This window comes from Pseudomonas sp. ARP3 (genome assembly GCF_001029595.1).
Taxonomy (GTDB): Bacteria; Pseudomonadota; Gammaproteobacteria; order Pseudomonadales; family Pseudomonadaceae; genus Aquipseudomonas; species Aquipseudomonas rhodesiae.
Genome location: NZ_LEKF01000003.1, coordinates 170,362 through 392,008, shown reverse-complemented (window position 1 = coordinate 392,008; position 221,647 = coordinate 170,362). Strand labels below are relative to the sequence as shown.

At 61.3% G+C, this 221,647-nt stretch carries 200 protein-coding genes and 1 pseudogene (1 of these 201 cut by a window edge); 117 read left to right on the top strand and 84 right to left on the bottom strand.

The genetic code is table 11. The features are described 5' to 3' along the window. Positions 1–858, top strand: an 858-nt coding sequence (locus ABX75_RS06085) for an IS3 family transposase (RefSeq protein ID WP_144419292.1), incomplete at its 5' end; no start/stop codon positions are given. An 82-nt stretch (positions 859–940) separates the two neighbouring features. Here the strand turns inward: ABX75_RS06085 and rhlB are convergent. Further along, entirely contained in the window at positions 941–2,410 is a 1,470-nt protein-coding gene (gene rhlB / locus ABX75_RS06080) for an ATP-dependent RNA helicase RhlB (protein ID WP_034111841.1), read from the bottom strand. A 96-nt stretch (positions 2,411–2,506) separates the two neighbouring features. Beyond that, positions 2,507–3,163 carry an alpha/beta hydrolase gene (locus ABX75_RS06075; protein WP_034096004.1) on the bottom strand — a complete coding sequence of 219 codons (657 nt, stop codon included), beginning with the start codon at positions 3,161–3,163 and terminating at the stop codon, positions 2,507–2,509. Between the two features lie 347 nt (positions 3,164–3,510). Here ABX75_RS06075 and ABX75_RS06070 point away from each other — a divergent pair, with 347 nt between their 5' ends. From ABX75_RS06070 to ABX75_RS06055, 4 genes are all read left to right on the top strand, one after another. After that, complete coding sequence (locus ABX75_RS06070) at positions 3,511–4,542, top strand: amino acid ABC transporter substrate-binding protein (RefSeq protein ID WP_034096005.1); 1,032 nt, start codon at positions 3,511–3,513, stop codon at positions 4,540–4,542. Positions 4,543–4,614: 72 nt separating this feature from the next. Continuing rightward, positions 4,615–5,796 carry an amino acid ABC transporter permease gene (locus ABX75_RS06065; protein WP_034096006.1) on the top strand — a complete coding sequence of 394 codons (1,182 nt, stop codon included), beginning with the start codon at positions 4,615–4,617 and terminating at the stop codon, positions 5,794–5,796. Between the two features lie 10 nt (positions 5,797–5,806). Then, entirely contained in the window at positions 5,807–6,904 is a 1,098-nt protein-coding gene (locus ABX75_RS06060; RefSeq protein WP_034096007.1) for an amino acid ABC transporter permease, read from the top strand. Between the two features lie 11 nt (positions 6,905–6,915). Then, a complete protein-coding gene (locus ABX75_RS06055; protein ID WP_034096008.1) occupies positions 6,916–7,680 on the top strand; it encodes an amino acid ABC transporter ATP-binding protein in 765 nt (254 codons plus the stop codon). 66 nt (positions 7,681–7,746) lie between these two features. Here the strand turns inward: ABX75_RS06055 and ABX75_RS06050 are convergent, their stop codons facing one another. Both ABX75_RS06050 and ABX75_RS06045 read right to left on the bottom strand, forming a co-directional pair. After that, positions 7,747–8,235 carry a type II toxin-antitoxin system MqsA family antitoxin gene (locus ABX75_RS06050; protein ID WP_034096009.1) on the bottom strand — a complete coding sequence of 163 codons (489 nt, stop codon included), beginning with the start codon at positions 8,233–8,235 and terminating at the stop codon, positions 7,747–7,749. Continuing rightward, positions 8,232–8,542, bottom strand: a pseudogene (locus ABX75_RS06045) (type II toxin-antitoxin system MqsR family toxin). Before ABX75_RS06045 ends, ABX75_RS06050 begins: the two are co-directional and overlap by 4 nt. Before the next feature lie 158 nt (positions 8,543–8,700). Between ABX75_RS06045 and ABX75_RS06040 the strand changes: the two are divergent. Next, complete coding sequence (locus ABX75_RS06040; RefSeq protein ID WP_047881619.1) at positions 8,701–9,360, top strand: FadR/GntR family transcriptional regulator; 660 nt, start codon at positions 8,701–8,703, stop codon at positions 9,358–9,360. After that, positions 9,350–10,615, top strand: a complete 1,266-nt coding sequence (locus ABX75_RS06035; RefSeq protein WP_047881618.1) for a CynX/NimT family MFS transporter — start codon at positions 9,350–9,352, stop codon at positions 10,613–10,615. The genes ABX75_RS06040 and ABX75_RS06035 overlap by 11 nt, the downstream gene beginning before the upstream one ends. On the opposite strand, the gene ABX75_RS06030 is transcribed toward ABX75_RS06035, so the two are convergent. The 8 genes from ABX75_RS06030 to ABX75_RS05995 all read right to left on the bottom strand — a co-directional run bounded on the left by ABX75_RS06030 (position 10,612) and on the right by ABX75_RS05995 (position 18,316). Next, positions 10,612–11,262 (bottom strand): DUF1120 domain-containing protein, encoded by a 651-nt coding sequence (locus ABX75_RS06030; protein WP_047881617.1) that lies wholly within the window; start codon positions 11,260–11,262, stop codon positions 10,612–10,614. The two genes, ABX75_RS06035 and ABX75_RS06030, sit on opposite strands and share 4 nt — an antisense overlap. Before the next feature lie 17 nt (positions 11,263–11,279). Continuing rightward, entirely contained in the window at positions 11,280–12,425 is a 1,146-nt protein-coding gene (locus ABX75_RS06025) for a DUF1120 domain-containing protein (RefSeq protein ID WP_047881616.1), read from the bottom strand. An 11-nt stretch (positions 12,426–12,436) separates the two neighbouring features. Further along, positions 12,437–14,851: a fimbria/pilus outer membrane usher protein gene (locus ABX75_RS06020; protein ID WP_103387459.1), complete on the bottom strand. Its 2,415-nt coding sequence runs from the start codon at positions 14,849–14,851 to the stop codon at positions 12,437–12,439. Between the two features lie 92 nt (positions 14,852–14,943). Further along, positions 14,944–15,645 (bottom strand): fimbria/pilus chaperone family protein, encoded by a 702-nt coding sequence (locus ABX75_RS06015; protein WP_034096013.1) that lies wholly within the window; start codon positions 15,643–15,645, stop codon positions 14,944–14,946. Positions 15,646–15,664: 19 nt separating this feature from the next. Further along, positions 15,665–16,291, bottom strand: a complete 627-nt coding sequence (locus ABX75_RS06010) for a DUF1120 domain-containing protein (RefSeq protein WP_052448334.1) — start codon at positions 16,289–16,291, stop codon at positions 15,665–15,667. An 85-nt stretch (positions 16,292–16,376) separates the two neighbouring features. After that, positions 16,377–16,997: a DUF1120 domain-containing protein gene (locus ABX75_RS06005; protein ID WP_034096014.1), complete on the bottom strand. Its 621-nt coding sequence runs from the start codon at positions 16,995–16,997 to the stop codon at positions 16,377–16,379. A 32-nt stretch (positions 16,998–17,029) separates the two neighbouring features. Then, entirely contained in the window at positions 17,030–17,644 is a 615-nt protein-coding gene (locus ABX75_RS06000) for a DUF1120 domain-containing protein (protein WP_047881613.1), read from the bottom strand. A gap of 45 nt (positions 17,645–17,689) precedes the next feature. Then, complete coding sequence (locus ABX75_RS05995) at positions 17,690–18,316, bottom strand: DUF1120 domain-containing protein (RefSeq protein ID WP_040267346.1); 627 nt, start codon at positions 18,314–18,316, stop codon at positions 17,690–17,692. A 379-nt stretch (positions 18,317–18,695) separates the two neighbouring features. Between ABX75_RS05995 and ABX75_RS05990 the strand changes: the two genes are divergently transcribed. The 7 genes from ABX75_RS05990 to dacB all read left to right on the top strand — a co-directional run bounded on the left by ABX75_RS05990 (position 18,696) and on the right by dacB (position 26,335). Then, positions 18,696–19,505 carry a response regulator gene (locus ABX75_RS05990; RefSeq protein ID WP_034111851.1) on the top strand — a complete coding sequence of 270 codons (810 nt, stop codon included), beginning with the start codon at positions 18,696–18,698 and terminating at the stop codon, positions 19,503–19,505. Between the two features lie 200 nt (positions 19,506–19,705). After that, positions 19,706–20,341 carry a response regulator transcription factor gene (locus ABX75_RS05985; RefSeq protein WP_034096018.1) on the top strand — a complete coding sequence of 212 codons (636 nt, stop codon included), beginning with the start codon at positions 19,706–19,708 and terminating at the stop codon, positions 20,339–20,341. Positions 20,342–20,433: 92 nt separating this feature from the next. Then, positions 20,434–20,904: a nuclear transport factor 2 family protein gene (locus ABX75_RS05980; protein WP_034096019.1), complete on the top strand. Its 471-nt coding sequence runs from the start codon at positions 20,434–20,436 to the stop codon at positions 20,902–20,904. Between the two features lie 36 nt (positions 20,905–20,940). Then, positions 20,941–21,210: a GIY-YIG nuclease family protein gene (locus tag ABX75_RS05975; RefSeq protein ID WP_034096020.1), complete on the top strand. Its 270-nt coding sequence runs from the start codon at positions 20,941–20,943 to the stop codon at positions 21,208–21,210. An 82-nt stretch (positions 21,211–21,292) separates the two neighbouring features. Further along, positions 21,293–22,228 carry a glutathione S-transferase family protein gene (locus ABX75_RS05970; protein WP_047881612.1) on the top strand — a complete coding sequence of 312 codons (936 nt, stop codon included), beginning with the start codon at positions 21,293–21,295 and terminating at the stop codon, positions 22,226–22,228. Positions 22,229–22,338: 110 nt separating this feature from the next. Further along, positions 22,339–24,759: a TonB-dependent receptor gene (locus ABX75_RS05965; RefSeq protein ID WP_047881611.1), complete on the top strand. Its 2,421-nt coding sequence runs from the start codon at positions 22,339–22,341 to the stop codon at positions 24,757–24,759. A 130-nt stretch (positions 24,760–24,889) separates the two neighbouring features. Further along, positions 24,890–26,335: a D-alanyl-D-alanine carboxypeptidase/D-alanyl-D-alanine-endopeptidase gene (gene dacB, locus ABX75_RS05960; protein WP_047881625.1), complete on the top strand. Its 1,446-nt coding sequence runs from the start codon at positions 24,890–24,892 to the stop codon at positions 26,333–26,335. A 1-nt stretch (position 26,336) separates the two neighbouring features. Here the strand turns inward: dacB and ABX75_RS05955 are convergent, their stop codons facing one another. Beyond that, positions 26,337–27,116 (bottom strand): IclR family transcriptional regulator, encoded by a 780-nt coding sequence (locus ABX75_RS05955; protein ID WP_047881610.1) that lies wholly within the window; start codon positions 27,114–27,116, stop codon positions 26,337–26,339. Positions 27,117–27,236: 120 nt separating this feature from the next. Here ABX75_RS05955 and hmgA point away from each other — a divergent pair, with 120 nt between their 5' ends. The 4 genes from hmgA to ABX75_RS05935 are packed head-to-tail and all read left to right on the top strand — an operon-like array spanning position 27,237 to position 31,842. After that, the gene (gene hmgA / locus ABX75_RS05950; RefSeq protein WP_034096024.1) at positions 27,237–28,520 is read left to right on the top strand and encodes a homogentisate 1,2-dioxygenase; all 1,284 of its coding nucleotides are present in this window, start codon (positions 27,237–27,239) and stop codon (positions 28,518–28,520) included. 3 nt (positions 28,521–28,523) lie between these two features. Next, a complete protein-coding gene (gene fahA / locus ABX75_RS05945) occupies positions 28,524–29,810 on the top strand; it encodes a fumarylacetoacetase (RefSeq protein ID WP_034096025.1) in 1,287 nt (428 codons plus the stop codon). A gap of 12 nt (positions 29,811–29,822) precedes the next feature. After that, complete coding sequence (maiA, locus tag ABX75_RS05940; protein WP_034096026.1) at positions 29,823–30,467, top strand: maleylacetoacetate isomerase; 645 nt, start codon at positions 29,823–29,825, stop codon at positions 30,465–30,467. A gap of 43 nt (positions 30,468–30,510) precedes the next feature. After that, on the top strand, positions 30,511–31,842 hold the full coding sequence (locus ABX75_RS05935) for an aromatic acid/H+ symport family MFS transporter (RefSeq protein ID WP_034111861.1): 1,332 nt from the start codon (positions 30,511–30,513) through the stop codon (positions 31,840–31,842). A gap of 15 nt (positions 31,843–31,857) precedes the next feature. Here ABX75_RS05935 and ABX75_RS05930 read toward each other — a convergent pair whose 3' ends face one another. After that, entirely contained in the window at positions 31,858–32,661 is an 804-nt protein-coding gene (locus tag ABX75_RS05930) for a SirB1 family protein (protein WP_047881609.1), read from the bottom strand. Positions 32,662–32,846: 185 nt separating this feature from the next. Here ABX75_RS05930 and ABX75_RS05925 point away from each other — a divergent pair, with 185 nt between their 5' ends. Then, complete coding sequence (locus ABX75_RS05925) at positions 32,847–33,866, top strand: Glu/Leu/Phe/Val dehydrogenase dimerization domain-containing protein (protein ID WP_047881608.1); 1,020 nt, start codon at positions 32,847–32,849, stop codon at positions 33,864–33,866. Between the two features lie 54 nt (positions 33,867–33,920). Here ABX75_RS05925 and ABX75_RS05920 read toward each other — a convergent pair whose 3' ends face one another. Then, positions 33,921–34,181, bottom strand: a complete 261-nt coding sequence (locus ABX75_RS05920; protein ID WP_010564043.1) for a YebG family protein — start codon at positions 34,179–34,181, stop codon at positions 33,921–33,923. A 279-nt stretch (positions 34,182–34,460) separates the two neighbouring features. On the opposite strand from ABX75_RS05920, the gene ABX75_RS05915 reads away from it, so the two are divergent. Next, positions 34,461–34,949 carry a phosphate-starvation-inducible protein PsiE gene (locus ABX75_RS05915; protein WP_034096030.1) on the top strand — a complete coding sequence of 163 codons (489 nt, stop codon included), beginning with the start codon at positions 34,461–34,463 and terminating at the stop codon, positions 34,947–34,949. Here ABX75_RS05915 and ABX75_RS05910 read toward each other — a convergent pair. Both ABX75_RS05910 and ABX75_RS05905 read right to left on the bottom strand, forming a co-directional pair. Next, on the bottom strand, positions 34,946–35,263 hold the full coding sequence (locus ABX75_RS05910; RefSeq protein ID WP_034096031.1) for a DUF3509 domain-containing protein: 318 nt from the start codon (positions 35,261–35,263) through the stop codon (positions 34,946–34,948). The genes ABX75_RS05915 and ABX75_RS05910 overlap by 4 nt on opposite strands. Positions 35,264–35,573: 310 nt before the next feature. Continuing rightward, a complete protein-coding gene (locus ABX75_RS05905; RefSeq protein ID WP_047881607.1) occupies positions 35,574–36,950 on the bottom strand; it encodes an L-serine ammonia-lyase in 1,377 nt (458 codons plus the stop codon). Positions 36,951–37,088: 138 nt separating this feature from the next. Between ABX75_RS05905 and ABX75_RS05900 the strand changes: the two genes are divergently transcribed. Both ABX75_RS05900 and ABX75_RS05895 read left to right on the top strand, forming a co-directional pair. Continuing rightward, positions 37,089–38,033 (top strand): LysR substrate-binding domain-containing protein, encoded by a 945-nt coding sequence (locus tag ABX75_RS05900; protein ID WP_034096033.1) that lies wholly within the window; start codon positions 37,089–37,091, stop codon positions 38,031–38,033. Positions 38,034–38,250: 217 nt separating this feature from the next. After that, a complete protein-coding gene (locus ABX75_RS05895) occupies positions 38,251–38,661 on the top strand; it encodes an HPF/RaiA family ribosome-associated protein (protein ID WP_034096034.1) in 411 nt (136 codons plus the stop codon). Positions 38,662–38,721: 60 nt separating this feature from the next. Here ABX75_RS05895 and ABX75_RS05890 read toward each other — a convergent pair whose 3' ends face one another. Beyond that, entirely contained in the window at positions 38,722–40,230 is a 1,509-nt protein-coding gene (locus tag ABX75_RS05890; RefSeq protein ID WP_047881606.1) for an MFS transporter, read from the bottom strand. A gap of 105 nt (positions 40,231–40,335) precedes the next feature. Between ABX75_RS05890 and ABX75_RS05885 the strand changes: the two genes are divergently transcribed. After that, on the top strand, positions 40,336–41,208 hold the full coding sequence (locus ABX75_RS05885; RefSeq protein WP_034111869.1) for a LysR family transcriptional regulator: 873 nt from the start codon (positions 40,336–40,338) through the stop codon (positions 41,206–41,208). Here the strand turns inward: ABX75_RS05885 and fecA are convergent, their stop codons facing one another. The 3 genes from fecA to ABX75_RS05870 all read right to left on the bottom strand — a co-directional run bounded on the left by fecA (position 41,209) and on the right by ABX75_RS05870 (position 45,065). Next, on the bottom strand, positions 41,209–43,548 hold the full coding sequence (gene fecA / locus ABX75_RS05880) for a TonB-dependent Fe(3+) dicitrate receptor FecA (protein ID WP_047881605.1): 2,340 nt from the start codon (positions 43,546–43,548) through the stop codon (positions 41,209–41,211). It abuts the gene before it with no gap. A 90-nt stretch (positions 43,549–43,638) separates the two neighbouring features. Then, complete coding sequence (locus tag ABX75_RS05875; protein WP_034096038.1) at positions 43,639–44,580, bottom strand: FecR domain-containing protein; 942 nt, start codon at positions 44,578–44,580, stop codon at positions 43,639–43,641. Beyond that, complete coding sequence (locus ABX75_RS05870) at positions 44,577–45,065, bottom strand: sigma-70 family RNA polymerase sigma factor (protein WP_034096039.1); 489 nt, start codon at positions 45,063–45,065, stop codon at positions 44,577–44,579. The genes ABX75_RS05875 and ABX75_RS05870 overlap by 4 nt, the downstream gene beginning before the upstream one ends. 169 nt (positions 45,066–45,234) lie before the next feature. Between ABX75_RS05870 and ABX75_RS05865 the strand changes: the two genes are divergently transcribed. From ABX75_RS05865 to ABX75_RS05845, 5 genes are read left to right on the top strand one after another with little or no spacing between them, the layout of a single operon-like run. Then, positions 45,235–45,537 carry a DUF3649 domain-containing protein gene (locus tag ABX75_RS05865; RefSeq protein WP_034096040.1) on the top strand — a complete coding sequence of 101 codons (303 nt, stop codon included), beginning with the start codon at positions 45,235–45,237 and terminating at the stop codon, positions 45,535–45,537. Continuing rightward, positions 45,534–47,108: a PepSY domain-containing protein gene (locus ABX75_RS05860; RefSeq protein WP_047881604.1), complete on the top strand. Its 1,575-nt coding sequence runs from the start codon at positions 45,534–45,536 to the stop codon at positions 47,106–47,108. Before ABX75_RS05865 ends, ABX75_RS05860 begins: the two co-directional genes overlap by 4 nt. Next, complete coding sequence (locus ABX75_RS05855; protein WP_034096042.1) at positions 47,109–47,432, top strand: DUF3325 domain-containing protein; 324 nt, start codon at positions 47,109–47,111, stop codon at positions 47,430–47,432. It begins immediately after the preceding gene. A 13-nt stretch (positions 47,433–47,445) separates the two neighbouring features. Next, complete coding sequence (locus tag ABX75_RS05850; protein WP_371263979.1) at positions 47,446–48,021, top strand: RNA polymerase sigma factor; 576 nt, start codon at positions 47,446–47,448, stop codon at positions 48,019–48,021. Then, positions 48,018–48,995, top strand: coding sequence for a FecR family protein (locus ABX75_RS05845; protein WP_047881603.1), 978 nt, complete (start codon positions 48,018–48,020; stop codon positions 48,993–48,995). Before ABX75_RS05850 ends, ABX75_RS05845 begins: the two co-directional genes overlap by 4 nt. Here ABX75_RS05845 and ABX75_RS05840 read toward each other — a convergent pair whose 3' ends face one another. Both ABX75_RS05840 and yejK read right to left on the bottom strand, forming a co-directional pair. Continuing rightward, entirely contained in the window at positions 48,996–49,346 is a 351-nt protein-coding gene (locus ABX75_RS05840; RefSeq protein WP_034096045.1) for a glutaredoxin family protein, read from the bottom strand. Then, a complete protein-coding gene (gene yejK / locus ABX75_RS05835; protein WP_010212893.1) occupies positions 49,346–50,350 on the bottom strand; it encodes a nucleoid-associated protein YejK in 1,005 nt (334 codons plus the stop codon). The genes ABX75_RS05840 and yejK overlap by 1 nt, the downstream gene beginning before the upstream one ends. A gap of 396 nt (positions 50,351–50,746) precedes the next feature. On the opposite strand from yejK, the gene ABX75_RS05830 reads away from it, so the two are divergent. Beyond that, a complete protein-coding gene (locus ABX75_RS05830; RefSeq protein ID WP_003188840.1) occupies positions 50,747–51,028 on the top strand; it encodes an HU family DNA-binding protein in 282 nt (93 codons plus the stop codon). A 67-nt stretch (positions 51,029–51,095) separates the two neighbouring features. Here ABX75_RS05830 and rlmF read toward each other — a convergent pair whose 3' ends face one another. The 5 genes from rlmF to ABX75_RS05805 form a co-directional block, all read right to left on the bottom strand. After that, positions 51,096–52,112 (bottom strand): 23S rRNA (adenine(1618)-N(6))-methyltransferase RlmF, encoded by a 1,017-nt coding sequence (gene rlmF / locus ABX75_RS05825; protein WP_047881602.1) that lies wholly within the window; start codon positions 52,110–52,112, stop codon positions 51,096–51,098. A gap of 162 nt (positions 52,113–52,274) precedes the next feature. Next, the gene (locus ABX75_RS05820; protein ID WP_034096047.1) at positions 52,275–55,121 is read right to left on the bottom strand and encodes a valine--tRNA ligase; all 2,847 of its coding nucleotides are present in this window, start codon (positions 55,119–55,121) and stop codon (positions 52,275–52,277) included. A 123-nt stretch (positions 55,122–55,244) separates the two neighbouring features. Beyond that, a complete protein-coding gene (locus tag ABX75_RS05815; protein WP_034111887.1) occupies positions 55,245–55,634 on the bottom strand; it encodes a hypothetical protein in 390 nt (129 codons plus the stop codon). 7 nt (positions 55,635–55,641) lie between these two features. Then, the gene (locus ABX75_RS05810; RefSeq protein WP_034111888.1) at positions 55,642–56,070 is read right to left on the bottom strand and encodes a DNA polymerase III subunit chi; all 429 of its coding nucleotides are present in this window, start codon (positions 56,068–56,070) and stop codon (positions 55,642–55,644) included. 60 nt (positions 56,071–56,130) lie between these two features. Continuing rightward, positions 56,131–57,621, bottom strand: a complete 1,491-nt coding sequence (locus ABX75_RS05805; RefSeq protein ID WP_034096050.1) for a leucyl aminopeptidase — start codon at positions 57,619–57,621, stop codon at positions 56,131–56,133. Positions 57,622–57,906: 285 nt separating this feature from the next. Here ABX75_RS05805 and lptF point away from each other — a divergent pair, with 285 nt between their 5' ends. From lptF to tadA, 10 genes are all read left to right on the top strand, one after another. Further along, positions 57,907–59,025 carry an LPS export ABC transporter permease LptF gene (gene lptF, locus ABX75_RS05800; RefSeq protein WP_034096051.1) on the top strand — a complete coding sequence of 373 codons (1,119 nt, stop codon included), beginning with the start codon at positions 57,907–57,909 and terminating at the stop codon, positions 59,023–59,025. Beyond that, entirely contained in the window at positions 59,018–60,097 is a 1,080-nt protein-coding gene (gene lptG / locus ABX75_RS05795) for an LPS export ABC transporter permease LptG (protein ID WP_034096052.1), read from the top strand. Before lptF ends, lptG begins: the two co-directional genes overlap by 8 nt. 151 nt (positions 60,098–60,248) lie before the next feature. Continuing rightward, the gene (gene lepA, locus ABX75_RS05790) at positions 60,249–62,048 is read left to right on the top strand and encodes a translation elongation factor 4 (protein ID WP_034096053.1); all 1,800 of its coding nucleotides are present in this window, start codon (positions 60,249–60,251) and stop codon (positions 62,046–62,048) included. A gap of 5 nt (positions 62,049–62,053) precedes the next feature. Continuing rightward, a complete protein-coding gene (gene lepB, locus ABX75_RS05785) occupies positions 62,054–62,908 on the top strand; it encodes a signal peptidase I (protein WP_034096054.1) in 855 nt (284 codons plus the stop codon). Between the two features lie 146 nt (positions 62,909–63,054). After that, on the top strand, positions 63,055–63,744 hold the full coding sequence (gene rnc / locus ABX75_RS05780) for a ribonuclease III (protein WP_033902449.1): 690 nt from the start codon (positions 63,055–63,057) through the stop codon (positions 63,742–63,744). Continuing rightward, complete coding sequence (gene era, locus ABX75_RS05775) at positions 63,737–64,639, top strand: GTPase Era (RefSeq protein WP_016978271.1); 903 nt, start codon at positions 63,737–63,739, stop codon at positions 64,637–64,639. Before rnc ends, era begins: the two co-directional genes overlap by 8 nt. 142 nt (positions 64,640–64,781) lie before the next feature. Further along, positions 64,782–65,471, top strand: coding sequence for a DNA repair protein RecO (recO, locus tag ABX75_RS05770; RefSeq protein ID WP_034111891.1), 690 nt, complete (start codon positions 64,782–64,784; stop codon positions 65,469–65,471). A gap of 52 nt (positions 65,472–65,523) precedes the next feature. Continuing rightward, a complete protein-coding gene (pdxJ, locus tag ABX75_RS05765; protein WP_034096056.1) occupies positions 65,524–66,267 on the top strand; it encodes a pyridoxine 5'-phosphate synthase in 744 nt (247 codons plus the stop codon). Between the two features lie 127 nt (positions 66,268–66,394). Beyond that, entirely contained in the window at positions 66,395–67,777 is a 1,383-nt protein-coding gene (locus ABX75_RS05760; RefSeq protein WP_034096768.1) for a multicopper oxidase family protein, read from the top strand. Further along, the gene (gene tadA / locus ABX75_RS05755; RefSeq protein ID WP_034096057.1) at positions 67,777–68,274 is read left to right on the top strand and encodes a tRNA adenosine(34) deaminase TadA; all 498 of its coding nucleotides are present in this window, start codon (positions 67,777–67,779) and stop codon (positions 68,272–68,274) included. Before ABX75_RS05760 ends, tadA begins: the two co-directional genes overlap by 1 nt. A 140-nt stretch (positions 68,275–68,414) precedes the next feature. Here tadA and cmoB read toward each other — a convergent pair whose 3' ends face one another. The 6 genes from cmoB to ABX75_RS05725 all read right to left on the bottom strand — a co-directional run bounded on the left by cmoB (position 68,415) and on the right by ABX75_RS05725 (position 74,914). After that, positions 68,415–69,371 (bottom strand): tRNA 5-methoxyuridine(34)/uridine 5-oxyacetic acid(34) synthase CmoB, encoded by a 957-nt coding sequence (gene cmoB / locus ABX75_RS05750; RefSeq protein ID WP_034111893.1) that lies wholly within the window; start codon positions 69,369–69,371, stop codon positions 68,415–68,417. Next, positions 69,368–70,111 (bottom strand): carboxy-S-adenosyl-L-methionine synthase CmoA, encoded by a 744-nt coding sequence (gene cmoA, locus ABX75_RS05745; protein WP_034096059.1) that lies wholly within the window; start codon positions 70,109–70,111, stop codon positions 69,368–69,370. The genes cmoB and cmoA overlap by 4 nt, the downstream gene beginning before the upstream one ends. A gap of 36 nt (positions 70,112–70,147) precedes the next feature. After that, positions 70,148–70,804, bottom strand: coding sequence for a lysoplasmalogenase (locus ABX75_RS05740; protein ID WP_034096060.1), 657 nt, complete (start codon positions 70,802–70,804; stop codon positions 70,148–70,150). A gap of 1 nt (position 70,805) precedes the next feature. Beyond that, positions 70,806–71,195, bottom strand: a complete 390-nt coding sequence (locus tag ABX75_RS05735) for a protease inhibitor I42 family protein (protein WP_047881601.1) — start codon at positions 71,193–71,195, stop codon at positions 70,806–70,808. 190 nt (positions 71,196–71,385) lie between these two features. Next, positions 71,386–73,806: an endopeptidase La gene (lon, locus tag ABX75_RS05730; protein ID WP_034096062.1), complete on the bottom strand. Its 2,421-nt coding sequence runs from the start codon at positions 73,804–73,806 to the stop codon at positions 71,386–71,388. Between the two features lie 118 nt (positions 73,807–73,924). Next, a complete protein-coding gene (locus tag ABX75_RS05725; protein WP_034096063.1) occupies positions 73,925–74,914 on the bottom strand; it encodes a GntR family transcriptional regulator in 990 nt (329 codons plus the stop codon). A gap of 336 nt (positions 74,915–75,250) precedes the next feature. Between ABX75_RS05725 and ABX75_RS05720 the strand changes: the two genes are divergently transcribed. The 13 genes from ABX75_RS05720 (at position 75,251) to ABX75_RS05660 (ending at position 90,227) form a co-directional block, all read left to right on the top strand. Beyond that, a complete protein-coding gene (locus ABX75_RS05720; RefSeq protein WP_047881600.1) occupies positions 75,251–76,582 on the top strand; it encodes an amidase in 1,332 nt (443 codons plus the stop codon). An 11-nt stretch (positions 76,583–76,593) separates the two neighbouring features. Then, a complete protein-coding gene (locus ABX75_RS05715) occupies positions 76,594–77,472 on the top strand; it encodes a polysaccharide deacetylase (RefSeq protein ID WP_034096065.1) in 879 nt (292 codons plus the stop codon). Between the two features lie 23 nt (positions 77,473–77,495). Further along, positions 77,496–78,836: an MFS transporter gene (locus tag ABX75_RS05710; protein WP_047881599.1), complete on the top strand. Its 1,341-nt coding sequence runs from the start codon at positions 77,496–77,498 to the stop codon at positions 78,834–78,836. Between the two features lie 10 nt (positions 78,837–78,846). Further along, positions 78,847–79,608, top strand: coding sequence for an SDR family NAD(P)-dependent oxidoreductase (locus tag ABX75_RS05705; protein WP_034096067.1), 762 nt, complete (start codon positions 78,847–78,849; stop codon positions 79,606–79,608). Positions 79,609–79,977: 369 nt separating this feature from the next. After that, positions 79,978–80,727: an SDR family NAD(P)-dependent oxidoreductase gene (locus ABX75_RS05700; protein WP_047881598.1), complete on the top strand. Its 750-nt coding sequence runs from the start codon at positions 79,978–79,980 to the stop codon at positions 80,725–80,727. A gap of 13 nt (positions 80,728–80,740) precedes the next feature. Beyond that, on the top strand, positions 80,741–81,040 hold the full coding sequence (locus ABX75_RS05695) for a hypothetical protein (RefSeq protein ID WP_034096069.1): 300 nt from the start codon (positions 80,741–80,743) through the stop codon (positions 81,038–81,040). Further along, positions 81,037–82,011, top strand: a complete 975-nt coding sequence (locus tag ABX75_RS05690) for a GTP-binding protein (protein WP_047881597.1) — start codon at positions 81,037–81,039, stop codon at positions 82,009–82,011. Before ABX75_RS05695 ends, ABX75_RS05690 begins: the two co-directional genes overlap by 4 nt. Beyond that, on the top strand, positions 82,008–83,186 hold the full coding sequence (locus tag ABX75_RS05685; protein ID WP_047881596.1) for a PotD/PotF family extracellular solute-binding protein: 1,179 nt from the start codon (positions 82,008–82,010) through the stop codon (positions 83,184–83,186). The genes ABX75_RS05690 and ABX75_RS05685 overlap by 4 nt, the downstream gene beginning before the upstream one ends. A 210-nt stretch (positions 83,187–83,396) precedes the next feature. After that, positions 83,397–85,733 (top strand): bifunctional diguanylate cyclase/phosphodiesterase, encoded by a 2,337-nt coding sequence (locus ABX75_RS05680; protein WP_034111908.1) that lies wholly within the window; start codon positions 83,397–83,399, stop codon positions 85,731–85,733. Positions 85,734–85,927: 194 nt separating this feature from the next. Beyond that, on the top strand, positions 85,928–86,605 hold the full coding sequence (locus ABX75_RS05675; RefSeq protein ID WP_034111911.1) for a methylamine utilization protein: 678 nt from the start codon (positions 85,928–85,930) through the stop codon (positions 86,603–86,605). Continuing rightward, the gene (locus tag ABX75_RS05670) at positions 86,589–88,940 is read left to right on the top strand and encodes a bifunctional diguanylate cyclase/phosphodiesterase (RefSeq protein ID WP_047881595.1); all 2,352 of its coding nucleotides are present in this window, start codon (positions 86,589–86,591) and stop codon (positions 88,938–88,940) included. The genes ABX75_RS05675 and ABX75_RS05670 overlap by 17 nt, the downstream gene beginning before the upstream one ends. A 37-nt stretch (positions 88,941–88,977) precedes the next feature. Beyond that, the gene (locus tag ABX75_RS05665) at positions 88,978–89,808 is read left to right on the top strand and encodes a DUF3034 family protein (RefSeq protein ID WP_047881594.1); all 831 of its coding nucleotides are present in this window, start codon (positions 88,978–88,980) and stop codon (positions 89,806–89,808) included. After that, positions 89,808–90,227, top strand: a complete 420-nt coding sequence (locus ABX75_RS05660) for a group 1 truncated hemoglobin (protein WP_047881593.1) — start codon at positions 89,808–89,810, stop codon at positions 90,225–90,227. Before ABX75_RS05665 ends, ABX75_RS05660 begins: the two co-directional genes overlap by 1 nt. Before the next feature lie 439 nt (positions 90,228–90,666). Here ABX75_RS05660 and ABX75_RS05655 read toward each other — a convergent pair whose 3' ends face one another. After that, a complete protein-coding gene (locus ABX75_RS05655) occupies positions 90,667–93,084 on the bottom strand; it encodes a glucose/quinate/shikimate family membrane-bound PQQ-dependent dehydrogenase (protein WP_034096080.1) in 2,418 nt (805 codons plus the stop codon). A 740-nt stretch (positions 93,085–93,824) separates the two neighbouring features. After that, on the bottom strand, positions 93,825–95,843 hold the full coding sequence (locus tag ABX75_RS05650) for a TonB-dependent receptor (RefSeq protein ID WP_047881592.1): 2,019 nt from the start codon (positions 95,841–95,843) through the stop codon (positions 93,825–93,827). Between the two features lie 150 nt (positions 95,844–95,993). On the opposite strand from ABX75_RS05650, the gene ABX75_RS05645 reads away from it, so the two are divergent. After that, entirely contained in the window at positions 95,994–96,227 is a 234-nt protein-coding gene (locus ABX75_RS05645; protein WP_034096082.1) for a VF530 family DNA-binding protein, read from the top strand. A 4-nt stretch (positions 96,228–96,231) separates the two neighbouring features. Beyond that, positions 96,232–96,858 carry a Pr6Pr family membrane protein gene (locus ABX75_RS05640; RefSeq protein ID WP_034096083.1) on the top strand — a complete coding sequence of 209 codons (627 nt, stop codon included), beginning with the start codon at positions 96,232–96,234 and terminating at the stop codon, positions 96,856–96,858. Between the two features lie 78 nt (positions 96,859–96,936). On the opposite strand, the gene ABX75_RS05635 is transcribed toward ABX75_RS05640, so the two are convergent. Together ABX75_RS05635 and ABX75_RS05630 are read right to left on the bottom strand one after the other, a co-directional pair. Then, positions 96,937–97,704, bottom strand: a complete 768-nt coding sequence (locus ABX75_RS05635) for a siderophore-interacting protein (protein ID WP_047881591.1) — start codon at positions 97,702–97,704, stop codon at positions 96,937–96,939. Then, on the bottom strand, positions 97,701–98,249 hold the full coding sequence (locus tag ABX75_RS05630; RefSeq protein ID WP_034096085.1) for a PadR family transcriptional regulator: 549 nt from the start codon (positions 98,247–98,249) through the stop codon (positions 97,701–97,703). The genes ABX75_RS05635 and ABX75_RS05630 overlap by 4 nt, the downstream gene beginning before the upstream one ends. A 523-nt stretch (positions 98,250–98,772) precedes the next feature. Here ABX75_RS05630 and ABX75_RS05625 point away from each other — a divergent pair. From ABX75_RS05625 to ABX75_RS05590, 8 genes are all read left to right on the top strand, one after another. Further along, positions 98,773–99,264, top strand: coding sequence for a CS1 type fimbrial major subunit (locus tag ABX75_RS05625; protein WP_034096086.1), 492 nt, complete (start codon positions 98,773–98,775; stop codon positions 99,262–99,264). Positions 99,265–99,379: 115 nt separating this feature from the next. Continuing rightward, on the top strand, positions 99,380–101,905 hold the full coding sequence (locus ABX75_RS05620) for a CS1-pili formation C-terminal domain-containing protein (protein WP_034096769.1): 2,526 nt from the start codon (positions 99,380–99,382) through the stop codon (positions 101,903–101,905). After that, entirely contained in the window at positions 101,883–103,163 is a 1,281-nt protein-coding gene (locus ABX75_RS05615; protein WP_236238606.1) for a hypothetical protein, read from the top strand. Before ABX75_RS05620 ends, ABX75_RS05615 begins: the two co-directional genes overlap by 23 nt. Beyond that, on the top strand, positions 103,160–104,395 hold the full coding sequence (locus tag ABX75_RS05610) for a hypothetical protein (protein ID WP_047881590.1): 1,236 nt from the start codon (positions 103,160–103,162) through the stop codon (positions 104,393–104,395). Before ABX75_RS05615 ends, ABX75_RS05610 begins: the two co-directional genes overlap by 4 nt. Next, positions 104,392–105,621: a hypothetical protein gene (locus tag ABX75_RS05605; RefSeq protein ID WP_047881589.1), complete on the top strand. Its 1,230-nt coding sequence runs from the start codon at positions 104,392–104,394 to the stop codon at positions 105,619–105,621. The genes ABX75_RS05610 and ABX75_RS05605 overlap by 4 nt, the downstream gene beginning before the upstream one ends. Positions 105,622–105,651: 30 nt before the next feature. After that, positions 105,652–106,398: a pilus assembly protein gene (locus tag ABX75_RS05600; protein WP_047881588.1), complete on the top strand. Its 747-nt coding sequence runs from the start codon at positions 105,652–105,654 to the stop codon at positions 106,396–106,398. Continuing rightward, positions 106,395–106,919 carry a CS1 type fimbrial major subunit gene (locus ABX75_RS05595; protein ID WP_052229511.1) on the top strand — a complete coding sequence of 175 codons (525 nt, stop codon included), beginning with the start codon at positions 106,395–106,397 and terminating at the stop codon, positions 106,917–106,919. Before ABX75_RS05600 ends, ABX75_RS05595 begins: the two co-directional genes overlap by 4 nt. A gap of 20 nt (positions 106,920–106,939) precedes the next feature. Beyond that, a complete protein-coding gene (locus ABX75_RS05590) occupies positions 106,940–107,677 on the top strand; it encodes a pilus assembly protein (RefSeq protein ID WP_034096089.1) in 738 nt (245 codons plus the stop codon). Positions 107,678–107,725: 48 nt separating this feature from the next. Here the strand turns inward: ABX75_RS05590 and ABX75_RS05585 are convergent, their stop codons facing one another. The 4 genes from ABX75_RS05585 to ABX75_RS05575 form a co-directional block, all read right to left on the bottom strand. After that, on the bottom strand, positions 107,726–112,801 hold the full coding sequence (locus ABX75_RS05585) for an NEL-type E3 ubiquitin ligase domain-containing protein (protein WP_047881587.1): 5,076 nt from the start codon (positions 112,799–112,801) through the stop codon (positions 107,726–107,728). A gap of 176 nt (positions 112,802–112,977) precedes the next feature. After that, a complete protein-coding gene (locus ABX75_RS28050) occupies positions 112,978–117,132 on the bottom strand; it encodes an NEL-type E3 ubiquitin ligase domain-containing protein (RefSeq protein WP_053060074.1) in 4,155 nt (1,384 codons plus the stop codon). Continuing rightward, on the bottom strand, positions 117,120–118,088 hold the full coding sequence (locus ABX75_RS28045; RefSeq protein ID WP_053060073.1) for a dermonecrotic toxin domain-containing protein: 969 nt from the start codon (positions 118,086–118,088) through the stop codon (positions 117,120–117,122). The genes ABX75_RS28050 and ABX75_RS28045 overlap by 13 nt, the downstream gene beginning before the upstream one ends. A 134-nt stretch (positions 118,089–118,222) precedes the next feature. Beyond that, complete coding sequence (locus ABX75_RS05575; RefSeq protein WP_047881586.1) at positions 118,223–121,324, bottom strand: transglycosylase domain-containing protein; 3,102 nt, start codon at positions 121,322–121,324, stop codon at positions 118,223–118,225. A 174-nt stretch (positions 121,325–121,498) separates the two neighbouring features. Here ABX75_RS05575 and ABX75_RS05570 point away from each other — a divergent pair, with 174 nt between their 5' ends. Together ABX75_RS05570 and ABX75_RS05565 are read left to right on the top strand one after the other, a co-directional pair. After that, entirely contained in the window at positions 121,499–126,136 is a 4,638-nt protein-coding gene (locus ABX75_RS05570) for a hypothetical protein (protein ID WP_047881585.1), read from the top strand. 337 nt (positions 126,137–126,473) lie between these two features. Further along, complete coding sequence (locus tag ABX75_RS05565) at positions 126,474–127,883, top strand: amino acid permease (protein WP_047881584.1); 1,410 nt, start codon at positions 126,474–126,476, stop codon at positions 127,881–127,883. A 42-nt stretch (positions 127,884–127,925) separates the two neighbouring features. Here the strand turns inward: ABX75_RS05565 and ABX75_RS05560 are convergent, their stop codons facing one another. The 8 genes from ABX75_RS05560 to ABX75_RS05525 form a co-directional block, all read right to left on the bottom strand. Continuing rightward, positions 127,926–129,059, bottom strand: a complete 1,134-nt coding sequence (locus ABX75_RS05560; RefSeq protein WP_034111931.1) for an OpgC family protein — start codon at positions 129,057–129,059, stop codon at positions 127,926–127,928. Between the two features lie 172 nt (positions 129,060–129,231). Next, complete coding sequence (locus tag ABX75_RS05555; protein ID WP_034096096.1) at positions 129,232–130,851, bottom strand: FMN-binding glutamate synthase family protein; 1,620 nt, start codon at positions 130,849–130,851, stop codon at positions 129,232–129,234. An 83-nt stretch (positions 130,852–130,934) separates the two neighbouring features. After that, a complete protein-coding gene (bglX, locus tag ABX75_RS05550; RefSeq protein WP_047881583.1) occupies positions 130,935–133,184 on the bottom strand; it encodes a beta-glucosidase BglX in 2,250 nt (749 codons plus the stop codon). Further along, a complete protein-coding gene (locus ABX75_RS05545; protein ID WP_047881582.1) occupies positions 133,181–134,803 on the bottom strand; it encodes a glucan biosynthesis protein in 1,623 nt (540 codons plus the stop codon). The genes bglX and ABX75_RS05545 overlap by 4 nt, the downstream gene beginning before the upstream one ends. Before the next feature lie 279 nt (positions 134,804–135,082). Further along, complete coding sequence (locus ABX75_RS05540; protein ID WP_034111933.1) at positions 135,083–136,483, bottom strand: ATP-binding protein; 1,401 nt, start codon at positions 136,481–136,483, stop codon at positions 135,083–135,085. Continuing rightward, on the bottom strand, positions 136,480–138,297 hold the full coding sequence (locus ABX75_RS05535; protein ID WP_034112123.1) for a DAHL domain-containing protein: 1,818 nt from the start codon (positions 138,295–138,297) through the stop codon (positions 136,480–136,482). The genes ABX75_RS05540 and ABX75_RS05535 overlap by 4 nt, the downstream gene beginning before the upstream one ends. Next, entirely contained in the window at positions 138,294–139,262 is a 969-nt protein-coding gene (locus tag ABX75_RS05530) for a cytochrome-c peroxidase (protein ID WP_047881581.1), read from the bottom strand. The genes ABX75_RS05535 and ABX75_RS05530 overlap by 4 nt, the downstream gene beginning before the upstream one ends. A gap of 25 nt (positions 139,263–139,287) precedes the next feature. Continuing rightward, positions 139,288–141,186, bottom strand: a complete 1,899-nt coding sequence (locus tag ABX75_RS05525; protein ID WP_047881580.1) for a bifunctional diguanylate cyclase/phosphodiesterase — start codon at positions 141,184–141,186, stop codon at positions 139,288–139,290. Between the two features lie 180 nt (positions 141,187–141,366). On the opposite strand from ABX75_RS05525, the gene ABX75_RS05520 reads away from it, so the two are divergent. From ABX75_RS05520 to ABX75_RS05510, 3 genes are read left to right on the top strand one after another with little or no spacing between them, the layout of a single operon-like run. Continuing rightward, positions 141,367–142,668 (top strand): HD domain-containing phosphohydrolase, encoded by a 1,302-nt coding sequence (locus ABX75_RS05520; protein WP_034096100.1) that lies wholly within the window; start codon positions 141,367–141,369, stop codon positions 142,666–142,668. 47 nt (positions 142,669–142,715) lie between these two features. Continuing rightward, positions 142,716–143,129, top strand: coding sequence for an NUDIX domain-containing protein (locus ABX75_RS05515; RefSeq protein WP_034096101.1), 414 nt, complete (start codon positions 142,716–142,718; stop codon positions 143,127–143,129). Positions 143,130–143,134: 5 nt separating this feature from the next. Continuing rightward, the gene (locus ABX75_RS05510) at positions 143,135–143,641 is read left to right on the top strand and encodes a GNAT family N-acetyltransferase (RefSeq protein ID WP_034096102.1); all 507 of its coding nucleotides are present in this window, start codon (positions 143,135–143,137) and stop codon (positions 143,639–143,641) included. A gap of 139 nt (positions 143,642–143,780) precedes the next feature. On the opposite strand, the gene metR is transcribed toward ABX75_RS05510, so the two are convergent. Then, complete coding sequence (metR, locus tag ABX75_RS05505) at positions 143,781–144,698, bottom strand: transcriptional regulator MetR (RefSeq protein ID WP_034096103.1); 918 nt, start codon at positions 144,696–144,698, stop codon at positions 143,781–143,783. 182 nt (positions 144,699–144,880) lie between these two features. On the opposite strand from metR, the gene ABX75_RS05500 reads away from it, so the two are divergent. From ABX75_RS05500 to ABX75_RS05480, 5 genes are all read left to right on the top strand, one after another. Then, positions 144,881–145,900, top strand: coding sequence for an alpha/beta fold hydrolase (locus ABX75_RS05500; protein WP_047881579.1), 1,020 nt, complete (start codon positions 144,881–144,883; stop codon positions 145,898–145,900). Between the two features lie 54 nt (positions 145,901–145,954). Then, a complete protein-coding gene (locus ABX75_RS05495; protein ID WP_034096105.1) occupies positions 145,955–146,608 on the top strand; it encodes a DsbA family oxidoreductase in 654 nt (217 codons plus the stop codon). 184 nt (positions 146,609–146,792) lie between these two features. Continuing rightward, positions 146,793–147,713 carry an arginase gene (locus ABX75_RS05490; RefSeq protein ID WP_034111941.1) on the top strand — a complete coding sequence of 307 codons (921 nt, stop codon included), beginning with the start codon at positions 146,793–146,795 and terminating at the stop codon, positions 147,711–147,713. Beyond that, positions 147,710–148,090 carry an EamA family transporter gene (locus tag ABX75_RS05485; RefSeq protein WP_047881578.1) on the top strand — a complete coding sequence of 127 codons (381 nt, stop codon included), beginning with the start codon at positions 147,710–147,712 and terminating at the stop codon, positions 148,088–148,090. The genes ABX75_RS05490 and ABX75_RS05485 overlap by 4 nt, the downstream gene beginning before the upstream one ends. Next, positions 148,087–148,491, top strand: a complete 405-nt coding sequence (locus tag ABX75_RS05480; protein ID WP_034111943.1) for an EamA family transporter — start codon at positions 148,087–148,089, stop codon at positions 148,489–148,491. The genes ABX75_RS05485 and ABX75_RS05480 overlap by 4 nt, the downstream gene beginning before the upstream one ends. A gap of 63 nt (positions 148,492–148,554) precedes the next feature. Here the strand turns inward: ABX75_RS05480 and ABX75_RS05475 are convergent, their stop codons facing one another. Beyond that, a complete protein-coding gene (locus tag ABX75_RS05475) occupies positions 148,555–149,325 on the bottom strand; it encodes a MipA/OmpV family protein (protein WP_034111945.1) in 771 nt (256 codons plus the stop codon). 229 nt (positions 149,326–149,554) lie between these two features. On the opposite strand from ABX75_RS05475, the gene ABX75_RS05465 reads away from it, so the two are divergent. The 6 genes from ABX75_RS05465 to ABX75_RS05440 all read left to right on the top strand — a co-directional run bounded on the left by ABX75_RS05465 (position 149,555) and on the right by ABX75_RS05440 (position 156,888). Further along, positions 149,555–150,253, top strand: coding sequence for an HAD-IB family phosphatase (locus ABX75_RS05465; RefSeq protein ID WP_034111949.1), 699 nt, complete (start codon positions 149,555–149,557; stop codon positions 150,251–150,253). Continuing rightward, positions 150,246–151,640 carry an aspartate aminotransferase family protein gene (locus ABX75_RS05460; protein WP_034096112.1) on the top strand — a complete coding sequence of 465 codons (1,395 nt, stop codon included), beginning with the start codon at positions 150,246–150,248 and terminating at the stop codon, positions 151,638–151,640. Before ABX75_RS05465 ends, ABX75_RS05460 begins: the two co-directional genes overlap by 8 nt. Next, complete coding sequence (locus ABX75_RS05455; protein ID WP_034111951.1) at positions 151,637–152,491, top strand: carboxylesterase; 855 nt, start codon at positions 151,637–151,639, stop codon at positions 152,489–152,491. The genes ABX75_RS05460 and ABX75_RS05455 overlap by 4 nt, the downstream gene beginning before the upstream one ends. A gap of 116 nt (positions 152,492–152,607) precedes the next feature. Continuing rightward, on the top strand, positions 152,608–153,735 hold the full coding sequence (locus ABX75_RS05450) for a GNAT family N-acetyltransferase (RefSeq protein WP_034096114.1): 1,128 nt from the start codon (positions 152,608–152,610) through the stop codon (positions 153,733–153,735). Further along, positions 153,732–155,501, top strand: coding sequence for a HAMP domain-containing sensor histidine kinase (locus tag ABX75_RS05445; protein WP_047881576.1), 1,770 nt, complete (start codon positions 153,732–153,734; stop codon positions 155,499–155,501). Before ABX75_RS05450 ends, ABX75_RS05445 begins: the two co-directional genes overlap by 4 nt. Beyond that, positions 155,491–156,888: a sigma-54 dependent transcriptional regulator gene (locus ABX75_RS05440; protein ID WP_034111955.1), complete on the top strand. Its 1,398-nt coding sequence runs from the start codon at positions 155,491–155,493 to the stop codon at positions 156,886–156,888. Before ABX75_RS05445 ends, ABX75_RS05440 begins: the two co-directional genes overlap by 11 nt. 197 nt (positions 156,889–157,085) lie before the next feature. Here the strand turns inward: ABX75_RS05440 and ABX75_RS05435 are convergent, their stop codons facing one another. The 11 genes from ABX75_RS05435 to ABX75_RS05385 form a co-directional block, all read right to left on the bottom strand. Further along, positions 157,086–157,424 (bottom strand): GlpM family protein, encoded by a 339-nt coding sequence (locus ABX75_RS05435; protein ID WP_034096117.1) that lies wholly within the window; start codon positions 157,422–157,424, stop codon positions 157,086–157,088. Continuing rightward, complete coding sequence (locus ABX75_RS05430; protein WP_034096118.1) at positions 157,424–158,761, bottom strand: sigma-54 dependent transcriptional regulator; 1,338 nt, start codon at positions 158,759–158,761, stop codon at positions 157,424–157,426. The genes ABX75_RS05435 and ABX75_RS05430 overlap by 1 nt, the downstream gene beginning before the upstream one ends. Continuing rightward, positions 158,758–160,659 (bottom strand): sensor histidine kinase, encoded by a 1,902-nt coding sequence (locus ABX75_RS05425; protein ID WP_047881575.1) that lies wholly within the window; start codon positions 160,657–160,659, stop codon positions 158,758–158,760. The genes ABX75_RS05430 and ABX75_RS05425 overlap by 4 nt, the downstream gene beginning before the upstream one ends. 139 nt (positions 160,660–160,798) lie before the next feature. Then, positions 160,799–161,533, bottom strand: a complete 735-nt coding sequence (locus ABX75_RS05420) for an amino acid ABC transporter ATP-binding protein (RefSeq protein WP_034096120.1) — start codon at positions 161,531–161,533, stop codon at positions 160,799–160,801. Continuing rightward, entirely contained in the window at positions 161,530–162,201 is a 672-nt protein-coding gene (locus tag ABX75_RS05415; RefSeq protein ID WP_034096121.1) for an ABC transporter permease subunit, read from the bottom strand. Before ABX75_RS05415 ends, ABX75_RS05420 begins: the two co-directional genes overlap by 4 nt. Next, a complete protein-coding gene (locus ABX75_RS05410; protein ID WP_034096122.1) occupies positions 162,201–162,947 on the bottom strand; it encodes an amino acid ABC transporter permease in 747 nt (248 codons plus the stop codon). The genes ABX75_RS05415 and ABX75_RS05410 overlap by 1 nt, the downstream gene beginning before the upstream one ends. A gap of 193 nt (positions 162,948–163,140) precedes the next feature. Next, a complete protein-coding gene (locus ABX75_RS05405; RefSeq protein WP_034096123.1) occupies positions 163,141–164,067 on the bottom strand; it encodes a glutamate/aspartate ABC transporter substrate-binding protein in 927 nt (308 codons plus the stop codon). Positions 164,068–164,439: 372 nt separating this feature from the next. Continuing rightward, on the bottom strand, positions 164,440–165,978 hold the full coding sequence (gene glpD, locus ABX75_RS05400) for a glycerol-3-phosphate dehydrogenase (RefSeq protein ID WP_034111956.1): 1,539 nt from the start codon (positions 165,976–165,978) through the stop codon (positions 164,440–164,442). Between the two features lie 276 nt (positions 165,979–166,254). Next, a complete protein-coding gene (locus ABX75_RS05395) occupies positions 166,255–167,010 on the bottom strand; it encodes a DeoR/GlpR family transcriptional regulator (protein ID WP_034096125.1) in 756 nt (251 codons plus the stop codon). 83 nt (positions 167,011–167,093) lie between these two features. Continuing rightward, positions 167,094–168,599 (bottom strand): glycerol kinase GlpK, encoded by a 1,506-nt coding sequence (glpK, locus tag ABX75_RS05390; RefSeq protein ID WP_034096126.1) that lies wholly within the window; start codon positions 168,597–168,599, stop codon positions 167,094–167,096. A gap of 76 nt (positions 168,600–168,675) precedes the next feature. Then, positions 168,676–169,530: an MIP/aquaporin family protein gene (locus ABX75_RS05385; protein ID WP_034111958.1), complete on the bottom strand. Its 855-nt coding sequence runs from the start codon at positions 169,528–169,530 to the stop codon at positions 168,676–168,678. A gap of 326 nt (positions 169,531–169,856) precedes the next feature. Between ABX75_RS05385 and ybaK the strand changes: the two genes are divergently transcribed. Continuing rightward, positions 169,857–170,327, top strand: a complete 471-nt coding sequence (ybaK, locus tag ABX75_RS05380; RefSeq protein ID WP_047881574.1) for a Cys-tRNA(Pro) deacylase — start codon at positions 169,857–169,859, stop codon at positions 170,325–170,327. Between the two features lie 56 nt (positions 170,328–170,383). Here the strand turns inward: ybaK and ABX75_RS05375 are convergent, their stop codons facing one another. Both ABX75_RS05375 and argF read right to left on the bottom strand, forming a co-directional pair. Beyond that, a complete protein-coding gene (locus ABX75_RS05375) occupies positions 170,384–171,493 on the bottom strand; it encodes an ABC transporter ATP-binding protein (protein ID WP_034096129.1) in 1,110 nt (369 codons plus the stop codon). Continuing rightward, complete coding sequence (gene argF / locus ABX75_RS05370; protein WP_034111959.1) at positions 171,490–172,410, bottom strand: ornithine carbamoyltransferase; 921 nt, start codon at positions 172,408–172,410, stop codon at positions 171,490–171,492. The genes ABX75_RS05375 and argF overlap by 4 nt, the downstream gene beginning before the upstream one ends. Before the next feature lie 433 nt (positions 172,411–172,843). On the opposite strand from argF, the gene ABX75_RS05365 reads away from it, so the two are divergent. Then, positions 172,844–174,952, top strand: a complete 2,109-nt coding sequence (locus tag ABX75_RS05365; protein ID WP_034111960.1) for a molybdopterin oxidoreductase family protein — start codon at positions 172,844–172,846, stop codon at positions 174,950–174,952. Positions 174,953–175,038: 86 nt separating this feature from the next. Next, a complete protein-coding gene (gene grxD / locus ABX75_RS05360; RefSeq protein WP_034096132.1) occupies positions 175,039–175,377 on the top strand; it encodes a Grx4 family monothiol glutaredoxin in 339 nt (112 codons plus the stop codon). Positions 175,378–175,446: 69 nt separating this feature from the next. On the opposite strand, the gene bfr is transcribed toward grxD, so the two are convergent. Both bfr and ABX75_RS05350 read right to left on the bottom strand, forming a co-directional pair. After that, positions 175,447–175,917, bottom strand: a complete 471-nt coding sequence (gene bfr / locus ABX75_RS05355) for a bacterioferritin (protein WP_034096133.1) — start codon at positions 175,915–175,917, stop codon at positions 175,447–175,449. Between the two features lie 201 nt (positions 175,918–176,118). Next, positions 176,119–176,337, bottom strand: coding sequence for a bacterioferritin-associated ferredoxin (locus ABX75_RS05350; protein ID WP_034096134.1), 219 nt, complete (start codon positions 176,335–176,337; stop codon positions 176,119–176,121). Positions 176,338–176,579: 242 nt separating this feature from the next. On the opposite strand from ABX75_RS05350, the gene ABX75_RS05345 reads away from it, so the two are divergent. Beyond that, a complete protein-coding gene (locus ABX75_RS05345) occupies positions 176,580–177,182 on the top strand; it encodes a peroxiredoxin (protein ID WP_034096135.1) in 603 nt (200 codons plus the stop codon). Between the two features lie 64 nt (positions 177,183–177,246). On the opposite strand, the gene rnt is transcribed toward ABX75_RS05345, so the two are convergent. Both rnt and pyrC read right to left on the bottom strand, forming a co-directional pair. Beyond that, positions 177,247–177,918, bottom strand: coding sequence for a ribonuclease T (gene rnt / locus ABX75_RS05340; RefSeq protein WP_010564138.1), 672 nt, complete (start codon positions 177,916–177,918; stop codon positions 177,247–177,249). After that, on the bottom strand, positions 177,915–178,961 hold the full coding sequence (gene pyrC, locus ABX75_RS05335; RefSeq protein WP_034111964.1) for a dihydroorotase: 1,047 nt from the start codon (positions 178,959–178,961) through the stop codon (positions 177,915–177,917). Before pyrC ends, rnt begins: the two co-directional genes overlap by 4 nt. A 156-nt stretch (positions 178,962–179,117) precedes the next feature. On the opposite strand from pyrC, the gene ABX75_RS05330 reads away from it, so the two are divergent. The 3 genes from ABX75_RS05330 (at position 179,118) to ABX75_RS05320 (ending at position 182,623) form a co-directional block, all read left to right on the top strand. After that, the gene (locus ABX75_RS05330) at positions 179,118–180,026 is read left to right on the top strand and encodes an OmpA family protein (RefSeq protein WP_047881573.1); all 909 of its coding nucleotides are present in this window, start codon (positions 179,118–179,120) and stop codon (positions 180,024–180,026) included. Positions 180,027–180,155: 129 nt separating this feature from the next. Further along, positions 180,156–181,373, top strand: a complete 1,218-nt coding sequence (locus tag ABX75_RS05325) for an argininosuccinate synthase (RefSeq protein ID WP_034096138.1) — start codon at positions 180,156–180,158, stop codon at positions 181,371–181,373. A gap of 617 nt (positions 181,374–181,990) precedes the next feature. Beyond that, the gene (locus tag ABX75_RS05320; protein ID WP_034096139.1) at positions 181,991–182,623 is read left to right on the top strand and encodes a response regulator transcription factor; all 633 of its coding nucleotides are present in this window, start codon (positions 181,991–181,993) and stop codon (positions 182,621–182,623) included. Between the two features lie 84 nt (positions 182,624–182,707). On the opposite strand, the gene ABX75_RS05315 is transcribed toward ABX75_RS05320, so the two are convergent. The 4 genes from ABX75_RS05315 to metG form a co-directional block, all read right to left on the bottom strand. Continuing rightward, a complete protein-coding gene (locus ABX75_RS05315; protein WP_034096140.1) occupies positions 182,708–182,890 on the bottom strand; it encodes a PA3496 family putative envelope integrity protein in 183 nt (60 codons plus the stop codon). 107 nt (positions 182,891–182,997) lie between these two features. Continuing rightward, positions 182,998–183,636 carry an endonuclease III gene (gene nth, locus ABX75_RS05310; RefSeq protein ID WP_034096141.1) on the bottom strand — a complete coding sequence of 213 codons (639 nt, stop codon included), beginning with the start codon at positions 183,634–183,636 and terminating at the stop codon, positions 182,998–183,000. A 164-nt stretch (positions 183,637–183,800) separates the two neighbouring features. Further along, the gene (gene rsxB / locus ABX75_RS05305; protein WP_047881572.1) at positions 183,801–184,763 is read right to left on the bottom strand and encodes an electron transport complex subunit RsxB; all 963 of its coding nucleotides are present in this window, start codon (positions 184,761–184,763) and stop codon (positions 183,801–183,803) included. Between the two features lie 117 nt (positions 184,764–184,880). Beyond that, positions 184,881–186,932, bottom strand: a complete 2,052-nt coding sequence (gene metG, locus ABX75_RS05300; RefSeq protein ID WP_034096143.1) for a methionine--tRNA ligase — start codon at positions 186,930–186,932, stop codon at positions 184,881–184,883. A gap of 171 nt (positions 186,933–187,103) precedes the next feature. On the opposite strand from metG, the gene apbC reads away from it, so the two are divergent. Next, positions 187,104–188,198, top strand: coding sequence for an iron-sulfur cluster carrier protein ApbC (apbC, locus tag ABX75_RS05295; protein ID WP_034096144.1), 1,095 nt, complete (start codon positions 187,104–187,106; stop codon positions 188,196–188,198). A gap of 437 nt (positions 188,199–188,635) precedes the next feature. Here apbC and fdxA read toward each other — a convergent pair whose 3' ends face one another. Then, positions 188,636–188,959, bottom strand: coding sequence for a ferredoxin FdxA (gene fdxA / locus ABX75_RS05290; protein ID WP_034096145.1), 324 nt, complete (start codon positions 188,957–188,959; stop codon positions 188,636–188,638). Positions 188,960–189,101: 142 nt separating this feature from the next. Then, positions 189,102–191,693 carry a DNA mismatch repair protein MutS gene (gene mutS / locus ABX75_RS05285; RefSeq protein ID WP_047881571.1) on the bottom strand — a complete coding sequence of 864 codons (2,592 nt, stop codon included), beginning with the start codon at positions 191,691–191,693 and terminating at the stop codon, positions 189,102–189,104. A gap of 220 nt (positions 191,694–191,913) precedes the next feature. On the opposite strand from mutS, the gene ABX75_RS05280 reads away from it, so the two are divergent. From ABX75_RS05280 to recX, 24 genes are all read left to right on the top strand, one after another. Next, entirely contained in the window at positions 191,914–192,648 is a 735-nt protein-coding gene (locus tag ABX75_RS05280) for an XRE family transcriptional regulator (RefSeq protein ID WP_082136130.1), read from the top strand. A 597-nt stretch (positions 192,649–193,245) separates the two neighbouring features. Beyond that, a complete protein-coding gene (locus ABX75_RS05275; RefSeq protein ID WP_034096148.1) occupies positions 193,246–193,590 on the top strand; it encodes a phage holin family protein in 345 nt (114 codons plus the stop codon). A 21-nt stretch (positions 193,591–193,611) separates the two neighbouring features. After that, on the top strand, positions 193,612–194,127 hold the full coding sequence (locus tag ABX75_RS05270) for a hypothetical protein (protein WP_047881569.1): 516 nt from the start codon (positions 193,612–193,614) through the stop codon (positions 194,125–194,127). Between the two features lie 3 nt (positions 194,128–194,130). Continuing rightward, positions 194,131–194,742 carry a phage baseplate assembly protein V gene (locus ABX75_RS05265; protein ID WP_047881568.1) on the top strand — a complete coding sequence of 204 codons (612 nt, stop codon included), beginning with the start codon at positions 194,131–194,133 and terminating at the stop codon, positions 194,740–194,742. A gap of 9 nt (positions 194,743–194,751) precedes the next feature. Then, entirely contained in the window at positions 194,752–195,084 is a 333-nt protein-coding gene (locus ABX75_RS05260; protein ID WP_047881567.1) for a phage baseplate protein, read from the top strand. Further along, the gene (locus ABX75_RS05255) at positions 195,081–196,076 is read left to right on the top strand and encodes a baseplate J/gp47 family protein (RefSeq protein WP_034096152.1); all 996 of its coding nucleotides are present in this window, start codon (positions 195,081–195,083) and stop codon (positions 196,074–196,076) included. The genes ABX75_RS05260 and ABX75_RS05255 overlap by 4 nt, the downstream gene beginning before the upstream one ends. Then, on the top strand, positions 196,073–196,711 hold the full coding sequence (locus ABX75_RS05250; RefSeq protein ID WP_047881566.1) for a phage tail protein I: 639 nt from the start codon (positions 196,073–196,075) through the stop codon (positions 196,709–196,711). The genes ABX75_RS05255 and ABX75_RS05250 overlap by 4 nt, the downstream gene beginning before the upstream one ends. Continuing rightward, positions 196,708–197,244, top strand: coding sequence for a tail fiber protein (locus ABX75_RS05245; RefSeq protein ID WP_047881565.1), 537 nt, complete (start codon positions 196,708–196,710; stop codon positions 197,242–197,244). Before ABX75_RS05250 ends, ABX75_RS05245 begins: the two co-directional genes overlap by 4 nt. An 85-nt stretch (positions 197,245–197,329) precedes the next feature. Next, the gene (locus tag ABX75_RS28275; protein ID WP_082136129.1) at positions 197,330–198,082 is read left to right on the top strand and encodes a hypothetical protein; all 753 of its coding nucleotides are present in this window, start codon (positions 197,330–197,332) and stop codon (positions 198,080–198,082) included. An 11-nt stretch (positions 198,083–198,093) separates the two neighbouring features. Then, positions 198,094–198,330 (top strand): tail fiber assembly protein, encoded by a 237-nt coding sequence (locus tag ABX75_RS05240; RefSeq protein ID WP_047881564.1) that lies wholly within the window; start codon positions 198,094–198,096, stop codon positions 198,328–198,330. An 85-nt stretch (positions 198,331–198,415) separates the two neighbouring features. Beyond that, entirely contained in the window at positions 198,416–198,589 is a 174-nt protein-coding gene (locus ABX75_RS29340) for a hypothetical protein (protein ID WP_169867413.1), read from the top strand. Positions 198,590–198,591: 2 nt separating this feature from the next. Continuing rightward, complete coding sequence (locus tag ABX75_RS05235; protein WP_034096156.1) at positions 198,592–199,758, top strand: tail protein; 1,167 nt, start codon at positions 198,592–198,594, stop codon at positions 199,756–199,758. Next, positions 199,758–200,264 carry a phage major tail tube protein gene (locus ABX75_RS05230; protein ID WP_034096157.1) on the top strand — a complete coding sequence of 169 codons (507 nt, stop codon included), beginning with the start codon at positions 199,758–199,760 and terminating at the stop codon, positions 200,262–200,264. The genes ABX75_RS05235 and ABX75_RS05230 overlap by 1 nt, the downstream gene beginning before the upstream one ends. Before the next feature lie 50 nt (positions 200,265–200,314). Beyond that, positions 200,315–200,887: a phage tail assembly protein gene (locus ABX75_RS05225; RefSeq protein ID WP_034096158.1), complete on the top strand. Its 573-nt coding sequence runs from the start codon at positions 200,315–200,317 to the stop codon at positions 200,885–200,887. After that, the gene (locus ABX75_RS29615) at positions 200,884–201,009 is read left to right on the top strand and encodes a hypothetical protein (protein WP_010212704.1); all 126 of its coding nucleotides are present in this window, start codon (positions 200,884–200,886) and stop codon (positions 201,007–201,009) included. The genes ABX75_RS05225 and ABX75_RS29615 overlap by 4 nt, the downstream gene beginning before the upstream one ends. A 6-nt stretch (positions 201,010–201,015) precedes the next feature. After that, entirely contained in the window at positions 201,016–202,260 is a 1,245-nt protein-coding gene (locus ABX75_RS05215; RefSeq protein WP_034096159.1) for a hypothetical protein, read from the top strand. Next, on the top strand, positions 202,260–202,643 hold the full coding sequence (locus tag ABX75_RS05210; RefSeq protein WP_034096160.1) for a phage tail protein: 384 nt from the start codon (positions 202,260–202,262) through the stop codon (positions 202,641–202,643). Before ABX75_RS05215 ends, ABX75_RS05210 begins: the two co-directional genes overlap by 1 nt. Next, entirely contained in the window at positions 202,636–202,848 is a 213-nt protein-coding gene (locus tag ABX75_RS05205; protein WP_034096161.1) for a tail protein X, read from the top strand. Before ABX75_RS05210 ends, ABX75_RS05205 begins: the two co-directional genes overlap by 8 nt. Before the next feature lie 9 nt (positions 202,849–202,857). Then, on the top strand, positions 202,858–203,868 hold the full coding sequence (locus tag ABX75_RS05200; RefSeq protein WP_034096162.1) for a contractile injection system protein, VgrG/Pvc8 family: 1,011 nt from the start codon (positions 202,858–202,860) through the stop codon (positions 203,866–203,868). A 22-nt stretch (positions 203,869–203,890) separates the two neighbouring features. Continuing rightward, positions 203,891–204,448, top strand: coding sequence for a glycoside hydrolase family 19 protein (locus ABX75_RS05195; RefSeq protein WP_034096163.1), 558 nt, complete (start codon positions 203,891–203,893; stop codon positions 204,446–204,448). Beyond that, positions 204,436–204,948, top strand: coding sequence for a lysis system i-spanin subunit Rz (locus ABX75_RS05190; RefSeq protein WP_034112077.1), 513 nt, complete (start codon positions 204,436–204,438; stop codon positions 204,946–204,948). The genes ABX75_RS05195 and ABX75_RS05190 overlap by 13 nt, the downstream gene beginning before the upstream one ends. Positions 204,949–205,029: 81 nt before the next feature. After that, positions 205,030–205,530, top strand: coding sequence for a CinA family protein (locus ABX75_RS05185; protein WP_034096165.1), 501 nt, complete (start codon positions 205,030–205,032; stop codon positions 205,528–205,530). A gap of 83 nt (positions 205,531–205,613) precedes the next feature. Next, positions 205,614–206,672: a recombinase RecA gene (gene recA, locus ABX75_RS05180; RefSeq protein ID WP_034096166.1), complete on the top strand. Its 1,059-nt coding sequence runs from the start codon at positions 205,614–205,616 to the stop codon at positions 206,670–206,672. Between the two features lie 8 nt (positions 206,673–206,680). Further along, positions 206,681–207,148, top strand: a complete 468-nt coding sequence (recX, locus tag ABX75_RS05175; RefSeq protein WP_034096167.1) for a recombination regulator RecX — start codon at positions 206,681–206,683, stop codon at positions 207,146–207,148. A gap of 116 nt (positions 207,149–207,264) precedes the next feature. On the opposite strand, the gene ABX75_RS05170 is transcribed toward recX, so the two are convergent. Then, complete coding sequence (locus ABX75_RS05170) at positions 207,265–208,377, bottom strand: TIGR00730 family Rossman fold protein (protein ID WP_034096168.1); 1,113 nt, start codon at positions 208,375–208,377, stop codon at positions 207,265–207,267. Positions 208,378–208,746: 369 nt separating this feature from the next. Further along, entirely contained in the window at positions 208,747–209,181 is a 435-nt protein-coding gene (locus ABX75_RS05165) for a PA3611 family quorum-sensing-regulated virulence factor (protein ID WP_034096169.1), read from the bottom strand. 178 nt (positions 209,182–209,359) lie between these two features. Here ABX75_RS05165 and ABX75_RS05160 point away from each other — a divergent pair, with 178 nt between their 5' ends. The 3 genes from ABX75_RS05160 (at position 209,360) to ABX75_RS05150 (ending at position 211,408) form a co-directional block, all read left to right on the top strand. Beyond that, positions 209,360–210,079 (top strand): tRNA-uridine aminocarboxypropyltransferase, encoded by a 720-nt coding sequence (locus ABX75_RS05160; RefSeq protein ID WP_034096170.1) that lies wholly within the window; start codon positions 209,360–209,362, stop codon positions 210,077–210,079. A gap of 240 nt (positions 210,080–210,319) precedes the next feature. Next, on the top strand, positions 210,320–210,970 hold the full coding sequence (erdR, locus tag ABX75_RS05155) for a response regulator transcription factor ErdR (RefSeq protein WP_034096171.1): 651 nt from the start codon (positions 210,320–210,322) through the stop codon (positions 210,968–210,970). 75 nt (positions 210,971–211,045) lie between these two features. Continuing rightward, positions 211,046–211,408 carry a diacylglycerol kinase gene (locus ABX75_RS05150; RefSeq protein ID WP_034096172.1) on the top strand — a complete coding sequence of 121 codons (363 nt, stop codon included), beginning with the start codon at positions 211,046–211,048 and terminating at the stop codon, positions 211,406–211,408. A gap of 3 nt (positions 211,409–211,411) precedes the next feature. Here the strand turns inward: ABX75_RS05150 and ABX75_RS05145 are convergent, their stop codons facing one another. Further along, positions 211,412–212,338 (bottom strand): LysR family transcriptional regulator, encoded by a 927-nt coding sequence (locus ABX75_RS05145; protein WP_034096173.1) that lies wholly within the window; start codon positions 212,336–212,338, stop codon positions 211,412–211,414. A gap of 124 nt (positions 212,339–212,462) precedes the next feature. On the opposite strand from ABX75_RS05145, the gene fpr reads away from it, so the two are divergent. Further along, positions 212,463–213,242, top strand: coding sequence for a ferredoxin-NADP reductase (fpr, locus tag ABX75_RS05140; protein ID WP_034096174.1), 780 nt, complete (start codon positions 212,463–212,465; stop codon positions 213,240–213,242). Positions 213,243–213,301: 59 nt separating this feature from the next. On the opposite strand, the gene tsaA is transcribed toward fpr, so the two are convergent. The 5 genes from tsaA to rimO all read right to left on the bottom strand — a co-directional run bounded on the left by tsaA (position 213,302) and on the right by rimO (position 217,227). Further along, positions 213,302–213,997, bottom strand: a complete 696-nt coding sequence (tsaA, locus tag ABX75_RS05135) for a tRNA (N6-threonylcarbamoyladenosine(37)-N6)-methyltransferase TrmO (protein ID WP_034096175.1) — start codon at positions 213,995–213,997, stop codon at positions 213,302–213,304. A 3-nt stretch (positions 213,998–214,000) separates the two neighbouring features. Continuing rightward, complete coding sequence (locus ABX75_RS05130) at positions 214,001–214,462, bottom strand: DUF1456 family protein (RefSeq protein WP_034096176.1); 462 nt, start codon at positions 214,460–214,462, stop codon at positions 214,001–214,003. 67 nt (positions 214,463–214,529) lie between these two features. Further along, a complete protein-coding gene (locus tag ABX75_RS05125; RefSeq protein WP_034096177.1) occupies positions 214,530–215,240 on the bottom strand; it encodes an rRNA pseudouridine synthase in 711 nt (236 codons plus the stop codon). Positions 215,241–215,311: 71 nt separating this feature from the next. Next, the gene (locus tag ABX75_RS05120; protein ID WP_034096178.1) at positions 215,312–215,785 is read right to left on the bottom strand and encodes a GNAT family N-acetyltransferase; all 474 of its coding nucleotides are present in this window, start codon (positions 215,783–215,785) and stop codon (positions 215,312–215,314) included. A 101-nt stretch (positions 215,786–215,886) separates the two neighbouring features. Then, complete coding sequence (gene rimO / locus ABX75_RS05115; RefSeq protein WP_034096179.1) at positions 215,887–217,227, bottom strand: 30S ribosomal protein S12 methylthiotransferase RimO; 1,341 nt, start codon at positions 217,225–217,227, stop codon at positions 215,887–215,889. Between the two features lie 288 nt (positions 217,228–217,515). Here rimO and ABX75_RS05110 point away from each other — a divergent pair, with 288 nt between their 5' ends. From ABX75_RS05110 to ABX75_RS05100, 3 genes are all read left to right on the top strand, one after another. Beyond that, positions 217,516–219,417 carry a potassium transporter Kup gene (locus ABX75_RS05110; RefSeq protein WP_034096180.1) on the top strand — a complete coding sequence of 634 codons (1,902 nt, stop codon included), beginning with the start codon at positions 217,516–217,518 and terminating at the stop codon, positions 219,415–219,417. 125 nt (positions 219,418–219,542) lie between these two features. Then, positions 219,543–220,649 carry an NADH:flavin oxidoreductase/NADH oxidase gene (locus tag ABX75_RS05105; RefSeq protein WP_034112079.1) on the top strand — a complete coding sequence of 369 codons (1,107 nt, stop codon included), beginning with the start codon at positions 219,543–219,545 and terminating at the stop codon, positions 220,647–220,649. Positions 220,650–220,917: 268 nt separating this feature from the next. Next, positions 220,918–221,103: a hypothetical protein gene (locus ABX75_RS05100; protein ID WP_034096182.1), complete on the top strand. Its 186-nt coding sequence runs from the start codon at positions 220,918–220,920 to the stop codon at positions 221,101–221,103. Between the two features lie 44 nt (positions 221,104–221,147). Here ABX75_RS05100 and ABX75_RS05095 read toward each other — a convergent pair whose 3' ends face one another. Continuing rightward, positions 221,148–221,647, bottom strand: partial view of a glucan biosynthesis protein D gene (locus ABX75_RS05095; RefSeq protein WP_047881563.1) — the 3' portion only. The gene runs 1,126 nt beyond the window's last position; the window shows 500 of its 1,626 coding nt (coding positions 1,127–1,626); the start codon falls outside the window, past its right edge; the stop codon is at positions 221,148–221,150.

The following is a 221,647-nucleotide window of genomic DNA, read 5'->3' as shown; positions in this document are numbered from 1 at the left end:
GGCGTTTACACAGCGCGAATAGTCACTGAGCTGAGACAAGACTTTCCGCTGGCGGACCTGCTCAAACTGCTAGGGCTGGCGCGAAGCACGTACTACTACCAACTCAAGGTCATGGGCGTTGCGGACCGTTTCGTCTCAGTCAAAGCCTCAATCCAGAGCCTTCAGCAAGAGCATAAAGGGCGCCTGGGCTACCGCCGTATGACGCTGGAACTGCGTAAAGAAAGACTACAGATCAACGGTAAAACGGTACGACGATTGATGGGAGCGTTGGGGCTCAAATGCACGGTGCGACCCAAGAAATACAGAGCATATAAAGGGCCGATGGGAGAAATCTCACCCAATACCTTGGCTCGTCGGTTCGAAGCCGAGAAGCCGAATCAGAAATGGGTGACGGATGTCACCGAGTTCAAAGTGGCAGGTAAAAAGCTGTATTTGTCGCCGATCTTGGACTTATACAACGGAGAAATCGTGGCTTATCAGACCGCCATACGCCCCCAATATGCCCTGGTTGGCGACATGCTGGAGCGAGCGCTCGAGCGCCTGCCTGAGGGCGCTAAACCCATGCTGCACTCGGATCAAGGCTGGCACTATCGACACTCGAAGTATCGCGAGCGACTAGAACAGGCGGGGCTGGAACAAAGCATGTCACGCAAAGGAAACTGCTATGACAACGCCACGATGGAGAGCTTCTTCGGCACGTTGAAGTCAGAGTTTTACTACCGCGAAAGCTTCGACAACGAGGCTCAGTTGCAGGCTGGACTGGATCAATACATCCATTACTACAACCATAAGCGAATCAAAACGAAGCTTGGCGGACTGAGCCCTGTAGAGTACAGAGCCCGTTCCGCTGTAGCCTAGACAATTACTGTCCAACTTTTGGGGCGCACTTCACCATAGCTATCGGGGGCAAGCCCCCTCCCACTTTTTATCGCATTCCAGCTTACGGGCGTTTGCGCTCTACGGCCCGCAATAGATGCGTCGGCGGTGTCTCGCAGCTGATCTTGCGCCCCAGCAGCGCTTCGATCGACGGCAACTGATACGAGTCATCTTCCCCGGCAAAGCTGATCGACACACCCGCCGCTCCGGCGCGGCCAGTACGGCCGATGCGGTGTACATAGTCGTCCGGCACTTCCGGCAGAGTGAAGTTGATCACATGGCTGATGCCGTCGATGTGAATCCCGCGGCCTGCCACGTCGGTGGCCACCAGCACGCGAATCTTGCCTTCGCGGAAACCTTCCAGGGTCTTGATGCGCTTGTGCTGAGGCACGTCGCCGGACAGTTGCGCGGCGTTCACGCCGTCACGCACCAGGCGTTCTTCGATGCGGCGCACTTCGTCCTTGCGGTTGGCGAACACCATCACCCGCTCCCAACCGTTGTCGTTGACCAGGTTGTAGAGCAGTTTGTATTTGTCGGCACCGGCCACGGCATAGATGTGCTGCTCGACGTTTTCGCTGGCGACGTTTTCCGCTTCGATCTCCACGATCGATGGGTCGGTGGTCCATTGCTTGGCAAGGTTCATCACGTCTTCGGTGAAGGTCGCGGAGAACAGCAGGGTCTGACGCTCGCTTTTCGGCGGGGTCTGGCGAATGATCTGGCGTACCTGTGGGATAAAGCCCATGTCGAGCATGCGGTCGGCCTCGTCCAGCACCATCACTTCGACCATGTCCAAATGCACGTCGCCGCGCTGGTTGAAGTCCAGCAGGCGACCCGGGGTGGCAACCAGGATGTCGCAGTGGCGGGCTTCGAGGTGCTTGAGCTGCTTGTCGAAGTCCATGCCGCCTACGAACGTCATGACGTTGAGGCCGGTGTACTTGGTCAGGTCGGCAGCGTCCTTGGCGATCTGTACCACCAACTCGCGGGTTGGCGCGATGATCAGCGCGCGCGGTTCGCCCATGTAACGTTCTTTGGGCGGCGGCGTTTGCAGCAGTTGGGTAATGATCGAGATCAGGAACGCGGCGGTCTTGCCGGTGCCGGTCTGCGCGCGGCCGATGGCGTCTTTGCCGGCCAGGGTAAAGCCCAGCACCTGCGCCTGGATCGGCGTGCAGTACGGGAAGCCCAGGTCCTGGATGGCGTGCATCAGTTCCGGAGCCAGCTTGAAGTCATGGAAGCGGGTCTTGCCTTCCTGGGGCTCGACGACGAAGTCTTCGAGTTTCCATGGGGTGACCGGCGGTTTGGGCGCACGTTGACGGCGCGGTGCTTTGGCTTGCGGGGCTGGCGTGGCCTCAGCCGGTGCAGTCTGTTCGGGCGCGGTCACCGATGGCTTCCTGGGCGGGGCCACAGGTGCGGTCCGGCCGGGCTGTTGACCGTCATTGCGGCTGCCGGGCGTCGGGACAGGGGCGCTGGGAACAGGCGCGAGCGGCTCAGCCTCGCTTTTGCCGAACATCTTCTTGAGTGCTTTGAGCACGGTGATCTCATTAATTGGTTAAGGAATATACGCCGGCCAGTGTAATGCAAGATTCGGGCGCGGCGTAGTGCGTCTGTCATACGGCTACATAAAGCGAGGGTTTCAGCGCAGGCGGTCGCTCAGCCATTGCCCAATGTCTTGTATCTCTTCAGGTAACACTTCGTGTCCCATTGGGTATTCCTGCCATGTCACGGTGACACCATGGTGCTTCAAGTACTCCATTGCTGTACGACCCATGGCGTTCTGCACCACGTCGTCGTACTGGCCGTGCAGGCAAAGGGTCGGAATGCGCTGTTGACTGGCGGATAACTCCAGCTCATCGCTGAACGTGGGGGCATAGGTGGAGAGGGCGATCACGCCACCCAGCGGTCCCTGCCACTTCAGAAAAGCGGTGTGGTAAACCACGGCGCCGCCTTGGGAGAACCCCGCGAGGAAAATTCGCGACGCGTCTATCCCGGTTCTTTTTTGCGCTTCGATCAAATCCATTACGGTTTGCGCCGAAATTTCCAGCTCTTCCAGGCTGATGGAGCGGGCGGGGCTCATGGCCGTTATGTCGTACCAGCTGGGCATCTCGTAACCGCCGTTGATCGTTACCGGACGGATCGGTGCCTGGGGCAAGACGAATCGGGTGGACAGCAGATCTTCCTGTAGGGCTTCGGCTACGGGCATGAAGTCATAGCGATCGGCACCCAGGCCATGCAGCCAGATAACACAGGCATCGGCAGGCTTGGCGGGCTGAAGAATAAGGGGGTCGGTCATGTTCGCTCCATAAACGTGCGCTCGCTCCGATTGGGTGCGTCGGAACGGTGCGCAGTGGGTTGATTTGTTAACAAGATGTCGCAACGTTGAATCTTTTACACTTGAACCTGGGCTGAAACGACTCAGCCGTCACTCTGGTACGGCGCTTGCTATGTGTAGGTCGATGTCAGAACTATCCTCGGTCGGTAACACTATCAGTGAGTGCCGCTTGGGAGATAGCCGCTGGAATTAATGCGACAGTCCCATGCCGCTTGACCCTAAAAAAAGCCAACACGGGTCAATATCGCCTCATAAGGGTGCGCTGGGATTCGAGCTCCGACACAACAAGAGCAAAACTGGAGGTTTGAATGAAGGTATTGAAATCCACCCTGGCCATCGTATGCGCGGCCGCTGTACTGGGTGTCAGCGGTTTCGCCCAAGCCGGCGCAACCCTGGACGCTGTGCAGAAGAAAGGCTTTGTACAGTGTGGCGTGAGTGACGGCTTGCCGGGTTTCTCGGTACCGGATGCCAGCGGCAAGATCCTGGGGATCGACGCTGACGTATGCCGCGCTGTGGCGGCTGCCGTCTTCGGTGACGCCACCAAGGTCAAATTCAGCCAGTTGAATGCCAAAGAGCGTTTCACCGCGCTGCAATCGGGCGAAGTCGACATTCTGTCCCGTAACACCACCATGACCAGCTCCCGCGATGCGGGCATGGGCCTGAAATTCCCGGGTTTCATTACCTATTACGATGGCATCGGCTTCCTGGTTAACAACAAGCTGGGCGTCAAAAGCGCCAAGGAACTGGACGGTGCAACCATCTGCATCCAGGCCGGTACCACCACCGAGCTGAACGTTTCCGACTACTTCCGTGGCAACGGTCTGAAATACACCCCGATCACCTTCGACACCTCCGACGAAAGCGCCAAGTCGCTCGAATCCGGGCGTTGCGACGTGCTGACCTCCGACAAGTCCCAACTGTTCGCCCAGCGCAGCAAGTTGGCCTCGCCGAAAGATTACGTGGTACTGCCGGAAACCATTTCCAAGGAACCACTGGGCCCGGTCGTGCGTAACGGCGACGACGAGTGGCTGGCCATCGTGCGCTGGGTAGGCTATGCCATGCTCAACGCGGAAGAGGCCGGTATCACTTCCAAGAACGTCGAGGCTGAAGCCAAGTCCACCAAAAACCCGGACGTAGCTCGTCTGTTGGGCGCTGACGGTGAATACGGCAAAGACCTGAAAGTGAAGAAGGACTGGGTCGTACAGATCGTCAAGCAAGTCGGTAACTACGGTGAAGTGTTCGAGCGCAACCTGGGCAAGAGCACCCCGCTGGAAATCGACCGTGGCCTGAACGCACTGTGGAACAACGGCGGCATTCAATACGCACCGCCTGTGCGCTGATCGCTGATGGTTCTGTCACCCGGTGGGCCAACCGCCGGGTGATGTTCTGTTCCATTCTTTCCGGGGCACTTCATGCAAAATCAAATCGGCGCACCCAAGCAGAAGCTCAGCTTCAGCGACCCCAAAGTGCGTGCGTGGCTCTTCCAGATCATCACGATTGTGGCGGTGGTCTCGCTGGGCTGGTACCTCTTCAACAATACCCAGACCAACCTTCAGCACCGGGGCATCACCTCGGGTTTCGACTTTCTTGAACGCAGTGCCGGCTTCGGCATCGCGCAGCATTTGATCGATTACACCGAATCGGACAGCTATGCCCGGGTCTTCGTGATCGGCCTGCTCAACACCTTGCTGGTGACGTTCATCGGCGTGATTCTGGCCACCTTGCTGGGCTTTATCATCGGCGTGGCGCGCCTGTCGTCGAACTGGATGATCAACAAACTGGCGACGGTATACGTGGAAGTTTTCCGCAACATCCCGCCGTTGTTGCAGATCCTGTTCTGGTACTTCGCGGTGTTCCTGACCATGCCAGGGCCGCGCAACAGCCATAATTTCGGCGATACCTTCTTTGTCAGTAGCCGTGGCCTGAACATGCCGGCGGCGCTGGCCGCTGACGGTTTCTGGCCGTTCGTGGCGAGCATTGTGCTGGCCATCGTGGCAATCGTGATGATGGCGCGCTGGGCCAATAAACGCTTTGAAGCCACGGGCGTGCCGTTCCATAAGTTCTGGGCGGGCCTGGCGCTGTTCATCGTGATCCCGACACTGTGCGCGTTGATCTTCGGCGTGCCGCTGCACTGGGAAATGCCCAAGCTGCAAGGCTTCAACTTTGTCGGCGGCTGGGTATTGATCCCCGAACTGCTGGCGCTGACCCTGGCACTGACGGTGTACACGGCAGCGTTTATCGCCGAGATCGTGCGCTCGGGCATCAAGTCCGTCAGCCATGGCCAGACCGAAGCCGCTCGCTCCCTGGGCCTGCGTAACGGTCCGACGCTGCGCAAGGTCATCATCCCGCAGGCCCTGCGGGTGATCATTCCGCCGCTGACCAGCCAATACCTGAACCTGGCGAAGAACTCGTCGTTGGCCGCCGGTATCGGTTACCCGGAAATGGTTTCGCTGTTTGCCGGCACGGTGCTCAACCAGACCGGCCAGGCGATCGAAGTCATTGCCATCACCATGAGCGTGTACCTGGCGATCAGCATCAGCATTTCCCTGCTGATGAACTGGTACAACAAGCGCATTGCGCTGATCGAGCGGTGAGGAAACGCACATGAGTTCGCATACTTTCAAACCTGATATGCCGCCGCCGAGCAAAGTCTTCGGGCCGATGGCATGGATGCGCGCCAACCTGTTTTCCAGTTGGCTCAATACACTGCTGACCCTGCTGTCGATCTACCTGGTGTACCTGGTGGTGCCGCCGATCCTGCATTGGGCCATCCTGGACGCTAACTGGGTTGGCACCACCCGCGCCGACTGCACGAAGGAGGGCGCCTGCTGGGTGTTCATCCAACAGCGTTTCGGGCAGTTCATGTACGGCTACTACCCCGGCGATCTGCGCTGGCGCGTGGACCTGACCGTGTGGCTGGCCATCGTCGGCGTGGCACCGTTGTTCATCTCGCGCTTCCCGCGCAAGGCAATCTACGGGCTGAGCTTCCTGGTGCTGTACCCGATCATCGCCTTCTTCCTGCTGCATGGCGGTGTATTTGGCCTGGCCACCGTGGCCACCAGCCAATGGGGCGGCCTGATGCTGACCCTGGTCATCGCCACCGTCGGCATCGCCGGCGCCTTGCCCTTGGGTATTGTGCTGGCCTTGGGGCGGCGTTCGAACATGCCGGCGATTCGTGTGGTCTGCGTGACCTTCATCGAATTCTGGCGCGGCGTGCCGCTGATTACCGTGCTGTTCATGTCCTCGGTAATGCTGCCGTTGTTCCTGCCCGAAGGCATGAACTTCGACAAGTTGCTGCGGGCGCTGATCGGCGTGATCCTGTTCCAGTCGGCCTATGTGGCCGAAGTGGTGCGTGGCGGTTTGCAGGCCATCCCTAAAGGCCAGTACGAAGCGGCCGCAGCGATGGGCCTGGGCTACTGGCGCAGCATGGGCCTGGTGATTCTGCCGCAAGCCCTGAAGATGGTGATTCCGGGGATCGTCAACACCTTCATCGCGCTGTTCAAGGACACCAGCCTAGTGATCATCATCGGCCTGTTCGACCTGCTCAACAGCGTCAAGCAAGCCGCCGCCGACCCTAAATGGCTGGGCATGGCCACTGAAGGCTACGTGTTCGCCGCCCTGGTGTTCTGGATTTTCTGTTTTGGTATGTCGCGCTATTCCATGCACCTGGAACGCAAGCTCGACACAGGCCACAAGCGTTAGGAGTTCTTTTGATGAGCGAAGCAATCAAACAGCCTGTGGGCCCTGAAGGCATTATCCAGATGCAGGGCGTCAACAAGTGGTACGGCCAGTTCCATGTGTTGAAAGACATCAACCTCAACGTCAAGCAGGGCGAGCGTATCGTGCTGTGCGGGCCGTCGGGTTCCGGCAAGTCCACCACCATCCGCTGCCTCAACCGCCTGGAAGAGCACCAGCAGGGCCGCATCGTGGTCGATGGCGTGGAGCTGACCAACGACCTCAAGCAGATCGAGGCGATCCGCCGCGAAGTCGGCATGGTGTTCCAGCACTTCAACCTGTTCCCGCACCTGACCATCCTGCAGAACTGCACGCTGGCGCCGATGTGGGTGCGCAAGATGCCCAAGCGCAAGGCCGAAGAAATCGCCATGCACTACCTGGAGCGCGTGCGCATCCCGGAGCAGGCCCACAAGTTTCCGGGGCAGTTGTCCGGCGGCCAGCAACAGCGTGTGGCGATTGCCCGTGCCCTGTGCATGAAACCGAAAATCATGCTGTTCGATGAGCCGACTTCGGCACTGGACCCAGAGATGGTGAAAGAAGTACTCGACACCATGATCGGCCTGGCCGAAGACGGCATGACCATGCTCTGCGTAACCCACGAAATGGGCTTTGCCCGCACCGTGGCCAACCGCGTGATCTTCATGGACAAAGGCGAAATTGTGGAACAAGCGGCACCGAATGACTTCTTCGACAACCCGCAGAATGATCGGACCAAGTTGTTCTTGAGCCAGATTCTGCATTGATCCAGCGGTAAAGCTTGAAGATAAACCCGGCCTTGGCGCCGGGTTTATTTTTGCCTGTCGACCGTGTCAGGACGCCTGAGCTGAAAGCTGTTGCGCGTCTTTGGCGATGAGCAGCCGGTTAAGATCTTCGCCAACGTTGAGCGTCTCTATCTCCGCCAACAGGTGGGGATGTTTATCCAACAAGCGCATCAGGATGAGTAATGGCTCAGGTGGAAACACCTCGGCCCTTTCGTACCGGGAAAATGCGTTGTGGCCGCGGCCAATCAACAGCCTTACAGCCTCCTTTTGGGTCAGATGTAATTTGCGCCGAATTCGCTTTATTTCGGCGGCAATGACTTTTCGCGCATCGACCAACAGTTGATCACTGGCAGTGGAATAACGCTCTGCACTGTCGGTGTCCATATCGAACTCCCTTTCATGGCAGACCTGGCATTCCCAGCCGGCGATATCAGGAATCTTGCGCAGCATGCCGCGGGTATTGATCGTGAAGGTGCGACCTTCGAAATGCTGCATGCCTTCAGCAGCGCCGCAGCTCACGCATTGTCGGGTTCTCATGAAGTTTTCTCCTTGAAGGAGATTACCGGCGGCCCACCGCTTGGACGGTAGGTCACTTTGATGTAAATCTCCGTGCCGTAAATCTTGATCAGATAGACGTCCTGCATATCTGATGGTCTGCGTATGTCGTCATTGACTTGTACAACATTCGAGCTTCCAGAGCGCAAACGGCAAGTCGCATCTGACCGAGGCTCAACTCCAGCTGCCGCCCTCCCTCTCGCGCGCTGGCGGTGAAAGCGCGCGCACCTAGCCGGATGACCTCTTCCTTGACTTGAGCCAAATCGTAATGAGGTGTGTGCTTTTCCATAAGACACCTAAGTTGATAATTACCCTTTAAGGGTAATTTTACCAATCGAAAATTTTGCTTCGTTTTCCGCCCAATAACCCTAGTGCGTTGCCTTTATCGCTGAGCCCTAATAGGCTGTAGGAAAATTCATCCTATGATTGGACGAAAGCGCAAAATCCATGACAGACATCGCTCCACTGATTAAACGCTCGCTGGTCGACCAGGCCCTTGAACAGTTGCGCCTGCGCATCGCCCAGGGCGTATGGGCTGTCGGCGAGCGCTTGCCCACCGAGCCGGAGTTGTCCGCCGAGTTGGGGATCAGCCGCAATACCGTGCGGGAAGCCATGCGGGTGCTGGCGTTTTCCGGGTTGATTGAGATCCGCCAGGGAGACGGGAGCTACCTGCGCTCGATGACTGACCCCTTGGGGGCGATGCGTGCGTTGTCCCACTGCACCTTGGCGCAGGCGCAGGAGACCCGGCAGATCCTCGAAGTGGAGGCCATTGGTCTTGCGGCGCAACGCCGTACCGAGCAAGACCTGCAGGGGTTGCATCAAGCCCTGCGCACCAGTGCCGCGCTGTATCACGGTGACCTGGAGGCGTATATCAGCGCCGATCTGGTGTTCCACGCCCGCCTGGTGGATGCCGCGCACAACCCGGCGTTGAGCGAGTTGTACCAGTATTTTTCCGCCATCATCGGCGCCCAGTTACGCCAGACCCTCAGTGTTTCACCACGCCGCCAGGCGGTGTTCGACCTGCACAGCGCCTTGCTTGAAGCGGTGGAGCAGCAAGACCCGGAACGCGCCAAATCCCTCTGCCGACAGTTGATCCATGAACCCTGAAGCCCAACGCACACCCGAACTCGAAGAACTGCTGATCGATGCCGAGGCCGATGACGACGAGGTCCAGCACACCCCGCCGCAGGTCAGCCGCCCGTGGCTGTTGCTGCTGGGCCTGGTGCTGGTGGCGTTGAACCTGCGCCCGGCGTTGTCGAGCATGGCGCCGTTGCTCAGCGATGTGTCGGCCAGCCTGGGCTTGTCGGCGGCCAAGGCCGGTTTGCTGACCACTTTGCCCGTGCTGTGCCTGGGGCTGTTTGCGCCATTGGCGCCGATTCTGGCGCGGCGATTCGGCGCCGAGCGCGTGGTGCTGGGGATCGTGCTGACACTGGCCGGTGGCATCATTCTGCGCAGTGCATTCGGTGAGGTCGGGCTGTTTGCCGGCAGCCTGATTGCCGGGGCGAGCATCGGCATTATCGGCGTGTTGCTGCCGGGCATCGTCAAGCGTGATTTCGCTCGCCAGGCCGGGGCCATGACCGGCGTGTACACCATGGCGTTGTGCCTGGGCGCCGCGCTGGCGGCGGGGGCGACAGTGCCGCTGAGCCATGTGTTCGGCGACCGCTGGAGCATGGGCCTGGGCTTCTGGATGGTGCCGGCGGTGGTGGCGGCGTTGGTATGGTGGCCCCAGGTCGGGCAACGACACGGCGCCCATCGCGTCGCGTATCAGGTCAAAGGCTTGTTACGCGATCCGCTGGCCTGGCAGGTGACCTTGTACATGGGCCTGCAATCGTCCCTGGCGTACATCGTGTTTGGCTGGCTGCCGTCGATTCTGATCAGCCGCGGCCTCAGCGCCACCGAGGCCGGGCTGGCGCTGTCCGGCTCGATTATCCTGCAATTGATCAGTTCGCTGACCGCGCCCTGGTTGGCCACTCGTGGTCGCGACCAGCGCCTGGCGATCGTGGTGGTGATGCTGTTGACCCTCGGCGGGTTGTTCGGTTGCCTCTATGCGCCGCTGGACGGTCTGTGGGGCTGGGCGATCCTGCTCGGCCTGGGCCAGGGCGGCACCTTCAGCCTGGCATTGACCTTGATCGTGCTGCGCTCGCGGGATGCCCACGTCGCCGCGAACCTGTCGAGCATGGCTCAGGGTTTCGGCTATACCCTGGCGTCCCTCGGCCCGTTTGCGGTCGGCCTGGTACACGACTGGACCGGCGGCTGGAGCGCCATCGGCTGGATTTTCGCGGTGATCGGCCTGGGCGCGATCATTGCCGGCCTGGGCGCAGGGCGTGCGCGTTATGTGCAGGTCACCAGCGAGAAACGCTAGAGATAGATCACTTCCAGGGTCGCCGAGCCGTCGAGCAGGGTGTCGGTGCTCAGGTCCAGGTTCTGCCGTGCGTTGATCACCGCTTGGACCTTGACCGTGCTGATCAGCTCCTGGATCGCCGAAGGCCCGGCGGTGCTGCCCTGCCTGGCGCTAAAGCCCAGGTAGCTATTGGCGCCGATATCAATGGGGTTGAGGTTGGCGGTGCGCCAGGCCAGGCCGCCGGTGGTGGACTCGGTGCCGTACACCGTCACGGTGCTGTCCACCAGCGTGTTGCGGGGGTCGAAGGTCATCGAGTAAAGCCCAAGCCGGTTGCCGCTGTTGTCCAGTCCGAGCCCATAGTAAATCTCGCTGTTGACCGTTGCGGTGCCCTCGCGATTGTCGCGCATGCGCAGCGCAAAACGACTTGGCGCCGTGCAGGCGATGCTCACTTGCAGGTGTTTGATCGGCAGCCGCGTGCTGGTCTCCAGGTTCAGATCCTGCTGGGACATCTTGCCGTAGTCGATCAGCCCGCCGCCGGACAACTGAGGGTCGCAGGCGGTGGGCGTGACCACGCCTTTGACCGTCAGATCGACGCTGGAGGCGGCCTGGGTGTGGGCCGTGGCGGTCAATAACAGCAGGCTGTAAAAAACGATGGGATAAGCGTTCATGGCGTCAATTCCAGAAGTTAGAGGTAGATGATTTCGAGGGTGCCGGAGCCGTTGATCTGCACCACCTGACGCAGATCCAGGGATTGGGTCGGCGCCAGGTAAGCCTTGATGCGTAACGTGCCGCTCAGGTGTTGGATCGCCACCGGGCCTTGGGTGCTGCCCGCCAGGTGGGTGAAGCCCATATAGCTGTTGGCGGCGATGGGGATCTGCCGCGCACTGGCGCTGCTCCAGGCGGCGCCGTTGCTGGTGGAGTCGGTGCGATACAGCGCGCCGTAGGCATCGGCGGAAAAGTCCTCCGGGTCGATGTTCACGTAGAAGCGGCCGATCTTGTTCTGGCTGCCGTCGCGGTCCAGGCCGTAGGCGGTCTCGTCGGTGCCGCCGGTGGCCGAGCCTTCACGGTTGTCGTGCATGCGCAAGGCGAAGGGCACGGGCGCGTCGCAACTGACGGTCATTTGCAGGGTGCGGGTGGGCAACGGGGTTTCGTTTGTGACGCTCAGGTCCTTGGCCAGCAAGGTGCCGTAATCCACCAGGCCGCCGTTGGACAACTGCGGCGTGCACGCCACCGGCGCGAAGTGCGCACGCAGGGTCAGTTCACGGTAACGACCGCTGCGCTGGGCCTCGAACGTCCCGCTTACCTCCCAGGTGGTGGCGTCCCGCACGTAGGTTGCGGCCCTGTCGGCCCAGGCGCTGAGGCTCAGTTGCAGGGAAAAGGTTTTACCCTGTACCACCGCGCCGCCTTGCACGGGGGCCACCAGGTGACCAGTGCGCCATGTCAAGCGCGGGCCAACCACGGCTGGCGGTTGCCCGGCCACGGGCATCAAGCCCAACTCCACCGACCGACCATCCACTACGCCGTCACTGAGTTCGAGCGCGTAGCTGCCGTGTTCGGTGAATTGCAGGCGTTCGGCACTGGCGGCGAGGGCGCGATAAAACACGCTCAGGTCCTGCGCTTGCGGGCACGCAAGGGTCAGGCGCAAGCGGCGCTCGCCGAGCAGGCGCTGGGGTGCGCTGTCGGTTTGCGCCAGGCGGTTCATCAGGCCCAGGTCCAGCAGCGATTCGCTGAGGGTCAACTGGCACTCGTCGTTGGCCAACGCGTTGGCTGTGGCGCCGACGATGAGCAGCGATGCGGCCGTCAACTGCCGCAGCAGGCGAATAGGGGGCATGGTTACGGTCCTCATGATGGGGTACAGCGCGCGGGGGCGGTTTCGAAATACACCTCGGGATCGCCCTCCTCCGGCAGCTCGAACTGCAAGCGACAACGGGGCAAACCGGGGGCACTGACCCACAGGCCGGACGAGGCCAGCACATTGGGCAGAAACACCTGGCCGCCGTCTTGAACCAAGGTCACGAACTCGCCGTTGGCGGTGCTGACACTGGCGCCGCGAGGCAGCAACACGCCCTGTTCGGTGCGGGCGGTGAGCAGCACGCGACGGGTCAGGCTCACGCCGAACTCCACGCGGTCCACGGCGCCGCGTCCGGCCGCGAGCATCGCCAGGCCGTTATTGATATCGGCATTGCGCGGCAGCGAACGGGTTTGCACTTCCACCGGGCTGCGGCCATAGGGGCTGATCTGGGGGACCACGGCCTGGCCTTGCCAGTCGGTCCAGACCGGGCCGCTGGGGGTGCTGAGCTTGATGCCGCTGATGTCGCCCACCGAAACCAAGGCAAAGGTGTCACGCACCGGATAGGGTGACAACGTGACCCCGCCGCCATGCACCACCACGCCACCGCGAGCGCTGCCCTGATAGCTCGAACGCTCGGCGTCGGAGCGGCTGTAACTGACATCCAGCTGGCTGTAGCGGGGCAGGGCCGAAAGGCCGAGGGTGGTTTCCACTTGTTGGTCGCGGGTGTCGTGTTCGGCGCTGACGCGGTAGCTCAGTTGGTCGTCGATCTGCTCGTTCACCCCCACGCCGGTACGGTGCTCGCCCCCTGAATTGCGCACCCAGGCCCGCACGCGCCGGTTATCCCCCAAGGGCAGGCTGACGTTGAAGTAGAACGCGTTGTCCTGCTGTTGGCGCCCGCCCATCTGCCACTCGGCACTGGCCGATAACGACACGCCGCTGACGCTGGTGCCCCAGGACACCAAGCCCCGGCTGCTGCTGTCGCCGTCGAAGTTGCTGGAGCGCGACACCCCGGCACTGAATGCACCCAGCCACGGATGCGCCCAACCCAGGCTGGCGCTTTGTTGGTCGCGATAGCGCGAGCGGCGCTGCTGGGTGGTCTCGGCCTCGTAGGTGGCCTCCTCCAGTTCGCGATAACCCGGCGTGCGCCAGGCGTTGGCCACGCTGAACGACCATTGATCGTTCAGGCGCTGGGACCACGACAGGTCGGTCTGCACACCGCGCACCTGGTCCCGTGCATGCGTGTCGGCCACTTGGCTGGCCAGTTGTACCTGGCTGTCCAACCCCGGCAACCAGCCCAGGCTCACACCGGCGGCGCGGTATTCGCTGGCGGCCAGCACGCCGCTGCCCAGCGACAGTTGCGGGTGTACGGCGCCGGTCCAACCGGCGCTGACCACCCAGGGATCGTCTCCCTGGGCATCGCCGATGTTGCGCACACGCCCCGCCGACACCGAGTAACCCCGCGCCGGCAACCCCAGGCCGAGCATGGCGGCCGGAACGGTAAAGCGCCGTTCGCCACCGTTGCTTTCCTTGACCGTCACCTCGACGTCGGAGCGCGAGTTCAGGCGCCGCACGCCCGTCAAGGAAAACGGCCCGGCGGGAACTACCGTGGAGTGAATCAACGTGCCGTTCTGGCGCACTTCGACTTGGGCCGGGCTGTTGGCGATACCGTCGATGGTCGCGCCCTGACTCTGCTCTTGCAGCGCCTGCTCGGTCAGGACCTGCACACCGGTGATCTGCGCGCCGGGCAATACCGGGTTGTACAGGTTGACCTGCCCCGCCTGCAGCACCGCCTGGTGGCTGGCAAAGGTGCGCTGGGCATAGGCCTCCAGGTGCGTACTGCGCGAGAGGCCGTCCTGCCAGGTCTGCACCTGACGGCTGCGTACGATCCAGTCGCCGGCATTGAAGCCGACCTCGGTGTTGGCCGAGCCGAAGCGGCTGTCGCTGTCGCCGAAGCGGTTATAGAACCCGGTCAGGTCGTAATTGAGCAGGCCGGCCACGCCACCGGTTTCATAGCCCGAGACATCCTGTTGTAGCGGGCGCAGCGCCTCGGTCGGCACCACCAACGCCACCGTGAGCGTGGCTGGGTCCGGTTCCACCAGGCTTTGGGGATACTGTGCGAGAAAGTCGTGGCAGGGGCCGCTGTCGTCAGGTAAGCGCAGGTTGGCGGCGTCCAACAAGGCACGGTCGAAGCACAAGGCACCTTGTTGATCGAAGTTGACGTCAAGCCGACCGCGGTGCTGGCCGTTGACCCGCAGGCTGACGGCATGCCGCCCTGCGGCAAAGCGCGGAGCTTCCAGCAGCAGGCTGGCCAGGTGCGGGTCAATCCCGCGTTGCCGCAGGGTGGTGGCATCGAAGCCTTGGCGTGCATCGGCGCTGGCGGCCAAGGGTGCCAGCGTACAGGCCAGCAGCAGCGTGATAGTGACGGGCACAGTGGCGCCGTCACGGTAACTCAATACTGTTTTCACAAAGGGCACTCGAATGATGGACGCTGGAGCGTCCTGGTGACGGTCATCGAGCCGTCACTTCGATGCAGGCGGTAACCGCCTGGGGTTGTTCGTCAGGTAATCGGTGCTTCGTAGGCCGCCACGGCAAAGCCGTACACCGTGGCCGGTTGCAGCCGGACCTTGGTGGCCGGACCACCGCTGGCCGGCACACTCAGGGTTTCCCCCGGCAACACATAGGTGCGCGGCAACATCGCCTTGCCGTCGCCGGGCAGCAGCCGCAGCTCCTGGGCCAGGCGCACCACATAAGGGCTGGTATTGCGCACCTGCAACGTATTGCCATGCTGTGACCACGTCAGCTCAGTCCAAGGTGTGCGATTGGGCGCCAAGCCCTTGGGATGAATGATCACCGGCAGGTTCTGGCGTACCGTCACACCCACCCGGGCATGCCCGGCTTGCGTGGCGGGGCGGCCCTGTGGCATGCCTTCGAAAATCGCGCGTTTGAGGCGCTGGGTGAGCAGCGGTTGCTGGCTTTGCAGGATGAAGCGCACCAGTTGCGATTTGGACGGCTCCACCCGCGACAGCGGCGGCGTGACCACCAGCAAGGGTTCGGTGTCTTCGGGGATGTCTTGCAACGTGACATGCAGCAGCGCCAGTTGGCTGTCGGTGTTGGTGACCGACACGGCGGCTTCGCCCTCGGCTTCGTGAACGATCACCACGGAGGTGTCCGGGACCATGCCGTCAGCCCGTGCGCCCGTGCCGCCGAGCAGCAGCGCCAGGGCCATAAGGCAGGTTGCGGGGTTGAGCACTGTGGTCATGAAAGGGGTTCCATAGAGGTCAGAGGTAGCGCAGGTCCAGCACCACGGAGCCATCGAGCGGCACCGCCTGATCCAGGGTCAGGTACTGGGTCGCGTTGATGGACGTGTCGATCTGGAGTTGGGCGCTTAACTGGCCGATGAAATCGGGCTGGCGATCCCCGACCGGAGCAAAGCCGATATAGGTTTTGGGCCAGGCTTCGGACGCCGGGCGCCAGGTTTCGCCGCTGTCATCGGAGGCCAGCACTTGCAAGACTTGGGCGTCTCCCACCGGGTTGCGATATGACAGGGCCACCGAGCCCAGGCGCTCGGCCGGGGCATGGATATTTCGGCCCAGGCCATAGAGCACATCAGGGTCCAGGGAGGATTGCGCTCGGTTGTCGAGCCCCACCAGGGCGAACAGCATCGGCCGGCCGCACTGCACATGCAGTTGCAGTACGCGACTGGGCAGCTCGGTGACCACGTCGTCGCTGAGGGTATGAGAAAGAATTTTGCCGTGGTCGATCACGCCTTCGTCGGACAGCGTCACCAGGCAGGCGTCCGGGGTCAGCCGACCGGTCACGGTGACGTCCACCTTCGATGCGGCGTGGGCCGCAGCGGCGCTGGTCAGCCAAAACACGATCACCGCAGTGCAGGGGTAGGTGTTCATCGATTGCGCCATTGGCCGAGGCAAGCTCGGCAGATCCGAAAAAAAGCCCATGCCGCACGCGTCAGCCAGGCATGGGCACCCAGGGTTACAGGTACTTCACTTCAAGCGTGGCGGAGCCGTCGATGGTGACCTCGTTGCTCAGGTCCAGGCCATCGGTACGGGCGATCACGGTTTGCACTTCCAGGTCCGTGACCAGTTCCTTGACCGAGGCCGGCTGGCTAGGGTCGGCCATGGTGGCGATCGATACGTACAGGCCGGCATCCCAGGCGTTATCGCCGTACCAGGTATTGCCGCCATCGCCGGAGACAATCGACTGCATCTGCGCGCCGTCGGCGACCGGGTTGCGCACGGTCAGCAGAAACCAACCCAGTTTCTGGGTGCCGTTTATCAGGCCCAGGCCGTAATTGGCGGGAGAGGCCGATGAGCCGGCACGGTTGTCGACGGAATGCAGGGCAAATTGAATCGGTGCATCGCAGATGACCGCCATGGTCATGGTGTGGGTGCCGATCAGCGTTGGGTTGTCCGGGCGCAGGTCTTTGGCGGAAATCTTGCCGTGATCGATGACGCCGCCCCGGGTCAGGCTCGGCGTGCAGGCGCTGGGTACGATCAGGCCCTTGACGGTCAAGTCGACCGTGGACGCCGCATAAGTGGCGGCAGAGCCGAGCAACAACAGGCCGGTGGCGAGGGGAGTGAGCAGGCTTTTCATCGGGAGCGAGTTCCTTTCGAGTCAATGGGCAGTTAGAGGTAGTTGAGTTGTACGGTGACGTGACCGTCGATGGGCACCTCATCGATCAGCGTCAACTCGTCTGCGGGGGCAACCCGCGTGAATAATCTGAGATCGGCGTTAAAGTCCTTCACCGCAATGGGCGCCAGTTGGCCGGAATCGCTGGCGACCGCACTTTTGAATGCGTAGCTCAGGATGTCGCTGGGGTTCCAGGTCACACCGTCGCTGGATATCACCATCCTCACCACGGCGCCATCGGCCACGGGGTTACGCACGCGGAAGGCCACGCCGCCGAGTTTTTCGTCATGGGGCGTCATGCCCAGGCCATGCCAATGTCTGGGGCTGGCGGAAGTGCCAGCGCGTTTGTCGATGGTATTTAAGGTAAAAAACGTCGGCCCCTCACACACCACGCTCAGGTGCAGGGACTGGCCCGGCAAAGAGGTGTAGTGATCCGAGTTAAGGTCCTTGGCGGTCATTTTTCCGAAGTCGATTTCGCTGCCGCCGGACATCAATGGCGCACACGCGCTGGGGGTGATGCTGCCCTTGACGGCGAGGTCGGTGGAGCTGGCGGCGAACGCCGGCGGTACACACAGCAGTGTCAGCAGGAGCCGGTAAGCAAAGGCTTTCATGGGCACAGAGTCCTTTCGGGAGAGGTCAACGCAGTGTTGAGTGGGTTACAGGTACTTCAGCTCCAGCGTGGCGGAGCCGTCCAATGCCACATCGTTGGTCAGAGTCAGGTCGTTTGCCGGGGCAATCGCGGTGTTGAAGACGAACTCTGCGGCGGCATTTTGCAGGGGATGGGGTAGCCAGCCGATTTGGGCGTCGAGGCTGCCGAAAGCCACCAGCATGCCGGGGATGATCGCCTCGTCCTCATCCACGGGCGACCATCGATCCGTCGTGTACTGCCCCAACAACGTCGACGGAATATCCGCCACGGGGTTGCGCAGCGACAGGAAATACCGGCCCAGTTTCTCCGTGGTGCCGTCCACCAGCCCCAAGCCATAAGCCCCGGAGCGGGTCGAGGTGCCTACCCGGTTGTCGACGGGGTGGATGGCAAAGAGCGTCGGCGCTTCGCAACTCACCGTCAGTTGCAGGGTTTTGACTTCCAGCACGGTGTGGTTGTCGGGGGTCAGGTCCTTGGCCGAGATTTTTCCAAAGTCCACGGCCCCAGGCAGGCTGGGCGTGCAGGCGCTGGGGGTGATGGTGCCCTTGACGGTCAGCTCCACGGAGCTGGTCGCAAACGCGGATGAGGCACTGGCGAGCAAGAGGGCGGCACCCACCAGGTTTAACGACGTGTTCATTTCAGGTTGTTCCAATACAAAGTCGGTGGTTGGCAAGCATGTCGGTTTCGAGGCGCCGCGGTGCGGTCGTCCGTTCCCTGTGATCGGGGTGGGGTGCAATCTAGCGACGGGGCACAGGAGGGGGAATACAACTATTACGAGAATGATCAAGCGGCAGACGTGTGTCGGATGCTTGTCGGAATAGGTTTGCCGAATATGTAGGAAAGTTGGTTTTTTCGTAGTTTTTGCATCGTCATGACGCCACCCATGGAGATAGCGTGACGTCGCGATAAGTAGTCATGTGAGTGTTTCGACTCTGTTTGCCTGGCTGCTACGTCAGCGCTGTCGGTTTGTTGCGAATGCCGCGTGCTGCAAAAACGACCGCAACCATGAGGTGACCATGGAGACTGACGTATCTTCGGACGCAGTGCTTTCCCGTGAATTGACACCTTCGACCGAGCCGCCCCTCCATTGGCGGCACCTGAAGGTCCTGGTGGTGGAAGACCATGCGACATACCGCGTCTTGATGGGGTGGCTATTGAAAAAACTCGGCTTGGGCCACCAACTGGCAACTGACGGGCAGCACGGTTTGGCGGCTCTGGCCGAGACCCCCTTCGACCTAGTGATCAGCGATTGCCAGATGCCGCAGATGGACGGCTACACCATGAGCCGCGCGATTCGCCTGCGCGAACATGCCAACGCACAGCGGCGGGTGCCGATCATTGCCCTGACCGGCAACCTGGTGCATGACGACCCACAGCGTTGTCGCGACGCCGGCATGGACGCCTGGCTGGTCAAGCCGTTGACCCTTGAACAACTGCATGGGGTGTTGGCGTGCTGGTTACCGGGGCCGTCAGATGTGGTGCCGGTGCTGCCCAAGACCACGGGCTGGCCGACCCGTGCGGGTCTGATCGAAGCCTTCGGGGATGCGCGGGTTGTCGACCAGATGCTCGTCAGCCTGCTGCGCGAAGCGCGGGAAGACACCCTGATGCTCGACCATGCACGCAAAATCCGCGACGCGTCGTTGACTGCCGAAAGCCTGCACCGCTTGGTGGGTAGCCTGGCTTTTCTGGGCATGGCCGAGCTGGAGCTACGCGGCATGAGCCTGATCGAGCGGGTGCATGCCGAGGGCGTGGTGTTGAATGAGGCGCACCTGGACGCCTTCCAGGCCGACCTACGTGCTTACCTCACTTACTTGGGCTCATTGTGATGCCCGCAGACATTTGTAGGGAAAGGGAAGGCTGTGTTGAGGGTAATAGCTGTAGGTATTTTCTTTTTATTTTGTAGGTCCAAAAGCGGCGGCTATCAAACATTGATCGTGAGGAAAAACGCCGAGACTTCTGCGGTTGTTGAGGGATGGCGGCGGGGGTATTTTGCGCGGAATCTAGTGGCCATCATCTGTGGGTATTTATGCTTCGCGTAATCATTGCTGACGATCATCCCATCGTACGCATCGGGCAGAGAGTGGTGATCGAGGCGAATGGACGGTGCAAAGTAGTGGGCGAGGCCGACGGTCCCGATCAACTGCTGCGTGTGCTGGCGACCACACCCTGCGATGTGCTGGTGACCGATTTCGCCATGCCTGGTGGCCAGCAGGCGGACGGCTACGGTTTGTTGAGCCTGCTGCACCGCCAGTACCCGACGTTGCCGGTGATCCTGGTGACCATGTTTGCCAATATCGCCACGTTGCGAGCCTCCTTTGCCCACGGCGCGCGAGCTATCGTGGCCAAAAGTGCGTCGGCCAAGGAGCTGCCGCTGGCGATCAAGACCGTAAGCGCGGGCCAGACCTTTGTCAGTGAATGCCTGCGGGCCCAACTGGTGGAAGCCGGGCCGGGTGACCAATCGCGACAGCCGCAATTGTCCGAAAAAGAGCGTGAGGTGGTACGCATGCTGGCCAGCGGCATGACCGTCAGCCAGATCGCGGCGCGGGTCAATCGCAGTGTGTCCACCATCAGCAAGCAGAAGAGCACTGCCATGAACCGGCTTTGCATTTCCACCGACGTAGACCTCTTCGCCTATGCCCGCAGTTGCGGCATGGTGCCCTGAGGCGGGCTATTGGCGCGGTGAATGTCAGTAGCCTTGGCGGCGCGGGCGGCTTATCGTGCGCCTATCTTTTTCGCCGTCGACGGAGCCTGCCCATGAGTGATGCCCACAACGCCCTGATCACCGAGTTCTATCGCGCGTTCCAACGTCTGGACGCCGACGCCATGAGCGCCTGTTACAGCGACGACGTGATCTTCAGCGACCCGGCGTTCGGTGAGCTGCGCGGTCGGGACGTCGGCGATATGTGGCGCATGCTCACCACCCGCGCCAAGGACTTCTCGCTGACCTTCGACCAAGTGCGCAGCGACGACACCCGCGGCAGCGCCCATTGGGTGGCGACCTACCTGTTCAGCGCCACCGGCAACACAGTGGTCAATGATATCCAGGCGCGTTTTGTGTTCCGTGACGGCAAGATCTGCGAGCACCACGACCACTTCGATCTGTGGCGTTGGTCGCGTCAGGCCCTGGGCACCAAAGGTCTGTTGCTGGGCTGGACGCCGCTGGTGAAAAACGCCGTACGCGCCCAGGCACGCAAAGGTCTCAAGGCATTCCAGGCCAGTCGTTGATAAGCTGGGCGCTCTTCTGGTTGACCGACTCGATCCGTGACGACTCCCACCGACCCCAAACCCTGGTTCGTTTACCTGGTGCGCGCCGCCAACGGCGCGCTGTATTGCGGCATCAGCAATGACCCGATGCGCCGCTTCGCTCAGCATCAAAGCGGCAAGGGCGCGCGGTTTTTCCAGTCCAGCCCGGCGGTGGCGCTGGTGTACACCGAGCAATGTGCAAGCAAAGGCGACGCCTTGCGTCAGGAACGGCTGATCAAAAAACTCAAGAAGAGCGCCAAGGAGTGCCTGGCCGCCAGTGGTGCATAGATTCGACTGATGGGTTCCCATCACGGCATCGCCACCCATTGCGCGCTAAGCTGGCAGCTCAACCTGACAACTGGACCCTGGCATGTCTGAGCTCATTCTTCACCACTACCCCACCTCTCCCTTTGCAGAAAAAGCTCGGCTGCTGCTGGGCTTCAAAGGCCTGTCCTGGCAGTCCGTGCTGATCTCGCCGGTGATGCCCAAACCGGACCTGACCGCGCTCACCGGCGGCTACCGCAAAACTCCGGTGTTGCAGGTCGGCGCCGATATCTACTGTGACACCGCGCTGATCGCCCGACGCCTGGAGCAGGAAAAAGCCGCGCCGGCGCTGTTCCCCCTCGGCCAGGAAATGATCACCCAGACTTTCGCCACCTGGGCCGACAGCGTGGTGTTCGCTCACGCGGTGAGCCTGGTGTTCCAGCCGGAATCGGTGGCGGTGCGCTTCGGCAAATTGCCGCCGGAAGCGATCAAAGCTTTTATGGCCGACCGCGCCGCGTTGTTCAGCGGCGGTTCGGCGAGCAAGCTGAGCGCCGACGTGGCCAAGCATCAATGGCCAGCGATCATGACGCGCCTGGAGCAACAGTTGCAGCGCGAGGCGGGGGATTTTCTGTTTGGCGAGCCGTCGATTGCCGACTTCTCCCTGGCCCATTCGCTGTGGTTCCTCAAAGCCACGCCAGTTACAGCACCCCTGGTGGACGCCTACCCGGCAGTGTCCGCATGGCTGGGGCGCGTGCTTGGTTTCGGCCACGGCACGCCCAACCAGATGACCGCCGAACAAGCGCTGGAGATTGCGCGCAACGCCACCCCGGCGGCGTTGCCGGACGAAGCGTTTGAAGACTTGAACGGCTTCCATCCCGGCCAGGCGGTGACCATCAGCGCGATCGACTACGGCGTCGACCCAGTGGCCGGCGAGCTGCTGTTTGCCGGGCGCGAGGAGCTGATCCTGCGCCGTAGCGAAGAGCGCGCAGGCACTGTGCATGTGCACTTCCCGCGCTTCGGTTTCCGTATCCAGGCGCAGTGAATGAAATTATTTATCCACAACAGGTGAGGTAAACCATCCGCCCATCCGTGTAGTGCTTGAAACTGCGATCAATTCGCATTAACAGCGTTTTCTACACGGGTTCTCACAGCATGAAGTCGATGGCGGGCGGTTGGGTAAAACAGTGGCTGGGAGCCTCGGTACTGGCGGTGTCAGCGGTGGCTTTGCTGCCGTTGAGCGTGGCGCGGGCGCAGGAGCAGCAAAGCGCGCAGTTCGACTTTGCCCTGGCGGCCAAACCGTTGCCCCAGGCTCTCAGCGATTTCAGCCGGGTCACCGGAATCAGTGTGATCTACACCGATGAAGCGCCCTATGGCTTCAGCGCCCCGGCAGTGCGCGGGCAGATGAGCGCGACCCAGGCCCTGCAACGCCTGTTGGGCAACACCGGCATGACCTTCCGCCAGATCGACGCCCGCACCCTGGCCCTGGAACCCGTGCCCACCGAAGGCGCACTCAACTTGGGCGCCACCACCATCAGCGGCATAGGCCAACTTGACGACAGCACCAGCTACCAGCCGCCGCCCACCAGCTCGGTGATGCGCTCGCGCGGCCTACTGCTGGAAACCCCGCAAACCGTCAACGTGGTGCCGGCCCAGGCGCTGCGCGATCAGACCCCGCGCAACCTGGATGACGCCCTGGCCAATATCAGCGGTATCACCCAGGCCAACACCCTGGCCAGCACCCAGGACGCGGTGATGTTGCGCGGCTTTGGCGACAACCGTAACGGCTCGATCATGCGCGACGGCATGCCGGTGGTGCAGGGCCGCGCGTTGAACGCCACTGCCGAGCGGGTTGAAGTGCTCAAGGGCCCGTCGTCGCTGCTGTATGGCATCCAGGACCCGGGCGGCGTGGTGAACATCGTCAGCAAAAAGCCTGAATTGACCCCATCCACCGCCCTGACTGTGCGCGGTTCCACCTTCGGCGACGGCAAGAACGGCAGCGGCGGCAACCTCGACACCACCGGGCCGTTGGGCGATTCAGGGCTGGCCTACCGGTTGATCGTTGATCACGAAGACGAAGATTACTGGCGCAACTTCGGCACTCACCGCGAATCGCTGGTGGCGCCGTCCCTGGCCTGGTACGGCGATTCCACTCAACTGCTGTTCGCTTATGAGCACCGTGAATTTCTCTCACCGTTCGACCGCGGCACAGCCATCGATCCCAAGACCAACCATCCGTTGGATATCCCGGCGACGCGGCGCCTGGACGAGCCGTTCAACAATATGGAAGGCCGCTCCGACCTGTACCGCTTCGAAGCCGATCACGATCTGAACGACGATTGGAAAGCTCACTTCGGCTACAGCTGGAACCGTGAAACCTACGACGCCAGCCAGGTACGCGTCAGCGCGGTGAACGCCAATGGCACCCTGACCCGCCGAATGGACGGCACCCAGGGCGCAATTACCACCGACCGGTTCGCCACCGCCAGCCTCGAAGGCAAGGTCAACGTGCTGGGCATGCAACATGACCTGGTGTTCGGCCTGGATGACGAGTACCGCAAAATCTACCGCGCCGACCTGATCCGCCAGGCCTCGCGGGGCACGTTCAATTACAACAATCCGGTATACGGCAACGAAGTGGCGGGCAGCACCTTCAGCGCCGCCGACAGCGCCCAGACCGACCTGCTGCGCAGCGACTCGCTGTTCTTCCAGGATTCGATTCACCTGACCGACCAATGGATTTTCGTAGCCGGTGCGCGCTACCAGATGTACGACCAATACGCCGGCAAAGGCGTGCCGTTCAAAGCCAACACCGATGGCAACGGCCAGGCCTGGGTGCCGCGTGCCGGGCTGGTGTATCGCTATACCGATCAACTGTCGTTCTATGGCAGTTACACCGAGTCGTTCAAACCCAACTCCACCATCGCCGCCTTGGCCGATGGCAGTACGCTCACCGGCGATCTTACGCCCGAGCAGGCCAAGTCCTGGGAACTGGGGGCCAAGCTCGACATTCCCGGGCGCATCACCGCCAGCGCGGCGTTGTTCACCATCGACAAGCGCAATGTGCTGGTCTCGGTGGGGTCCGGCGCGAACACGATCTACAGCATCGCCGGCCAGGTGCGTTCCCGTGGCCTGGAACTGGACGCCACCGGCCAGTTGAGCGACCAATGGAGCGTGATCGGCAGCTATGCCTACACCGACGCCGAGGACATCAAGGACAACGACCCGACCCTGGAAGGCAACCGCTTGCAGAACGTCGCCAAACACACCGGCTCGCTGGCGCTGGCCTACGACTTCGGCAGCCTGTTCGGTGGCGATCAACTGCGCATTGGCGCAGGCGCGCGCTACGTGGGCGAGCGGGCAGGGGACGCCGCCAACGACTTCACCTTGCCGGGCTACACCGTGGCCGATGCTTTCGCCACCTACGACACCAAACTCGACGGGCAGAAGGTCAAGTTCCAGCTCAACGTGAAAAACCTGTTCGACCGCACCTACTACACCTCGGCGGCCAGCCGCTTCTTTGTATCGCTGGGGGACGCACGGCAGGTGTCGGTGTCGAGCACGCTGGAATTCTAAGGCTGGTGGTGGGCGCGTTGGCTGCGACAATTCCATGCCCCCCAGCAGCTTGCTCCACCGGCCCGCTCGCCACGGGCAGGTGGAGCTGTTAGCGTTGCCGCCACTGAAGATTTTGCGGAATTTGACACTGATGCATGTTGGACGATGGCTACCCCTGCTGTGCTTGAGCGTTTTCATGGGCGGTTGCGCGAGCGTTTCGCCAACCTCCACCCCGGCCATCCTTGACCATCTCATGGCCGACCCGGCCTTCAATGGCGCCACGGTCTCCTTGATGGTGCGCGACGCCCGCAGCGGCAGCACCCTCTACCAGCACAACCCGCGCACGCGCCTGGTGCCGGCCTCCAACCTCAAGTTGTTGACCACTGCGGCGGCGATGGATGTGCTGGGGCCGCAATACCGGTTTTCCACTCAGGTACTGAGCACCGGCAGCCGCCAGGGCGAGCGGCTGGCGGGCAATCTGTACGTGCGCGGCTTGGGCGATCCCACCGTGCAGTTCGCCGATTACCAGGCGCTGGCGGCACAGTTGGCCAGCGATGGCGTGCGAGAAGTGCAGGGCGATCTGGTGTTCGACGACACCTGGTTCGATGCCGAGCGCCTGGGCGTCGATTGGGCCCAGGATGACGAAAGCACCTACTACGGCGCGCAGATCTCCGCGTTGACGGTGTCGCCCAACACGGATTTCGACGCGGGTACCTTGATCGTCACCGCGAAAGCGCCCGTGGCCGTCGGCCAACCGGTGAGCGTTACCGTGAGCCCGGCCACCGACTACGTGCAACTGAGCAATCGCGCCATCAGCGGCCCCGGCAACACGTACGGCATTACCCGCCAGCACGGCACCAACCTGCTGCAACTGAGCGGTGCGCTGGCCCCCGGCAAGCAGAGCCGGCAGTGGGTGAGTGTGTGGGAACCAACCCAGCTGGTGGCGAACCTGTTTGAACAGGCGCTGGCTCAGCAGGGCATCAAGGTGCAGGGCCGGCGTGTGATTGGTGGCGCTACGCCAGCGACGGCTACATTGTTGGCCGAACATCAGTCGGCGCCGTTGCAGGAATTGATCACGCCGCTGCTCAAACTCTCGAACAACAATATGTCCGAGGCCCTGCTCAAGGCCATGGGCCGCAAGACTGCGAACGCAGGCACCGCGGCGGCCGGCGTGGCGGCAGTGGCGGGTTTTATGACACGCCAGGGGCTGGACCCGGCCAGCCTGAGCCAGGTAGACGGTTCGGGCTTGTCGCGGCGCAATCTGGTGTCGTCCCTGACCTTCACCGATCTGCTGTTGGCCAGCGTCAGACAACCCTGGTTCGACGCTTGGTATAACGCACTGCCGATTGCCGGCAATGCGGACCGCATGGTGGGTGGCAGCCTGCGCTATCGCCTGCGCGGGACGGCGGCGCAAAACAACCTGCATGCCAAGACCGGCTCCATGGCCGGCGTGTCGTCATTGAGTGGCTATATCACCGACGCCGACGGCCGGCGCCTGGTGTTCTCGATGGTCAGCAACAACTACCTGGGCAACGCCGCGCCGGTGCGCGCCGTGGAAAATCGCGTGGCCCAGGCCCTGGCCCAGTGGCGGGACTAGTTCAGGGCTGGTAGCCCATGCGCCAGCTTACGGCCCGGGTCGCCGCCAGTAATTGCTGGGCCGCCGGGCCGTCTTCATCGGCGTGGAACAGTGAGGTAGGGCCGACCACGGTCATTACCGCCGCCACCTGGCCGATGGCGTTGAACACCGGTGCCGACAAGGCGTCCACCCCCGGCATCAACAAGCCGTGCACAAAGTGCAGGCCACGCTGGCGGATCTGTTCGCAGGCCGTGGCGTAGGCTTGGTCGTCCGCCAGGGCGTGGGCGATGCCCGCCTCGATCTCCTGCTGGCGCAGCTCCACGGTTTCCCGCGAGGGTAGGTACGCACTGAACACCAGCCCGGTGGACGAACTGAGCAGCGGCAACACCGAGCCCAGTTGTGTCACCACCGTCACCGCGCGCACCGCCGGCTCGATCTGCACCACGGTCGCGCCCTGATTACCCCACACCGCCAGAAAGCAGGTTTCATTTAGTTGGTCGCGCAGTTCCGCCAGGGGCAGCGCGCCGACTTTCAGCACGTCCATGCTGCCCAACGCAGCAAGACCCACGCGCAACGCTTCGCGGCCCAGGCCGTAATGGTTGGTGGCGGTGTTCTGTTCGGCGAACCCCGACGCGATCAATGCTTGCAGGTAGCGATGCACTTTGCTCGCCGGCATCTGCACATGCTCGGCCAGGCGCGACAGCGACGTGGCCGGGGATAGTTCGGCCAGGGCCTTGAGAATATCGGTGCCCACTTCGGCCGAACGGACTTTTTGTTTACCGGTGTCGCGGGGCTTTTCCATGGAGGGGCGGGGTTCCGAAAGATGAATGGGCGTCTTTATAGCTTGACGCTCGATAGTGATCAAATTACGTTATGCGTAACTGGATTACGATAAAAACAACTTCCGCTCAGAGGACGATCCATGACCCTCGAATACCTGTCGGGCTTCGGCAATGAATTCGCCAGCGAAGCCCTGCCCGGCGCCTTGCCGGTCGGCCAGAACTCCCCGCAAAAAGCACCCTACGGCCTGTACACCGAACTGTTCTCCGGCACCGCGTTCACCATGACCCGCAGCGAAGCCCGGCGTACCTGGTTGTACCGCATCCAGCCGTCGGCCAATCACCCGGCGTTCGCCAAATTGGAACGGCAATTGGCCGGCGGTCCGTTGGGTGCGGTGACGCCCAACCGGCTGCGCTGGAACCCACTGGATATGCCTAGCGAGCCGACCGATTTTATTGACGGTCTGGTCGCAATGGTCGCCAATTCGGCGTCGGAAAAACCCTCGGGTATCAGCATCCACCACTATCGCGCCAATCGCTCCATGGAGCGGGTGTTCTTCAACGCCGACGGCGAATGGTTGATCGTCCCCGAGCAGGGGCGCCTGCGTCTTGTCACTGAACTGGGCGTGCTGGAAGTGGAGCCGCTGGAAATCGTCGTGCTGCCCCGTGGCCTTAAATTCCGCGTCGAACTGCTGGACGCTCAGGCCCGCGGCTACATCGCCGAGAACCACGGCGCGCCGCTGCGCCTGCCGGACCTGGGGCCCATCGGCAGCAACGGCCTGGCCAATCCACGGGACTTCCTCAGCCCCGTCGCCCATTACGAAGACTTAAGGCAACCGACGACGTTGGTGCAGAAGTTTCTCGGCGAACTGTGGGCCTGCGAGCTCGACCATTCACCGCTGAACGTGGTGGCCTGGCACGGCAACAACGTGCCGTACAAATACGACCTGCGCCGCTTCAACACCATCGGCACCGTCAGTTTCGATCACCCGGACCCGTCGATTTTCACCGTGTTGACCTCGCCCACCAGCGTGCACGGCCTGGCCAACCTCGACTTCGTGATTTTCCCGCCGCGCTGGATGGTGGCCGAGAACACCTTCCGTCCGCCGTGGTTCCACCGCAACCTGATGAACGAATACATGGGCTTGATCCAAGGCGCCTACGACGCCAAGGCCGAGGGTTTCCTGCCCGGCGGCGCGTCGCTGCACAGCTGCATGAGCGCCCACGGCCCGGATGGCGAAACCTGCACCAAGGCCATCAATGTGGAACTGGCGCCGCACAAGATCGATAACACCATGGCGTTCATGTTCGAGACCAGCCAAGTGCTGCGTCCCACCCAGTTCGCCCTGGACTGTCCGCACCTGCAACCTGCTTACGACGCGTGCTGGGCCTCGCTGCCCGTCACCTTCAACCCGAATCGGAGATAACCCATGACTCAGCCCACCCCTGCCCGTAGTTGGGTAGCGTCCGCCAACGGTCACGCGGATTTCCCGCTGCAGAACCTGCCGCTGGGCATCTTCAGTCGCAATGGCGAGCCCCCGCGCAGCGGCGTGGCGATTGGGGATTTCATCCTGGATCTTCACGCGACATTAGACGCATTCGACGGCGAAGCCCGTCGTGCCGTGGAGGCGACTGCCGGCGGTCAATTGAACGGGTTGTTCGCCCTGGGCCGTGGCCCACGCGTGGCCCTGCGCGAGCGCCTGCTGGAGCTGCTTGCCGAGGGCAGCCCGCTGCAAGCCCGCGAGGCGCAGGTGCTGCACCGCGCGGCTGATTGCCAACTGCACCTGCCAGCCAAAATCGGCGACTACACCGACTTCTACGTTGGTATCGAACACGCGCAGAACGTCGGCAAGCTATTCCGCCCCGACAACCCGTTGCTGCCCAACTACAAGTATGTGCCGATCGGCTATCACGGCCGCGCCTCCACCGTGCGCCCCTCGGGCATGGATGTGCGTCGCCCCAAAGGCCAGACCCTGCCTGCCGGCCAATCCGAACCCACCTTCGGTCCCTGTGCGCGGTTGGACTACGAGTTGGAACTGGGCATCTGGATCGGCCAGGGCAACGCCATGGGCGAAGCGATCGCCATCGGTGACGCGGCCGAGCATATCGCCGGTTTTTGCCTGCTCAACGACTGGTCGGCGCGGGATATCCAGGCGTGGGAATACCAGCCGCTGGGGCCGTTCCTGTCCAAGAGCTTTATTACCACAGTCTCGCCCTGGGTGGTCACGGCTGAAGCGTTGGCGCCGTTCCGCAAGGCTCAACCGGCACGCCCCGAAGGCGATCCGCAGCCGCTGCCGTACTTGCTGGATCAACGCGATCAGGCCGGCGGTGCTCTGGATATCGAACTGGAAGTGCTGCTGACCACGGCCGCCATGCGCGAACAAAACCTGCCGGCCCATCGCCTGGCCCTGAGCAACAGCCTGCATATGTACTGGACCGCCGCGCAGTTGGTGGCCCATCACAGCGTTAACGGTTGCCAACTGCAGCCCGGCGATCTGTTCGGTTCAGGCACCTTGTCCGGGCCGCAAGCCAGCCAACTCGGCAGCCTGTTGGAGATCACCGAGGGCGGTAAAAAAGTGATCGAGCTGCCGTCCGGCGAAGTGCGTAAATTCCTCGAAGACGGCGACGAAATCATTCTGCGTGCGCGCTGCAACCGTGAAGGCTATGCCTCCATCGGTTTTGGCGAATGCCGTGGCACTGTGGTCGCAGCGCGCTGAGGAGGGCGGGGGATGGAACTCTATACCTATTACCGCTCTACTTCGTCGTATCGCGTGCGCATCGCTTTGGCGCTCAAGGGGCTGGCGTTCACGGCGGTGCCGGTCAACCTGCTGGTGCCGGCAGGGGGCGCCAACCGCCAGCCGGCGTACCTGGCCATCAACCCGCAGGGCCGCGTGCCGGCCCTGCGCACTGACGACGGCGACCTGTTGATCCAGTCGCCGGCGATCATCGAATACCTCGACGAACGTTATCCACAGGTGCCGCTGCTGAGCCAAGACCTGGCGACCCGCGCCCACGAGCGTGCGGTGGCATCGATCATCGGTTGTGACATCCACCCGTTGCACAACTCCAGCACTCAGAACCTGTTGCGCCAATGGGGGCATGACGACACGCAGGTGCTGGCGTGGGTCGGGCACTGGATCAGCCAGGGCCTCGGCGCGGTGGAGCAGTTGATCGGTGATCAAGGGTTCTGTTTTGGCGACCAGCCGGGCATGGCCGATGTGTTTTTGATCCCACAGTTGTACGCAGCCGAGCGGTTCAAAGTGTCGCTGGCCGATTACCCGCGTATCGGCCGTGTTGCGGCCTTGGCCAAGCAGCATCCGGCGTTTATTCAAGCCCATCCCGCTAATCAACCGGATACCCCTGAGGCCCCATAAATCCGCTGTGCGACACCCATAAAAATAAGACAGGTACCTTGCGATGCACACTCAGATTGCCAGCTTTCGCGCGGCACTCGACGCCCGTCCGGTGTCGCGCTTCCAGTGGTTGATCCTCTTGTTGCTGGCGTTGCTGCTGGTGACCGATGGCTACGATGCCCAAGTGCTGGGCTACGTAGTGCCGGCGCTGGCCGCGGACTGGGGGCTGGAAAAAGCCGCGTTCGGCCCGGTGTTCAGTGCCAACTTGCTGGGGTTGACCCTTGGCTCACTGCTGGTGACGCCACTGGCGGACCGCTTTGGCGTACGCCGGATTCTGTTGGCCTGCGTGCTGATCTACGCCAGCCTCACGGTGCTGATGGTGTTCGCCGACTCGCTAACCACGCTGATGGCCGCACGGTTTATCTGCGGGATCGGCATGGGTGGGGCGATGCCGAGCGCCATGGCCTTGATGTCGGACTATTCGCCACCGCGCCTTCGCACCTTGATGGTGACCTTGGCCGCGTGCGGCTTTTCGTTTGGTGGCGCGGCGGGTGGGTTCGTGGCCGCAGGATTTATTGAGCATTACGGGTGGGAGGCGGTGTTCCTGGCAGGCGGTGTTACGCCGCTGCTGTTGTTTCCGTTTCTGGTGTGGCTGCTGCCCGAATCCTTGCCGCGACTATTGCGGGACGCGCCGCCTTACTGGCGTCTGCAGCGGGTCACGGCGCGCCTGTTGCCCGACTGGCAACCGCCGTTGGCAAGCACCGCCGATGACCAGCAGGCGCGGGGCAGCCAATTGACTGTGGTTGAGTTGTTTCGCAACGGTTACGCCCGCCCGACCTTGCTGATCTGGGCAACCTTTTTCGTCAGCCTGATCCTGCTGTATTTCATGATCAGCTGGCTGCCGTCGTTGCTGTTGGAAAGTGGCCTGGCACTCAAGCAGGCCAACCTGGTGACGTCGATGTTCCTGTTTGCCGGCACCTTGGGCGCCATCGGCATGGCCTGGTTTGCCGACCGCCTGAAAAATAAAGTCCGCCTGCTGTGCGGCGTGTTGTTCGCGGCCGGGCTGTGCACCGTGCTGTTGGGCTTGAACCACGATAATCCGCGCTACTTGGTGGCGTGCGTGTTTGCCGCCGGCTTCTGCATCATCGGTGGGCAACTGACGTTGAATGCCTTCGCCAGCAACTTCTACCCGGCCCACGTGCGCGCCACCGGCACGGGCTGGGCACTGGGAGTAGGGCGCTTCGGCTCGATCCTCGGGCCGTTGCTGGGCAGTCTGCTGCTGGCAATGCAGGTACCGGTGCAGCAGATTTTTTTCTACTGCGCGATTCCGGCGGTGATGGCTGCGTTGTTGATCATCCAGGTGCGCTCGCCACAAAAAACCTCGCGCCTTAACTAGAAGCCAACGTGTTGGTCAATGCACCACCGTGTTGGGCGGCAGATGCCCCAACCTCTCGGTCAGGCGCAGGCGTTGGATCGGGTCTTCGCTGAGCAGCAGCGCATGTTCCAGATCGAAGCGTTCGGCGTTGGGGCAGTCCAGTCGTTGATACAGGCTGGCCCGTGCCAAGTAGTCAGCGGCGCTGGCATTGCCCAGTTCCAGCACGCGCTCGGCGTCGATCAGCGCCGCCAGTGGATCGTCATTGGCCAAGTGCAATTGGCGCAGGTTGCGCGACAAGCGTTGGAGCATCGAGCGCGGTTCGGCGGTATGCAGGTGTTCGGCCTGCAACTTGAGGTTGGGGCCATATTGGCGTTGCAGCAGTTCGCGGCAATCGTTGGTGTAGAGGCGCCGACCGCCGCAGGGGTCCAACAAGTGATCAGCGCCGGGGACGCGTAGCAGGAAGTGCCCTGGGAAGTTCACGCCGACCATGGGAATGTGCAGGCGCCGCGCCAGTTCCATGGCAATCAAGCCCATTGCCAGGGGCTGCCCGCGTTTGCGCAGCAGGACTTTATCCAACAGCGCGGCGGCGGGGCGCAGGGGCGTGAAGTCATCCTGGGCAAACCCCAGATCGTTCATGCGCCGCAGCAGCGGTTGGCCCAGTTCATCCGCCGGCAGCACGGGCATGCCTGCGCTCACCTGCTGTTGCAGCAACCCCAGTTCTTGCAGGATCTGCAACGGTTGCACCGTCGCGTCATGTTCGGCGGCAATCCACAACGCGGCCTCGAACAGTGCAGGGGGCGAGCGTTCCATGCAGGCGAAAAAGGCTTGGCGGGGCTTCATTGCATTCTCCGGCGGATGCCCCCGTTTTAGCCTTGCTGGGAATTTTCGTCCAGTGACTTAAGAAAGATCCTGCGCGCTTATGTCGCAGAGCCTACAAAATCGGACGACTTATTCCAGCGTACTTCGGCAGTTTTCTGCCGCAAGCCTATACTTGGCGACACAAGAAGTGATTCGGGAGCTCGACGATGTTTGCTCTCATGCACCGCACCCGCCTTGAATCGCTGCACCTGAGCATCGACCCGGTGACAGGCTTGAAGGCGGTCATAGCCATTCACAACAGCCGCCTGGGGCCTGCCCTGGGCGGCTGTCGTTACCTTGCCTACCCCGACGACGAAACGGCCGTGGCCGATGCCGCGCGCCTGGCCCAAGGCATGAGCTACAAAGCCGCCCTGGCCGGGTTGCCGGTTGGTGGTGGCACCGCGGTGATCCTGCGGCCCGCCCATGTTGAAAGCCGCGCGGCGCTGTTCGAAGCCTTTGGGCGCTGCGTGGAACAACTGGATGGCCGCTACATCACGGCCATCGACAGCGGCACCTCGGTGGCCGACATGGATTGCATCGCTCAACAAACCCGTTTCGTCACCAGCACCACCGCCGCCGGCGACCCTGCGCCCCACGCCGCCATGGGCGTGTTTACCGGCATCCGCGCCACGGCCATGGCGCGCTTGGGCAGCGACAACCTCGAAAGCCTGCGGGTGGCCATACAAGGCCTGGGCAACGTCGGCTACGCCCTCGCCGAACAGCTGCACGCCGCCGGCGCCGAATTGCTGGTGAGCGATATCGACCATGGCAAGGTGCAACTGGCCATGGAGCAGTTCGGCGCACACCCCATCGCCAACGACGCCTTGCTCAGCACCCCCTGCGACATTCTTGCGCCCTGCGGCCTGGGTGCGGTGTTCAACCGTACCAGCGTGGGCCAACTGCGTTGCGCCGCCGTGGCCGGTTCCGCCAGCGCCCAACTGACCAACCTGCAAGTGGCCGATCAGTTGGAGGGGCGCGGCATTCTTTATGCGCCCGACTATGTGATCAATTCCGGCGGCCTGATCTACGTCGCGCTCAAACACAGCGGCGCCGAGCTGCCCACCATCACCGCGCACCTGTCGAACATTGGCTCACGCCTGACCGAAATCTATGCCCATGCCCAAGCCGAAAAACGCTCGCCCGCACGGGTAGCGGACGAATTGGCCGAGCGCCTGCTGTACCAATGAGCGGCGATTAAAAAGGCCCTGAATCTATGATTCAGGGCCTGTTCAATTCGGGCTTTATTCCGCCGGCGGGTTGAGCAACTCGGACAACGCGTCCGGCTGACTCTTGAATGCCTTGGCAAATACATCGCGGTTCTTCGCCATGTAGATCCCGGCTTCCTCGACCTGCTGCTCGCTCAAGGACGGCACGGCTTTTTGCAACACTTCTGCCAGCAACTCAGCGAGTTCAAGCATTTTGTCATGACGGTCAGCTTCGGCTTTATCCATGAACAAACGCTCCAGATCTCGGCTGCTGCGGTATACCACTTCGACGGCCATTCACCACCTCACATGCCTTCACGATAGTTGTCTTTTGCGACTACTGTATTTATATACAGCGAAAAGGGTAAGCCAAACCGTGGGGTTTGGGTAGCAATTTTTTAATGTAGTTGGGAAATGGACCGTGTGGGGCGACGCATCAAGCTATCAGGCTGCCGGTGTGCCTCATGTCATGTTGACATCATCTCACTTTCCACGCTCTGGCCTTTTTTCTGCATGCAGAACAACCGTCACGTCCAACCCGCATTATCCGGTCGAACCGACCTAAGGAAGATCATCGTGAAAATCAACTGGGCCGAAAAGTTGCGCCACCAAGTCCATGGCCTGGCCGAGTCGCTGGGGAACCTGTTTGTGGAGTCGTTCCACTACCTGGCGCTGTTCGCCATTGGCGCGGTCACGGCCTGGGCGGCGGTGATGGAGTTTCTGGGGATGCTGGAGAACGGGCACATCAAGATCGATGACATCTTGCTGCTGTTCATTTATTTGGAATTGGGCGCGATGGTCGGGATTTACTTCAAGACCAACCACATGCCCGTGCGTTTCCTGATCTACGTTGCGATCACTGCGCTGACACGTCTGTTGATCTCCAACGTATCCCATCACAACCCGCCGGACCTGGGCATCATCTACCTGTGCGGCGGGATTCTGCTGTTGGCGTTCGCGATCCTGGTGGTGCGTTACGCATCGTCGTCGTTCCCTTCGGTGAAGGTCGAAAGCCCGCGGCGCAAGGGCGAGGCGAGCCTGGAGACCGAGAAGGGTGAGCTTTAAAGACCGACGCTGAACGGCAGGTCACGGGCCGGCGGTGGCTGCATAAGTTTGTGGTTGTCGCCGTCGGTCATGATCGCCAGGATTTCCATGGCGCTGTGGCCCTGCTCGATGGCGATGCCGAACTGGATGCTCTGCACCAGGCGTTTGAGCCGTTCGGGGTCGTTGCGTTGCTCGGCACTGATCATGCGCTTGGCTACCACGCCCGTCTCATTCGAGAGGGTGAGCATGATGCTGCCGTCGAGCCGTTGAATGCTCAGGTTGACGCGATATTTTGGGCTGAATGTGTCGGTGATGATCTGAAAAGGATTGTCCATGGTGCGTTACCGCCTGATAAGAACATGCAGTCATTGACGACCGGTGTCTGGATTAGTTCGCATTGCCTGACCACCGGCCACTTCGTCGCTGAGGGGCACAAATTCCGTTTGCCTCAAGAGCTTTACAGCAAGGGCCGTGCCGTATAACGACCATCCCAATGTGGGAGGGGGCTTGCCCCCGATAGCGCTGGGTCATTCAGCCCATCTATCACTGACCCACCGCCATCGGGGGCAAGCCCTCTCCCACAATTGTTTCAGACCCGTGATCTATTTCAGGGCACTACCGGGAAAACGATCTCACACAGCGCAATCAGCATTCCACCCAGCTCACCGCCAGGCCTCCCCGAGAGGTTTCTTTGTACTTGTCATGCATGTCGGCGCCAGTGTCGCGCACGGTGCGTATCACCCGGTCGAGGGAAATGAAGTGCTTGCCGTCGCCGCGCAAGGCCATTTGGGTTGCGTTGATCGCCTTGACCGCCGCGATGGCGTTGCGCTCGATGCACGGCACTTGCACCAGGCCGCCGACGGGGTCGCAGGTCAGGCCCAGGTTATGTTCCAGGCCGATTTCGGCGGCGTTTTCCAATTGCTCGGGCGTGGCGCCGAGGATCTCGGCCAAGCCGGCGGCGGCCATGGCGCAGGCTGAGCCGACTTCACCCTGGCAACCGACCTCCGCCCCGGAGATCGAGGCGTTTTTCTTGCACAGGATGCCGACGGCGGCTGCGGCCAAAAAGAAATTGACCACGTCGTCGTCAGACGCGTCGGCGTTGAACTTCATGTAGTAATGCAGCACCGCCGGGATGATGCCGGCCGCGCCGTTGGTCGGTGCGGTGACCATGCGCCCGCCCGCGGCGTTTTCTTCGTTGACGGCCAGGGCGAACAGGTTGACCCATTCCATTGCCGACAAGGTGGACGTGATGACATTCGGTTTGCCGATTTCCAACAGGCTGCGGTGCAACCTTGCCGCGCGGCGCGGAACGTCGAGGCCGCCAGGCAAGATGCCTTCATCGCGCAGGCCTTGTTCGACGCATTCGCGCATCACCGACCAGATATGCAGCAGACCGCTGCGAATGTCTGCGTCACTGCGCCACGCACGTTCGTTGGCCATCATCAGCTCCGACACCCTTAAACCGTGCTGCTTGCACAGCGCCAGCAGTTCGGCGGCGCTGGAAAAGTCATAAGGCAGTGCCACATCGCTGACAGGCGCGATACCCGACGCCGCCTCGGCCGCCTCGATGATGAAACCGCCGCCCACCGAGTAGTACGTCTCTTCACTCACCAGACCATGGTCGCCATAGGCGTGCAGAGACATGGCGTTGGGATGGTAGGGCAAGCTCTCTTCGAGCAGCAGGAGATCGGTGTGCCAGTTGAAGGCGATGTCCTCGATGCCTGCCAGCAGTAAGCGGCCGCTGTCGCGCAGTTGCTGAATACGCGGATTGATCGAGGTGGGGTCGACCTGATCCGGCCACTCGCCCATCAATCCAATTACGCAGGCGCGATCCGTGGCATGGCCGACACCGGTGGCGGACAGCGAGCCATACAGGCGCACTTCGACGCGGCGGGTGCGGCTGAGCAATTGTTGTTCGCTCAGCGCCTTGGCAAAGGTCGCGGCTGCGCGCATGGGGCCGACGGTGTGAGAGCTGGACGGGCCGATGCCGATTTTAAATAGATCGAAAACACTGATAGCCATGCTAAAGCCTTACAAGCAATGGAGTAGGAATCGCTGCCATTTTTTTGTAGGACGAGCGCAATTGGCGCGATACTGAGCGCCTGTACAACCACTGACCAACGAATTCTCCTAAGAAACCCTTTAGCAGGACTAAACCCTATGGCTCGGCCACTCCATGGTCAGACGTACGTCTGGCTGCATGTTTTCTCCTGTGCGGCGCGGCATTTGTCTTTCACCCGCTGCGCCGAAGAACTGCACATCACGCCGGGGGCGGTGAGTCAGCAGATTCGCCAATTGGAGGAGCGCCTAGGCTTTCGCCTGTTCCATCGGCGCGCCCGGGGCGTGGAACTCAGTGCCGAGGGGCAGCGCTTAGCGGCGACGGTGGGGGAGGCCTACGGCAGCATCGACGCCGAGTTGCGGCGGCTGGACGCCGGCATGATCAGCGGCACCTTGCGGCTGCGGTCGATCCCGTCGTTCCTCGGCAAGTGGTTGACCCCGCGCTTGCCGCGTCTGCAGCAACGCTTTCCGGATATCCAACTGCGCCTGGTCGCCGAAGACAGCAGCGTCGCCCTGCACGAAGGCGACTTTGACCTGGCCATCGACCTCAACGACGGCAGCTACCCCGGCCTGTTATCCACAGCCTTGCTCGACGAACAGATCTTCCCAGTGTGCGCGCCGAGTCTGCTGCGCGGACGTCCACCGCTGCATGGCCCTGCCGACCTGGCGCATTTCCCGCTGTTGCACGACATCACCGCCTGGCGTGGGAGTTATGAGTACGCCGAGTGGGAGTTCTACTTGAATGCCATCGGCTGTCACGACGCCGATGTGCGCCGCGGCCATACCTTCAACCGCAACCACCTGACCATCGAAGCGGCCATCGCCGGCATGGGGGTGGCCATTGCGCGGCGTACCTTGCTCAACGATGAGCTGGAGCGCGGCACCTTGATCGTGCCGTTCGGCCTTGCCGTGCCGAACCACAAACGTTACGTGTTGCTGTACGCGCCAGGCGCGTTGAGCCACCCGGGCGTGCGCGCGGTACATGACTGGCTGGTAGAGGAAGCGGGGTTTTTTCGCAGTTTGCACCCGTTGGGAGAGGGGCAATGATGAGGATCGAGAGGACGTAAGAAGATGTAACTAACTCCCCACCCTACCAGCGTTTTTGCTTGTCGTCAGGGTTAATTTGTAATGTAGGATTTATCTTTGCAAAGGGGTTGAATTGTTTCCGCAGGTGCTCAATTGTGTAATCAAGAGGTCATGGTTTCACCACAACGGTGTTGCAGTTTGTGATCTCTCGCGAGCTAGCTGAAATAAGGGAAGAACTATGCAAATCCAAGTCAATAGCGATAACCATATTGAAAGCAGCATCCGACTGGAGGAGTGGGTACGTACTACCATTGAGAGCACGCTCGAACGTTATGAAGAAGACCTGACCCGTGTCGAGGTCTACCTGCGGGATGAGAACGGCGACAAGCCTGGCCCCCATGATCTGAGTTGCCGCCTGGAAGCGCGGCCAAAAGGCCATCAACCGCTGTCGGTTCTGCACAAGGCCGATACCTTGGAACAAGCGATCGACGGTGCAGCGACCAAGCTGGACCACGCGCTGGAACACCTGTTCGGCAAACTGCAAGGCAAGCCTCGCGCTGCCGGCAAAGGCCAGCCGACCACCAAAGTCAACGAAGATGAGCTTGAACAGGAGTTCCTGGAAAAAGAACGCGCCGTTTTCAACGGCTGATCACTGACCGTTCTATCATCCCCTCTGGAAACGGGCCTGCACACGCAGGCCCGTTTTTCGTTACTGGACTCGTCGGAAAAAGTACCCGCTCAACAGCCCCAACCCAGCCGCTCCCAGCCCCGCGAATACCATCGCCCAGCCAGCCCCGTGGCGCAGCGCCGCCTGTGCATCCGCCGTTGTCAGCCCCGCCGCGTTGAGTTTGCCGGCCGCAAGTTGCTGGCTGATGTCCGGCCATGTCTGGGCCGAGCTGGCAGGCAGCACACTGCCCAGGTAGTGGCTGATGCCCAGCAATACCACCAGGCCCATCAGCGCAATGGCGAGCGCCAACGTAATCAGGCGCGCGCTCAGATCGATGCCCGACGCCATTCCCGCCCTATCAGCCGACACCGAACCGGTAGTGGTGTTGGTGGTCGGGGAATTGATCAGCGCCAGGCCCACGCCGGCGATCACACAACTGGCCAGCATCCATCCGACAGCGGCGTGCTCGGCTTGGTTGGCGGCGGCCATCGCCAGAAAACCCGTCCCCATCAAACCCAGGCCCAGCGGAATGATGCGCTCGGCACCATGGCGCAATGCCAGGCGCTCGGCTAGAGGCGGCACCAGCAAGGTGGGCAGGGTGTAGGCGAGCAGCGCAGCGCCGGTAGTGAGGGTGTCGTAGCCCAGGCCGGTCTGGAAATACAGCGGCAGGTAGATCATGAATGGCCAAAAACTGACGTTCATGCCGATCGACCCCATCAGCGCGCCATTGAAGCGGCGAATGCGGAACACCGAAAAATCGAACATCGGGTGCGCACTGTGCCGTTCGATCTGCACGAACCACAATAAGGCGGCCGCCGACAGACTGGCCCAGCCCAGCATCGCCGGCGTGGCGAAGCCGTTTTCGCTGCCCTGGGTGATGACATACACCAGGGCAAACACCGCCAATGTCAGGGTCAGCATGCCGCCGATATCCAGGCGGTGGGCGGCCGGATCGCGGGATTCCTGCACACTGATGCGCAACAGCAACAGGGTGAACAGTGTCAGCGGCACATGCACCAGAAACACCCAGCGCCAATCCGCGACCGCGAGGATAAACGCGCCGACCATCGGCCCGAAGCCCAAGCCAATACCGGCGATCACGCCCCAGATAGCGAATGCCCGCGCCCGTGCCGCCGGTTCACGGAACAGATGCGAGAGAATCGCGAACTGGCAAATCATCATCGCCCCGGCGCCGATGCCCTGAACAAAGCGTGCCGTGATCAGGGTGGCGGCGCTGTCGGCCAGCCCGCAGGCCAGTGAGGCCAGCCCAAATAGCCACAAGCACAGCACGAGCACGCGTCGCCGCCCAAAGCGATCAGCCAGGGTGCCGGCCGCCATCAGCACGCTGGTGCAGGCCAGGGTGTAGGCATTCATGATCCATTGGGCGTCTTGGAAACCCGTGCCGAGTGCATGTTCAAGTGTGGGCAGAAGCACGGGCACGCTGGAGATTTCCAGGCCGAACATCAGCGCCACCAGGCACACGGCGGTGAGGGCGACGGCCTGGCGGGGAGCGCGCGCGGGGCTGGCGGTCAAGGTAGCGGCGGCGGGCATGGGATTCTCCTGTAAACAAATGGATTAGCCATTTTCAGGGGAATTGAATTCTTTATCCGTGATAAGTTTTCCGCCAGTTAGGGAATTAAAGGCGACAATCAAATCATGGTCACCCCCCGTTTCGATGGCGTTGAATTGTTTTTGCAGATCGTTGAGAGCGGCAGCCTCACTGAGGCCGCCGAACGTTTGCACCTCACGCGATCCGCCGTGGGCAAGGGCCTGGCGCGGCTGGAAGCGCGGCTGGGCACCTGTTTGTTACAGCGCTCCACCCGCCGTCAACGTCTGACCGAGGATGGCCAGGCGTACTACGAACATTGCTTGCGCGCCCAGGCGGAGCTGGAGGCTGCCGAATCGGTGCTGCAAAGCGGTCGGCAACAACCGCGCGGGCGCCTGCGGGCGAGCGTACCGTTGGCGTTCGGTCATCACTACGCGGCGCCGGCGCTGTGGGGCTTGATGGACCGGTATCCAGAGCTGGAAGTGGAGATTTGCTTCGCCGATCGGCTGACGGACCTGGCGCAGGAAGGGTTCGATATTGCCGTACGCATCGGCGCATTGCCCGATACCGACCGGCTCAGCGCACGACGCCTGGGCGAACAAGTGATGGGCTTGGCCGCGTCACCGGAGTACCTGCAGCGCACGGGACCGATCCATCATGTCGACGACCTTGCCAGTCGCCGTAGCATCGCCTATCGCAGCCAACCTACGCAGCGTGCCGGCATCGCCTCGCCGTTGATCATGGACGACCTACAGGCCGTGGCCGATGCCGCGATGGCGGGTGTCGGCCTGGCGTGGTTGCCGAGTTGGTTGATTGCCCATTACGTGCTGCGTGGGCAATTGCTGGCGGTGCTGCCGGACTGCCGTGAGCAGCCCGCACCGATCCATGTGATCTGGCCAACGGCCACTCACCTGCCGGCCAAGACGCGCTGCGCCATCGACGCGCTGGTGGCCGGCACGCCCTCGTGCCTGGCGGGCAGTTGATCAGAACGCGACGGAGGTCTGCACATACACCGTGCGCGGTTCGCCGACGTATTTGCCCTTGTTGTTGTCATCGAACGAGCGGGTGAAGTACTGCTTGTTGAAGATGTTTTTCACCCCGACCGCTATGTTCAGGTCTGACAGCTGCGGGCCGAAGTCGTATGCCGCGCGGCTGCTGAACAGCATGTAGCCGGGGATGCGTCCATTGGCACCGTCGGCTGTTTCGGCACGGGTGTTGGCGTTGTCGGCAAACTGGCTGCTCTGGTAGCTGCTGTCCAGGTTGAGCTTCCAGCGGCCTTCGGTGTAACCCACGCCCAGCGTGCCCTTGTGTTTGGACGAGAAGGGCACGCGGTTGCCTTTGTTTGGGCCGTCTTCGCGGATGGTGGCGTCGACATAGGCGTAGGACGCGTACACGTCGAAACCGGCCAGTGCCGGGCTCAAACCGTCGAGGGCGTAGTTCACGCTGGTCTCGATGCCCTGGTGCCGGGTTTCGCCACGGGCGATCACCGAATCGTTGGTCTGGTTGCTTTCGTACTGATTGTCGAAGTTGATCAGGAACGCGCCGATTTCCGCGCGCAGGGTGCCGTTGTCATAGCGGGTGCCCAGTTCCCAGGTGCGGGCTTTTTCCGGTTTGACTTCGCCGCTGGTCACGCGATTGGGCATCTGGCTGTATTGCACACTGCCGAACGAACCTTCGGTATTGGCGTAGAGGTTCCAATCGTCGGTGACGTGATACAGCACATTGAGCGCCGGCAACGCGGTGTTGTAGTCGCCCTTGTACTTGACGTTGGTGAGGTTGTTGGTCTGCTGGGATTCGATCATCTCGTAGCGAATGCCCGGGGTGAGGGTCCATTTGCCGATATCGATCCGGTCGTCGATGAAAAACGCGTTGGCTTCGGTGCCGCCCCGGGTGTCGCGGTCGTTGCGGCTATCGGTGTTGGGGAGCTGCTGGTTATTGGCGTTGATCGGCGTGCGGTAGCGCAGTTCGTGGCCGGCTTCGTTGATATAGCGGTAGCCGACGCCGACTTCATGGCTGGTCGGGCCGAGGTCGAAGCCTTGGGCGAAGCGGGTTTCCAGACCGCGTACCCAGTATTCACGCGGCGACAGCGACAGGAACGTGCCCTGATCCAGGTAACCGCTGCGAAGGGTCTTGGTGAAGAAGCTGTTGACGGTGAATTCGCGACGGTCCTGCTCGTAGCGGTAGCCAACGTTGAACATCGTGCGGCGGCCCCAGAATTTGTCGTAGGGGCGGGTGGACTGATACGGGTCGGCCTTGTAGTCCGCGACGTTCAAGCCGCCGGGCATATCGGCCTGGCCTTCGTAGTACTGCGCCATGGCGTTGAAGCTGTTGGCGTCGTCGAGTTGGTACTTGCCTTTGAGAATCAGGTCGTCGATGCGTGTGTCGCTGTGTTCGCGCCAGTCGCCGCCCCGGGTGCCGGAGTACAGCAGCGCGCCGCCCAGGCCATTCTCGGCAGTGCCGCCGGCCAGCAGGTTGCCGGTGGTCTTGAAACCATCGTGGCTGGAGGATGGGCTGGTTTCAGTCTGCAGGCCGCCTTTGACGGTGGGGGCGTCCGGGATCGCACGGGTCACGAAGTTGACCACGCCGCCGACGTTCTGTGGGCCGTAGCGTACGGCGCCGCCACCGCGTACCACGTCCACCGCGTCCATATTGCCCATGCTGATCGGCGCGAAGGACAACTGCGGCTGGCCATAGGGCGCGAACGGCACCGGAATTCCGTCCATCAGCACAGTAGAGCGTGAGGCCAAGCGCGGGTTGAGGCCACGGATGCCGAAGTTCAGCGCCATGTCGTGGCTGCCGGTACCGTTGTTGTCCGGGGCGTTGACGCCGGGGATGCGGTTGAGCACGTCGCGGGCCTGGGTGGCACCTTGGCGTTCGAACTCTTCGCGGCGGATCACGTCGCGGGCGCCGGGGTGTTCGAATACGTTGGTCTGTGCCGCATCGCCGAGCCAGTCGCCGACCACGCTGGAAGTACCCAACTCAATAGTGGCCGGTGCGCTGGCCGGTTGCACGCTGTAGGCGTTGTCGCCCTCGGCGCGTGCTTGCAGGCCGGTGCCTTCCAGCAGTTTTTGCAGGCCGTCGGCGGCGCTGTAGTTGCCGGACAGGCCGCGACTCTGCAGGCCGGCGGTGACCTCGGAGCCGAACGAAATCAACACGCCAGCTTCGCGGCCAAATTGATTGAGCGCCGCTTCAAGGGAGGCGGGGACGATGTGATAAGGCTTGGTCTCGGCCGCCATCACCGACGGCAGCACCGTCAGGCTGAGGCTGGCGCCAAGCAGCAGTTGGCGCAGGGTGCGGGCGAGAAGGGTGGGTTGCTGGGGCATGAAGGGCGGTCCTGAGAAGGAAGGATCAAGGGGGCTTTCCTTCTCTGTCACGCGAGGTACGGAAAACGGCTCACGGTGTTTGGAAATAATTTAAGCGCGGGCCTGCACCGTGACCCAGTAGCGGGTGAAACGCCGGACTTTCACCGGCAGGCTTATTTCCAGCAGGTCGAGGATGCGCTCGCTGTCATCCAACGGATAGCTGCCGGAAATCAGCAGATTGGCCACCTGCGGATCGCAATTGAGCTGGCCGCGGCGATAGCGGCCCAGTTCGCCGAGGAAGTCCTCCAGGCGCATATGGGCGGCCATCAGCATGCCTTCGGCCCAGGCGCCGCTGTTGGCGTCGGTGGCGCGCGGCGTGTCCCAGCCCTTGCGGGTGAAATTGACCTGGCGCATCGCCTCCACCATCAGCGGCAGGCCGCTGTAGGTGTTGGGCATCACCTCGACGCGGCCATTGAGCACCGCCACTTGAGTGTGATCGTTGAACTGGCGCACGTTGACGCGCGCGGCTTGGCTGCTGAGTAGGCCCTGGCCGGTCAGCACTTGCAGCGGGCTACTGCCGGCGTTGGCGTTGAGCAGGATCTCGCCTTCGAGCAGGCGCACCAGGCGTTGTTCGCCATCGAAATGCACGTCCACCGCGCTGCCGGTGTTGAGCTGCAATTGGCTGCCGTCCGCCAACTGCACCTTGCGTCGCTGGCCGACGGGGCTGCGGTAGTCTGCGGTCAGCGGCGGCAGGATGTGCTGCTGGCGCAGGCTCCAGGCCGCGGCCGAGCCGGCACCCAGGATCAACAACAACTTCAACGCCTGGCGCCGACTGTTGGAGGTTGGCGCATTCAGCGCTGCGTGGGCCAAAGGCGAAGGCATGCCGCGCAGGCGTTGATTGACGCGTTGGATATGCTCCCAGGCGCGCTGGTGTTCGCTGTGGGCGTTCAGCCACTGCTGCCAGGCGGCCTGCTGACGCGGGGTGAGCGCGCCTTGCTGCATTTCCAGCAGCCAGTGCACAGCTTGTTCGGCCACCTGGTGGGAAACGTTCATAGGGCGAAGTAGCAGCGCAGCGCCGCTTTATGCAGGTGGCGTTTGACGGTGGCGATGGAGATGCCCAACTCGGCGCCGATCTGCGCGTAAGTGAGGCCGTCGAGCTGGGCCAGCAGAAAGGCGCGTTTGACCTGAACGGGCAGGCCGTCGAGCAATTGGTCCAGCTCCATCAGGGTTTGCAGGATGATTGCGCGTTCTTCTTCCGAGGGCGCTACCTGCTCGGGCATCTGCGCGAGGGCGTCGAGGTAGGCGCGTTCGAGGTCCTGGCGGCGATAGAAGTTGTACAGCACGCGCTTGGCCACGGTGGTGAGGAAGGCGCGCGGTTCGATCAGCGTCGGGGTTTCGCGGGCGGTGAGCACGCGGATAAAGGTGTCCTGGGCCAGGTCGGCGGCACTTTCAGGGCAGCCGAGCTTGCGTCGCAACCAGCCGGTGAGCCAGTGGTGATGGTCGTTGTACAAAACTTCGACGGTGTTGGACGGCGACAACGCGAACACTCCGCAAGCATCGGTAGGCGTTAGAGAACAAGAATTGTTCGCATTGTAGGGCCGGCAACGAGGTTCGGCAATCGGAACGGGGAGGTGATTCATCCGTTCTGTTTTGCTTATGAGAATATTTATCATTAATATTGCGCGCTGACGAACCTGGCGCCCTCCCATGAAAAGCAAACCCTCACTGCCTCTGGCTTACCGCTTTGCCGTCACGTCACGTGTGTTGGCGGCGGTAATTGGCGGCTACCTGATGGCCTCCCTGGCCAGCATCTGCCTGGCGCTGTGGTTGCCGACTTCTCGTGCCGACGCGGTGATCACCGGGATGATGAGTTCCTTTGTGTTCTATCTGCTGGCCGTGCTCTGGTGCTTCGCCTGCCGTAGCGCCATGCGCGCCTGGCTCGGCGTGATGCTGCCCAGTGCGCTGTTTGCCACCCTGGCGGGCCTGGGTTTTTGGATGGCGCGCACATGAAAGAGGGCTTCCGTCAGGCCATGGCCTGGTTGCACACCTGGGCCGGGTTGATCTTCGGCTGGCTGCTGTTCGCGATTTTTCTGACGGGCACCCTGGCCTATTTCAAGGAAGAGATCAGCCACTGGATGCAGCCCGAAGTGCAGGCGCATCCGCTGGACGACGTGCGCAGCCTGAACGTGGCACAACAGTACTTGCAGGAAAACGCCCCGACCGCCGCGCGCTGGTTTATCAACCTGCCGGATGCCCGCGACCCCGGCCTGTCGGTGATGTGGCAAGACAAAGTCGACCCCGGCAAGCGTGGCAATTTCATACAGAAAACCCTCGACCCGGCGACCGGCCTCGCCGTGCAGGCTCGGGAAAGCATGGGCGGCGAGTTCTTCTATCGTTTCCACTTCCAACTGCAAATGCCCCATCCGTGGGGGCGCTGGTTGTCCACCCTGGCCGCGATGGTGATGTTGGTGGCGCTGATCACCGGCATCATCACCCACAAAAAAATCTTCAAGGACTTCTTCACCTTCCGCCCGCGCAAAGGCCAGCGTTCCTGGCTCGACGGGCATAACGCCGTGGGTGTGCTGGTATTGCCGTTCCATTTGATGATCACCTACAGCAGCCTGGTGATTTTCATGAGCATGGTGATGCCGGCGCCGATCCTGGCCTCCTACGGCAACGACACGCGGGCATTCTTCAGCGAAGTATTCCCGGCCACCGACAATGCCCCGGCCCTCGGCCAGCCTGGCCGCTTGCTGCCGTTGGCGTCGATGTACGAACAGGCGCGAGCGCAGTGGGCGGGCGGCCATGTCGGGCGTGTGGCGGTGAATAATCCCAGCGATGTGAATGCGTCAGTGAATGTGTTCCGCGCCGGTTCCGACAGCGTGGTGCATGACTTTGGCAGCACCGTGTCGTTCAACGGCACCACCGGCGAGCTGCTGCGGGTCAGCGGCGAGCCATCGTTGCCGGCGGTGGTCGGCGGCAGTTTCTACGGTCTGCACATGGGCCATTTCGCCGGGCCGGTGTTGCGCTGGTTGTACTTTATTTGTGGCCTGGCGGGCACGGCCATGATCGGCACCGGGCTGGTGATCTGGCTGGGTAAGCGGCAACTCAAACATGCCAAAACCGATGGGATGCCGTTTGAACTGCGTCTGGTGGAAGTGCTGAACATCGCCAGCATGTCCGGGCTGTTGATCGCTATTGCGGCGTTTTTCTGGGCCAACCGGCTACTGCCGGTGAGCTTCGCCGAGCGTTCCGGCTGGGAGGTGCAGGCGTTCTTCATCGCTTGGGGCTTGAGCCTGCTGCACGCGATCCTGCGCCGGGGTCGCCAGGGCTGGGTCGAGCAACTGAGCGTCGCCGCGCTGCTGTTAATGGCAATCCCGGTGCTCAATGCACTGACCACTTCCCATCACCTGGGGGTGTCACTGGCCAGCGGCGATTGGGCCATGGCCGGTTTCGACCTGACGTGTCTGGCCAGCGGCCTGTTCCTCGCCTGGGCCGCCCGCAAGATGCAGCGTCGCAGCGCGCCGGCGGCCAAGCCAGAGCGCCCACGAGCCTTGCCCCTTAAGCGTGAGGCCCACTGAATGTTGATCGCGCTGTTGCTGTGCTACGCCGGGTTTACCGCGTTGTGCCTGGCCACCGACCGTCACCATGGCGAACTGCTGCGCAGTAAACCGTCGCCCACTCGGCGCCTAGGCTTACGTGTGGCGGGCTGGTTGTTGCTGACGCTGTCGATAGCGCCGGCGGTCGCAGTCGCCGGCTGGGCTCAGGGCTTGGTGGAGTGGTGCGCGGTGTTGATGCTCAGCGCTTTGCTGCTGGTGCTGTTGTTGCCGTATCGGCCAAGGCTGGCCTTGATCCTGGCAGGCGTCGGCCTGCTGGCCAGTCCCGTTGCGGCCTTCGCCCTCTGAGCGTCTTTGCATGATGATCGGCACCCCACCGGATTCCCAAGACCCGCCCCAGGCCGATGCGCCGGGTGGACGCGCGCATTTTTTGCAGGTGTTCCTATCTCAGCGTTCACAGATGGAAGCCCTGGTGAATCGTCGCGTAGGCTGCCGCGCCACCGCGGCGGACCTGGTGCAGGACCTGTTCCTGCGCTTCTGGCGTCGGCCCCTGGTGCAGGTCGAAGAACTCAGCACCTACCTGTTGCGTTGCGCGGGCAATATCGCCATCGATCACCTGCGTAGCGAAGGCGCGCGGGTGCGCAGCAATGAAGGCTGGCTGCCGGAACAGCATGACCACCAAGGCTGCGAACCCCAGGCGGCGCTGGAGGCGGGCAATGATCTGCGGCATGTCGAAGCGGCCTTGCGCAGCCTGCCCGAGCGCACCCGGCACATCTTTCTGCTCAACCGTATCCACGGGCGCAAATACGCTGATATCGCCAAGGCCATGGGGTTGTCCCAAAGTGCCGTGGAAAAACATATGATGCGTGCCCTCGAAGCCTGCAAGGCCAGCCTTCGCGAGCCATCGACCCCACGCACGCCAGGGAAAGCACCGTGAACCTCACCCCCACGTCCGACCAGGAAAAAGCCGCCCTGGCCTGGCTGAGCCTGCTGCACGACCAGCCCAGCAGCGGCGATCAGGCCACGTTCAGCCGCTGGTTGCGCGCCGACCCGGCCCACGTCGAAGCCTATGCCCAGGCCCAAGTGCTGTGGGAGTTGAGCGAAGTGCCCGCACGCCAGCTTGCGAATGAAGAGGCCCAAGCGCTGCAGGGCTACCTTGATGCGATGAACCGCTCGAAGCGTTCGCGGGTGGCGCGTTGGTCCGGCGCACTGGCCATGGCCGCGTGCCTGCTGCTGATGATTTGGATGGGCGCCGGGTGGCAGCCGTCGCGCTGGGTCGATGACTTCGGTGCCGATTATGTGAGCGCGCCGGGGGAGGTCAAGACCGTGACCCTGGCGGATAACACTCAAGTGACCCTGGATGCCGACAGCGCCATCGCGGTGGATTTCACCCACGGCGAGCGGCATATCCAGTTGCGGCGTGGCGCCGGCTTTTTCAGCGTGAGCCACACCGGTGAGCCATTTGTGGTGGAGGCGGGCAGCGGTGAAGCGCGGGTGCTCGGCACGCAATTTGAAGTGCGCCTGCAACCGGCGGGCGCGCAGGTGACGGTGTTGACTGGGCGTGTTGGGGTTACAGCGTCGAAACAAGGCCAGCAACAGGTACTGACCGCCGGCCAGCAGATCGCTTATGCCGATGGCATCGCCCAGCCCCTGCATGCCGTCGACAGCGCATCGCGCCTGGCTTGGCGCGACGGTTGGCTCAATTACTACAAAGCGCCGTTGGCCGACGTGGTCGAGGATCTTGGACGTTACTACCCAGGCCGCATCCTGTTGCTAAACGAAGCGATGGGCGCCAAACGCGTCAGCGGTAGTTTCCCGAGCAAAGACCCACAAGCAGTGCTGAATGCGTTGCAGGCGGTGCTTGGCTTCGAGCAACACAACCTGTTGGGACGGGTGATCGTGGTGCGCTGATTATTTCAACGCCGCCATGATCTGTTCGGGCAGGAAGTCGCGAATCAGCGTGCCATTGACGTCCACAAACGGAATCCCGCCGCCGCCCAGCGCCTCGTACGCCTTGCGCGCCTGGGCGTCTTTTTCGATATCGAACTGCTGATAGGGAATGCCTTTCTGGTCCAGGAAGCGGCGAATCTGCTTGCAGTAGCCGCACCATTCGGTGGTGTAGAGCACCACGCGCGCATTGGCGCGAACCTGCTCGGACACCACCTGGGACGGGTTGAACACTCGCTCGATCTTGCCCCAGTTCTGAAAGACCACCACCACCAGCAACACCAGCAGGACTTTCTTGAACACCCCGCCGAGCATCAGTTGCGGCGCTTGAGCTGGTCGGTCAGTTGGGTCGGCAGGCCCTTGATGATCAAGGTGCCGGCGGCTTCGTCATACTCGATCTTGTCGCCCAGCAGGTGCGCTTCAAAACTGATGGACAAGCCCTCGGCGCGCCCGGTGAAGCGGCGGAACTGGTTGAGGGTACGTTTATCGGCCGGAATCTCCGGCGACAGGCCGTAATCCTTGTTACGGATGTGGTCGTAGAAAGCCTTGGGCCGATCTTCATCGATCAGGCCCGACAGTTCTTCCAGGCCCATGGGCTCGCCGAGTTTGGCCTGGCTGCTGGCGTAATCCACCAGGGTCTTGGTTTTTTCGCGGGCGGATTCGTCCGGCAGATCTTCGCTCTCGACAAAGTCGCTGAAGGCCTTGAGCAGGGTACGTGTCTCGCCGGGGCCGTCGACGCCTTCCTGGCAGCCGATAAAGTCGCGGAAGTACTCCGAGACCTTCTTGCCGTTCTTGCCTTTGATAAACGAGATGTACTGCTTGGACTGCTTGTTGTTCTGCCACTCGGACACGTTGATGCGCGCCGCCAGGTGCAACTGGCCCAGGTCCAGATGGCGCGAGGGCGTCACGTCCAGCTCGTCGGTCACCGCCACGCCTTCGCTGTGGTGCAGCAGGGCGATGGCCAGGTAGTCGGTCATACCTTGCTGGTAGTGGGCAAACAGCACATGGCCGCCGGTGGAGAGGTTGGATTCTTCCATCAGCTTCTGCAGGTGCTCGACCGCCGTGCGGCTGAACGTGGTGAAGTCCTGGCCGCCATCGAAATACTCCTTCAACCAGCCGCTGAACGGGTGCGCGCCTGACTCGGCATGGAAGAAACCCCAGGCCTTGCCTTGTTTGGCGTTATAGCTCTCGTTGAGGTCGGCGAGCATGTTTTCGATGGCGGCGGACTCGGCAAGCTCGGAGTCGCGGGCATGGAGAACCGCAGGTGTGCCGTCGGGTTTTTTGTCGATCAGGTGGACGATGCAATGACGGATCGGCATAGGCTTCTCGGCTGGTTGAAGGGGAGCGGTTGGCCTCCCCGAAAAGTTGCCCAGTGTACCGCACCCATTGGCCAAGACACGCCTCGAAGGGGGTTTTGCACACCGTCCGACGGGGCATATGCCTTTTTTTCACGGTTTAGAGCGATAAAGCTGACCAAATGGGTAGGTAGAAGCGGATATTTCCCCGTCTCTGTGCTAGTTTTGCCCGGTCTTACGCCAAGTCTCGGCGATAAGCGTGCATTCAGCATTTGTCAGGTCGAACCAATCCCCGTTTCAAGCATCTATAACCCCGATCTCCGCGGTTATAGCCTGGGGTGCCAGACCTAGACGGTCGGGCTCGACGGCTGACACTGCACTCTGCAATCCATATGAATTTGATAGGGAAGGAACACCACAATGGCTATTACTAAAGACCAACTGATCGCTGACCTGGCTGAAGCAGTAGACGCACCGAAAACCACCGTGCGCGCTCTGCTGGACCAACTGAGCCAGGTTGTTGCCGATCAGCTGGAAAACGGCGGCGAAATCACTCTGCCAGGTGTTGGCAAACTGAAAGTGACCGAGCGTCCTGCCCGTACTGGCCGTAACCCTTCGACTGGCGCTGCCATCGAAATCGCTGCCAAGAAAGTTATCAAGCTGGTTGTGGCCAAAGGCCTGACCGACGCTGTTAACAAGTAAGACGCAGCAAAAAAACCGTGCTTCGGAGCGATCCGGGCACGGTTTTTTGTTGCCTGCGATTTGTGCTTTACCGCACCCAGCGCTGGCGCCAGATCTGCTGCTCGTTCTTGGTCTGGAAGGTCCAAGCGACGAAGCGGCTCTGTTTCTGGCCTTGGGACATCTCCACCACCTGGCTCTCCAGCGCGCCGGCTTTTTTCAGCGCGGTCTCGATGGCGGGCAGGTTCGACGCTTTCGACACCAGGGTGCTGAACCACAACACCTTGTGGGCAAAGTGCGCGCTCTCGGCGATCAGCTGCGTCACGAACCGTGCCTCGCCGCCTTCACACCACAGCTCGGCCGACTGGCCGCCGAAGTTCAGCACCGGCAATTTACGCTTGGGATCGGCCTTGCCCAGGGCGCGCCACTTGCGTTCGCTGCCCTTGGTGGCTTCGTCCATGGACGCATGGAACGGCGGATTGCACATGGTCAGGTCAAAGCGCTCGCCCGGCTCCAGTAGGCCCAGCAGGATCTGCTTGGGGTTGGTCTGCTGGCGCAGCTGGATAACCTTGCTCAGGTCGTTGGACTGCACGATGGCCTTGGCGGCGGCCACGGCAATCGGGTCGACCTCCGAGCCGAGGAAGTTCCAGCGGTACTCCATATAGCCAATCAGCGGGTAGACGCAGTTGGCGCCCATGCCAATATCCAGCACCTTGACGATCGAGCCGCGTGGGATCTTGCCGTCGTTGACACTGGCCAGCAGGTCGGCGAGGAAATGCACGTAATCGGCACGCCCTGGCACCGGCGGGCAGAGGTAATCCGCTGGGATATCCCAATGCTGGATACCGTAGAAAGCCTTGAGCAACGCGCGATTGAACACCCGCACCGCATCCGGGCTGGCAAAGTCGATGCTTTCTTTGCCATAGGGGTTGGTGATCACGAATTGCGCCAGTTCGGGCGTTGTCTTGATCAACGCCGGGAAGTCGTAACGGCCCGTGTGGCGGTTGCGCGGGTGCAGAGTCGCCTCTTTGCGCGGCACCGCAGGCTTGGCTGGGGCGGCGGATTTAGGCTTCTTGCGCGGAGGTTTGGGCGTAGTGGGGGCGGTCATGATGATTCTGGTGTTGGCTCAAAGTGGCGGCCATTGTCACACATTCCTGAGGAAAGCTCGGTCAAATGTGGGAGGGGCGGTGGCGGTGCTGCCAGCAAGGGATTGGGAAATTGCAGGCAAAAAAAGAGACCCGAAGGTCTCTTTCTCGACGCGAACCAAGCCTTAGAGGCTGGAAATCCGCGCATGCTGCTCCGCCAGTTTGCCCAGGGCCTGTTCAGCCTCGGCCAGCTTGGCGCGTTCTTTCTCGATCACTTCGGCCGGTGCCTTGTCGACGAATGCCGCGTTGGACAGCTTGCCGCCCACCCGCTGCACTTCGCCTTGCAGGCGTGCGATTTCTTTGTCGAGACGGGCCAGTTCCGCGCCCTTGTCGATCAACCCAGCCATTGGCACCAGTACTTCCATGTCGCCGACCAGTGCGGTGGCGGACAGCGGTGCTTCGGCATCGGCAGCCAATACGGTGATCGACTCCAGCTTGGCCAGCTTCTTGAGCAGTGCATCGTTTTCGCTCAGGCGACGCTGATCTTCAACGCTGGCGTTCTTGACGAACACCGCCAGTGGCTTGCCCGGACCGATGTTCATCTCGGCGCGGATGTTGCGCGTGCCGAGCATCAGGGTCTTGAGCCATTCGATATCGCTTTCGGCCGCTTCATCGATGCGGGCTTCATTGGCCACCGGCCAAGGTTGCAGCATGATGGTCTTGCCTTCGATACCCGCCAGTGGCGCCAGGCGCTGCCAGATTTCTTCGGTGATGAACGGCATGAACGGGTGGGCCAGGCGCAGCGCCACTTCCAGCACGCGCACCAGGGTACGGCGGGTGCCGCGCTGACGTTCGACCGGCGCGTTTTCGTCCCACAGGACCGGCTTGGACAGTTCCAGGTACCAGTCGCAATACTGGTTCCAGATGAACTCGTACAACGCCTGGGCCGCCAGGTCGAAACGGAACTGATCGAGTTGGCGAGTCACTTCGGCTTCGGTGCGCTGCAACTGCGAGATGATCCAGCGGTCCGCCAGGCTCAGCTCGTAGGCTTCGCCGTTCTGGCCGCAGTCTTCGCCCTTGTCCAGCACGTAGCGCGCGGCGTTCCAGATCTTGTTGCAGAAGTTGCGATAGCCTTCGACGCGGCCCATGTCGAACTTGATGTCGCGACCGGTGGACGCCAGCGAGCAGAAGGTAAAGCGCAGGGCGTCGGTGCCGTAGCTGGCAATGCCATCGGCGAATTCATCGCGGGTCTGCTTCTCGATCTTCTTCGCCAGTTTCGGCTGCATCAGGCCCGAGGTGCGTTTCTGCACCAGGGTTTCCAGGTCGATGCCATCAATGATGTCCAGCGGGTCCAGGACGTTGCCTTTGGACTTGGACATCTTCTGGCCCTGGCCATCGCGCACCAGGCCGTGTACGTACACGGTCTTGAACGGCACTTGCGGCGTGCCGTCTTCGTTCTTCACCAGGTGCATGGTCAGCATGATCATCCGGGCGACCCAGAAGAAAATGATGTCAAAACCGGTGACCAGCACGTCGGTGGAGTGGAATTTCTTCAGGAATTCGGTCTGCTGCGGCCAACCCAGGGTGGAGAAGGTCCACAGGCCCGAACTGAACCAAGTGTCCAGTACGTCGTTGTCCTGTTGCAGCGCAACGTCGGCACCGAGGTTGTGCTTGGCGCGCACTTCGGCTTCGTCGCGGCCTACGTAGACCTTGCCCGACTCGTCGTACCAGGCCGGAATGCGGTGGCCCCACCACAGTTGGCGGCTGATGCACCAGTCCTGGATGTCACGCATCCACGAGAAGTACATGTTTTCGTACTGCTTAGGTACGAACTGGATACGGCCGTCTTCCACGGCGGCGATAGCGGGCTCGGCCAGCGGTTTGGTGGAGACGTACCACTGATCGGTCAGCCACGGCTCGATCACGGTGCCGGAACGGTCGCCCTTCGGCACTTTCAACGCGTGATCGTCGACGCTGACCAGCAGGCCGGCGGCGTCGAAGGCGGCCACGATCTGCTTGCGCGCTTCGAAGCGGTCGAGGCCGGCGAATTCAGCCGGGATCTTGCCGTCGACGCTGTCGTTGAGGGTGCCGTCCAGGTTGAACACCTGGCAGGCCGGCAAGACAGTGGCGTTCTTGTCGAAGATGTTGAGCAACGGCAGGTTGTGGCGCTTGCCCACTTCGTAGTCGTTGAAATCGTGGGCCGGGGTGATTTTCACGCAGCCGGTGCCGAATTCAGGGTCGCAGTAATCGTCCGCGATGATCGGGATGCGGCGGCCGACCAATGGCAGCTCGACGAACTTGCCGATCAGCGCCTGGTAGCGCGCGTCGTTCGGGTTAACCGCGACGGCGGCATCTCCGAGCATGGTTTCCGGGCGGGTGGTGGCGACAATCAGGTAGTCGTTGCCTTCGGCGGTCTTGGCGCCGTCGGCCAGTGGGTACTTGAGGTTCCACAGGAAGCCTTTCTCGTCATGGTTTTCCACTTCGAGGTCGGAAATCGCCGTGTGCAGCTTGGTGTCCCAGTTGACCAGGCGTTTGCCGCGGTAGATCAGGCCGTCTTCGTGCAGCCGCACGAAAGCCTCTTTGACCGCTTCGGACAGGCCGTCGTCCATGGTGAAGCGCTCGCGGCTCCAGTCGACGGACGAGCCCAGGCGACGGATCTGACGGCTGATATTGCCGCCGGACTGATCCTTCCATTCCCAGATTTTTTCCAGGAATTTCTCACGGCCCAGGTCATGGCGACTCTGGCCGGTGGCTTCGAGTTGGCGTTCCACCAGCATCTGGGTGGCGATACCGGCGTGGTCGGTGCCCGGTTGCCACAGGGTGTTGCGGCCCTGCATGCGGCGGAAACGGATCAACGCATCCATGATCGCATTGTTGAAGCCATGGCCCATGTGCAGGCTGCCAGTGACGTTCGGTGGCGGAATCATGATGGTGTAGGACTCGCCGGCACCTTGTGGGGCGAAATAATTTTCGGACTCCCAGGTTTGGTACCAGGAAGTTTCGATAGCGTGGGGCTGGTAGGTCTTATCCATGCGCGGCGGGACCCTAGTTGGCATTAATTCAGGAAAGCCGGCAAGTATAGCGGTGTGAAGCAGTTGCAAGCTATAAGCCACAAGCTGCAAGTGGAGTGCAGTGCTTTAACTTGCGGCTTGTGGCTAGTTGTTTGTAGCAGCGGCGATCAGCCGCTCCATCCGCGCATCCAACCGACGTTTGATCTCGGTTTCGATATGCGGGGCAAAATCGTCGATCACGTCTTGCATGATCAGTTGTGCGGCGGCACGCAGTTCGTTGTCCAGGTGCAGCAGCAAGGCGTCGGGGGTTTTTTCAGTGGCGGTAGCGGGTTGCGCAACAGGGGCTGGCGCGACGGGTTCAGGCGCGGCAGGTTTGCCGCCGACCATGTCGAACAACAGCGGAATCTGTACCTCGCCTGTGACCGCCTCGGTCAGCAGTGGCGGTTGCAAACCTTCATCACCCAGCAACTGACGGATCGACTCAAGGTCGTCCAGCAGGTGGTCATCTTTTTTTAACGGGTTGAAAGTGTCCATCGTGTGCTCAAAGTCGTTGTAGCCGGTGATCTTGCAAAGGATAGCCCTGTTCGCGGTAGAAACGGAAACTCTCCCGCGCAGCCTGACGAATAGCCGGATCTTCCACCACCACCTCCGCCACGCGGGCGAATGCCTGGGCAAAGGGCGGTACTTTCAGGTCCAGGTTGACCAGCAGGTCGTGATGCTCGCCGCAGCTGTCGCCCAAACCCAGTACCACCAGCCCTTCGGGTTCGGTTTCTGCGGGGCCATGGGGTACAAAGCTTTCCCCCTTGAAACGCCACAGACGGGCATCCAGCTCCTCGCGTTGGGCGGCATCGCTGCAATGCAGGTAGATGCGATGGCCCATGCGCCAGGCTTTTTCCGTGAGTTTGCAGGCGAAGTCCAGGCGCGCGAAGGGGTCGGCGCTGGGCAATATATAGAAGTCGACTTGGGGCATGTAGGTTCCTGCAACGTCCCGTCCCACCCTTTATAGACGCAAGGGCGGGACGGGCACTGTTTAGGCTTTGGCGCGATCCAGCAGGTACTGCGTCAGCAACGGAACCGGACGGCCAGTGGCGCCCTTGTCTTTGCCGCCACTGGTCCAGGCGGTGCCGGCGATGTCCAAGTGAGCCCAGTTGAAGTTCTTGGCGAAGCGCGACAGGAAGCACGCCGCAGTGATGGTGCCGGCCTTCGGCCCGCCGATGTTGGCGATGTCGGCGAACGGGCTGTCCAGTTGTTCCTGGTACTCGTCGAACAGCGGCAGTTGCCAGGCGCGGTCGTCGGCAGCCTTGCCGGCGCTGAGCAGTTGCTCGATCAGCTCGTCGTTGTTGCCCAGCAGGCCCGAAGTGTGGGAGCCCAGGGCAACGATGCAGGCGCCGGTCAGGGTGGCGATGTCGATCACGGCCTGTGGCTTGAAGCGCTCGGCGTAGGTCAGGGCGTCGCACAGCACCAGACGGCCTTCGGCGTCGGTGTTGAGAATTTCCACGGTCTGGCCGCTCATGGTCGTCACGATATCGCCTGGGCGCGAAGCACCGCCGCTCGGCATGTTCTCGGCACAGGCCAGGATGCACACCAGGTTGATCGGCAGCTTGAGTTCCAGCACGGCACGCAGAGTGCCGAACACGCTGGCGGCACCGCCCATGTCGTACTTCATCTCGTCCATGCCGGCGCCAGGCTTAAGGCTGATGCCGCCGGTGTCGAAGGTGATGCCTTTACCCACCAGGGCGTAAGGCTTCTCGGACTTCTTGCCGCCGTTGTATTGCATCACGATCAGACGAGGCGGCTGGTCGCTGCCCTGGCCTACGGCATAGAACGAGCCCATGCCCAGGTCCTTGATCTTCTTCTCGTCCAGCACTTCAACCTTCAGGCCTTTGAATTCCTTGCCCAATGCCTTGGCTTGCTCGCCCAGGTAGGTCGGGTGGCAGATGTTCGGCGGCAGGTTGCCCAGGTCGCGGGTGAACGACATGCCGTTGGCGATGGCCTGGGCGTGGGTCACGGCGCGGGTCACTTCAGCCTGAGCGGCCTTGATGGTCAGCAGGGTGATTTTTTTCAGGGCGCGGGGTTCGGCTTTCTGGCTCTTGAACTGGTCGAACACGTAGCCGCCGTCCACCAGAGATTCGGCCAGCAGACGGGTCTTGCCGTAGCTGTCACGGCCCTTGACGACGATTTCATCCAGCGCCAGCGTTGCATCGCTGCCGCCCAGGCCCTTGAGGGTACTGAGGATGCCGCTGATGATCTTGCGGAACGGGCGGTCGCCCAACTCGTCGTCCTTGCCTACGCCCACCAGCAATATGCGGTCGGCCTTCAGGTTGGGCAGGCTTTGCAGCAGCAGGCTCTGACCCACTTTGCCGGCCAGGTCGCCGCGCTTGAGCACCGCGCTGATGGCGCCGCCGCTCAGTTCATCGAGCTGCTTGGCGGCGACGCCGAGCTTGCGGCCTTCGCCGATGGCGACCACGAGGGTGGCGGTCTTCAACGTTTCGGGGCTAACGCTTTTTACAACCAATTCCATGTTCGGGTCCCTTATAAAGGTCTATGAGCCTGGCGTTTGTACCCAGGCTTTAAAGCGTGGCAGTCGTGTCAACCGCCAGCGACAAAGGCCGCAGTTTGAACCTCGCCGGCAGAGCCTGACAACCCTTGGCGCACGCTTTGTGCGTGTGCATGAGGTTGCGCAGTGACAGGCGCGGTCAATCACAGGATAATGCGCCATCTTTTTAGCCGGCCCTGTGTAAAAGGGGCTGACTCGGTATGCTTGCTTGTTTGGCCGCCTTAGCCTGACAACCCTGGAGTGTCTGGTTTGATTGTCTTCCGTTATCTGTCCCGCGAAGTCCTGTTGACCCTGAGTGCCGTGAGTGCGGTGCTGCTGGTCATCATCATGAGTGGTCGTTTCGTCAAATACCTGGCTCAGGCCGCTTCCGGCGCGCTCGACCCAGGTTCGCTGTTCCTGATCATGGGCTTTCGTCTGCCAGGGTTCCTGCAACTGATCCTGCCGTTGGGCCTGTTCCTGGGCATTCTGCTGGCCTACGGTCGTCTGTACCTTGAAAGTGAAATGACCGTGCTGTCGGCTACCGGCATGAGCCAGCAGCGCCTGCTGGGCATGACCATGATCCCAGCCGCCGGCATCGCCCTGATCGTCGCTTGGCTGAGCCTGAGCCTGGCTCCCCAGGGCGCCATGCAATTTCAGCTGGTGCTGAACAAGCAGGACGCGATGACCGAGTTCGACACCCTCGAACCCGGCCGCTTCCAGGCCCTCAGCGACGGCACTCGGGTGACCTACACCGAGACCATGACCGAAGACCGCGCCAACCTGGGCGGCGTGTTCATCTCCGAGAAGCGCCTGGGTCAGGACAAGAAGGACCGTGGCATTTCCGTGCTGGTGGCCGATTCGGGCCGTCAGGAAGTACGCCCCGATGGCAGCCGCTACCTGATCCTGGAAAACGGCTACCGCTATGACGGCAGCCCGGGCCAGGCCGATTACCGGGCCATCAAGTACGACACGTACGGCGTGATGCTGGCCCGTCCGGAAGTCAGTGATGAAGTCACCGACCGCGATGCCATCCCCACCGTGCAATTGATCGGCAGCCAGGAACTGCGTTCCATCGCTGAGCTGCAATGGCGCATTTCCTTGCCGCTGCTGGTGTTTATCGTGACCTTGATGGCCGTGCCGCTGTCGCGCGTCAACCCGCGCCAAGGCCGTTTCCTCAAGTTGTTGCCGGCGATTCTGCTGTACATGGCTTACCTCACCATCCTGATTTCCGCCCGCGGTTCCCTGGAAAAAGGCAAGCTGTCGCCGGTCCTGGGCCTGTGGTGGGTACACGGGATTTTCCTGGTGATCGGCCTGGGGCTGCTTTATTGGGAACCTATACGCTTGAAGATGAAGAGCCGTCGTGGCCAGAAGGAGTTGGCTCGTGGCTAAGCTCGATCGCTACATTGGTAGCAGCGTACTCATCGCCATCCTGGCGGTACTGGGCATCATCCTGGGCCTGGCCTCGTTGTTTGCCTTCATCGATGAAGTGGGCAACGTCAGCGACACCTACACCGTCACCGACGTGCTGAGCTACGTGGCGCTGACCGCTCCGCGTCGCCTGTACGACATGATGCCGATGGCCGCGCTGATCGGTTGCCTGATCGGCCTGGGTAGCCTGGCCAGCAACAGTGAGCTGACCATCATGCGTGCCGCCGGGGTCTCCGTCGGCCGGATCGTATGGGCGGTCATGAAACCCATGTTGCTACTGATGCTTTGCAGCGTGCTGATCGGCGAGTACGTCGCGCCGCCGGCTGAGTCCACGGCCCAGGCCAATCGCGCCCTGGCCCAAGGTTCGGGTGACGCGCAGAGCGCCAAGCATGGCCTGTGGCACCGTCAGGGTGACGAGTTCATCCACATCAACGCCGTGCAGCCTGGCGGCTTGTTGATCGGGGTGACGCGCTACACCTTCGATAAAGAACGTCATATGTTGTCGTCCAGTTTCGCCAAACGTGCGCAGTACGACGCGGAAAAATGGCAACTGAGCGATGTCACCACCACTTATTTCCGCAACCCTGGCCAGGGCACCAAGGCCAGCACTGAAGTGATCAACGTACCGAGCGAAGCGTGGGACATCGCCCTCAAGCCGGAACTGCTCAACACCGTGGTGATGATCCCGGAAAGCCTGCCGATCTCCGGTCTGTGGAGCTATATCCACTATCTCAAGGACCAGGGCCTGAGCAATGGCCGTTATTGGCTGGCATTCTGGGTCAAAGTGTTGCAGCCGGTGGTGACCGCCGCGCTGGTGCTGATGGCGATTTCATTCATTTTCGGGCCGCTGCGCTCCGTGACCCTGGGTCAGCGGGTGTTCACTGGCGTGCTGGTGGGTTTCACCTTCCGGATTGCCCAGGATCTGCTCGGCCCGTCGAGCCTGGTGTTTGGCTTCTCGCCGCTATTTGCGGTGCTGGTGCCGACCGCCATCTGCGCTTTGGCCGGGTTCTGGCTGTTGCGCCGCGCCGGTTGATCGCGCGCTTATGAACAAAAAATGCCCCGGTCGAGAGATCGGGGCATTTTTGTTCTGGTCAGCAAAGATGACGTCTGGCCTGAGCATCAGGTACAATTCCCGGCTATTTTTCAGCGGGCAATCTGCCTGCAGCCTTTTTGAGTGTTGATCCGTGAGTGATTTGAGTCATATCCGCAATTTCTCCATCATCGCCCACATTGACCATGGCAAGTCGACGCTGGCCGATCGATTCATCCAGATGTGCGGCGGCCTTGCCGAGCGTGAAATGGAAGCCCAGGTTCTGGACTCCATGGACCTCGAACGCGAACGCGGGATCACCATCAAGGCCCACAGCGTCACGCTGTACTACAAGGCCAAAGACGGCATCACTTACCAACTGAACTTCATTGACACCCCCGGCCACGTTGACTTCACCTACGAAGTCAGCCGGTCCCTGGCGGCCTGTGAAGGTGCCTTGCTGGTGGTGGACGCCGGTCAGGGCGTGGAAGCGCAATCGGTCGCCAACTGCTACACCGCGATCGAACAGGGCCTGGAAGTCATGCCCGTGCTGAACAAGATCGACCTGCCGCAGGCTGAGCCCGAGCGCGTCAAGGAAGAGATCGAGAAGATCATCGGCATCGACGCCACCGACGCGGTTACCTGCAGCGCCAAGACCGGCCTGGGTGTCGACGAAGTGCTCGAACGCCTGGTCCACACCATTCCAGCCCCCACCGGCAACATCGAAGATCCGCTGCAAGCGTTGATCATCGATTCCTGGTTCGACAACTACCTGGGCGTGGTGTCCCTGGTCCGCGTGCGCCACGGCCGCGTGAAGAAGGGCGACAAGATCCTGGTCAAGTCCACCGGCAAGATCCACTTGGTGGACAGCGTCGGTGTCTTCAACCCCAAGCACACCGCGACCGTTGATCTGAAAGCCGGTGAAGTAGGCTTCATCATCGCCGGTATCAAGGACATCCACGGCGCGCCGGTGGGTGACACCCTGACACTCAGCTCCACCCCGGATGTGGACGTGCTGCCAGGCTTCAAGCGTATCCAGCCGCAGGTCTACGCCGGTCTGTTCCCGGTCAGCTCCGACGATTTCGAAGACTTCCGCGAAGCCCTGCAAAAGCTGACCCTCAACGACTCGTCGTTGCAGTACACCCCGGAAAGCTCCGACGCCCTGGGCTTCGGCTTCCGCTGCGGGTTCCTGGGCATGCTGCACATGGAAATCATCCAGGAGCGCCTGGAGCGCGAATACGACCTGGACCTGATCACCACCGCGCCTACCGTTATTTTCGAGCTGTTGCTTAAAACCGGTGAAACGATTTACGTCGACAACCCCTCCAAGCTTCCGGATCTGTCGGCGATCGAAGACATGCGCGAGCCTATCGTGCGGGCCAATATCCTGGTTCCGCAGGAGCATTTGGGCAACGTCATTACGCTGTGTATCGAAAAGCGTGGCGTCCAACGCGACATGCTGTTCCTCGGCACTCAGGTTCAAGTGACTTACGACATGCCGATGAACGAAGTGGTCTTGGACTTCTTCGACCGTCTCAAGTCCACCAGTCGCGGCTATGCTTCGCTGGACTACCATTTCGATCGTTACCAATCGGCTAATCTGGTGAAACTGGATGTGCTGATTAACGGCGACAAGGTAGATGCCTTGGCACTGATCGTGCACAAGGATAATGCGCATTACAAAGGTCGCCAGTTGACCGAAAAGATGAAAGAACTGATTCCGCGTCAGATGTTCGACGTCGCGATCCAGGCCGCCATCGGCGGGCAGATCATTGCGCGAACCTCCGTCAAGGCACTCAGAAAGAACGTACTGGCCAAATGCTACGGCGGTGACGTAAGCCGTAAGCGCAAGCTGCTTGAGAAGCAAAAGGCCGGTAAAAAACGCATGAAGCAAGTGGGCAACGTGGAAGTTCCACAAGAAGCCTTCCTTGCGGTGCTCAGGTTGGATAGTTAGGTCCTATGTCGCTAAATTTCCCGCTGTTGCTGGTCATCGCCGTTGCCGTCTGCGGTCTCTTGGCGTTGCTCGATCTGGTGTTCTTCGCCCCGCGTAGGCGGGCGGCTATCGCGTCCTATCAAGGCAGCGTCAGCCAGCCCGATGGTGTGGTGATCGAGAAGCTGAACAAAGAGCCTTTGCTGGTTGAATACGGCAAGTCGTTCTTCCCGGTGTTGTTCATCGTGCTGGTGCTGCGTTCGTTCCTGGTGGAGCCGTTTCAGATCCCGTCGGGGTCGATGAAACCTACCCTGGATGTGGGCGACTTCATCCTGGTGAACAAGTTTTCCTATGGGATCCGCCTGCCGGTGATCGATAAGAAGGTCATCGAAGTCGGCGACCCGCAGCGCGGTGATGTGATGGTGTTCCGCTATCCAAGCGACCCGAACGTCAACTACATCAAGCGTGTGGTCGGCCTGCCGGGCGATGTGATCCGTTACACCAGCGACAAGCGCCTGTTCATCAACGGTGAGTCGGTGGCCGAAAAACTGCTCGGTTCCGAACCGAACACCCTGGGCAGCGCCGAGCTGTATCAGGAGAAGCTCGGTGCCGTGGAACACGAGATCCGCAAGGAGATGAGCCGCTATCGCGCCCAGCCTGACGGCCAGTGGAAAGTGCCTGCCGGGCACTATTTCATGATGGGCGACAACCGCGACAACTCCAATGACAGCCGCTACTGGGATGACCCCAGTATTCCCAAAGAGCTGCTGGGCATGGTTCCCGACCAGAATATCGTCGGCAAGGCCTTCGCGGTCTGGATGAGTTGGCCGGAACCCAAGCTCAGCCACCTGCCAAACTTCTCGCGGGTCGGGCTGATCAAGTAATACAAGCGGCGCTGTGAACACAGCGCCGAATGCTTTTCTGGGGCGTGGACAATTCGCGTCCCATGCAACACCCATCAGGATTTGAATTTGAACACTGCGTCAATCGTCGATGGCCGCCGGTGCCACCAACTCACTATGGATAAACCGTGACCGTTTCTCTCAGTCGTCTCGAGCGCCAGCTCGGCTACACCTTCAAGGACCAGGAATTGATGGTCCTTGCCCTCACACACCGCAGCTTCGCAGGGCGCAATAACGAGCGCCTGGAATTTCTCGGTGATGCCATCCTCAATTTCGTTGCCGGTGAAGCCCTTTTCGAGCGCTTCCCCCAAGCCCGTGAAGGCCAGCTATCGCGCCTGCGCGCACGCCTGGTCAAGGGCGAAACCCTGGCCGTACTGGCTCGCGGTTTCGGCCTGGGCGAGTACCTGCGCCTGGGTTCCGGCGAATTGAAAAGCGGCGGGTTCCGCCGTGAATCGATCCTGGCCGATGCCCTCGAAGCGCTGATCGGCGCTATCTACCTGGATGCGGGCATGGAAGCGGCCAAGGAGCGGGTCACGGCGTGGCTGACCTCCGAGATCGAAAGCCTGACCCTGGTCGATACCAACAAAGATCCCAAGACCCGCCTGCAGGAATTCCTGCAATCGCGCGGCTGCGAACTGCCCCGCTACGAAGTGGTGGATATCCAGGGTGAGCCCCATTGCCGCGTGTTCTTCGTGGAATGTGAAATCACCTTACTGAACGAAAAAAGCCGAGGTCAGGGTGTGAGCCGTCGTATTGCCGAACAGGTAGCGGCCGCTGCAGCACTGATTGCCCTGGGCGTGGAGAATGGCCATGACTGATTCAACCGCAACACGCTGTGGCTATGTTGCCATCGTCGGCCGCCCCAACGTGGGCAAGTCCACGCTGCTCAACCACATCCTGGGGCAGAAGCTGGCGATTACATCGCGCAAGCCGCAGACCACCCGCCACAACATGCTGGGCATCAAGACCGAAGGCAACGTGCAAGCGGTCTACGTTGACACCCCGGGCATGCACAAAGGCGGCGAAAAAGCCCTTAACCGCTATATGAACAAGACCGCTTCGGCCGCGTTGAAAGACGTCGACGTGGTGATCTTCGTGGTCGACCGCACCAAGTGGACCGATGAAGACCAGATGGTTCTGGAGCGCGTGCAGTACGTCACCGGCCCGTTGATCGTCGCGCTGAACAAGACCGACCGCATCGAAGACAAAGCCGAGCTGATGCCGCACCTGAGCTGGCTGCAGGAACAACTGCCGAACGCCCAGATCATCCCGATTTCCGCCCAGCACGGCCACAACCTCGATGCGCTGGAGCGCGTGATCGCCGAGCACCTGCCGGAGAACGAACACTTCTTCCCGGAAGACCAGATCACCGACCGCAGCAGCCGTTTCCTCGCCGCCGAACTGGTGCGTGAGAAAATCATGCGCCAGATGGGCGCCGAGCTGCCGTACCAGATCACCGTCGAAATCGAAGAGTTCAAGCAGCAGGGCAAGACCTTGCATATCCATGCGCTGATCCTCGTCGAACGCGACGGCCAGAAGAAAATCATCATTGGCGACAAGGGCGAGCGCATCAAGCGCATCGGTACCGAGGCGCGCAAGGATATGGAATTGCTGTTCGATTCCAAGATCATGCTCAACCTGTGGGTGAAGGTGAAAGGCGGTTGGTCCGATGACGAGCGTGCGTTGCGCTCCCTCGGCTACGGCGACCTGTAAGTACACCGCAGGGCAAAAAATGTGGGAGGGGGCTTGGCCCCGATAGCGGTGGACCAGTTAATAAATACGTGACTGAGCCACCGCCATCGGGGCCAAGCCCCTTCCCACATTAGGTTTATGTTGTTTTCACGATAGAGAGCCCATGTCCCAATCCCCACCTCCCAGCCAACTCGCCTATGTCCTGCACAGCCGTGCCTATCGCGAGACCAGCGCCCTGGTGGATTTCCTCACCCCCCAAGGTCGCCTGCGCGCGGTGTTGCGCAGTGCGCGGGGCAAGGCCGGGACATTGGCGCGGCCCTTTGTGGCGCTGGATGTGGAGTTTCGCGGCAAGGGCGAGCTGAAGAACGTCGGCCGCCTGGAAAGCGTCGGCACCTCCGCCTGGCTCAATGGCGATGCGCTGTTCAGCGGCCTATACCTAAATGAACTGCTGATTCGCCTGTTGCCAGCCGAAGATCCGCACCCGGCGGTCTTCGATCACTACGCCGCCACGTTGCTGGCCCTGGCCGAAGGTCGGCCGTTGGAGCCGTTGCTGCGCGCCTTCGAATGGCGTCTGCTGGACGATCTGGGTTACGGCTTTGAACTGAACAACGACCTGCACGGCGAACCCATCGCCGCCGATGGCATGTATCGCCTGCAAGTGGACGCGGGGCTGGAGCGCGTCTACTTGCTGCAACCCGGTCTATTTCAGGGCACCGAGCTGCTGGCCATGAGCGAAGCCGACTGGACCGCGCCCGGCGCCTTGTCCGCCGCCAAGCGCCTGATGCGCCAGGCCCTGGCCGTGCACCTGGGCGGGCGGCCGCTGGTCAGTCGCGAGTTGTTTCGAAAGCCCTGACATCCCCGTGTATGCTGTGCAGCGTTTCTTTCCCCTTTTCAGGAGCGCTTCCGTGACCACCAGCAATCGCATTCTTCTTGGCGTCAACATCGACCACGTCGCTACCCTGCGCCAGGCCCGGGGCACTCGCTACCCCGATCCGGTCAAGGCCGCGCTGGACGCCGAAGAAGCGGGCGCCGACGGCATCACCGTGCACTTGCGCGAAGACCGTCGGCACATCCAGGAACGCGACGTGCTGCTGCTCAAGGACGTGCTGCAAACCCGCATGAATTTCGAAATGGGCGTCACCGAAGAAATGATGGCGTTCGCCGAGCGCATCCGCCCGGCACATATCTGCCTGGTGCCGGAAACCCGCCAGGAACTCACCACCGAGGGCGGCCTGGATGTGGCCGGCCAGGAAGCGCGGATCAAGGCCGCGGTGCAGCGTTTGTCGAAGATCGGCAGCGAAGTGTCGTTGTTTATCGACGCCGACCCGCGCCAGATCGAGGCCTCGCGCCGCGTCGGCGCGCCCGCCATCGAACTGCATACTGGCCGCTACGCCGATGCCACCACGCCGACGGAGGTCGCAGACGAGCTGCAACGCATTATCGAAGGCGTGAACTGCGGTCTCAATGAAGGCTTGATCGTCAATGCCGGCCACGGCTTGCACTACCACAACGTCGAGGCCGTCGCCGCGATCAAGGGCATCAACGAACTGAACATCGGCCATGCCCTGGTGGCCCACGCGCTGTTCGTCGGCTTCAAAGGCGCGGTTGCCGAAATGAAGGCCCTGATCCTGGCCGCCGCCAAGCACTAAAAGCAGCCAAGCCGAAATGTGGGAGGGCGTCACCTCCCACATGAGAACCCTTACTGTTTAGCCCGTGTAGGTGTATCGTATCCGCCCTTTGCAGGCTATGCGCCTGCGGCCGATACGCGAGGTTGTTGTGTCCCGATCCTTTTCCCGTCGACAAATCCTGGGTGGTCTGGCCGGCCTGGCCGTAGTGGGCGCCGGTGCCGGTGGCGCCTACCGCTACTGGCTGGGGAAAGTCGCCGAGGCCGAGGCGGGGCACGATTACGAACTGATCGCGGCGCCGCTGGATGTTGAGCTGGTGCCGGGACACAAGACCGAGGCCTGGGCGTTCGGCCCGTCGGCGCCGGGCACCGAGTTGCGTGTGCGCCAGGGTGAGTGGTTGCGGGTGCGCTTTATCAACCACTTGCCGGTCGCCACCACCATCCACTGGCATGGCATCCGCCTGCCGCTGGAAATGGACGGCGTGCCCTACGTCTCGCAGTTGCCGGTGCTGCCTGGCGAATACTTCGACTACAAGTTCCGCGTGCCCGACGCCGGCAGCTACTGGTACCACCCTCATGTCAACAGCAGCGAAGAACTCGGCCGTGGCCTGGTGGGGCCGCTGATCATCGAAGAGCGCGAGCCCACCGGTTTCAAACACGAATGCACCCTGAGCCTCAAGAGCTGGCACGTGGACGAAGAGGGCGCGTTTGTCGCCTTCAGCATCCCCCGCGAAGCGGCGCGTGGCGGTACGGCCGGGCGCTTGTCGACGATCAACGGTGTGTCCCAGGCGGTGATCGACTTGCCGGCCGGGCAGATCACCCGTGTGCGTCTGCTCAATCTGGATAACACCCTGACCTATCGCATCAATATTCCCGACGTCGAAGCGCGCATCTATGCGTTGGATGGCAACCCTATCGAACCGCGCCCGCTGGGCAAGGAGTACTGGCTGGGCCCGGGCATGCGTATCTGCCTGGCGATCAAGGCGCCGGCGGCGGGTGAAGAACTGTCGATCCGCAACGGCCCGGTGCGCCTGGGCACCTTCCGCTCAGTGGCCAATACCGACGCGCCCACCGACTGGCCACCGGCGCTGCCGGCCAACCCGATCAGCGAGCCGGACCTGGCCAATGCCGAGAAACTCAACTTCAATTTCGAGTGGGTTGGTTCGGTCTCGGTCAATGTGGACAACGGCAAGCCGCCGAGCCTGTGGCAGATCAACGGCCAGGCCTGGGACATCACCGACAAAACCTGCGCCGACCGCCCGATCGCCAAGCTGGAAAAGGGCAAGAGCTACATTTTCGAATTGAAGAACATGACTCAGTACCAGCACCCGATCCACCTGCACGGCATGAGTTTCAAGGTGATCGCCTCTAACCGCCACAAGGTGATCCCGTATTTCACCGACACCTACCTGCTGGGCAAGAACGAGCGCGCCCGCGTGGCGTTGGTGGCGGATAACCCTGGGGTGTGGATGTTCCACTGCCATGTGATCGACCATATGGAAACCGGCCTGATGGCCGCCATCGAGGTGGCGTGATGCGTCAGTTTCGCCCCACCGCGATCATCGACCGCAGCCGGGACCAGGACTTTATGCGTGAAGCCCTGGCCCTCGCCGCCCAAGGCGCAGCGCTGGGTGAGGTGCCGGTCGGCGCGGTGCTGGTGCAGGACGGTGAAATCATCGGACGAGGCTTTAATTGCCCCATCAGCGGTAACGACCCTAGCGCCCACGCCGAAATGGTCGCCATCCGCGCCGCCGCCCAGGCCGTCAGCAACTACCGCCTGCCAGGCAGCACGCTGTATGTGACCCTGGAGCCGTGCAGCATGTGCGCCGGTTTGATCGTGCATTCACGCATCGCACGGGTGGTGTACGGCGCGTTGGAGCCTAAGGCGGGGATCGTGCAGAGCCAGGGGCAGTTTTTTACCCAGGGCTTTTTGAATCATCGGGTGTTGTTTGAAGGCGGTGTACTGGCTGAAGAGTGCGGCACGGTGCTGAGCGAATTCTTCAAAGCGCGCCGTGCCAAACCCGCCCTCTAAAGAACACAGCAGATCAAATGTGGGAGGGGGCTTGCCCCCGATGACGGCGGGTCAGCTAAGGCTATGCTGACCGACACTCTGAAATCGGGGGCAAGCCCCCTCCCATATTTTGAGCTTCATTTTTCCAGCGGGACGGGGGCTTACTTTTTGGCGATGATGACGGCCCGCATAGGCGCCGGCAGCCCTTCAATGGTCTTGCTGTGATCATCCGGATCGAGGAAATCGCTGAGGGATTGATACTTCATCCATTCCGTCCCACGCTGTTCCTGCACCGTGGTCACACTCACATCCACACACCGCACATCACTGAACCCGGCACGCCGCAGCCATAGCATCAACGCCGGCACCGAGGGCAGGAACCACACGTTGCGCATCTGCGCGTAGCGATCTTCCGGCACCAGCACTTGCTGCTGATCGCCTTCCACTACCAAGGTTTCCAGCACCAGCTCGCCGCCCTTGACCAGTGTGTCCTTGAGCGCCAGCAAGTGCTCGATGGGCGAGCGACGGTGGTAGAAAACGCCCATGGAAAACACCGTGTCGAAGCCTTCCAGGTTGGGCGGCAGGTCTTCGAACGGGAACGGTAGGTGCCAGGCTTTGGGCTCGGACAGGTAGCGTTGCACCGCCTGGAACTGGCAGAAGAACAACCAGTTGGGGTCCACGCCGATCACGCTGTCGGCACCGGCGCCGAGCATGCGCCACATGTAGTAGCCGTTGCCGCAGCCGACGTCGAGGATGCGCTTGCCCTTGAGGTTCAGGTGCGGCGCCACCCGCGACCACTTCCAGTCCGAGCGCCATTCGGTGTCCACATGCACGCCGAACAAATGGAACGGGCCTTTGCGCCAGGGGCTCAGGCCCATGAGTGCGGTGTGCATCTGCGCGCGGGTGGCGTCGTCGCAGTCGGCGTCCAGGGTCAGGCCGTTCAGCAGGTCGACGTGGTCGGGCGCGAGGGTCGGCAGCGCGTCCAGCGCGCTCTGCCAGCGCGCGAGGTCGCCGTGGCCTTTCTCCATTTTGCTGTCGAGTTGCGCCTGCAGGCCCTGGGCCCAGACGGCCAGGGGCGTGCCGACCAGATGGCGGGCGAGGGGGGACAGATCAATCATGGCAAGGCAATCAACGAGGCAAAGTTAAGACACTGGAACCACGGCACGACTTTCGAGAACCCGGCCGCCAGCAGGCGTTCGCGGTGTTCTTCGAGGCTGTCGGGCTTCATGACGTTTTCGATGGCGCTGCGTTTCTGGGCGATTTCCAGTTCGCTGTAGCCATTGGCGCGTTTGAACGCCACATGCAGGTCGGTGAGCAGTGCGTGTTCTTCCAGGTCATTGAAGCGCAGCTTTTCCGAAAGGATCAGCGCGCCGCCCGGCAACAGCGCCTGACGAATGCGGCCGAGCAACGCCAGGCGCTCCTCGGGGGCGATGAACTGCAAGGTGAAGTTCAGCGCCACCACCGAAGCCGGCTGGAACTGCAACGCGAGGATATCGCCCTCGACCACCTGCACCGGCAGCAACTCTTGAAACATCGAGTCCTGGCCATTGAGGTATTCGCGACAGCGTTCGACCATCGCCGCCGAATTGTCCACCGCGATCACCGAGCAGCCCTCGGTGCGCACATGGCGCCGCAGAGCCTGGGTCACCGCGCCGAGGGATGAGCCCAGGTCGTAGAGCACGCTGTGGGGTTGGGCGAACTGCGCGGCCAGCACGCCGAGGTTCTCGACAATGGTCGGATACCCAGGCACCGAGCGTTTGATCATGTCGGGAAACACCCGCACTACATCCTCGTTAAAGGCGAAGTCCGGCACCTGGGGCAGGGGCTGGGCGAACAGGCGATCGGGTTCTTGGCTCACGGTTGTTCCGGCGACGGTGGGGGAAAGGCCGGCATTTTAGCCAAGTTGCCCCTCGGATGCCCGTGTTGTCTGATGGAAAGCCGAGGCCGTGATACCCCACTGGCCAAGCCAATAGGTAGTAATCAGCAAATACGGCGCGGCCTCGAACGCGACCACGAACCGATTGATGCCGATCAGCGTGTCGGAAAACACAAAGGATGCGGCTCCCGCCGCGGCCAGCAGCGCCGAACGCTTGGGCACATCACCGCCCAAGCGGGCCAGCGCGCGCCAGAGCATGGCGCTGATCACCAGGGCATAAACCACCACAGGTATTAACAAATCCCCCAGGCCATGGGAGATCAGGATGCTCAACAGCACCGCTCCCACGCCCAGCGCGAGGATCAACGGCAGCGGCGCCAAGCGGCGGCAATCGCTGAAGTAGGCCTTGAGGTACGCCAAGTGCGCCAACAGAAATGCGCCCAGGCCAAAGATAAACAGGTCCCCCGGCCAGGCCAGCAGAACATCCCCCACCAGTGAGAAAATCAGTCCCAGGCTGATCCAGCGGCGATAGTCGGTGGGCGGCGCATCGTGCAGCCAGCCCAGCAGTGCCAGCACCGGCAAGGGTTTGACCAGCAGGCACAGCAGCGTGGCGTGGGTGGTCAGGCCGTAGATAAAAGTGCCGGCGCCCATCAGCGCAAGAATCAGCCACGGCATATCAGTTCACCGTAATGGCGCAGTCGAAGGCTTCAACGGGTTCGGCTTCCGGCTCCCAGGGCTGCTGGGAGGTCAGGCGCAAGCGACCCTGACCCGGCGCGAAAGCCTGGAACCGCCAGGTCGACTGGCCGCCGTCGCCGATCACCCCGGATTCGCTGCTGCTGTAGACCTCGGGGCTCAGCGCACGCAGCACGCCGCCGGCCGAATCCTGGATGGCCCAGCGGTAACCGGTGGTGGGGTTGCTGGGCAGGGTGAGGATCAGGTTTTGCCCGGTTTTCAGCTGGAGCGGGCAGGCGCTCTGGTTTTCCACGGTGACGTTTTGCTTGGGAGCGCTGGCGCAGGCGGCCAGCAGGGCAAGGCTCAAGGGGAGAAGCAGGCGGGCAGCGGTCATAAGGGCTCCGTTGTTTGGCGACGAAGACCGAGCATAACCGAAGATAAGACAGGGTGTTACAAGGTGGATACAGGTTGCGGCCACTCGCGCCATCGGGGGCAAGCCCCCTCCCACACTTGAGTATGTTCACAAATCAAACTGTGGGAGGGGGCTTGCCCCCGATGAGGCCGGTGCAAGCGCTAACGGTCTATCAGAACAGCACCTTCGCCACATCCGCAAAGCGCTTGGCGAAATGCACCGTCATGCCTTCCTTCAGGTACTCCGGCAACTCTTCGAAACTGCCGCGATTGGGCTCTGGCAGGATCAGTTCATGGATCTTCTGGCGCCGCGCGGCGATTACTTTTTCGCGCACTCCGCCAATTGGCAGCACATGCCCAGTCAGTGTCAGTTCGCCGGTCATGGCCACGCCTTTCTTCGGCGGTTGGTTACGTGCCAGGGACAGCAGGGCGCTGGCCATGGTCACGCCAGCACTTGGGCCATCCTTCGGCGTGGCGCCTTCCGGCACATGCAGGTGCACAAAGGCTTCGTCGAAGAACTTCGGGTCGCCGCCAAAAGACTTCAGGTTCGAACTGATGTAGCTGTAGGCGATTTCGGCGGACTCCTTCATCACCTCACCCAACTGGCCGGTCAGCTTGAAGCCGCGGTTAAGGGTGTGAATGCGCGTCGCTTCAATCGGCAAGGTGGCACCGCCCATGCTGGTCCACGCCAGGCCGGTGATGACGCCAATGCCGGACAACACTTGTTCATTACGGAACACCGGCGTGCCCAGGGAGCTTTCCAGATCCTTGTTGCCGATCTTGATCACGCTGTCCGGCGCATCCAGCAACTTGACCACCGCTTTGCGCACCAGTTTGCCCAGCTGTTTCTCCAACTGGCGCACCCCAGCTTCACGGGCGTAACCGTCGATCAGCGCGCGCAGGGCGCCATCGCTGATGGTCAGGCTGTTTTTTGCCACGCCGGCTTTTTCCAGCTGCTTGGGCCATAGATGGCGCTTGGCGATGGCGACTTTCTCTTCGGTGATATAGCCCGACAGGCGAATCACTTCCATACGGTCGAGCAGTGGGCCGGGGATGGAATCCAGGGTGTTGGCGGTGCACACGAACAGCACCTTGGACAGGTCCAGGCGCAGGTCCAGGTAGTGGTCGAGGAATTCGACATTCTGCTCAGGGTCCAGGGTTTCCAGCAGCGCCGACGCCGGGTCGCCCTGGAAGCTCTGGCCCATCTTGTCGATCTCGTCGAGCATGATTACCGGGTTCATCACCTCCACGTCCTTGAGCGCCTGCACCAGTTTGCCGGGCAGGGCGCCGATGTAGGTGCGGCGATGGCCCTTGATTTCGGCCTCGTCACGCATGCCGCCGACGCTGAACCGATAGAACGGGCGGCCCAGGGACTCGGCGATGGATTTGCCGACACTGGTTTTGCCCACGCCCGGCGGGCCCACCAGCAGCACAATGGAACCGGCGACTTCGCCTTTATAGGCGCCCACCGCGAGGAATTCGAGGATGCGGCTCTTGATGTCATCAAGGCCTGCGTGGTGTTTATCCAGCACCTTGCGCGCGTGCTTAAGGTCGAGTTTGTCCTCGCCATATACGCCCCATGGCACCGACGTGGCCCAATCCAGATAGTTGCGGGTGACCGCGTATTCCGGCGAGCCGGTTTCCAGGATCGACAGTTTGTTGAGTTCTTCATCGATGCGTTTTTTCGCCTGGGCCGGCAGTACTTTGCCTTCCAGGCGTTGCTCAAATTGCTCGACGTCCGCGCTGCGGTCGTCCTTGGTCAAACCCAGTTCCTGCTGGATGACTTTGAGCTGTTCCTTGAGGAAGAACTCGCGCTGATGCTCGCCGATCTTGCGGTTCACTTCGGCGGACAGCTCTTTTTGCAGGCGCGCGACCTCGACTTCCTTGCGCAGCATCGGCAGCACTTTTTCCATGCGCTTGAGCATGGGCACGCAGTCCAGCACTTCCTGCAGTTCGTTGCCGGTGGCGGAGGTGAGGGCGGCGGCGAAGTCGGTCAGCGGCGATGGGTCGTTGGGGCTGAAGCGGTTGAGGTAGTTCTTCAACTCTTCGCTGTACAACGGGTTGAGGGGCAGCAGCTCCTTGATCGCGTTGATCAGCGCCATGCCGTAAGCCTTGACCTCGTCGGTCGGCTCGGACGGCTGGTGTGGGTATTCGACTTCCACCAGGTACGGCGGGCGATGGTGCTTGAGCCAGGTGCGAATCCTCACGCGGGTCAGGCCCTGGGCGACGAATTGCAGCTTGCCGTTTTCGCGGCTGGCGTGATGCACCTTCACCAGGGTGCCGTACAGCGGCAGGCTGGAGGTGTCGAAGTGGCGCGGGTCTTCCGGCGGCGTGTCCATAAAGAACAGGGCCAGGGAGTGGTGCTCGGACTTGCTCACCAGTTCCAGGGTTTCGGCCCAGGGTTCTTCATTGACGATCACCGGCAACACTTGCGCGGGGAAGAACGGCCGATTGTGGATCGGGATGATATAGACCTTGTCCGGCAGGTTCTGCCCAGGCAGGGCCAGGCCGGTATTGGACGAGTGGGATTCAGCGTTTTCGGGGTCGGCGTAATCGTTGAGGTCGTAATCGGGAAATTCTTGCTGGTCGCTCATGGGGCACCTGCATCAGGAAGTATGGTGCTTAGATGGGGCGAGGTAGCGGTGGTTTCAATGGTGGGGGTGAGATAGCAACATATTGCATAAAATTACGGCGGCGATCCGGCCATGGGGGTCAGCTGATTTTATGAAGGTAGGCCGGGAGCGGCTGTTCTGGCAGCACCGAGAGTACTTTCAAGCGCTGCAACATTCGCTGTCGCGCCCGCTGCAAGTGCTCGCGCAGGTTCAGCGCGGCGGCATCGAAGGCACCGTGCAGCAGCAGTTCGAGAATCAAGCGATGTTCGGCAAGCATCGACGGATCGGCGCCGATCCCCAGCAAACCATGGAATATCCGGCTGATGATCATCGGGCTCTGGCCCTGGCGGATCAACGCCGCGATCTTGCGGTTTTGCAGACCGGCCAGGCAGTGCTGGTGCAAGTCCTCCTCGATGCGCTCGATGGCTTCCAGGCTGCAGTGCGCGGTGCTCTGGGCGTCCAGTACCCGTTGCAGCATGGCTTGCAGCACCTCGCGGTCGAGGTTCGGCGCGCTCTGGCGCAAAGCTTCGGGCTCCAGGCAGGCGCGCAGTTCGTAGTCCTCGGTCACTTCCCGGGCCGTCAACGGGCCGGCCAGCCATTGGGAGTAGGGCTCCTTTTCCACCAGGCCACGGTCGCGTAAACGCATAAGCGCTTCACGCACCACCGCGCGGCTGACGCCGTAGTGTTCGGCGGCCGCCTGTTCATCCAGGCGGTAATGGCCGAAGGCGATGCAGGTGGACAGCGCCGCGCCGATTTCATCGACGATCCGTTCGCCCAACGGTCGTGTGTCCACCAACTCATCTTCGCCGTTCAAGCCCAGGTGCGCAGCGCTCAAGGGCAGGCGCAGCGGCTCCATGGCCAGGCCTTCGGGATTGATCAAGTAACCGCGGCCATTGAAACGGCAAATCAGCCCTTCTTCATGCAGCAGGTCCAACGCCCGGCGTACCGGCACGCGGCTGGTGCCGAACAAATCGGCCAGGGGCGCTTCCAGCAACACCAGCCCATGGCGGGCGGTGCCGTTGACGATCGCATCTCGCAGCACCTGGTGAATCATCGCGTAACGGGAGGCCGAGGCAGACGCTGCTTTCATCGATTTCTCAAGAGCATGTAGGACGATGGCCGGGGATTCTCTCATAGATGTGGGTGTCACTCTGCGCCACGTTGTGGGCACTTTTTTGGGGCCTGAAACGGATCGTTGTTACTTTTCTGCACCAAAATGTACTTATTAATAAAAGATACATTATTTGAGCCTAAGTCACTTCTCCTCTGCTTGTCGGATTATTCTGCAACCCTGCAAGGGCTCTAGTCCGCTATTTCTAGCGTTAACGACCCGGAAAGCGCCAGTAGATCACCCAAGCCTGGCACGAAAGCTGCCTTTGTAAAATGTACATTTTATGAATATGTACGTTTTAAAAGGACTGCGCTGATGTCAGATGCCACATCAATGGCCGAGGATTTCGCCCACGGTCGCAGCGACCCGGTGCAAGCTCTGGAGCACTCGCTTGACCAGGCCCGGCGGTCTAGCTGCGTGTTTATCAGCCTCACCGCCGACCGCGCACGCCGTGAAGCCGAAGCCGCGGCTGCCCGCTGGCGTGCCGGTCAGCCATTGAGCCCGTTCGACGGCGTGCCGCTGGCCTGGAAAGACCTGTTTGACATGGCCGGCAGCGTCACCACCGCCGGTGCCGCCTACCGTCGCAATGCCCCCGCCGCCGCGCTCGATGCGCCCGTTGTCGGCCTGTTGTGCCGCGCCGGCATGGTCAGCGTGGGCAAGACCAACCTCAGTGAGCTGGCGTATTCCGGCCTGGGACTGAACCCGCATTTCGGCACGCCGCGTAATCCCCATGCCAGCGATCAGCCGCGTATCCCCGGTGGTTCGTCGTCCGGTTCGGCGGTGGCCGTCGCCGCTGGAATCGTGCCGATCGCCATGGGCACCGACACCGCCGGCTCGATCCGCATCCCCTCGGCCTTCAATGGCCTGGTGGGGTATCGCAGCAGCAGTCGGCGCTATAACCGCGACGGTGTGTTCCCTTTGGCTCGCACCCTCGACAGTCTCGGCCCGCTGACGCGTAGCGTGCGCGATGCCCTGACCCTCGACGATATCCTTCACGGCCGCACGCACACCCATACCGCACGCAGCCTAAAGGGTCAGCGGTTTGTGCTGGAGCACAGCGTGCTGAGCCACGTTGAACCGGCCGTAGGCAATAACTTGCTGCGCGCCGTGGAGCAACTCAAAGCCGCCGGTGCGCTGGTCGAAAACCGTGAAAGCCCGACCTTCAAAGGCGCACTGGAACTGATCCACCAACATGGCTGGCTCGGCGCCTTCGAAGCCTTCGCCCTGCACCAAGCCCTGCTCGACAGCGCCGACGCCGCGCAACTCGATCCACGGGTGCGCCGCCGCCTCGAAACCGCCCGCGGGCTGCCCGCCAACCAGTTGATCGGCCTGATCGAGGCACGCCAACGCCTGCAACTCCAACTGGTCGACGACCTCGACGGCGCGATCCTGATCACGCCCACCGTCGCCCACGTCGCCCCGGCCCTGGCGCCTCTGGAAGCCGACGACGACCTGTTCGCCACCACCAACCTCGCCACCCTGCGCCTGACCATGCCCGGCAGCCTGCTGGACATGCCCGGCGTGACCTTGCCCAGTGGCCGCGATGCCTTGGGCCTGCCCACCGGGATGCTGCTCAGCGCCCCGATGGGGGAGGACGCGCGCCTGCTGCGCGCCGCGTTGTCCGTCGAATCCGTACTTAACGTTTAAGGAGATACACCATGGCTAAAGACATCCTTTGTGCATTTGGCGTCGACGTTGATGCCGTCGCCGGCTGGCTCGGTTCCTACGGCGGCGAGGACTCGCCGGATGACATCTCTCGCGGCCTGTTCGCCGGCGAAGTCGGCGCGCCGCGCCTGCTCAAACTGTTCGAACGCTACGGCCTGCGCACCACCTGGTTTATCCCCGGCCACTCGATGGAGACTTTCCCCGAGCAGATGAAGGCTGTCGCCGATGCCGGCCACGAAATCGGCGTGCACGGCTACAGCCACGAAAACCCGATTGCGATGACCGCCGAGCAGGAAGAAATCGTCCTCGACAAGTCCATCGAACTGATCACCCAAGTCACCGGCAAACGCCCCACCGGCTACGTTGCGCCGTGGTGGGAATTCAGCAAGGTCACCAACGAGCTGTTGCTGAAAAAAGGCATCAAGTACGACCACAGCCTGATGCATAACGACTTCCACCCCTACTACGTACGCAAGGGCGACAGCTGGACCAAGATCGACTACAGCCAGCACCCCGACACCTGGATGAAACCGCTGGTACGCGGTGAAGAAACCGACTTGGTAGAGATCCCGGCCAACTGGTACCTGGATGACCTGCCGCCGATGATGTTCATCAAGAAAGCCCCCAACAGCCACGGCTTCGTCAACCCGCGTCACCTCGAAGAAATGTGGCGCGACCAGTTCGACTGGGTCTACCGCGAACACGAACACGCGGTGTTCACCATGACCATCCACCCCGACGTATCCGGCCGCCCGCAAGTGCTGCTGATGCTCGAACGCTTGATCGAACACATCCAGAGCCATGCCGGCGTGCGTTTTGTCACGTTCGATGAAATCGCCGACGACTTTATCCGTCGCCAACCGCGTTCCTGACCCCACCCCTTGAGGCGCCACCCATGTCCATCTACAACAAGCTTGACCTGACCGGTTGGAAACCCCGGCAATTGACGTCCCAGGAAGTGCGCTTCGCCACCTGGATCGCGTTTTTCGCCTGGGTGTTTGCGGTGTACGACTTCATTCTGTTCGGCACCTTGCTGCCGGAGATCGGCCGGCACTTCGGCTGGGGTGAAGTGGAGCAAGCCGAGATCGCGACCTGGGTGGCGGTGGGCACCGCCGTGGTCGCCCTGGCCATCGGCCCTATCGTCGACAAACTGGGGCGGCGCAAAGGGATTATTTTCACCGTGGCCGGTTCGGCGCTGTGTACGGCGCTGACCGCGATCGGCGGGGCGTGGGGCAAGTCGCCGCTGATTCTGATCCGTTCGTTGGGCGGTCTGGGTTATGCCGAAGAAACCGTCAATGCCACCTACCTCACCGAGCTGTATGGCGCGTCGGAAGACCCGCGACTGACCAAACGACGCGGTTTCATCTACAGCCTGGTGCAGGGCGGCTGGCCGGTAGGGGCGCTGATTGCGGCGGGGTTGACCGCCTTGTTGCTGCCGATCATCGGTTGGCAGGGGTGTTTTATCTTCGCGGCGATCCCGGCCATTGTGATTGCAATCATGGCGCGCAAGCTCAAGGAGAGCCCGCAGTTCCAGATCCATCAGCGCATCAGCGAACTGCGTAAAAGTGGCGCGGTGAACGAAGCGCAGAACGTCGCCGCCACCTACGGCGTGGACTACGACGAACACAGCAAGGCCGGGCTCAAAGCCGCATTCCGTGGCCCGGCACGCCGCGCCACCCTGGTGATCGGCGCCGCGCTGTTGCTCAACTGGGCGGCGATCCAGGTGTTCAGTGTGCTGGGCACGTCGGTGATCGTCAGCGTGCACCACATCTCGTTCGAGAACTCGCTGATCATCCTGGTGCTGTCGAACCTGGTGGGTTACTGCGGCTACCTCAGCCATGGCTGGATGGGCGACAAGATCGGCCGCCGCAATGTGATCGGCCTGGGCTGGATGCTCGGCGGTCTGTCGTTCGCCGGCATGCTGTTCGGCCCGAGCAATATGGCCATGGTGGTGGGCTTGTACAGCCTGGGCCTGTTCTTCCTGATCGGGCCGTACTCGGCGGCGCTGTTCTTTATCAGTGAAAGTTTCCCCACCAGCATTCGCGCCACCGGCGGCGCGATCATCCATGCCATGGGGCCCATCGGTGCGGTGGTCGCAGGCTTTGGTGCCACTCAAGTGTTGTCCGCCGGCAGCGACTGGCAGACCGCGGCGCTGTGGTTCGGTGCGTTGCCGTGCTTCCTGTCCGGTGCGCTGATGTTTGCCGCCCGCCATGTCCGCCCGGAAACCGTGCAGTAAGGAGTATTCGATGAATCGTAAAGTTGCCTTGATTACCGGTGCCGCCAGCGGCATCGGCCAAGCCCTGGCCGTGGCCTATGCGCGCAATGGCGTGACGGTAGTGGGCGGGTATTTTCCGGCTGATCCCCATGATCCGCAGATCACTGTGAGCCTGGTGCAAGAAGCCGGTGGCGTCTGCCTGATGTTGCCGCTGGACGTGGGCGACACCGCCTCGGTGGACGCCTTGGCCGCGCAGGCTGTGCAGCATTTCGGTCGGCTCGACTATGCGGTGGCCAACGCCGGCCTGCTGCGTCGCGCACCGTTACTGGACATGACCGATGCGCTGTGGGACGAGATGCTAAATGTCGACCTGACGGGCGTCATGCGCACCTTTCGCGCTGCCAGTCGGCATATGAACGAGGGCGGCGCGTTAGTGGCGATTTCGTCGATTGCCGGCGGCGTGTACGGCTGGCAGGACCACAGCCACTACGCCGCCGCCAAGGCTGGTGTGCCGGGGTTGTGCCGTTCGCTGGCGGTGGAACTGGCGCCTCTGGGCATTCGCTGCAATGCGGTGATCCCGGGCCTGATCGAGACGCCGCAGTCCCTGGACGCCAAAAACTCCCTCGGCCCCGAAGGCCTGGCCAAAGCCGCCCGCGCTATTCCGCTGGGCCGGGTAGGGCGCGCCGATGAAGTGGCGTCGCTGGTGCAGTTCTTGACCAGTGATGCGTCCAGCTACCTCACCGGCCAGAGCATCGTCATCGACGGCGGCCTGACCGTACGCTGGCCTGACTGATGGGGGGGAGGGGGCTTGCCCCCGATGGTGGTGGGTCAGACACAGCTGCCCTGGCTGAACCGCCGCAATCGGGGGCAAGCCCCCTCCCACATTGGAATGCCACTGGCCTGACGGATGTACTCGCTCCCACTATGGAATGCCACTGGCCTGACGGATGTACTCGCTCCCACATTGGAATGACCCTGGCCTGACGGATGTACTCGCTCCCACTATGGAATGCCACTGGCCCGACGGATGTACTCGCTTCAACTGTGGGAGGGGGCTTGCCCCCGATGGGGGTGTGCCAGACACAGCTGCCCTGGCTGACCCCCTGCAATCGGGGGCAGGCCCCTCTCACATTGAAATTGTGTTTGTTTCTGGAGAATGGATATGCCCCAACTCACTGATCGTCGCGCTGTGATCACCGGTGCCGGCAGCGGCATTGGTGCCGCCATCGCCCGTGCTTATGCGGTTGAAGGCGCGCGTCTGTTATTGGCCGACCGCAACCCCACCAGCCTCGCCGAAACCGCGATCACCTGCCGCAACCTGGGCGCCGAGGTGGTCGAGTGTGTGGCCGATGTCGGCACGCTAGAAGGCGCTCAGGCCGGGGTCGACCGGTGTGTCGAGCACTTCGGCGGTATCGATATTCTGGTCAACAACGCCGGCATGCTGACCCAGGCGCGTTGTGTCGATCTGACCCTCGAAATGTGGAACGACATGCTGCGCGTCGACCTCACCAGCGTGTTCGTCGCCAGTCAGTGCGCCCTGCCGCACATGCTGGCGCAGCGCTGGGGGCGGATCATCAATGTGGCCTCGCAACTGGGCATCAAGGGCGGCGCCGAGCTGACCCACTACGCCGCCGCCAAGGCCGGGGTGATCGGCTTCACCAAGTCCCTGGCCCTGGAAGTGGCCAAGGACAATGTGCTGGTCAACGCCATCGCCCCGGGGCCGATCGAAACGCCGTTAGTGGGCGGGATCAGCGAGGCTTGGAAACGCGCCAAAGCCGCCGAGCTGCCCCTGGGCCGCTTCGGCCTGGCCGATGAAGTAGCGCCCACCGCCGTGCTGCTCGCCAGCGAGCCGGGCGGCAATCTGTTTGTCGGCCAGACGCTTGGCCCGAACGCCGGCGACGTCATGCCATGAGTGGGGTATAGCGATGTGTGGACTCTGCGGACTGCTGGGCGAAGACCTGCATTGGAGCGACCCCTTGGGCGATGAGTTGCCCCGGCGCCGGGAACGGCTGCGCCGCATCGCCGCGATCAATCAGGTGCTGGCGGTGTTCCGGCTCAAGGTCGAAGATTTCCAGGGCGCCTCTTATTTACTGATCGGCGCCACCGGCAAACAGGCCCTGGCCAGCGGCCTGGATCAACTCTGGCAAGCGGCCGAAAGCATGCTCGGCCGTGCGTTGGACCCCCTCGATGCGACGCTGTTGGATCACTTGGAGTCCGCCCCATGAGCATGGCCCTGAACGTCATCACCGGCTTCCTCGGCAGCGGCAAAACCACCTTGCTCAAGCGCCTGTTGCACGGTGAAAGCCTGGGTGACACCGCGTTACTGATTAACGAATTCGGCGATGTGGGCATCGACCACCTGCTGGTTGAAGAAGTGGCCCCGGACACCGTGCTGCTGCCCAGCGGCTGTGTGTGTTGTTCGATTCGCGGCGAGTTGAAAGACGCCCTGCTGGCTCTGTTGCAGCGCCGCGAACGCGGTGAAATCCCGGCGTTCAAGCGCGTGATCCTGGAAACCACCGGCCTGGCCGACCCGGCGCCGATCCTCGCCACACTCAACAACGACGTGCAACTGCGCGGGCGTTTCCATATCGGCCTGGTGATCACCTTGGTGGACGCCAGCCACGCCGCCCTGCAAGAACGCCTGCACCCGGAATGGCTGGCCCAAGTGGCCGCTGCCGACCGCCTGCTGCTGAGCAAAACCGACCTGGCCGGTGATTGCGCCCCGCTGCGTGCGCATTTGCAGGCGCTCAACGCCGGCACGCCGATCCTCGACACCCACGCCATTCACAGCGGCGACCAATTGCTGCTCGGCGAAGGCCTGCGCAGCGCCGAGCCCGCCGATGAAGTGCAACGCTGGCAACTGCATCGATCCACCACCGCCTCCCACGGCGCGGCGCAGGTGTGCTGCCTGACCTTCGAGCAGCCGCTGGACTGGGTAGGGTTCGGGGTGTGGTTGTCGATGCTGCTAAGATGCCACGGCGAACGAATCCTCAGGGTCAAGGGACTGCTCAACGTGAACGCCAGTAACGCCCCCATCGTCATTCATGGCGTGCAGCATTGCCTGCACGCGCCGGTGCATCTGCCTGCGTGGCCGGGCAGCGACCGGCAATCGCGCTTGGTATTTATCTTGCGCGGCCTCGACCCTGCGCTGTTGCGTCGTTCTTTCGAGGTGTTTTGCCGGCGGTTGGCCCGATGATCACACTGCGCGTCCTCGGCACTTCGGTGACTTTGCTCGAATGTTTGCGCGTGCGGGCCGAGCAGGAACTTGGCATTCGCCTGGTCTATCAGGTGCACGATGTCGAGCAGGCCCAGCGTATTGCGGTGATGCAGCCCGACAGTTACGACCTTTACGATCAATGGTTTCACAACGTCGACTTCGTCTGGCCGGCGCGGGCGATCCAGCCTATCGATACGCGCCGCATTGCGCTGTGGCACGAGATCAACGACTTGCCCAAGCGTGGGCGCCTGAGCCCCAACGACCGCCTGGGCAGTGGCAGCGTGCCCAGCGAGCGGCTGTTCGTGCAGCACGACGGTAGCCTCGGCAGCACCGTGACCGAACGTATCAGCATGCTGCCCCTGACCCACAACGCCGACAGTTTTGCCTACCGCCCCGAGCGTCTGCCCGCAGGCTTTTGCCGGGGCAACGAAAGTTGGGGCTGGCTGCTGGACCCGGCGTGGCGCGCGCGTACCGCACTGCAAAGCGACGCCGCCATCGGTGCGCTGGATGCCGCGCTGGCGGTGCAGGGCGCTGGGCTCGCCAGTTTCCGCGACATCGGCAATATGAGCATCGAGGATATCGACGTGCTCGCCGACATCCTGGTGCGCAAGCAGAAGGAGGGGCACTTCGCGGCGTTCTGGTCAGACGACGAAGAAGCCGCGCAACTGATGCTCAGCCCCAGTATCGATATCCAGAGCCTGTGGTCTCCAACCTTGATGCGCCTGCATCGCGCCGGTGTGAAGTACCGCCTGGCGGTGCCCCGCGAAGGCTATCGCGCCTGGTTCGGCGGTTTGTCGTTGTCGCGCCATGCCCAGGGCGCGGTGCTGGATGCCGCCTACGCGTACCTCAACTGGTGGCTGTCCGGCTGGCCCGGTGCGGTGATGGCGCGTCAGGGTTATTACATCGGCAACCCGGCCCGCACGCGCGACCATTTGAGCGCCGCCGAGTGGGATTACTGGTACGCCGGCAAGCCCGCCCGTGAAGAACTGCCAGGCAGCGATGGCCTGCCGCTGATCGACCGGGGCGAGGTGCGCGACGGCGGCTCCTATGAACAGCGCATGGGCCATATCGCGGTGTGGAACGCGGTGATGGACGAGCACAACTACCTGGTGCGCCGATGGGGCGATTTCATGCGCGCGCGAGGGCCGGTCTGACCCGAAAAGCCAAGCCTCTGTCGCCAATAAGCTGACGGTGAAGCCCCCGGTTTTATTGGGTGGACAAGCGCCTGCGCCGAGCTAATCTGCTCAACACAAATACCTGCAATGGACGGGTATTTTTTGACGCCAGGTCAGCTGTCGCAGGGAATGCACATGACAAATGGACGTAGTGGCAGAAACAGACGAACGCTGCCAGAGGGCACGCCGATGACGTGGCGCCATACGTTCCAGACCCGCATTGCCGGCGTATTGGCGTTGCTGCTGTTGGTGGTGGTCGCCGCGACCTACTTTGCGGTGCAGGCCGCCACCAGCCGCGCCGTGGAGAACCAGGCCCGCGCCCAACTGAAAACCGGCAGTCAGGTGTTCGAACGCCTCTTGGACCTGCGGGGCCGGCGCCTGCAATACGGCCTCGACTGGCTGACCGCCGACGGCCCATTCGTAAGCGCGGTGGCCGAGGGCAACTCGGCGTCGATCCTGGATGTGCTGGAGCGTCACGGCAGCGGCATCCGTTCCAGCGAAGTGCTGGTGCTGGGCCTGGACGGCACGGTGATGGTCAGCACCTTGCCGGGGTTTACGCGGGGCCAGGTCTTCCCTTATGCCGAGGCACTGCGTCGGGCCCGGCGCAGTGGCTTGCAGATGTTGATCGTGGCCATGGACCAGCGCCCCTACTTGCTGGTGCAGGACGAAGTCGTCGACACAACGCCCATCGCTCGCGTGGTCATGGGCTTTCCCATGGACACGTTGTTCGCCAATGAACTGCGCTCCATGAGCAACCTGGAGGTGTCGTTCCTCAGCATGCGCAACGGGCATGTCGGCCAATTATTCAGCACCCAGCCCGACGCTTATCAGGCCACGGTGATCAACCTGTTGCGTGGGGCCCGTCCGGACCCCGAGGCGCATATCCATCGGTTCTACGGCGAGCGTGTGCTCAGCCAGGTGCTGACGCTGGCCAATACCGGTGAGGGCGATGACGTGCGGGTGTTGCTGCAAAGCCCGCTGGATCATGCTCTGGAATCCTTTGCGCCGCTGGACCGGCAGTTCCTCGGAATTGCCCTGGCGGTGTTGGTGGTGTCGTTGGCTGGCGCGTTGTTTCTGGCGCGACGCGTGTCGCGGCCGCTCAATGCCTTGGTGGACGCCGCCGGGCGGATCGGCGCCGGTGACTACCGCACCCCGGTGCGGGTGCGTGGCCACGATGAGTTCGGCCTGCTGGCCCGCGCCTTCAATGCCATGCAAAGCGGCATCGCCATGCGTGAACGGCAACTGGCCCATAACGCTTTGCACGACCCCCTTACCGGGCTGCCCAATCGCGCCCTGGCCATGGAGCGCTTGGGCAGTGCGATCAGTGCGCGGCGGCCGGTGGCGCTGCTGTACCTGGGCATCGAAAACTACCGCGCAATCAACGAAGGCTTCGGCCCGGAGGGGGTTGAAGACATGTTGCGCGAAGCCAGCCGGTGCCTGTCCATGAGCCTGTTGGCCAGCGACACCGCGGCGCGGGTGTCCGGCAGCGAATTTCTGCTGTTGCTGGAAAATATCGGCATCGACCGCGCCGTGGCCCGCGCCGACCGCCTCTATGCACTGCTCACCGAGCCTCAACGCATTGGCAACGACGAGCTGCGCCACGAAGTGAGCATCGGCATTGCGGTCTACCCCAATGACGGCCAGCACGTCGAAGAACTGATCAGCCGCGCCGCCATCGCCCGCCACGATGCGGCGATGCTGCCGGGCTATCTGCAGATCTACCAGCAGGACCGCGACCTCGCCCATCAGCGCCAGATCACCCTGATTCGCGACTTGCGCCGTGCCGCCGCCGAAGGTGCGTTGCACCTGTGTTACCAGCCCAAGCTCGACCTCAAGCACGGCCAGGTGCGCCAGGCCGAAGCCCTGCTGCGCTGGCAGCACCCCAGTTTGGGGCTGGTGTCGCCGGCCGAGTTCATTCCCCTGGCCGAGCGCACCGGCAGCATGGCCAGCCTGACCCACTGGGTGATCGAAGAAGCCATCCGCCAGATCGCCGAATGGGCGCGGCGCGGCCTGTTGATCCAGTTGTCGGTGAATATCTCGGTGGACGACCTGGCCGACGACGACCTGGCGATCCGCGTGACCACTTTGCTTGCCCAGCACGGTGTGCAAGCCGAGCAATTGCTGTTCGAAATCACCGAGAGCGCCATCATGCACAACCCCCGCCAGGCCCTTAGCGTGTTGGAGCAACTGCGCGGCTGCGGTATCAGCCTGTCGGTGGATGACTTTGGCACCGGTTATTCCTCCCTCGCCCAACTGCAACGCCTGCCGGTGCAGGAGCTGAAGATCGACCAGTCCTTCGTGCGCAACCTCGACAACGAGGGCGGCGACGGCGTGATCGTGCGTTCGACCATCGAGATGAGCCATAACCTGGGGCTCAAAGTGGTGGCCGAAGGGGTGGAGTTCGAACCCAGCTTGAAGCTGCTCAAACAGTGGAACTGCGACACCGCCCAGGGCTACCTGATCAGCCGGCCGCTCAACGCCATGGCTTTTGAGATGTGGATGCGGCGCGAACGCGCGGCGGTCTAGACACCTTGCAGGTGACTACAGCTTTTTTAGGTATGGTCGATAACTTCTACGGAGCCTGACCGTTTGCACAGTTTTTTACCGACCAACGGTTTAGCGTCCTCCTGTGTTCAATAGTGGCATTTTGCCTTGATTGCGGCATCATGGCCGTAACTGTTCTTTTCCGCCAAGGCTGGCCGCTTTCTACCGGATCTCCCATGGCCCGATGTGTAAACCTGTTATCTCGCATGATGCTCTTGCTGGCGGCGGCAGCGCCCGTCTCGGCGGCCACCCTTGAGGTGTTGGTGCAGCAGGCCGATGGCAGCCCGGTCAGCGATGCGGTCGTGACTTTGCAAGGCCCGGCCGCTGTGGTGGCCGTCGCGCCCAAGGCGGAGATGGACCAACGTGGCCAGCGCTTCGCCCCCCATGTGCTGGCGGTGCATACCGGCACCCAGGTGCGCTTCCCCAATAGCGACAATATTCGCCATCAGGTGTATTCATTTTCGGCCGCCAAGCGTTTCGAACTGCGCCTGTACGAAGGCACGCCGACCGCACCGCTGCTGTTCGACAAACCGGGCGTGGTGGTGCTGGGCTGCAATATCCATGACTGGATGCTCGGCTATATCTACGTCACCGACGATCCTCACTTCGGCGTCAGCGATGCCCAAGGCCGCGTGCGCCTGGAACCATTGGCGCCGGGGGATTACCACGCCACCCTGTGGCACCCGCAGCTGGCGGATATGCAGCCGCTGGACGGCGGCACCTTGCATATTCCCGCCGCCGGCCTGAGCCACCGCGTGCAGCTCACCCTGCAACCCGCCTCGGCAGATCTGCCACCGGCGCCGACCGCCTTCGGTGACGCCTTCAATCGAGCTGCCCGTGAAACTGCGCAGTAGTTACCAGGCGCGGGTCGCCACGGTCCTGATCCTGCTGTCGCTGGTGGTGATCGGCGCGCTGTATTTCAGCGTCAAGATGGCCACCCGCCAGGCTGTCCATGGCCAGGCGTTGGCCCAGTTGCAGGTGGGCACGCGGGTGTTCGAGCGTTTGCTGGATGTGCGCGGCCGGCGCCTGGCCGATGGCGTGCAACTGCTGGCGGCCGACTTTGGCTTTCGCGATGCCGTGGCCAGTGGCGATTCGGCGACGATGCGCTCGGTGCTGCTCAACCACGGCAAACGCATCAATGCCAGCGACATGATCCTGCTGGGCATGGACGGCAAGGTTCTGGCCAGCACCGTCGACGAAGTCTCCGAGGGTTCGAGCTTTCGTTACGACCAGGCATTGCGCGAAATGCGCCGCCAGCGCCAGGCCGCGTTGTTGATCGTGCCGCTGCAAGGCACGCCGCACCTGCTGGTGGAAGCGCCGGTGCTGGCGCCGTTGCCGATTGCGCGGGTGGTGATGGGCTTCAGCATGGACACGGCGTTCGCCGATGAACTGCGTTCGTTGAGCAATCTGGAAGTGTCGTTCCTGGCCATCGACCGCCAGCAGCCCGGGACGCTGGTCAGCACCCAACCCCAGGTGCTGCGCGACAGTATCGTCAGCCTGATGCTGGGGGCGTCCACCCATGAGGGCGTGTCCACCACCGAGCATCTGGCGCACCGTTTTCTCAGCCAATCGCTGGTGTTGGCCAGCGACGCCGACAGCCAGGTGCTGGCCTTGCTGCAAAGCCCGCTGGATTCGGCAATGCAAGCCTTTGTGCCATTGGATGAAAAGATTCTGGCCATCGCACTGGTTGCGTTGGCGGCGTCGCTGGTCGGCGCATTGCTGCTGGCGCGGGGCGTGTCGCGTCCGGTGCAAGCCTTGGCCCAGGCCGCCGAACGCATTGGCCATGGCGACTACCAGACCCCGGTCATCCTGACCCGCAGCGACGAACTGGGTCGCTTGGCCGTGGCGCTCAACGCGATGCAAAGCGGCATCGCCGAGCGTGAACAGCAACTGGCCCACAACGCGCTGCATGATCGCCTCACCGGTTTGCCCAACCGCGCGCTGGCCATGGAGCGCCTGGGCAGCGCGATTGCCACCCAGCGGCCGATGGCGCTGATTTACCTGGGCATCGACAACCTGCGCGCCGCCAGCGAAACCGCCGGGCCGGACGCCGTGGATGAGTTGTTGCTCAATGTCAGCCGACGCTTGCAAGCCGTGCTGCGCCCACGGGACACCCTGGCGCATCTGATCGCCGACGAGTTCCTGCTGCTGCTTGATGGCGCCGGTCGTGACGAGGCGGTGGGCCTGGCCGACAAGCTGCAGCAATTGCTATTGCGTCCCCAGCGTATTGCCGGCCACGACCTGGCGCTCGACTGCCGCTTGGGCATCGCGGTGTACCCGGACGATGGCGATTCTGCGCAAAGCCTGCTGGAACGCGCAGCGATTGCCATGAAGGACGCCGCGCAAATGCCCGGTCGCTTGCAGGTGTACGAGCCGGGCCGCGACCTTGCTCATCGTCGCCAGATCACCCTGATCCGCGACCTGCGCCACGCCCCCGGCCAAGGCCAGTTGCTGCTGCACTACCAGCCCAAACTGGATATTCGTCTGGGCCATGTGCGTCAGGCTGAAGCCCTGTTGCGCTGGCAGCATCCGCAGTTCGGCATGGTTTCGCCGGCGGAATTCATCCCTCTGGCCGAGCGTTCGGGCAGCATCCAGTTGCTGACCCAGTGGGTGATCGAAGAGGGCATCCGCCAGTTGTGCGAATGGAACCGCCGAGGCCTGTACCTGCAACTGTCGCTGAACATCTCGGCCGACGATTTGCTTGGCGATGAGCTGGCCCACCGCGTTTCGGCGCTGTTGCGGCGCTACGGGCTGCCGGCCGAACAACTGGTGTTCGAGATCACCGAAAGCGCGGTGATGCGCGAACCGGAAAAGGCCTTGAAAGTGCTGCACCTGCTGCGCGAGTGCGGCATCAGCCTGTCGGTGGATGACTTTGGCACCGGGTACTCGTCGTTGGCCCACCTCAAGCGCCTGCCTGTGCAAGAGTTGAAGATCGACCAGTCGTTTGTGCGCAACCTGGACGAAACCAGCGAAGACGCAGTGATCGTGCGTTCCACCATCGAGATGAGCCATAACCTGGGGCTCAAGGTGGTCGCCGAGGGGGTCGAGTACGCCCACAGCCTGCGCCTGCTGGAGCGCTGGCAATGCGATACGGCACAGGGTTACCTGATCAGTCGGCCCTTGAGCGCCGACGCTTTCGAAGCCTGGGTGGCCTTGCCTCTCAGTGCGCAAACTTCGCAGGTGCATTGAGGGCTATGACGTGCGTCTTTCTCTACTGATCGGTTGCATGGCCAGCCTGAGCCTGCCCGCCGCCCTCGCTGATAACGGTCGCCTGATTGCCACTGGCGGCGCCAGCAGCCTGGAAGGCGCGGCGGGCGGCGGCATCACGCCGTGGGCGGTGCTCACCGGTTACGGCGAGCAACACGAATGGGGCGCCACGGCGTTTGCCACCACGGTCGACCTGCCGGACTACCGGCTCGATGTCGCCGGGTTGGCGCTGGCCTACGACAACCGCGTGGAAGTCTCTTTCGCTCGGCAGCGTTTTGACCTGGGCACCTTGGTACACAAGCTGAACCTGCCCGACGACCACCTCGGCCAGGATGTGCTGGGGGTCAAAGTGCGGCTGTTCGGCGATGTGGTCTACGACCGCTTGCCCCAGGTTTCGCTGGGCCTGCAATACAAGCATCAGAACACGTTCGATATTCCGCGCCTGGTCGGCGCCAAGCGTGACAGCGATGTGGAAGGCTACCTGGCCGCCAGCCGCCTGTTCATGGGCGCGGCCTTTGGCTACAACGTGCTGGTCAACGGCGGCCTGCGCTATAGCCGCGCCAATGAAACCGGCCTGCTCGGTTTTGGCGGCGACCGCCGCGACCGCCGTAGCCTGCTCAAGGAGGGCTCGGTGGCGCTGCTGTTCAACCCGCGTTGGGCGCTGGGCGTGGAGTACCGCGAGAAACCCGACAACCTGGCGTTCGCCGGAGAAAGCGACTGGGCGGACGTGTTCCTCGCTTACTTCCCCAGCAAGCATGTGTCGTTTGTGCTGGCGTATGCACGGCTGGGGGAAATCGCCACGTTGGATAACCAGAACGGCACTTACCTGTCCGTCCAGGGGAGTTTCTGATGCGCGTATTGCCCGTGCTATTGCTGGTGCTGCTCAGCGCCTGCGCCCAGCAGCCGCCCAAGGACGACAGTCTCTACCGCGACCTCGGCGCCATGCCCGGCATCACCCGCATCGTCGAAGGCATGCTGCTCAACATCGCCCGCGACGAACGCATCGTCGAGCGCTTCCGGCGTATCGACATCCAGCGCCTGCGCAACAAACTGATCGAACAGTTCTGCGTCGAAGCCGGCGGCCCATGCACCTACACCGGCGACAGCATGGCCGAGAGCCACAAAGGCCAGAACGTCAGCCGCAGTGATTTCAACGCATTGGTGGAGGATCTGATCAAAGCGATGGACAGCGAAGGGATCCCAGTGCCCACACAAAACCGCCTGCTCGCCCGCCTGGCACCCATGCGCGGCGAAGTGATCGAGCACTGATCCCAGCGCCAACCCCATTCCAATGTGGGAGGGGGCTTGCCCCTGATGGCCGTCTGTGTTTTCACGAATTGAGTGCTTGGCATTCTGGGGGCGTCCATGTATGAGCAGGGCTTTTGTGGTGAGCGGGCTTGCCCCGCGCTGGGCTGCGAAGCGGCCCCAAAACCGGCAACGCGGTGTACCTGAATCAACGCGGCGTGTGTATGAGGGGCCGCTTCGCAGCCCAGCGCGGGGCAAGCCCGCTCACCACAGCAAGCCCGCTCACCACAGCCGGTCTGCTCACCACAAGAACCGCATGTTTTCGAAGGCTTGTAGATAGCTGTGCCCCTATGGCGGCGGGGCAGTGAGAGCTTTTTATTGGCTGACCAGCAGCCGTATTGAACCCATAAAAAAGGCGGCTACCCGTAAGGGAAGCCGCCTTTTGTCTTGCCGCCGGTAACGCTTATTCCGGCAGTTTGAACGCCATCACATAGTCACCCTGCTTGGTGCCCAGGGAGCCGTGACCGCCGGCCATGACCAGCACGTATTGCTTGCCGTCCTTGCCGGTGTAGGTCATCGGGGTGGTCTGGGCGCCAGCTGGCAGGCGGCCTTCCCACAGTTGCTTGCCGTTTTTCACGTCATAGGCGCGCAGGTATTGGTCGAGGGTGCCGCTGAGGAACGCCACACCACCGGCCGTGGTGAAGGTGCCGCCCAAGCTCGGTACGCCCATGGTCAGAGGCACTGGAACCGGCGAGCTGTCACGCACGGTGCCGTTTTTGTGCATCCAGATGGTCTTGTGGGTGGTCAGGTCGACCGCCGCCACATAACCCCACGCCGGCGCCTGGCAGGGCAAGCCCATCGGCGACAGCAAGGCTTCAAGGATCACACCGTACGGTGCGCCTTTGTTCGGCTGCACGCCTTCGGTTTCGCTGACACGCGGGCCTTGCTTGGCGATGTCGGCGGCCGGGATCAGTTTGGATTTGAACGCCATGTAGCTCGGGTTCACGAAGGCGATCTGACGTACTGGGTCGACGGAAATGCCACCCCAGTCGAACACACCAAAGTTGCCTGGGTACACGATCGAACCCTGCAACGACGGCGGGGTGAACGGACCGTCATAGCGCATGGATTTGAAATCGATACGGCACAGCATTTGGTCGAACGGCGTCACACCCCACATGTCACGCTCTTTGAGCGGTGGTGGCATGAAGTTCAGTTCGGACTTCGGCTGAGTAGGGGAGGTACGGTCGCCCGCGACTGCGCCCTGAGGCACGGCCACTTCGTGGATCGGCACCACCGGCTGGCCGGTTGTACGGTCCAGCACGTAGATGCTGCCCTGTTTGGTCGACGCCATCACCGCCTGCTTCACGCCGGCTTCGGTCTTGATGTCGATCAGCGAAGGCTGGCCGCCAACGTCCATGTCCCACAGGTCATGGTGGGTGAACTGGAAGGTCCACTTCACATGGCCGGTGTCGATGTCCAGGGCGGTCAGGCCCGCAGCGTACTTCTCGGATTCATCGGTACGGTCGCCGCCGTACTGGTCGGGCATCTGGTTGCCCATCGGCAGGTAGAGCATGCCGAGTTTTTCATCCACGGCGAACATGGACCACATGTTCGGCGAGTTACGGGTGTAGGTCTTGCCCTCGGCCAACGGGGTGGTGTCGTCCGGGTTGCCGCTGTCCCAGTTCCACACCAGCTTGCCGGTGTGCACGTCGAACGCACGGATTACACCGCTTGGCTCGTCGACGGAAACGTTGTCGGTAACATGACCACCGATCACCACCAGGTTTTTGGTCACTGCCGGTGGCGAGGTGGAGTAGTAACCGCCTGGGGCGAAGCTACCGATATTGGCGCGCAGGTCGACTTGGCCTTTATCGCCGAAGTCTTCGCACATCTTGCCGGTGTCGGCGTTCAGGGCGATCAGGCGGGTGTCGGCGGTCGGCACGAAGATGCGTTTCGGGCAGGCATTCGGCGCGGCGGCCGGGCTGGCGCTGCCGGTTGGGCTCTGCTCGGAGGCGTAGACGGCGTCGTCGTGATACGACACGCCACGGCACGTCATGTGCGCCCAGCCCTTGAAGTTCTCGGCACCCTGGCTGCTGATCTTCGGATCGAAGCGCCAGATTTCCTTGCCGGTGTCTGGGTCCAGAGCGATGACCTGGCTGTGCGGCGTGCACACGTAGAGCATGCCGTTGACTTTCAGCGGGGTGTTTTCCGCCGTGGTCTCGCCCGGATCGTTAGGGCCAGGGATGTCGCCGGTGCGATAGGTCCACGCCGGCACCAGTTTGTGCGCGTTCTCCGGGGTGATCTGCGCCAGCGGCGAATAGCGATCACCAAAGGCCGAACGGCCGTAGGAATTCCAATCGCCATCGGCCTGGGCCGGCGCAACGCTGGCCATGCCCGGTACAGCGTCACGGTCCAGCTCGCCGGTCTTGACCATTTCACCGGGGTTGGTGAATTGGCTGGCCAGGGCGGTCGCACCGGCCAGTACCACGGCCACGCTCAGCGCGCCGGTGCCCAGTGGCGCGGGTTGACCACGCAGCAACGGGCGACGAACCCACGGCAGCAACATGACGATGCCCAGGGCGAACAGCAGCGCCAGACGCGGCACCAGTTGCCACCAATCCAGGCCGACTTCCCACAGTGCCCACACGGTGCTGGCGAACAGCACCAGTGCGTACAGGCCCAGTGCCGCGCGGCGGGTGGCCAGCAGCAGAATGCCGGTGAGGGTGATACCGATACCGGCCAGCAGGTAGTACAGCGACCCGCCGAGCGTGGTCAGCTTGATACCGCCGGCCAGCAGGGCCAGGCCCATGATCAGCAGCAAGACGCCGAGCAGCCTGGGCAGCAGGCGGCTTGGGCTCGAAGCACCATCAGTGCTCATAGTGTGTTTCTCCGTGACGTTGGAATAATTGTGTAACCCCGTGCTTCACTCACTGTAGATGACGATTCGGCGCGGGCTTGGTTCAGCGTTATTTCGGTTTTTGTGGGGGATGGCGCGGGTTATCCACCGGCGGGCGATTGAACCCCAGGCGCAGGTCGAGATAAGACAGCGCTGTCTTGGGTATGGGAGATATTCGGCAAGATGGGATCGACCGCAGGCGTGAAACGTTTCAGTTTGTTGCGGCAAGGATAAAGAGATGACGCGCCGAGAGAAAGCGCAAATCGCAAGATGCATCATTTCCGATTTGGTAACAGTGACAGAACGTCGCTGCATGCACGGTGGTTTCAGCCTTGAATTGAGTGGCGAGCGAACTACCCCCGCGCGGGGCAAGCCCGCTCACCACACCGTTGTGGGTCAGCCTGTGAGATCTATGTAGATGCCGGTGGCCATCGGGGGCAAGCCCCCTCCCACATCGTGCAACGCGGGTATCTATATTTCTTTGCTGAAAAGAAGCGATTCTTTTGTGGTGAGCGAGCTTGCCCCGCGCGGGGCAAGCCCGCTCACCACAACGTTGTGGGTCAGCCTGTGAGATCTATGTAGATGCCGATGGCCATCGGGGGCAAGCCCCCTCCCACAGCGCGGGTATCTATATTTTCTTTGCTGAAAAGAAGCGGCTCTTTTGTGATGAGCGGGCTTGCCCCGCGCGGGGCCGGCGCCTTCACCACAAGAACCTCGGCTTTTTAAAAGGTCGTACGAATGCCCACCTGCACGCTGCGTCCCGGTGCCGGGGCGATGTCGCGCAGGATCGAGCTGGCGTAGCGCACGGTCTGGTTGGTGAGGTTTTCACCGTTCACAAAGGCCAGCCATTGGCTGCCGCCGACGTTGAAGCGGTAGCCGGCACTGGCGCCCAGGGTGGTGTAGCCGTCGGTGCCGCTTTCGTTATCCGGTACGCGGCCCTGGCCGGCGGCATGCTCCACGTCGATGCGCGCCTGCCAGCGGTCCAGTTCCCACAGCAGGCCGCTGTTCAAGCGCAATGGCGCAATGCGCGGCAAGGCTTCGCCGGTATCCAGGTTGGTGGCGCGGGTGTAATCGCCTGACAGTTCCAGCGCAAATTTCCCGTAGGCGCCTTCTCCAAGTTTCCAGTGGTCCTGGGCTTCGAAGCCGGCGAATCGCGCACGCACACCGGAATATTCGTACTCAGGGATGCCGGCCGGGTCTTCTTCACCTTCGTCGTTCAGCGTACGACCGGTGCCCAACAAACCGATGTAATTGGAGAAGTGGCTGTAGAACACACCGAAGCTGCCCTTGTGGGTGCCATTGTCGAAACGCAGCGCCAGGTCGCTGGATACGGCTTTTTCTTTGTTCAGATTGGCGTCGCCCAACTCGAATGTGCCGGTAGCGACGTGGGCGCCGTTGGCGTACAGCTCATAAAAGGTCGGTGCCCGCTCGGTGTAACCCAGGGTTGCGGCCAGGGACCAGATCGGCGTCAGCGTATACACCGCGCCCGACGAGAGGCTGCCGGCGGTGAAGTTATTGCTTTGGTCAGCCGCGGCGAAACGCGCGTTGCCCTTGGCGTCCGGGTCGACTTGGGTGTGCTCCAGGCGCCCGCCAAGGCTGAGCTTGAGGCGTTCGGTGGCTTGCAGTTCTTCGAGGATAAACAGTGCGCCGGCGGTGGTGTCGGTCTGCGGCACGAAGGCTTCTTCACCCAGGGCCGAGAACTCGTTGCGCGTCACCTGGGCACCGACCACGCCGTCCAGGGGGCCGATCGGCTGATGTCGCGCTTCCACCCGTGCTTCGTAACCTTTGTTCTTGAACACTGTGCCGGTTTCGCCGCCTTCGATTTCGCGGTGTTCGTAATCGGTGTAGCCCGCGTCGAGTTTCACTGAGGTAAACGGCCCCTGGAGGTTGCGGATCTCCGACGCGAACGCGTAGTGATCCTGCTGCATGCGAATACGCACGTCCTGTTCAGCGGGCGAGCCGTAGTTGCTGTCGTAGTTGCTGTAGGACAGCCCGGCGTAACCGTCGTCCCAGGTGTAGGAGCCGCCCACCGCGCCGCCGTCCTGACGCCCGTCGCTGTTACCCAGGCGCCCGTTTTTGCCGGGGCCGTCATCGCTGTCCGGAGCGTGGCGGCTGCGTGCGCTACCGGGGATTTTCAGGTCATTGAACGACCGCGCGCTGGCGTCCAGATGCAGCGCGAACATGCCGTTGCCGGCCTCCAGTTTGCCGGCGCTGCTGCGGGTGGTGTCCGCGCCGCCGTAGCGCAGCTCGCCGGCACCGTGGATGCCTTCGATAGCTTCGGTGGGGATGCGGTTATCGAAGGTATTGACCACGCCACCGATGGCGCTGCCGCCATACAACAGCGCGGCGGGGCCCCGCACGATCTCGATGCGCTCCACATTGACCGGGTCCAGTGGCACCGCATGGTCGTAAGACAGCGACGACGCATCCAGCGCGCCCACGCCATTGCGCAGCAGGCGAATGCGGTCGCCGTCCTGGCCGCGAATAATCGGTCGGCTGGCGCCTGGGCCGAAGTAGGACGAGGACACCCCCGGCTGTTTGTTCAGGGTTTCACCGAGGCTGCCTTTTTGCTGCAAGGTCAGTTCATCGCCCTCCAGCACGGTGGTGGGCGAGGCCAGTTGTTCACTTCCCAGCGGATTGCCGGTGACCACTTGGGTCGGCAGTTCCAGAGCATGGGTTTCGGTGCAGATCAACAGAGCGGCGGCCAGTGGAGTCAAGCGCCAGAGGGAGGGGAGGGACATCGGACATTCCTTGGAAAAACGGCGAAAAGATTTGAAAGTTATAGTTACAATATAACATCTCTTTTTCGCTGGGAACGGGAACTTTTTTACCTGGTCTGACGGGGTGATAAGGTGTGCACCTTTCCGACCCCCTTTTTTCATAGGCCTGGCATGACCGCGACAAGCAATGACCCGCTCCACGGCGTCACCCTGCAACACATCCTTACTACGCTGGTGGAACATTACGAATGGCAAGGCCTGGCCGAGCGCATTGATATCCGCTGCTTCAAGAGCGACCCGAGTATCAAGTCGAGCCTGACCTTCCTGCGCAAAACCCCATGGGCGCGGGAAAAAGTCGAAGGGTTGTACGTGAAGCTCATGCGCACCAAACGACCGTTGGATTGATCCCATGAAGCGGTATGTGGCAGCAGCGGCACTGGCCGGTTGGGTGGGCCTGGCGATTCAGCAGTACCTGATTTTCTATTCGCGCTGGGAGGCCGGCGCCAGCCTGATGGGCGGGCTGATCAACTTTTTCAGTTTCTTCACTGTGTTGACCAACACCCTGGCGGCGGTGGTGCTCAGTTATGCCCTGGTCAAACGCCCTTCGGCGGCGCAGCGGTTTTTTCTCGCGCCGGCGGTGAGTAGCGGCATCGCGGTGAGCATTGTGGTGGTGGGCGTGGCTTACAACCTGTTGCTGCGACATTTGTGGCAGCCCGAAGGTTTTCAATTCATTGCCGATGAATTGCTGCACGACGTTATGCCCGTGCTGTTTGCGCTGTATTGGTGGCGTTGCGTGCCCAAGGGGCAGTTGCGTTTAACCCATATCGGCCTGTGGGTGATTTACCCGCTGGTGTACTTCGGCTACGCGCTGTTGCGGGGGGATTTGCTCGGGCAGTATCAGTACCCGTTCATCGATGTGAGCACGCTGGGTTATCCACAGGTGTTCGTGAATGCCGGCGGCATTCTGGCGGGGTTTGTGCTGATTGCGTTGTTGGTGGTGGGGATGGACAAGTCTTTGCGAGCGCCATCGCGCTGATGCGGGCATGTCAGCCGCTTCATCGTTGGCTGACATGCTGCTATCAGGATTAGGTCTTCATCCTGCTGGAGCGATGAGTTATGCCTCTTCGCTGCCGTCAGCGCGCCAGTAGCCGACGGCCTTGAGGTACTCCTCGTTTACCCGATGCGTATCGAGCAACACCCTGCGCACCCGCCGCGCCAATTGGGTCTCGGTCGCCACAAAACAGTACAGCGAGCCCTCGGGCAATGTCAGGTTTTGCACGGTTTCCAGCAGGTCATCCTGGCCGCGCAGCACCCAGATCACCTCGACATCGGCGTCGCTGTGCAGCGTCTGGCGTTCCGCCGCATCGGCGATTTCGATCACAGCCAATACCTTGCGCCCGGCGGGCAGTTCTTCCAGGCGTCGGCCGATGGCCGGCAGCGCGGTTTCGTCGCCGATCAACAGGTAGCTGTCGAACATATCCGGCACGATCATCGAACCCCGTGGCCCGCCGATGTGCAGGTGCTGGCCGGGCGTAGCCTGTGCGGCCCAAGTGGAGGCGGGGCCATCGCCGTGCAGCACGAAGTCGATGTCCAGCTCGCCACGTTTCGCGTCATAGCGGCGCGGGGTGTAGTCGCGCATGGCCGGTTGCGGGCCGTCGCCCTTGATGTTGAACGTCGGGCCGTCCAGCGCGGCCTGTTCGGCCGCGTTGCGTGGGAACAGCAGCTTGATGTGGTCGTCGCTGCCCAGGCTGATAAAGCCCGCCAGTTCCGGCCCGCCCAAGGTGATGCGGCGCATGCGTGGGGTGATGTCGACCACGCGCAGCACGTCGAGGCGGCGGCGCTTGATCTCGTGGGTGACGCGGTGGATACCTGGCTTATTCATTGAGCTTTCCCGTCAGCGATGGCTTGGGCGGTGCCGTTGAGCAGCGCGGCGACCCGTACGATTTCTTCCGGGCTCCAGCGCCCGTGGTGCGAATGCAAGGCATGGCGCAGGTTGTGCACTGCCTCGTGGATTTCCGGCGGGCGGTCGTGGCCGCGCAACGAGCGTTTGCTGACGTCCATGCGCAAACGAATGCCATCGAGGGCAACCGCCTGTTCGCTTAAGAAGAGACGACCGGCGTCGGTGATGGTGTAGCGTTTTTTTCCACCTTCGCTGTCGCCGGCGATCAACTCGCTCTCTTCCAGGAACGTCAGCGTGGGGTAGATCACCCCAGGGCTGGGGGTGTAGGCGCCGTCGAACAAGGTTTCGATGCGGCGGATCAAATCGTAGCCATGGCACGGCTGTTCGGCGATCAGCGCCGGCAGCAGCAATTTCAAATCTCCCGGCGCAAACACCCGTGGGCCGCGCCCGCCGCGTTCGCGGCCGGGGCGTTTGTCGAAGCCGTCGCGGCTGTCACCGTGGTCTCGGTGGTGATGAGGGTCTCTCATGGTCATGCTCTCCTGTCTCATTTAGATACAACGTAAGATATATCTTATGAGTCATGCAAAAACCTCTGACGAACGGTATCGGCGCGCGTAAGCCCTTGCGAGCTGGGCTGCACTGGGTCTGCAACGGCGGCTTATCGGCTGTTTTACTCAGCAAATAAGTAGCGTTTTCAAGTGTCTGATACTAACTTGTTAGTTGGAGTTATTACTCTAAATCAGATAATAATCAGGCCCTGTACGGCATGTAGTATTCGTCTTACAGTCGAGTTGTTAATGCAAGTAGTACGCTGCATTAAGTGATGTAATAAGCGGCTTACAGTTAATATCCATGATATTGAATATCAAGGTTTTCTTCTGTCTTGTCGTGTCGTGATTAACTACTGCTTTAAACGAAAGTACTGGCTTCGCGAAAAGGCGTTTCGAGGGACTATTTACGTGCGTCGCAGGACTCGGTTTTTCCGGGTTGTGCCACGCACGAAACTGAGTTTTTCAACTAACGCTCTTAATGCGATAACAGGTACTCAAAATGCTTAAAAAAACCGCTTTCGTACTGCCACTGATTGCCCTGGCTTTCGGTTCGTCCAGTGTGTTCGCTGTCGGTGAAGCGTCCAGCGTCATCAACATCAAAGCCTCGATCCCGACTAAACAGTTCCACGTTCAGCCGCGTGACCCGAACTTCGGTCGTGACGAAGTCATGAACTACAACACCGTGTCCGGTGAGCTGAGTTCCTTGCGCGCGACCTACGACGTGAAAAACACCGAAGGCTCCATCAAAGCCTACATCGAAGGTGGTCCTGCTTCGTTGAGCAACGGCACCGACGCCATCGCTCTGACCAACACCTTCAACGGTGTGGTGCTGACCGGCTCGCCGCTGGAAGTGGTCGATGACGCCAGCTCCACGCCGGGTACTCAGGCTGATTTGGTGATTGCCGCGGCCAAGCCGGCTGATGGTGTCTCCGGGCTCTTCACCACCAACTACACCATCGTGTTCGATCACGAGCCTCGCGTCACTCAGTGAGGCAGGCCCGCTGATCAATAAGCGTCGGCTTATTGGGTAGTGATACCGATCGGCAGGCAGTCATGTCGGTTGATCGGTTCCCTTATTGCAGTTCGAAAATCAGAGTATTCCGTTCATGTTCCCGATGACTCCCATCGCGGCAGCGCTCGCCCTGTTGTTTTGTGCGGGCGCGTTGGCGGCAGATCCCGCCAACGGCACCACACCCCGTAGTTTGCTCTCCCAGGCCAAGGGTTTGCCGGCAGACTTTGAAGAGCATTTTTTTGATGTGCCTCTGGCGGTCAGGGTTGAACTCGATCAGGAGTTTGTTTCTGAAGCGATGGTGGTGCTATCGCGGGATGACCGCCTGACCTTGCTCGAATTCACCGACCACGACGGCAGCGTGATCAAGGACGACGAGCGCGATCGCTGGGCCGACTATCTGAAACAAGGCGTGAAACTGGGAAGCTGCGAAAGTAACTGCCCGGAAAAACTCCTGGCGGTGCACTACAACCTGGAAGGTTCCAAGGTTTCCCTGCTGACCGAGGACGCCGAACGTGACGCCGACGAAGAGCGTTACTACTTCCTGCCCACCGGCGGCAGCACCGGCCTGATCGTACGTAACCAATTGAACCTCAGTGGCGGCGAAGGCCAGGACCTGGGCGGGCGCTTCGGCCTGGATGCCAGCAGCAGCCTGGGCCTGTGGAGCCAGACCCTGAACATGCAGTTGTCGCGGCTGGGCGGGCCGGACGACCAGGACCTCAACCACGCCGTTTATTCGCTCTACACCCAGCGCGAGCTGCAAGGCAATTTCCTGCGTTTGGGCTACTTCACCCCCAACTCCGAAGGCTTGACCCGCCAACTGCGCTCCTTCGGCGCGAGCCCGGACACCGCCATCGGGGTGATGTACGGCAGCTCCGACAGCCTGATGATCAACAACCCCAAGCCTGCCGTGTATCCGATTTACGTCACCGCCAGCCGCCAGGCATCGGTGGAGATCTACCGCAATGGCTTGCTGGTCAACACTCAGGCCGTCGGCAGCGGTTTGCAGAGTCTGGACACCCGTGCCTTGCCGGGCGGCATTTATGAAGTGGAAGTGCGCCTGATCGAAGACGGCCAGATCACCAGCACCACACAAGAGTTGGTCTACAAACCCAACAACTGGCGCAACCTCGACGAGCGCTGGCGCTACAACCTGTTTGCGGGCCGGGAAAGCAAACTGCTGAGCAACTACGAAGAGCAGACCAGCGGCGATCCGACCGCCGGGGTCTCGCTGAATTACCTGGCACACCCACGCGTGGTGCTGGGCGTGTCCGGGCGCCAGGTCAAGGACAACATGCAGTACGGCACCTCCATCGATTGGACCCTGGCCAACTACGCCAGCCTGTATGCCAACCTGTACCAGACCGAGAAATACGGCACCGGCGCCGACTTCAACGCCCTCTACAACTACGGTGCCGGCACGGTGGTGTTCAACTACACCCGTAGCTGGCTCGACACCCGCAACACCTACGAAACCCTGCCCGACGGCACGCGCATCCGCCAGCGCGATGTGTTCGTCGGCCAGACCAGCAACGCATCGCTGTCCCTCAACCACCGGCTCAGCAACCTGCGTTCGATCAATGGCCGCGTGTCTTATAGCCAAGGCAATACCGATGGTTTGGGCTTGGACTTGGGCTGGACCGAGCGCACCCACCTGTTCGGCAACGACGCCAACTGGCGGTTGTCGGTGTTCGACCGCCCGGCGACCGCCAGCACCGGCGACCGGCGCAACCGTGGCGTCGACCTGAGTGTCAGCCTGGCCCTCGGTGCGCCGGGCGAGCAATGGTCCGCCAGCATCGGCACCCGTACCGCCCGTGACGGCACTCGCGACAACAACGCCTCGCTGACCTACCGCAAAGACCTCAAGGATCACGTCCTGCAAAGCGTGTCGGCGACCGCGATCACCGACACTTACGGCGTCGGACTGTCCGGCATGGCCAGTTTCCAGAACGATGTGGTTACCGGTGACGGCTTCGTCCAGCGTTCTTCGTTCAACAACGAACTGTCCGGCGGCCTGAACCTGGACAGCACCTTCGCCATGGGGCAGCGGGAAATGGTGCTCACCAGCCAGTACCACGGGTCGGGTTCCGGCTTGATCGTGGACGTGGAAACCGACGTGGATGACATCGCCCTGCGCGCCGATGACATGAGCGGCGGCAGCACGGCGTTGCGGCCGGGGCGTAACTTCATTCCGGTGGCGGCCTACAAAGGCAGCTCGGTCAGCTTCGACTTCGAAGGCAACCATGCGCCGTCGGCCTCGATCCAGCCGCAACGCACCCGCTACCACCTGAACAAGGGCGGGGTGGATTACCGCAAGATCAGCGTGATGCAGACCGTCACCGTGCTCGGGCGCCTGGTCGACCCTCAGGGCAAGCCGCTCAAGGGCCTGCATGTGATCAACCACGCCACCCGTGGCGTCAGCGAAGTCGACGGCTTCTTCTCCCTTGAGATGAACGCCAGCTCGCCCACCCTCGAAGTGCGGCGCAACAACCAGTTGCTCTGCCAGTTCCGACTCGATCCTTCCAAGGCCCGTGAGGAAAGCAACGTGCTGATGATCGGCGACTTGCGCTGCACCGCGGATACGTTAGCGGAGGCCTTCAATGGCAGTGGCAAAGCGGGTTAACGGTGTGATTTTGTGCAGAGCAGGGCTCAAACGCATCCAGCGTGTGGCGATCGCGCTGGTACTGGGGGTTGCAACGCCCTTGTCTTTCGCGGGCGTACTGGAAGTGACGGCAGTGTTCAAACCCGACCCGGCGAACCCTATGGTGAACAAGTTCGTCAACACCTCACCGAACTTGGGGCATTGTCTGTGGCAACCGGCGTTTTGTGAAACATGGGGCTTGGCCAGTTTGCTATCGCCCTTGAGCTTCAGTGCCAATGGGCCCATCGCCGCCGATAATGAAATGCGTCAAGGCGCCATGTTCAGAGTGCCCTCGCAGTTTCGCTCAGTGCAGGTCACGCATGTCAGGACCGGCGAGCAGCAAACGCTGGACATGCGTATTGGTGGCTTGGGTGGATGGCATGAGCTGGGCGGCAATGTCTCGCAAATGACCGGGACTGGGGGCGCCGCTGGGCATAACTTGATGTGGCGCGGCGGCTGGTGGGCCAGGGATGCTCTGCCGTGCAGGCAAACCAGCGGAACTCAAACAGTCACTTCGACGGGCTCATCGTATTTTTGGCGAATCCCGGAAGGAGATGGAACCTGTGTCAAACAGGCGTTGTTCCGGGTGCCGAACTTGCGCTACACGTCACTGTACCTGGGTTATGAGCTGCGCACGCCGAATCCGCTGAGCATGTCCTCGGGCGATTACGTAGGCAGCCTGACCTATACGGTGGGGCCGGGGATGGATTTCGATATGGGCGACGTCATGATGCCCAACGATAACGTCCTTACGTTCAACTTTACGCTGAGTGTGGAGCACGACCTCAAGGTCGAAGTCCCACCCGGCGGCAACCGCATCGAACTGGTGCCCCAAGGCGGTTGGCAACCCTGGCTGAATCAGGGGCGCAAACCGGCGCGGCTGTTCCGCGACCAGACCTTCAATATCTCCGCCTCTTCGCGTTTCAAGATGCAGTTGGAATGCGAGCGCGTGATGGGCAATACCTGCGCCTTGCGCAACGCCGACGGCCATCAAGTGCCATTGGATATCAGCGTCAGCCTGCCCTATGGCCTGAACCGCCCCGATGGTTCGGCGGTGAACCGTCAGCCCTTGCTGCTCAGCGGCGCGGGTACCGAGCTGTTCCAGCCTGGCTACTACGTCAATCGCCGCCCCGGCACCCTGCATTTCGAGGTCGCCAAAGAGCATGCCGACAGCATGCTGGCTCAGGGCGGTAGCACTTACTCGGGGCAAGCCACCGTTATTTGGGATTCGGATCTATGAATCGCGCATCACCGTTGAACCTTGCCGTCTTGGTCGGACTGTTGAGCCTAGGAGGGACGGGGACAGCCCAGGCCATATCCGAGAACATCACCGCGCTGTTCAAACCGGACCCTGCCAACCCCATGGTCAACAAGTTCCAGAACACCACGCCGATCAGCTCTATCTGTCAGTCGCATATCCCGACGCAGTGTCAGGCCCTGAATCTGTTCAGCCTTCGCATCCCCGGTTTTGACGCGTTGTCCAACGGCCCGATCCTGGCCAATCACGCCGATGAGCGACAGGGGTTCATGGTGCAGGTGCCGTCGCATTGGCGGAACGTGTTGGTGACGCATACCAAGACCGGAGAAACCGAAACAGTGCAAATGCGCATTGCCGGTTTTGGTGGTCTTTGGCAGGTGCCGCGTCCGCCTGGGGTTTCTGCTTGGGCGCAACCTGGGGTTGGTTGGACACAACAATGGGCAAGGGCGCCGAGCCCATGTATTTCAACCGGTCATTTGAAGGCTGGTTTGCAAACCGCTACCTATTTTTGGATGGTGCCGGAAGGCGCTGGGGTCTGCAGTCGTAAGCCCTCCCAAGAATTGGCCTATATGCGTATCTACCAGATGGAGTACGCCTATGAGCTAAGGACCCCCAACCCCTTGGGGATGTCCAGTGGCGAATACACGGGCAGCCTGACCTACACAATGGGGCCTGGTGGTGATTACGATTTCGGCGATGTGCTGATTCCCACGGATAACCAACTGACCTTCAGTATTTTCCTGGAGGTCCAGCACGACCTCAAAATCGAAGTCCCACCCGGCGGCAACCGCATCGAACTGGTGCCCCAGGGCGGCTGGCAAGCCTGGCTGAATCAGGGGCGCAAACCGGCGCGGCTGTTCCGTGACCAGACCTTCAATATCTCCGCGTCTTCGCGTTTCAAGATGCAGTTGGAATGCGAGCGCGTGATGGGCGACACCTGCGCCTTGCGCAACGCCGACGGCCATCAAGTGCCATTGGATATCAGCGTCAGTCTGCCCTATGGCCTGAACCGCCCCGATGGTTCGGCCGTGAACCGTCAGCCCTTGCTGCTCAGCGGCGCGGGCACCGAGCTGTTCCAGCCTGGCTACTACGTCAATCGCCGCCCCGGCACCCTGCATTTCGAGGTCGCCAAAGAGCATGCCGACAGCATGCTGGCTCAGGGCGGCAGCACTTATTCGGGACAAGCCACTGTTATTTGGGATTCGGATCTATGAGCAGAACATCAAGATTGGCGCGCGTCGCGCTGGCCGGCCTGTTGAGCCTTGGCGCTACCGGCACGGCACAGGCGCTGTCCCAGGACATCACCGCCGAATTTATCCCCGACCCGGCGAACCCGACCAAGAACGAGTTTCGCAACACCACACCGGTGACGGGTATATGTGCCGGACACATGCCGATTCGCTGCCAGCAGATGGGGATTTTCACCATCCGCACCAGCAATTTCGCCGCCAACGCCAACGCGCCTATTGAGGCCTTTCACGAGGATCCGCGCCAAGGCGCAATGTGGAAGGTGCCGTCCGAGTGGCGGGATGTACAGGTGACCCATGCCCGTACCGGCGAAACCGAAACCGTGCAGGTGCGCATTGCCGGGATCGGGCACCGTTGGGATGTGCGCCCCAACACCAGTGCCTGGGCGCGGCCTGGGTATTCCTGGCAAGGGCAGTGGTCAACTGCGCCGAGCCCTTGCCAGAGCACCGGGTTTCTCACCGGTAACAACACCCTGGCACTGTTCTTCTGGCTGGTGCCGGAGGGGGCGGGGGTGTGCAGCCGATTCCCCGGCACCACCATCACCCGGTTTTGGTACAGCACCTTCGAGTTCGCCTACGCGCTGCGAACCCCCAACCCGTTGGGCATGTCGTCAGGGGAATACGTTGGCAACATCACCTACACCATGGGGCCGCATCAGGACTTTGATTTCGGCGACGTGGTGATCCCCAGCGACAACCAGTTAACCCTCAATTTCAGTCTGGATGTGCTGCACACCTTGCAGGTCGAAGTGCCGCCCGGCGGCAACCGCATCGAACTGGTGCCCCAGGGCGGCTGGCAAGCCTGGCTGAATCAGGGGCGTAAACCGGCGCGGCTGTTCCGTGACCAGACCTTCAATATCTCCGCGTCTTCGCGGTTCAAGATGCAGTTGGAATGCGAGCGCGTGATGGGCGACACCTGCGCCTTGCGTAACGCCGACGGCCATCAAGTGCCGCTGGATATCAGCGTCAGCCTGCCCTATGGCCTGAACCGCCCCGATGGTTCGGCGGTGAACCGCCAGCCCCTGTTGCTCAGCGGCGCGGGTACCCAACTGTTCCAGCCTGGGCACTACGTGAATCGCCGGCCCGGCACCCTGCATTTCGAGGTTGGCCGAGAGCACACCGACAACATGCTGAGCCAGGGCGGCAGCACCTATTCGGGGATGGCCACGGTGATCTGGGATTCGGACCTGTAAACGACGTCACACGTGTTATTGGAGAGCGTTATGTGGAGCAAATATGTGTGGGCCTTGTGGTTGCTGTGCGGCCTGCCGCTGGGGGCGCAGGCCGGGCCCAGCCTGAATGTCGGGGTGTTTTACGACTACCTGGACGGTGACAAGAGCACCTACCTCAAGCGCGTGTTCAACAGCGGCGACAGCACAGCGTTCGTCAGGGTTCAGGTGCTGGAAATCCTTTACAACGCCGACGGCACCTCCGAAGAGGTGGAAGTCAAACCCGCCACCGACGCGAGTTTGCGCGATGGCCTGATGGCCAGCCCCACGCGCTTGATCGTGCCGGCCAACGGCATGCAGGGCACGCGTCTGCTGTACCTGGGGGAGCGGGAAAAAGAGCGTTATTTCCGCGTGCGCTTCGTGCCGGTGATGCCGGAAAAGGACGACGAGTTCGCCCTCTCGGAAGAAGAACGCGAAGCCTATAAAGGCGCTTTGTCTGCCGGGGTAACGGTATTGGCGGGCTATGGCACGGTGTTTTTCGTGCGGCCTAAGGACGCGCGTTTCCAGACCGGCGTCGACGACAGCGCCGGCCATTACCGCCTGAACAACGCGGGCAACAGTGTGGTGGTGGTCGACGAATTCAAAGACTGCTCCGCGGCCGATCCCAAGGACTGCCAGCCGACCACCAAGAACCACATTCTGCCCGGTCGCACGTTTGGTTTTGACAAGCAAAAGGGGCGGACCTACCGCTTCACCCTGATCGAAGGCAGCGACAAGAAACCTTATGAGGTCAAAGGATGAGAGTCAGTAAACGCACCCATCGTGGGTGGAAACGAGGCGGTCCGGCCCTGCTGGGCCTGGTGCTGCTCACCGGTGGCGCGGTGTTCAGCCCTGCGGTACAGGCGGTTCGTGAAGTGCAAGTGTTCGATGTGTCGGTGACCATCCCCACCCAGGATTTTTACGTGTTGCCGATCACGCCCGGTTTTCTGGAGCGCGAACAACAGATGATCTGGGACCTGGTGCCGGGGCGCCTGCGGCCCTTGCGGGAACACTTCGACGTCAAGAGTTCCGCCGGCGGCATCAATGCGCGCCTGGGTGCGTTGCCCACCCTGTTCAACGGCGGGCGTACCTACATCGACCTGAGCGTCACGTTCAACGGTCAGGTGCTGAGCCTGGAGGACACCCTGGTGGTGCCCCAGGACGAAGCGCGCCAGGGCAAGCGCGTACTGCTGGATATCTCGGCCGTCGAGCCGCCGGATGGGTTTACCCCGGGTGACTACTACGGCAGCGTCGAGCTGCTGTTCGATGCGGTGAGGCCATGATGGTGTGCAAAGGAGCGGTTATGAAGCGTGTATGTGCGGGGCTGGGCCTGTTGCTGTGTGCCCTGAGTGCCCAGGCGGGGCCGAGTATCAATGTCGGGGATTTCTACGATTATCTGCGCGGCGATAAAAGCACCTACCTCAAGCGGGTCTTCAACGGCGGCACCAAGACCGCTTTCGTCAAGGTCAACATCACCGAAATGCTCTACAAGCCCGACGGCACTTACGACGAAGTCCCGCTCAAGACCGAGGCCGACGGCAGCGTGCGCAACGGCCTGATCGCCAGCCCGGCGCGCTTGATCGTGCCGGCCGGCGGTGTGCAGAGCACGCGCTTGTTGTTTATGGGCGAGCGTGACAAGGAGCGCTACTTCCGCGTGCGTTACTTGCCGGTGGCGCCGGAGAAAGACGATGAGTTCCAGGTCAGCGATGAAGAACGCGAAGCCTATAAAAACACCCTGGCCGGTGGCGTGCAGGTGATGGCTGGCTATGGCACGGTATTTTTCGTTCGTCCCAAGGACAGCCGCTTCGACACGAAGATCGAGAACGGTGGGCAGCGCTACGTCATGCGCAATGCCGGCAACACCGTGGTACTGGTCGATGAGTTCAAGGATTGTGCGGGCCATGACAGTACGGAATGCGCGCCGACCACCAAGAACCATATCTTCCCCGGCCGCACCTTCAGCTTCGACAAGAAGGCTGGGCGCGTCTACCGCTTCTATCTGTGGGAAGGCGATGCGCAGCGCAGGATCGAAGTGCGCTGACGGACCCCGGCAGGCGCGCGCCCGTGCACGCCTGCCGGGGCTCGCGGCTCAACGCTTCGGCGCTCGATTGCGCCAGTCGCCGGCGTCGCGCAAAGCATTGCGCGTCTGTTCGCGCATCCACGCCAGGGCGTCATAGCCCAGGGTCTCTTCCAGGCGCTCGCAGGCGGCCTGAAACGCAGCGTCATCGCCTTGCAACTGCCCATCGGTAATACCCAATAGGGTCGCCAAATCCTGCATCTGCTGTAGGGCCTCGGGCGTCGGCGCCCTGCGCCATTGTTCATGCAAGTCTTGCAGCTCATACAACTGCCCGTGACGTGTCTTGAGCCTTTGCTGATGCTGCGCGTGGCGTTCGGGATAGCGCTGCTCCAGCCAGCCGCGCCAGTGTGGGTCCAGCAGCATGCGGTTGACCAGGCCGTCGCCTTCGCCCAGTTCCAGCACCTGGCGGTACGCGCTGTCGATCTGCGCCTCGCTCACGTTGGCCGTCAGGCGGTAGATCATATGGTCCGCGATCCACGGCAAGTCCAGGCGCTGCGCCAACGCAGTCTGGTAGGCCAGGTACACCTCCACTTCATCCACCTCGCCGGGCAGGTTGTCGACGATTTCGCTGCGCAGCCGCAGGCCCTGGCCGCCCTGGGAGAGCGGCGCCAGGCGCTGGCGGATGTCGGCCCGCGCCACGTCGTTGAGCTGCCGCAATCGCGCAATGCCCCGGCACAGCACGGCTAGGCGCTGCTCGTGAACCTCGGGCGAGGGGGCATAGCGTTCAATCTGATGGACCAACACCTCCACGCCCAGCTCGTTGAATATCTGCGTGCCGGCATCGGCGCAGTTGGCCGGGTAACTGGCCATCTCGAACAGTTTCAGGCGCAGGGCAGTGTCGGTGTCCGCCGCTTCCAGCAGCTCCCAGACCTGTTGCGTTAAGGTGCGGTGGTTGGCGGTGTAACGCTGTTCGTCTTCGGCGCTCTGGAATTCGTCGGGTGCTTCAAGCGCTTTGATCACTTCAAAGAAGCCTTGGGAGCCATGCTCGTGTTCCAGCCGACTCCACAGCGCGCGCGCGGCGTCCTGAGCGGTGGCGTCCAGGTAGGCCAGCCAGGGTTCACTCTCGCCGCGCGGCTCGTAGCTGCGGTCTGCGTCCAGCCCCACGGATTCGCGGTAGGCCCTGAAGCGTTCGCGACTCACCGCCCCCAGACGTGAGCGATCCAGGCGCGTGCGGGCAACCACCAGGGCGGCAGGGCTGCCCAATTCGACCTCGGGCACCTCGGTAATGGCTGTGTCTTGCAGGTTGAGCAGCCAGTGCGGCGGCCGGGGCACATCGAACACCCCGTCCGGCCAGCGTTCGATGGGCGTGCGGCTCAGGTCCAGTTCGTGCAGGTCGCGCATGCGCCCGATATCCGGGACTTGGCGGGTCGGGGTGTGGTTGAGTTTCAGGCGGCGCAGGTAACGCAGGTTTTTCAGGCGGGTAACATCCCGCGCGCGCAATTGCAGCAGGGTGTACGACAGGTCGAGGTTTTCCAGATGGCGCAGGTCCACCAGGGTATCCGGCAGGTGGGTCAGGGGGTTGTGGGTCAGATCGAGGGTGCGCAACGAGGGGAAGCGCGCGAGAAAATCGGCATGCTCTGCCTTGAAGCGGGTTCTGGCCAGGTTGAGCCCGACCACATGGCCGAAATCGGCTTGCAGCGTCGGCAAAGCGTCCGGTAATACCAGGCCGCTGAGGTCCAGCACTGAGCCGCGATGTTCGACCCGGGCGCGTACCTGGTCGTCCCAGCATTCGAGGATTCTGGCGCTGATAAATGCGCGCAACTCGCGCTCCACGCTCAGGCTATGGGCGCCTGGCTGCAGTGCCCAACGCGACAGCTCGCCGTTCAGGCGAATGCGTTCGACGACCAGGGTGTTGATCGTTTCGCCAAGGGCCTGCGGCCCGACGGTATCCATGTAGGTCTGGATACGTTCTTCACTTTGGTAGGGGAACAGGGTTTTCAGAGCCTCCCGATGCAGGTCCGCGCTCGGCTGCGTTGGCCCGCGAGCGGTTCTTTTCGGCATCGGTGTGCCCAGCAGGGCCAGGGTCTCCCGATTCGCGCGAGCGCGTGTCGGCGGTTCGGCCAAGGCGATACGGCGTTCGGCCAGGGGTTCCAGGGTTTGCATCAGCCAGCCGCGCAGCGCGCTGCCCTGGCCGGTGGTGTAGCCCAAAGCGTGCCGGGTGGGATCGGGCAGGGCCTGGAGGATCGACTCGTACAGCGTGTCCGGGCCGTGCAGATGCTTTAACTGATCGTCGAGCACTTCATAGCCATGGTTGCCCTTGCGGATCAGCGTGCGGCGCACCTGGGCGTCCATGGGCCCCGCCTCGCAGCGCAACGGCCCATCGGCCGTGCGTTCGCGAATTTGCAGGTGCAGGTCGGCGAAGGCATCGCTGTGATGCTTGAGGGTGTTGAGCACCATGCGTTCGCTGTCCGGGGTTTGCTGCCAGGGAAAATAGAAACCCTCGTAGGCATGGGTGGTGCGGGCGACGAAATCCAGTTCGCCGGCGAGGTTCTTCAGGCGCAGCGGCACGCGCTGGTGCTCATCCATCACCCGCAGTTCGTCGCTGTTGGCGCTGCTGAGCAGCGCGTCGATGGCGTGGCTCTCCAAACGCGGCAAGTGCTCACGCAACAGGCGCGTGCGCGGCTCGTCGGACAGCTCGCGCAAACGGTGCATATAGGGGCCAATGTCGGGCGCCTGCTGGCTGACGTAATCGGCCAGCAGGTTGCGCAGGTGTTGGAGCCGTTGGGGTTTCGGCACACTTTGGCCCAGCAGCGCCTCGGTCTGGGGTTCATCGAGAAACGCCAGAACCCGCTCCGGCAGTGTGCCGGACATCACTTGCGCCAGGCTCATCTGCAGAGTGTCGGCGGGCGCGGCGTCGGGATTGCCGTAGTGGTGAGAGGCGCCGGTGAGGTCGGCGCGTAGATACACCTGCAAGGCTTTATTCGCCGGCCAGCCGGGCAGTTCGGTAACCGTCTGCTCGAACCACGCCGAGGCCGGGTCCAATGGCTGCCCGACGCGAATACTGTCGCTGGAGCGGCTGGCACTGGCATAGGCGTCGAAGCGGTTGAGGGTGTCTTCCAGCAGGGGCGGCAGCGGCTGGTCGTGGTGGTAGATGCCGCGCAGCAGGTCGTCGTCGCAACCGCTGATGCGGCGGATACGCTCCAGTTGTGTATCGCTCAAGCCCTCTACCGGTCGCCCGAGGCGACGCAGCAAGGTCGAACGGTCCCAGGTCTGGGGGTGTTCCGCCTCGTGCAGCACGATGCCGTCGCGCTTGAGCTGCACCCTGGGTTGATAGGCGTCGGGTCGGCGCGGATGCACGATGCGATGTTCGTCGCGCTCGGCGTCATAGCGCACCCGAAAGTGCTCGCCATCGCGTCTGAGCAGTGCTTGCCCCTGGTGCCGGTGTAGCCCTGACGGTTCGGCACGGGCTTGCGCCGGCAGTTGCAGTGAGGGATCGGCATAAGGGCTGATTTCTGGGTTCCACAAGCGCGTGCGACCGTCGGGTAGTTGCACGGCTTTGAGGCCCTCTACAAAGGCCGACAGCTTCAGGTGCAACGGTTGCGCGACCTGCGCACCGGCGGCGAACGTGCCGAGCTGCAGCAGGTTCTGCGCCACCCCAAACATATGCTCCACGGCCTCCCGCGCCTGGCCCTCGGCCCAGTCCACGATGCCTTCGAAGACCTCGTCGGTCAGTTGATAGGCGGTGTACGCGAGCATCAGTTCACCCAGCCCGGGTATGAAAGGCGTGAGGATTTGCACCGCGACATTAAGTAGGTCGGAAAAGATTTTTTCCAGATTGTCCCACCATGCCCAACGCGCCATGCGATCGACGCGATGGGTCGAGACGGCGAGGCTTTGGGCATCGTTGACGATCTTGTTCAAGCGCACCCGATACAAGTAGTTCCACAGGTCGTTTTGCGTGGAGACGGTCGAGCGGTTCTGGTAGTCGTGCTCGAAGCGTTGCACGTTGAATTGCAGATGCGGGTGCTCGACCGGCGTGTCTTTCCAGCTGGGCTGGCTGTCGGTGGGCGCTTTGTGGTGCCACTGCACGCGGCTCAGGCGCGCATTGAGGTTGGCGAAGAAATACCCGCGTTGGTCGTGGGCGACGAAGCGACTGAAAAAGACCTGATAGTGCTCGACGTCGCGCAGTTGGCGGGTCAGTTCAGCCATGAAGGCCTGCGGTGAAGGGTAGTGCTTGAGCGGGTGTTCTGGGTCGTCCGGCACATAGGCGAGCACCTGGGTCAGCGGCGTGGGCGGCGATGGCGGGCTATGCAGCAGGATGATGCCGGTGAGCCGCGTGTTCATCATGTCCAGGGTGTGGCAATGCAGCGGCTGGCCCTCCCACTCGACGGCGGGTTGGCCGGCGGCCAGGGCCAGCAACGGTGCCAGGGCGTTGCGCGGAATATCGCCCTTGTGCGCGGCCAGTTGCGCGGCCGCGCTCAAGCCGCTTTTCTGCTGGGCAAGCACGTGCTGGCGCACGCGATAGGCGACGCTGCGCTGCTCGAAGCCCAGGGCTCTCTTGAGCTGGGCCTGATACTGCGCGCCGATATCCAGCCTGCGACACAGTTGTTTGAACCCCTCGACAGTCAGCGCCGCTCCGCTGACCTTGTGGGTGAAGCTCAGGCTGCGTTGTTGCCCCCGTGCGTCGGGGCGCGAGAGAAATGCGTAATCGACAAACTGCTCGTTGTCGGCAAAGTTGTGCAGCGCGGCGTCCAGCAACGACACGGTGCGACTGGTGACACCCTGGGTCACGTCAATCACCCACCAGGCCTGGGCGGCGCTGACATACGTGCGCAGAAAGGTATTTTTCACATCGATGTCGCCGTAATCCTGGGCCAACGCCGTGCGCAGTTTGGCCTCGGCGTAGGCGTAGACATCGTTCAAGCCTTGAAACGGCCCATCCAAAGCATTGAGGTTTTGCCAGTGCGCGTCCACTGCCTGCTTGAGGGGCCGCGGTAGCGAGGCGGGAGGGATCGGGTGGCGGCGTGCCGCGTGGTGTAAAGCTTTGAAGCGTTGTGGGTGGGTAGCGGTCAGCCAGGGCGGAAGCGCAGTGTTGATGAAGTCGTAATGCAGCCCTTTAAAGGCTTGGGCAAAGGGGATGTCAGCCATGTAATGAATCCTGGAAATCAGCTCATGAGGCATTCGAGTCTAATGAGGGCAGGGGGCGAGAATAAGCGCGAATACCGGGTTGGATACCCCGACGGGATGGCGTTTGATTTCGAAATTATCCATCTCGAAAATAGCCGGCTACCGCCCCTCGCCAACTGTCGAGGGGCGGGGACGCTTCAGGATGTTTGCGCTGCGATTTCTAAGGCCTGGCGGGTCAGGCGGCGTGCCAGATCTCGGTAGTCGCGCTGGATATGCTCGTAGAAGGTATTCACCGTCGCGTCGGACAGCGGCTGCTCCTCAAGCACCTCGGCTTGCGCAAGGTTCAACGTGTCGGCCAGGCTGACCAGCTGTGTGCGCAGTGTGGCCTTGCGCTCGACGCTCACGGACGGGCTCACCCACTCGCGGTGCGCTTCCAGCAAGTCCTCCAGTTGGCTGCCGGCCTCGGCACGTTGTTCCAGGGCTTGGTTGAACGACTCAACGTATTTTTCTTGCAGGTATTCGTTCCAGAACGGTTGCTCAAGCATGCCGTCGACCAGACCGTTGCCGCGCTCCTGATGGGCAATGTAGCGAGCGGCGCGGCTGAGGTGGGTTTCCGTGACCCTGGCGGTGTTGCGGTAGACCATATGTTCGGACAGCCACGGCAGGTCGAGTCGTGCCTTGAGCCCGGTCTGGTAGGCCAGGTACACCTGCACGTCGTCCACCTGGTTATCTGCGCTGCCGAAGGCTTGTCCCAGCCCCCCTTGGCTGATCGGGTCGGTGCGATATTTGATTTCGGCGCGCGCGCGCTCGTTGACCTGATCCAGGCGCCAGGATTGTTTGGCCAACGTCGCCAGGCGGCTCTCGCGGCTGGCCAGGCCTGCGGGGCTTTGGTCCTTGAGGATGTTTTCCAACAGCGTCTCGACGCCGATGCGGTTGAAGATCTGCGCACCGGCATCGGCGCAATTGGCGGGCGCGCCGGCCAGGCTGAATATGCGCTCGCGGAACTGGGGGTTCTCGTCCACGGCAAACAGCACCTGCCATACGCGTATGGACAGGTCTTCCCGGCCCTGGCGGAACAACCGCGCATCTTCCTGGGTTTGAAAGCGCTCCGGCGGTTGCAGCAGCTGGAGCACGTCGAACAAGCCCTGGGAGCCGTGCTCTTTTTCGACCTCGTCCCAGACCTCCTTGGCCGTGTCCAGATCCTCGCCTTCCAGGCCGCTTGTCCAGTAGTCCCGGTTGGCTTTGTCGCCGACCGGGCGTGTGCGATAGGGGTCGATGCCTTGGGCGCGGCGATAGCTGACAAAGCGGTCTTCGTCGAGGCGTTCGAGCTTGGTACGGTCCAGCCAACTGTTGGCCACGATGCGCGCCGCCGACGAATCCGAGGCGAACTCAGGCACGGTGCGCACGTTGGTGTTGCTCAAGTCCAGTTCCGGTGTGACCCGTTTCGGGCTGTCCAGCCCCGCCGGCCAGGCGCTGATACTGGTTCGCCGCAACACCATGCGGCGCAGCTCAGGCAAGTGGCTGAGGTCCGGAGCGACGCGCAGCTGCGTATTGCCTTCCAGGTTCAACGAGCGCAGAAGCTGGCAGCGTTCAAGGATCGCGTAGTCGCTGGGGCGCCAGGCGATGGGGTTATTGCTCAGGTTCAGTTTGGCCAGGAACTTGATATTGGGCAGCTGTGACGGCAGGCCGGCGAGGTTGTTGTCGGACAGATCAAGGCTGCGCAGATTGGGGAAATTGTCGAGGAAGCCAGTGTCCCGATCCCCCAGGCGTGTGCCGCTGACATTCAAGCGCGTGACATGGCTGAAGTCCGCCCGCAGAGGCTCCAGGCTGGCGATATAGCGCCCCAGGGTCAGTTCGCTCAGGTCCAGCCGCGTTCCGCCGGAGCGTGCCTGCGCAGGCAGCAGGCGTTGATAGGCGCCTTGTTCCCAGCAGTTTTTTAACTCCTTGATGATGTGGCCGCGCATCAGCATTTCGTTGGCCACCAGCGTGGCGCTGGCCTTGGTCAGGCTGGGCTTCTGCTTGCGGAAGTTCTCCAGCTCTGTGTCCAGCACCGCGCGGTCGATTTCCAGGGTGTTGAGCAGTTGCTCCGCTTGCGGGGTTTTCAGGTGCGGTGTCACTTCTTCGATCTGCTCGGTGCTCAAACTTGGGCACAACCTGACCAGGGTTTCCTTGAGCGTCGGCGGTTGTGGCGGTTCGCGCCGAAACAGGCGGCGAAAGGCGTCGAACATGGGCTTTTGCAACAGCGACTGGGCGGCGCGCTCATCCACCTGACGCCGTGTGGGGGCTTGCAGCAGCGTGCGACGGTTGCTCAAGGGTTCCAGTTTTTCTTTGAGCCAGGCTTTGAAAATCGCGCCCTGGCCGGCCACATAGTCGATCTTGCCCGGCGGCAGCAGCCAGATCAGGGCTTCGTACAAGCTGAACTGCGGTTGCGGCGCAGCGCTGCTCATATCGTGGATCTGGTACTGCCCAGGGCCTGTGTGCAGCAGGATTTTCCTCGTGGCGGCCTCGGCGGCGCCAACCTGGCAGCGCACCTGGCCCTGGGCGGTCTGTTCGTGAATGGCGATGCTTATGTCGCTCAGTGCATCAGTGTGCTGGCGCAGGATATTGAGCACCATGCGTTCGGTGTCCGGGGTCAGCAACGCGTCATCGTAGAGCCCCTCGCTTGCGTGGCTGGCGCGCACTTCGTTGGCCAGTGCCCGTGCCAGGTTTTTCAGGCGCAGAGGGATCTGCCGTTGCGTGTTCAGCGTTTCCAACTCATCGGGCGAGGTGCGCAGCAACAGATTGGCCACCAGATTTTTCGGCAACTGCGGGAACTGTTGTTGAATCAGCTCGCCAGGGGCGGTTTCGGCTACTTCCGTGGTGCTGTAGAGATGGTTGAAAACGGCGATTTTTTCCCGCGCCACTTTATCCGCCAGTAACCCGCGCAGGGCCTGGATGCGCGCGGCAGACGTAGGCCCGACCGGCGCGGGCAACAGGCCGGCGAATTCGCTGTCGCTCAAGAACGTAGAGAGGCGTTCGGGCAATTGGCCGGCGCTTACCTCGCGATGGCTGATGTTCAGGGTGTCGGCATCGCTGGCTGTGGCTGCGCCGTAGGTGAGGGCGTGCCCGCTCAAATCATCGTTGATAAACACGGCGATGGCCTTGTTCGGCGGCCAACCGGGTAGCTCGCTGGTGGTTTGCGCGGCCCAGTTGTCCGGCAGCTTGGCGGCGGTGCCGGCGCGCACCTGGGCCGGTGCGCGGTCGACCTGCGCCCGCAGCCTTATTCGCCTGAGGGTGTCGACCAACAGCGGCGGCGGGCTGTCGCGGTCGGCGTACATCATGCGCAAGTCTGCATCGCGGGTGGCGCTGGTCTCGCAGGCCTGTTCCAGCTGGGTCGCGTCGAACCCTTGCACCACCGGGCCAAGGCGGCTGCGCAGCCTGTGGCTGTCCCAGGTCAGCGGGTCCTCGCCTTCGTGATACCACGCGCCGTGCTCGTTATGAACGAGCCTGGGGGCGTAGGCCTCGGCGCGGGTGGGGTGCTTGATGCGATAGGTGCCGCTGGTTTCATCCTGCTCGACGACATAGTGCTGACCCTCCAGGCGCAGGACTTTCTGCGCGCGGTGCCCATGCAGTCCGAGGGCATCGGGCTGTGCGTCGGCCGGCAACTGCAACGCGGGGCGGGCGTAGGGCGCCAGATCCGGGTTCCACAAGCGCGTTCGGTCGCCCACCTGCACGGGTTGCAAACCGTCGATAAACGGCGAGCGCTTGAACGCACCCACCACTTTGCCGCCGATGGCGAAGGCGGCCACTTGTACCAGGTCGTTGGTGACGGTGAGCAGATGTTCGCCGGCCTCTCTGAATTGGCCTTCGCTCAAATCCACTGCGCCTTCGACCGCATCATAGGTGAGTTGGAACACGGTGTAGGCCAGCATCAGTTCGCCCAAGTAAGGCACGAACGGCGTGACCACCATCAGAGCGACATTGAAAATATCCGATAACAGGCGGGTGAAGTTGTCCCACCAGGCCCAGCGCGCGTGGGCGTCGGCGTCGGCGGTGGAGACCGCAATGGCGCGCCCGTCGTTGAGGATCTTGTTGAGCGACTGCTGGTAGAGAAATTGCCACAGGTCGCCCCTGATCGGGGTCGCGGAAAACTGCAGGCGGGGGGCGGTCAGTGGCGTTTCGCGCCAGCTGGGGCGAGGGTCCAAGGGGCTGTACTGATGCCATTGGACGCGGCACAGCCGCTGGCTCAGGTTGGCAAAAAAATGCCCGCGTTGAGTGTGATCGACAAACTGGCTGAAGAACTGCTGGTAGGTCTGTTGCTGGCGCGACGGGATCGGCGCGTTGGTTTGCAGTTTGCGCGTCAGGTCCTGCATGAAGGCGAGGCTTGAGTCGTATTCTTTGACCGGGCTTTCGGGGGGTCATGGGGAATATAGGCGATCAACTTTGAGGTGCTGGTTACCCGCTCCAGGTCCGCGGCGATCAGCAGAATGCCGCTCAATGACACGTCCAGAATGCTCAATTGATAGAACTGCATCACGCCACGATCACCGCGCAACGTGCGCATCAGCAGGTGGAAGCCGGCAATGCTCAAGTCGGCGGGCTGTTGCGCGACAGTGGGGATGCTGGCCAAGTGAGCGGCGACTTTGAGGGCAGCTTTTTGGCTGGCGATCACCTGGTGCTGCAATTCGGTGCGCGCCGCCGTGGCTTCAGGCAGCAGACGCTCGTTCAAGTAGCGTTGATAGTGGGCGCCGAGGTCCAGCTCACGGCACAGGGCCTTGAACTGTTGGATCGACATCGTAGTGTCCAACGGCAGCACGGCGAAGTGCCCGCGATAGTCGGGTTGAGTGATATAGCAAGAGTTGATGTCAAATGTTTCGCGTTTGGCGAAGTTATGCAGGGCGGCATCCAGTAATGAAACTTTGCGGGTGGTCACGCCGTTGGAAAAATCAATGACGTACCACGGCTTTGCAACCGGAATATATAAATAAAGAAACGTGGTCTGCACATTCAGGTCGAGGCCGTATTTATCCTGGATGGCTTTTTTCAAGCGCGGTTCGGCGAAGGCGTATACATCCTGGATATCGCTTAACAGCCGGTCCACTTGGTTCTGCGTGCGCCAGCCGTCGGCATTGGCCTCCTGCAGCGCTTGATGCTGCGCCGAGGTGAGGCCGGCGAGCCCGGCCGGCCGCGTCAGAGTGGCGGTGTTCAGTTGGCCTAGCCTTGTCGGTGTGCTGGAGGTGATCCAGTCTGGAATGGTTTGTTTGATCAACCCGTAGTGCGGGCCTTTATAGGTGCTGCGCGTAGTTTCAAGTGGAAGAAGTTCGGGCATGAACAAAGACTCTTTAATGGGTTCGAGTCGCTAGTTTCATGCTTTGAGAATTGCCGTAAAAGTTCAAAATGCTGAAGCTTATTAATCCATTGAGTGTGAAGTTAATGGGTTATTTGAATGCAAGTTATAGATAACTAACGCCCGTTGTCGGGGGCTTGGCACAGGGTCTGTTCGCCGGGTTGCAAATAGGGCGTCAACAGCGGCGCCATGCCTTTGAGCACCTGCACCGGCAATGCCGAGGTGAAGGTGAAATTCTGCGCCGAACTGCCGGGTACGAACGCGGTGAGAGTGCCGAAATGATGCTCACCGATATAGAACACGAAGGTGGCCGTGCGGTTGATCGACTTGGAACTGAGCACCCGCCCGCCGGCACCAATGGCCTCGATGCGGTTGTCGCCGGTGCCAGTCTTGCCGCCCATGATCAACGGCGTGCCGTCGCTGAGTTTGAAACTGCCGGACACGCGTTTGGCGGTGCCGGCATCCACCACCTGCGACAGGGCTTCGCGCAATGCGGTGGCCACTTCGCTGGGCATGACGCGCTTGGCTTTGTCGGGGTTATTGATCAGGTGCGTTTCATAGGGGGTGCCGGCGGCAAAGTGCAGACTGTCGATGCGCAGGGTCGGCTCGCGCACGCCGTCGTTGAGGATGATCCCCACCAATTCGGCCAGCGCCGCCGGGCGATCACCGGAACTGCCGATGGCCGTGGCCAGCGACGGCACCAAGTGATCGAAGGGGTAGCCGACTTTTTTCCAGCGCTCATGAATATCCAGGAAGGCCTCGACCTCCAGCATGGTGCGAATGCGGCTGTCGCGCGCGCTCTTGTGCCGGCTCTTGAACAGCCAGCCGTAGACTTCCTGGCGTTCGTGCTCGCTGGCGGCCACGGCCTGGGCAAAGGTTGCGTCAGGGTGGTTAAGCAGGTAGCCGAGCAGCCACAGGTCCAACGGGTGGACCTTGGCGATATAGCCTTGGTCCGGCAAGTCGTAGGCACCGGGGCCGTAGTCGGTGTAGAGCTTGGCCAGGCGTTCGTCGCTGAGTGTTGTGGCGGTGCCGGACGGGGTCAGGTGCGCCCGTACAAACCGGTTGAAACTCGCCTGGCTGGCCTGGGGCAACAGGTAGCGGTGTACGGCGGCCAGGCGGATCGCGGTGGGGTGGAGGCTGTCCAGAAACGTATCGAGGCGCGCTTGGGTGTCTTTGTTGCGGTACTTCTTCCAGAAACGCAACAGGTAGGTGGTGCCCTCGCGGTCAGCGAACTGGGCCAGGTATTCCTGGCGACGCGGGTCGTTGTCGTCTTTGAGCAGCGCGGCGCTGTTGCCGGGAGCCTGGTAGGTGCTGTAGCGCACCAGGTCGCGCATCAAACGGATGAAGGGCAGGTTGATCGACTCGCGCAGGGACTCGCGCAAGGTCGGGTTGCGCCCGTTGTCCTCAGCGCGAAAATTATGAAAACGATGCAGGCCGCCACCGGTGAAAAAACGTTCGCCGGGGCTGGCCGAGTACTGCCGGTCGAGGGCCGCACTGAGCATTTTCGGCAGGCTTGGATCGGTGTTTTGTGCCAGGTAATCCAGGGCCCAGCGCGATAGGCGATCCTGCTCGTCCACCGGGATTTTCTTCAAGGCGGCGGGCGTCTGGCCGGCATAGCGGTCATGCAGCTCGCTGATGATTTGCAGGTAGGTGGTGAGCACTCGCAGCTTGGCGGTTGAGCCCAGTTCCAGCTTGCTGCCTTCGTTGATGTCGAAGGGCTGATCGGTGCTGTCGGTCTGCACCCGCACCCGCGCGCCGTCGGCGGTCATCTCATAGAGGTTGAAGCTGTAGCGCACTTGGGCGGTGCTGGCGGGGGTCAGCAGGCGCGGCCCCAGCAGGCCCAATTGCGCGGCGAAGGCCGGGTCCGCCAGGCGCTTGAGGTAGTCGGTGGCCTGGGTTTGCAGGTCGCTTTGCAAGGTACTGGTGGCGGCCAGGTCCAGGCGGTCAAGGTCGTAGAGCGGGCGATTGAGCAATGCCGCGAGGCGGCTGCGGGCGACACTGATGCCTTTGTTGGTGTCGATCGGTTGGATCGTCGGTTGTTGCAGCCAATCGCGATAATGCACCTTGCTGGCCAGGGCCGCGTCGGCCAGCGCCGCTTCGATCACCTGGTTTTGTGCGAGCAGGCGGATATGGCTGTCGGTCAGGCTGGCCAGTTCGTCGTGGCCCCGGGTCAGGTAAAACGACGGGCGCCGCTGGGCGATCATCAGCGACAGCACCTCGCGCAGCGCCAGGCCACGTTGGCCGAGCAGGTCTGGCTCGTGGCCGGCGAGCAGGGCGTTGGTGCGGTTGAAATCGGCGCCGAACCAGACCCGCAGGCCTTCGGCCAACCCATGCACTTCGCCGTGACCGGGCACGGCGGACAGCGGCACGCTGTTGAGGTAGTCACGCACGATGCGCTGGCGCGCCTGCAAGGTCTGCGGGCCGTCCTGATAGGCGCGCACGCTGGCGGAAATCATCTGGCGGATCTTCTCGCTGCCCGACAACGTCAGGCCATCCGGCGAGTGGCGGTATTTTTCCAACTGCGTGGCCAGGGTACTGCCGCCGGCGGTCTGGCCGGGCAGGTGCAATACCTTCGCCACTTGCGACCAGGCGGCCTTGGCGAAGCGTGGCCAATCCACCGCCGGGTTGGCCAGCGGCTGGTCGGCGGCGAGTAGATCGCGGTTCTCGATAAACAGCAGGCTGTTGACCACCACCGGTGGAATCGCGCCGAAATCCTGATAGGCCTGCTGTGGGTACATGAAGGTGTACAGCGGCGTGGCGCGGCAATCGCTGATGGTCAGCCCGGCTTGGATTTTTTCCGCGTAGGGCACGAACAGGTCGTGCTCGGTGTAGGCCATCAGCGCCGCAGAGAACCGGGCCTGGCGCTGGATCAGGTAGTCGCGTTTGAGCAGGCGCGGCAGAAACTCATCCAACGCGCTGTAACCCAGGCGTTTATCGAACGGGCCGTCGCCGGGATAGACGATGGCGTCGCTGGGGCCGGGTTGCACGTCGTAGGTCAAGGTCTGGGCCAGGCGACTGAAAGTGCGGGCCTGCCAATGGGAGGTGAGCATCTCGCGGCGCGCCGCCACGCCGGCAATGACGCTGCCGATCAACAGCAACAGCCAAAACATCCTCCAGGCGTAGCGGGGTTTGCGCGGCTTTTCGGGCAATGGCGGTTCAACCGCACTGTCGGTGGCAACCGCAGCGGGAGGTGAATCGGTGTGCCATAACGCGCCCATAGTCGATTGATCCATTCACGCAGATTGATCGGACTTGACTCAAGCTTAGTCGCTGATTGGCGTTGGCAAGGAATTTGTCGCCGCCATAACCGGTTACCGCCGGCAGCCCAGACGGCCGCGCTAGCGTGCGTGTTTGATCGGACCGATCCCCGCGTCCGGCACAAGGAAGTCAGCATGCCTCAGTCGACAGGTTCAACCTCCGCGCGTCACGACCATATTGAACAGATCGTCACCGTTTTTTCCGATGTTCCAACCCTGCACGAGGTAGCGGTGACCCAGGTGCAGGCCCTGCTGGATACGCATTACCCCGCGCTTAATTACCTGGCCCGGCGGGTGGCCATCGGCACGCCGTTGCGCGCCGACCAGCATCACTACAGCCCCTTGCCCGATGAAGTGCTGTTGCGCCTGGCCAGTGCCGCGCCGGTGCGCTACGTAGAAGGTCATCATCAGGCGGCGTTGCACCAGCGCGAGAACTATGTGCCGGGCGGGCCGTCGCTGGCCGACATGGAGCGATGGGTCAATCAGTTGGGCCCGCGTCTGCTGGAGGCCTGGCTGGCGCGTCTGGGCGATTGGTGGCGCGACACGGTACCGGTGCAAACCACGCGCTGGGCCTACTTGTCCGCCAGCCTGCTGGCCTTGTTGTACGACTGTGACCCGCCGGCCGGCATGGATGAGCAGGCGTTCGAACGGATATTCCCGCGCGAACGGCTGCGCCCGATCCGACCCGATGCGCAATGGAGCGTGCAGCAAGAGGCACTGAGCGTGTGCACGGTGCAGGTGCGGCGCCAGGGCAGTACGCAAGCGCCGCGCATGCTGCCGGTGCTGGTGCTCGACCATGCCCCGAGCGGCGCGCAAGCGCGTACGTTGCTGTTGTTCAGCCCAGCCACTGGTATTCATCCTCTGGACAGCCTGGACGCTATCGAAGCCCTGATCCCCGATTACCTCAGCCAGGACCTGGGAGGAGGGGCGGTGGAGTGGTTTATCGAACAACCGCCGGCGGACCCCTTCGATCTGCTGGCCGCTTGTTATGCCGAGCGCCAACGGCTCGACGTGCTGGCCATCGACCCCACGGTGCCGCGCACGCCGCGCCAGTACCAGCAGATGCTGGACTACGTGACCGATCCGCGCCGCTGGTTCGAGACGGTGCTGACGCCGATCCAGCAACGCTTGCAGGATGCGCTGCCGCTGTGGCTGGTGCACGCCTCGGCGGACGACAGCCTGGCCTACGCCCGTGGGTTGCAGGCCCTCGCCGAGCAACAGGCGCGTGCCGCCGGGCAAGGGTTTCTCGACGGTATCCCGCCGATCCGCGCCTTTGCCGCCGAGGCCCTGAAGCGGTGCCTGGCCAAGCAACCCTTGGCTAAAGACCTGAACCCGGACGATATCGAGGTGACCTTCAACCTGGTCACAGCGGCCATGTTGCCGGGCGGTTACCCCAGTGGCGATGTGCAGCGGGTCAGCCTGAGCCTGACGGAACTGGCCCTGGAGAACCTCAGGGGCTTTCCCCATGCGCCGTCCCAGATCACCCTCAAGGGCCGCGCCGCGCCGACTTGGTTGAGCGCTTCGTTGTTGCTGGCCTGCGTCACCGAGGTGGACATCGGCCAGTCCTACCCGGACCTGCTCAAGCAAAAGCTCATCAGCGATCCCCCCGAACGCGCACGGCGCGAAGCCCTGTTTACTGGGCAATTGCGCGCGCAGCTGCCATTGCTGGCCTTGCAGATGAAACTCAAGGGGGAGGGCGGGTTGACCCAGGCAGGTGCGCGCTTGGTAGCCACGGCAGTAGCGTCGGCTGCGGATGAGCAGGCGACGATCTGGCCTTTGGCGTTCAAAGCATCGCCCACGGCCGCCGAGGATCCTGTGCTCAGCCACTTTGTGATCGGCGCGCGCAATAGCGAGCAGGGGCCGCATCTGCTCTACCGGCCGTTGTTCACGCCGAGTCTGCGCGAGTTCGAATCCCCTCGGGCGCTGTTGCAGGCGATCCAGGCGCCGGGCGAGTTGCAGGACAACGTGCTGGCCTGGATCGCCCCGAGCCGTCAGGCGGTGTATGCCAACGGTGGGTTTCTGGAACCGCATATCCGTCACTTTCATCAGGGCGATGAATTCAGCGTACCCGCCCGGCCCGCGCCCGCTCAACTGAGCAAACAGGTGCAAAGCAGCGACCCACTGCCCCGGCTGTTTGCTGCCACCGCCGAAGCGTTGGTAAGCCTGGCCGACGCCGAGTCGGTGTCGAACGCCGAGCAGCGCTGGGCGACGATCAAGGCCGGTGGCTGGTTGCTGTTCAGCAGTGCGTTGCCGTTTCTGCGTGGCCCGGCGTTGCTGGCCGGCTGGATGGTGCAGGTGCTGGACAGCGTGCAGCGCGACGTGGCCGCCTCGACCCCCGCCGATCCCGTCGCCCAAACCGAGGGCGCAATGGACCTGCTGAGCAATCTGGTGATGGTCCTGGCCTATCGCGCCTCGCCCCACGAGCGGCCGGCGACGCTCGATCTGCGCCATCCGGTGTTTGCGCGCACCCGAGCTACGCTGGCGTCGCCTTCGCCTACGGTGACGCGCAGTGCCGCCGCGCTGCCCACCCATGCGCCGTACCGCTGGAGCAGCGCCCGCGATACGTTGACGCCGTTTATGCGCGAACGTCTGGAGGGGCTGAGCCTGCGCGCCGTGCAACAGCCCTGGCCGCTCGCGTTGCCGGGCGCCGAAACCTCGGGTCGACTCAAGGGCTTGTTGCAGGACACCCGTTCGACTCCGCCGCAATGGCAGGCGGTGGTACGCGGCCATGTTTATCGAGTGCGGCTGGTCGGCGACAGTGTGCAAGTCACCGACACCGCCGGCACGGCCAGCGGCCCCTGGCTCAAACCGCTGGAGGGCGGCGGCTGGGATCTGGACCTGCGCCTGCGCCTGCGCGGTGGCCAGGCCGACACCCCGGCGGCGCCCGCCAGCACCGAAGCGCGTCGCCAACAACTGGAGCAGGATTTACGTCAATACGCCCAACGCCGCGAAACCGCGGAGCGTGCTATCGGCGTGGCGCGCAGCCTGAAAACCAGCCACGCCGGGCACATCACCGAACAACAGCGAATCGCCGCCGATGCCCGCTACCTGCACGAGTTACAGAACAAACTGGAGGCTTCTCGCCTTGAACTCCAATGCCTTAAAGACCTGCAAGCTCTACGCCCGCGCCCCGGTTACGAGCGCGAGTTGAGCACGCTGCTCGAAGGCCAGATCCTCAACTTGCGCCAGTTGCTGCAATACGCTCGGGAAGCGACCGCCGCGCTGCATGCCAGGCTGGTGCCGGCGCTGGAACTGGTGCAAGCCGAGAGTGCGGCAGAGGCCATGTCGGACATCAACCAAGAGGCGCATCGCAGCATCATCGAAGGCATGCGCCTGTTAGCCGACCAAAATCAGAACGCGATTGTCTGGCGCAGCCTGGAAATCGACACCCTGGACGCGCTGGAGCGAGTGCCCAAATACGGGCGAGACAAAGCCCAGGCGTTCAAACAGAGTGAGGCGGCTACGCCGACGGTGCTGGAGTTGCAGTCGTTGCAAGTGTCCGCGTTGTGGGCGGTCGCGCTTAACAGCGAAGGTCCGAAGCTGGACGATGACTTTTTCCAGAGCTTGGACGACACCGTACAACGTGCCCGCTGGGCCAGTGGCTCCCAGGCGCAGCTCGATGAGCTGGCGTCGCACAACCCGGAGTTGCGCGTCGAATTGCTGGAGAGCTTCGATCGCGTGTATGCCCAGACCGACGACCGCATCGAGTTCTGGCGGGCCATGGAACCGGACAAGTTCCACCTGGGCTACCTGGAAAAACTGCAACAACTGTTCGCCCAATTGCACCTTCAGGTACAACGCGAGTTGGCCGCGACTTTGGAGCCGGCGCCTGTCACCCGGCCCGCGTCCCGTGTGCGGCAGAAGAAAATAATCCGCACGCGCAACCAGGACCTGTACGTGGCGCGGGTGACAGTCACCAGCGATGAGCAGCCGATTGAAATCGCCGAGGTCACCGACGCTCAGAACGAAGTGATTGCTTCGTTTACCCAGGCCACCGACGGCATCTGGGAGCCGCTCAACAAAACGCCGGTGCAGCGCACGACGTCGTTGCCCAACCTGGCGCGCTTGATCGAACAAGGCCAGGCCCTGCGCGCGCCGGTGGAAAAGGCCATCGCCGAAGTGTTGAAAATGGCGCGCAACGCCAACGAACCGCAGTCCCTGCAAGACATCCTGGAGCAGCGCGCCGACAAGTTACGCCGCTGCGCCGATGCCATTCAGCAGCGCCTGTTGCTCAGCGAGCCGGATCGTTTGGCGGCCACGCAAAGAGCCCGGGCGCGCACCGAAACCGACGAGCTGCGAGCCGCTGCCAGTCGCTTGTCCGAGCAAGGCTTGCAGGCGCGCTTGACCGCCATCAAGGCGCGCCCGCCGACCCAGGCCGGGTTGGACGTGTTGGTGGGGCATCGCGAAGCCAAGGTGTATCGTCAGGGCGAGCGCGTGGCGCTGGCCGGGCGCTCGGACGACTGGCTGCAAAGCTATGTGGTGATCGACGAACAGAGTCGTCAGCCCTGGTGCTATGGGCATTTTCACTATGGGCGCCAGACCGGGCCGGATGATCATTTCAGCGCCGCGCACCTCAAGACTCCGGAACAGCATCGGTTGGGCAAACAAGCGCAGATCCAGGTCCAGGCTCAGGCATTTGCCAGCATGCAGGCAGGGCAAAGCGGGCGCGTAAGCCAGACCCTGGAGATCCATCGCGGCGAAATCAACTTGCGCATGGCCCGCAAGCTGTTCTTCGATGCGCCCGCCTGGCCTGAGGGCAAAGCCGCGAGCTAGAGCGCTCGCCGCCCGCACCTACGACCAGAGTAGGGGCATGACGCTGCACCTTGGCTGTGCAATACTCGCCGCCGTTTCCACGGCAGAACGCCACGTCAGGCAGTTAATGCCCCTCCGCATAAGCGGCTTTTGCCGCGAGTTCTCGCCAAATTTTGTCGTTTATTGAGTGAAAAGCCCTGTTGGGAGCTTTTTATACTGCACGCCCGCTGATCTGACGGTTGTTCTGTCAGACGGTTCTGCCCACGAGGCAGGCCGGTTATTCAGGCGCCCGCGCTTATCCGCGCTAACGCCCATGACTCGGTGGATCAATCCAATAACAAAATGAGGTTGTATCCCTATGCCCTCTGGCAACCACCTGCCCCATGGCGACACCGCTCAAGGCGGCCCGCTCAAACGCGAACTGGGTGAACGGCATATCCGCCTGATGGCCCTGGGCGCCTGTATCGGCGTCGGCCTGTTCCTCGGTTCGGCCAAGGCCATCGAAATGGCCGGCCCGGCCATCATGCTCTCCTACATCATCGGCGGTCTGGCGATCCTGGTGATCATGCGCGCCCTCGGCGAGATGGCCGTGCACAACCCGGTAGCGGGCTCGTTCAGCCGCTATGCCCAGGATTACCTCGGGCCCTTGGCGGGCTTTCTGACCGGCTGGAACTATTGGTTCTTGTGGTTGGTGACCTGCGTCGCCGAGATCACCGCCGTGGCGGTGTACATGGGCGTCTGGTTCCCCGATGTGCCGCGCTGGATCTGGGCTCTGGCGGCCCTGGTGAGCATGGGCACCATCAACCTGATCGCGGTCAAGGCGTTCGGTGAGTTCGAGTTCTGGTTCGCCCTGATCAAGATCGTTACCATCATCGCCATGGTCATCGGTGGCGTCGGCATCATTGCCTTCGGCTTCGGCAATGACGGTGTGGCGCTGGGGATTTCCAACCTGTGGGCTCACGGCGGGTTTATGCCCAACGGCATGACCGGCGTGCTGATGTCCCTGCAAATGGTGATGTTCGCCTACCTGGGCGTGGAAATGATCGGCCTCACCGCCGGTGAAGCACGCAACCCGCAAAAGACCATCCCCAACGCCATCGGCTCGGTGTTCTGGCGCATCCTGCTGTTCTACGTCGGGGCGTTGTTCGTGATTCTGTCGATCTACCCGTGGAATGAAATCGGCACCCAGGGCAGCCCGTTCGTGATGACCTTCGAGCGTCTGGGTATCAAGACGGCGGCGGGCATTATCAACTTCGTGGTGATCACGGCCGCCCTGTCTTCCTGCAACGGCGGCATCTTCAGCACCGGGCGCATGCTCTACAGCCTGGCGCAGAACGGCCAGGCACCGGCGACCTTCGCCACCACCTCAAGCAACGGCGTGCCGCGCAAGGCACTGCTGCTGTCGATCGCCGCGTTGCTGCTGGGCGTACTGCTCAACTACCTGGTACCGGAAAAAGTCTTTGTGTGGGTGACGTCCATCGCCACCTTCGGCGCGATCTGGACCTGGGTGATGATCCTGCTGGCGCAGCTCAAATTCCGTAAGAGCCTGAGCCCTGCCGAACGCAAAAACCTGAAGTACCGCATGTGGCTGTACCCGGTCAGTTCCTACCTGGCCCTGGCGTTCCTGGTGCTGGTGGTGGGCCTGATGGCGTACTTCCCGGACACCCGCGTAGCGCTGTATATCGGCCCGGCGTTTCTGGTGCTGCTGACGGTGCTGTTTTACGTGTTCAAGCTGCAGCCGACCCAAGCGGCGGCGCAGTCGGCTTGACCGCCTGAACCGGCGACCGCGCAAGGCGGTCGCCGGTTTGCGTCAGCGGCTGGCGGCCAAGGGCGCCGGCCGTGGCGCGCTCAAACGCTGATTGAATTCCAGCCAGGCCGCCAGCGCCGCCATCAACAGCAACCCCAGCAACGCACTGAAGATCTGCATCGGCCAGGCATCGTTGACTTGGGCGTTGAGCATATCCGCCAATGGCGCCAGCAATACCCCCAGGCAAAACACTTCCAGTGAATGACGCCCCATGCGGCAGCATTGCTGGGCCGGCCAGTTCTGTGTCCAGCCGTGGGTGGGCAACAGCTTGGCGGTGACATAGGCCAACGCCAGAAAATGCAGCAGGCGCACCGGCGACAAGTCGGTCTTGCTGATCGGGTACAACCACTCGTTGAGCAGCGTCGGCATCAGCGCATCGTGAATCTGGGGCCAGCGCCACGACAAGGTAATCACTGCCGCCAGCAAGCTGTACGCCGCTGCGACCATAAATACGGGCTGGCGCGACAATGGTCGCGGATCGGGCGTGTGGGGCCGGCGAGCATGGATCGACGCGGCACCGCCGAGCACGAACAGCAGTTGCCAGGTCACCGGGTTGAAGTACCACACACCGTCGGCAATCGCCGCCAGGTTCCAACCCAGTTTCGGCGCCAGCAGGTACACCGTCAGCGACACGGCCACCACCGCCAGCGGCACACGCACCAACGCCGGCAGCACCAGCGGCAGCCCAAGTAACAGCACGATATACAGCGGCAGTGGGTCCATCAGATTGGGTTTGAAGCGCAGCAATAACTCGTCGGTCAGCGCCTGCTGCGGGTTGGTGATGAAGTGCGTCAGGCCCATTTCCTGTACCAGATCGCGGGTTTCCACATGGCTGTTGGCGAAGAACACGATGCCCATCAGCATCGCCAGCAGGAAGATATGCACCACATACAGCACCCAGGCTCGGCGCAGGATTTTCAGGCAGGCCATGCCATAGCCCTCGCGCTCCATCACCTTGCTGTAGGCCAGCACCGAGGCATAACCGGCGAGGAACACAAAGACCTCGGCCGCGTCGCTGAAACCGATGTTGCGCAGGGTGATCTGGCCGAGGGGATTGTGGGGGACGTGATCCCAGAAAATGAAGATCAACGCCAGGCCCCGAAAAAAATCGATGCGTGGGTCGCGTCCGTTCAGCATGGCAGCGGGCTCTTGAACAAAATGGTTTTAGTCAGGACAAGTCTACGAGGGCGATGTCGTACGCCGCTTGTCGGGCGGGCGCAGGTTGGCGGTATTTGTAAGCAATTGCAAAGACTGGGTATTACTGAATGTCTCGACAGCCCGCCCAAGTTGGGCGGGCTGAGGGCGTAGATCAGGCAGCAGCAACTTCAAGGGGTTCAAAGCTATCGGCGCGCGCCATCTGCCACATGCGCGAATAGAACTCACCATTCACTTCCCCGGTCAGCAGCTCCCCTGGCTTGAGGAACACATGCAACTGCGAGAACAACTTGATCTCCGTCGCCGACATGCGCCGCACCAGGTGCTTGGCCGACAGCTGCGAGGGGTGATCCAGCCCCGCCGCCGCGAGCATTTCGGCCAGGGCCTTGAGGGTGTTGCGGTGGAAGTTGAATACGCGCTGGGCCTTGTCCGGTACTACCAGAGCACGTTGGCGCAACGGGTCCTGGGTGGCGACGCCGGTCGGGCACTTATTGGTGTGACAGCTTTGGGACTGGATGCAACCGATGGCGAACATAAAGCCGCGCGCCGAGTTGGCCCAGTCGGCGCCGATGGCCAGCACGCTGGCGATATCGAACGCGCTGACGATCTTGCCGCTGGCGCCGAGCTTGATCTTGTCGCGCAGGTTCAGGCCCACCAGGGTGTTATGCACGAACAGCAAGCCTTCGCGCAGTGGTACGCCGATATGGTCGGTGAACTCCACAGGTGCCGCGCCGGTGCCGCCTTCTTTGCCGTCGACCACGATAAAGTCCGGAAGGATGCCGGTTTCCAGCATGGCCTTGGCAATGCCCATGAACTCCCATGGATGGCCCAGGCAGAACTTGAAGCCCACCGGTTTGCCGCCGGACAGTTCACGCAATTGGGCGATGAACTGCATCAGCTCGATCGGCGTGGAAAACGCACTGTGGCGTGACGGCGAGATGCAGTCTTCGCCCATCTGGATACCGCGGGTGTCGGCAATTTCCTGGGTGACTTTGTGTTTGGGCAGGATGCCGCCATGGCCGGGTTTGGCGCCCTGGCTCATCTTGATTTCGATCATGCGCACCTGGGGGTTCTGCGCCTGCACGGCGAAGCGCTCCGGGTCGAAACGGCCGTCGCTGGTGCGGCAACCGAAGTAGCCGCTGCCCAGTTCCCAGGTCAGGTCGCCGCCGTGTTCGCGGTGGTAAGGGCTGATACTGCCTTCGCCGGTGTCATGGGCGAAATTCCCGAGCTTGGCGCCCTGGTTCAGCGCGCGGATTGCGTTGGCGCTCAACGAGCCAAAGCTCATCGCCGAGATATTGAATACCGACGCCGAATACGGCTGTGTGCATTGCGGGCCGCCGACCATTACACGGAACGCGCTGGGGTCGCTCAGGGGAGCGGGGCGCATGGAGTGACCGATAAATTCGAAGCCGGACTGGTACACGTCGATCAAGGTGCCGAAGGGTTTGTCGGCAGTCTCGTTCTTGGCCCGCGAGTACACCAGCGAACGCTGGGCGCGGGAGAAGGGCAGGGCGTCGCTGTCGGACTCCAGCAGGTACTGGCGGATTTCCGGGCGGATGGCCTCCACCAGGTAACGGATATTGCCCAGGATCGGGTAGTTGCGGCGCACCGCGTGAGGGCTTTGCAACAGGTCGAACAGGCCGATCAGGCTCAGCACGCCGGTGACCAACGTGATCGGCCACACCCACTCATAGTGAAGGAACGGCAGGCTGGCAAGGGTGAACAGGACGCACACGGCAAAGAAGGCGTAACGGCTTAGCAAGGACAGGCTCATACGGGTTCCTTGAGGTCGGACTCTTACAGGTCGGTGCGGCATTCTGCGCCCCTAACGAAGGCCCAGACAACCGCCGCCTGCACTCAAGGCCGCCCGGACGGCCCCGCGCCAGACAGCACGCGGCTGTCCGTGACCTCGAACCGCGCCTGGTTGTCGGTGGTCGAGTCGGCCCCGACGAACACGCTGAAGCGGCCGGCCTCGACCATCGTTCTCCAGTGCTCGTCGAGCAAGGCAAAGTCCTGCGCGTCCAGGGTAAAACTCACCGTGCGCGTTTCACCGGGCTCCAAGTGGACCTTGCGAAAGCCGCGTAACTGGCGGACCGGGCGGGTCACACTGGCGACGTCATCGCGCAGGTACAACTGCACAATTTCGTCGCCTGCGCGCTGGCCGGTATTGGTGACGTTTACTTGCACCGTCAGGGTGTCGGTGGAGGCAATCCGGTCGGCGCTGAGGTGTGGCGTGGCGTAGCTGAACGTGGTGTAGCTCAGGCCGAAGCCGAACGGGTACAGCGCACTCCACGGTGAATCAATATAAGTGGAGGTGTACAGGCCCTCGCCACTGGGCGGGCGACCGGTGTTTTTATAGGCGTAGTAGAGGGGGATTTGCCCGACGTTACGGGCAAAGGTGATGGGCAGTTTGCCGCTTGGGTTGACGTCACCGAACAGAATATCGGCCACCGCGTGCCCCATTTCGCTGCCCAGAAACCAAGTCTCCAGCAGCGCCGGAGCCTGGGCAACGGTGTCGGATAACACCAGCGGGCGGCCGTTCATCAGCACGATAACCACGGGTTTGCCCGTAGCCAGCAGCTCGCGCAACAGCGCGTCCTGGGCGCCCGGCAAGCCCAGATGCGTGCGACTGCGCGCTTCACCACTCTGGTTGGCGCTTTCGCCAAGCACGGCAACTACCACCTGGGCAGAGCGGGCGGCCTGGCGGATCGAGCGCAAATCCTCGATTTGTTCGCTGTTGGGCGAAGTACCGGGCAGGTAAGTCACCTCGGTGTCTGGGTCGACGGCGCTGCGAATGCCTTGCAGCACCGTGACTGAGTCCGCGGCCAGCCCCACCCCTGACCATGGGCCGAGTGTGCTTTCGGCGTCCGTGGCCAAGCTGCCGAGCACCAGCACCTTGCGCAGGCTCTTGGGCAACGGCAGCAGCGCATCGGTGTTTTTCAGCAGTACGATGGATTTTTGCGCGGCCTCCCGTGCCAAGGCACGGTGCTGCGGTGTGAGCAGATTGGCCCGTTGCCGGGCTTCATCGCTGTAGCGGTAGGGGTCGGCAAACAGCCCCAGGCGTTGCTTGGCCTTGAGCACGCGGCGCACCGCCTCGTCCACGGTGGCCAAAGACACCTGGCCCGCGCGCACCAGTGAGGGCAAGTACTGTCGGTAGGTCTGGCTGGCCATTTCAATGTCCACCCCGGCGGTGAACGCCAGCCGTGCCGCGTCGGTCGGCACAGCGATGATGCCATGCTGGTTCAGTTCCCAGATGGCGTTGTAATCACTGACGATCAGACCGTCGAACCGCCACTCGTCCCGCAGTACACCGGTCAGCAGCGCCTTGTGGCTGTGCAGAGGAGTTCCGGCCAAATCGTTGAACGACGGCATGATCCCGTCGACTCCGGCCGCCACCGCTGCGCGAAACGGCGGTAAATACACCTCGCGCAAGGTGCGCTCCGACAGGTCGGCGCCGTTGTAGTCGCGGCCGCCTTCCGCCGCGCCGTAGGTCACGAAGTGTTTGGCGGTCGTCAGCATCGAAGAATTGTCCGAGGGGCCTGCGCCATGGAACCCCCGGACCTTGGCCTCAGCCATCGCGGCGCCGAGAAAGGGGTCTTCACCGGCGCCTTCCACCACACGCCCCCAGCGCGGGTCGCGGGCAATGTCGACCATGGGCGCAAAGGTCCAATGCACGCCGCTGGCCGTGGCTTCGATGGCGGCGGCACGGGCGGTGCGGTAGGCAAGGTCGGTGTCCCAGGCTGCGGCCTCCGCCAGTGGCACGGGAAATATCGTGCGGAAACCGTGGATCACATCATAGGCAAACAACAGCGGGATATGCAGGCGCGATTGGGTGACGGTCTGCTCCTGCAACTGCCGGGTCTGCTCAGCACCGTAGGCACCGAGCACCGAACCGACGGTGTTGATGGACGCCGGCGGCAACTGCCCGTTATTGATGACCGGACCGGTCGGTGTGATCTGGACACCCAACTGGCTGAGCTGGTCGATTTTTTCTTCCAGCGTCATCTGCCGCAGCAGGTCTTCCACCGGGTCCTGCTCAATGGCCTGCACGCCGACGCTTATGCTGAGCGCCAGGTAGAGCAGGGCTAATTGACAGTAAAGTTTCATGACGGCGGGACGTTGTCAGCTGGCCAGGGGGTGCCGATGGCCGTCGATTCCGAGCGGAAGGGGTGGTACTGATACAGCCAGGTCTCTGATAACGGCTGCCCCTCCAGGCGCAGGAACAGCCGCAACTCCACGGGGTCTTGACCGTCGACGGTCAGATCGAACTGAGCGCGCCAATGGCCTGCCACACCGTCCGGCACAGGTTCGGTAAAGATCAGGCTGAGTTCGCCTCTGGAACAGCTGATCACCGCCTCGGGCTTGATGCCGGTTGCGAGCTTTTCCAAGGGCGCGCCTTGAAATTCCACCACGAACTTACGCACCCCCGCCGGTCGCGCCAGACCGGGTTGACCCCCCTTGCCTAGGCGCGTCGCCACGCAGCGCGCCAGGGACGATGGGTACGGCTCATCGGCCAGCCAGTGCAAGCGATAACGTAGCGTATAACGATTGCCCGCTTCCGCTGGGGTCGAGGGCACCCACATCGCCACGATGTTGTCGTGGATCTCGTCATCGGTGCCGTTTTCCATCAGTTGCACGCTGCCTTCGCCCCAATCCCCCAACGGTTCGACCCACAGGCTGGGACGCCGCTGGTAATTCACGCCATCGAGGTAGTGGTCGAAGTTGCGATCACGCTGGAACAGGCCAAACCCCTTGGGCTGACGATCACTGAAGGCCGACACCATCGTGCGCGGCGGGTTGTTCAAGGGGCGCCAGAGGCGTTCGCCGTTGCCGGTCCACAGCGCCAGGCCGTCACTGTCGTGGACTTCGGGACGCCAGTCGGCGGCAGTGCGTTTGGCGGCTTCGCTGAACCAGAACATCGAGGTAACCGGCGCGATGCCCAATCGGCTGACGTTATGGCGCAGGAAGAACGTGCAGTCGACCTCCATGATCACGCCCTGCTGACGGCTGATCACGAAACGGTACGCGCCACAGAGGCTGGGCCCATCGAGCCGCGCATAGAGCGTCATGGATTGGGCGTGTTCGTGCTTGGGCGGTTCAAACCAGATGTGGGTGAAGTCCGGGAATTCCTCGGCTTTGCCGGCTTGGGCCACATCCAGTGCAATCGCTCGCGCCGACAAGCCGTATTGGTAGAGCTCGCCGATGGCACGAAAGTACGAGGCGCCGAGAAACGCCACCCAATCGTTCTGTTGCCACGCCAACTTGGCTTGGTTGCCCAAACGACTTTCCTGGATACGAAAACCGGCGAACCCACTGTTACGAGGCAGGGCGTGCGCCGGGCTATCGGCGGGCATGTCAAAGTGCGCCGGGTCGTAGACGATCTCGCGGGCCGCGCCGTTGTCCAACACATACATCCTGACGGGGGTACGAAAGAACGAACCCAAGTGGAAGAAGGTCACGGGAAATTGCCCAGGGCCTTTGGCGAACAGGGCCTGCTCGGATTTAAAACGGATCTGGCCGTGGGCGCGGTAATCCAGTTTTTCCAGTAGTGCTGCCGAGGCGGTGCTTGGATAGATGTAGGGTTTCAAGGCGTCGGCTTGCGCCTGTTCGATCAATTGCTCGAAAGAAAAGGGGCTGGCCTGCTCGGCCGCCAGGGCTGTCCGATTCAGGGCTGGCAGGAGTGCGGCCAGCGAAGCGTACGTCAGAAACTCGCGGCGTGTAGACATGGCGGCCTTTCCTTGGAGATAGAAATCCAGGCACCACGATCGGTACGACGCAGGCAACCGTGCTGCTTGCCTGAAGTTTTGAGCGGGAAGGGCAAAGTGTCTACTGTCAGAAATAACAGGTTGGCAAGTGTTTCAGACCAGTGGCGGAAGCGGGCTTCGCTGCCAGGACCATGGGGTTTTCAAACGCGACGGCCACGGTGTGATGCATCGCGCGCCGCCGCCCGAACGCATTAGTCGCGCCTGTCAGCCCTGGCCTGAGGCGCGTTGGGGGCTACACCCTCAGGCCGCCGTTTGCCGAATCGGCAACACCACGCGAAACGTCGTACCCTTGCCCGGCTCGCTGCGCACGGAAATATCGCCGTGGTGCTTTTTGATAATGCCGTAGGACAGTGACAGCCCCAGGCCCGTGCCTTCCCCCACCGGTTTGGTGGTGAAGAACGGATCGAAGATTTTCTGCACGGTTTCGGGCGCAATGCCGCAGCCGTTATCGGCGACTTCCAGCCACACGTTATCGCCCTCCACCCCATTGCTGATGGTGATCGTGCCTCGCTCGGGGCCCATGGCCTGGGCGGCGTTGATTACCAGGTTCATCACCACTTGGTTAAGTTGCGAGGCCAGGCATTCGATTTCCGGCAACGCGCTGTAGTGCTTGATCACGTCGGCCTTGTACTTGAGCTCGCTGGCGACGATGTTGAGGGTGGAGTCGATGCCCTGTTGCAGATTGGCCCACTGCCAGGTCTGGTCGTTGTCCACCCGCGAGAAGTTTTTCAGGTCCTTGACGATCTGCACCACCCGCCCGATGCCTTCCTTGGACTCCTTGATCAGGATGGGAATGTCTTCCTTGAGAAAGTCCAGCTCCAGTTCATTGCGCAGGGTTTTGAGTGCATCGCGCTGTTCGGCCGAGGCGAGGCTGTCCTCGACCTGCCGGTAGGCATCGAGCATCTGCTGCAACTGATTGAAGTAGCTGTCGAGGGTGCTGAGGTTGGAGGAGATAAACCCCACCGGGTTGTTGATCTCATGGGCCACGCCGGCCGCCAGTTGCCCCAGGGACGCGAGTTTTTCCGACTGCACCAGTTGGCTCTCCAACTGCTTGCGCTCGTCGATTTCCTGTTGCAACGCTTCGCTGGTCTGGGTCAGCGCCAGGGTGCGTTGCGCCACCAGTTGCTCCAGGTGGCTGGTTTGCAAGGAGGCGCGGCGGGCCATGTCCCACTTGTTGGAGAGCGTGTTGGCCATCTGTTGCACTTCGATGTTGTCGAAGGGCTTTTTCAGGATCAGCAGGCGATCATGGCCTTTGAGGCGGTACAGCAGGTCATCCCAGGAGTAATCCGTATAAGCCGTGCACACCACCACTTGCAGGCCGGGGTCGACTTTCCATAACTCTTCGATGGTCTTGGCGCCGTCCCAGCCTTGAGGCATGCGCATATCGACGAACGCCAGGGCGTAGGGGCGCTTGTCCGCCATGGCCGCGCTGAGCAATTGCAGGCCTTCTTCGCCGCCATAGGCCGAGTGCAATTCGAACGCCTGGACCTCGGGTTTATCGGTGTCGCCGAACAGCGCCGATTCCAAGTCGTCGAGAGCCTGGTTGGTCTCAACGGTCGGCATCAGGATCTTGCGGAAATCGTCGTGAATCGACGGCGTGTCGTCGATCAACAGGATGCGTCGATTGGGAGGCTGGTTCATGCAGGACTTCCGGCTGGGGTCATGGGAATCGTCAGGGTAAAGATCGCGCCCAGGCCAGGCCCGTCGCTGTGGGCGCTGAGCTGGCCACTCATTTCGACGGCGGCCAGCGCGCAGCTGTGCAGGCCGAAGCCGTGGCCTTCTTTGCGGGTGGTAAAACCGTGGGTGAAGATCCGCGTCATGTTCTCGGCGGGGATGCCTTCGCCGTCGTCTTTCACGCTGATCTGCAAGGTGTTGTCTGCCAGTGCCTGGACTTTGAGGGTCATCTGCCTCGGGCGGTCGTTGAGATTGGACATGGCGTACTTGGCGTTGCTGATCAGGTTGACCATGATCAACAGCAGGCGATGTTTGTCGGCGAGGATTTCCGGCACGGGGGCATATTCCTTTACCACCGTGACGTGATGCCGGCTCAAGGCGCCGGCGTTCATGCGCAGGGCATCCTCCATCAAGTCGCTGATATGCACCGGCTCCAACAGCGTGGCGGCACCGGCATAGGATTGCTGGGTGGAGACGATGTCTTTGATGTGGTCCACGCTTTTGCTCAACTGCGCCAACTCATCGGTCATGCCCTGCTGCTCCACGGCGATGGCGTCCACCAGTTGGTTGAGGTAACCGGGCAGCAGCTTGCCTTTCTCATCTTCAGTGAGAAAGGTACCCAGGTCGGCCTTGTGCTCATTGATCAACTGCATGGCCTTGCCCAGCCCCAGCGCTTTGCTGCTGCGCAGTTTGCGGGTGACCAGGTCGGCGGAGATGTTCACGCTGTTGAGCACGTTACCCACGTTATGCAGCACGTTGGTCGCGATTTCGGCCATGCCGGCTTGGCGCGCGCTGTCGAGCAGTTCGCTCTGGGCATCCTTGAGCTGCTGGGTGCGCCGCTCCACGCGTTGTTCCAGGGTTTCGTTGGCGGCCTGCAACTGGCGGTTGACCCGGTTGATCTCGGCGAAGCTGCGCAACAGGCGCACGGCCAGGTAGAGCAGCATCGCCACCAGCAAGGTCGAGAAAATCAGTAGATAGCGGTGGTATTGATGGTCGATGCGGTCGGCTGCCTGCTGGTCCTGGTCGAGGTGGGTGGTCAGGTCGTCCAGACGTTCGGCCACGGGCACGTCGGCAATTCGTTCCAGCAGGTTGTTGACCACCGGTTGTTCGCGCAGGATCAGCGAAATGTGATTGCTCAGCAGCTCCACCGGGCCCTGGAATTCGCTCGGTAGCTGTTCCTTATTGGTAGCCAGTTTGCCCAGGCCCACCAGGATGTCGGCAGCCCGATCGTCACTGGTGACTTGAGCGAATTCCAGGCTGCTGAGCAGCAGGTCGTAAGTGTCGGTGGCCACGCCTTGCAACTGCAGCCGACCTTCGTCGTCAAGGCGATTGAACTGGGCCTGGATGTCGTCTTCGGCGGTCGGCAGGAACGCCAGGGAATTGCGCAGCACCGCGTTGTGGGATTTGAACTGGTCCACCAGCCGGGCTTTTTCTTGCATTGCCGTCTGGTAGGCGGTTTGCGTGGCCTGCCAACTGCTCAGGTCGATCGGGTTGTGGTAGGTGTCGCGGCTGTTCAATTCGGCCCAGATCCGCGTCATCTCCGTGAGGGGCGTGACCAGGGGATCATAGTTGTGGGTGATCGCGATCCTGGCCTTGAGCACTTCGCTGTCCCACTGCGCATTGAGTTGTTGCAACTGGCGGATCAAGTCCCGCGACTGGGTGTAGCTGGCGGTCTGGTCACGAGCGGCCTTCAGGTACAGAAACACCAGAGTCGAGGCCAGCAGCAGGGTTACCAGGCCCAGCACGATTTGGGTGAAGCGACGGCGCGATTGAGTCGTCATAGTGGCTTGCCCGCCCATTCACCGGTCAGCGTCTTGAGAAACTGCACGATCAAGTCTTTGTCTTCCTGGTTAGGGTTACGCCCCAACTGGTACTTGAACATCACGTCGACGGCTTCTTCCAGGGTTTTGGCCGAAGCATCGTGAAAATACGGCGCGGTCACTGCCACATTGCGCAGGCTCGGCACTTTGAATACATGGCGGTCTTCCTCGTCCTGGGTCACCAGGTAGCGGCCCAGGTCGGCTTCGACCGGGTTGCCGCGGGCTTTGAAGTAATCGCCCATCACGCCGAACTTCTGGAACATATTGCCGCCGATATTGATGCCCTGGTGGCAGGCGATGCAGCCGTAATCCTTGAAGCGCTGGTAGCCGTACTTTTCCTGGATCGTGAGGATCTCGGTGTTGCCCAGCAGGTACTGATCGAAGCGCGAATTGGGGGTCAGCAGCGTTTGCTCATAGGTGGCCAGCGCGTTTTGCACATTGGCAGCCGTGACCCCGTCGGGGTAGGTCTGTTTGAAGGCGCTCAGGTAGTCGGGCAGTGCGGAGAGATTCTGCACTACGGTGTTCCAGTCGCTGCCCATTTCCACCGGGCTGATCACCACCTGTTCGATCTGGGCTTGCAGGGTGTCCACCCGGCCGTTCCAGAACTGTTTGAAATTCAGGCTGGCGTTGAACACCGACGGGGTATTGATCGCCACCGGCTTGCCGTCGAAGCCCAGGGAAAATGGCTTGTTGTCGGCGCCACCGGTTTCCAGGTGATGGCAGCTGGCGCATGACAAGGTGTTATTGACCGACAGGCGCGGTTCGTTGAACAGTCGGCGGCCCAGCTCGACCTTGGCCGGGTCCAGGGTGGGGACCGGCGGCAGCGGTTTGAGCGCCTCATTCAACGGTGCAGCCAACAACGGCTGAAGCAGCCCCGGCCACAACACCAGCATGACGCCTAAACGGTAACGTGAGACTTCGCTCAAGCGAGCACTCCTTGCAGGCACTGGTCTATAGGTTGGGCATCAGTGTGGCGCTGCCCACTTGCAGCATTTGAGCGAAATCCTTGGGCGGTACGGCCTTGCTGAACAGAAAGCCCTGACCTTCTTCGCACTGCTGGGTTTTCAGGAAATTCAGCTGTTCGACGGTTTCGACCCCTTCGGCAATGATGTTCAGTTCCAGGCTTTTGCCCATGCCGATGATAGCGCTGATCAGTTGCGCGTCCTGGCTATTTACGTTCAGGCCGCGCACAAACGACTGGTCGATTTTCAACACATCGATGGGAAAGCGCCGCAAGTAACTGAGGCTGGAGTAACCGGTGCCGAAGTCATCCAGCGCCAGGCGCACGCCCATGGCCTTGATCTTTTGCAGGATGTCCACGGTTTCATCGACGTTCTGCATCAGCACGCTTTCGGTGATTTCCAGCTCCAGCCGAGCGGGCGGCAGGCCGCTTTGCTTGAGGATATCGGCCAGGTTGTCGACGAAATCCCGCTGGCGAAAGTCGATGGGCGAGACATTCACCGACATGCACAACGGCGGCAACCCCTTGCCGCGCCAGGCTTGCGCCTGCTCGCAAGCCTGGCGCAGCACCCATTGGGTCAACGGCACGATCAGGCCGCTGTCCTCGGCCACCGGGATGAAATCGGCCGGGCTGACCCACCCCGAGCGCGGTTGAAACCAGCGTATCAGCGCCTCCGCGCCGACGATGCGCCCGGACCTGAGGTCCAGTTTGGGCTGGTAGTGCAGCACAAATTCATCGTGCTCCAGGGCATGGCGAATCGCGCTCTCCAGGTTTTGCTGGCGTTGGGCGCGCAGGTTCATATCTTTGGTGTAAAAACTGAAATCGTTCGCGCCGCGCTCCTTGCTGGTGTGCATGGCGGTTTCGGCGTGCTTGATCAATTCCACTGCGTTGCAACTGTCATTGGGGTAGATGCTGATGCCCAGGCTCGCGGTGACGCTCAGGTCATGCCCGGCCACATGCCGCGTCGCGCTGATGGTCCTGAGCACTTTGTCGGCGATGTGTTGGGTTTGCTGAGGGTGCTGGACATCGTGGAGCACGATCACAAACTCATCGGAACCGTAGCGAAACACCGAATCGGAGTCGCGCACCGTTGCCACCAGGCTGCGGCTGACCTGTTGCAGCACTTCGTCGCCCACCGGATAGCCCAGGGCATTGTTGATGCGTTTGAAGCGGTCGAGGCCGATGAACATCACCGCCAGTTGCGTGTCGTGCCGCCGGCCAAGGGCGATAGCCTGGGTCAGGCGGTCCCCCAGCAGCGTGCTGTTGGGTAGCTCGGTCAGCGCGTCGTATTGCAGCAGGTGCGAGACTTTCAGCAGTTCCTGCACTCGTTCTTCGATGGTGCGCTCCAAGCCGATCACCTTTCGGGCCACGTCCTGAGCCAGTTGCCATTTCCACGTCAGCGCACTGGCCATCTGGCGGATCTCCAAGTGGTCGAAGGGCTTTTTCAGGATCAGCAGCTGGTCGTTGTACTTCAGCCGTGCCTCGATGGCCTCGAAGGAATAGTCGGAATACGCCGTACACAGGGCGATCTGCAGGTTGGGGTCGACGTTCCACAGCTGTTCGATGGTTTGCAGGCCATCCCAGCCGGGCGGCATGCGCATATCGATAAACACCATGGCATAGGGGGCGTTGGCGGCCAGGGCCTGGCTCACCAGTGCCAGTGCTTCTTGGCCCTGGTAGGCCGAATCCAGCTCGAACACCTGGCGTGGAGCAGCGGGGGTGCCGAACAGGGTTTCCTCAAGGCTATCCAGAGACGGCTCGCCGTCTGCGTCGGCGCACAAGATCTTTCGAAAGTCCTCGTGAATCGACACAGTGTCGTCGACGATCAGAATGCGGCGGTTGGCCCGAGTTGAGTCTGCATTCCGCGCTGGCAAAAGGCTCGACGGCATAACGATTCCTTCCCTGGTTTCACTTCTTGGGGGGGCCGACTACTGTGACAGCATAGCCGAGCTACCTTGAAATTGATGGCCAGTTGGCGTCAAATCGACCCCGCGCCTCGGGCGAGGGAAAGTGGCTTGGCAAGACGGTTCAATTTAGCTCAATTCCGTTTAATTTGAAGGCGCGTAGGCATGGATGAACAACTGGCGACGAAACCCACGATTTTGTTGGTCGACGATGAAGAGTCGATCCTAAACAGCCTGCGCCGCCTGCTGCGCGGCCAGCCTTTCGACGTGGTGCTGGCGGGCAGCGGCGCCCAGGCCCTGGACATCATGGCCGCCCAACCCATCGACCTGGTGATGACCGACGCGCGTATGCCGGGCATGGACGGCGCGCAGTTACTGGCAGAGGTCCATCGGCTGTACCCCGGCACCAGCCGCATCCTGCTCACCGGTTACGCCGACCTGCCGACGATCGTCAAGGCGATCAACGAAGGGCATATCCACCGCTACATCAGCAAGCCCTGGAATGACGAAGAACTGCAGCTGGTCTTGCGCCAGACCCTGGAGCATCAGCGCCTGGAGCGTCTGACCCAGGTTCAGAACGAGCAGCTCAAGCAATTGAACGCCACCCTGGAAAAACGCGTGGCGGCGCGCACCAGCGAGTTGCAGCAGACCGCCGATATGCTCGATCTGGCCTACGACGAGCTCAAGCGCAGCTACGTGACCGGCACCGAAGTGTTTTCGCTGCTGGCCAACCTGCGCTTGCCCAAGAGCAAGCAAACCAACCGCGCGCTGATCGAACTGGTGCGCGTGTATTGCGCAGCGCAGAGCATCGACGAGTCCAGTGCCCGCGATCTGGCCATGGCGGCCGCGCTGTACAACATCGGCAAGCTGAGCTGGACCGACAGCATGCTGATGGAACCGGCGGACAAGCTGCACAGCACCGACCGTGAGCGCTATCGCGGTTATCCGACCCAGAGCGAATCGCTGTTGATGACCCTGGAACCGATGAAAGATGCCGCGCGGATCATTCGTCATCACCAGGAGCGCTGGGACGGCAGCGGCTTTCCCGATCACCTCAAGGGTGATGCGATTCCCTTCGGTTCGCGCCTGCTGAAGCTGGCGGTGGATTTTATCGAACTGCAAAAAGGCCTGATCCTGGAGCGGCAGATGAACAGCGACGAAGCGCTGTTGTTCATCCGCAAATACGCCGGGCGTCTGTATGATCCCGAGTTGATCGAGGGCTTTGTGCAGGCCTGCGCCACCTTCCTCAGCGACGTGACCCTGGGCGACCCGACCGTCAAGGTGCTGACCACCCGGGAACTGCAGGACGGTATGATCTTGGCGCGCAACCTCAACGCCGACAACGGCATGCTGCTGCTCAACGCTGGCAAGGTGCTGAACCTACCGCTGGTGGACAAGCTGATTGCGTTCGAGGCGATGGAGGGGGCCAAGTACAGCGTCTTTATCAAGGAACCGGACGAGGCGTGAGCCTTGGGCGGTGATTTTCACTGATTTGAATGCAAGGTTTTTATCGTATGTCCACCACTATCCGCATCGCCGCCGCCCTCCTGATCGGCGACGACGGCCAGACCCTGCTGGTGCGTAAACGCGGCACCCAGGCTTTTATGCAACCGGGCGGCAAGATCGACGCCGGCGAGCAACCCGCCGAAGCATTGGCCCGTGAGCTGTTCGAGGAACTGAACCTGCGTATCGACCCTGAAGCGGCGGCCTACTTGGGCCACTTCTCGGCCCCGGCGGCTAACGAGCCGGGTTGCACCGTGGAAGCCGAGCTGTTCCAGGTCAACATCGACGTACCCGTGGCCCCCGCCGCCGAGATCGAGGAAGTGCGCTGGATCGACCCGGCCGGTGACGGCGGCCTGGTCCTGGCGCCCCTGACCCGTGACCTGATCCTGCCGTTCTATCGCTCGTGCCTGGCCACCCCGGCCTGACGCCCATGCTGATCCGTGCGCTGGGGCCCGAGGATGCCGAGGCTTATCGGGCGTTGATGTTGGAGGCTTACGACACCTACCCCCAGGCATTCACTTCCAGCGTGGCCGAACGCGCCGCCATGCCCTTGAGCTGGTGGCAGAAGCGCCTCGACAACCCGCTGGATAGCCTGCTGGGCGGTTTTGATGGCGAGCGATTGGCCGGGATTGTCGGCCTGGCTTTCGAACCCCGGGAAAAGGCTCGGCACAAGGTCACGTTGTTCGGCATGTACGTGACCACGCAGTCCCAGCAACAGGGGCTGGGCCGCCGGCTGGTGGAAGCGGCGCTGGCCGAAGCACGGCGGCACCCGCGCCTTAAAGTCATCCAACTCACCGTCACCGCCGGCAACACCGCAGCGTTCACGCTGTACCAACGCTGCGGCTTTATCCAATACGGCCTGGAACCGCTGGCGGTGCGAGTGGGGGAGGACTACTTCGACAAGATCCATATGTGGCGCGAACTCAGGGTTAACTGAGGCCGGCGCGTTAGTGCGCCGTATGATCCCGCCCAGGCAATGACATCAACGGTGGGAGGGGGCTTGCCCCCGATGCTTATAGGCATCTACGCAAATCCTAACGGCTGGCCAGTAACGCTGTGTCGGCTGACCCGCCCAATCAGCGCACCGCACTCACCCCGTCCAACGTGGAAAACGACGTGTCCTTGGCCGTCAGCAGGAAGTCGCGCATATACGGCGCATCCAACATGTCGGCGCGAATGCCGGCGTACAACGTCGCGAACAACCCTTTCTCACCCAGGCGCTTGGCCTTTACGTAGCCGCGCGAGCTGTATTCATGCAGCGCCCAATGGGGCATGCCGCACACGCCACGGCCGCTGGCCACCAGTTGCATCATCATCACCGTCAGCTCGGAGGTGCGCACCTGGGCCGGTTCCACGTCGGCCGGTTCCAGAAAGCGCGTGAAGATGTCCAGGCGGTCGCGTTCCACCGGGTAGGTGATCAGGGTTTCGCTGAGCAAGTCTTCCGGCACGATATACGACTTGTTCGCCAGCGCATGCTGATTGGCCACGGCCAGCATCGCCTCGTAGGTAAACAACGGTACATAGGTGATGCCCGGCAGCTCCAGCGGGTCGGAGGTCACCACCAGGTCCAGGTCGCCACGGGCCAGGGCCGGCAGCGGGGCGAAGGCAAAACCGGAGGCCAAATCCAGCTCGACTTCCGGCCAGGCGTCGCGGAACTGGTCGATGGTCGGCATCAGCCACTGGAAGCAACTGTGGCATTCGATCGCCATGTGCAAGCGCCCGGCGGTGCCGCCGGCCAGGCGCGCGATATCGCGCTCGGCGCCGCGCAGCAAGGGCAGGGTGGCATCGGCCAATTGCAGCAGGCGCAGGCCGGCGCTGGTGAAGCGCAGCGGTTTGGTCTTGCGCACGAACAGCGGCATGCCCAGGCGTTCCTCCAGCTCCTTGAACTGGTGGGACAGCGCCGATTGCGTCAAATGCAGGCGCTCGGCGGCTTCCACCAGGCTGTCGGCTTCGCGCAGGGCGTGCAGGGTCTTTAAGTGACGGATTTCGAGCACGGGCTCTCCATGAGGGCAATTTGTGTTGAAGTGCAATGGCGTGAGTTTGGCTCATGTTGCAAAGCATGTCGACCATGACCACCGGGCACTCTTCATCAAACTGTCATGGAACTGTGGCAGCGCGCTTGAACAAACTTCATCAGACTCGCGCTCTACTGGGGTTCTGCGTTTTGGTGTTTTTCATGCGTGTGTTGTTTTTATTGGCCGCCTTGCTGTTCGGCCTGCCGTCTTTTGCGGCCTCCCGTTGCGATATCAATGTCCCGACCCAAACGGTCGACCTGGATCAGGTGAGCCTTGCTTATCAAAGCATCGGCCGTGCTTCGGACCCGGCCTTGTTGTTGGTGATGGGCCTGGGCGGTCAACTGATCCATTGGCCGGATGAAGTGGTAGTCGCCCTGTGTCAGCAAGGCTTTCGGGTGATCCGCTACGACAACCGTGATGTCGGCCTGTCCACTTGGCGCCAAGCGCCGGCCAGCGCCAACCTGACTTTTGAAGTGCTGCGCTACAAGCTCGGCCTGCCGGTGTCGGCGCCCTACACCCTGACCGATATGGCCGACGACGCCTTGGGCCTGATGGATGCGTTGCAGATCCAGCAATTTCACGTACTCGGCGCCAGCATGGGCGGCATGATCGCCCAGCACCTGGCGGCCATGGCGCCGCAGCGGGTCGAGAGCCTCACCCTGATCATGACCAGCTCCGGCGCCGAAGGGCTGCCGGCGCCGAACGCGGCGCTTGTGCAGTTGTTGTCGCGGCGCAGCGCGCCCAATCGCGAAGTCGCTCTGGAGCAACAGGCCGATCTGCTGGCGGCACTGGGCAGCCCAAACATCAAGGACGATCGCCAGGCTCTGCTGCACCAGGCGGCGCTGTCCTATGATCGCGCGTTCAACCCCGAAGGTGTGAAGCGCCAGATCATGGCGATCCTCGCCGAACCCAGCCGCGTGCCTTTGCTCAACCAGCTGCGCGTGCCGACGCTGGTGGTCCACGGCACCGCCGACCCGTTGCTGCCGGTGATGCACGGCGTGCACCTGGCGGCGCATATCCAGGGTAGCCAGTTGAAGCTGATCCCAGGCATGGCCCACCGGTTTCAGGAAGCGTTCAAGGCGCCGCTGCTGACGGCGGTGCTGCCGTACCTGCAAGCCCATCGCGAGGATGCCGCGCACTGGGCACGCATCGAGCCCGTGGCGCCTTCGAAGGTGTTGTGACATTGGTGTATGGTGCAACCTTTATGGCGCATATGGCCTGCGAGGTTGCCTAGCATGAGTACTCCCCTGAAAATCGATTTCGTCAGCGATGTGTCTTGCCCTTGGTGCATCATCGGCCTGCGCGGCCTGACCGACGCCCTGGACCAACTGGGCGCCGAGGTACAGGCCGAGATCCACTTCCAGCCGTTCGAACTCAACCCGAACATGCCGGCCGAAGGGCAGAACATCGTCGAACACATCACCGAGAAATACGGCTCCAGCGCCGAAGAGTCCCAGGCCAATCGCGCGCGCATCCGCGATCTGGGCGCGGCGTTGGGCTTTGCCTTTCGCACCGATGGCCAGAGCCGCATCTACAACACGTTCGATGCGCATCGCCTGCTGCATTGGGCCGGCCTTGAAGGCTTGCAGTACAACCTCAAGGAAGCCTTGTTCAAGGCTTACTTCACCGACCAGCAGAACCCCTCCGACCACGCCACCCTGGCGATCATCGCCGAAAGCGTCGGCCTGGATATTCAGCGCGCAGCCCAGATCCTCGCCAGCGACGAATACGCCGCCGACGTTCGCGAGCAAGAGCAACTGTGGGTTTCCCGGGGCGTGAGTTCGGTGCCCACCATCGTGTTCAACGACCAATACGCCGTGAGCGGTGGCCAACCGGCCGAAGCCTTTGTGGGCGCGATTCGCCAGATCATCAACGAAGCCAAAAACTAGAGCCCCCTCTCCAAAGGTGGGAGGGGCGCTGCGACGATTCGATGGCTGAGTGTCGGTCAGCGCTTGTAGCGCTCCAACCACCTATCGAGGGCAAGCCCTCTCCCACAGGGTATGGCAGTGTGCATGGAGTAAGTGCTGGCCCGCGCCTTGCATTGACCCCCTAAAGCCTTAGGGGAACACTGCCTTGAATATTCTCGATCTTGACCACAGCCTCACTGCGCAGGCGCCGATTGCCCGGCGGTTGGCCAGCGGCCAGGCCACGCGTATCGACCTGCTGGACCTGGGCCCCAAGCTGCGGCTGTGGTCCACCGCAAACACCTGGAAGCGCTTCGTCGAACGTCTGGCCCAGCGGCCTCGGCCCACCGACGCGCGACCGGAAATCCTGTTTATCGGCTCCGGCGATTATCACCACCTCACCCCGGCGTTCCTGGCCGATTTGAAAGAGCCGGTCAGCCTGATCCACTTCGATAATCACCCCGACTGGGTGCGTTTTGCACCCAAGCGTCACTGCGGCTCGTGGGTCAACCGTGCGCTGAAAATGCCGGCTATCAAACGCATCGTCACCCTCGGCCCATGCAGTGACGACCTGCATAACCCGCAACTGCGCGGCGGTAACCTGGGGGCCCTCAGGCGCGGGCAGTTACAGCTGTTTCCCTGGCAGCATGCGCCGTCGAAAGTGTGGGGGCGGATCGGCGATGGCGCCGGGCATCAGCAGCGTGAAGATCAGCTGTATTGGCGCAACCTGGCGGAGCTGGATTGGACCGCATTTCTTGAGGAGATGATCAGCAGCCTGCCCACCGAAGCGGTGTGGATCACCGTTGATAAAGACGTGCTGGCCAGCGAAGACGCGGCCACCAACTGGGACCAGGGCGGCATGCGCCTGACCCACTTGCTCCAGGCCCTGCGCGCCTTGGCCGCGCGCAAACGCATTATCGGCATCGACGTGTGCGGCGAGTTCGCCACGCCAGCGTTCAGCAACGCGTTCAAGCGCTGGGAGGCCAAGTCCGATCAACCCCCCGCCGAGCGCTGGAGCCCTGAGGACTTGCAGCGCAATGCCGCGACCAATCAAGCCCTGATCGAACTGTTTGAGGAGTTGTTCCCGTGACCCTGACCGTAGTGGTGCTGGTGGCGTTTTCCATCTTGCTCGATGTGATCGGCCAGCTGTGTTTCAAGATGGGCCTGGACCGTTTGCCGGAGCTGGAGGGCGGCTTTCGCCTGAATGCGTTCTGGGGGCAGGTATTCAATGCGCCGTTGTTGTGGGCGGGGATCGGTGCCTATGTGATCGAGTTTTTCGTCTGGCTCGAAGCTTTGTCCCGCGCGCCGCTGAGCTTGCTGTTTCCGGCGGCGGCGCTGGCGTATTGCGGGGTGGTGCTGGTCGGCAAACTGGTGCTGGGAGAAACCGTCAGCCGTCGGCGCTGGCTGGGAACCTTGGTGATCACCTTAGGGGTGATGCTGGTGGCGATTGGAGGAGGGCAGGCATGAGTACGCAGAACGTCAATGCCGGTTGGCTGCACGAACGCTTGGGCACGGTGGTGCTGTGGGCCCTGCTGATCTGCACCGAGAGCGCCGGCCAGCTGTTTACCAAGGTCGCCGGCGATCAGCTGGGGCAGATGGATTTCAATTGGCGGTGGCTGGTGGAAGTCGCGCATAACCCCGGCATCCTGGCGGCGATTGCCTGCTACATCGGCGCGTTTTTCGTGTGGATGCTGATCCTGCGGCGCAGCAGTTTGTCCCTGGCCTTTCCCCTGAGTTCGCTGGTGTTCGTGGTGGTGCTGTTGGGGTCGTGGCTGGGGCTGGGGGAACATATCAGCCTGCTGCACTGGGTGGGGGTTGCAGTGATCATTGGCGGCATCGCCTTGCTGGCCGAAGGCGAAGAGAACTGATGGTAGAGGGGCTTGGCCCCCCGATGTTCATGGGTGGGAGGGGCAAGCCCCTCCCACATTGAATCAGTCGAACTTGTAGCTGATCGCCGTCTGCACCTGCCCCTGGTTCACATCGCCAGTCTGCTTGACGATGCTGCTGTCCGCCGCCGAGCCCACCAAGTGCACCCAGCTGGCGCTGGTCAACAGGGACCAGTGGGGCGCCAGGGGGAATTCGAAACTCTGGGTCAGCGTTACATTCTGGAAGCCGCCGCTGGCGCTGTATGGGCGATACCCGGTGGCGGCGGCCTCGTGGTCGTCCACGCCGAAAAACGTGTTGGTCTGCCGTGCGTCGGCGAAATGCGCCACCAGGCCGCTGCTGCCGATGATTCCGCCGCCCAGCGGGTAGCCCAGTTCGCCACCCAGTTTGCCCAACGTGCCGCTCTGGGCGTGGCCGCCGCCAACGGCCTGGCCCAACTGCGCGTAGACCCGCCAGAAATCAGCCGGTGCGTACTGCACGAAACCACCGATCTCAGCCATGTCCGACACATTGCGCAGGCCCTGTAGCGAGCCGTTGGAAGTACGTCCCTGCAGGTAATTGATATACGGCCCAGCGCTGAAACCGTGGGTGTTCAACGCGCTCCAGGTCAGGCCGTCGTCGGTGCTGAGGCTGACATTGCCCCAGTCCAGGTCCACATAGGGCACCGGCCGGGTTTCGTAGCGGCTGCCGGTCGGGTCGTGGGGCTGGTAGCTCAGGCCGGCGCCGACTTCACCGCTGATGCCGTCGGCCAACGCGGCATTGGAGACACTCCACAGGCCAAGTAAACCGGCGAATGCCGCGTGGGTGATCCTCAACATGGTCACTGTTCCCTGATTGAATACCCGCGCATGAACGCGCAAAGCATGGCGACCGTGCAAGCACTCATCTTGTTTGTAGCAAGCTACAAAAATTGTAGCTTCCACGACACTTATCACCTCCGTACCCCGAGCAAAGCCCCGGCCCCACGGGGTGATGGCCAGTTGGCACAGTCTCTGCTCTACCCCTGGTGCAAGCGCATGCAGCGCGCCCTCTTCAAGGTAAACGCAGATGATTGACTGGCATATCGTGTGTGACTTCGACGGGACCATCACGCCCACCGATGTCATCGACAACGTCCTCCAACGCTTCGCCGGCCCCGAGTGGGAAACCATCGAGCAGCAATGGCTGGACGGGCATATCGGTTCACGCGAATGCCTGAGCCGCCAACTGGCACTGATCAAAGCCACGCCCAGCGAGCTGCTGGCGTACTTCGACAGCGTCGAGATCGACCCGGACTTTCCGGACTTCGTCGATCACGTCCTCGGCCTGGGGGCGAGCCTGGAAGTGGTCAGCGACGGCATCGAGCAAGGCATTGCGCGGATTTTGTCGCGCAACTACGTGACCTTGCTGCCGATCCTCGCCAACCGCCTGCGCCAGGTCGACCAGAACAGCTGGCGCATCGACTTTCCGTATTCCAGCGATGCCTGCCGCGCTGCATCCGGCAACTGCAAGTGCAAATCCACGCCAGGCAACAAGCGGGTGCTGGTGATCGGCGACGGCAAGTCCGACATGTGCGTGGCGTCCACCGCCGACTTCGTATTCGCCAAGGGCAGCCTCGCCGAGTACTGCACCGCCAATGCCATCCCCCACGCGCGCTTCGACACCTTCGCCGAAGTGACCGCACTGCTGGCGCGGCTCCCGCAGAGCCTTGCCGCCAACGCCACCTCCTTTGCTACCGACTCTCAGGAACTCTTCCATCATGTCTGATATCCGCATCGCTACCGCCGAAGACCAGGTGCTTCTGGATAAAGAAGCCAAGTATTGCTCCTACGGGGACACCGTCCACTACATCGAGCCGCCGCGCATTTTCAGCCGCTGCGAAGGCTCCTACGTGTGGGACACCGAAGACCAGGCCTACCTCGACCTGCAAATGTGGTACTCGGCGGTCAACTTCGGCTACGCCAACCCACGCCTGAACAACGCGCTGAAACAGCAGATCGATACCCTGCCGCAGATCGCCAGCCAGTACCTGCACAAGGGCAAGATCGAGCTGTCGGAAATGATCGCGGTGGACGCCAAGAACAAGTTCGGTCGCGACGGTCGCGTGCACTTCAATGTCGGCGGCTCGCAATCGATTGAAGACTCCCTGAAGGTGGTGCGCAACGCTACCAACGGCAAAAGCCTGATGTTCGCCTTCGAAGGCGGTTACCACGGGCGCACCCTCGGTGCTTCGTCGATCACTTCCAGCTACCGCTACCGTCGCCGCTATGGCCACTTTGGCGAGCGCGCGCAGTTCATCCCGTTTCCGTACCACTTCCGTGGGCCCAAGGGCATGACCAAGGAAGAATATGGCAGCCACTGCGTGCAGCAATTCGCGCGGCTGTTCGAGACCGAATACAACGGCGTGTGGGACCCGAAAGTCGGGCAGAGCGAATACGCCGCGTTCTACGTCGAGCCGATCCAGGGCACCGGCGGTTACGTGATCCCGCCGATGAACTTCTACCGCGAACTCAAGCAAGTGCTGGATCAGCACGGCATTCTGCTGGTTTCCGATGAAATCCAGATGGGCTTCTACCGCACCGGCAAGCTGTGGTCGATCGAGCACTTCGACGTGCAGCCCGATGTGATCGTGTTCGGCAAGGCGCTGACCAACGGCCTCAACCCCCTGGGTGGTATCTGGGCTCGCGAAGAGTTGATCAACCCGAAGATCTTCCCGCCAGGCTCGACCCACTCCACCTTCGCCTCCAACCCGCTGGGCACCGCGGTGGGCCTGGAAATGTTCAAGATGACCAACGAAGTCGACTACGGCGCGATGGTGATGGCCAAGGGCAAGTTCTTCCTTGAAGGTTTGCAGGATTTGCAGAAGCGTTTCCCGATCATCGGTGACGTGGATGGCCTGGGCCTGGCCCTGCGCTGCGAAATCTGCGGCCCGGACGGTTTCACCCCGGACAAGGCAACCCTGGACTACATGGTCGAGGAAGGCATGAAGGGCGATATGGTGGTCGACGGGCAGAAACTCGGCCTGATCCTCGACGTGGGCGGTTACTACAAAAACGTGATCACCCTGGCGCCGTCCCTGGAAATCAGCTACCCGGAAATCGAACTGGGCCTCAAGCTGCTGGAACAACTGCTGGTACGGGCGACCAACCGGTGAACAGTCACGGGTTCGACCTCGGTGAAGGTGATGCCGGTTTCGTGCTCGGCAACGGTCCGGTCGGGGTCCTGTTGATCCATGGCCTGACCGGCACCCCGAACGAATTGCGCCAGGTCGCCAAGGGCCTGGCCAAGGACGGTACGTGCACGGTGTACGTGCCGACCCTGGCCGGGCACTGTGGCGGCAACAGCGACTTGCAGGCCACCGGCTGGCGCGACTGGTACGAAGGCGTGCGCAAGACCTTCGTGCAGGTGCGCCAGCGGCATGGGCAAGTGTTCGTCGGTGGCTTGTCCATGGGCGCGGTGATGTCGATGTACCTGGCTTCGGAGCATCCGGGCCAAGTCGCCGGGCTGCTGATGTATTCCACCACCCTTAAGTACGACGGCTGGAGCATCAGCAAAATGGCGTTCATCACGCCGTTGCTGATCCGCATCCCGTTCGGCGTGCGCCTGTTCCGGTTTACTGAAAAGCCGCCCTACGGCATCAAGAACCAACGGTTGCGGGCAATCGTCGAGCGGCAGATGAAGGAGGGTGAAAGCAGCGAGGCGGGGTTATTGACCATGGAAGGGGTGACGGTGCGCGAGTTGCACTGGATGAACGCCGTGGTGAAAAAACGCATGCCGTCGATCAACGTCCCGGCGCTGGTGCTGCATTCGATCGAAGACGATATCACCAGCCGCTGGAACGCCGACTACGTCGAACGCCACCTCGGCGGGCCGGTGACCAAGATCCTGCTGGACGACTGCTACCACATGATCACCGTCGACCTGCAATACCGGCGGGTGATCGAACTGAGCGCCGCTTTCATCCGCGAACGGGCGAACGATGATGTGTTGGCGTGTTGTGGTTAACGCGACTGTTGTGCTGAGCGGGCTGTGCGCCAATCAGGCTCTTGGTGGTGAGCGGGTCAAGCCTGCTCACCGCGCGACCTGACCCAACTAGATCCTCAGCCAAAAAAGGGGAACACGTGATCACCACCCAAGCCTTTGCAACCATCCGGGCGCTCCAGCGCAGTGCCTGGAACGATTGTTTTCCTGGTGCGCTGGAGGACTGGGACTACTACGTCGCCGTGGAAAACGCCGCCATCGAGGATTTTCAATGGCGCTATCTGGCCGTGTACGACAATGGAACGCTGGTGGCCGTGGCGCCGGCCTTTATCACCCATTACCGCCTTGACACCACTGTGTCCGGTGTCGGCAAGCGCCTGACCACGCGCTTGCAACGCGTGTGGCCCGGGGCTTTGCAGTTGGGGTTATATGCAGTGGGCTCGCCGGTGGCCGAGCGCTGCGACGTCGGGTTCGCCAGTGACGTGCCGGCCGCGCGCCGACCGCTGTTGCTCAAGCACCTGTTGCACGCCGCGCGACAGGACGCCGATGACCTCGGCATCGGCCTGCTGGCGGTCAAGGATGCCCCCAGCCATGACCCGCACTGGCGCGAAAGTTGCCGCGCCGCCGGTTTCCAGAGCATGCCGAGCCTGCCCACCGGCGTGCTGCCGCTGCCCTATGGCTCGGTGGACGCCTACCTCGGCTCGCTGGGCAAATCCACGCGCAAGGACCTGCGCCGCAAGCTGCGCGCGCCAGGCCCGCGTGTCGAGTGGCGGGACAATATCGATGATGTGCTGCCCGAGGTCATGAGGCTGTACGAAGCCACGCTTACCCGCGCCGAATTGCAGTTCGAACGCTTGCCCGCCGACTACTTCACCGGCGTGCTCGAACGCCTCGAAGGGCGCGCGGTGTGTGTGCTGTACTGGGTGGACGAGCAACTGGTGGCGTTCAACCTCATGCTCAGGGACGAACATCGGCTGGTGGACAAGTTCTTCGGGCATGACGTCGCCTTCACCCGCGACCACAACCTGTACTTTCGCAGTTGGCTGACCAATGTCGACTACTGTATTCAACACAAAATTGCAGCGTACGAGTGCGGGCAGGCCGGGTATGCCAGTAAGCTGCGCCTGGGCTGCGAGTTCCAGGGCAACCAGGTGTTCTTCCGACACCGCAACCGCCTGGTCAACGGCCTGCTTGCGCTGGTAAAACTGTTTATTCGACCGGATCGTTCCGACCCTGCCATGGCTGCCGCAATAAGCGAAACCCGATGATCACCAAGACCCGCCAGAAAGCCCGTCCGTTTGCCATTTCGCGCTGGAGTGTCCAGCGCAAGCTGGTGCTGGCGTTCTGGTTGGTCAGCGTGATCCCCACCATGATTGCGGCGGAATTGGCCGCCACCACGCTGTCGGAAATTTTCGACAGCAACGTGCGCATCTGGCTGCAGGAGTCGACCAAGATCGTCAAGGACGAGATCGGCGATATCCTTCACGACAACGCGCGCATGGCCAAACTGTTCTTGCGCTACACCAGTCCGCCAGAGAGCAGGCAAGCCGCCAAGCACGATCGTCTGACCGCGGACATAGCCGATGCCACCGACATCGATGTGGTCGCGCTGATCCGCGTGAGTGACAACAAACCGGTGTTCAGCACCGCCGCCGACGACATCGTCAAACAGATCAGCCTGGCCCGGAACACCGTATTGCAGACCCTGCAGGTGGGCGGTGTGTCCACCGGCATCGTGGTCTCCACCTTCGAGACCACCCAGGAGGGCGTCGACTATGTGCTGTTGGTCGGCACCTACCTGGACAGCAGCTTCCTCACCAGCGTGGCCGATGTGCACTCCCTAGACCTGCGCCTGTACCTGGCCAACCCGGACGGCTTCTCGGAAATTTTTTCGACCCAACGCTTCGAGGATCACCCCTCGCGCATCCCCAAGGACGTCGAAACCGCGATGCGCAGCACGCGCCAACCCAGCGAGCAGTTCACCCATAACTACAGCGGCCTGTACTGGCCAATCTTCAACGACGCCGGCGAGTTGCAAGGCGTGATTTTCAGCGGGTTGCTGCGCCACACCAGCCTGGTGGGGCTGGTCAACCAGAGCAACTTGTTCGTGCTGATCTTTGTGCTCAGCTCGGCGTTGTCCCTGGCGGCCGGGGTGCTGGTGTCGCGACGCCTGACCAAGCCGCTGCGGGATCTGTCCCAGGGCGTCAGCGCGGTGATCTCAGGCGATTATGCGCACCGCGTCGAGGTCAGCGGCGGCGACGAATTGGCCCAGTTGAGCAGCACCTTCAACCACATGACCGAACGCTTGGGCGAATTGCACCAGCTCGAAGCCCAATTGCGGCGCCGCGACCGCCTGCATGCCCTGGGCGAAGTCGCCATGGGCCTGGCCCACGAGATCCGCAACCCGTTGGGCATCATCAAGACCGCCACCCAGTTGCTGCACCGCCGCGCCGACCTGCCGGACGCCGACAAGCGCCACCTCGAATATGTGATCAGTGAAGTCAGCCGCATCAATGACCTGATCACCGAGTTTCTCGACTTTGCCAAGCCCAACCCGCCGCTGCGCGTGGTGCAACCGGCGCGTGCACTGGTGGAGGAAATCCTCGGCTTCTGCGCGCCGGAACTGGCCACCCATAACATCGACGCGCAGATCGACGACCAGGCGCCGGGGGCGACGCTGTATGCCGATGCCCGCCAACTCAAACAGGCGTGTCTCAACCTGATCATCAACGCTATCGACGCCATGCCCGACGGCGGGCGTTTGACCTTGGGCATTCGCAGCGTGGGCGACAACACCGTCATCAGCATTGCCGACAGCGGCCAAGGTATTCCCGCCGAGATGATCGAGCGTATCTTCACGCCGTTTGTCACCACCAAGGCTTCGGGCACGGGGCTGGGGCTGGCCAAGGTCTATTCGATCATGGAAAGTCACGACGGCAGCATCGAATGCGCCAGTGAGAAAGAGGCCGGCGCCACCTTCAGCCTGTACATTCCGGCGCGGGGCGAAGACGACGAGGACAGTCATGACGCATAACGTATTAGTAGTCGACGATGAGCCCAAGCTGTGTGATTTGCTCGCCTCGGCCCTGGGCCAGAACGGCATTCAAGTATTCACCGCCGGCAACGGCCTGCACGCGCTCAAGGTGTTGGAGCAGGAAGACATCGACCTGGTGATCAGTGACTGGCGCATGCCGGGCATGGACGGTGCGGCGCTGCTGGCGGAAATCAAAACGCGCTACCCCCACGTGCCGGTGATCGTGATGACTGCCTACAGCACAGTGAAAAACGCTGTGCAGTCGATGCGTAACGGCGCCTATGACTACATCGCCAAGCCGTTCGATATCGACGAACTCGATATCACCGTGGCCAAAGCCCTGCAGTTTCGCGACATCCTGCGCGACAACGCACGCCTGCGCGCCGAGCTGGATGAGCACGCACAGTTCGACAGCCTGGTGGGCGACAGCCCGGCGTTTCGCAAGGTGCTCCAGGCAGTGGATTCGGTGCGCGACAGCAGCGCCACCATCCTGCTGACTGGCGAGAGTGGTACCGGCAAGGAAATGGTCGCGCGCGCCATCCACAAGCACGGCAGCCGCGCCGACAAACCCTTCGTGGCGGTCAACTGCGCGGCGATTCCCGAAGGCTTGTTGGAAAGCGAGATGTTTGGCCATCGCAAGGGCGCGTTCACCGGCGCGGTGTCGGACCGGGTCGGGCGCTTCCAGCAGGCCGACAAGGGCACGTTGTTTCTCGATGAAGTAGGCGATATGCCCCTGGCCTTGCAGGCCAAGATCCTGCGCGCTTTGCAGGAGCGGGTGATCGAGCCGGTGGGCGACCCGCGTGAGCGCAAGGTGGACGTGCGAGTGATCGCCGCCACCAATAAAAACCTGCTGGATGCAGTGGCCAACAAAGAGTTTCGCGAAGACCTGTATTACCGCCTCAATGTGTTCCCGATCCCGCTACCGGCCCTGCGCGAGCGGGTGGAAGACATCGCGCCCCTGGCCCGGCATTTCGCCCAGACCCTGAGCGCCACCGCCGGCAAACGCATCACCGGTTTCAGCCCCGAGGCCTTGCAGGCCATGGCGGCGTATCACTGGCCGGGTAATATCCGCGAGCTGCAAAACTGCGTGGAGCGCGCGACCATCGTGGCAGCCACGCCCGTGATCGAAGACATCGATTTGCCAGGCTATCTGTTTGCTTCCAAGCCCAGCGAGGGCGGCGTGGCGACGATTCTCAGCGACGGCCCCGGCATTCCCCAGGACTTGGATGCGGCGCTGGCCGAGGTCGAGAAAGCCTACATCCTGGCGGCGTTACAGGAGAGCAACGGCGTACAGGCCGCGGCGGCGGCAAAGATCGGGATTTCCGAGCGCAGCTTCTGGTATCGCCTGAAGAAGCTGGGCATCCAGGTCGACAAAATAGTCCGCTGACTCAACCGGGATAAAACTGTGGGAGGAGGCTTGCCCTAATGCCAGTCAGTTAGGGGATTCAGTTGATCCAGCCCAGGCAATAACTTTCAAAGGTGGGAGGGGGCTTGCCCCCGATTGCAGTGGCCCAGTTACAGATGAGCTGACTGTCACACAGCTATCGGGGGCAAGCCCCCTCCCACATGTTTGACCGCAGTGTGTCAGGTGTGAAGGCGTACCCAGACGCTTACCAGCACAGTTGCGGCGATTAGCCACGCTACTGCCGCTACGGCTAAAGAAGCCTCCAGGCGCATTCGGTCGACCATCACATACAACGCAGCCAGGTACACAAAGTACGGAATGATCGACCACATGCCGAACAGGATGGTGGTCTTCAAGTCTTCCACCGAGCGGCCTTTGCCGACGATGTAGTGGGCGATCAGCGCAAAGGTCGGGAACAGCGGCACCAGCCCGGCGATGTAGTAGTTCTTGGTCTTGGCCAGCGCGGCGAGTATCAGCACCACCGCCGCGCCCAGGGCGGCCTTCAGAAACAGATCCATCAGTGACTCAACCCATATTTTTTGACTTTGTCGAACAGCGTGGTCTTGGCCATTCCCAGCTCCTGGCTGGCTTGGGTCAGGTTGCCGCCGCTGCGTTGCAGGGCGTCCATCAGCAAATTGCGCTCAAAGGCTTCCACCGCCTCGGTAAAGGCCAACCCCTGGCCGCCGCTGCTGGCGCCGCTTTTTTTGAATGCGGGCAGGCCGAGTGCGAAGCGTTCGGCGACGTTGCGCAATTCGCGGACGTTGCCGGGCCAGTCGTGGCTCATCAAGCTGGATAGGGTCTGGTTATCCAGCTCCGGCGCGGTGCGGTCGAAACGCAGGGAGGACTGCTGCAGGAAATGCTCGAACAATTGCAGGATGTCTTCGCGGCGCTCGCGCAGTGGCGGCAACTCCAGGGTGACTACGTTGAGGCGGTAATACAGGTCGCTGCGGAACTGACTGGCGCGGCTCAGCTCGTCCAGGTCGGATTTGGTCGCGGCAATCACTCGGCAATCCACCGCCACGCTCTGGTTGGAGCCGAGGCGTTCTAGGGTGCGTTCCTGCAACACCCGCAGCAGTTTGATCTGCAGGTTGATGGGCATGCTTTCCACTTCGTCGAGGAACAGCGTGCCTTCATGGGCGTGTTCGATCTTGCCGATACGCCGCTTGCCGGCGCCAGTGAAGGCGTTGGCTTCGTGGCCGAAAATCTCGCTTTCAAACAGGTTTTCCGGCAAGCCGCCGCAGTTCAGGGCGACGAACTGGTGGGCGTGGCGCCGGCTGAAATCATGCAGGCAGCGGGCGACCAGTTCCTTGCCTGTGCCGGTCTCACCTTCGATCAACACATTGGCTGAGGTGTCGGCGACATTGGCGATCAATTCGCGCAGGTTCTGCATGGCCGGCGAACGCCCGATGATTCGGCCTTCCAGGGAGTCGCGTTCGGCCAGTTGACGGCGCAGCGCCCAGACTTCCCGCGCCAGCCCGCGCTGCTCCAGGGCGCGCCGGGCGACGTCCACCAGGCGTTCGGGGGAGAAGGGTTTTTCCATGAAGTCATAGGCGCCGTTGCGCATCGCCCCGACGGCCATGGAAATATCGCCGTGCCCCGTGATGAGCACCACCGGCAGGCTTTTATCCAGGGCTTTGAGGCGGGTGAGCAGCTCCAGGCCGTCGATGCCCGGCAGGCGGATATCGCTGATGACAATGCCGGCAAAGTTCTCGCCGACGCGCTTTAAGGCTTCCTCGGCGCTGGCCACCCCCACACTGGTGATGTCTTCCAGCGCCAGGGCCTGCTGGCAACCGAGCAGCACATGGGGGTCGTCTTCGACGATCAGGACGGTGAGGTCATTGGGGTCTGTATTCATGTCGACTCAGTGGGGTGAGCGCCCGCCAATGGCAGGCTCAGGACAAAGGCCGTACCACCGCTGGGCGGGTGTTCCACGGCGAGGTTGCCGCCGGTGGCCGCCGCCAGGCTGGCCGACAGGGTCAGCCCCAGGCCCAGGCCTTGTTCGCCGGGTTTGGTGGTAAAGAACGGTTCGAACAAATGTTTGCGCGCCTCGGGGTCGATGCCGTGGCCATTGTCGCGCACCTGCAAGCGGTATTTGCCCTCGGCGTTGCTGCCCTCCAGCCACAGTTCGGGCGCCGGCTGGGCCTGCATGGCATCCAGGGCGTTGCCGATCAGGTTGACCAGGATCTGCTCCAGGCGCGTTTGATCGATCTGCAATGGGGCGTCGGTAAAGTCACGGTGCAAGGTCAGTGGCAGGTTGTCCAGACGCGCGCTCAGCACCTGGAGCGCGGCGTCCACGGCCTTGACCAGGCTGGCCTGGCCCTGGTCGTCGCCACGCCGGGCGAACGAGCGCAGGCTGGCGGTGATGCGCCCCATGCGGTCGATCAGTTCGTTGATGGTCTTGAGGTTGGTGCTGGCGGTGTCCAGCGCGCCGCGTTCGAGGAAGCGCACGGTATTGCCGGACAAGGTGCGCAGCGCCGCCAACGGCTGGTTCAATTCATGGGCGATGCTGGTGGACATCTGGCCGATGGCCGCCAGTTTACCGGCCTGCACCAGTTCATCCTGGGCGCGGCGCAGGGTTTCTTCGGCCTGGCGCCGTTCGCGGATCTGGCCCTTGAGCCGTTCGTTGCTGGCGCGCAGGTCGGCGGTGCGTTCGGCGATCCGCCGCTCCAGTTGGCTGTTGGCTTCCTGCAAGGCTTCCCGCGCGGCGAGGCGGGTGGCGATGACCTTGCGTCGCTCGTTCCAGGCAATCAGCAGGAATGCCACCAGGCCGAAGGCGACCGCCACCAGGATGCCCTGATTGATCGCTGCGCGACGCAGGTCGTTGAGTGGGGTGAGGAGGGTGAAGCTCCAGGGGGTGTCATTGAGCGGGCGCGATTGCGCCAGGTAGCTGACCTCGTGCTCGTCGTTGACCACTTCACTATTGGCCGGGAAGGTCAGTTTTTCCGTGCCTTCCTTCAAACGCTCGCGTGCCAGGGGCTCCAGCTCGTTCAAGGTGGCCCAGTAGTATTGCAGGCTGTGGGCGAGGCGTTCTTTGACCTCGTCGCTCAGTGGACGCACGGCCTTGAGGCGGCGGGCCGGGTCGCTGGATAGAATGATGATGCCGTTCTCGTCGCTCACGAACGCTTCGAGACGCGCACGCTGCCAGCGCTCTTCCAGGGCTTCGAGGCGCACTTTGACCACGGCGACGCCGATGATTTTGCCGTGCTCCTCCAGGCCATGGGCCAGGTAGTAGCCAGGCTCGCCGTTGGTGCTGCCGATGCCATAGAAACGGCCGGGCTGGCCGCGCACGGCGTTCTGGAAATACGCGCGGAAGGACAGGTCTTCCCCCTGGTAACTGTCGGCATCGCGCCAGTTACTGGTGGCGAGTACGCGGCCAGTGGTGTCCATCACGTAGATGGCCCGGCTGCGGCTGCGTCGGTTCAGGCCTTCGAGGTAATCGTTGACGGCTTTGCGGGTTTCTTGATTCGGGTCGGCCAGCAGTGTGGAGACACTGGTTTCCAGCTCCAGCAGGCTGGGCAGGTAGGTGTATTTGCTGATCTCGCTCTCGACGGTACGGGCATGCAGCTCCAACTGGCGTTCGCCGTTGTCGCTGAGGGTGCGGATGCCATAGTACTCACTGATCCAGAAGCCGATGTAACCCAGGCCGATCATCAGGGCGATGATCAACGGCGGCAGGAACAACTGGCGAATCAGGCGAGGTTTCACGGCAAGTGATGGCGGTGCGGCGCGAAATTGGTTGGGGTCGCATTTCATCACAGATGCCTTGGGTCAACCAGAGCTTGCCATGTAGGAGGGGGCTTGCCACCGATGACGGTGGCTCAGTACAGATGTACCGAATGACACACAGCTATCGGGGGCAAGCCCCCTCCCACACTGGCTCGGGCTTAATTGCTTAGTGCTGCAGGATTTTCTCGAGGAACTGCTGCGCGCGCTCGGAGCGGGCGCTGATGTCGCCGAAGAATTCTTCTTTCGGGCAGTCTTCGATGATCTTGCCGGCATCCATGAAGATCACGCGGTCGGCCACTTTACGGGCGAAGCCCATTTCGTGGGTCACGCACATCATGGTCATGCCTTCCTGAGCCAGTTGCACCATTACATCCAACACTTCGTTGACCATTTCCGGGTCCAGGGCCGAGGTCGGTTCGTCGAACAGCATGACGATCGGGTCCATGGCCAGGGCGCGGGCAATCGCCACACGTTGCTGCTGACCACCGGAGAGCTGGCCAGGATGCTTGTGGGCGTGTGCCGACAGGCCGACGCGCTCAAGCAATTGCAGGCCTTTCTTGGTGGCTTCTTCCTTACTGCGGCCGAGCACCTTGATCTGCGCGATGGTCAGGTTTTCGGTGATGGTCAGGTGTGGGAACAGCTCGAAGTGCTGGAACACCATGCCCACGCGCGAGCGCAGTTTCGGCAGGTTGGTCTTCGGGTCTGCGATGGAAGTGCCGTCGACCACGATGTCGCCTTTCTGGAACGGTTCCAGCGCGTTCACGCACTTGATCAGGGTGGATTTGCCCGAGCCGGAGGGCCCGCACACCACGATCACTTCGCCTTTTTTAACCTCGGTGCTGCAATCGGTCAGCACCTGGAAGTCGCCATACCACTTGTTGATGTTCTTGATAGAGATCATACGGCAAACCTTTTTTGCAGACGCTTGACCAGCAGCGAGGCGGAAAAGCTGATGATGAAGTAGACGACACCGGCGAAGATCAGGAACTCATTGGAGCGCCCGATGATATCGCCGTTGGAGCGGGCGGAGTTGAGGAAGTCCACCAGGCCCACGGTGTAGACCAGCGACGTATCCTGGAACAGGATGATCGACTGTTGCAGCAGCAACGGGGTCATCTTGCGGAACGCCTGGGGCAGGATGATCAGGCGCATGGTCTGGCCGTAGGTCATGCCCATGGCCTGTGCTGCCGCCATCTGGCCCTTGGGGATCGACTGCACGCCGGCCCGCACGATTTCACAGAAGTACGCGGCTTCGAACATCATGAAAGCCACGACGCAGGAGGTGAACGCACCGATCGGGGTGTCTTCGCCGGTGATCCAGCGCAGCACGAACGGCACCGCCAGGTAGAACCAGGTGATCACCAGCAGCAGGGGGATCGAGCGGAAGTAGTTCACATAGGCGCCGGCCAGACGCGACAGCAGTTTGCTGGACGACAGGCGCATCAGCGCGAGAATCGTGCCCAGGGCGATACCGCCGATCACGCCCATGACCATCAGCTTCAAGGTCATGATCATGCCGTTCCACAGGCCGGGCATGGCGGGGATGATACCGCTGAAATCGAGTTCCATTATTTACCCCCCACGGAGATCAGGCCGGGCACTGCGACTTTCTTCTCGACCAGGCGCATCAGCAGCATCAGGCTCATGTTCAGGGTGAAGTAGATCAGCGTGGCCAGGGTGAAGGCTTCGAACAGGTTGGCCGAGAACTCGGCGGTCTGTTTGGTTTGCGCCAGCAGTTCCATCAGGCCGATCAAGGACGCCACCGAGGAGTTCTTGAAGACGTTGAGGAATTCCGAGGTGAGTGGCGGGATGATGATGCGGTAGGCCTGGGGCAGCAGCACGTTCCAGTAGATCTGCGGCAGCTTGAAGCCCATGGCGCGGGCGGCGGCTTCCTGGCCGCGTGGCAGCGCCTGGATACCGGTGCGCACTTGCTCGCACACACGGGCCGCGGTGAACAGGCCCAGGCACACGACAACGCTCAGGTAGGCCGAGGTGGTCGGGTTCAGGTCCTGTTTGTACCAGTCCTGCAGGTTCTGCGGCAGCAGGTCGGGTACCAGGAAGTACCAGATAAACAGCTGCACCAGCAACGGCACGTTACGGAACAACTCCACGTAACAGGTCGCAATGCCGGATACCAGGCGGTTCGGCACGGTGCGCATGACCCCCAGAATGGAGCCCAGCAGCAAGGCGATGATCCATGCCACGACGGCGATGGCGATGGTCCAGCCCAAGCCGGCGATGTACCAGTCGAGATAAGTCTCGCTGCCCACGCCGGTGGACTTGAAGAACACGCCCCAGTCCCAGTTGTAATTCATTAGGGTCTCCCCCGAAATCGATCGATGTACAAGCACCCGCTTGGGGAAAATCCATTCCCGCCTGACGTTGAACGCCAGGCACACGCGATCGGCTCGAAAACCGCCAGGTCGAGTGTTCCAAGTTAAAACCAGCAGGTAGTAACAGACGCCTGAGGGAGGGTTGGCTCCCTCAGGAGATAAGGTTAGTCAGCTTTTAGATCTTTACTTCCGGAGCCGGCTTATCGGTCGGGTTCTGGATCAGTTCCTTGACCTTGTCGCTCATCGGGAAGTTGAGGTTCAGGCCTTTAGGTGGAACCGGGCTTTCGAACCACTTGCCGTAGATCTTGTTGATCTCTCCGGACTTGTACAGACCGATGATGGCGTCATCCACGGCTTTCTTGAACGCTGGGTCGTCTTTGCGGACCATGCAGGCGTAGGCTTCGAAAGACTGCGGAGTACCGGTGATTACCCAGTCATCCGGCTTCTTGGCCTTGGCTTCCTCACCGGCCAGCAGGGCGTCATCCATCATGAACGCTACGGCGCGGCCGCCTTCAAGCATCTGGAAGGATTCGCCGTGGTCTTTGGCGGAGATGATGTTCATGCCCATCTGCTTGTCGGCGTTCATCGACTTGATGATGCGCTCGGACGTGGTGCCGGCGGTGGTCACGACGTTCTTGCCTTTAAGGTCGGCAAAGTCGGCATAGCTTGGCTTGCCATCTTTGTCTTTCTTGACCAGCAGACGGGTGCCGATTTCGAAGATGTTAGTGGTGAAAGCGACTTGCTGGGCGCGTTCGGCGTTGTTGGTGGTGGAACCGCACTCGATGTCGACGGTGCCGTTCTGAACCAGCGGAATACGGGTCTGCGAGGTCACCAGGTTGTAACGGGTCTGCAGATCGGGCTTGTTCAGGTCTTTTTTCAGGGCTTCAACGATGGCCAGCTGAATGTCGTGGGAGTAGCCCACAGGTTTGCCCGAGCCATCCGCGATGTAGGAGAACGGAATGGAGCTGTCGCGGTGCCCGAGGGTGATGGTGCCGGAGTCGTTGATTTTCTTCAGCGTGCCGGTGAGTTCGGCGGCAAAGACTGGAGTGCTGATCAGAGCAGCAGCGATAGCTGCGCCCAAAATATGGGGAACGATGCGCATCAATACTTCCTCGACATTTGTTTTTTTTATGAAGCCGGCTAAACGGCTCTCTTGTACAGCGAATGTCCGTGACGGCTCCTGAGGCGTCTCGGCAATCGTCCAAGAGTGTAGAGCATGAGTCGTGCCAGGCTTGAAATAAAAGGTTAACTGTATGATTTAAAAGGTGATTAAGTTTGTGTTACGGGATTTCGCCGGTCTTTTGATCCGGCAAACCGAATAGCGTGGGATGTCGTGTTCGGAAAACCGAATGGCCGTTGGTTGGTCGATCGGCGTAAGTGTGTACGGGACAAACGCAAAAGCGCCGCGTTTATTCAGAATAAACGCGGCGCTCTCAGGTTGTTACTCGCAGGCTCAAGGCCATGCGGCGGCAGATCAGGCCGCTTGGAACTTACTGCGGTTCTGCTCAACCTTGGACAGGTAGCGCTGGACGTTGTCCTGCTCTTGCTCAGTGGTAAACAGGCCCAGCTTGGTGCGGCGCCATAGGATGTCCTGAGCCTGGGTGGCCCATTCTTCTGTGCACAGATAGTCGACCTCGCGGGTGTACAGGCCACCGCCCAAATGCTCGCCCAGGTCAGCCAGGGTTTGCACGCCCTCCAGCAGGCGCCAAGTGCGGCTGCCGTAGGTTGTGGACCAGCGGCGTGCGATCTCGCTCGGAACCCAATCGAACTTGGCGCGAATCGCCTCGGCCAGCGCTTCGGGCGTGCTCATGTCCTCACCACCCGGCAGGCTGGCCGTGGCGGTCCAGCTAGGACGCATCTGCGTGAAGTACGGCGCCAGTTGGGCCATGGCCGATTCGGCGAGCTTGCGATAGGTGGTCAACTTGCCACCGAACACCGACAGGATCGGTGCCTCGCCCGTACTACCAGACAGTGCCAGGGTGTAGTCGCGGGTGATCGCCGATGGGTTGTCCGACTCGTCGTTGCACAACGGGCGTACGCCGGAGTAGGTGTGCACGATGTCATCGCGGCTCAGTTGCTTCTTGAAGTGGGCATTGACCACCTTGAGCATGTAGTCGGTTTCGCCCTCGGTGATCGCCACTTTCGCCGGGTCACCGGTGTATTCGCGGTCGGTGGTGCCGATGATAGTTAGATGATTCAGGTACGGAATCGTGAAGACGATGCGCTGGTCTTCGTTCTGCAAAATGTGCGCGTGGGCGCCTTCATACAATTTCGGCACGATCAGGTGGCTGCCCTGGATCAGGCGGATGCCGTAGGGCGAATCCAGTTTCAGGTCATCCTTGATGAATTTGGCCACCCATGGGCCGGCGGCATTCACCAACGCACGAGCGCGAATCGAAAACAGGCTGCCGTCGGCACGTTCCATGTTCATTTCCCACAGACCCTTGCTGCGATGGGCGCTGACGCACCGGGTCTGGGTGTGGATATGGGCGCCCTTTTCGCGGGCGGCCATGGCGTTGAGCACCACCAGGCGGGCGTCGTCGACCCAGCAGTCGGAATACTCGAACCCTTTGGTGATTTCGCTTTTCAGTGGGCTGTCCGGGCCAAACTTGAGGCTCTTGGAACCCGCGAGTTTTTCGCGCTTGCCCAGGTTGTCATAGAGGAACAGCCCAGCACGAATCATCCACGCCGGGCGCAGGTGCGGGCGGTGCGGCAGGACAAAACGCATTTGCTTGACGATGTGCGGCGCCTTGGCCAGCAGCACTTCCCGTTCGGCCAGGGCTTCGCGCACCAGACGGAATTCGTAATGTTCGAGATAGCGCAAACCGCCGTGGATCAGCTTGCTGCTGGCGGAAGAGGTGTGGCTGGCCAGGTCATCCTTTTCGCAAAGGAATACCGACAGCCCACGACCGGCTGCATCTGCTGCAATGCCGACGCCATTGATCCCGCCGCCGATAACGGCAACGTCATAGACTTCGGCAAGCGGTGGAGCAGGCAAGGTAGAAGGGTTCATCGGCTGGCCTCGCGATTTTTTCGTATTGGAATTCGAACATTAATGTTCATTTGCGAAAATGGTAGCCGATAAACGCGGGCACAGCCACCCGACTTCGATTGAAAAAACTCATCGAAGGGCAGGAAAAGGAAAAGTTGTGAACATTGGCCCGTCTAAGGCTCGAGATGTTTCAGCGAGTATTGATAGCTATCGGGGGCAAGCCCCCTCCCACATTTGAATGGTTATACACATCAAAGTGTGGGAGGGGGCTGGCCCCCGATGGCATCAGTAAAGGCCCTACACGACTTCCAGCCGAACCTTATGCTGATTCAGCAACTGCACCAACGCCGGCACCGGCTCTTGGTCAGTCACCAGGCAATCCACCAGACTGATCGGCCCCAACCGAATCATGGCATTGCGCCCGAATTTGCTGGAGTCCGCCGCCAGAATTACTTGCCGGGCATTGGCGATGATCGCCTGGGACACGCGCACTTCCTGGTAATCGAAATCCAGCAGGCTGCCGTCCTCGTCGATGCCGCTGATACCCACCAGTGCGAAGTCGACTTTGAACTGATTGATAAAGTCGACGCTGGCCTGGCCCACCACGCCGCCGTCGCGTCGCACATTGCCGCCGGTGAGCAGCACGTCGAAGTCGTCCTTGGCGCTTAGCATGGCGGCGACGTTGAGGTTGTTGGTGATGATTTTCAGGTGGCTGTGGTTCAGCAGCGCACGGGCGATGGATTCGGTGGTGGTACCGATATTGATGAACAGCGAGGCGTGATCGGGGATCTGGGCGGCGATGGCTTCGCCGATGCGTTGTTTTTCGTCGCGCATCTGGTCGGCACGCATGGCGTACGCGGTGTTTTCGACGCTGGAGTCATAGGCTGCGCCGCCATGGTAGCGACGCAGCAGATTAGCGTCCGCCAACTGGTTGATATCGCGGCGGATGGTTTGCGGGGTGACAACGAACAACTGCGCCATTTCCTCGATACTGACGTAGCCGCGTTCGCGGACCAGTTCGAGAATTTGTTGCTGGCGGGGAGGCAGATTCATGGGGCGTCCTTTGGGCTGCCATACAAAAGTGGCCCATGATGACGCAGGAATCTGCTCCCTACCAGTTACAACCCGAGGTTGGCTTATTCGGCGCCTTCGTGGGGCTCCCAGTCACGGGTGCGGCTGACTGCTTTTTGCCAGCCGGCGTAGAGTTTTTCTTTTTCCTTTTCGTCCAACTGAGGTTCGAATTCGCGCTCGATCACCGCTTTGCCACGCAATTCGTCCAGGCTGCCCCAGAAACCGCAGGCCAAGCCGGCCAGGTACGCCGCGCCCAGCGCTGTGGTTTCACGCATTTGCGGGCGCTCCACCTGAGTACCGAGGATGTCGGCCTGGAACTGCATCAGGAAGTTGTTGGCCACCGCACCGCCGTCTACGCGCAGGGCTTTGAGGCGTTCGCCGGAATCCTGCTGCATGGCGTCCAGCACGTCGCGGGTCTGGTAGGCAATCGACTCCAGAGCTGCACGAATAATGTGATCCACACGTACGCCACGGGTCAGGCCGAACAGCGCGCCACGGGCGTAGGGGTCCCAGTACGGTGCGCCCAGACCGGTGAAAGCCGGGACCAGGTACACGCCGTTGCTGTCCTTGACCTTGCCGGCAAAGTATTCGGTGTCATGGGCGTCGTTGATGATCTTCAGCTCGTCACGCAGCCACTGCACGGTGGAACCACCGTTGAATACTGCGCCTTCCAGGGCGTAGGCCACTTCGCCGCGCGGGCCGCAGGCGATGGTGGTGAGCATGCCGTGCTTGGATTTCACGGCTTTGTCGCCGGTGTTCATCAGCAGGAAGCAGCCGGTGCCGTAGGTGTTCTTAGCCTGGCCGGCTTCCACGCACATCTGGCCGAACAGTGCGGCCTGCTGGTCACCGGCGATGCCGCCGATGGCGATACCGCTTTTGGTGCGGCCGTAGATTTCCGACGAGGACTTCACTTCCGGCAGCATCTCGCGCGGAATGTCGAGGATCTCCAGCATCTTCGCATCCCACTCCAGGGTGTGGATGTTGAAGAGCATGGTGCGCGAGGCGTTGGTGTAGTCGGTGACGTGGGTTTTGCCGCCGGTAAATTTCCAGATCAGCCAGCTGTCGACGGTGCCGAACAGCAGCTCGCCGCTGCGCGCACGCTCGCGGCTGCCTTCGACGTTGTCGAGGATCCACTTGAGTTTGGTGCCCGAGAAGTACGGGTCGGTGACCAGGCCGGTGGTGTCGCTGATGTATTGTTCGTGACCGTCGCGCTTGAGCTGCTGGCAGATTTCGGTGCTACGGCGGCACTGCCAAACAATGGCGTTGTAGATCGGGCGGCCGGTGACTTTGTCCCACACCACGGTGGTTTCGCGCTGGTTGGTGATGCCGATGGCGGCTACCTGGTCATGGTGCAGGCCGGCCTGGGCCAGCGCTTCGACCATCACCGCGCTCTGGGTGGCGAAGATCTCCATCGGGTCGTGTTCGACCCAGCCCGCTTGCGGGTAATGCTGGGCGAACTCACGTTGGGCGGTGCAGACCACGTTGGCGTCACGATCGAAGATGATTGCCCGCGAACTGGTGGTGCCCTGGTCGAGGGCAATGATGTAGTTCTTATTCTGAAGGTCGGTCATGTCGATTGCCTTAAACGAAATAGGAAGTCAGAAATCAGCCTGGGCCGCGAAGGGCAGGGGCGCCAGGCTGGCGCTTTCAGGAAATACGGGTGTTGCCGTTGACAGCCGTGTCAGGTGTTTCAATTACAGCAGGTGCGGCGCTCGGCAGATGACGGGCGATCAGGCCGCGATACGCCGCAGCACCAAGGCACGCACCCACGATCGGCGCGAAAATCGGCACCAGGAAATAAGGAATATCGCGGCCGCCGGTAAGGGCCATTTCACCCCAGCCGGCGAAAAAGGTCATCAGCTTCGGCCCCAGATCCCGCGCGGGGTTCATCGCAAACCCCGTCAGCGGGCCCATGGCGCTGCCGATCACGGCGATCAGCAGACCGATCAACAGCGGCGCCAGTGGGCCGCGTGGCAGGCCGTTGTTGTCATCGGTCAGGGCCATGATCACGCCCATCAGGATCGCGGTAATGACCATTTCCACCAAGAACGCTTGGGCGGTGCTCAGCAGCGCATGGGGGTAAGTGGAGAACACCGACGCCAGCTCAAGGCTGGCTTGAGTGCCGCGCACCAGATGGTGGGTTTGTTCGTAATCGAAAAACAGATTGCTATAGAGGGTGTAGACCAAGGCGGCCGAGCAAAAGGCGCCGGCGATCTGGGCGAGGATATAGAAAGGCAGTTTGCGCTTGTCGAAGTCGGCGAACAGGCACAGCGCGATACTCACCGCCGGGTTCAAGTGGGCCCCGGAAATCCCGGCGCTCAGGTAGATCGCCATGCTCACGCCGACCCCCCAGATGATGCTGATTTCCCACAAGCCAAAACTGGCACCCGCGACCTTGAGCGCAGCGACACAGCCGGTACCGAAGAAGATCAGGAGCGCAGTGCCCAGAAACTCGGCCATGCATTGGCTTGAAAGTGAAGGCTGTTGAAGAGCAGTTGTCATGGAAAACCTCAATTGTTTTTCTTGTCTGGCGCTGGACCTCAACGGGCCTTGCGCGATTTTCACCGCGGCGGGGATCCCCATCTCCGTTACGGCTTACTGCTCGAATGCGTAGGATTATTTCCCACTGTATTCGGAAACGAAAAAATATAGACAAGAATGACCGCTGTCAAAGGTCGAAAGTGAACTGTCAGTCACTTTCCAACTATTGGTCTGATGAATGATCACGTCACCTACGCCCGATGCGTGTCACGGCAGTGGGCGCACTAGAGCGTTTCGTGCTGGGTTGGCCTAGAATTGGCCATCTGTTTGCCACGCTTGGAGTATCCATGACCCCTGCACTGGATCTTTTGAAGAAAGTTCGCGCCGAACATCGTATTCATAGTTATGAACACGACCCTAAGGCCGCCTCCTATGGGCTGGAGGCCGCAGAGAAATTGGGCCTCGACCCGGCGCAGGTGTTCAAGACCTTGCTGGCGAGCAGCGAGAAGGGCGAATTACTGGTGGCCGTAGTACCGGTCGTCGGAAGTCTGGATTTGAAGGCCCTGGCTCATGTGGCGGGGGTCAAGAAAGTCGAAATGGCCGATCCGGCGGCCGCGCAGCGTTCAACCGGTTACTTGCTGGGCGGCATCAGCCCGCTGGGGCAGAAGAAGCGCTTGCGCACGTTTATTGATGTGACGGCACAGCCCTTCGCGACGATTTTTGTCAGCGCAGGCAGGAGAGGGTTGGAAGTGGAGTTGCCGGCGGCAGTGCTGGCGGAGCATACCCAAGCCAAATTTGCCGAAATTGGCCGGGCATAATCCAGATTGCTGAAGATGCCGTGTGGGAGGCGGCTCACTCCCACACGTTTCGTGACTCAGCTGGCAGTGCTGTAGCGCCGTACGCCGGATTCGAGCTGGGGAATTTGCGCCGCAACGCTGCCTGACGCTTGGAACAGTACCAAGTGTTCAGCGGCGACACGAATGCCAACCTCCGCGCCCACCAGGTGGTCGGCATGGCTGGGAAAAATCGACTCCAGCTGTGCGCCGGTCGGCAGTTGCAGGCGGTACAGGGTAGACGCGCCAAGGAAGGTCTTGCCGACAATCCTTGCCTTCAACGCGCTGTCGGGCGCATAGACGATATCGTCCGGGCGCAGCAATACATCCACCGCACCGCCCGTAGGCCAGGTATAGGCACGGTTGCCGCGCAGATCGCCCAGCTCGGTGCTGACCGACTCCGGTGAGCTCAACTGCCCACGAATGAAGTAGCCCTGGCCGATAAAGCTGGCCACATAAGGCGTCTGCGGTTCGTGATAGAGGTTGTAGGGCGTGTCCCACTGCTCCAGCCGGCCTTCTTTGAACACGCCCACCTGATCGCTCACCGCGAAGGCTTCTTCCTGGTCATGGGTGACCAGGATCGCACTGGTACCGCGCGCCTTGAGGATGTCGCGCACCTCATGACTGAGCTTGCGGCGCAATTCGCCATCCAGGTTAGAGAAGGGTTCGTCCAGCAGCAGCAATTGCGGTTCCGGCGCAAGGGCGCGGGCCAGTGCCACACGTTGTTGCTGGCCGCCGGACAGCTCATGGGGAAAGCGCTTGCCCAGGTTTTTCAGGTTGACCAGTTCCAACAGCTCGGCCACCACACGCTCTTTTTGCGGGTGCTTGCGAATACCAAAGGCGATGTTGTCGGCCACGCTCAGATGGGGAAACAGCGCGTAGTCCTGGAACACCATACCGATGCGACGTTTCTCCGGCGCCAGGGTGAAACCGGCGCTGGAGATGACTTCGCCTGCCAGACTGATCTCGCCTTCGTACACCGGCTCAAACCCGGCGATCGCGCGCAGGGTTGTGGTTTTGCCGCAGCCCGAGGAGCCCAACAGGCAGCCGATATCACCGGCATTGAGGTGCAGATTGAGGTTCTGCACCACGCGTTGGTCCTGATAGCCGCAAGCCAGGTTGCGCAGGTTCAGCAGTAATGAATGGCTCATGCGTGGTGGTACGCCGGCTCGACCAGAAATTCGAGCAGGGCCTTCTGTGCGTGCAAGCGATTTTCGGCCTGATCCCAGGCGACCGAACGCGGGTCGTCGAGTAGGTCGAGGCTGATTTCTTCGCCACGATGCGCAGGCAAGCAGTGCATGAACAGCACGTCCGGTGCGGCCAGGTCGAGCAGGTCGCGGTTGACCTGGTAGGGCGCGAACAAGGCCAGGCGCTTGGCGGTTTCGTCTTCCTGACCCATGGAGGTCCACACGTCAGTGCTCACTAGGTGCGCGCCAACCACGGCGTCTTTTGGATCGCGCAGCAGTTGCACGCGGCCATCGGCCTTGGCCAGGAACTCAGGGTTAGGCTCGTAGCCTTCCGGGCAGGCGATGCGCAGGTGGAAGTCGAATTGAATCGCCGCTTCTATATAGCTGTTGCACATATTGTTGCCGTCGCCGATCCAGGCCACGGTCTTGCCCTGGATCGAGCCGCGGTGCTCAAGGAAGGTTTGCATATCGGCCAACAACTGGCAGGGGTGCAGGTCATCGGACAGGCCGTTGATCACCGGCACGCGCGAGTTGGCGGCGAATTCGGTCAGGGTGCTGTGGGCGAAGGTTCGGATCATCACCGCGTCGAGCATGCGCGACATGACGATGGCGCAATCGCTGATCGGCTCGCCACGGCCCAGTTGGGTGTCCCGCGGCGACAGGAAGATGGCCTGGCCGCCCAGCTGAATCATGCCGGCTTCGAAGGACAGGCGGGTACGCGTGGATGATTTCTCGAAAATCATCCCGAGTACGCGGTTTTTCAAAGGCTCGAACAGTACACCGCGGTTACGCAGGTCTTTAAGCTCAATGCCTCGACGGAGCACGCTGACCAGCTCTTCGGGCGTGCAATCCATCAGGGAGAGAAAGTGCCTTGCGCTCATCATTAACTACCTTTTGCAACGGACCGCAGATACTCAAAGCCTTGTTTATTGTGACAACGGGCGAGACCTGCGGCGAAAGCCGCACGGGGGCGACGAAATAGGGGAAGGCGCGATATTGACATTAAATGTCGCGTCTTACCAATAGGGCTACGTTTTTAGGGGTTTTCAAGCAGGGCGCCGAGACGCGTTTGAAGACAATTTCCTGACAGCAGCGGCCCATTTGTACACTGGCCTCGCAACCTTTTGCAATGCGCGGAGGCGGGCTCGGGCCAGGCTGCGTCGGTTTCAGCCGGTATGGGCGGGGTTCTGTAACATTTGCTCATGCTTCGCCATGGCCCGGCCTGATGCCCGGCGATTCACAGGGCGAACGATGCTGGCGCCCATTGAGGTCGCGGCCCATAGTCAGCCCAAAGCCCCTATAAAGAGACTGGCCATGACCAAGACTCTCCACCACCGTGCCTGCCATCTATGTGAAGCCATCTGTGGTCTGACCCTGGAAACCACCCGTAACGACGACGGGCGCCTGGCGATCACCTCGATCAAGGGCGACCCGCAGGATACTTTCAGTCGTGGCCATATCTGTCCCAAAGCTGTGGCGCTGCAGGATATTCAAAACGACCCCGACCGCCTGCATCAACCCATGCTGCGGGTGGGCAGCGAATGGCAGCCGATCCCATGGGAGGAAGCATTCGCCCTGGTGGCCGAGCGGCTCGCGGATATTCAGACACGGCACGGGCAGAATGCGGTGGCGGTGTATCAGGGCAATCCCAGCGTGCATAACTATGGGCTGATGACCCATAGCAACTACTTCCTGGGCCAGCTCAAAACGCGCAACCGGTTTTCCGCGACGTCCGTGGACCAATTGCCCCATCACCTCACCAGTCACCTGATGTACGGCCACGGCCTGCTGCTGCCGATTCCGGATATCGATCACACCGACTTCATGCTGATCCTGGGCGGCAATCCACTGGCGTCCAACGGCAGCATCATGACAGTGCCGGATGTGGAAAAGCGCCTCAAGGCGATCCAGGCCCGTGGCGGCAAAGTGGTGGTCGTCGACCCCCGGCGCAGCGAAACCGCAGCAATTGCCGATCAGCACCTGTTCGTACGGCCTGGGGGCGATGCAGCCCTGTTGTTTGGTGTGCTCAACACCTTGTTTACCGAGAACCTGACTCGCGTCAGCCATTTGCCGGTTGAGGGGCTGGACGAGGTTCGCCGTGCGGTCAGCGGCTTCACCGCCGAGGCGATGAGCCGCCAGTGTGCCGTGCCGGTCGCGCAGATTCGCCAGTTGGCACGGGATTTCGCCGCAGCGGACAAGGCTGTCTGTTACGGGCGCATGGGCGTATCGACCCAAGCGTTCGGTACCTTGTGCCATTGGCTGGTGCAGTTGATCAACCTGGTGACGGGCAACCTGGACAGGATGGGCGGCGCCTTGTGCACGTCGCCGGCGGTGGATTTGGTGGCATCGACCGGAGGCGGCCATTTCAACCGCTGGCAGAGCCGGGTGTCCGGGCGCCCGGAATACGGTGGCGAGTTGCCGGTATCGGCGCTGGCCGAGGAGATGCTGACCGAAGGGGATGGCCAGATTCGCGCCCTGGTGACGGTGGCTGGTAACCCGGTGCTGTCTACGCCGAACGGTCGCCAATTGGAGCAGGCGCTGGATGGTCTGGAGTTCATGGTCAGCGTCGATCTGTATATCAACGAGACCACGCGTTACGCCGACCTGATCCTGCCGTCCACATCGGCGCTGGAGAACGATCACTACGACACCACCTTCAATATGTTCGCGGTGCGCAATGTCACTCGGTTCAATCGCGCGATCTTGCCCAAACCCGAAGGTGCGTTGCATGACTGGGAAATCTTCGTGGGCTTGGCTCAGGCATTCGCGGCGAAGACCGGCGCGGCCCTAAAGCCGACCATGCCGCCGGCGCAGATGATCGACTACGGGCTGCGTGCCGGGGCTTATGGCGATGCGTCCAGCTACAAGTTGTCTCTGGCGATGCTGGCCGATCATCCCCATGGCGTGGACCTGGGCCCGCTGCGGCCCAACCTTGCCGAGCGCTTGAAGACCGCGAACGGCAAGGTGCAGGCGGCTCCAGCGGTGATCCTCGCCGACCTGGCGCGCTTCGCGGCTCAGCCAGCACCTATGGCCGATGAGCTGTTGTTGATCGGCCGTCGGCATGTGCGCAGTAATAATTCCTGGATGCACAACTATCACCGCCTGGTGAAAGGCAAGCCGCGCCATCAGTTGCACATGCACCCCGACGATCTGGCTCAGCGCCAGCTAAGCGATGGCCAGCGGGTACGGGTCAGCTCACGTATCGGCATGATCGAGGTGGAGGTGGTCGCCAGTCAGGACATGATGCCCGGCGTGGTCAGCCTGCCCCATGGCTGGGGGCATGGTCGTCCCGGTGTGCGGATGAGCATTGCCAGCGAACAGCCAGGCGCCAGCGCCAATGACCTGACCGACGAGCGGCAGTTGGATGAGTTGTCCGGCAATGCGGCCTTGAATGGCGTGCCCGTGCAAGTCGCCGTGGCGTAAGGAGCCCGAGCATCCTGCGGGAATTTTGCGTTACAATGCGCCACCGTGCCGACCTGTGAGTCGCAAAGTTCCTGCAGAGGTGTTCCATGGATATCATCGAAACGATCAAAGAGCAGATTGCCAACAACACTATTCTGCTTTACATGAAGGGTGCTCCGAACGCTCCTCAATGCGGTTTCTCCGCGAAGGCGTCCCAGGCCGTCATGGCGTGCGGCGAGAAGTTCGCTTACGTCGATATCCTGCAAAACCCAGAAATTCGTGCCAACCTGCCCAAGTACGCCAACTGGCCAACCTTCCCACAACTGTGGGTGGCGGGTGAATTGGTCGGCGGTAGCGACATCATCGTTGAGATGGCGGCTGATGGTTCGTTGCAGGCGCTGATCAAAGACGCAGCGGCAAACGCGGCGGCCAAGACAGACGCTTGATTCGACCGCATTAAAAAGCCCCGCTTCTCGTGAGAGAGCGGGGCTTTTTTGTGCCTGTGTGCGTTGGGTTTATTCGCCCATCTGCGACTGCAGGTAATTCTCAAGGCTGACTTTGTCGATCAGGCCCAGTTGAGTTTCCAGCCAGTCGATATGTTCTTCCTGATCTTCGAGGATATCTTCCAGCAGTTCACGGCTGCCGAAGTCGGCGCTTGTTTCGCAATGAGCGATGGCGGCCTTGAGGTCGCTGTGGCTCTTGCGTTCAAAGCCCAGGTCGCTGCCAAGCATTTCCTGGGTGTGCTCGCCGATGTTCAGCTTGCCCAGGTCCTGCACGTTTGGCAGGCCTTCTAGGAACAGGATGCGTTTGATCAGCGCATCCGCGTCCTTCATGGCCTTGATAGATTCTTTGTATTCACGTTTGCCGAGCTTTTCCAGGCCCCAATCGTCGTACATGCGCGCATGCAGGAAGTACTGATTGATCGCGACCAGTTCATTGGCAAGGATTTTGTTGAGTTGCTGGATGACTGAGATGTCGCCTTTCATGACTGGGGTCCTGCCCTGTAATAGCTGTGTATAGGGCGGAGTTTGAGCGGCGAACTCTGTAGTGTCAAACCTAAGTTATTGAATAATAAATGAAAATTAATCGGAATAAGAATGTTTGTGTTCCGCGTCTTGACGCTAACTAGTTGAATTACGGGCATAAAAAAACCGAACACTAAGTTCGGTTCTTTAAAACATGCCCGATCAGGCGTGAGTAAATTCTGCTGAATAGGGGAGCGAAGCCTGCGCGGTCTGCAGCTGCGTCAGGGTTTCCCGTACCACTTGCTTGGCAAGACAAGCGCATTTACCGCACTGGCTGGCAACGCCGGTGGTTTCACGCACTTCCTTGTAGCTGCAGCAACCTTCGTAGATTGCTTCGCGGATTTGTCCGTCGGTGACGCCAGTACAGAGGCACACATACATAAGGGAGAACCGTCGCGGGTTTAGGGCTTAAGTGCGATGGATCTTAATGTTAACGAGAATGATTGTCAAAGTAGATTCATGGACTTTTCGCGCCGGCGCCCTCGCGCTGACGAACGGTTTTTTCCGTGTATGATGGTCGGTCTTCACGAAGCGTGGCTGCGTCACAGGCTTGTCGCTTGAACACGGCAGACTCTGGATCGGTCCTTTTACTTCAATCTTCATCCCACATCAGGAGATACCCCATGAGCGTACTCGTCGGTAAACAAGCCCCGGATTTCGACGTACCTGCCGTTCTCGGCAATGGCGAAATCGTCGACAGCTTCAAACTGTCTGAAGCCATCAAAGGCAAATACGGCCTGGTGTTCTTCTACCCGCTGGACTTCACCTTCGTCTGCCCTTCGGAGCTGATCGCTCTGGACCACCGCATGGACGATTTCAAGGCGCGTAATGTTGAAGTGGTTGCGGTGTCCATCGACTCCCATTTCACCCACAACGCCTGGCGCAACACCGCCATCAACGATGGTGGCATCGGCAAAGTCAAATACACCATGGCTGCCGACATGAAGCACGAGATCGCCAAGGCTTACGACGTTGAATCCGAAGGCGGCGTGGCTTTCCGTGGCGCTTTCCTGATCGATGACAAGGGCGTTGTTCGCTCGCAAATCATCAACGACCTGCCACTGGGTCGTAACATGGAAGAGCTGATCCGCCTGGTCGACGCGCTGCAATTCCACGAAGAGCACGGCGAAGTGTGCCCTGCCAACTGGAAAAAAGGCGACAAAGGCATGAACGCCTCGCCAGAAGGCGTTGCCGCTTACCTGACCGAGAACGCTGGCAAGCTGTAAGCCACGTTTACGGTAAAAAAAACCGGCCTGAGAAGGCCGGTTTTTTTATGCGTGGGATTCCATCTCAGTCGTTGAAGTCTTCCCAGCCGCCCATCTGCTTCCAACGATTGACGATGCCGCAAAACAGCTCGGCGGTCTTTTCGGTGTCATAACGCGCCGAGTGGGCTTCACGACCGTCAAAGTCGATGCCGGCGGCCTGGCAGGCTTTGGCCAACACCGTCTGGCCGTAGGCCAGGCCGGCGAGGGTGGCGGTGTCGAAGCTGGAGAACGGGTGAAACGGGTTGCGCTTCATGTCCAGACGCGCCACGGCGGCGTTCAGGAAGCCCAGGTCGAAGCTGCTGTTGTGGCCAACCAGGATCGCGCGTTTGCAGCCGTTGGCCTTCAACGCCTTGCGCACGCCACGGAAGATATCGGTCAGCGCCGCTTCTTCGCTCACGGCCATGCGCAGCGGGTGATCAAGCTTGATCCCGGTGAATTCCAATGCGGCGGCTTCGATATTGGCGCCTTCGAACGGTTCGACGCGGAAGAAGTGGGTATGCTCCGGGAACACAAAACCCTGCTCATCCATGCCAATGGTGGTGGCGGCGATTTCCAGCAACGCGTCGGTGGCGCAATTGAACCCACCAGTTTCTACGTCGATGACAACCGGCAGATAGCCGCGAAAACGCTCGGCCATCGGGTGGCGGGAACCGCCACCACTGTGCTCGTGTTCGTCATCGTAATGGTCTTCACTCACTTGCTTTCCTCCAGCAGGCGCCAGCGCAGTGTTTCACCGGCGCGCAGCGGGATGACAGTCAGCTCGCCGAACGGCAGGCTGGCAGGGGCGGTCCAATCGTCGCGAACCAGGGTGATGCGATCGGTGTTGGCCGGCAGGCCGTAGAAGCGCGGGCCATTGAGGCTGGCGAAGCCTTCGAGCTTGTCCAGCGCGTTACGCTGTTCAAATGCTTCGGCATACAACTCGATAGCGGCGTACGCGGTGTAGCAACCGGCACAGCCGCACGCCGCTTCCTTGGCGTGCTGGGCATGGGGGGCCGAGTCAGTGCCGAGGAAAAACTTCGGATTGCCGCTGGTGGCGGCATCCAAAAGCGCCACTTGGTGAGTATTGCGCTTGAGGATCGGCAGGCAATAGAAGTGCGGGCGAATCCCACCCACCAGCATGTGGTTGCGGTTGTACAGCAGATGATGCGCAGTGATGGTCGCGCCGACGTTGGCCGGGGCCTCGGTGACGAACTGCACGGCATCGGCCGTAGTGATGTGTTCGAACACCACCTTGAGCGTCGGAAACAACTCCACCACGCGGCGCATGTGCTCGTCGATGAAGATCTTCTCGCGATCGAACACATCGACGTCGCCACGGGTCACCTCACCGTGGATCAGCAGCGGCATGCCGACTTCCGCCATGGCTTCGATGGCCGGCAGGATCTTGTCGATGCTGGTCACACCGGAGTCGGAGTTGGTGGTGGCGCCGGCGGGGTACAGCTTGGCGGCGTGCACGAAACCGCTGGCCTTGGCCTGGCGAATTTCTTCCGGCTGGGTGCGGTCGGTCAGGTAAAGCACCATCAGCGGTTCGAAGCGGCTGCCGGCCGGCCGTACCGCGAGGATACGCTGGCGATAGGCGTCGGCTTCGGCGGCATTACGCACCGGAGGTACCAGGTTAGGCATGATGATGGCGCGGCCAAACGTGCGCGCAACATCGGCCACGGTGTGGGGCAACGCAGCACCATCGCGAAGATGAATGTGCCAGTCGTCGGGACGCAGCAGGGTCAGGCGGTCGGACATTGGGGATTCCAGGCGGGTCAATCTGGTGGGAATGCTACCGGAAAAGACTCGTGCAGGCACTCGCTATCAAGTTTTGCGGGATACGACCGATAGCACTGGGTATGCCTTAACGATGTATGACGCTTTGAAGTGTTGTAGAAACCAGTGGAGCCTCCCGTGCGCCAGCATTATCTAGCCCTGCTCAGTGTGTTCGCCAGTCTGCCTACAATGGCACTCACGTTCCAGACACGACTGGAAAATATTGAGTGGAAGGTGGAAGGCGACCAGTTCGAGTGCCGTCTGGCCCAGCCGATTACTGATTTCGGCTCAGGTGAGTTCGTGCGTCGAGCCGGCGAGCAGGCGACATTCCGCCTGAAAGCCTACAACGGATCGCTGGGCGCTGGATCGGCCACCTTGTTGGCGGCTGCCGCTCCGTGGCAGCCGGGTCGCGGTGACATAAATCTGGGAGCGGTGCGCGCCGGGAGCGGCGACGTCCTGTTCAATAGTTCACAGGCCCAGGCCGGGCGTCTGTTCATCGGCTTGCTCGAAGGGCGTTCGCCTACTGTGCGGCATTACGGGCGTGAGGGTGGGTATTCGGAGATCCGTTTACTGCCAGTGAAATTCAATAAGGCCTACAGCGACTATCAGTTGTGTACGACTAAATTGCTGCCAATGAACTACGATCAGGTCAAGCAGACCGTGGTGGGCTTCCCCGGCGGCGGTATCGAACTGGATGCAGCGGCTAAGCAAAAGCTGTCGGTGATTCTCGCATTCATGAAGGCCGATCCTACCGTCAACCATATCGAGTTGAACGGCCACTCGGACAACAGCGGCAATCGCCTGAGTAATCGCGATATCTCGCGTCGGCGCGCCTTGGCGGTCATGGATTACTTCAAGGCCAATGGCATCCCGGAATCCCAGATCACCCTGCGGTTCTACGGTGAAAGCTACCCTCTGGCGCCCAACACCAATGCCGCCAATCGCGCCCGTAACCGTCGCGTGAATATCCAGTTGGAAAGAGTGGCGGCCCCCGAGAAACCGGCGCCCCAGGCCGCGACACCCAGCAATCCGGCGCACACCTCCTAAGGTGCGACCATTGGTCGCCCGTTCGACATAATCTGTCGCTTTATCTTCATTTGCTGTCGCGCCCCTGTAATTTCACGGTTTTGATCGGTAGAATCGACGCCTTTCCGTACAACCCCGTGGAGTGATGGCATGGCCGACGTAAACAAGGTCGTTCTCGCGTATTCCGGCGGCCTGGACACTTCGGTGATCCTCAAGTGGCTGCAGGATACTTATAACTGTGAAGTGGTGACCTTCACCGCTGACCTGGGTCAGGGTGAAGAGGTCGAACCTGCACGTGCCAAGGCGCAAGCCATGGGCGTGAAAGAGATCTACATTGACGACCTGCGCGAAGAGTTCGTCCGCGATTTCGTTTTCCCGATGTTTCGCGCCAACACCGTCTATGAAGGCGAGTACCTCCTGGGTACCTCCATCGCACGTCCTCTGATCGCCAAGCGCCTGATCGAAATCGCTAACGAAACCGGCGCCGACGCCATTTCCCATGGCGCGACCGGCAAGGGCAACGACCAGGTCCGTTTCGAGCTGGGTGCCTATGCGCTCAAGCCTGGTGTCAAGGTGATTGCACCTTGGCGCGAATGGGACCTGCTGTCCCGTGAAAAGCTGATGGATTACGCCGAAAAGCACGCAATCCCGATTGAGCGTCACGGCAAGAAGAAATCCCCGTATTCCATGGATGCCAACTTGCTGCACATTTCCTATGAAGGCGGCGTGTTGGAAGACACCTGGACCGAGCACGAGGAAGACATGTGGCGTTGGACCGTCTCCCCTGAAAAGGCGCCGGATACCCCGCAGTATCTGGAACTGACCTACCGTAACGGCGATATCGTGGCGCTGGACGGCGTCGAGATGACCCCGGCCACCGTACTGGCCACCTTGAACCGTATCGGCGGCGAGCACGGTATCGGCCGTCTCGATATCGTCGAGAACCGCTACGTGGGCATGAAGTCCCGCGGCTGCTACGAAACCCCGGGCGGCACCATCATGCTGCGCGCGCACCGCGCTATCGAGTCCATCACCCTGGACCGTGAAGTGGCTCACCTCAAAGACGAGCTGATGCCCAAGTACGCCAGCCTGATCTACACCGGCTACTGGTGGAGCCCGGAGCGTCTGATGCTGCAACAGATGATCGATGCTTCCCAGGCTCACGTGAACGGTGTGGTGCGCTTGAAGCTGTACAAAGGCAACGTGATCGTCACCGGTCGCAAGTCGGATGAGTCGCTGTTCGATGCCAACATCGCCACCTTCGAAGAAGATGGCGGTGCCTACAACCAGGCAGACGCCGCAGGCTTTATCAAGTTGAATGCACTGCGTATGCGCATTGCTGCCAATAAAGGCCGTTCGTTGTTCTGAGTCGCGGATACGCTTGAAAAAAGCCCCTTACTCAAGGGGCTTTTTTTTGCCTGGCTACTTTAGCAACACCACATGTTTATCCGCGTTTAAATCTATGAGCAATTGCGCCAAAAATTGTACTGATCAATTTATTTGCACAGATTGCGGTGGGTAATTTGTAGGAGTACTAAGAATTTTATAATTAAGCGGGAACTGGTCTTACAGAAAAATCACTCATATAAATGCTATGTGAGTGTAATTAAGGAAAGGTCTGTAGGAATTCAGGATGTAAAAAAATATGTTTATTGGAACTGAAGCAAACGATTTTTTTCCCGCTACGTCAGTCTCTACTTCGTCGTGGCAAGGGGTATTTCCTGAAAGTGCTGTGAGGGGGGGTTACCGCCTGTACCTAATTTTCCGGAAATTTCATTCAAACTATGTATGGGCCCGGAAAGGTCTGAAAGGCTGCATAAAACTGGAAACATCCGACTTGGTGTTTTTTTGTAGGGCGATTCCTTTATGGTTGTGGGTTGGGTCTCTGCTTGCTGTTGCTTGGGGGGGAGCGCTATGCCAACTAGGAAACGACTAGGCTATTGTGCTTGCTCTGAATAATTCGAACAGCGAAATTGGACTTTCTTATGAATAAAGTGCTGATCGTGGATGATCATCCTGTCATTCGTCTTGCTGTGCGTATGCTAATGGAGCGTCATGGTTATGAAGTCGTTGCCGAGACTGATAACGGTGTCGATGCGTTGCAACTTGCACGGGAACATATGCCGGATATTGTCATACTGGATATTGGAATTCCCAAACTTGACGGACTGGAAGTTATTTGCAGGCTGTCCTCAACCAAACAACCTGCGCCGTTCAAGGTGTTGGTACTGACGTCTCAAGCTCCCGGGCATTTTTCAATGCGTTGCATGCAAGCCGGAGCTGCTGGCTATGTGTGCAAACAACAGGATCTGACCGAGCTGCTCAGCGCGATCAAAGCCGTTTTGTCGGGCTACAGCTATTTCCCGAACCAGGCTTTGAACTCGGTGCGTTCCACTATGGGTAATGCCAGCGAGGCTGATATGGTCGAGCGTCTGTCGGGGCGTGAGATGATGGTGTTGCAGCAACTGGCCCGTGGTAAGACGAACAAGGAGATCGCTGACGGTATGTTCCTCAGCAACAAGACGGTCAGTACCTACAAGACGCGCTTGCTGCTCAAGCTCAATGCCCGCTCTCTGGTTGACCTGATCGAACTGGCTCAGCGCAACGGCCTAGTGTAGAGGAGGGTATAACACCCTACGTAGCCAGGGTGACCGGCAGAAAAAAGCCTCCGTCAGGGAGGCTTCCGGTGATCGACCGCTTGGTCAGAGGTCGAAATCGTAATCGGCCAATTGCTTTTGCAGGCGTCGCTCTTCCAGAAGATTGTCGATGGTGCGGCGTTTGCTCAGATTGGTCTTGGCCACTTCTGCAACAGGTGCATCAGTTCCATCGTCATCCGACTCCACAAGGTCGTCTTCGATTTCCAATTGTTCTTTGCCAGTGCTCATAAGGTTAACTCCAGGCTAAGACTGCCGTTGGCGCTCCTTATAACGATAATCCGCGGGCGGGTAAAAAAGATTTTTTCAATCGTGAGATGAAGAAAATCAATGATTCCTCAATCGTCGGATGTCTTGTCTTTGTATTCACACAAATCTTCGATCCGACAGCTCCCGCAACGGGGCTTTCGGGCTTGGCAGACGTAGCGTCCGTGCAGGATAAGCCAGTGGTGGGAATCAAGCAGGTAGGGCTTGGGCACGAACTTCATCAGTTGCTTTTCTACCTCCACCACGTTTTTCCCGCGAGCAATTCCGGTGCGGTTGCTGACTCGGAAAATATGCGTATCCACGGCCATGGTGAGTTGTCGAAAGGCGGTGTTGAGCACCACGTTGGCGGTCTTGCGACCCACGCCTGGCAGGGCTTCCAGGGCTTCACGGGTTTGCGGCACTTCGCTGCCGTGTCGCTCGATCAGCAAACGACAGGTCTCGATCACATTCTTGGCCTTGCTGTTGTAAAGGCCGATGGTCTTGATGTACTCCGACAGCCCCTCAACGCCCAGGGCATAGATTGCTTCGGGTGTATTGGCCACGGGAAATAACTTGGCTGTGGCCTTATTGACACCCACGTCCGTGGATTGAGCGGACAGGATCACCGCAATCAGCAGCTCGAACGGTGACGAGTAAGCCAGCTCGGTCTTGGGTTCTGGATTGTCTTCGTGGAGCCTGCGAAAAATTTCCAGGCGTTTTGCAGCATTCATGAGGCGAAATGTTCCTTGCAGACGGTCAGCGGGATGTCGAAGTGGAGAGCCCTGTGTGAGGCCCTGCGAGCGATAATCCAAGCAGAATAAGCCTGACGGGCATCAATATGTGTCATGGCCGCGCCGAAAAGGCCAGCAAGGCCGGGTTCCGTGCCTGTTACAGCTCAGTCACCATGGTTATCCACCTGGCGTTGAGCTTCATCGAGTCTGTGCTGTGCATCCGCCAGTTGCTGCGCGTCGGCCTGTTGGTCCTGGGCCTTCTTCAACTCGGCGCGGCGCATCGCCAGCTGAATCTTCGCGCGTTTAAGGTCAGCAGAATTGCGGTTGGATTGTTTGGCTACCGGAGCGCCACTGAACTCCAGCGCTGCCAGGGCCTGCTCCGCCGCCTCGAACTGCTGCTGGAGGACAATCAGTTGCGATTGTTGCTCAAACGTCGGCGGATGCCCAAAGGCTTTCAAGGATTTGTGCAGTTGGGCACGGCTCATGGTTACATTGACCTTGGCCTTCTTCACTGCCGCATCGCGTGCTGCTTGTGCTGCGTCTATCGTCGTTACTTCTACAGGTGCCGAGCGCTTGGGGCGGGCCAGGCGTTCGGCGAGTTTGTGTGCTTCTTCGCGCTGCAGGCGCGCGTTACGTTGTTCGAAGCGGCGACGGGCGCGACTGCGTTTGACCTCGCGCTCAAGGCGTTCTTTATCATCGCTCGCCAAACCACCCACAAGCGCAACGACGCTGAGCGGCGCACGCATCTCGATGCAATCAACCGGACAGGGCGCCACGCAAAGGTCACAGCCGGTGCACTCGTCGATGATCACCGTGTGCATCAGCTTGGCGGCGCCGACAATGGCATCCACCGGGCAGGCCTGGATACATTTGGTGCAGCCGATGCACTCGGCCTCGCGGATGAAGGCGATTTGGGCTGGCCCGTCTCCTCGGCTGGTGTCCAGTTCCAGCATCGGCACGTTCAGCAATTGCGCGAGTCCAGCAATGGTCTCCTGACCACCGGGCGGGCACTTGTTTATCGCTTCGCCCTGAGCAATTCCTTCGGCGTAAGGTTTGCAGCCTGGGTGCCCGCATTTGCCGCATTGGGTCTGCGGCAGCAGCGCGTCGATACGTTGAATGAGGTTCATGCTGAGATCGTTGTCATGCCGGTTGATTAAACAAACAGAGCCTGATTATCCGGCAGGCAAGAAGGGAGGCTAGCTGCAAAGCCCTGTCGCCGAAACGACAAGGCTTGTTGTGCAGATTTACTTGATGCGCTGACCCGGCTTGGCGCCACTGTCAGGGCTGAGCAGGTAGATTTCTTCACCGCCAGGCCCTGCCGCCATCACCATGCCTTCGGAAATACCGAACTTCATTTTCCGCGGCTTGAGGTTGGCGATCATCATGGTCAGGCGACCATCGAGTTTGGACGGGTCCGGATAGGCGCTCTTGATCCCGGAGAACACATTGCGCCGCTCATCGCCGATATCCAGCGTCAGGCGCAACAGTTTGTCGGCACCTTCCACCGCCTCGGCCTTAACGATGAGGGCAACGCGCAGATCGATGGCGGCGAAGGCGTCGAAATCGATTTCCGGGGACAGCGGATCCTTAGCCAGTTCGCCATTGCCGGCCGGTGCGGCGTCGCCGGTGTCGGTCTGGCTGGCGGCCAGGTCTTCTTTCGAAGCGTCGGTCATGGCTTGTACCTTCACAGGGTCGATGCGCGTCATCAGCGGCTTGAACGCGTTCAACGGGTGGTTGGCGAGCAAGGTGGCGTGGTCGTTCCAGGTCAGGGGGGCGACATTCAAGAACGCCTCGGCATCGGCGGCCAGCAGTGGCAGCACCGGCTTGAGGAAGATCACCAACTGGCGGAACAGGTTGACGCCCGTGGCGCAGATCGCCTGCACCTCAGCTTCTTTGCCTTCCTGTTTGTTCAGCGACCATGGGGCTTTATCTGCGATCCAGGCGTTGGCGCGGTCGGCCAGGCCCATGATCTCACGCATGGCGCGGGCGAAGTCGCGGGCTTCATAAGCATCGGCGATGCTCGGCGCGGCGGCCAGGAAGGCGTCGGTCAGTTCCGGTGCGGCATTCTCGGCCACCATCACGCCGGCATTGCCCTTGTGGATAAAACCGGCGCAACGGCTGGCGATGTTGACGACTTTGCCCACCAGGTCAGAGTTGACCTTCTGTACGAAGTCTTCCAGGTTCAAGTCCAGGTCGTCGACACCACGGCCAAGTTTGGAGGCGTAGTAGTAGCGCAGGTATTCCGGCGACAGGTGGTCCAGGTAGGTGCGCGCCTTGATGAAGGTGCCACGGGACTTGGACATCTTCTGACCATTGACGGTCAGGTAGCCGTGCACATTGATGCCGGTCGGCTTGCGGTAGCCCGAGCCTTCAAGCATTGCTGGCCAGAACAGGGCGTGGAAGTTGACGATGTCCTTGCCGATGAAGTGATACAGCTCGGCCGTGGACTCCTTGCTCCAGAACGCGTCGAAGTCCAGCTCCGGCGTGCGGTCGCAGAGGTTCTTGAAGCTGGCCATGTAGCCGATCGGCGCGTCCAGCCACACATAGAAGTACTTGCCTGGCTCGCCTGGAATCTCGAAGCCGAAGTACGGCGCATCGCGGGAGATGTCCCACTGCTGCAGCCCGGCATCCAGCCATTCGGCGATCTTGTTGGCCACGGCGTCCTGCAAAGTGCCGCTGCGGGTCCAGGTTTGCAGCATCTGCTGGAAATCCGGGAGCTTGAAGAAGAAGTGCTGGGAGTCCTTGAGCACCGGGGTGGCGCCGGAAATCGCCGACTTGGGATCCTTCAGGTCGGTGGGGGCGTAGGTGGCACCGCATTTTTCGCAGTTGTCGCCGTACTGGTCTTCAGTGCCACACTTGGGGCAGGTGCCCTTGATGAAGCGGTCGGCCAGGAACATTTTCTTTTCCGGGTCGAAATACTGGGTGATCGAGCGAGTTGCAATGTGGCCGGCTTCTTTCAATCGCAGGTAGATCTGGCTCGATAGCTCGCGGTTTTCTTCGGCGTGGGTCGAATGGAAGTTGTCGAAGTCCACCAGGAAATCGGCAAAGTCGGCGCTGTGTTCAGCCTGCACATTGGCGATCAGTTGTTCCGGCGTGATGCCTTCCTTTTCGGCGCGCAGCATGATGGCCGAACCGTGGGCGTCGTCCGCGCAGACATAAATGCATTGATTGCCGCGATGCTTCTGGAAGCGCACCCACATATCGGTCTGGATGTACTCAAGCATATGGCCAAGATGGATGGAACCATTGGCATAGGGCAGGGCGCTGGTGACGAGGATCTTGCGTGGCTCGGACATGGGGCTCGGCTACTTGATGAAACGGAGGTCGGCCACTATAAAGCGCCGGCAAATTTATTTCACCCCGTGGCGTTGTTTCAGCATCCTGCAAACTGTCGAAAGCATGCCGTTACGTGGCCGGAACGGTTAGGATAGCCGCCTGTTTCAGTCAGTCTTTTTCGGGAGTAGCCCATGAGCGCCGTGAATCGCGCAGCGGTGGAAGCCGTTCTTCGCCAGTACACCGACCCCTATTTGAACCAGGACCCGGTGAGCGCCGGCTGTGTGCGAGCCATCGAGGTCCAGGGCGATCAAGTCTCGGTCCAGTTGGAGCTGGGCTACGCCGCCGGCCTGTTCAAGAACGGCTGGGCACAGATGCTGCAGATGGCCATAGAAGGTTTGGACGGCGTACGTTCGGCCAAGGTCGATATTCAATGTGTCATCGCCGCGCACAAGGCGCAGGCGCAGATCCCGGGCTTGGCCAACGTCAAGAATGTGGTGGCAGTGGCGTCCGGCAAGGGCGGGGTGGGCAAGTCTACTACGGCGGCCAACCTGGCCCTGGCCCTGGCCCGCGAAGGCGCACGTGTGGGCATTCTCGACGCCGATATCTACGGCCCGAGCCAAGGCGTGATGTTCGGCATCGCCGAAGGCACGCGGCCGAAGGTCAAGGATCAGAAGTGGTTCGTGCCTATCGAGTCCCTGGGCGTGGAAGTAATGTCCATGGCGTTCTTGACCGATGACAACACGCCAATGGTCTGGCGAGGGCCGATGGTTTCCGGCGCGTTGTTGCAACTGGTCACCCAGACAGCCTGGGGCGACCTGGACTACCTAGTCATCGATATGCCGCCCGGCACCGGTGATATCCAGCTGACCCTGGCGCAGAAGGTGCCGGTGGCGGGTTCAGTGATCGTTACCACGCCTCAGGATCTGGCGCTGCTGGACGCGAAAAAAGGCGTGGAGATGTTCCGTAAGGTCAACATTCCGGTGCTGGGCGTCGTGGAAAACATGGCGGTGCATATCTGCTCCAATTGCGGTCATGCCGAGCATTTGTTTGGTGAAGGGGGCGGCGAGAAGCTGGCCACCCAGTATGGCGTCGAGCTATTGGCCTCGCTGCCGTTGTCGATGCTGATCCGCGAACAGGCTGATGGCGGCAAGCCTACGGTAATGGCTGAGCCTGATAGCCAAATCGCCATGATTTATCAGGAACTGGCCCGCCATGTGGGCGCGCGGATCGTGCTGCAGGAAGCGGCCATGCCATCCATGCCGACGATCACTGTCAGCGAGGATTGAGGCGAGGAGGGGGCGATTACGCTTTTGCGCAATGTCTCATGTAAGCATTCGCTTACTTTTTCGTAAGCGAATGGTTTTTTTCCTCGCCCTGGGTGGCTAAAAAATGCGAAAGACTTTTCTATCTTATTGAAACATAACAATTATTTAGGGGTGTTCTGTTACGTCGGCGTGCTGGAGTGGATGTAGCATCCCGTTGAACTTCCCTTGGAACTCTCTAACATCAGCCCTGTGTCCACGGATTGACACGGCCATCAAGGAACGATGGTTAAAGGAATATCGCGGGATGCGATTCATCAGGATGATGAAAAGGAATAAAGGGACTAAGGAAGAAATGTGGGCGGGTCATACCGCCCCTTTTTTCGCCTGTAGAAAAGTAAAAGCAGGTCCAGGAAATGCAAAAAGGCCCGCAAGGGGCCTTTTGAGGAACGGTGAGGCTATCAGCGTTCGAGGTCGGCGATTTTGCCGGTCTTGCCATCCCACTCTTCGGCGTCAGGCAGAGCGTCTTTCTTCTCGGTGATGTTGGGCCAGATATCGGCCAACTCAGCATTCAACGCGATGAAGTTTTCCATGCCGGCAGGCACCTCATCTTCAGAAAAAATCGCTTGGGCCGGGCATTCTGGTTCACACAGGGCGCAATCAATGCACTCGTCCGGGTGGATGACCAGGAAGTTCGGGCCTTCGTAAAAGCAGTCCACCGGACAGACTTCTACGCAGTCGGTGTACTTGCACTTGATGCAGTTGTCGGTGACGACGAAGGTCATTTCTAATTTTCTCCTCAGGCGGCGGCAGCGAAACCCTTAATGGCAGGGCTCGCGAGGTTCGGGAGCGATAGTCTGCAGGCCAGGCTAAAAGCCAGCAGCATCCCAAACCGCGCGAGAGTCTACCAGTTTGCAGGCCTGTGCGTTATATCCGAGTCTTCAGTGCATATAACATTTCGAGTGCTTTACGCGGCGTCAGATCGTCCAGCTCCAGCTTGGCCAGTTCATCCAGCACGGGGTGGGGCAGGCTGGCGAAGAGATCGCTCTGATGTGGCGCGGCACTTTGTCGCTGAGTCTTGGCGGGACTGGCAACCGCAGTTTCGTGGGGTAACGCAGTGGTTTCCAGGCGACTGAGGTGTTCGCGGGCGCGGCTGATCACGTCGTTCGGCACACCGGCCAGTTGCGCAACAGCCAGGCCGTAGCTTTGACTGGCCGGCCCCGGCAATACATGGTGCAGAAACACGATACGCTCGTTGTGCTCGGTCGCGTTCAAGTGCACGTTGGCCACCAGCGGCTCGCTTTCCGGCAGTACGGTCAGCTCGAAATAGTGGGTGGCGAACAGCGTGTAGGCGCGTAAATGTGCCAAGCGCTCGGCGGCGGCCCAAGCCAGGGACAGCCCGTCGAAGGTGCTGGTGCCGCGACCCACTTCGTCCATCAGCACCAGGCTGCGTTCGGTAGCGTTATGCAGGATATTGGCGGTCTCGCTCATTTCCACCATAAAGGTCGAACGCCCACCGGCCAGGTCGTCGCTGGAGCCGATCCGGGTGAAAATCCGGTCTACCAGGGACAGCTCGCAACTGGCCGCCGGCACAAAACTGCCGATATGCGCCAACAACACGATCAACGCGGTCTGGCGCATGTAGGTGGATTTACCGCCCATATTCGGGCCGGTGATCACCAGCATGCGGGTATCGTCATCCAGCGACAGATCGTTGGCGACGAACGGCGTGGTCAGCACCTGCTCCACCACCGGGTGACGCCCCTGCACGATGCGCATGCATGGCTCGCTGACGAACCGCGGACAGTTGAGGTCGAGGTTGAGGGCGCGTTCGGCCAGGTTGCTCAACACGTCCAGTTCCGACAACGCTGCAGCCGTGTCTTGCAGCGGCGCCAGTTGGCCGATCAAGTCTTCGAGCAGCGCCTCATACAGCATCTTTTCCCGCGCCAAGGCTCGGCTTTTGGCTGACAGTGCCTTGTCTTCGAACTCCTTAAGCTCCGGGGTGATAAAGCGTTCGGCACCTTTAAGCGTCTGGCGGCGCTGATAGTCGATCGGTGCCTGCTCGGCCTGTTTGCTGGGCAGCTCGATAAAGTAGCCATGCACGCGGTTGTAGCCGACCTTCAGATTGGCCAGGCCAGTGCGGGCTTTTTCGCGGGCTTCCAGGTCGATAAGGAATTGCCCGGCGTTTTCGCTCAGGGCTTGCAACTCATCCAGTTCGCTGTCGTAACCGGTCTTCAGTACGCCACCGTCACGGATGATGGCCGGCGGGTTATCGATGATGGCTTTTTCCAGCAGCGCCGCCAGTTCCGGGTAGGTGCTGGTGGTCACGGCCAGTTGTTGCAGGTGCGGCGCGTCCAGTTCCGTCATGGCTGCTTGCAATTGCGGCAGGGCGCCGAGCGCATCGCGCAGGCGCGCCAGGTCGCGCGGGCGCGCATTTCGCAGGCCGATCCGCGCCAGAATGCGCTCGATATCGCCGATTTCCTTGAGCTGCGGCTGCAGCTTTTCAAAGCGGTAACCATCCAGCAGGCAGGTGATGGAGGATTGGCGCGCTTGTAGCACCTTCAGATCCCGCAGCGGACGGTTCAGCCAACGGGTCAGCAGGCGGCTGCCCATGGCGGTCTGGCAACGGTCGACCACCGATTGCAAAGTATTGTCGCGCCCGCCGGCCAGGTTGGTGTCCAGCTCCAGGTTGCGACGGCTGGCGCCATCGAGCACCACGGTATCGTCCAAGCGTTCGTGGCGCAGGCTGCGCAAGTGCGGCAGGGCGGTGCGCTGGGTTTCCTTGGCATAGCTGAGCAGGCAACCGGCGGCGCCGATGGCCAGGGTCAGGGTTTCGCAACCGAAGCCTTTAAGGTCTTGCACGGAGAATTGCTGGCACAGGCTCTTGAGCGCCGAGTCACGCTCGAAATCCCACGGCGCGCGACGTTTGGTCCCACGCCGTTTTTCCGCCGGCAAATCCTTGGGCCAATCGTCCGGGATCAGCAACTCCACGGGATTAATGCGCTCCAGCTCCGCCAGGAGGTTCTCCCAGCCCTTGATCTCCAGGACTGTGAAATTGCCGCTGGTGATATCCAGCACGGCCAGGCCGAACAAGCGCTCATCCCCCAGCACCGCCGCGATCAAGTTATCGCGACGCTCATCCAGCAGCGCTTCATCACTCACCGTACCCGGCGTAATGATGCGCACCACCTGACGTTCCACCGGGCCTTTGCTGGTGGCCGGATCGCCGATCTGCTCGCAGATCACCACCGACTCGCCCAGCTTTACCAGCTTGGCCAGATAGCCTTCGAGGGAGTGGTAAGGAATCCCACACATCGGAATTGACTGCCCCGCCGACTGCCCGCGCGCGGTCAGCGTGATGTCCAGCAACTTGGCAGCCTTCTTCGCGTCTTCGTAGAAGATCTCGTAGAAGTCGCCCATGCGGTAGAACATCAACTGATCAGGGTGCTGGTTTTTCAAGCGCCAGTACTGCTGCATCATCGGGGTGTGGGAGGACAGATCGGACGTGTTCTTACTCATCAGATAGTTAGCAAATTCGTTGAAAGGAGTGGGGCAAAGGTGGGGCGCTCGGCCCTGCTTATTGCAATGGCCGCAAGGTTAACATGTGAAGTCGGCGCTTCGCAGGTTGCAAACCGGTGTACAAAACGCAGAGACGCTGCCCCTGATACAGCGCGACCTGTGCATAAAATATGCAAATTAGCATTTGCCAAGCTGCAAAACACCCGGCACTATCGCCGTTATGCAAAAACGCAACGTTTCTATCGTATTAAGAGAATTGCTGGACCGCGACCGGATCTCCCCAACGGAGCTTCACCGGCGTACCGGTGTGCCTCAGTCCACGCTGTCTCGGATCCTCAGCGGCAAGATTGTCGATCCGTCTGACAAGCATATCTCCCGCATTGCCGAATACTTTGGCGTGAGCACCGACCAACTGCGCGGGCGCGTGGCCGTAGGCGCTGCGCGGGACGGCGGGCGCGACCCGATGCATTCGGAACTCAAGGACATAAGCCTGTGGGACGACGACACCCCTATCAATGACGATGAGGTGTCGATCCCCTTTCTGCGCGAGGTTGAATTGGCTGCTGGATCAGGAAGATTCGTCATCGAGGAAAGCGAGAAAGCCAGCCTGCGTTTTGGAAAGCGCAGCTTGCGACACAATGGTGTGCAATTCGACCAGGCCAAGTGTGTGACGGTGCGCGGCAACAGCATGTTGCCAGTGCTGCGCGATGGCGCAACCGTCGGGGTCAATGCGGGCAAGAGCGGCATCGGCGATATCGTCGATGGCGATCTGTATGCCATCAATCACAATGGCCAATTGCGGGTCAAACAGCTCTATCGCCTGCCATCCGGGATTCGTCTGCGCAGCTTCAATCGCGACGAGCATCCGGACGAGGACTACAGTTTCCAGGAAATCCAGGACGAGCAGATCAGTATCCTCGGCCATGTGTTCTGGTGGGGCATGTACGCGCGTTAACCCAATTCAGTAGGACAAAACCCGCCAAGCAGCGGGTTTTTTTTCGCCTGCCAAAAGCCAGTAACCCCTTGAATCACCAAGCCAAAAATGCACATGAGCATATCCTGAGTGAAAATAAATGCATTTGCGCATTGACTGTATATGCATACATGCATATTCTTCATCTCAAGCCAGCCAACAAGGCCTGGTGGAGGCGGCAAGGATGCTGCCAAGGATGACAAGGAAGGCAAGCAACATCGGCAAGGACGCCATCACAGCGATGGCAGGGATGCCAGGCAATACCGGCAAGGATGCCGACGCTCTTTAGTGACACCGCTTTACAAGAAACAGGCAGCGATGAACCGGCCTTAACGGTTCAGAGGGTTGGCAACTGACCCGGGTGTGCAGCGTAAAGCACCAGAAGCAGTTATCCGGCAGACAGGGATCGTGGTCGGAAAAACATTGAGGAAAGAACCGTACCGCGCCAGTAGCGCCGAAGGTTCGAGGACCGCATTACTGAAAAGCCCGGGCAACCGGGCTTTTTGGAATGCCTACCTATAAATGGATTTACCCGGAAAACCGGCATTCAGCCGGCATTGCTCAGCCAGGAGGCGTGACATGACAAACGAGCAGCAAGCGTTAGCGGAAATGCCTATCTGGCTGGTGATTGCACTGGCCTTGATCGGCGGGGTATCCGGCGAAATGTGGCGTGCCGACAAGGAGGGCGCCCGCGGTTGGTCGTTGATCCGGCGCCTGGCCTTGAGGTCTGGCGCGTGCATGGTGTGCGGGGTTTCGGCCCTGATGCTGTGTTACGCCGCCGGCATGTCGATCTGGACAGCCGGTGCCATCGGCTGCCTCACCGCCATGGCGGGGGCCGACGTAGCCATCGGTCTTTATGAACGCTGGGCGGCCAAGCGTATCGGGGTCAACCAGACACCGACTTCGCGGCCCGATCAGCAGTAATTGCTGCAAGGACGCGACCCTATGACACTTATCGAAAAACCTTCCCAACTGCCCATCGCGATCGCAGAAACGCTCAAGCTGGCGTTCCCGCACCTGCGGGTGGGCAATCACCAGGATTTCAACGGCGCCACGGATGCCAGCGGCATTTTGATCGGCGTGGAGCGTAACGGCCCCGGAATACGCGCCCTGGACGGGCGTAAGGCGCATGCCTTGTCGGTGTCTCTCAAAGTCACGGTTGCCAGCGGTGCGGCGCCCTTTGACGCCTGCGACTTGGCCAGCCAACTGATGGATCTGGCCCTAGACAACCGCTGGGGGCTGCCGGCCGAACAATGCGACCTGCCCATGGCCATTGTGGCAGCACCCTCCGTTCTGGGCTCCAGCGAAACGGACTACGACACTTGGACGGTGTCCTTCAGTCAAACGCTCTATCTGGGGCCGCCGCTGCTCGAAGATCCTACGGGTAAACCGATGTTTGCCTGCACCTGGGAAGTCTCGAATATCGACGATCCTGATCAATATCGAGCTCTGCAGGAGTAGACCATGTTCGACGCGTTACTACGCATGCATCTGGGGCCGATCATCGAGCGCCTGGCGCAAATGGAGGCCCAGCTCGAAGACCTGTACCGCCGTTCCGACAGTTTTTGTCGGATTGGCGTATGTGAGGACGTCGATGCCGCCAGCCACACATGCAAGGTTCGGCATGGCGATTTGCTCACCCCGGCCATTCATTTTTTCAACCCCAGCGCCGGTGCGCAGACGGAAACCCGCATCCCATCTGTGGGCGAGCAATGCCTGCTGCTCAACTATGCAGGTGGAGAAGGGGGGACGCAGTCCGTGGCCTTGTTCGGCCTCAATAGTAGTCAGTTTCCGCCTGTCTCCCGTGTGGCGACGTTGACGCGTCGCCTTTATCAGGACGGCACGCAAAGCGATTACGACGATGCCACTCACCTGTTCAATTGGCGCAACGGACCCACCACCGTCACGGGCTCACGGGAGCAGGTCGTCGCACAGGTCGGCGCCGCCAGCCTGGTACTGACGGCCGACAGCATCGCCCTGCAATTGGGGGCTACCGGCCTGCGGCTGGATGCCGGCGGGGTGCATTTAAGTGGCCCGGTGGTGGATCACCAGGGCCGTGTGATCAGCAGCGCATAAGGATTTGCCATGCTCGGAATCGATAGAAACACCGGGGCAGCCGTGGATGACTGGCTGCAGTTCGTACAGCGCGCCACCCGAGCGCTGACCACTCCCATAGGCACTCGCCAGAAGCGCCCGCTGTACGGTTCGATGATCCCGCAGCTGCTTGGTCAGAACCTGGGCGACGACCTGCTGATCCTCGCCCAGAGCCATGCCGCGCACGCGTTCTACAACACCCAGAATGGCATCGCGGATTTTCAACCCGAGGTCATCGTCGCCACGCGGCAAGGCGCTGGTTTGTTGCTGCGTTTTGCCGGCACCTGGAAAAACCGTCAACAAACCTTCGAGGTCGTGACATGAGCATGTTGATCCCCGGCCAGAACCAACTGGCGGAGCCGGCGCTTATTGCCGTGGAGGCGTTCGAGCCATTGTTGGCGGAATTCAAGGCGTTCGTCATCGATTACGTGGCCACCCGTGCGCCGCAAAGCGCGCCCAAACTCAAGGCCAGTCTGGACAATGAAAGCGAATTATTGACCCTGGCCCTGGAAGCGTTTTGCGTACGCCTGCAAACCCATGAACGCAAGTACAACGCCCGTATCAAGCAGATGCTGGCGTGGTGGGCAACCGGCAGCAACTTGGATGCACGCCTTGCCGACATGGGGCTGGAACGCCAAGTCCTCGACCCTGGCGACCCGGCCGCATTCCCGCCGATACCACCCATTCTGGAAAGCGACGACGATGCCCGTCTGCGCTACTACCTGGCACCCCATGCACCGGCGGCAGGCTCGCGGATGCAGTATCGACGCGAGGTCTTCACCCTGGGTGAACGGCCGTCGGTCAAGGTGCAGAGCGCCACTCCCGGCGTGGTTACGGTCAGCTACACCTTCGACCCGGACGGCTACGCGGCCCAAGTCAAGGATGGCAATGCGCGGCGCACCGCTCCAGGCGAAGTCATGGTCACGGTACTGTCCAGGGAGGGCGACGGCAGCGCATCCTCCGAATTGCTTGACGGCGTGCGACGACATTTCGCACGGCCGGATGTAAGGCCGGAAACCGATCTGGTCAGCGTGCAGAGTGCGCAGATCCTGCCGTACAAAATCCGCGTCGTGGCCAAGATCAACGCCGGGCCGGATTCCGGGTTGACCCAAGTGGCGGCTCAACGCCTGCTGCAAACCTACGCCGACTCCTGCCATCGCCTCGAAGGACGCGTCGACCCCAGTTGGATCGACTACGCCATTCACAGTGCGGGCGCGGCGCAGTTGCAGATTCTCGAACCTCTGGAACCGATCATCACCACAGCCTTCCAGGCCCCTTATTGCACCGGTGTCGAGGTGGAGGTGCGCACGCTATGAGTGAAAGCAAAGCGAGCCTGTTGCCGGCCAATAGCTCAGCACTGGAGAAAGCCCTGGACCTGGGCTTCGGCACCCTGCTGGACCGCGTCGTACCGCCGTTTCCCGCGCTGATGAACCCGCTGCAAACCCCCGTCGAATTTCTGCCGTACCTGGCCGCCGACCGGGGTGTCAGCGAATGGAATACCCAAGCCAGCGAAACGGAAAAACGCCTGACCGTGGGGCTTTCCTGGCAGATCCAGCGTCAGGCGGGCACGCCCAAGGCGTTGAACCATGCGGTGGAGTCTTTGGGTTTTACGCCCAATATCAGCGCCTGGTATCAGCAGCGGCCGCTCGGCGTGCCGTACACCTTTGACGTGCAGGCAATTGTGGGGCGCAGTTGGTCCAGCGGTGACCACAACCGGCTGATTCGGCGTATCAACGCGGCCCAGAGCGAGCGTGATCAGGCCACCATCACCATTGTCCACGAGACCTTGGGCGGCCTTTCGATCAGCAGCGCGCTCGACCCGCCGTTGAGTGACAGTGAGTTTTCCCTGCGGGGCGCTCTACCCGAAACAGTGCTGGGCGCCCGGCTTACCCAAACCGGCGCAGTCCTGCACTACACCATTAACGACTACGACCTCAGGGCGCAGCCATGACAGATGACATTACGCGCCTGGTGCGCTTCACCGCCAAGGGATTGGATGAAGTGCTGCAGGCAAAGAACCAGGGTTTGAAAGGTGAAATCACCCACATTGGCGCCGGCACCGGCCGCTACAACCCGGACGGCAGCGAAGTGGCCTTGCGCGACGAACGCCAACGGGTCGCCATCGTGGATTACGAAGACCTGGGCAATCACCAACTCAGGATGGCCGCGCTGTTTGACGGCGACGGGGAATATGAAATTGGCGAGTTTGGCTTTTATCTCGCCAGTGGGACGCTGTTGGCGGTGTATTCCGTCGCAGGCAAGTTGCTGACGTATAAAGCGGCGGCGGCTCGAGTGCTGCAGAAGTTTACGCTGGATGTTTCGCCGTTACCGGGGGATAGCGTGGTGATTGTGGTGGGCGCTGAAAGTCTCAACATTCTTCTCTCAGAAGAGTTGGCTTCACTTTCCGCAGCCTGCATTGACAATATGACGCGTGGTTTGAATGTCGTATTCCGCGTTATGGCGCTCGAGGCTAAAACGACTTAGCATCGATGTCGGCTTGGGATATTAAGAGGCGTCTAATGCGTTGATGTGAAGTATCTAGGGAAGGAAAAAATATGGAGTTCCAAATATGAGTACTGAACAGCAGCTAGTCGCAGTTGTAAGTGCGGCAAATAGATTGACAAATACAGTTGAGAATAAATTGGGTGAAATTGATAAGGCCCTTGCCGATGCTAGAGAAAAATACGAATCTCAGATTTCGGGCTTGACACGCAAAATTCCACGATTGGCAGTTACTAGAAACTTCCATATGGCACCTGATACCACGGGCGCCCTAATAGATGGGTGGTATGTTCATTCGCAAGTAACAGCGACAAAAACTCGGACAATTACTCAGTTATCTCAGTCGGCTGGACGCTCACAAGCTGACGTGGATTTCATGCGTCAGGTTCAGGCGGATGTCAGCGAGCAGTTCCCAGGCTTCGATATTTGGGCCGCTGAATATTGGCGAAATCCGATTAATGTCTGGCAGATGAAATGGTCGGAGGGAAGTGTCAGTCCTTGGTTGGCGTTTCCTTGCTCCATCGATACTGGGAGACTAAGCGGAGCAACGCCCGTTTCTCTCAATACACACATGACTGCCGCTGCTTTTGTGCGAGTCGTAGAGGGAGCTGTTGACGGGACTTGGACTACCGGAAACGAGAAAGGTAAGTGGCGCTGGTGTTCTTTAGGGATGGATCCCGCGGGCTTCTTTTCCCACTACATGCATGTTCATCCGATGCGGATCTCCAATTCAGGGTTGATCGAAGTTATGCTTGCTGGTGCCTGCACAGGTGTCGTTAATCACCCAGTTGACTGGGGAACAATGTTGGCTTTGGGATAAGGGGATCATTGATGAAACCAAAATTCTCGTTGGCGGAAATTCACCCACTAATTAAGTGGACCATAATCCGTAAGGCTCGGGATGCCGATTTGGCGGCCAGCGACTATGCCGCGATGCCTGATTATCCCATTGCAGATCAAGACCGCCCCGTCTTCTTGGCTTATCGCCAAGGGCTTCGCGATATCCCGGACCAAGGCAGCGACCCGGACGCGGTCGAGTGGCCATCTAAACCGTCCTTTCTCAAATAACCTCACCGCGAAAGCGGTTTTTTTTCGCCTCCCCAAAGCCCCTCCTCAAGGGGCTTTGGCGTTCTCAACCCGGAGAAACCCACCTATGCCTACCCGCCAAACCTACACCGTCCTCATCCCATTCCCTACCGGAGGCGGCCATTGGTCCACCGTTGGCCAGGAACTGGAACTGCTGGACATCGAAGCATCCGCCCTGCGCACCGCTGGCCGTCTGGAACTGACCAGCGTCCTTAACTCCACCCCCAAGAAGGCTGAATAACCATGGCTGAGGTTCTGAACTTCGAGCACAACGGTATTACCGTCAATGCCACCGAATCCCCCGAGGCCATGGGTGGCCTGGGTGATAACGTCATCGGTCTGGTCGGCACCGCGCCGAACGCCCATGCGTCGATTCCAAAAAATGCGCCGTTTCGCATCAATAGCTTCAGCACCCAGGCGCTGCTGGACACCACCGGTGCCGAGTCGGGCACGTTGTTCCACGCCGTCTACCAGATTCTCAAAGTGGTGAAGGTGCCGGTCTATGTGGTGATCGTCGAAGAGGGCGCCACTGCGGCCGATACGCTCAACAATGTGATCGGCGGTAACGACCCGGTCACCGGCCGCAAACTGGGCCTGGCCGCACTCGCCAGCGTGCCTGAAGACCTGACCATCATCGGCGCCCCCGGCTTCACTGGCACCAAGGCCGTGGCCGGCGAGTTTGCCTCGTTCGGCAAGCGCATCAAGGCGCGTGTCGTGCTCGACGGCAAAGATGCCAGCGTCGCCGACCAAGTGGCCTATAGCGGCGAACTGGGCGGCGCCGACCTGGGTTTCGACCGCTGCCTGCTGGTGCACAACATGCCGTCGGTGTACTCCAAGGCGGCGAAGAAAAACGTGTTTCTGTCGCCGTCGTCTCTGGCGATCGCCGCGCTGGCCAAGGTCAAGCAGTGGGAGAGCCCGGGTAATCAGGTGACATTCGCCGAGGACGTTTCCCGCGTGGTCGAGTACAACATCCTCGACACCTCCACCGAAGGCGACCTGCTCAACCGTTATGGCGTGAGCTACTACGCGCGCACCATCCTCGGCGGCTTTTCGTTGCTGGGTAACCGTTCCATCACCGGCAAATTCATCAGCTATGTCGGCCTGGAAGATGCCATCAGCCGCAAACTGGTCAAGGCCGGCCAGAAAGCCATGGCCAAGAACCTCACCAAGTCCTTCATGGATCAGGAGGTCAAGCGCATCAACGACTGGCTGCAAACCCTGGTCGCCGACGAAACCATTCCCGGCGCCAGCGTGTACCTGCACCCGGAGTTGAACAGTGTCGAGAAGTACAAAAACGGCACCTGGTTCATCGTCATCGACTATGGCCGCTACGCGCCCAACGAACACATGATTTATCAACTCAACGCCCGCGATGAAATCATCGAGCAGTTCCTGGAGGACGTTCTCTAATGTTTACCAACCGAGTCAGACAGGCCATTGCGGCCACCCTCCAAGGCCTGCCGTTGTCCGCGACCGTGGAAGAGTTCACCCCGCCGAAGATCGAGTTCGACATGGAACCCATGTCCGGTGGGCGCTTTATCGCCGAGGAAATGGCCAAGAGCGGCAAGGTGCTCAATGCCACGCTGGTCCTCCAGGGTGCCGGTCCTGAAATCATGCTGGCGCTGGGCGTGCGCATGGGTGACGACATCCTGCTCAACGTACGTGAAGCCGGTCAGGACCAGGACGGCAAGACGTATTTCACCTACCACACCGTCGGCGGCAAGCTCAAATCCCTGGATGAAGCGAAGCTGAAGATGGGCGACAAGGCGCTCACCACGCTGGAGTTGTCCTGCCGCACCTACAACCGACTGGAAAACGGCATCCCGGTGATCGACATCGATGTGCGCACCCAAAAATTCGTGCTCAACGGCGTCGACATCCTGGGCGATGCGCGCCGCGCTGTGCTGATGCCTTAAACCCCTGGGGGCGGGTGCGCTCGCCCCTTGCTTGAACAAGGAATTGCCCCATGGCCTGGATGCCACCGCTGCATAGGTTGCTGTCTGCAATCACCGCCGACACCGGCGCGACGATCGAGCAGGTGCAACTCAAACCGCTGTACTACGCCGCGCAAAAAGACGCGCTGGCCCGGGCCGGTGACGACGAGGACGATCAGTTCTTTGAACTGGCGAAACTCGCCACCGGCCTGTCGGAAAAAGAACTCGACCAGCTCAAGCGCCCGGACTACGTGTCTATCGCTCAGTACGTACACGAGATGTCGACGCGACCTGCTTCATTCTTTCTCAACGAACCTCAGCAGTCGTCCCACGACCTGCCCATCCAACTGCTATTGCCCCTGGACGCAGCCGGCCGAACCCTGAATGAACTGCCCCTGGAAATGCCCGCCCTGCGCGCCACCAAAGTGATGAAAAAACTCGCCACCAACAAAGAACGCGCCGAGTTCATCACTGCCCATTGCACCGGCTTGATGATCCCGGATCTCGCGGGGTTGACCGTGCCGGACTGGACAGAATTGCAGGAGCGCATCGACGATTTTTTAAATCAACCGGCGGACTTCTTTCGGAACGCGACATCGACGTGATCCTCGATGTGGTGCCGCTGGTTTACTCGGTAAACGAAGCGGAAATTCTCGACTGGGACGCCGCAAAAGCACTGCGCCGCTACGACATTGCGATCACTCGCCTTGGGGTTAAACAGGAGTAAAGCGAGATGCAAGAGACTCAATATGCGACCCGGCTCGCGGTGCAAGACAACCGCTGGATGCTCGGTGACGCGGATCTGGGCAGTGTGCTCGCACCGTTCTCTGCAAGCTTGGCCGCGCCTGAACGCGAGGCTCCATCACCGCAATCGACGCTCAGCTCGGCGCTGGTTACCGTCAGCGTGGACCTGAATGCGTTGACCCTGGAGCAGGTACGGTTGCGCGAGACGCTGGAGACGCTCAACACGACGTTGTTCATCACCGGCGCTGCCCTGACCGCCCCGGCCCTGAGCCCCGCGACCAGTGAGACGAAGAAAACGCCGGAAGAAACAAAGCCTGCCGAATCCTCCGCCACTCAATTGCTCAAGTGGGCCGTTGAAGGCTTGGCGGATTCGTTCAGAACCAAGGTTTCAGACAAGGTGCTTGAAGCGACCTTGGGCAAGATCCCCCGCATCGGCGCGGTGTTTAAGGGGGCCGGCAAGGGCGGTGACGCTTGCTGCGCGGGTGTCAGCGAGGCGCTGCGGGGGCGTAAGCGTTATGGGCCCAACAAGTCATCTGGGAAGAGAGGGCCAGGCAAGCCTACGTTCATGAAGTCAAGGCGCAGTCCCCCCCGAACCTCTTTGAGTTTGTTCGCCACGGTGCGCAGCCTCTTCGAGAAGGTAAGCAAGGTCTTCGAAGGTCCGCGCCTGGGGTTCAATGCCTCGACGATTGCTCCACGCACAGCGGCCCCTTCGAGCCTGGCTGGCGCCGCGACCCGACTGGAATCATCCGTCGTGCGCAGGCTGGGCCCGCTGAAGTACGTCGACACCGCGATGGCCGTCGTGCAAGGCGTGCGCCAGGGCGATGCAAAAGCCGTTGGCAGTGGCCTGAGCACCGCCGGTGGCGCCTGGGCTGGCGCATCGGCCGGGGCTGCACTTGGCACGCTGGTTTTTCCCGGTATCGGTACCGCCGTCGGTGGTGCAATCGGTGGCTTGCTGGGCAGCGAAGCGGGCAGTTGGCTCGGTGACAAACTGTTCAGTTCAAGTGATCGCTTGCCCGCGCCGAATGCCTTGAGCAAGGAACTCAACAGTGCTCGCACCGACAACATCCAGGTCACGATCTCGCCGAGCATCCAGATCACTGGCGTCAACCCCGCCGATGCCCAGCAAGTGGTCAACCAAGTGCTCCAGGCCCTGCAATTCCAATGCATGCCCATGGTGACCGATTCCCTCGGTATTCGACGCAACGCGGCATTGGCCGACCCCGGAGGTGATTGATGCGACAACAGATGGTATTGGGCGATTTTATCTTTGGCCTCTCGCGAGGTTTTGCCTACGCCACGCTCACCCACAGCAGTTACGGGGGCTGGAGCAACCTGGAAATCATTGCCAGCAAGCCGCAGTCCCGTCAGAGCGGTCAGGCTCTGGAGAAACTCACGTTCGGCGGCACGGCAATGTACGCCGTAGGTATGCAGCGCCTGGACGAGTTACGCGCCTTGCAGAATGCGCGGGCACCGCTGCCGCTGGTCGACGGGATCGGCCGGAACTGGGGGCTGTGGCGCATCAACGCCGTGGTGGAAAACCAAAGCCATGTGATCGACGACGGCACCGCCATGGTCATGTCCTGGAGCCTTGAATTGGAGGAGTTCGTCAATGCGTAGAGTGCGAAGTATTGCCGGGGATTCAGTCAACCTGCTGCTGTACCGCGAGTTGGGGCGCTGTGACGACGCTGCTGAAGAAACCCTCTGGCGCCTGAACCCCGAACTGGCCGAGCACGGGCCGGTATTGCCGGCGGGCGTGTGGGTGGTGGTGCCGGAGTTGCACGCCCGGCCAGCGGCTTTGCGGCCGATTTCGGCCTGGGATTGAGGAGGCCATATGACACAGGGATTCACCCCGGTCGTTGAGTTCTACGGTGCCAATGCGGCATTGCTTAACCAACGGTTGATGCACTGGAGCCATACCGATGCCGCCGGTATCCAGACCGACCGACTGGAACTCACGCTCAATACCGAGGGCCTGGAAGGGTTGCCGAGCTTGAGCGGCAAGATCGGCATGCGGGTCGGCTATCAGGAGTCGGGCCTGGTGGAGAAGGGCGAATTCGTCATCACGCAGCGAACCCCGGTGCTGTTTCCGATGCGCTTGATGATCGTCGCCACAGCCGCACCTTTCAGTGCCGCGGACCCCAGCCATTACCGGCAGCGTCGCTCCGCCAGTTACGGGCCTACCACCCTGGGCGCGCTGTTTCGTCAGTTAGTCAGCCGGCATGGCTATTCACCCCGGGTGGCACCGGCGCTGGAAGGCATTCCGATTCCCCATATCGATCAATCCAACGAAAGCGACATGGCGTTTATCACGCGCCTGGCCAATCGCTATAGCGCCATCACAAAACCGATCAACGAACTGTATGTATTGGCGGAAGCCGGCAAGGTTCACTCCCTTTCCGGCCAGCCTCTGCCGGATGTGACGTTATCCGTGACCCAGGACAACCGGCCCGGTGACCAAGCGTTCATCACAGCCAAGCTCGACGAACAATCGCGCTCTAAGTACATGGGGTGCCGTGTGACCTGGTGGGATGCCGCCGGGGGCAAACAGCACGTCGTGCAAGTCGGCATTGCGCCGTTCAAAACCTTGCGCCAACGCTGCCAGAACGAAGCCGAAGCCCGCGCTGTGGCCGAAGGCGAACTGCGGCGCGTGGGCCGTGAAGGTTTGAAATTACAGATCGATTGTCCAGGCAATCCGCTGCTCGCCGCTGAAGGGTTGCTGCTGCTGGATGAGAGCTGGCCGTCCTATATGCAAGGGCGCTGGTCGATCACCCAAGTGACCCATGTGGGTGACCCGACGACGGGGTATCGCAGTTCGATTGTGGCGGGCGGGTTGTCGATCTAGACCTTCTTACAGAGTAGAAATCATGCTGATTACGCTTGCCCAACTTGTTCACGTCATGCCAGCAGCCCGCCTCGTAGCGGGTGTTTTTTTGCCCGCCATAAATGCTGCGATGGAACGGTACGCTATCGACACCCCCCAACGCATCGCTGCCTTTCTCGCTCAGATCGCTCACGAATCCGGCGAGCTGCAATACCTGCGCGAATTGGGCAGCCACCAATACCTGAGCAAATACGACACCGGCAGCTTGGCTGCGCGCCTGGGTAATACGCCCGAAGCGGACGGTGACGGTCAGAAGTATCGGGGCAGGGGGCTCATCCAGCTTACCGGCCGTCGAAACTATATGACGTGCAGTCGGGCGCTATTCGGCGACGATCGCCTGTTGGCACAGCCTGAACTGCTTGAGCAGCCCCGGTGGGCGTGTGAGTCGGCGGCTTGGTATTGGGCAAGCAATGGTCTGAACGCGTTGGCCGACAAGGATCAATTCACCACGATTACGCGCCGCATCAATGGTGGGCTCAATGGTCTGGAGCAGCGCATGCAGCTGTGGGCGCGGGCGAAGGCAGTGTTATGCGGTTCTTAACGTCCTACCGTTTGCTCGGCTATTTCCTGCTGGTGGCGATGGCGGCGGGGCTGGCCTGGCAGGTGCAGGTCTGGCGGTATGAGGCGCAGATCCAACGGTTGGCGACGATACATGCCCGGGAGCTCGATCAACAACACCAGTTGGCCGTGCGTCAACAACAGGCCGAACACGACAAGCGACTGGCCCTGGAGCAGAAGCTCAGCGCCAACGATCAACAACACGCGCAGGAGTTAAGCGATGCACAACGTCATCAGGCTGCTTTGCGTGATCGCCTGGCCACTGCTGATGTGCGGTTGTCAGTCCTTCTCGACACCCGCGACCCCGCCAACGGTAGTGCAGTGCCAGCCCCCACCACCGCCAGCGGCCTGGTTCATGCAGCCCCGCGAGCCCGACTTGACCCGGCGCATGCTCAGCGAATTATCGCCATCACCGACGACGGCGATAACGCCCTGATTGCCTTACGAGCGTGCCAGGCCTACGTGCAAACCATCGCCCGTTAGCATCTTGATGCAGCCTGTGGCTTGCGTGCGCGATCGGCTCCTGTAGGGTAGGCGAACGCCCGCCCACTCCAGGAGACGACCGTGAACGAGATCACTCAACTTGCCGCTGAACTGGGCCGCCGCCTGCAGGTGCTCAATGCACATGTCACCACGGCAGAGTCCTGTACAGGTGGCGGCATTGCCGAGGCTATTACGCGGATTCCCGGCAGTTCAGCCTGGTTCGAGGCCGGTTATGTCACCTACTCCAACCGGCAGAAGACTCGACAGTTGAATGTTCCCGACGAGCTGTTTGCCAAAGTAGGGGCCGTGAGTCAGGAAGTGGTGGAGGCGATGGTACGCGGCGCCCAGGAGAAAAGTCTGGCGCGATTCGCCGTCGCGGTCAGTGGCGTGGCAGGGCCGGATGGTGGTTCGCCGGAAAAACCGGTGGGTACCGTTTGGCTGGCGTTCGGCGTGGGGGATGAGGTTACGGCGCAGCGCGAGCACTTCAAGGGCAACCGTGACGAGGTCCGCCGACAAACGGTCAAGGCCGCGCTGGAGGGCTTGTTGCGACGAGCTGCAGTAGAAATAGAAAAACAGGGGTAGGCGATCTCCGATCTTTGTGGAACAATACTGTCTACTTATACAGGTGTTGGCCGTCAGGCCTTATTGATTACGTGAGGACTTTAATGGACGACAACAAGAAGAAAGCCTTGGCTGCGGCCCTGGGTCAGATCGAACGTCAATTCGGCAAGGGTGCCGTAATGCGTATGGGCGATCACGACCGTCAGGCGATCCCGGCTATTTCCACTGGCTCTCTGGGTCTGGACATCGCACTCGGCATTGGCGGCCTGCCAAAAGGCCGTATCGTTGAAATCTATGGTCCTGAATCTTCCGGTAAAACCACCCTGACTCTGTCGGTGATTGCCCAGGCTCAAAAAATGGGCGCCACCTGCGCGTTCGTCGATGCCGAACACGCCCTGGATCCAGAATACGCCGGCAAGCTGGGCGTCAACGTTGACGACCTGCTGGTTTCCCAGCCTGACACCGGTGAGCAGGCCCTGGAAATCACCGACATGCTGGTGCGCTCCAATGCCATCGACGTGATCGTGGTCGACTCCGTGGCGGCCCTGGTACCCAAGGCTGAAATCGAAGGCGAAATGGGTGACATGCACGTGGGTCTGCAAGCCCGTCTGATGTCCCAGGCGCTGCGTAAAATCACCGGTAACATCAAGAACGCCAACTGCCTGGTGATCTTCATCAACCAGATCCGTATGAAGATCGGTGTGATGTTCGGTAGCCCGGAAACCACCACAGGTGGTAACGCGTTGAAGTTCTACGCTTCGGTCCGTCTGGATATCCGCCGTACTGGCGCAGTGAAGGAAGGCGACGAGGTTGTCGGTAGCGAAACCCGCGTCAAAGTGGTGAAGAACAAGGTAGCTCCACCTTTCCGTCAGGCCGAATTCCAGATTCTCTACGGCAAGGGCATCTACCTGAACGGCGAGATGATCGACCTGGGCGTGTTGCACGGCTTCGTCGAGAAATCCGGCGCCTGGTATGCCTACAACGGCAGCAAGATCGGTCAAGGCAAGGCCAACTCGGCCAAGTTCCTGGCGGATAACCCGGACATCGCCGCTGCTCTTGAGAAGCAAATTCGCGACAAGCTGCTGACTGCCGCGCCAGACGTGAAAGCTGCCGCCAACCGTGAACCGGTTGACGAGATGGAAGAAGCCGACACCGACATCTGAAGCAAACGATGACTGTTGTACTGGATACACTCGTCGCCGTTAGGCGCACTGCAATGGACCTGCTCGCTCGCCGCGAGCATGGTCGAGTCGAACTGACGCGTAAATTGCGCCAGCGCGGCGCAGAGCCCGAGATGATCGAAGCCGCTCTCGACCGTTTGACGGAGGAGGGCCTGCTTTCCGAATCCCGTTACCTGGAAAGTTTTGTTTCCTACCGAGCCCGGTCCGGCTACGGTCCTGCACGAATTCGCGAAGAACTGAGCCAGCGCGGTTTGCAGCGTAGCGATATCGACCTTGCTTTGCGTGAGTGCGATATCAACTGGCAGTCGCAACTGGAGGATACCTGGCGTCGCAAGTTCTCTGGTCATCTACCGATTGATGCCAAGGAGCGTGCGAAACAAGGTCGATTCCTGAGCTATCGCGGGTTTTCAATGGATATGATCAGCCGTTTGCTCAGCGGTCGAGAGATGGACGACTGAGTAACGCAGATTCGTTCCGGCGAACGGCTACATAACCCCTGGTCGCTCAATACGATCCCCCGATACACCCTAAAAGGCCCGCTATGAAAATAGCGGGCCTTTTCGCGTTTCTGAATTCACGCCGGCTCCGGTGTCACTCGCTGCTGCGCCGTGCCCTGGGCATGGGCCCAGTTCTCTGGCAGGTTGATGTAGTCCACCAACTCTCGCAAACGGCCTTGATCTCGCCCGTTGAAATTGAACACCAATCGCGTCAAATGGCTGAATTTCGGCTCATCATGTTCCTCCCCGGTGTAAGTCAGTTGCTGGAACTCGCCACTCAAACGCAGGCTGGCGAATTCAGTCTGCAGATGCGCCAAGGCCTGTTCGCTGAGCGGATGGTTCATGCGCATTACAAACTCCCGTTTGAGCCAGCGTGTGGAGTGGAAGTTGGCGTAGAACTGATTGATTTCGTCCACGGCCTCTTCAGCGCTGTACACCAACCGAACCAGCTTGAGATCGGTCGGCAGAATGTAGCGATTGGCCTCCAACTGGTTGCGGATAAAGTCCAAAGCGCCTTGCCAGAACCCACCGCCGGGCGCATCCAGCAACACCACCGGCACCAGCGGGCTCTTGCCGGTCTGGATCAGCGTTAATACTTCCAGCGCTTCGTCCAGGGTGCCGAAACCGCCTGGGCATAACACCAGCGCATCGGCTTCTTTGACGAAGAACAGTTTGCGGGTAAAGAAGAAGTGGAAGGACAGCAGGTTTTCAGTGCCATCGATGGTGGGGTTGGCGTGCTGTTCAAACGGTAAGGTGATATTGAACCCCAGGCTATGCTCCAGGCCAGCACCCTCGTGTGCTGCCGCCATGATGCCGCCGCCACCGCCAGTGATCACCATCAGATCGGAGCGCGCCAAGGCGGTGCCCACCTCGCGAGCCAAGGCATATAACGGGCTTTCTACCGGAGTGCGTGCCGAGCCGAATACGGTGACCTTGCGTCGCCCCTTGAACTGTTCCAGAACCCGGAACGAGTGGTCCAATTCGCGGATGGCCTGTAGGGTTATTTTGGCGTTCCAACGGTCGCGGTCGTCTTGGGCCATGCGCAGCACGGTAAGGATCATGTCGCGATACAGGGGGCTGTTCGGGCTGTTGGGGGCGATCTGTTGGAGCTGAGCTTCGACTTGCTGTGTGAGCTCGGGCCCGTGTTCTTCAAAATGTCGTATCAAGCTGTCATTCGGTTGGTAAGGCACTCAACGTCTCCTTATTCACAGAGGTTGGGCCGGCGGCGAGTGATCGTCCGGCGGTCACGACACTGCATGTGTCGCTGCATGCCTTAGGCATTGCACCTGTTTGCCAGTCGGCAAAGCGCGCTCTGTATGTTCCTAGTGATTTAAAAACCTCTGCACTGCAAGTCGCAGTAGGGAAACCCTCTTGTGCCCTGAAAATGTTACAGGACGGTATGGAAACCGTTACGCAAGGGTGTTTGAGATGACTCGATCATGGGCCGAAAAAGCCTTGGCTGGCAACCGCTTATTGGTTGATCAGAGGGGGGCTGGCGGGAAACAATTGCAAAGGGGGAGTACGCGCCACGGGACCGCAGCGCGGGGATAAAGCCGAATTTACTTTTTCTTCTTCGTCGGGGCTGGGCAGTCCGCTTCTGCGAACTTCACCGATGCCACAGGGCGGTTGCTCTTGTTCTCGGTGATTTCATAGCGCATCACGGCGCCCTTGGCCATCAACTCGCGGTAGCCGGGGTTTGTGCAGACGCTGCGGCCCAATTGGAAGTAGACAGCCTTGGGGTTGGCGCGCATCTGTTCGGCACGGTCGGGCAGCACACTCAGGTGGTCGATCAGCTGCATACCTTCAACGGTGTAGGCCACTTCCAGGGTTTTTTCGTCGATTTCTCGCGGCAGGCCTTTATTGCTCTCGGCGGCAACGCTTTGCAGCTTCTTGTTCATTTGCGCCTCCAGCAGCGAGGCAGCGTGGGCGCCCATGGGCAAAACCAGCGCAAGCGCGACGGATGGGGCGACAAGACGCAGCATGGAACGCAGCATGAAATTCTCCTGATTCGGTTACAGGTGCATAGACCCGCCACTGCGCTGTGCGTTCAGTGGCGCGCGATTATAGGTGAGGCCTTGCCGCTACAGCCAGGCGTATCGCTGGTAAACTGCGGCCACTTCAACCGATCTTGAGTGACCCCGTGTCGATTTTCCCGTTTCTACGGCGCATGCGATGAGCCACGCCGTCTCCCGCCTGCGCACTCAGCGCCTGGCGCGCGCCATCAAACCTTTCGTCAATCGCGGCTCCCGCGCTGAGCGTTGCCCCGGCTGCCGGGTCATTCCCGAATATTGCCTGTGCGCCTGGCGACCCAAGGTCGCAGCCAGGTCCGCCATGTGCCTGTTGATGCATGATGTTGAGCCGATGAAGCCCAGCAATACCGGCTGGCTGATCGCCGATGTGATCGATGACACCACGGCGTTCGCGTGGTCGCGTACCGAGGTCGATGCAGGGTTGCTCACCTTGTTGGCCGATCCGCAATGGCAGCCCTATATCGTGTTTCCCGGCGAGTTCGTGGCGCCGGAGCGTGTCGTCAGTGCCGTCACGGTGGAGGAGGGCAAGCGTCCGTTGTTCATCTTGTTGGACGGCACCTGGAGCGAGGCGCGCAAGATGTTCCGCAAGAGCCCTTACTTGGAACATCTGCCGGTGTTGAGCCTGGCGCCTGAGCAACTGTCACGCTATAAGCTGCGCCGCTCCAAACGCGATGATCACTTTTGCACCGCCGAAGTTGCGGCCCTGTGCCTGGAGTTGGCTGACGATGGCGCCGCCAGTGAAGTCTTGGACGCCTACCTCGATGTATTCAGTACCCACTACCTGGCGGCCAAGTTTCAGTTGCCACTGGATCTGGCGGACCCTGTTCACGCGCGCCTTGCGCCCTATATACCGGAGCTTTAGCCAGACGACGTTTGCATGATGGCACCTTATCCCTGCAACCCGCTAAAATGCCCGTGGGCGTAGTGCTTGACCCCCCAGGCTACGCTGGGCATGCTGGGCGCCGATTGAGGTGCCAGCATGGATTATCGACGTCGTTTCACGTCGAGCACGCCCTCTGGCGATGGCTGCCTGGCCACCGCCTTGTGCATTGGTGAACCCTGAACCCATCGGGGCTCCCATAAAAACAGGATCATTTAATCAATGGCCACATACGAAATCCTGATAGCCGACGACCACCCGCTGTTTCGCAGTGCGTTGCGTCAAGCGGTGACGCTGGGCCTAGGCCCGGATGTCCGCCTGGTCGAAGTGGCCAGTATTGCTGAGCTGGAAACCCATCTGACCGACAAAACCGACTGGGATCTTGTGCTGCTCGACCTGAACATGCCGGGCGCATACGGTTTCTCCGGGCTGGTGCTGCTACGCGGACAGTACCCACAGATTCCAGTGGTGATGGTCTCTGCCCAAGAAGAGGCCGATGTGGTGGTGCGCTCAAGAGAGTTTGGCGCCAGTGGATTTATTCCCAAGTCTAGCTCCATGGAGCAGATTCAAGCCGCAGTGCGTGCCGTTCTGGATGGTGACGTCTCGTGGCCCCCGCAAGCCTCGGAAACCATCAATGTCTCTGCCGAGGCCAAGGCCGCACAGGAGGGCCTAGCCAGCCTGACACCCCAACAGTTCCGGGTCTTGACCATGGTCTGTGAAGGTTTGTTGAACAAGCAAATTGCCTACGAGCTGAAAGTCTCGGAAGCCACCATCAAGGCCCATGTCACGGCGATTTTCCGCAAACTGAACGTGCGTACGCGCACCCAGGCGGCCTTGCTTTTGCAACAACTTGAGTCAATTACGCAGCATTAAGCCGGTTTCGATTCACGCTTTTTTGACTTCGCGTGATCTAGTTTCCCCACTCCTTTGGTTCAGTTGCCTACATCTATGTCGCCTTTCAAGGGTCAAACCGGTATCAAACGTATCTTCAATGCTGGGGGATATTCCCTGGATGGCCTGCGCGCGGCATTCACCGGGGAGGCGGCGTTCCGTCAGTTGGTGTTGCTCAATGTGATCCTGATCCCGTTGAGCTTTTTTCTGAGCGTCAGCCGCGTCGAGCGTGCGTTGCTGATCGCCGTGTGCCTGCTGGCGCTGATCGTCGAGCTGCTCAATTCGGCGGTGGAAGCGGCGATCGATCGCATCTCTCTGGACCGTCATCCCTTGTCGAAAAACGCCAAGGACATGGGCAGCGCCGCGCAATTCGTGGCCCTGACCATGATCACCCTGGTGTGGGCCGTCATCCTGATTTAAACCTCAGGCAATGGTCGGCAGCACGATTTCGTCGCTGCGTTGCACGCCGGCCGTGAACGCGCGACAGAGTTCCAGGAACTCGCGCATCGCTGAGGTCTGGTATTTCTGCTTGTGCCAGATGAAGTAAAACTGCCGCATAAGGTCCAGATCCGGCGTTTCCACCGGCACCAGGCTGCCACGGCGAAACGCATCGCGCAGCGCCAGCCGTGAGATGCAGCCAATGCCCAGTCCGGACTCCACCGCTCGCTTGATCGCCTCGGTGTGTTCCAGTTCGAGGCGGATATTCAGCGCGCTGCGGTGATGGCGCATGGCTTGGTCAAACGTCAGGCGCGTGCCGGAGCCTTGTTCACGCAGGATCCACGCCTCATGGGTCAACTCGTCCATGCTCGCCATGCCGCGTCTGGCCAGGGGGTGCTGCGGCGCGCAAAACACCACGAGTTCGTCCTCTACCCAAGTCTGCACCTCGATATCCGGGTGGCTGCAGTCGCCTTCGATTAGACCCAGGTCAATTTCGTAATGCGCGACTTGGTGCACGATATGCGCAGTGTTTTGCACATGCAGTTTCACCTGACTCTCGGGGTGTTGTTGCATGAAGCTGCCGATCAGCAAGGTCGCCAGGTAGTTGCCGATGGTCAGGGTGGCACCGACCGCCAGGGAACCAAAGCCGGACTTGCCGTTGAGCAGGTCTTCGATCTCCTTGGCCTGGTCCAGCAGCGCCACCGCCTGGGGTAACAGTTGATGGCCGAGAGCGTTGAGGCTCAGGCGTTTACCGGCGCGGTCGAATAATTGGCAGCTGGATTGACGCTCAAGCTCCGTGATCGAAGTGCTGGCAGCGGATTGGGATAAGGCCAGCAGGCCAGCAGCGCGCGAAACGCTTTCCTGCTGGGCGACGGCGACGAAGACTTGCAGTTGACGGAGAGTAAATCGCATATCGATATAACCGATAACCCTTATCTTAATAATTCAGTTAACAGATATTGTCGCCGCCATTAGAATGCGCTGCAATTGCGCGCTTCACATTTAGTGCAGACCCATTTCCAGGAGTCCCCCGTACATGAGCAACATGAACCACGAGCGTGTCCTCAGTGTTCATCACTGGAACGACACTCTGTTCAGCTTCAAGTGCACCCGCGATCCGGGCTTGCGCTTCGAGAACGGTCAGTTCGTGATGATCGGCCTGCAACAGCCCAACGGCCGCCCGCTCATGCGCGCTTACTCCATTGCCAGCCCAAACTGGGAAGAGCATCTGGAGTTCTTCAGCATCAAGGTGCCGGATGGTCCGCTGACCTCCCAATTGCAGCACCTGAAGGAAGGCGACGAAATCATCATCAGCAAGAAACCGACAGGCACCCTGGTGCTTGACGACTTGAAGCCCGGCAAACACCTGTACCTGCTCAGCACCGGCACTGGCCTGGCGCCATTTATGAGCGTGATCCAGGACCCGGAAACCTATGAGCGTTTCGAAAAAGTGATCCTGTGCCACGGCGTGCGCTACGTCAACGAAGTCGCCTACCGCGAGTTCATCACCGAGCACCTGCCGCAGAACGAGTTCTTCGGCGAGGCCGTGCGTGAGAAGCTGATCTACTACCCAACCGTGACCCGCGAGCCCTTCGAAAATCAGGGTCGCCTGACCGACCTGATGCGCAGCGGCAAACTGTTCAGCGATATCGGCCTGCCGCCGATCAATCCAGAGGACGACCGCGCCATGCTGTGCGGCAGCCCAAGCATGCTGGACGAGACCAGCGAAGTGCTCAACAGCTTCGGCCTGAAAGTTTCGCCGCGCATGCGTGAGCCGGGCGACTATCTGATCGAGCGCGCATTCGTCGAGAAGTAACTGCGGTAAAAAAATGTGGGAGGGGGCTTACCCCCTCCCACATTTCGTTTGCGCCTTATTCAGTTAGCGGGCACCACTTCCAATACGCAAATCACCCCCGCTTCGGGATAGTGCCAGCGCACATCCACATCCCAGAAGCGCACCCCGTATTCACGTTCTGGCCCCGGTGTCTGGTAGGCCGGGCGCGGGTCCTGGGCCAAACACTGATCGATCAGCTCAACCAATGGTTCCCCAAGGCGCTGGGCGTGGCCTTGTGCTTGCTGCAGCGCCGTCTTCAGCCACTGCACGGCAATCAACGGCGGCGCAGCGCTGGCGATGTCATTGGTGGCCGTGTCGATGATGTCGGCGTAGGGCACATAGGGTTTGATATCCAGCACGGGGGTGCCATCCAGCAAATCGATCCCGGAAATCCACAAGCGTCCGGGCTCCACCTTGTCCAGTTTCACCACCGACTGGCCGATGCCATTGGGTCGATGGGTTGCGCGGGTGGCAAACACCCCCATGGACGCATTGCCACCCAGGCGCGGCGGGCGCACCTTCAGGCGCGGCTTGTCTTCCAGGGCCTGGTGGAACAGAAACAGCAACCACACATGGCTGACCTGCTCCAAGCCTTGTACCGCCTCGCCCTGATCGAACGGTGCCACCAGTTCCACCACACCCCGGGCCGCTGGCGCCAGTTGCGGCTGGCGCGGAATGGCGAACTTCTCCTTGAAGCAGGAACGCACGAAGCCCACGGGTGAGACCGGGTAATTCATGGCTTAGGCACGCACCCGCAACGTCAGCCCCTTGAGGAAGTTACGCAGCAGCTGGTCGCCGCATGGGCGGTAATTGGTGTGGCCGAACTTGCGGAACAGCGCGCTCAGTTCCGGTTTGGATACTGGGAAATCGGCTGACTTGAGAATGGCGTGCATGTCGTCTTCCTTCAGTTCGAAGGCGACGCGCAGCTTCTTGAGAATGATGTTGTTGGTCACCGGGGTTTCGATCGGCTGGGGTGGGCGGCTTTCGTCCTTGCCGCGCTTGAAGATCACCAGGCCATCGAGAAAGTGCGCCATGACCTCGTCCGGGCAGAACACGAAGCCTTCTTCTTCGTCCTTTTTGAGGTAGGTCAGCAGGTCATCCTTGGTGATGTCCATGCCGCCGAGCTTGGTGATCTCGACCATTTTGTTGTCGCTGATGTCGAGCATGTAGCGCACGCTGCGCAATACGTCGTTGTGAATCATGGTGGGCAATCCTGGTTTTCAACGGTGGACAACGCCCAGTGGGGCGCTGTCGAAAAAAGGGAGCGGCTTAGAATTTCTCTTTGCCGGACAAGTAACGCCATTGGCCCACGGGCACCTTGCCGATGGACACACCGCCGATGCGGATACGGCGAATCGCCACGACTTTCAGGCCGACCGCTTCGCAGAACAATGCGATCACCCCGGGTTGCGGGTTTTTCAGCGCAAAGCGCAGGCGGTTTTCGTTCTGCCAGCTGGCTTTGACGGGCGGCAGCTCTTTGCCTTTATAGGTCAGGCCGTGGTTCAGGCGATTGAGGCCGTGGGCAACCATCTCGCCTTCCACCTCAACCACGTATTCCTGCTCGATCTTGGCGGCATCGGCGGTCAACTTGCGCAGAATCTTCCAATCCTGGGTAAACACCAGCAGGCCGCTGGCCTTGGCTTGCAGGTCGGCGCTGGCGCTCAGGCGCAGGAAGTGGCCCTTGAGCGGGCGCTTGCCGAAGCGATGTTCGTCCGACAGGGTTTCGGCGCTGATCGACGCCATCGCCGTGTCGGCATCCACGCCGGCCGGGGCGTGCAGCAGGATGGTCACGGGCTCCGGCGCAGTGGCCTTGGCTTCGGGGTCGAGTTCGACCTTTTGGGTGGTGACCTTGAACTGCGGTTCGTCGATCACTTCACCGTCCACCGAGACCCAGCCGCCTTCGATAAACAGCTCGGCCTCCCGACGGGAGCAACCGACCAGTTCGATAAGGCGTTTGGAGAGGCGTATGGGGTCAGTCATGACAAGGGCCGTAACAAAAGGGGGCGGCTATTGTACCTGCCTGGCGCCGGTTAATCCCGACCCCATTTCATTTAGCCCTGACGCGCCTGTGACGGCAGCTGGCGCAAACGCATGCGCAACAACGGATAAGGCTTGCCCAGGCCGTCGTGCTCCGTGCGTCCGATCACCTCGAAACCCTGCTTGAGGTAAAAACCCAGGGCCTGGGGGTTCTGTTCGTTGACTTCCAACTCATCGGCGTTCATGCACTCCACCGCGTAGCGCAGCAACTGTCGGCCCAAGCCCTGGCCACGGTATTGCGGGTCGATGAACAGCATCTCCACTTTGCCCGCCGCGACCCCGGCAAATCCGGTAATGCGCTGGCGGGCGTCTTTTGTGCAGATCAGCATCACGGCATCCAGGTAGCGGGTCAGCACCAGATCCTTGAGTAACACGATGTAGCTGTCCGGCAGGAAGTCGTGGGTGGCGCGCACCGAAGCTTCCCAGATGCGCACCAGCTCCGGGTAATCGCTGCTCTTAGGTGTGTGAATGACCGAATGCTGCCTCATGCCCGCTGCCCCTTGCCGATATCTGCATTGTTGGGCCAAACGATAGACCGAAAAAAGCCCCGCATCTTGTCCAGAAGCAGGGCTTTTCCAGTTTTTAACGATCAGGCGCGCTTTTCGGCCCACAGGTCGTATTCGTCGGCGTCGGTCACGGTGCACCAGACCTTGTCGCCTGGCTTCAAGCCGCTGGCGTCGTCGATAAATACGTTACCGTCGATCTCCGGCGCATCGAAGAAGCAACGGCCCACGGCGCCTTGTTCGTCGACTTCGTCGATCAACACTTCGATTTCCTTGCCGATGCGCAGTTGCAGGCGCGCCGAGCTGATGGCCTGCTGATGGGCCATGAAGCGTTCCCAACGGTCCTGCTTGACGTCGTCCGGCACCACGGCCAGGTCCAACAGGTTGGCCGGAGCACCTTCAACCGGTGAGTACTGGAAGCAGCCAACGCGGTCCAACTGGGCTTCGGTCAGCCAGTCCAGCAGGTACTGGAAGTCTTCTTCGGTTTCGCCGGGGAAGCCGACGATAAAGGTGGAGCGGATGATCAGCTCGGGGCAGATCTGGCGCCAGTTTTTGATGCGCGCCAGGGTCTTGTCTTCGAAGGCCGGGCGTTTCATGGCCTTGAGCACTTTCGGGCTGGCGTGCTGGAACGGGATGTCCAGGTACGGCAGGATCTTGCCGGCGGCCATCAGCGGGATCAGCTCGTCCACATGCGGGTACGGATAAACATAGTGCAGGCGCACCCACACACCCAGGCTGCTGAGGGCTTCGCAGAGTTCGGTCATGCGGGTCTTCACCGGCGCGCCGTTCCAGAAACCGGTGCGGTATTTCACATCGACGCCGTAGGCGCTGGTGTCCTGGGAGATCACCAGCAGCTCTTTCACGCCGGATTTGACCAGGCGTTGGGCCTCGTCTAGCACGTCACCCACCGGGCGGCTCACCAGCTTGCCGCGCATCGACGGGATGATGCAGAAGCTGCAGCTGTGGTTGCAGCCTTCGGAAATCTTCAGGTAGGCGTAGTGGCGCGGGGTCAGCTTGATGCCTTGCGGTGGCACCAGGTCGATCAGCGGGTTGTGATCCTGACGTGGCGGCACCACCTCGTGCACGGCGTTAACCACTTGCTCATATTGCTGCGGGCCGGTCACCGCCAGCACGCTGGGGTGCACGTCGCGAATATTGCCTTCTTCCACGCCCATGCAGCCGGTCACGATGACCTTGCCGTTTTCCTTGATGGCTTCGCCGATCACTTCCAGCGACTCCGCCTTGGCCGAATCGATAAAGCCACAGGTATTGACCACCACCACGTCCGCGTCCTGATAAGTGGACACCACGTCATAACCTTCCATGCGCAGTTGCGTCAGGATGCGCTCGGAATCGACCAGGGCCTTGGGGCAACCCAGGGATACAAAGCCGACCTTGGGGTTGGCCGTTGCGGGAGTGGTGGACATGTCTAACCTCGGTATTGAATGACGCCGCCGCCGTGAAGGGCAGGGCAGCGGACGGGCGCTGGGCGCGCCTCTGATCAAAAAGTGCGCAATTCTAGCGATGGGCAACGCACTTGACCAGCTTTATGCAGGGAAATACGACGAGCGCTGCGCTATGCTTCGCGCCGTTGCGCATGGGTAAAACCCGTGGGTCAATAAAACGTCTGTTACGAGAAGTAAAACAGCGCATGCTAGGGTTCGCTTAGACGCGCTGTTTATATAAGACCTCAGGTCAAAGGGCAGGAGTGGTTGATGGGTCAGGCAAGTAGTCAGGCAACAGGTGCCGAGCATTCAAACGCCAAGCCGATTGGCATGCTGGTGGCGGCGGTCGGGGTGGTGTATGGCGATATCGGCACCAGCCCGCTCTATACCCTCAAAGAGGTGTTCAACGGCGGTTATGGGGTTCAGGTCAACCACGATGGCGTGCTGGGGATTCTGGCGCTGATTTTCTGGTCGCTGATCTGGGTCGTGTCGATCAAGTACATGCTGTTCGTACTTCGTGCCGACAACCAGGGCGAAGGCGGCATCATGGCCCTTACCGCGCTGGCGCGGCGGGCGGCGGGGGAGCGCAGGAAGCTGCGCAGTTTCCTGGTGGTCTGTGGTCTTTGCGGGGCGGCGTTGTTCTACGGCGACAGCATGATCACCCCGGCGATTTCCGTATTGTCGGCCGTGGAAGGTCTGGAACTGGCGTTCGATGGCCTGGAAAAATGGGTGGTACCGATTGCCCTGGTGGTGTTGGTAGCGCTGTTTCTGATCCAGAAGCATGGCACCGATCACATCGGCAAGTTGTTCGGGCCGGTGATGGTGACCTGGTTTCTGGTGCTGGGCGGCCTGGGTGTGTACGGCATCACCCTGCACCCTGAGGTGCTGCATGCCTTGAACCCGATCTGGGCCGTGCGTTTCTTCGAGGCCCACCCTGGCATTGGCGTGGCGATCCTTGGCGCGGTGGTGCTGGCGTTGACCGGTGCCGAAGCGTTGTACGCCGACATGGGGCACTTCGGCCGCAAGCCGATTGCCCGTGCGTGGTTCATGCTGGTGCTGCCGGCACTGGTGCTTAACTACTTCGGTCAGGGCGCGATGCTATTGGGCGACCCCGAAGCCGCGCGTAACCCGTTCTACTTGCTGGCACCGAGTTGGGCGCTGATCCCGCTGGTGGTGTTGTCCACCCTGGCCACGGTAATTGCGTCCCAGGCAGTGATTTCCGGTGCGTTCTCCTTGACGCGCCAAGCGATCCAGCTTGGTTACATCCCGCGCATGCACATCCAACACACCTCCAGTGCCGAACAGGGCCAGATCTACATTGGCGCGGTGAACTGGTCGCTAATGGTCGGCGTCATTCTGCTGGTACTGGGCTTCGAATCCTCCAATGCCTTGGCCTCGGCCTACGGCGTGGCTGTAACCGGCACCATGCTGATGACCACTATCCTGGTGTCGGCGGTCATGCTGCTGCTGTGGAAATGGCCGCCGGTGCTGGCTGTGCCGGTGCTGGTCTGCTGCCTGTTGGTCGACGGTCTGTACTTCGCCGCCAACGTGCCGAAGATCATCCAGGGCGGGGCCTTCCCGGTACTGGCGGGGATCGTGCTGTTCGTACTGATGACGACGTGGAAACGCGGCAAGCAATTGCTGGTGGACCGCCTCGATGAAGGCGGCCTGCCGTTGCCGATCTTTATCAGCAGTATCCGCGTACAGCCGCCCCACCGGGTGCAGGGCACGGCGGTGTTTCTCACCGCGCGCCCCGACGCTGTGCCCCATGCGCTGTTGCACAACCTGCTGCACAACCAGGTGCTGCATGAGCAAGTGGTGCTGCTGACCGTGGTGTACGAAGACATCCCACGGGTGCCCGCCACCCGGCGGTTCGAGGTGGACTCCTACGGTGAAGGCTTCTTCCGGGTCATCCTGCACTTCGGTTTCACCGACGAGCCGGACGTGCCCGAAGCGCTGAAGCTGTGCCATCTGGACGATCTGGATTTCAGCCCGATGCGCACCACCTACTTCCTCAGCCGTGAAACGGTGATCGCCTCGCGTATCAAAGGCATGGCGCGCTGGCGCGAAGGGCTGTTCGCGTTCATGTTGAAAAACGCCAACGGTAACCTGCGCTTCTTCAAACTCCCGGTAAACCGGGTGATCGAGCTGGGCACCCAGGTCGAAATGTAAGCACGCGCTGCACGGGGGCCGGCAATCGGCTCCCGCTTTGTGCTGAACCCTGTGCAATCGCGCGTTGTCGACTAGGCTCTAAGCACGGTTTGAATAGTGCCCACAGAACCCAGAAGAGGTGCGCCATGAGTCAGCTGCTCGAATCCTATACCCTGCGCCAATTGACCCTGCCCAATCGCATTGCCGTTTCGCCGATGTGCCAGTACTCCAGCGTCGATGGCTTGGCCAACGACTGGCACCTGGTGCACCTCGGCAGCCGTGCTGTGGGCGGCGCCGGTCTGATCTTCACCGAAGCCACCGCTGTGACCGCCGATGGCCGTATCACCGCCCAGGACCTGGGGCTGTGGAACGATCAACAGATCGAGCCGCTGCAACGCATTACGCGCTTTATTGCGGCCCAAGGGGCGGTTGCCGGTATTCAACTGGCCCATGCCGGGCGCAAGGCCAGCACCCACCGCCCGTGGCTCGGCAAGCATGGCAGCGTCAAGCCCGAAGACGGCGGCTGGGTGCCGGTCGGCCCTTCGCCGATTGCCTTCGACCCGCTGCACACACAACCCAAACAGCTGGATGAGGCACAGATCCAGCAGGTGGTTGCCGACTTCGTCGCGGCCGCCAAACGCGCCTTGACTGCGGGTTTCAAGGTGGTGGAGATCCACGCGGCCCATGGCTATCTGCTGCACCAGTTTCTGTCGCCACTGAGCAATCAACGTCAGGACCAGTACGGGGGCTCGTTCCAGAATCGCATTCGATTGGTGTTGCAAGTGACCGAAGCCGTGCGCGACGTCTGGCCTCAGGAACTGCCACTGTTCGTGCGCGTATCTGCCACCGACTGGGTGGAAGACGGCTGGAACCCGGATGAAACCGTGGAACTGGCGCGCCGCCTCAAAGCAATCGGGGTGGATTTGATCGACGTCTCGTCCGGCGGCACCGCCGCCAACGCCGAGATCCCCACCGGCCCGGGTTACCAGACCCGTTTCGCCGAGCGGGTGCGCAAAGAGTCAGAAATTGCCACCGGCACCGTCGGCATGATCACCGAGCCGGCGCAGGCCGAGCACATCCTGCGTACCTGTCAGGCCGACATCATCTTCCTGGCCCGTGAACTGCTGCGCGATCCGTACTGGCCGTTGCATGCCGACGACGACCTGGGCGGGCGCAAGGCGATCTGGCCGGCGCAGTATCAACGAGCAACCCATCGCGATCAGCCAATCCATGAGTCCGATTTGAGGGATTAGCCGTCGCGACAATAAGCAACCCACCCTGATCCGGTGGGTTTTTTATTGCCCTGAGTATGGGAAATACCTGTAGGCCTTTGTTACCGAAGAAATTTTTTAAGTGAATGCTCTAAAAAAATCCCACGCGCGATCAGAATGTTTCTACGCTTACGGTAAGCCTGATTTCTGGCCCAGGAAATCAGGCGGCTTGCCCACTGAGGCATTGCGCTTCACGGGACGCAGGTGATGGGCGCCAGGAGTATTTGATTGTTATCAGGAGAAGCAGTCCATGGCCAAGTCCTATGGTGTAGCGGGTATGGTGGCGTCATTTCTGACCCGCAGGGTGGCGTTGCGAGGTCGAAGGCTGAGTTCGGATGAAGAGGCGTTGTTGGCGCAGTACCGCGCCCTGACCGAGGATGACCAGGTGGCGATGCGGTACTTGATTGGAGCGATGAAAAGCGTGTCGCGATTCTGAATCGCGGTTCAATCATGGGGGAGCGAACGCTCCCCCATGGTGCATCAGGTGTACTTGCGTTGGTCCGGTGCTGGCGGGAAGTACTGATACAACCAGGTTTCGCTCAAGGTGCGGTCCTGGGTGCGGATAAACAATCGCAGCTCCACCGGTTCCACGCTGTCGCTGGTCGGGTACCAGTCGAACAGAATGCGGTAGCCCTTGATGTTATCCAGTACCAGCACGCTGAAGTCCTTCACCTCGCCGTGGGAACAGGTCACCACCGGTTCGATCCCGGTGCCCTCCGGCAAGCGGTCCAGGCCGCCCCCCTTGAAGTCCACCGCGAAGCGGCGCGCCCACACCGGCGGGTAATGCTCGCCCGGTGCCCAGCCTTCGGTAAAACCGCCCATGCCGGAACGGGTAGCATCCACTTGCGCTAATGGCGTGCTTACCGGTGGCAGGGCGCTCCAGTACAGCTTGTAGCCGTAGTTGAGCGAATCGCCGGCGGCCACGGGGTTTTTCGGGGTCCAGAAGGCGACGATGTTGTCCAGGGTTTCGCCGGTGGTGG

Bases quoted from the DNA above. Each gene is read 5' to 3' on its own strand.
- ABX75_RS05445 (WP_047881576.1), top strand. From the start codon at position 153,732: ATGATCACCAAGACCCGCCAGAAAGCCCGTCCGTTTGCCATTTCGCGC.
- ABX75_RS05255 (WP_034096152.1), top strand. From the start codon at position 195,081: ATGAGCATGTTGATCCCCGGCCAGAACCAACTGGCGGAGCCGGCGCTT.
- ABX75_RS05650 (WP_047881592.1), bottom strand. From the start codon at position 95,843: ATGTCCCTCCCCTCCCTCTGGCGCTTGACTCCACTGGCCGCCGCTCTG.
- ABX75_RS05190 (WP_034112077.1), top strand. From the start codon at position 204,436: ATGCGGTTCTTAACGTCCTACCGTTTGCTCGGCTATTTCCTGCTGGTG.
- glpK (WP_034096126.1), bottom strand. From the start codon at position 168,599: ATGACCGACCTTCAGAATAAGAACTACATCATTGCCCTCGACCAGGGC.
- yejK (WP_010212893.1), bottom strand. From the start codon at position 50,350: ATGCCGATCCGTCATTGCATCGTCCACCTGATCGACAAAAAACCCGAC.
- ABX75_RS05110 (WP_034096180.1), top strand. From the start codon at position 217,516: ATGGGTCAGGCAAGTAGTCAGGCAACAGGTGCCGAGCATTCAAACGCC.
- ABX75_RS05365 (WP_034111960.1), top strand. From the start codon at position 172,844: ATGACCAAGACTCTCCACCACCGTGCCTGCCATCTATGTGAAGCCATC.
- ABX75_RS05250 (WP_047881566.1), top strand. From the start codon at position 196,073: ATGAGTGAAAGCAAAGCGAGCCTGTTGCCGGCCAATAGCTCAGCACTG.
- ABX75_RS05275 (WP_034096148.1), top strand. From the start codon at position 193,246: ATGACAAACGAGCAGCAAGCGTTAGCGGAAATGCCTATCTGGCTGGTG.
- ABX75_RS05325 (WP_034096138.1), top strand. From the start codon at position 180,156: ATGGCCGACGTAAACAAGGTCGTTCTCGCGTATTCCGGCGGCCTGGAC.
- ABX75_RS05830 (WP_003188840.1), top strand. From the start codon at position 50,747: ATGGCTATTACTAAAGACCAACTGATCGCTGACCTGGCTGAAGCAGTA.
- ABX75_RS05515 (WP_034096101.1), top strand. From the start codon at position 142,716: ATGTCCACCACTATCCGCATCGCCGCCGCCCTCCTGATCGGCGACGAC.
- ABX75_RS05935 (WP_034111861.1), top strand. From the start codon at position 30,511: ATGCACACTCAGATTGCCAGCTTTCGCGCGGCACTCGACGCCCGTCCG.
- ABX75_RS05920 (WP_010564043.1), bottom strand. From the start codon at position 34,181: ATGGCCGTCGAAGTGGTATACCGCAGCAGCCGAGATCTGGAGCGTTTG.
- tadA (WP_034096057.1), top strand. From the start codon at position 67,777: ATGCGTCAGTTTCGCCCCACCGCGATCATCGACCGCAGCCGGGACCAG.
- hmgA (WP_034096024.1), top strand. From the start codon at position 27,237: ATGACCCTCGAATACCTGTCGGGCTTCGGCAATGAATTCGCCAGCGAA.
- ABX75_RS05885 (WP_034111869.1), top strand. From the start codon at position 40,336: ATGGTCACCCCCCGTTTCGATGGCGTTGAATTGTTTTTGCAGATCGTT.
- ABX75_RS05735 (WP_047881601.1), bottom strand. From the start codon at position 71,195: ATGACCGCTGCCCGCCTGCTTCTCCCCTTGAGCCTTGCCCTGCTGGCC.
- ABX75_RS06060 (WP_034096007.1), top strand. From the start codon at position 5,807: ATGAGTTCGCATACTTTCAAACCTGATATGCCGCCGCCGAGCAAAGTC.
- ABX75_RS28045 (WP_053060073.1), bottom strand. From the start codon at position 118,088: ATGCCCGAACTTCTTCCACTTGAAACTACGCGCAGCACCTATAAAGGC.
- ABX75_RS05725 (WP_034096063.1), bottom strand. From the start codon at position 74,914: ATGAAAGCAGCGTCTGCCTCGGCCTCCCGTTACGCGATGATTCACCAG.
- ABX75_RS05615 (WP_236238606.1), top strand. From the start codon at position 101,883: ATGGCAGTGGCAAAGCGGGTTAACGGTGTGATTTTGTGCAGAGCAGGG.
- ABX75_RS05595 (WP_052229511.1), top strand. From the start codon at position 106,395: ATGAGAGTCAGTAAACGCACCCATCGTGGGTGGAAACGAGGCGGTCCG.
- ABX75_RS05160 (WP_034096170.1), top strand. From the start codon at position 209,360: ATGAGCCACGCCGTCTCCCGCCTGCGCACTCAGCGCCTGGCGCGCGCC.
- ABX75_RS06025 (WP_047881616.1), bottom strand. From the start codon at position 12,425: ATGCCCCCTATTCGCCTGCTGCGGCAGTTGACGGCCGCATCGCTGCTC.
- erdR (WP_034096171.1), top strand. From the start codon at position 210,320: ATGGCCACATACGAAATCCTGATAGCCGACGACCACCCGCTGTTTCGC.
- ABX75_RS05100 (WP_034096182.1), top strand. From the start codon at position 220,918: ATGGCCAAGTCCTATGGTGTAGCGGGTATGGTGGCGTCATTTCTGACC.
- ABX75_RS05245 (WP_047881565.1), top strand. From the start codon at position 196,708: ATGACAGATGACATTACGCGCCTGGTGCGCTTCACCGCCAAGGGATTG.
- ABX75_RS05685 (WP_047881596.1), top strand. From the start codon at position 82,008: ATGATCACACTGCGCGTCCTCGGCACTTCGGTGACTTTGCTCGAATGT.
- ABX75_RS05740 (WP_034096060.1), bottom strand. From the start codon at position 70,804: ATGCCGTGGCTGATTCTTGCGCTGATGGGCGCCGGCACTTTTATCTAC.
- ABX75_RS05205 (WP_034096161.1), top strand. From the start codon at position 202,636: ATGCGTAGAGTGCGAAGTATTGCCGGGGATTCAGTCAACCTGCTGCTG.
- ABX75_RS05995 (WP_040267346.1), bottom strand. From the start codon at position 18,316: ATGAACACGTCGTTAAACCTGGTGGGTGCCGCCCTCTTGCTCGCCAGT.
- ABX75_RS05510 (WP_034096102.1), top strand. From the start codon at position 143,135: ATGCTGATCCGTGCGCTGGGGCCCGAGGATGCCGAGGCTTATCGGGCG.
- ABX75_RS05820 (WP_034096047.1), bottom strand. From the start codon at position 55,121: ATGGATAAGACCTACCAGCCCCACGCTATCGAAACTTCCTGGTACCAA.
- ABX75_RS05855 (WP_034096042.1), top strand. From the start codon at position 47,109: ATGTTGATCGCGCTGTTGCTGTGCTACGCCGGGTTTACCGCGTTGTGC.
- argF (WP_034111959.1), bottom strand. From the start codon at position 172,410: ATGAGCGCAAGGCACTTTCTCTCCCTGATGGATTGCACGCCCGAAGAG.
- ABX75_RS05120 (WP_034096178.1), bottom strand. From the start codon at position 215,785: ATGAGGCAGCATTCGGTCATTCACACACCTAAGAGCAGCGATTACCCG.
- ABX75_RS05925 (WP_047881608.1), top strand. From the start codon at position 32,847: ATGTTTGCTCTCATGCACCGCACCCGCCTTGAATCGCTGCACCTGAGC.
- ABX75_RS05415 (WP_034096121.1), bottom strand. From the start codon at position 162,201: ATGGAACTCGATTTCAGCGGTATCATCCCCGCCATGCCCGGCCTGTGG.
- ABX75_RS05905 (WP_047881607.1), bottom strand. From the start codon at position 36,950: ATGGCTATCAGTGTTTTCGATCTATTTAAAATCGGCATCGGCCCGTCC.
- ABX75_RS05865 (WP_034096040.1), top strand. From the start codon at position 45,235: ATGAAAAGCAAACCCTCACTGCCTCTGGCTTACCGCTTTGCCGTCACG.
- lepB (WP_034096054.1), top strand. From the start codon at position 62,054: ATGTCGCTAAATTTCCCGCTGTTGCTGGTCATCGCCGTTGCCGTCTGC.
- ABX75_RS06005 (WP_034096014.1), bottom strand. From the start codon at position 16,997: ATGAAAAGCCTGCTCACTCCCCTCGCCACCGGCCTGTTGTTGCTCGGC.
- ABX75_RS05320 (WP_034096139.1), top strand. From the start codon at position 181,991: ATGAATAAAGTGCTGATCGTGGATGATCATCCTGTCATTCGTCTTGCT.
- ABX75_RS05265 (WP_047881568.1), top strand. From the start codon at position 194,131: ATGTTCGACGCGTTACTACGCATGCATCTGGGGCCGATCATCGAGCGC.
- ABX75_RS05575 (WP_047881586.1), bottom strand. From the start codon at position 121,324: ATGGGCGCGTTATGGCACACCGATTCACCTCCCGCTGCGGTTGCCACC.
- ABX75_RS06050 (WP_034096009.1), bottom strand. From the start codon at position 8,235: ATGAGAACCCGACAATGCGTGAGCTGCGGCGCTGCTGAAGGCATGCAG.
- rimO (WP_034096179.1), bottom strand. From the start codon at position 217,227: ATGTCCACCACTCCCGCAACGGCCAACCCCAAGGTCGGCTTTGTATCC.
- ABX75_RS05605 (WP_047881589.1), top strand. From the start codon at position 104,392: ATGAGCAGAACATCAAGATTGGCGCGCGTCGCGCTGGCCGGCCTGTTG.
- fdxA (WP_034096145.1), bottom strand. From the start codon at position 188,959: ATGACCTTCGTCGTCACCGACAACTGCATCAAGTGCAAGTACACCGAC.
- ABX75_RS05540 (WP_034111933.1), bottom strand. From the start codon at position 136,483: ATGAACCAGCCTCCCAATCGACGCATCCTGTTGATCGACGACACGCCG.
- rsxB (WP_047881572.1), bottom strand. From the start codon at position 184,763: ATGAACCTCATTCAACGTATCGACGCGCTGCTGCCGCAGACCCAATGC.
- ABX75_RS05710 (WP_047881599.1), top strand. From the start codon at position 77,496: ATGTCCATCTACAACAAGCTTGACCTGACCGGTTGGAAACCCCGGCAA.
- ABX75_RS05965 (WP_047881611.1), top strand. From the start codon at position 22,339: ATGAAGTCGATGGCGGGCGGTTGGGTAAAACAGTGGCTGGGAGCCTCG.
- ABX75_RS05495 (WP_034096105.1), top strand. From the start codon at position 145,955: ATGAGTACTCCCCTGAAAATCGATTTCGTCAGCGATGTGTCTTGCCCT.
- ABX75_RS28275 (WP_082136129.1), top strand. From the start codon at position 197,330: ATGAGTACTGAACAGCAGCTAGTCGCAGTTGTAAGTGCGGCAAATAGA.
- fpr (WP_034096174.1), top strand. From the start codon at position 212,463: ATGAGCAACATGAACCACGAGCGTGTCCTCAGTGTTCATCACTGGAAC.
- ABX75_RS05230 (WP_034096157.1), top strand. From the start codon at position 199,758: ATGTTTACCAACCGAGTCAGACAGGCCATTGCGGCCACCCTCCAAGGC.
- ABX75_RS05260 (WP_047881567.1), top strand. From the start codon at position 194,752: ATGCTCGGAATCGATAGAAACACCGGGGCAGCCGTGGATGACTGGCTG.
- ABX75_RS05700 (WP_047881598.1), top strand. From the start codon at position 79,978: ATGCCCCAACTCACTGATCGTCGCGCTGTGATCACCGGTGCCGGCAGC.
- ABX75_RS05620 (WP_034096769.1), top strand. From the start codon at position 99,380: ATGTTCCCGATGACTCCCATCGCGGCAGCGCTCGCCCTGTTGTTTTGT.
- ABX75_RS05930 (WP_047881609.1), bottom strand. From the start codon at position 32,661: ATGAAGCCCCGCCAAGCCTTTTTCGCCTGCATGGAACGCTCGCCCCCT.
- ABX75_RS06075 (WP_034096004.1), bottom strand. From the start codon at position 3,163: ATGACCGACCCCCTTATTCTTCAGCCCGCCAAGCCTGCCGATGCCTGT.
- ABX75_RS05225 (WP_034096158.1), top strand. From the start codon at position 200,315: ATGGCCTGGATGCCACCGCTGCATAGGTTGCTGTCTGCAATCACCGCC.
- ABX75_RS29340 (WP_169867413.1), top strand. From the start codon at position 198,416: ATGCCTACCCGCCAAACCTACACCGTCCTCATCCCATTCCCTACCGGA.
- ABX75_RS05130 (WP_034096176.1), bottom strand. From the start codon at position 214,462: ATGATTCACAACGACGTATTGCGCAGCGTGCGCTACATGCTCGACATC.
- nth (WP_034096141.1), bottom strand. From the start codon at position 183,636: ATGAATGCTGCAAAACGCCTGGAAATTTTTCGCAGGCTCCACGAAGAC.
- ABX75_RS05535 (WP_034112123.1), bottom strand. From the start codon at position 138,297: ATGACGACTCAATCGCGCCGTCGCTTCACCCAAATCGTGCTGGGCCTG.
- ABX75_RS05910 (WP_034096031.1), bottom strand. From the start codon at position 35,263: ATGGACAATCCTTTTCAGATCATCACCGACACATTCAGCCCAAAATAT.
- ABX75_RS05195 (WP_034096163.1), top strand. From the start codon at position 203,891: ATGCTGATTACGCTTGCCCAACTTGTTCACGTCATGCCAGCAGCCCGC.
- ABX75_RS05270 (WP_047881569.1), top strand. From the start codon at position 193,612: ATGACACTTATCGAAAAACCTTCCCAACTGCCCATCGCGATCGCAGAA.
- tsaA (WP_034096175.1), bottom strand. From the start codon at position 213,997: ATGAATTACCCGGTCTCACCCGTGGGCTTCGTGCGTTCCTGCTTCAAG.
- ABX75_RS05385 (WP_034111958.1), bottom strand. From the start codon at position 169,530: ATGACAACTGCTCTTCAACAGCCTTCACTTTCAAGCCAATGCATGGCC.
- ABX75_RS05890 (WP_047881606.1), bottom strand. From the start codon at position 40,230: ATGCCCGCCGCCGCTACCTTGACCGCCAGCCCCGCGCGCGCTCCCCGC.
- ABX75_RS05545 (WP_047881582.1), bottom strand. From the start codon at position 134,803: ATGTCTACACGCCGCGAGTTTCTGACGTACGCTTCGCTGGCCGCACTC.
- ABX75_RS05525 (WP_047881580.1), bottom strand. From the start codon at position 141,186: ATGCCGTCGAGCCTTTTGCCAGCGCGGAATGCAGACTCAACTCGGGCC.
- ABX75_RS05875 (WP_034096038.1), bottom strand. From the start codon at position 44,580: ATGAACGTTTCCCACCAGGTGGCCGAACAAGCTGTGCACTGGCTGCTG.
- ABX75_RS05720 (WP_047881600.1), top strand. From the start codon at position 75,251: ATGTCAGATGCCACATCAATGGCCGAGGATTTCGCCCACGGTCGCAGC.
- ABX75_RS05345 (WP_034096135.1), top strand. From the start codon at position 176,580: ATGAGCGTACTCGTCGGTAAACAAGCCCCGGATTTCGACGTACCTGCC.
- ABX75_RS05570 (WP_047881585.1), top strand. From the start codon at position 121,499: ATGCCTCAGTCGACAGGTTCAACCTCCGCGCGTCACGACCATATTGAA.
- ABX75_RS06035 (WP_047881618.1), top strand. From the start codon at position 9,350: ATGAACCCTGAAGCCCAACGCACACCCGAACTCGAAGAACTGCTGATC.
- cmoB (WP_034111893.1), bottom strand. From the start codon at position 69,371: ATGATTGATCTGTCCCCCCTCGCCCGCCATCTGGTCGGCACGCCCCTG.
- ABX75_RS05410 (WP_034096122.1), bottom strand. From the start codon at position 162,947: ATGAATTACAACTGGGACTGGGGCGTGTTCTTCAAGTCCACCGGCGTG.
- ABX75_RS05565 (WP_047881584.1), top strand. From the start codon at position 126,474: ATGCCCTCTGGCAACCACCTGCCCCATGGCGACACCGCTCAAGGCGGC.
- ABX75_RS06015 (WP_034096013.1), bottom strand. From the start codon at position 15,645: ATGACCACAGTGCTCAACCCCGCAACCTGCCTTATGGCCCTGGCGCTG.
- bglX (WP_047881583.1), bottom strand. From the start codon at position 133,184: ATGAAACTTTACTGTCAATTAGCCCTGCTCTACCTGGCGCTCAGCATA.
- ABX75_RS06065 (WP_034096006.1), top strand. From the start codon at position 4,615: ATGCAAAATCAAATCGGCGCACCCAAGCAGAAGCTCAGCTTCAGCGAC.
- ABX75_RS05625 (WP_034096086.1), top strand. From the start codon at position 98,773: ATGCTTAAAAAAACCGCTTTCGTACTGCCACTGATTGCCCTGGCTTTC.
- fahA (WP_034096025.1), top strand. From the start codon at position 28,524: ATGACTCAGCCCACCCCTGCCCGTAGTTGGGTAGCGTCCGCCAACGGT.
- pyrC (WP_034111964.1), bottom strand. From the start codon at position 178,961: ATGTCCGACCGCCTGACCCTGCTGCGTCCCGACGACTGGCACATTCAT.
- ABX75_RS05610 (WP_047881590.1), top strand. From the start codon at position 103,160: ATGAATCGCGCATCACCGTTGAACCTTGCCGTCTTGGTCGGACTGTTG.
- ABX75_RS05635 (WP_047881591.1), bottom strand. From the start codon at position 97,704: ATGAATAAGCCAGGTATCCACCGCGTCACCCACGAGATCAAGCGCCGC.
- ABX75_RS06055 (WP_034096008.1), top strand. From the start codon at position 6,916: ATGAGCGAAGCAATCAAACAGCCTGTGGGCCCTGAAGGCATTATCCAG.
- ABX75_RS05165 (WP_034096169.1), bottom strand. From the start codon at position 209,181: ATGCTGCGTTCCATGCTGCGTCTTGTCGCCCCATCCGTCGCGCTTGCG.
- recO (WP_034111891.1), top strand. From the start codon at position 64,782: ATGTCCCAATCCCCACCTCCCAGCCAACTCGCCTATGTCCTGCACAGC.
- ABX75_RS05695 (WP_034096069.1), top strand. From the start codon at position 80,741: ATGTGTGGACTCTGCGGACTGCTGGGCGAAGACCTGCATTGGAGCGAC.
- ABX75_RS05315 (WP_034096140.1), bottom strand. From the start codon at position 182,890: ATGAGCACTGGCAAAGAACAATTGGAAATCGAAGACGACCTTGTGGAG.
- glpD (WP_034111956.1), bottom strand. From the start codon at position 165,978: ATGAACCCTTCTACCTTGCCTGCTCCACCGCTTGCCGAAGTCTATGAC.
- ABX75_RS05425 (WP_047881575.1), bottom strand. From the start codon at position 160,659: ATGAAATGCGACCCCAACCAATTTCGCGCCGCACCGCCATCACTTGCC.
- ABX75_RS05640 (WP_034096083.1), top strand. From the start codon at position 96,232: ATGAAGCGGTATGTGGCAGCAGCGGCACTGGCCGGTTGGGTGGGCCTG.
- ABX75_RS05895 (WP_034096034.1), top strand. From the start codon at position 38,251: ATGCAAATCCAAGTCAATAGCGATAACCATATTGAAAGCAGCATCCGA.
- ABX75_RS05810 (WP_034111888.1), bottom strand. From the start codon at position 56,070: ATGCCCCAAGTCGACTTCTATATATTGCCCAGCGCCGACCCCTTCGCG.
- ABX75_RS05460 (WP_034096112.1), top strand. From the start codon at position 150,246: ATGTCTGATATCCGCATCGCTACCGCCGAAGACCAGGTGCTTCTGGAT.
- ABX75_RS05420 (WP_034096120.1), bottom strand. From the start codon at position 161,533: ATGATCTCTATCAAGAACATCAACAAGTGGTATGGCGACTTCCAGGTG.
- ABX75_RS05125 (WP_034096177.1), bottom strand. From the start codon at position 215,240: ATGACTGACCCCATACGCCTCTCCAAACGCCTTATCGAACTGGTCGGT.
- ABX75_RS05600 (WP_047881588.1), top strand. From the start codon at position 105,652: ATGTGGAGCAAATATGTGTGGGCCTTGTGGTTGCTGTGCGGCCTGCCG.
- ABX75_RS05105 (WP_034112079.1), top strand. From the start codon at position 219,543: ATGAGTCAGCTGCTCGAATCCTATACCCTGCGCCAATTGACCCTGCCC.
- ABX75_RS05215 (WP_034096159.1), top strand. From the start codon at position 201,016: ATGCAAGAGACTCAATATGCGACCCGGCTCGCGGTGCAAGACAACCGC.
- recX (WP_034096167.1), top strand. From the start codon at position 206,681: ATGACTGTTGTACTGGATACACTCGTCGCCGTTAGGCGCACTGCAATG.
- ABX75_RS05475 (WP_034111945.1), bottom strand. From the start codon at position 149,325: ATGTTGAGGATCACCCACGCGGCATTCGCCGGTTTACTTGGCCTGTGG.
- ABX75_RS06030 (WP_047881617.1), bottom strand. From the start codon at position 11,262: ATGAACGCTTATCCCATCGTTTTTTACAGCCTGCTGTTATTGACCGCC.
- ABX75_RS05850 (WP_371263979.1), top strand. From the start codon at position 47,446: ATGATCGGCACCCCACCGGATTCCCAAGACCCGCCCCAGGCCGATGCG.
- ABX75_RS05980 (WP_034096019.1), top strand. From the start codon at position 20,434: ATGAGTGATGCCCACAACGCCCTGATCACCGAGTTCTATCGCGCGTTC.
- ABX75_RS05815 (WP_034111887.1), bottom strand. From the start codon at position 55,634: ATGGACACTTTCAACCCGTTAAAAAAAGATGACCACCTGCTGGACGAC.
- ABX75_RS05680 (WP_034111908.1), top strand. From the start codon at position 83,397: ATGACGTGGCGCCATACGTTCCAGACCCGCATTGCCGGCGTATTGGCG.
- bfr (WP_034096133.1), bottom strand. From the start codon at position 175,917: ATGAAAGGCGACATCTCAGTCATCCAGCAACTCAACAAAATCCTTGCC.
- ABX75_RS05985 (WP_034096018.1), top strand. From the start codon at position 19,706: ATGCTTCGCGTAATCATTGCTGACGATCATCCCATCGTACGCATCGGG.
- ABX75_RS05200 (WP_034096162.1), top strand. From the start codon at position 202,858: ATGACACAGGGATTCACCCCGGTCGTTGAGTTCTACGGTGCCAATGCG.
- mutS (WP_047881571.1), bottom strand. From the start codon at position 191,693: ATGAGTAAGAACACGTCCGATCTGTCCTCCCACACCCCGATGATGCAG.
- ABX75_RS05555 (WP_034096096.1), bottom strand. From the start codon at position 130,851: ATGAGCCTGTCCTTGCTAAGCCGTTACGCCTTCTTTGCCGTGTGCGTC.
- ABX75_RS05430 (WP_034096118.1), bottom strand. From the start codon at position 158,761: ATGAATACAGACCCCAATGACCTCACCGTCCTGATCGTCGAAGACGAC.
- ABX75_RS05970 (WP_047881612.1), top strand. From the start codon at position 21,293: ATGTCTGAGCTCATTCTTCACCACTACCCCACCTCTCCCTTTGCAGAA.
- metG (WP_034096143.1), bottom strand. From the start codon at position 186,932: ATGTCCGAGCCACGCAAGATCCTCGTCACCAGCGCCCTGCCCTATGCC.
- ABX75_RS05665 (WP_047881594.1), top strand. From the start codon at position 88,978: ATGGCCAGCCTGAGCCTGCCCGCCGCCCTCGCTGATAACGGTCGCCTG.
- ABX75_RS05150 (WP_034096172.1), top strand. From the start codon at position 211,046: ATGTCGCCTTTCAAGGGTCAAACCGGTATCAAACGTATCTTCAATGCT.
- ABX75_RS05520 (WP_034096100.1), top strand. From the start codon at position 141,367: ATGGATGAACAACTGGCGACGAAACCCACGATTTTGTTGGTCGACGAT.
- ABX75_RS05440 (WP_034111955.1), top strand. From the start codon at position 155,491: ATGACGCATAACGTATTAGTAGTCGACGATGAGCCCAAGCTGTGTGAT.
- ABX75_RS05350 (WP_034096134.1), bottom strand. From the start codon at position 176,337: ATGTATGTGTGCCTCTGTACTGGCGTCACCGACGGACAAATCCGCGAA.
- ABX75_RS05145 (WP_034096173.1), bottom strand. From the start codon at position 212,338: ATGCGATTTACTCTCCGTCAACTGCAAGTCTTCGTCGCCGTCGCCCAG.
- ABX75_RS05715 (WP_034096065.1), top strand. From the start codon at position 76,594: ATGGCTAAAGACATCCTTTGTGCATTTGGCGTCGACGTTGATGCCGTC.
- ABX75_RS06040 (WP_047881619.1), top strand. From the start codon at position 8,701: ATGACAGACATCGCTCCACTGATTAAACGCTCGCTGGTCGACCAGGCC.
- ABX75_RS05840 (WP_034096045.1), bottom strand. From the start codon at position 49,346: ATGCTCGGCGGGGTGTTCAAGAAAGTCCTGCTGGTGTTGCTGGTGGTG.
- ABX75_RS05585 (WP_047881587.1), bottom strand. From the start codon at position 112,801: ATGGCTGACATCCCCTTTGCCCAAGCCTTTAAAGGGCTGCATTACGAC.
- ABX75_RS05690 (WP_047881597.1), top strand. From the start codon at position 81,037: ATGAGCATGGCCCTGAACGTCATCACCGGCTTCCTCGGCAGCGGCAAA.
- ABX75_RS05405 (WP_034096123.1), bottom strand. From the start codon at position 164,067: ATGCGCATCGTTCCCCATATTTTGGGCGCAGCTATCGCTGCTGCTCTG.
- ABX75_RS05560 (WP_034111931.1), bottom strand. From the start codon at position 129,059: ATGCTGAACGGACGCGACCCACGCATCGATTTTTTTCGGGGCCTGGCG.
- ABX75_RS05435 (WP_034096117.1), bottom strand. From the start codon at position 157,424: ATGGATCTGTTTCTGAAGGCCGCCCTGGGCGCGGCGGTGGTGCTGATA.
- ABX75_RS05240 (WP_047881564.1), top strand. From the start codon at position 198,094: ATGAAACCAAAATTCTCGTTGGCGGAAATTCACCCACTAATTAAGTGG.
- ABX75_RS05465 (WP_034111949.1), top strand. From the start codon at position 149,555: ATGATTGACTGGCATATCGTGTGTGACTTCGACGGGACCATCACGCCC.
- grxD (WP_034096132.1), top strand. From the start codon at position 175,039: ATGGATATCATCGAAACGATCAAAGAGCAGATTGCCAACAACACTATT.
- lon (WP_034096062.1), bottom strand. From the start codon at position 73,806: ATGAGCGACCAGCAAGAATTTCCCGATTACGACCTCAACGATTACGCC.
- ABX75_RS05860 (WP_047881604.1), top strand. From the start codon at position 45,534: ATGAAAGAGGGCTTCCGTCAGGCCATGGCCTGGTTGCACACCTGGGCC.
- maiA (WP_034096026.1), top strand. From the start codon at position 29,823: ATGGAACTCTATACCTATTACCGCTCTACTTCGTCGTATCGCGTGCGC.
- ABX75_RS05395 (WP_034096125.1), bottom strand. From the start codon at position 167,010: ATGAATCTGCCTCCCCGCCAGCAACAAATTCTCGAACTGGTCCGCGAA.
- ABX75_RS05280 (WP_082136130.1), top strand. From the start codon at position 191,914: ATGCAAAAACGCAACGTTTCTATCGTATTAAGAGAATTGCTGGACCGC.
- ABX75_RS05645 (WP_034096082.1), top strand. From the start codon at position 95,994: ATGACCGCGACAAGCAATGACCCGCTCCACGGCGTCACCCTGCAACAC.
- ABX75_RS05500 (WP_047881579.1), top strand. From the start codon at position 144,881: ATGCGTGTGTTGTTTTTATTGGCCGCCTTGCTGTTCGGCCTGCCGTCT.
- ABX75_RS06000 (WP_047881613.1), bottom strand. From the start codon at position 17,644: ATGAAAGCCTTTGCTTACCGGCTCCTGCTGACACTGCTGTGTGTACCG.
- rlmF (WP_047881602.1), bottom strand. From the start codon at position 52,112: ATGACCGCCCCCACTACGCCCAAACCTCCGCGCAAGAAGCCTAAATCC.
- era (WP_016978271.1), top strand. From the start codon at position 63,737: ATGACTGATTCAACCGCAACACGCTGTGGCTATGTTGCCATCGTCGGC.
- recA (WP_034096166.1), top strand. From the start codon at position 205,614: ATGGACGACAACAAGAAGAAAGCCTTGGCTGCGGCCCTGGGTCAGATC.
- ABX75_RS05955 (WP_047881610.1), bottom strand. From the start codon at position 27,116: ATGGAAAAGCCCCGCGACACCGGTAAACAAAAAGTCCGTTCGGCCGAA.
- ABX75_RS28050 (WP_053060074.1), bottom strand. From the start codon at position 117,132: ATGCAGGACCTGACGCGCAAACTGCAAACCAACGCGCCGATCCCGTCG.
- ABX75_RS05480 (WP_034111943.1), top strand. From the start codon at position 148,087: ATGAGTACGCAGAACGTCAATGCCGGTTGGCTGCACGAACGCTTGGGC.
- apbC (WP_034096144.1), top strand. From the start codon at position 187,104: ATGAGCGCCGTGAATCGCGCAGCGGTGGAAGCCGTTCTTCGCCAGTAC.
- ABX75_RS06070 (WP_034096005.1), top strand. From the start codon at position 3,511: ATGAAGGTATTGAAATCCACCCTGGCCATCGTATGCGCGGCCGCTGTA.
- ABX75_RS05235 (WP_034096156.1), top strand. From the start codon at position 198,592: ATGGCTGAGGTTCTGAACTTCGAGCACAACGGTATTACCGTCAATGCC.
- ABX75_RS05990 (WP_034111851.1), top strand. From the start codon at position 18,696: ATGGAGACTGACGTATCTTCGGACGCAGTGCTTTCCCGTGAATTGACA.
- dacB (WP_047881625.1), top strand. From the start codon at position 24,890: ATGCATGTTGGACGATGGCTACCCCTGCTGTGCTTGAGCGTTTTCATG.
- ybaK (WP_047881574.1), top strand. From the start codon at position 169,857: ATGACCCCTGCACTGGATCTTTTGAAGAAAGTTCGCGCCGAACATCGT.
- ABX75_RS05375 (WP_034096129.1), bottom strand. From the start codon at position 171,493: ATGAGCCATTCATTACTGCTGAACCTGCGCAACCTGGCTTGCGGCTAT.
- ABX75_RS05900 (WP_034096033.1), top strand. From the start codon at position 37,089: ATGGCTCGGCCACTCCATGGTCAGACGTACGTCTGGCTGCATGTTTTC.
- ABX75_RS05705 (WP_034096067.1), top strand. From the start codon at position 78,847: ATGAATCGTAAAGTTGCCTTGATTACCGGTGCCGCCAGCGGCATCGGC.
- fecA (WP_047881605.1), bottom strand. From the start codon at position 43,548: ATGCCCCAGCAACCCACCCTTCTCGCCCGCACCCTGCGCCAACTGCTG.
- ABX75_RS06010 (WP_052448334.1), bottom strand. From the start codon at position 16,291: ATGAACACCTACCCCTGCACTGCGGTGATCGTGTTTTGGCTGACCAGC.
- ABX75_RS05210 (WP_034096160.1), top strand. From the start codon at position 202,260: ATGCGACAACAGATGGTATTGGGCGATTTTATCTTTGGCCTCTCGCGA.
- ABX75_RS05630 (WP_034096085.1), bottom strand. From the start codon at position 98,249: ATGAGAGACCCTCATCACCACCGAGACCACGGTGACAGCCGCGACGGC.
- ABX75_RS05805 (WP_034096050.1), bottom strand. From the start codon at position 57,621: ATGGAATTGGTTGTAAAAAGCGTTAGCCCCGAAACGTTGAAGACCGCC.
- ABX75_RS05590 (WP_034096089.1), top strand. From the start codon at position 106,940: ATGAAGCGTGTATGTGCGGGGCTGGGCCTGTTGCTGTGTGCCCTGAGT.
- ABX75_RS05675 (WP_034111911.1), top strand. From the start codon at position 85,928: ATGGCCCGATGTGTAAACCTGTTATCTCGCATGATGCTCTTGCTGGCG.
- ABX75_RS05655 (WP_034096080.1), bottom strand. From the start codon at position 93,084: ATGAGCACTGATGGTGCTTCGAGCCCAAGCCGCCTGCTGCCCAGGCTG.
- ABX75_RS05660 (WP_047881593.1), top strand. From the start codon at position 89,808: ATGCGCGTATTGCCCGTGCTATTGCTGGTGCTGCTCAGCGCCTGCGCC.